Below are 220,878 nucleotides of genomic sequence, written 5' to 3' on the forward strand. Positions count from 1 at the left end.
GCGAGACCTGCCCGGTCGGCCCGGTCTACCAGCCGCATCATGCGCTTGGCGCCCGCGCGGCGATCGCCGAAATCGCCCCGGGTCTGATCGGCGCGGAGATCGCCTCGATCAGGCTGCTGGCGAAACGCATGGACGAGCGGCTCAACGGACATGGCTACGCCAAGGCCGCCTTCGACATGGCCTTTCTCGACCTGCTTGGCCAGAAGCTCGGCGTGCCGGTCTCGACGCTGCTCGGCGGCGCGCTGACCGACCGCGTGCCGGCCTATTATTCGCTGATCGTCGGCCCGCCGGACGAAACCGCCAGGATCGCGGCCGACAAGGTGAAGGCGGGCTATCCGCGCCTGCAGGTCAAGATCGGCGGACGCAATCTGGAAGAGGACGTGGCCGTCGTCCACAAGGTCTGGGAGACGGTCGGCTACAAGGCGCGGCTGGCGGTCGACGGCAACAGGGGCCTGACGGTCGCCGCCGCGATCCATCTCGACAGGCTCTGCCAGGCGATCCCTTTCGTTTTCGAGCAGCCCTGCAACACGATGGACGAGGTCGCGACGCTGAAAGGCCGCGTGACGCATCCGGTCTATCTCGACGAGAGCACCGAGGACCAGAACGCCGTGCTCAGGGCAATCTCGACGGGCATCGCGGACGGGTTCGGCTTCAAGGTCACCCGTCTCGGCGGCCTCACCAAGATGACGACGGTGCGCGACCTTTGCGCCATCCGCTCGCTGCCGCACAGCTGCGACGACGCCTGGGGCGGCGACATCATCGCGGCGGCCTGCGTGCATCTCGCGGCAACCGTGGAGCCGCGCCGCATGGAAGGCGCCTGGATCGCGCAGGAGTACATCAAAGGGCATTTCGACGCGAAACACCCCGTCGTGATCCGCCAGGGCCATATCGCCGTGCCGCAACGGCCGGGGCTGGGCGTGAAACCCGAGCCCGGCATGTTCGGCAAGCCGCTGGCCATATACGGGCCCTGACCGGCACGCCGGCCAACCCGGTTCTGGCCGGTCGCCGATCATTTCTCGAAAAGCGCGGATCGTTCCGCCTCGCCCTGCGTTGAGGACGACGCACGGAGGAAAAGGCGATGGACGACGACCGGATCGAGAAGATCAGGCAGCGTGCCTATGAGATCTGGCAGCGCGAAGGCAGCTTCGATGGCGACCACGAGCGCCACTGGCACCAGGCCGAGAAGGAGATCGATCGCGAGGCGGCCCTGCCGCTGACGGCGGACGATGCGCTGCCGGAAACCCGCGAGATCGACAGCTCCGACGTGCTGACGGTCGAGGCGCTGGCGATACGTACCGGAATCAGCAGTGGAGAGGCACAGGAACTGCTCGACCGGCTGGGCAACGACCGCGCCGCGATCGAGCAGGCGGCGCGGGCCATCCAGGCGCGGAAAGGCTGAGCCAAATACGACAGGCAGGACGCGACGCAGCCGGCGCTACGCGAGCTGGCGGCGGATAGTTTTGCCGGCCGGTCAATGTCTCGAACCGGCGCTTCTGGGCAACTGGCCCCATCTTCTCGCAAGGGTCGCCCATTGGCCAGAGCATCTGCAACGCGCCGGCCATCGCAGGTCTGCCGGATCGTCATGCTTGCGCCACTCATCGTCGCGACAAACACGTTGCGCGGGAACCCGCTTGTTTGTGACACCCGCCTCCGCTGTACTTTCCAGGACGAAACCTTGTTTGAGGTTGTTTGAGGAGGCGGGGCGATGAACTGGAAAGCGGCGGTTTCCTGTCTGGCGACGATGTCGATGGGTGGAGTGATGCCCGGCCAGGCGCTGGCCTGGGGCCAGGAAGGCCATGCAGTGATCGCCGAGATCGCGCAGCATAGGCTCGGCCAAAGCGCCTATGGCACGATCGAGCAGCTGTTGCGCGCGCATCTCAAGCTCAAGCCGCCGGCGACGGTGTCGCTGGCCTCGGTGGCGAGCTGGCCCGACGACTATCGCGCCGAGAACCACAAGGAAACGTCGAACTGGCATTTCGTCGACATCCCGTTGGCGTCGAAGCCCGGCGATGCGACGGCCAGTTCCATCGCCTACGACCCGGCGCGCGACTGCAAGGACGACCCGGCTTTCGGTTTCTGCCTGATGAAGGCGCTGCCGGCGCAGGAAAAAATCCTCGCCGATCCGAAGAAGAGCGACGAGGAGCGTTGGAAGGCGCTCGCCTTCGTCATCCATCTGGTCGGCGACCTGTCGCAGCCGCTGCACTGCGTCGAGCGCCTCGACGGCAACCAGGGCGATCAGGGCGGCAACACGCTGACGGTGACCTTCAACGTCTCGCGGCCGAAGCCGGACGGCTCCACCTACCGCGACCTCACCACCTTCCATGCGGTCTGGGATTCGAGCCTGATCCTGTTCAGATACTATGACTGGGGCAAGGTCGCGCTCGACCTCGAGACCGACGTCATCCCAAATCTCGCGCCGTTGCCCGCCGCCGACCAGACGCCTGAGAAATGGCTGGCGGCGTGCCATGCGATTGCGGAGGACGCCTATCGCGCGCTGCCCAAAGGCACGTCGATCAAGGCGGACAACCCGCACGCGGTGATCCTCGACCAGGCCTATTTCGAAAAATTCTCGCCGGTCGCCGTAAAGCAGCTCGCGCTCGGCGGCCTGCACCTGGCCGCCGTGCTCAATGAGACGCTGGCGGTGGACAAGTAGGCGGCGGGTCGGACTCGGGCAGGCGCCGATTGCCGCTTCGTCTGTGCGGATGCATAGTGCCGGCTCGGCAATGGCGCCTCGTTTCGAGGACTATCGGAAATGGCCATGAGCGACGAAAAAGACAATCCCGGCGTCGCGGCGTTCCCGCCGCTGCTGTTCCTTGTGACGGTGATCCTGATGCTGGCGCTGCGCTATGTCTGGCCGCTGGCGATCGGCGGCAGGCCGGCGACCTTGGTGCTGGGCCTCGTGCTGGCGGCGGTTGCGATTGCCGGCATCGCCTGGGGACGCATGACGATGCAGCGCGGCGGCACCAATATCGACCCGACGAAGCCGACGCTGGCCATCATCACCGGCGGCCCGTTCGGCTACAGCCGCAACCCGCTCTATGTCGGCCTGATGGGGCTGCTTCTCGGGATCGGGCTCGTGTTCGATACCTGGTGGGGCGTGGTCGCGCTGGTCCCGGTCTTTTTCATCCTGCATTCCGGCGTGGTGCTGCGCGAAGAGGCCTATCTGGAGCGCAAGTTCGGCGAGCCCTACCGCGCCTACAAGGCAAGCGTGCGCCGCTATCTCTGAGACGATGCCGCATACCGGGTCCACGCGACCGGCGTGACAGCAGGTGGGCGTGTTTCGGGCGTCAGGCCTTCATCGAATTGCTGAACATCTGCACGCCGACGCGCTCGTTGCGCCGCCAGCGCACAACGGCACGATAGACGGCATCATCGTCGGGAACGATGAGCGTGAAGCCTTCCGGTATCTCCACCTGCGCACCGACGCGCAGCTCGGCGCCATGCTCGTGCTGGTTACGGATGGAGCACCTGATGCGGGCGTCGGCGGTGACGATCGTGGCCTCCTTCAGCACGAATTCTCGTGAATGAAGACGGCGCTCGGTGTGGGGAAAGGTGGCCATTGTGCACTTGTCCCGGAACTTCCTCGGCGGGCTCAGCCTCCCTCACCCGAAGCCGCATGGTAACAGCGAGGCGTTTCCTTTCCGTTAGCGATTGCTAATTGCGGCATCATCCCGTTCCACACAAATGCGGCGCCGTTTGTGCCGGCACATCGCTTCGGTCATCGATTGCCGCCCAGGCGCCCGCAACCTGCTTCTAAAGCGCGTCACGCCGAAACGGTTCCCAAAACTGCCGCACATTTTTCTGCGACACGCATTCAGACACCCAGGACCTGATGGAGCGCCGCGCCGATCAGGATCAGCCCGGTCGCCACCTCCAGTAAAGTTGCGAGCCGCGCGGTGCTCGAGCCGAACCGCTCGAGGATGGCGACCGAGCCGCGGCGGAAGAGCACCGCCAGGGCGACCACCATGCCGAGCGTGATCGCGACGCCCGCCATCATGGCGACCGCGAACGCGAGTCCGGCCCAGGGCACGCCCCGCGCAATCGCGAAGGTCATGACGAACAGCGTCAGCGGACACGGGATCAGTCCGGCCATGACGCCGACGACCTCGCCTTCACGGGCGTGATGATGGTGACGGCCGCGCAGCGCCCGCCAGATCATCCAGACGCCTACCAATCCGAGAAGGCCCCGGCTAAGTGTTTCCAGGGCGGGAGCGCGGCCAACGCTGCCCAGCGCAATCGAGACCAGCGGCAGCGCCAGCACCGCAATCAGCACGGCAAGGGTGATGTGGGTGAAGGATAACGCCAGCGACGCCAGCAGCCCCCGCGACAGCCGCACGCGCGAGCCGGTTATATAGGCGGCGAGCCGGGTCTTGCTATGGCCGGGCGTGATTGCATGGGCGGCGCCGAACATAACGCCCATTGGCAATACAGCAAGAAGCGCCAGCCAACTGCCATTGGCGGCGAAGGATTTCAGATGTTGCGCCACCGCGATGTAGATCTCGCGCTGGTAGTCAAAAAGCGCCTGTATCATCCATGCGCGTGCTCGTGATGATGGCCTTCCGGTTCGGCCATGGCGAAGGGCAGTTCTTCGCTGTCGGCGCCGGCGGCCAGTTGCAGCCTGGCGGAAAATTCATGCGGCTCGGCCGGCGCCACGATGCTTTGGAGATAGTGATGGTCGCCGCCGACAGGCGACAGCGGCAGGCGCTCCACCGCACCGCCCGGCCGCTCGATGGCGACATTCGCCCGCAAGCCCTCGGCGTGGCGCGACAGCCGCAGGCGCATGCGCTCGCCCTGCGGCGTGTCGACGATCTCCAACAGTCCGCTCGCCAGCTTGCCCGACACCAGGAACGGATCGGGCGCGTGATGATGCCCGGCCCGTGCGTAGGATTCAGCGAAACGGACGGTAGCGACATCGAGGGCCGGAATGTGCGCGAACAGTTCGGTTTTCAGCGACACGGCGATATTGTTGGCGGCGGCAAGCAGCAGCCCGTCATTGACCGCGATCGCCACATCCACATGCAGCTTGTGGCCGAGCCATCGGGCTTTCGCCTCGACCACCTTCTCGATGCCGGGGACATGTTCGGCGGCGTGGTGGATTTCGTTCACGAGGCCGGGCTCGACGCCGTCAAGCATCCGCGTCAGCACCGAGCGCGCCGACTGCCACACGATGCCGAAGATGGCGGCGGTGATGAGCAGGCCGATGATCGGGTCGGCCAGCGGATAGCCAAGCCAGACGCCGATCGCGCCGGCGACGACGGCAAGGCTGGTGAGCCCGTCGGTGCGGGCGTGATAGCCGTCGGCGATCAGCGCGGCGCTGTTGATCTGGCGGCCGACTCGGATCCGGAACACGGCCACCGCCTCGTTGCCGAGGAAGCCGACGACGCCGGCGGAGGCAAGCCAGCCGAGGAACCGCACCGGCTTCGGGTCGAGCAGGCGGTCAATCGCCTCATAACCGGCGACCAGCGCGCTTGCCAGGATGATCAGCACGATGACGATGCCGGCCAAGTCCTCGACACGGCCGAGGCCATAGGTGAAGGTCGTGGTCGGCTTGCGGCGCGCCAGCACGAAGGCGATCCAGAGCGGTATGGCGGTGGTCGCGTCCGCGACATTGTGGATGGTGTCGGCGAGCAACGCCACGCTGCCCGAAAACACGACAACGGCGATCTGCAAAGCCGCGGTTATCGCGAGGATCACGAACGACCATTTGATCGCCCAGATGCCGCGATCTGTGGTCGCGATCGTAGCGTCGATCACGCCATGCGTATGGCCGTGCGGCCCGTGGCGATCATGGCTGTGCCCACCATGGTCGTGACCATGCGCCTCGAACCCGAACCAGGCGAGAATCCTTGCCCACATGGTTGCCTCACAGGTATTTGGTGAGCTGTTTCAGCTCCTTGAGCGTGTCGCTGGTCGGCGCGCCGCCTTCGACCAGGCAGTGCTCCATATGATCGTGGATCAGCTCGCGCTTGGCGTTGCCGACGGCGCTTTCGACGGCATGAAGCTGTTGCGCCAAGTCAAGGCAGGAGCGCCCCTGCTCGAACATGGTGAGCACGGCGGCGAGATGGCCGTGCGCGCGCTTGAGCCGGACGATGATATCGGGATGGGAACTGTGTACCGTCATGGCGTTATCCTATCCTCCGGGGTAGGATAGCGCAATGGAGAACCACCCGAAGCCGACCATGCGGATTTGGCCGCGAATCCTCCGCGCATCCGTTACGCATCGCTTGGAAAACAATCCGGAACCATGGCGTCGCGCGCGCCTTTCTTCCGTCAGGAGGAATTTTTCGATGTCAGACAATGAAAGCTCACGCGACGCGGCTGATCACGTCTTGATCGGCGAGGATTTCGACGTCGCCTGTTTCGCGAGGAAGTTCCAGCTTACGATCCCTGAAGCTCGGCAGCTCTTTGCCAAATATGGCAATGATCGCGTGGCGCTGGAGCGCGAAGCCCACGCGCTTGGTTCGAGCCCGAACGGCGGCCGCACGACGGACTAGAACGCACCTGCTTGCTTGCCCGCGAAGTGCTGCGACATGGGCGATGACGCTGCTCATTCGAAAGGCCGAGCATCGCCGGTTTCGACAGCAGGAACCCGAGAAGATCGAAAGCAACGGGCCTCAAAAGCCGCTAGTGCCGCTTGAAGTATTGCACCTCGCGCTCGTGCTTCTCGGCGGCCTCGCGCGACTTGAAGGTGCCGAGGTTCCGGCGCTTGCCGGTCCTAGGGTCCACTTTGCGCGAATAGAGACGGTATTCGCCGGACTTCAGCTTGCGGATCATGGCTGCCTCCCTTGAGATTTCATAACCTCTAACCCCCTCAAGCTGTCCGGGTTCCGCAGGCCGAACGTGATCCATTTCACGGAAGCGGCGGGCCGAATGTCGGAATCGACAGGGCGGCGACATAATTCGGTCGGATTATTTGCATTCAAATGATTTCCGTGACGTTAGGGTAACGTTGCGGGCATGCGGACTGGAGGAGGGTGAGATGATGACGGCGAAGCTTCACGGCGTCGAACTCGTCAAGGGCCAGAAGTGGACGGTGCGCGTCACCGCCTATGGCACCACGCTGACCTTCCCCTTCGAAGCCGAGCAATATGCCCGCTCCTATGCCGACGGCCAGGCCTTCCGCCTCGGCGTCGAGGTGATCGAGCTGAAGGACTGCGCGTGACTAGGTCCGGCGCACAGACACCACCAGGCAGACACAGAGCCTCACATTGAGCGTTGCGGCAAGCGCCAGCGTCGTCAGGACGAGGTTGGCCCCGCCCGCGCCGAGAAGCAGCGCCCCAATCGAGGGAGCTGCCGCCTGGACGATCAGGCTCGGCGTCGCGAGCCTGCCCATGAGCGCGGCGTATCGTTGCGGATCGAACAGGACGAGCGGCAGGGCGCCGCGCGCGATCGTATGGATGCCGTTGCCGGCGCCATAGAGGATCAATGCCAGGGCGATGAGGGCCGGGCTCGCAAGCAGCAGCCAGACGCCGGCCGCAAGCAGCGATACGGATCTCAGCATCGTCCAGATCGGGTGATGCCGGTTGCGGCCGATCAGCATCTCGGCCACGCGCGCGCCGACCTGTGACGGACCGACCAAAGCTCCAAGGCCGACCGCGGCCGCCAGGCCCACCCCGCGAAGCTGCAGCAGGGCAAGGAGATGGACTGAGAGCATGGATGCTATCAGTGCCGCCACGGTCTGGATGGAGGCGAGCAGGATGAGACGTGTCCTCGTCCGGCCGGTGGTCGACGGCTGCTTCAGCCCGGTTGCAGCCGGCGCCGGCGTCGGGAGCGGCGGAGGCGGCGGTATCGCCCAGAGGTGAAGCGGCAGGCAGAGCAGAAGGTGGATCGCGGCGCCAAGCGCCGAGACGAGGACATGGCGATTGCGAGCGACAGGTGCCGCGGCTTCCAATCAGGCTTGCCCCGGCACGTAGCCGACCTTCTCGCCATCCTCCTTGACGAACTCGCGCACCGGATTGTCAAGCAGCGGGAGCACCGCCTCCGACGGACGGCTGAGCTTGGTGCCCTTAGGCGTCTCGACGATCGGCCGGTTGATGAGGATGGGATGGGCGAGCATGAAGTCGACCAGCTCGTCGCCGCTCCATTTCGGGTCGCCAAGGCCGAGCTCGGCATAAGGCGTTCCCTTCTCCCTGAGTAGCTCGCGCGGGGTGATGCCCATCGCCGCGATCAGTTCGAGCAGCCGCTCGCGGGCGGGCGGGGTCTTCAGATATTCGATCACCACCGGGTCCTCGCCGCTGGCGCGGATCATGGCGAGCGTGTTGCGCGAGGTGCCGCAGGCGGGGTTGTGATAGATCGTGACGGTCATGGGTTGGCTCTCGGGCTCGGCTCTCGGGGGTTGGGATGCTCGATGGTTTCGGGCTGCAGCAGCCAGCCCATCAGCGCCAGCGCGATCAAGGCGCCAAGCAGCTCGGCGACGATGAAGCCGGGCAGATCGGCCGGCCTGATGCCGGAAAACGTGTCGGTGAGCGAACGCGCCAGCGCGACGGCCGGATTGGCGAAGGAGGTGGAGGCGGTGAACCAGTAGGCGGCGGTGATGAAGAGGCCGACCAGCCAGGGCACGGCCCGCCGCTCGAAGCGAATGCCGGCGAGGATGACGGCGACCAGCCCGAAGGTCGCGACAACTTCCGAGAACCATTGCGCCGGTCCGGCGCGCAGCTTCGTCGCGAACTCCAGCACCGGCAGCGCGAACATGAGATGCGCGGCAATGGTGCCGGCGATGCCGCCGGCGCCCTGCGCGGCGAGATAGGCCGGCAGATCGCGGGCCGGCAGCGTCCGGTTCAAACAGAAGACAAGCGAGACGGCCGGATTGAAATGGGCGCCGGAGATCGGTCCGAGGATGGTGATCAGCACCACCAGCATGGCGCCGGTCGCAAGCGTGTTGCCGAGCAGCGCCAGCGCCGTGTCATGCGTCAGCGTCTCGGCCATGATGCCGGAGCCGACCACGGTCGCCACCAGGAGACCGGTGCCCAGGGCTTCGGCAACGGCGCGTCGCGGAAGATCGTAGGCGGTCACTGCCGGCTCCCCTCGCCCGGCCGGCAGCAAGGCGCGGCAAGCGCCGGCGCGCAGATTTCGGGGCGGCCCGAGCAGCAATCCTCCATCAGGAACCGGATCAGGCCGGACAGCGCGTCATATTCGGCGCTGTAGACGATCGAGCGTGCGTCCCGCCGCGCGCTGATCAGGCCGGCGCGCTCGAGTTCCTTGAGGTGGAAGCTGACATTGGAGGGCGAGACCTCGACCTGCTCGGCGAGCGAACCGGCGGCGATGCCATCCGGCCCGGCGACAACCAGCAACCGAAGCAGCCTCAGCCGCGTGTCCTGCGACAGCGCGCCAAAGGCGATCAGGGCTTGACGTTCATCCACGTTTCAATAATCCTTGAAATGTTGAAATGAGGATTAGCCGACATGCTCTCTCCTGACAACCGCAAAATCGCCCCCATCCTCGCCATCGACCCGTCGGATCTCACCATCGGCGACCTGCTCGACGCGCTGGCTGACCACAAGGACAAGCCGCTGGTGTTCCGCTATGGCGGACGGCCGGTTAAGCCGGGCTACCATGTGACCGAGGTCAAGGCCGGGCAGTTCTCGGCGCTGGATTGCGGCGCCAACCCGGAATCCTGGTCGGAAATCTTCGTCCAGCTATGGGACGTCGACGAAGGCGGGCCGGTGCACATGCCGACCGGCAAATTCGCTGCCATCATCCGCAAGGTCGCCGACCACGTCGCTCTCGACCAGTCCGCCAGGCTGACCTTCGAAGTCAGCGACGGCATCAGGCCGATGGAGCTTCACCGGGCAACGCAGCCGACACTGGTCGGCGGCACCGTCGAGGTCGAGTTGTCGCCGCGGCCGGCAAGCTGCAAGCCCCGCGACCGCTGGCTGGAAGAGCAGAAGGCGGCCGATGCATCGCTTTGTTCGCCCGCGAGAGACAAAGCCTGTTGCGCCTAGGCGGTCGACAGCGCCAATCTGAGGCCCCCGGACCTATCTGCCCGTGCTCCGATAGCGGTGCACCCTTACCCTGCTCCCGTTTATTCCGTGCCAGGGTTCGCAGGCGATGCCGTCATGGTCGGCGTCGTGCGTCGGCCAGTAGCCGGGCTGCCCGGCGCGTGCCGGCGCGAGGCCGACCAGTCGGGCGGTGGCGCAATTGGGAAAGGCAGCTATGTGCCGCAGCACCGAAAAGGGAGACGCGAAACGGATGCCGATTGAACCATAGACGACATAGCCGGACAAAAGGATAAAGGGCGCAGCCAAGGCCACCCACCTCCACGCGCCCAGGCGGCGGCGGTGATGGACCGAAGGCCAATGGAAGAACGGCAGCAACATCGGCCCCCGGCTGACAGCGCTCCTCTCAAATTAGCGATCTCTTGTATTTCTCGCAAATGAGGCTCATGCTGGGATCAATGTATGGCAACCTGATGCGCAGCGGGGTGGTCTAAAGGCGTCATGGGATTTGCAGTCTGCTATGATCACGGCGGGATCGATCTGGCTTTGTCGATCTTCTTTGGTGTCACGGCGGTTTTCATACTCATGGCGCCGTTGGCCGTTGCGCGGCTGATCGCGATATCGCGGGCGGATCCGAATTCAGTCGGACAGCTTCAGACGGCATAACGGCCGAGGGCCGCCCTACCGCCGGGTGACCTTTGGCATAGGAGCATCACCGAACAGCGCCGAGCAGTCGATCTCGTCGCGGAAAAGCGCATCGGGATCGAGCACCAGCCATGACGTGTGCGTGCGAAGGTCCCTTAGCCTGGCGTTCTTTTCGGCGCGCGCCTGGCGCTCCGCCTCGGCAAGCGAGGCAAGGGCCGGTCTCTCGGCCTTGTGAGCGAAAGAATTCTTCGGCATAGCGACACAAAAACGCGGTCGCCCCGCTTTGCGTTCCGCCGGAAACCGCGCCGTCAATGCCGCCTTTTCTCTATCGCGAGCCGCCTGAATCCGTTTCAGCGCGATGCGCTTTTGGCACTTTCCAACGGCCATTCGCATCCGGCCGCCGCGATGGCGTTAACCCCTTCCCGGGACGCAGGACCAAGGTCGGTGTCGCATTCGCTGCGACTGGCCTATAATCTTTGCCAGTGGCGGGGTGAATCGCGCGTATGCTCAGCGAGACTTTGAAACGACTTTTGCAAGTCTGGAGCGGGCTGTCGCTGGCCTGGCAGTTCGTGATTGCCGGCGGTATCGGACTTTTGGCCGTGATGCTCGTCGTCGGCCTCTGGGTGACGTCGCAGATCCGCGAAGGCGTGATGCACAACTCCGCCACCACGACAGCGCTCTATGTCGACAGCGTGATTGCGCCGCTTTTGCCGGACCTGCGCAAGAGCCGTGAGCTCGACGACACGGTCAAGCGGGCGCTGGACGAGACGCTTGGCCAGGGCGCGCTCGGCAAGAGGCTGGTGTCGTTCAAGCTGTGGCGGCGCGACGGCACGGTGCTCTACGCTGACGACTCGTCGCTGATCGGCAAGAGCTTTCCTGCCAACCCGAATCTGATCTCGGCCTTCGGCGGCAATGTCGTGGCCGAGTACAACGACCTCGACGACGATCCCGAAGCGGGCGAAGAGAAAGCGGTGAACGCGCCGCTGTTCGAGATCTACAACCCCGTGCGCGAGCCCTGGTCGGGCGAAGTGGTGGCGGTGTCGGAATTCTATGAGATCGCCGACGACTTCCAGCAGACGCTGAACTCGGCGCTCAGATGGACCTGGCTGGTGGTGGCCGGCGCCACGGCGGCCTCGCTGGCGCTGTTGTCGGGCATCGTCTTTCGCGGCAGCCGCACCATCCAGACACAGCGCGCAGCGCTCGAGGCCAAGGTCACCGAGCTGCAGTCGGCGCTGGCGCAGAACTCATCGCTTCGCCAGCGCGTGCAGCGCGCATCGCGCCGCGCCACCGCCATCAACGAGCGCTATCTGCGGCGCATCGGCGCCGACCTGCACGACGGCCCGGCGCAACTGGTGGCGCTTGCCGCGCTCAGGATGGACAGTCCGGTGCTGGTCGACCCCGCCACGCCCAGACCGCAGCGCGAAGCCGAGATCGCAGGCATCCACAAGACGCTCGGCGAGGCGATGCGAGAGATACGCGGCATCTGCAACGGCCTGGTGCTGCCGCAGATCGAGACGCAGGCGGTCGCCGACATATTGCGGCTGGCGGTCGCCGAGCATGAGCGACGCACCGACACCAAAGTGCTGCTGACGCTGCCGGAGCGCTTGCCCGAACTCGGCACCTCGGAGAAGATCAGCATCTATCGGTTCGTGCAGGAGGGGCTGAACAACGCCTACCGGCACGGCAAGGGCAAGGGCCAGCAGGTGAGGGCCACGATGAAGGGCGGCAAGCTTCTGGTCGAGGTGCAGGACACAGGTCCGGGCTTCAACCCCGCACGGAGCGAAGGCCTGGGGCTCGCCGGCCTCAGGGAGCGTATCGAAAGCATCGGCGGGCAATTCGAGACGCTTTCGGGTCCTGGAGGAACGAGACTGGTAATCACATTGTCTGTCGAGGAGCAGCCGTGACCACACCCATCCGCATCGCTATTGTCGACGACCATCCGCTGTTTCGTGAGGGCGTGGCGCGCAGCCTCGGCGAGATCGGCGGCTTCGAGCTTGTGGGCGAAGGCGCCAGCGCCGAGGACGCCGAAAGGCTGGTCCGCGGCAGCACGCCCGACGTGCTGCTGCTCGACATCAGCATGCCGGGCGGCGGCCTCAACGCATTGGCCAGCATCCTTTCGGCGGCGCCTGAGCAGAAGATCGTAATGCTCACCGTGTCCGAGACCAATGCCGACGTCGCCCAGGCGCTAAAGGCTGGCGCGCGCGGCTATGTGCTGAAAGGCGTCGGCTCCAAGTCGCTGGCCGAGATCCTGCGCGACGTCGCCAACGGCCAGAGCTACGTCTCGCCGACACTCTCGGCGCGGCTGCTGTCGGACCTCTTGCAGCCCACCAGCCGCAAGCCCGACCCGCTCAGCCAGCTCACCGGCCGCGAAGCCGAGATCCTGAGGCTGGTGGCCGAGGGCCTGAGCAACAAGGAGGTCGCCGCCCGGCTGTCGCTGCAGGAAAAGACGGTCAAGCACCACATGACCCGAGTGCTCGCCAAGCTCAACGTGCGCAACCGGACGGAGGCAGCGCTCTTGATGCATGAAGCGAAGGAAAGACCGTAGTTAGGGAGTAGAGCAGTAAGGGAGTAGGAAAGAAAGCATTCTGCCCCACTCCCTATTCCCCTACACTCCCCTAAAAAGGCAATCACCCCCGCCTCCGGACGGCGGGGGTGACATGCGAGGGTGCGGAAAAGGGGGTAGCCTCTCTCAACCCTCACAAGCCCAGCAGACGGGCCTGATCCTTCTCGGTCGCCCGGCGCTCGACGATGGTGCGGCCTTGCGCATCCGTCATCTCGAAGCGTCCGTTCTCGATCTCTTCCTTCATGCCGTTGCGGTGGGTGACGGTGATCTTATTGCCGTCGATCTCGACGATGTCGCCCGTCGTCGCATTGACATGGCTGGCGGCACCGCCGCCCGGGTTGGTGTTGCCTTTGCCGTTGTTGTTGCCCGGACCGGCATTGGCATTGCCGCCACCGGCATTGCTGTTGCCTGAATTGCCACCGCTGTTGCCGCCACCGTTGCCGCCGCCATGACCGTTGCCGGCATAAGCGGTGGGCACCAGAAGCTTGGCGAGGCTATCGGGGGTGAAATGACCAGTCGCGACAACAAGCGCCAGCGCGGCCGCAGCGCGCAGCGTAAGGCGGACAAACCTTCTGGAGGCGGGTTCGCGCATGCTATCCTTGGTTCATGCCGGTTCCGCCTCGGCCCTGCCGAAGTTCCGCTCTCAGCCGGGCCAAGGCGAAACCGGTTTACTAACCGGAAAAAGATTCACGGTTTGGTAAGCCTACGGAAGCGGCCCACGACCCATGCCATGCCCGGTCGGACCTTTTTAGCAACCACCTGGGGACCATCGTCGCAACTAGAGCGCGTCGCGGTGAAGCGTACCCAGGCGACGCGCTTAGTCCTTATTTTGCGCATGTCACCGTCCCCAAACCGCTGCGCACTTTTGGACGACATACTTGGAGGGAGAAGGAATTCGAAGCCGCGACTGCAGCTGCGTTAACCAAATCGCTTGGAAATTGTCCGGCAATTCATTATGACTATGGCCTGCGAGAACCACGCGGACGCCCAACGAGCCGCGGCATTCTACGGCGCAGCTGTTTCTACTTGGACGCGAAAAGCACCGTAACTCTTTGATTTGCGTATGGATTGTGTCTTCCCGCCTTGCGGGGCCATGCGCCAAGAGCCCGCCTTACCCGGCAGCCATCCCAAGGGCCCCAAAAAGTACCCCCGCCAAAAGGCGGGGGCAAGGTGAGTAGCGGGAGTTCTGTCATAAGATGATCAGGACCGAAGAGACGAAGCAAAAGGTGGCAACCTGATTTTGCAGCGCTGGCCTTTGGTCCCTTAAAGATCTAATCCAGATAGAACCTCGCTCTCACAAACTTTGTTCTCACAAACTCTTCAGGCGATTGAGATCGGCCATTGTGGCCTTGCGCTCGACGATGGTGCGACCAAACTTGTCCTCCATCCTGAACCTGCCGTCCTCAACCGTCTCCTTCATTCCGTTCCGGTGCGTGACCTGGATCCCGCTGGCACTGACCTCGACCTTGTCGCCGGTCGCGGCGGTCACATGATCGTCGACATCGGCGGTGCTGCTTGCGGCACTGTTGGAGGCACTGTTCGTTGCGCCCTTGCTGTTGCCGTTGTTGCCGCCCGAGTTGCTGTTTCCGTTGTTGCCGCCCGAGTTGCCGTTCCCGTTGTTACCGCCGCCGTTACGGTTTCCGTTGCCGCCGCCGCCGCTGTTTCCGCCGCCGCTGTTTCCGCCCCCGCTATTGCCGCCGCCGCTATTTCCACCGCCGTTGTTTCCACCGCCGTTGCCGTTGCCATTGCCGCCCTTGCCGGCATAGGCCTTGGCCACGACAGGACCATCGAGGGAGAGATGAAAAGGCGCGACAACAAGCGCCAGCGCAGTGAGCGCCCGCAAGACATGCCTGCAGCCCATGCGCGATACGCGCATCCCATTCTCCCCTTGCCAGCCATCCGACCCTTCGGCCGAACTACCCCACCGGCAATGTCGCAGCATCAGCATCCCCAATCAGCGCGTCGTGGGGAAGTGGCCCACGACCCTTGTCTTGTTTTATCGGACCTTTTTCGCAACGATATCGGACCTAAGTCCTATCTCAACCACCGGATGCGGTCGGGCGCGGCTGCGCGCACAGCTTTTTTGGCGGCATGCATCGGGCTCAACCAGTCGACGGAACCGGCGCTCTCGCTGTCACGGCCGCGCCGAAGGCGGCGGCGATCACGGCACCGATACCGGCGCATTGCAACGCGCTCAGGCTCTCGTGCAGGAACAAAAAACCTGTCAGCGCGCCGCCTGCGGGCTCCAGGCAGACGATCATGCCATAGACTTTCGCCGGCATTCTGGCGAGCACCATCATCTCCAGCCAGAAGGGCAGCGCGCTGGAGAACAGCCCGACGACGACCGCGGTCGCCATGACATGCGGGTCGGCGAGATAAGGTTCCGCGGCGGTGAAACCGAAAGGCAGCGCGACCAGCGCGGCGATCGCCATGCCGTAGGCCGAGGTGCGGGCGCCAAGCTCGGCGCCGGCCTTCTGCGCGAAGATGATATAGAGTCCCCAACAGCCGCCGGCGGCAAGCGCAAGCAGCACGCCCACCGGATCGAGCCCGCGGCTGACATCGGCGAAAGGAGAAAGCAGCACGATGCCGGCGACCGCCAGCACCACCCAGACGAGGTCGAGCAAACGCCTGGAGCCGAGTGTGGCGACGAAAAGCGGGCCGGTGAATTCGAGCGCCACGCAGATGCCCAGCGGAATGCGCTCGAGCGCGGCATAGAATAGCAGGTTCATGACCGAAACGGTGACGCCATAGGCGGCAAGCCAGGGCAGCCCCCTCGGTGTCGGCAGCACTTTCCATGGCCTGAGGACCGCCGCCAGCATCAGCGCGCCGATGACGAGCCTCAGCATCGTCGTGCCCTCCGCCCCGAGGACCGGAAACAGGCCCTTGGCAAAGGCGGCGCCCACCTGCACCGAAAGAATGGCGCCAAGCAGGCCCACGACGGGCAAGGCGCCCAGCTGCGCCTCCGGTTTTGCGATCGGCGTCGACGTCACTCCATCCCCCCTGCCCGCATGGTCGGATGCGGAGATAGGACCTGGCGGCCGCGCTGTCGTGAGGCAGCGGGCGAAGGATGATGGGACAAGGCGCCCGTCACGTTGCCGGCAGGCTGCTGCGCTGCACAAAGCCTTGAGATTCAAGGGACTTTCTCACAAGTTCGAACGGGGATCGGCGCGCAACGACCGAGCCTTTCTTTCAATACTCCTAACATACTCGTTATGGTTGTCGGCGTGATCGCCCAACATCTCTTGCGATAATACTGCTCGAAACTCAGACCAACTGCCCATGAGTACATAGGACCATTGGACGCCGCGGGAATATTTTTGAACGAAAACTATTTCCTCCACGCCTCCCCATCACATCTTTATTTCAAAGCCGTAAGGATTTTGTGTTGCGCTGCAACATAGGCCGCGACAATCGTGGACCGGGGGCATGCCTGGTTGGAGGCTGCCATTATTTTGACTCGGATGGGTATTGCGCTGGCCGGCAAGGAAAGCACCGTCGGCTTGGACGGCGATTTCTCGGCAGGCGGCCGCGCGGTTTGCGCGTCCTATGCTCCCTGTCACCGCAAAGCTGCCGGACGCCGCTGATGGCGAACGCGCGCGACATCCAGTTGGACGCGTTGCGGGCCGTTGCCGTGACGCTGGTGCTTTACGCGCATTTCCTCGCGCCCGGCGGCTCGTCCTTCCTCGGCCATCTCGGCGTCCGGCTGTTCTTTGTGCTCTCCGGCTTCCTGATCACCCGGCTCCTGCTGGAGGCGCGCGACGCCGCCCAATTCGAGGCCGGACCGGCGCTGCGTTCCTTCTATGCCAGGCGCGTGATCCGAATCTTCCCGCCCTATTTCGCGGTGCTGGCGCTCGTCTGGTTTACAGACCTGGAACAATCCAGATCGTCGCTCGCCTGGCATGCCCTCTATCTCTCGAATTTCTGGTACGCGCTGCGCAACGATTGGAACCCCTGGCTGCTCTGCCATTTCTGGAGCCTCAGCATCGAGGAGCAGTTCTACCTGGCCTGGCCGCTGATCGTGCTTCTGGCGCCGCGCAGGCGCATCGAGGCGATCACCATCGGCGTCATCTGCTTCTCGCTCGTCTACCGCTTCTACTGGCCGATCGCCACCGACACCGCGCTGGCGCGGGATCTGCTGCCGCCGGCCTCGATGGATGCGCTTGGCTGCGGCGCGCTGCTTGCCGTGCGCCGCGCCAGGGGCGCGGACGTGCCGCAATGGATGCGGCGCGGCTGGCCGGCCTTGGCGGCGGTTTTCCTGCTCGTCGTGTGGTCCGACCCCGGGCTGGCGAGCTCGACTTGGGAGTGGCCGCGCTGGCTGCTGGTGCAGGTGCTGCCGCTGGTACCGCTGACGGCGGTCGTCGCCGCCTGTTCGAACGGCCTTGGCGGCGCGCTCGGCAGGCTGGCAGAACTGCCGCCGCTACTCGGGCTCGGCCGCATCAGCTACGGCGTCTATCTCTACCACCCGATCCTTCTCGCCTATGCCGTCAAGGCGCAGCCGTGGATCCCGCTCAACGTCTCGGAACAGGGACCGGGGCGATTCGTCGTCGCGGGCACGGCGACGCTGATCGCCGCCTCGCTCTCCTGGGCGTTCTTCGAAAAGCCGCTCAACGGCCTCAAGCGCTATTTTCCTTATGTCGCGCGGCGACGCGCGCCGGGCGAGGCCGATTGGACCAGCCAAGCGGCTGGCGCGCTCGACCTTCAGCGAACCGAGGCAAGGCGATAATGGCGAACGCGCCCCTCATCTCCGTGCTGCTGCCGGTCTACAACGCCGAGCCCTATGTCGCGGCTGCAATCCAATCGATCCTGCGGCAGGACTACGGCCGGCTTGAGGTCATCGCCATCAACGACGGATCGACCGACAAGTCACTGGAGATCCTCGAGCGCTTCCGCGGGGACGACAGCCGCGTCTCGATCATCTCGCGCGAGAATCGCGGCCTCGTCGCCAGCCTCAACGAAGGGCTGCGGATGGCACAAGGCGAGCTCGTCGCGCGCATGGACGCTGACGACTTCGCCTATCCGTGGCGACTGTCGCGGCAGGCGGCGCTGTTTGCCGCGCGGCCCGAGCTCGGCTTCTGCGGCGCGCTCGTCGATCCGCTGCTCCATGGCCGCATCGCGCGAGGCCGGCCCGATCCGGTGTTCCGCCTCGGCCTTCCCGTGCTGTCGAAGTTCTTCACCATCTTCATGCACCCGACGGTGGTCTACAACCGCGACGTCATTGCGGAAGCCGACCTCCATTACGACGGCTCCTACCGACATGCCGAGGATTTCGACCTCTTCCGCCGGCTCACCGACCGCTACCCGGCGGCACTGATGGAGGAAAGCCTTCTCATCTACCGGGTGCACTCCGGCAGCGTGACCAGCCGGCACACCCGAGAGATGCGGCGCACGCATCTCAAGATCGTGGCAGAGAATCTCGAACCCGAGGGCCTGGCGGAGGATGGCGCGGACCTGCGCGCCATCGGCGATCGCGTCTCCTTCGAGACTGTGCGCCGGGTAGCGGAATTCATCCGCGCGCTGGAGGGGCGGATCGCCGCCCTGCCCGATACGACGCGGCCGAGCTTCGAAGCCGGCGCGCTGAACCTGTTCTATTTCCTCTACCAGCTCGTCAACGATGAGGAGCGGCCGGCGCTGACGCATGAGCTTTTGACGGCGACCGGGAAATGGAACGCGATCCGCCGCCGCGAGAAATACGCGCTCAGCCCCGGCGCCTGGGCGCCCTGGCTGAGCCAGGCCTCAATGTGGGCCGGCAAACGTGCCGACCGGGTGGCCTACCGCTTCAAATCCGCGCCGGCGGCGGCGGTGCTTGCGCCTTATCGGATGGGGGCGGCATGAACGCCGAACGCCATCCGCTGCTGCGAGGCTTCCGGCCGGCCCTGCCCGCCCCTCCCTGGCCCCGGCAGCGGCCGCAGGTCTCCTTCATCGTCTGCACGCGCGACCGCGTCGCGGTGCTGGAAGCTTGCATCCAGTCAATCCAAGCGGCGTGCCTTGCGCACCCTGCCTTCGCGGCCGAGCTGGTGGTGGTCGACAACGGCTCGCGCGATGGCACGGCCGAGTACCTTTCGCGGATCGCCGCCGCGTCCGACATCGCGCTCACCGCAATCTCGCAGCCGCGCCCCGGACTTGCGGCGGCGCGCAATGCCGGGCTGGCGCGGGCGCGCGGTCGCGTGCTGGTCTTCATCGACGACGACTGCCGGCTCGAACGCAACTACCTCGTCGACCTCGAGCGGCACTATGCGAGCGGCGAGAAATGGCTCATCCGCGGCGGCCGCGTCGAGATCGGCGACGCGCGCGACCTGCCTTTCACGATAAAACGCTGCGAGAAGCGCGAGCGGCTGACGCCATCCGTCCATCCGGGCGGCTTCGTGCTCGGCTGCAACATGACCATGCACCGCGACGTCGCCGCCCGCATCGGCCTTTTCGACGAACGCTTCGGCGCCGGCGGCGCGCTGCGTTCGGCCGAGGACACGGACTATCTGGTGCGCGCCATGCTCGCCGGTGTAGCGGTGGAATACGTGCCCGACATGACGATCTTCCACCATCATGGCCGGCGCGACGGCAAGGCGATCGGCCGGCTGCACCGCGACTATCATTTCGGCAACGGCGCGCTCTGCCTAAAGCACATCCGCCGCGCGCCCTGGCTGCTGCGTCATTTCTACTGGGCGGCCCGCGCGGCGATGCGCGAGCTCGCCGGCGGTCCGAAGTTCGACGGCGATCTCAAGCTGTCGCACTGGCCGATCGTGCTGATGAACCTCGCCGGCGCGGCGAAGTTCGCGCTTCTCGTGCTCGCCAGGCGGCCGGACCGGCAGCCACGGCTCGCCGAGGAAACCATCGAGGCCAGCGCGGAGGCCGGCGCGCGATGACCGGGCGCCCGACACTGTCGATGCTGCGCCGCGCCCTCGGCCGCCGGCAGCTCGGCCTGCTGCCGGCCGTCGTCGCGCTCGGGCTTGCGAGTGCTGCGCTCGAAGGTTTCGGTATCGGGCTGATCATCCCGTTGCTCGGTATCATTATGGGGCATGGCGACACAAGCGGCATGGCCGGCTTCTCGGCGCTGCTGCAGAAGATCGGCGCCGAGCTCGGCGAGCGCGAGCGGTTGATCGCGCTTGCGGCCGCGATCCTCGGCTCGATCCTGTTGAAGAACATCCTTGCCTACGCCAATTCGGTGCTCACGGCCCATATCTACGGCAGAGCCGGCCAGTCGATCCGCGGCGCGCTGGCCGAGCGCCTGCTCACCGTCGGCTATCCGTTCTTCCTGAGGGAGAGCCCGGGGCGGCTGCTCAACATCATCTCCAACGAATCCTGGCGGGCGTCGGACGCCATACAGGGGATGCTCGGCGCGGTGGTCAGCGCTTCGGCGGCGGTCATCCTGCTCGGCTTCCTGCTGCTGTTATCCTGGCAGATGACGCTCCTGGTGATGCTTGGGCTGGCGCTCGTGCAGGCGGCACATATGGCGCTATCGGCGCATCTGAGGGCGCCCAGCCGCAGCGTGGCGGCGCGCAACAGCGGGCTCGCCTCGCAGATGCTGCATCTCGTCCATGCCGGGCGCCTGATCCGCATCTTCGGCCAGGAGGCGCGCGAGAAGGCGGCGTTCGAGAAGGCATCGGACGGCGTGCGGCGGGCGGCCTTCCTGCTCTCCAGCCGCCAGGGCGCGCTGGCGCCGCTGACGGAGGTGCTTCACGCCGTGCTGTTCCTGGCGGTGGTGATCGGCGCCTGGCTGGCCGGCCTGAGCTTCCCGCTGGTTGCCGCCTTTTTGATCCTGCTCTACCGCCTGCAGCCGCATGTGAGAGCCCTGCAGATGACCTGGAGCCAGGTGCAGGGGCTTTCCGGCTCGTTGGAAGAGGTGACCTGGCTGCTCGACCCAACCGGCAAGCCGGCGCCGCCCAGGGGCAGCCGGCCGTTCGCGGCCTTGAGCGAAAAAATCGCCTTCGAGGGCGTGAGCTTCAGCTATGCCAATGAGGAGCAGCGCGCGGCGGTGCTGCACGCGGTGAGCTTCGATATCGCAAGCGGCCGCTCGACGGCGCTGATCGGCCGCTCCGGCGCCGGCAAGACGACGATCGTCAATTTGCTTTGCCGCTTCGTCGAGCCGGATGGCGGCAAGATCCTCGTCGACGGCGCGCCGCTCGGCGAGATCGACCCGGTCGCATGGCGGGCGCATATTGCCTTGGCCAGCCAGGAATTGGAGCTGGTGGACGGCACCATCCTCGACAACATCACCTACGGCAAGGACGAGGCGACGCCGGAAGAGGCGCGCCGCGCGGCCGAGCTTGCCGAGGCGCACGGCTTCATCGAAACGCTGCCGCAGGGCTATCAGACGGTGGTCGGCTATCGCGGCCTCAACCTGTCGGCCGGGCAAAGGCAGCGCATCGCGCTCGCTCGCGCGCTGCTGCGCGACCCCGACATACTGATCCTCGACGAGGCGACCAACGCGGTCGACGGGCTTTCGGAAGCGGCGATCGTTGAAACGCTGAAATCGCGCGCCGGCCGCCGCACCACCATCGTCATCAGCCACCACCACTCGACGATCTCGTTCTGCGACGACCTGGTGATCCTGGAACATGGCCGGGTGAGGAAGCAGGCGCCGTTTGCCGAATTGGCGGCCCGCAGCATGGATGAATTGTATCAGCCGGAGTGAGAGATTTTTGCCGGGCTCTGCCCTGAGAAGCTGGCGCGAAGAAGAGGCGCGGCGGAGCCGCGACGGAGAGGGGATGGCGCCGGCGTCCTACCTCCCCCTTGTGGGGATGGGGGTCGGCGCAGTCCCCGCCCCGATCCGCTCCGCGGATCGACCCTCCCCACAAGCGGGAGGGTAAAAGATCACCCCGCCATGGCGAGCGGCACGGCGCTCTTGTTGGGGATCTGGATGTCGATTTCCAGCGTCGACATCGTGGCGCCGCGGTCCATCGAGACCTGGAGATAATCCTGGTCGATCTGCACGTGCTTGGCGATGACGGCCATGATCTCCTCGCGCAGGATGGAGACAAGGTCGGGCTGGCCGCGGCTCTGGCGCTCATAGGCGAGCAAGAGCTGCAACCGCTCGCGCGCCACTGGGGCGCTGGTGCGCCGCTTGAAGAGGTCGAGGATGCTCATGCCGCCCTCCTTCCGAGAAGCCGGTCGAGGAAGCCCTTGCGTTCGAAGGGGACGACCACCGGCAGGTCCTCGCCTTCCAGGCGTCTTGCCGCTTCGAGGTAGGCCTTGGCGGCGGAATTGGTCGGTTCCGAGAGCGTGACCGGCGCGCCGAGGTTCGAGGCCCTGAGCACATCCTGGCTTTCCGGGATGATGCCGAGCAGCGGCGTCGACAGAATCTCCAGCACGTCGTCGATCGACAGCATCTCGCCGCGCGACGCGCGGGCGGCATCGTAGCGGGTCACAAGCACGTGCTTCTGGATCAGCTCGCCCTGCTCGGCTTTCATGGTGCGGGCGTCGAGCAGGCCGATGATGCGGTCGGAATCGCGCACCGACGACACTTCCGGGTTGGTGACGATGACAGCCTCGTCGGCGAAGCGCATGGCGAGCTGGGCGCCGCGCTCGATGCCGGCCGGGCTATCGCAGAAGACATAGTCGAACACCGAGCGCAGCCGCGCGATGACTTCGGCCACGCCCTCTTCGGTCAGCGCGTCCTTGTCGCGTGTCTGCGATGCGGGCAGCAGGTAGAGCGTCTCCAGCCGCTTGTCGCGGATCAGCGCCTGCGACAGTTTTGCGGTGCCCTGGATGACGTTGACGAGGTCGAACACCACACGGCGTTCGGCGCCCATGATGAGGTCGAGGTTCCTCAAGCCCACGTCGAAATCGACCAGCGCCACCTTCTTGCCGGTCTTGGCCACGGCAGCGCCGAGCGCGGCCGTCGAGGTCGTCTTGCCGACGCCCCCCTTGCCCGAAGTGACCACGACTACCTTGCCCATATATCCAGCCTCCATTGGCGTTTTTATTCATGACCGTGCCCGGCACGGCGGGATTCTTTGTCAGCTTCGCACGCGAAACCGGTCCGAAGCTTGCGGCCAAAAACTCAGCCGAGCGGCACCACGCACAGCGCATCGTTGTCGAGGAAGGCCTGAACTGCCTTGCCGCGCGACACGCCTTCCATCTCCTCGGCCGTGGTGTACCAGCCGTCGACGGCGAGCAGCTCGGCCTCGTTCTTGCGGCAGAAGATGCGCGCCGAAATATTGCCTTCCGAGCCGGCGATCGCCCGGCCGCGCAGCGTGCCATAGACATGGATCGAGCCGCCGGCGACGATCTCCGAGCCGGACGCGACCGAGCCCAGCACGATGACGTCGCCATGCGGGTGGAACACCGACTGCCCGGAGCGGATCGGCGCTTTGATCATCAGCGTGCCGGCGGCGGGCTCATGCCTCTCGACCATCCTGTCCGGCTCGGGCTTCGCCGCTTCCGGCTTTGCCTCATCGAGCTTCACCAGATCGTCCTGCGGCGCCCTCACCTGCCCGGGCTGAATATCCTCGACCGCGGCCGTGTCGACTGTGATCTCTTCGGCCTTGGCCTTGCGCGCGGCCCTGCCCAGCAGGCCTTCGGCGGTGGCTTCCTTGGCGCCGCCAAGCAGCGGCGGCAGTTCGGGCCCGAGCTCGGCGCCCTCGAGCTCGATGGCGTAGACGCGGATGCCGCGCGAGCCGAGCACGCCGACCAGCGCCCCAATCTCTTCCGGCCCCGGCTTCAGCGTGTTCAAATCGAGCACCACCGGGCGGCCATTGAAATAGCCCGGCGAGTTGCCGATCCAGTGATCGAGTCCCTCCAGCCAGTCGTCGATGGGAGCTTCCGGGGTGAGCGTGAAAGCGACGAATGAGCGGGCGCGGAAGCGGATGGATTTGTTGTGCAAAGGGGCGGCGAAGGTCACGACCAGGCGAATCCTTACTCAATGGTTAAAGGGTGCCGGGCGAATGGTTAACAAAAGGTTAATTTCGGGGGTGAGACGCGTTAAGTGCTGACGCGGCTAACTTCTGTGGCGGGGCGGCCACACGGCCTGTCCGCGCACCGCTGCCCGCTGAAGACCCGCGCCGGTACGGGCCGGACATGTGAAATTCCTAATATACGAAGCGAGCATCCACCGGCACCATCCGGCACGGTTAATTTTCCATTTCCTCCAGAGCAAGGGGACCTGGCATGCGCATCGATCAGGCAAGCAGCAGGCAGGCGGGCAGCAAGCAGACGGGCAGCAAGCGGGCAGGCATCAGGCGGGCAGTCAGGGCAAGCGCGGCAATCGCCGTGTTGTTGGTACTGGCGGGATGCTCGTCATTCCGGATGAGCGGCAGGAGCATGTACCAGACGAGCAGCATTGCCGCCTACCAGGCGAACGGCATGGACCAGTGGCTGACGACGGACAACGCCAACGAGGTCGTCAATCAAATGGCCGCGAAGGGATTGATACCGGAGACCATCGACTGCCGCTTCGCCGACACCCGGCCCGGCCAAGTGGCCTACGTCTCGAAATTCACCTGGAAGCGAGCGCCCGCCAACACGCGCTATCATTGGGAAATCGGCGACCCGACCTACCTTGCGAGCAAGGAAGTCAAGACCAACCGGGTGGGGTTGAGGCGGGTGTTCGCGAAGGTGGTGCGGGACACGGTTACGGGGCAGAAGGTTGGGTGCTCGGTGTGGACGAATTAGTCGACGGATTGGCTGCGCCGACAGCGCTCGACAATCGAGGGGAAGCTGCAGTCCTGCATTAAGCGCCCGCGGCGCTGATGCGGGTCGTCCAATCGCCCTGGCCAGGAATCGCATGCCGCTCGAACGGAATATTTGGGGCTGGGGACTCGTTAATTCCTCAGATAATGCCAGGTAAGGCAAAGTGGACATATTCGACGATCAAAATCATTGAAGCCGCCAGACAGGCCGCGGCTTGCTCTGGCGTAACCTCGAAGGGAACCAGAGATGACAACGGCTGTTTTGGCCTCTTTCACAAGACGATGTGTCGTCACGGGGCTGGCGATTACCGCCGCATCGACGGCTGTATTGCCCGCCGACAACGCACGCGCGCAGACCAAGCAAACCGCGCCTGCGAAAAGTCTGTATGAGCGGCTGGGGGGCGTGTTCGCCATTGCGGCGGTGGTGGATCACTTCAGCGATGCCGTCGTGAAGAACCCCATCGTCGGCAAGAAGTCCAAAAACCCGCAACTGCGGAAATGGCACACCAAGAACCTTCAACGACTCCCAGGCCTCAAATTCATGCGCACGCTGTGGGTCTGCGACGTTTCCGGCGGCCCCTTCAAGTTCGTCGCCACAAGGCCCGGCGCGACGCCGCTCGGCCTTGAAGAGGCTCACCGCGACTTGCGGATCTCTCCGGCGGAATTCGACGAGGTCGCAGCGGAACTCGGGCGGACCCTGGACCACTTCAAGGTTCCGAAGGCTGAGAAGACGGAGGTGCTGGAGGCCTTCGCCGCGCACAAGGACGAGGTTACCGAGGGCTACGTCAAAAAGGGCTGAAGCACGCCGCCAGGTAGAAGCGGTCCTCTCGTGCTGTTGCGTCCAGCGGACGACGGCGCGCACGGCGACGTCCTCGTCGCGCAGGAAATCGAGCGCGGTGCCGCGGCAACGGGCTTGACGCCTGGAAACTGCGCGATCGGCGTCTCGGCAAGCTCGCGTGACTCCGAGGCTCCGGTTCCTCTATAGGATGGCGCTTTCTCCCCTCCCCGGAGCCGTCCCATGCCCGCCTCCCTTGTCGCCGAATTGCGCGCTACCCTCCCTAACGCCACCATCTGGGACGCCGCCGAACTCGCCTCTCGCGATCCGGGCTTCGACGCCCGCAATTTCGGCGCCTCGGCTCTGGTGCGACCGGCCGATACCGCAGGAGTCGCGGCGCTACCAAAGTTCTGCGCGGAGCGCGGCATCGGGCTGGTCGCGCAGGGCGGGCGCACGGGGCTGGCGGGCGGGGCGGCGACTTCCGAGGGCCAGGTGATCTGCGACCTCGGCGGGCTCAACCAAATCGAAGAGATCGACCCGTTCGCGCGGGTGGCGATCGTCCAGGCCGGCGCGACGCTTGGGGCGCTGCAGGAGGCTGCGGCCCAGCATGGGCTCGACCCCGGCATCGACCTTGCGGCGCGCGGCAGCGCCACCATCGGCGGCATGGTTTCCACCAATGCAGGCGGCATCATGGCCTTTCGCAACGGCACGATGCGCCACCGCGTGCTCGGCCTAGAAGCCGTGCTGCCGGACGGGCGCGTGTTCTCCGACCTCACCCGGGTGCTCAAGACCAGCGCCGGCTATGACCTGAAACACGTGTTCATCGGCGCGGAAGGGACGCTCGGCATCGTCACCCGCGTGGCGCTCAGGCTCGATCCGGTGGCCGGCGCAAGCGCCACCGCGCTGGTCGGCGTGCCGGATGCGGCCAGCGCGCAGCGCATCGTGCGGCATTTTCTGAGCCAAACCGGCACGCGGCTTACTGCCGCCGAGATCCTGTGGCGGCGCTTTGCCGCTTTGATGCAGCGGGGGCTTGGCTACGCGCCCGGGCAGTTGCCGCTCGACGCGCCTTGCCTGCTGGTGCTGGGCCTCGGCGCCGACAGCGTCGAGGCGGCGCGGGCGGCGCTCGAGGACGGGCTGGCGGCGATCTGGGAAGAGGCTGGCATCGTCGACGCGCTGGTCGCGGCTTCCGAGGCGCAGGCGGCCGCGATGTGGCGGCTGCGCGAGGAGACGGAGCAAATCGAGCGCGCGCATCCCTTGGCGCCCTCCTTCGATGTCTCGGTGCCGGGCGGCGCGCTGGACGCCTATGTGGCGCGCATCGAAGCCGGGCTGAAGACGATCGACGCTGCCTACGCGCCCTATGTCTACGGCCATCTCGCCGACGGCAACCTGCACATCTCCATCAACTGCGACGGGCCGGTCCCGCATGAGCGGCACGCGGCGATCGAGGACGTGCTCTATTCCGGCTTGCGCGAAGCCGGCGGCTCGTTCTCGGCCGAGCACGGCGTGGGGATCGACAAGCGCGAGGCCTATGAGCGGCACGCCGATCCGGTGAAACAGGAATTGGCGAGGGCGATCAAGGCGATGATCGATCCGGGCAATGTGATGAATCCGGGGAAGGTTGTTTCGGGGGAGTGACGGCTATGCCCTGAGAGGCCGGCGGGACAGCGCCCCCCTCTGGTCTGCCGACCATCTCCCCCACAAGGGGGGAGATTGGACGTCGTGTTGGCTTTCGCCAGTCGCCAACGTTGCAGGAATGAGCGGAGCGCCGAAGCTGCCAATCTCCCTCCTTGTGGGGGAGATGTCCGGCAGGACAGAGGGGGGCGCGAAGGAATGAGGCGCTGATTTCCTTTCGCCCATATCGCCCGCACGGCCAGGCAAGCCAAGACGGAGAAGGGGAACTCGCTACAAAGCCCCTTCTCCGCCTCGGCTTGGCTCGGCCCCTCGCTCCGCCAAGCGAGGAGCCAAAAAGCCGAATTCAAGCCGCCAGCTGCACCTCGCGCGCGGCAGCGATCATGACGCCGGCGAGCAGGCCGTAGGCCGCTGTCCAGGCCTCGCGCACGTCAGCCGTGAAAGCCTCGCCGAGGCCCGCCTCGAGCGTCTCGATCAGCGCCTGGCCGACGATTGGGTAATGATGCTCCTCGACGCCGTAGCCGACATGGCGCCTGGCGAGATCCTGAACAGTGGGCAGGATGGTCTCGGCGCGGGAAAGCCCGTGCACGACGAAGCCGAGGGCCGTCATTAGCTTGGCGCCCTGCTTCTCCATCTCGGTTGTGTGAAACAGCGCCTTGAGGCTGCCGTCGATGGCAAACAGCTTCTCGTAGAACAAGGCCGCAGCCGCCGTCTTGATCGGGACGACGTCGCGAAAACTATCCTGCACAAGCCTGATCTGGTCGGGTGTCATCGGCGCGCTCCTCGGCGTTCTTGGTCCGCGTGAGGATCACGCGTTGATGTTTCGCCGGCATGCCGGTTGTGGAGGCGATATGTTTCAGGCTTGTCTCTGCCGCGTATCGGGTTGCGGGAGGCCGGGTTCCTCTCCCACAGCGAGAAGAACGACTGAGACGCCGGCGCGAAGGATCGCGGCGTCCGTGCAGCTTGGGATCAAGCGGCAGGGCCCGCGCCTCCCACCAACCGCTTCGCCGCGTCCACTGCCGCCGTGCAATAGTTCCGGTCGCCGTGGATCAGGATCATCACCATGGCGCCCTCGATCAACATGATCAGCTCGCGCGCCCGCTCCTTCGGGGCCGGCACGTTCGCCTGGGCAAGCATCGCCTCCAGGTTCCGCTCCATCAGCGTCTTGTGCTGGCGCGCGATCGAGCGCGCGGGATGGCCCGACAGGTCGGCGAGCTCGATGGCGAGGCGGGTGAAGCCGGAGCCCGCCCAGCGCGGCTTGGACGACCATTTGACGAGCCCCTCGAACAGCTTGTCGATCAGCGCATCCGCGCCGCCCGACAGATCGATGCCGTAATTCTGGAAGTCGGCGAAGGTGCGCTCGTGCTGCGAGGCGAGCACCGCCGTCAGCAGCGCGTCCTTGCTGTCGAAGTGATAGTAGAGCGTGCGCTTGGTGACGCCGGCGGCGCCCGCGATCTCGTCCATCCCGACGCGGAAGAAACCCCGGCGGCGAAAGAGCTTGTACGCCGCCTGCAAGATCACGGGCCTGGTCGCGTCGGACGTTCTGGGCATGGGCACTGCCGGTCGAAAGTATACTCGCTAGTGAATTTACATCAGGGCAAACGCGGCCTTCAATGATCAGTGCTTACTAATCTTCGAAGGGAGGACGACGATGGAAAGAGTGGTCCCCACGGTGCTCGATGTCCCGACAGGGATCGTGACGTTGCCGGACACGATCGGGGCGACGGCGACGGCACCAAAGCTGATGGCGAACATGACCTGCATCGAGGACCTGCGCCAGGCGGCGCGACGCCAGGTGCCGCGCGCCTTCTTCGACTATGCCGAGGCCGGCTCCTATGCCGAGCAGACGCTGCGCGCCAACCGCGCCGACCTCGAGCGGATCACGCTGAAGCAGCGCGTGCTGGTCGACGTCGAGCAGCGCGACACGTCGACCACCATCCTCGGCGAGAAGGTGGCGCTGCCCATAGCGCTGGCGCCGATCGGCCTCGGCGGCATGCAATGGGCCGATGGCGAGATCCTTGCCTGCCGCGCGGCAAAGGCCGCCGGAATTCCCTATACGATGAGCACGATGTCGATATGCTCGATCGAGGACGTGGCGCAAGCGGTCGGCAAGCCGTTCTGGTTCCAGCTCTATGTAATGAAGGACCGCGGCTTCGTGCGCGCGCTGGCCGATCGGGCGCATGCCGCCCGCTGCAGCGCGCTGGTGCTCACCGTCGACCTGCAGGTGCTGGGGCAGCGCCACGCCGACGTCAGGAATGGGCTTTCGGTGCCACCGGCGCTGAAAGTTCGCACGATCCTCGACATCGCCAGCCGGCCGGCCTGGGCGGCCCGCATGCTTACGGCAAAGCGATGGACCTTCGGCAATCTCGCCGGCCATCTCAAGGGCGAGGACAGCGTCAAGGGTGTGGCGGACTGGGTGTCGCACCAGTTCGATGCGTCGCTGAACTGGAGCGACGTCGAGTGGATCCGGAGCATCTGGCCGGGCAAGCTTATCCTCAAGGGCATCCTCGATGTCGACGACGCGCGCTCGGCCTGCAAGGCCGGCGCCGACGCCATCGTGGTCTCCAACCATGGCGGCCGGCAGCTCGACGGCGCGCCCTCGACCATCTCGATGCTGCCCCGGATCGCCGAGGCGGTGGGTTCGCAGGTGGAGGTGCTGTTCGACGGCGGTGTGCGCTCCGGCCAGGATGTGATGCGGGCGCTGGCGCTCGGCGCCCGCGCCTGCCTGGTCGGGCGCGCCTATGTCTACGGCCTCGGCGCCGGCGGCGAGGCGGGCGTGGCGACCGCCATCGATATCCTGCGCAAGGAACTGTCGGTCACCATGGCACTGACGGGAACGCGCAATGTCGCGGAGATTGACGAGAGGGTGCTGAACTAGAGCAATTCCAGGAAAAGTGTGAGCGGTTTTCCGTCCGGAATTGCGTAAAAACAAGGAGATAGGGCGTTTCGCCGTTTCGGTGAAACGGTGAAACGCACTAGGTTGGCGCGCTTGACAGAGGGGATGCAGGCGCGAGGCAACCCCCCTCTATCCTGCCGGCGAGAGAAGCGCGCCGCCCCTACTCGCATTGCCGGCGCGGGCCGCCGTCGAGGGGCTGGTAGGTGTTGTCCTGCGGATCGTAGGAGCGGTAGCGGCTGAAGCAGTCGCTGACATGGTCACCCGAAAACTGCGGGCCCAAAAGGCGATCCCTGGGGGCTTGCTCCTCGGGCGCGATCTCCTCCGGCGGGCCGCCATAGGTGGTGGCGTAGCCGTCACGCGTGGGAGCGTAGCCTTCCATCTCGGCCTGGTCGTCGCTCACCTCGCCTTGATCGGCCTGGCCACTCCGACCTGCGTCGGTCGAAGCGGTGGCGTCGCCGCCCGGATCGAAATAAGGCGAGACGCAGGGGCGCAGCTCGCCGCTGTAGGAGCGGTAGCTGTTTTCTTCCGGACGATAGCTGCGATAGCGGTTGGCGCACCATTCGAGATGGGCGGCGGGCAATCGGGCCTGCCCGGCCGGTGCCTGCTCGGAAGGGGTCTGCCCGGAAGGTTGGGCGGCCGCATTGGTATCGGGCTGGGCCATCTGTGAAGCGTTGGGCTGGGCGGGCAAGGGCTGCAATTGCCGCGGCGCGGCGGGTTGCGGGGTGGCGAGAGCGGTGGTCTGCGCGCCGGCATCCGCCTTGGCGGGCGCGCCGGCCGCCTGCTGGGCCGGGATGCGCTCGAGCTCCTGCTTCGCCGGATCGACCGGCTGGGCGTCCTTGGTCCACAGCTCGGAAACGCCGATCGCGGGTGTGGCCTGGCGCACCGGCTTGGCGGCTAGCAGCCAGGTGGCGAAGCCAAGTCCGCTGGCGAACACGGCCAGGGTCAGCACGAAGCCGCCGACGATTCCCAACAAAGCCTTCACGCTGCACTCCTTAAGCCCCCGCTCGTAGAATGCCAGGCACGGGATGGAAGTTCCCGTCCCCATGAAATGGTGGTTCGGCGAAGCCGAGACTAAGTGGTGGCGCCGACCTGCGCCATCCGACCATAAAGAAGGTCATCGCCCTACGAAGCCTCCTCTCCGGCCGCTTCGCGGCCACCTATCTCCCCGCCATACGGGGGGCGAGGAAGGAGCTAGCCGACCACCTCGCGATATTCCCTCACCTTCCCGTCCTGCCCACGAATCCGCCAGGTCTCGCCGTCGCGGCCCTCGATATGGCTTGCCGCGAGCGGCACCTTGCCGCCGCCTTCGGGCAAATCGATGACATAGGTCGGGTTACATATGCCGGAGAGGCGATGGCGCAGTTCGGCGACCAGCGCCTGGCCCTCGGCAATTGTCGTGCGGCGGTGCGCCATACCGCGCGTCAGGTCGCCATGGTGCAGGTAATAGGGCTTTACCCCGAGGCGATACATAAGCTCGCGGCAGAGCCCCTCCAGCACCTCGACATGATCGTTGACGCCTTTCAAGAGGACGCTCTGGTTGAGCAGGACAAAACCCGCCTGCCGCATCGTCCGGCAGGCCGTCTCGGCCTCGCCGGTGATCTCGCGCGGGTGGTTGAAGTGGGTGACCACCGTCACCAACAACCGGCCCTGCAGCGCCGCCACCAACCCCGCCGTGATGCGCGACGGCAGCGCCACCGGCACGCGGGTATGGATGCGCAACAGCCGGACATGCGGGATGGCCTCGATGCGGGCGCGCATTTCGGCCAGCGCCTTGTCCGGCAGCGAGAGCGGATCGCCGCCGGTCAGGATCACCTCGCGGATCTCGGGGTGCCCGGCGATATAGGCCAGCGCCGGCTCCAGCGCCTCGCGCGTATAGCCGCGGCCGATCGACGTCAGCGACTCCTTGCGAAAACAGAAGCGGCAATAGACCGCGCATTGATAGGTCGGGAACAAAAGCACGCGGTCGGCGTGGCGATGCGTCAGCCGCGGCACCGGGCTGTAGGCATGGTCGCCGATCGGGTCGTCGAGCTCGCCCTCGGCGGCGATCAACTCGTCCGGCGACGGGATCACCTGGGCGCGGATCGGGTCGTTGGGATCGCTCCAGTCGATCAGGTCGAGGTAAGCTTTCGGCACGCGCACCTTGTGGCTGGCCGCGGCTTTCTGCGCAGCCCCGCGCTCGGCGGGCGAGAGCGGCAGCGCGGCAAGGTCACGGACATGGCGCACGCCGGCGCGGACATCGCCCTGCCAGGCGGCGTCGGGCGCGAAGGCCGGTTGTTTGAGGTTGGAGTCTGAGGTCATCGGAGGTCCCGCAAGCAATTTCGGCGGACCTATCGGCCGGATGGACGGCGGGGTCAACCGCCGCGGTTGCCGCAGACCAGCAGGCGCCGCGCCTCGCTCCCCCTGCCCATGCGGATAGTTGTTTTAGCGAAATGCTACTAGTCTCAGCCATCCGGGGCTTCGGGGCGAACAATGGATTTCAACACAGGCCATGGCTACCTCCTGATCGGCGGGCTCATCCTGGTCGGCGCGGGACTGCTGATCCTTTCTTTGATCGTCAATCTGCATGTGGCGCACAGTGTGCGCGACGACATACGCCACCGCGAAAAGCTGCTGGAATATTACCGCAACATCTTCTCACAGCTTGGCGTCATCCTCATCGGCATCGGCGTTTCGCTGTTCATCTTCTTCTTCCAGCAGAATTATCAGGACCAGCGCAAACGCGAGACCGAGCTGCAGCAGGTGCTGGCCAAGCTTGCCGCGCGCATTGCCCGCGGCGCACCCGTCATCGAAACGCTCGGCGAGTTCGACGATGTGCTGGACGAGGGCGGCGCCTATGTCAGCCCGGACCTTGGCGGAAAGAACGCTGCGGTGAGCGCGCAGGGAAGCGAGCTCGGCAAGCAGGTCACCAAGATCCTCCTGGTCGAGCGCGATATCGATGTGCGCGACTTCGACATCCTGAACCTGTCGCGTGATTTCGAGACGACTTTCGTCGTCAACGAGATCGATCCCAAGCTGTGGTTCAACATCGTGCGCGACGAGAGCGAGATCAAATACGCCACCACCCAGCTCGTCCTCGACTACAAGGACCTCCAGGACGCGATCGGCGGCGAGCCGGTCGAGGCCGCGGTCGCCAATCCGGAGAAGGAGCGCAAGATCAAGCACGAGGTGCTCGACATCTTCTATGACGCCGATCTCTTGCGCCTGCGCAGCAGGCAGTTCCTAGGCCGCGCGTGCTGGCTGTTCAGCAAGGGCCGCGCCTTCGTCAGCGCAGCATCGGCGGATGCGATCGAAGCCGATGCCAGATCGCACCAGGAATGGATCGACCGCTCGAAACCGGTACTGGCGGAGTCGAAGTCTGGCGGCAGCGATTGCTTCAGGTTGCTTCACCACAAAGAAATTGCCGAATAATCCTAAGAGTGCAGGCCAAGCCGGCGCAGGCAGTATGCTGAGTTAGTCCCCCACCCGCCGCAGCGTGCCCATATGGTTGTCGTCGAGAAAATCGATCGTCACGGCCGACGCCTTGCCGTCCGGGCCGACGACAAAGTTCACGCCCGCCGGCCGGTCCGGCGTCTCGGCATCAGGGAAGGTCAGGAAAATGTCTCCATCGAAGTGCTTCAATGAATAGGACCGCGCGCCGGCCGGGCCTAGCTTGAGCACGAGGCCGTCACCCGCGCCCGACACGACCGTTTCGCCGATGAAGGCGTTGGCGTAGCGCCCGGCATAGGCGCCGGCCGGCGCCGCCGGCCTTGCCGGCGACGGCGGCTTAGCATAGGCGGCTTTGGCCGCCTCGACCACCGGACCGAACATGCCTGCGTAGATCCCATCCCACGCCCCGATCCAATCCTTGTCGACCGAACCGTCGAAGACGAGGTCGGCAAAGCTGTCGGACAGTCCCTCCGGCACCCCGGTCGGAAAAGCGTTGGCGAGGACGACGATGCCGAGCTTCTGCTCGGGGAAGACCGTCACCAGCGTGCGCGCGCCGACGCTGAAGGCGCCGGCATGACCCCAGCTCAAGCCATGGCGGCCGAATTCGACGTTCCAGCCGAGCCCGTAGAAGGATTCGCCGCCCGAGACCGGGTTCTTGCCGCGCGTCATCAGCGGCACATGCGTCTGGGCGAGCGCATCGGCCGCGATCAGCGGCTTGCCGGCATAGACGCCGTCGCCCAGCACCAGGCGCACCCATTGCGAGAGATCGCGGGCGGTGGAGCTGACGCCGCCCGCGGGCGACTGCGCGTCCGGATCGCGCTTGATCCGGGCCGCCCAGGCGCCGTCGACCCTGACGTGAAGTGCTGCGCGATCGGCGTGCATGACGAAATCCGCGAGACGCGAGCTGGTCGAGGCCATGCCGAGCGGACGGTAAAGCTTCTCCTCGGCGACCTCCTCCCAGGACTTTCCCGTCGGCATGGCGGCCGCGACGGCGCCTTCGGTCAGGCCGAAATTGCTGTAGGAGTAGCCGGCGCGAAAGCTCGATGACGGCGGCACGAAGCGCAGGCGATGCAGGATCGTGGCGCGATCGTAGCCGATGTCCTCGAGGTCGTCGCCGGCGGTGCCCGGAAGCCCGCTGCGATGCGCGAAGAGATCGCGCACCGTCAGTTGGCTGGTGAGATAGGGGTCGGCGAGCCGGAAGCCTGGATCGAGATCGGCGATCCTGGAATCCCAGGACACGACCCCGTCGCTGACCAGCACCGCCACGACCGTGGCGGAGACCGGCTTGGAGAGGGACGCGATCTGGAACACCGTGTCGGGGTCGACAGCCTCCGGCTTGCCGGCCTCGCGATGACCGAACCCTTTCAGGAAGACAACCTCGTCGTCGTGAACGACCGCGATGGCGAGACCGGGCACGGCACCGTCCGCGACGGCGCCCTGCGCCAGCGCCTCGAGCTTCGACAGGGCCGTCGACATCCGCTCGGGCGAGATTGGATCCGCAGATGCCGCCTGGTTCCAAAGCCCGATAACGCCGATGAAGGCCAAGATCCTCAAATGACAGAGATTCCGATCAAGCCGCATGCTTGCGCCTCCCCTCTCCGCATTGACCTCGCGACAATACAGGGCAGCGCCGGCCGGGCCAATCCCCGTCACCTCTCGAACTTCCGGATCGCCCCGGCGGTCACCGGTGTGAAGAAATTGACGAGATTGCCGTCGGGATCGCGGAACAGCAGCGAGCGGTTGCCCCACGGCATGGTGGTCGGCGCCTGCACCAATGAGCCAGCGATGCGATCGGCGAGCCGCCGGTACTCGGCATCGACATCTGCGACGCGGAACTCGATGATGGCTGTTTGATTGGCTGCCGGCCGAGCGACGTGGTCGCCGCCGAAGAGCTGCAGCGTGCGCGTGCTGCCGATGGCGAGCGTGCCGGCCTTTGTGATCAGTTCGGCGAAATCCTCGGTGTAAAGCGTGAGCTTGGAACCGGTCGCCTCCTCATAGAAGTCGACCAGCCGCCTGACATCGGCGGTGATGATGCGGGTCGAAACGAAATTCATGAATCTTCTCCATCAGATGCTGGCGCCCGTTGCGGCGCCGTGTCCGACTTGTGGACGAGGCCTGCTGCCAGCATAGTGGCAACAGGAGACATGCCTTGCGCCGCGCCGACAGACTGTTCCAGATCATCCAGATCCTGCGGCGCTCGACCCAGCCGATCACCGCCAGCCGGATCGCCGAGGAGCTCGAGACCTCGCGCCGTTCGGTCTATCGCGACATTGCCGACCTCATCGGCCAGCGTGTGCCGATCCAGGGGGAAGCCGGCCTCGGCTATGTGCTCGACCGCGATTACGATATGCCGCCACTGATGCTGACGCCGGACGAGCTGGAGGCGGCGGTGCTCGGCGCGCAATGGGTAGCCGACAAGGGCGACGCGGTGCTGGCGGATGCGGCGCGCGACCTCATCGCCAAGATCGCCACTGTCGTGCCGGAGCGCCTGCGCCCCTTCGTCAGCCAGCCGAGCGTCGGCGCGCCGCTCAGCCGCGCAAGCCTAACGGACGGGCTCGACATCGCACGGGCGCGGACATCGATCCGCAACGGTCACAAGATCCGCATCCGCTATCGCAACGAGCAGGACGAGGAGAGCGAACGCGTCATCTGGCCGACGATGATCGGCTATGCCGAGACGGTGCGGCTGCTCGCAGCCTGGTGCGAGCTGCGCCAGGATTTCCGCCATTTCCGCACCGACCGCATCAGCGCCGCCACCTTCCTCGACGAGCGCATCGGCTGCCGCCCGGTAGAGCTGCGCAGCCGCTGGAAACGGCACATGGAAGCGCAAGGGCTGCGCCTGCCCTGATCCCTAAATCTCCGCATAGATCTCCAGCACATTCCCATCCGGATCGCGGAAGAACAACGTGCGGTGGCCCCAGGGCTGGTCGGTCGCCTCCATCTCAATGGCGACGCCCTTGTCTCGCAGCGCCTCGGCGCATTGGTCGACCTCGGCTGGCGCGACGCGAAAGGCAAGCTGCAGCGAAAGCGCGCCTGCCGGCGTCGGCGCGTCGTTGAACATCACGCTGCGCTCTGTCAGGGCCAGGAGGCAGGAGCCGACCTGGTAGGCGGTCCAACCCTCGCCGAGGCTCGAATGAACGGGAAAGCCCATCACGTCCGCGTAGAAGCCGCGCATCGCTTTCATGTCGCGGGCGAAGATGACGGTGTAATCGATGTTCCTGATCTTTTTCAGCGCATTCATTTTTGGATCCTTGTCCAGTTGGCCGCGTCGGGTACGACCAGTGTGGTGTTAGAAGCGCCGCTGGATTTATACTGGTAGTCAGGTAGTACAAGATGAGCGGCGCTGCTGGTAGCGCCGCTAACCCCCTTCGAGGTACGGGATGCTGGAACGGACGGCTGAAGCGGACAGACGCAAGGAGCTCGGTCGCTTTCTGCGCGCCATGCGCGAGGGCGTCGAGCCGGCGCGGCACGGCATCAGCCCCGGCACCCGACGGCGCGCCCCGGGCCTGCTGCGCGAGGAGGTGGCACTGCTCGCCGGCATCAGCGCCACCTGGTACACGTGGCTGGAACAAGGGCGCGAGGCCAACCCGTCCGCCCAGGTGCTCCACGCGCTGGCCGACGTGCTGAAGCTCTTGCCGGTCGAGCGCGAGCATCTATTCAAACTCGCGAAGCCGCAATGGCTGCCCGAGACTTCCCGGTCCGAACGCCCCTCGCCCGATCCGTGGATGGCTGACCTGCTCACCGCGCTCTCGCCCAACCCGGCTTACGCGCTGAACCGCGCCTGGGATTTCGCGGCATGGAATGACGAGGCGGCGGCGCTGTTCGGCGGGTTCGACCGGGAGGACCCGGTGAAGCGCAACCTGCTCACGCGGCTCTTCCTCGATCCGGACTGGCGGGCGCTGTTCGCCGACTGCGAGGTGGTGGCGCGCTCAGCCATCGCGCAATTTCGCGCGGCGACGGTCGGCTATGCGGCGGCTGCAGACATCCGCGCCGTGCTCGATCCGCTCAGGGCGCTGAGCCCGGAGTTCGATCGGCAATGGTCGGAGATGCGTGTCGAGGAAGCGCCGATCTGGTCGAAGGGGCTGGTTGGGCCAAGTGGCGAGGTCGTGACCTATGATTACTTCATGCTGACGCCCGCCGGGGCGGGCAAGGACATGACGATCAGCCTTTATCGGAAGCGTGGCGAAAGCCTGCGAGCGCGCCCCTCTCCCCGACTTTCGCCGTAATCGACCAGCGCCGGGTTTTCGGGCAATCTCTCTCAGCCCATGCCATAGGGAGGTGGCGTGCGGCCAAGGGAGGATTGCCATGACCGAAATGTCAGCGACGCTGCCGCGCCACGAGGATGCCGTGCGGCGCTTCCGCATCGAGGACGAGATCGCCCGGCTCCACGGCGATCCGGCGAGCGGCATCAACGCCTATGTCGAATGCTGCGGCCGCTATACCGGCGAAAACCGGCTGGCGCTGCGGGCGATCTCCGCCAATGACGAGCTGCGCGAATACAGTTTTGATGATCTCGCCGACATGTCGGGCCGCGTCGGCAATCTCCTGAAGGATCTGGGTGTTCGTCCCGGCGATGTCGTTGCCGGCATGCTGCCGCGCATTCCCGAGCTGGTGGCGCTGATCCTCGGCACCTGGCGCGTCGGCGCCGTCTACCAGCCGCTGTTCACCGCTTTCGGGCCGAAGGCGATCGAGCATCGCTTAAGCTACAGCAAGGCAAAGCTGGTGGTGACCAATCCGGCAAACCGCGGCAAGCTCGACGAGGTGGAAAACCCGCCGCGCGTCGCGACCATCCTCGGGCCCGGCGAGACCTTACCCGCCGGCGACATCGATTTCCGCGCCGCGCTTGCCGCCACCTCCCCCGACTGTGAACCGGTGATGCGCAAGGGCTCGGATCTCTTCATGATGATGTCGACCTCCGGCACGACCGGCCACCCGAAGGGCGTGCCGGTGCCGCTCAACGCCCTGCTCGCCTTCGGCGCCTACATGCGCAACGCGATCGGGCTTCGGTCCGACGACGTGTTCTGGAATATCGCCGACCCTGGCTGGGCCTATGGGCTCTACTATGCCATCACCGGGCCACTCCAGCTTGGCATCGCCACCACCTTCTACGAAGGCGCTTTCAACGCTAGAAGCACCTACGACATCATCGAGCGTCTCGGCGTCACCAGCCTCGCCGGCTCACCCACCGCCTATCGCCTGCTGATGGCGGAAGGCCCCGAGGCGGCCGCCCGCGTCAAGGGCAAGCTGCGGGTGGTGAGCAGCGCCGGCGAGCCGCTCAATCCGGAAGTGATCCGCTGGTTCGACGCCCACCTCGCCGCCCCAATCCACGACCATTACGGCCAGACCGAAAACGGCATGATGGTCAACAACCACCATGGTCTGGCACACACCGTGCGCGCGGGCTCGGCCGGCTTCGCCATGCCGGGCTACCGCATGGTGGTGCTGGACGAAGCGGGCCGCGAGCTCGGCCCCAACCAGCCGGGCGTGCTCGCGGTCGATATCGCCAAATCGCCGCTGCGCTGGTTCGACGGCTACCATCAGGCGGAGACGCCGGCGATCGCCGGCGGCTACTACCGCACCGGCGACACGGTGGAATACGAGCCGGACGGCTCGGTCTCCTTCATCGGCCGGGCCGACGACGTCATCACCTCGGCCGGCTACCGCATCGGCCCGTTCGATGTGGAAAGCGCGCTGATCGAGCATCCGGCGGTCAACGAGGCGGCCGCGGTCGGCGTGCCCGATCCGCAGCGCACCGAGATCGTCAAGGCCTTCGTGGTGCTGGCGCCCGCCTATAAGGGCAGCGACGCGCTTGCGGAAGAGCTTGCGCAGCATGTGAAGAAGCGACTTTCGGCCCATTCCTATCCGCGCGAGGTCGAATTCGTCACCGAGCTGCCGAAAACCCCGAGCGGCAAGATCCAGCGGTTCTTGCTGCGGAAGGCCGAGGTGGAGAAGCGCAACGGGTGACAGGGCTGATCTCCCCCCTTGTGGGGGGAGATCAGCCCTCACGCAGCCCTTCGCCAATCATCAATGCCCTTGTGGCGAGATCGGCAGCTTCGTCGCCGTCGCCTGCCGTCTTTTTTTAGCCCAATCTTGTCTTCAAACGTTCGTATGTCTTTGGGCGGAACGCCGAGCGGGGGTCATATCATGCGGTTGGTCTTAACACTTCTGTTCGCGCTCGCGGGCACTGCTGCTTTCGCGGCCTCGCCGGAGGACGACTATATCGCCCAGCGCGACAAGGCGATTTCCGACATCGCGGCGCTGGAGAGCTCGAACACTCAGGTGGAAACGCTCGATGCCGCGAACACCAAGGCGCAGGCCGATCTCGAAAAGCGTCTTGCCGCCATTCTCGGCCCGCTTCCGTCAAGGATTTTCCGGCAACCGGCAAGATCAACCTCGAAAGCCTAAGTGCCTCCGATATCGGCTTCGGCATGCTCGACGGGCTGCGCTACGCCAAGAGCGACGAGGGCCCGAGCATCGTGGCGACGACGCGCGGGCTCGCGGAGCGCTGGCTGCAGTCCAAGACTGATGAGGACGATGAGAGCCTCAAGCTGCCAACCGGCATCGACGACGCGCTCAAGCTCGATGCCTTCTACACCCAGGCCATCGGCGCCGACGCGGCATTCGTGAAGACGCTCGACTTTGCGCTGAAGAAGCCCGAAGGCGCCGATATCGTTGTCGCCAGGCTCGGCGGCTGGACACAGGACGTCGGGCCGATCTACGCCCAGCAGGTCGTCGTCGCGGTGGTCAAGGGCGACCGCGTCCTCATCGCCGAGGCGCCCGCATCACCGCCAGTGCCGAAGATCGCGGCCTGCGAGGCGCTTTGGACAGCGGCGGACGCGACGGCGCAGAAATTCCAGGAGACCTATCAGAGCTCGGACCTCAAGGACCAGCAGGCCTACGATGCCGCCAACGCAGCCTGGGAAAAAGGCGACGGCGATTATCGCGCCTGCATGAGCGAGCGGCTGCCCGGCGATGCGGCTTTCCCGGCGCTGCTCGCAGAGGCGCAGCAGCTGGCCGACCACATGGCCGGCCAGTAACGCAGGCGCTTCCCGATCTCAGCTTGCGTTGGCGCGCATGTTGCGCCGGCTGTTGCGCCGGGCGGTCGGGCGCGCGGCCTCCGCGATGATGCCGTTGGTCACGGGCACGACGTCCTTGCGCGCCCTCGCATCCGTCACCCTGTGCAGCCGCTCGTAAGGCAGCAGCTCCTTGATGCGGGCGTTGAGCGTCGCGATCTCGGCGCGCAGATCCTCGCATTCCTGCTTCTGGATATCGAGCTGGATCTGCTCGGACGCCTGCTGCAGCGAAAGCTGCGACAGGTTGGTGCTGATCACCGACAGGTTCTTCTTGTCGATTTCGCTCTCGTTCCGGAGAACGGCCAGCCTTTCCTCCGCGATCTGCCGTTCGGTCTCGGCATCGTTCAACCGTGCCTTGAGCCTCATCGTGTCGGCAGCGGCTTCGGCCTTGTCGTTGGAGGCCTGCTCCAGCCGTGATTGCAGCTCATGGATCTCGGCGCGCAAGCCGCGCAGCTCCGCCTGGCTCCGCGCCAGCTCCGACGCGCCATCGCTTTCGGCGATGCTGGCCGCCTCGGTTGTCTCCGCAAGCTTGGCTTGCGTCGTCTCGAGCGACTTCTGCAGCCGAGCCTCTTCCTTTTCGTGATTGCCGATCTGGGCCATCAGCTCGGCAATTCGCGCGCTTTCGTTGGCGTGGGTTGCCGCGAACTCGTCGAACTTGTGCCGGGCTTCCGCCTCGCGCTTTTGCGCCTGCTCAAGGTCGACCGAAAGGCCGACCTGCTTTTCGCGCAGCAGCTTGTTCTCGGCAGCACGCTTGTCGGCCTCGACGGTCTTGGCCGTCAGCGTCTTGACGATCTCGCCGAACTCCGCCTCGCGCCTGGCGCTCTCATTGCCCGTCTCGACCAGCTCGAGCCGCACCGCCGCTAGCGCCTCGCGCAGCGACTCGCGGTCCTGGACAAGGCTTGCCTCACGCTGCTGCCAGGCCTCGGCCGCGCCGTCGCGTTCGCGCTGCTTCCTGGAGGCGTCGAGCAGTTGCTCCGCCAGGGTCTTGTGTCCGGCGCTCAACGCGGCGTTCTCCAGCTCCAGCTCATTGGCGCGCAGCGCATCGCGATGCAGGACGTTCAGGATCTCGCGCGTCATCTGATGCGCGGTGGCGATCTCGGCCAGCCTCGCCCCGATCTCCTCCAGATGACCCTGTCCGTCGCGGAACAGCCCGGCAACGGCTTCCAGAGCGGCCAACCGTGTCTGTGTGTGCGGCGTCAGCCGCGAGGCCGAAGCCTCGGACTGGGCCTCGCCCGGCGGATCCTCGTCGCTTGCCGCCGCAGCGGCGACCGCATCGTCTTCCAAGGACGTCTGTTCGTCAGCCGAAAGACATTCCTCGAAAGCCTCAGCCAGATCCGACTGGAGCTCCTGAAATTCCTTGTCTACGTCTTCGGCCCGCTTGATCAGGGATTTGAAATTCATAACGGCACACCTCTTACGCTCACACCCGCCGTCTTACTTAACGAATTACTAATTTATCCCTTTACGTTCCGCGCGGGAAGCCTGACCAAAAGAAGGAAGAAATTAAGGTTATCGCGGCTTTCCAGAGGCTTGCGCGACGTTCCGCCAGCGTCACCTCTGCCGAGCGCGGTAAGTGCCTTTTCGCCCTTGCGGGGGCCGGTCGCTTCACCCGCCATCGACCCGCAAACCCACCTCTTGTTGCCTTCGCCTCTCGTCACGATATTGTCGTACCGAGGGCGGCCCCGGCCGGGCGCCGCCAGCGCAATTAAAATGATCCAAGGATGAGATCCCGGACGCGTTTCGGCGCGACGGGCAAACAAGAAGACGTGGGAAAGTTTGGATGACGGATATCAAGACGGAAACGAGGACATTCGAGGCCGACGTCTCGCGGCTGCTGCATATGATGGTGCATTCGGTCTATTCGGACCGGGATGTCTTCCTGCGCGAGCTGATCTCCAACGCGGCGGACGCCTGCGAAAAACTGCGCTTCGAGGCAATCACCCTCCCCGAATTGCTGGGCGAGGACGCCAGGCCACGCATCACAATTTCAGCCGATCCCGACAACAGGCAGCTCAGCGTCGAGGATAACGGCATCGGCATGAGCCGCGACGAGATGGCAGAGGCGCTGGGCACGATCGCCCGCTCCGGCACGCGCGCCTTCATCGAGCGGGTCGAAGCCGGCAAGGCGGCGGAAGACTCCGCGCTCATCGGCCAGTTCGGCGTCGGCTTCTATTCCGCCTTCATGGTGGCCGATCATGTCGACGTAATCAGCCGGCAGGCCGGCAACGAGGAAGCCTGGCGCTGGTCGTCGGACGGCAAGGGCACCTACGAGATCGCGCCGGTGCCGCTCGCGGCGGCACCCAAGCGCGGCACGCGCGTCGTGTTGCACCTGATGGAGGATGCGACCTCCTACACGACGCCTTACCGGCTGGAGGGGTTGGCGAAATCGCAGTCGGGCCATGTGCCGGTGCCGATCGCGCTTGTCGAGAAGCCGGGCGCCGAGCCGCGCGACATCGCCGACGGCACGGCGCTGTGGGTTCGGCAAAAGAGCGAGATCAAGCCGGAGGAATACACCGACTTCTACCGCAGCGTCGCCGGGCAATATGACGAGCCGGCCACCACGATCCACTTCCGCGCCGAGGGCCGGCAAGAATACAGCGTGCTCGCCTTCGTGCCCGGATCGCGTCCGTTCGATCTCTTCGACCAGGACCGCAAGGAACGCATGAAGCTCTATGTGCGGCGCGTCTTCATCACCGACGACGCCGACGTCCTGCCGCGCTACCTGCGCTTCGTGCGCGGCCTGGTCGATTCCGCCGACCTGCCGCTCAACGTCTCGCGCGAGATGATCCAGGAAAGCCCGCTGCTCGCCGCGATCCGCAAGGGCGTGACCAATCGCGTGCTCGGTGACCTCGCCAAGCTGGCCGACAACGATGCCGAGGCTTACGCCAAGGTCTGGGAGAATTTCGGCGTCGTGCTCAAGGAAGGTCTCTACGAGGACTACGAGCGACGCGAACAGTTGCTGAAGCTCGCCCGTTTCCGCTCGACGGCTTCGGCCGAAGATTTGCGCGGCCTTGCCGACTATGTCGCCGCCATGAAGGAGGGGCAAAAGGCGATCTTCTTCATGGCTGGTGACGACCGCGCCCGGCTCGAGGCCTCGCCGCAGCTCGAAGGTTTTCGGGCACGCGGCATCGAAGTGCTACTTTTGACCGATCCGGTCGATAGTTTCTGGACGACGATGGCGCCGGAATTCGACGGCAAGCCGTTCAAGTCGGTGACGCAGGGAGCCGCCGAGCTGTCGGAGATCCCGCTGCTCGACACGACAGCGAAGCCGGAGACGACGGCGACGCCGGAAATCGACGGCTTCCTGGCTTTCATGAAGGCGACGCTCGGCGACGAGGTTTCGGACGTCAAGGCCTCGGACCGCCTGACCGAAAGCGCGGTTTGCCTGGTCGCGCCCGAGCATGGCCCCGACCGCCAGTTCGAGCGGCTGCTCAACGCCGCCGGCCGGTTGGACAAGGCCGCGAAGCCGATCCTCGAGATCAACCCGCGGCATGAGCGCGTCGCGGCGCTGGCCAGGCTCGGCGACGACGAGCAGGCCTTCAAGGAAGACGCCGCGCATCTGCTCTACGACGAGGCACGCGTGCTCGACGGCGACAAGCCGGCGGATGCCAGGGCCTTCTCGGCGCGGCTTGCCCGGCTGATCGATCGCGGCCTGGCGAAGGGGTGATTGGCGCCGGTGCCGATCCAGCGTGGGGAGGCGCCGCCCTACCCCCGCAGCCCCGGCGCTTCCTGGCCGGTGCGGGCGACATATTCCACGTAGCCGCCGCCATAGGTGTGGATGCCGTCGGGCGTCAGCTCGAGCACGCGGTTGGAAAGCGCGAAATGGTTGATCCCGATTGGCATCGATACGGATGCAAAGCCGTACACCGGCAAAGAGCCGGGCACTGCGTTCCGCCGCTTTTGCCAGGATGGACATTGGCGAACGGCAGCTTCCGCCCCTTCTCCGACATTCGTGGAAAGGGGAGAATTACTTCGCCAAATGCGTACAACTCATCGAGCGAATCCGAGGCTCGCGATCCCAATTCCCCCCACCAGGATCAGGCTTACGGCCCACACAATGTCGAGATTGAACCAGCTTCGTGAGATGAACTTGGGTCCGAGCCATCGAAAGACGGCAATGGCGATAACGCCGCCGCTTGCAATCATGGCGGCCGTATGGGCCATGGAGACGGTAATGGCCGTGATGAGATTACCGGCCACGAGCGTGGCGGCCGCTTGGTGTCCAACGTCATGTTCCCCGGTTTGGCACAGGCCCAGATAAATCGGCACCAGCATCAGCCCAGCACCATGCGCCGTGGCGGCCGCAAAGGACCACAAGGCGAGTTGCGCCGGCGGGATACGGACAAGAACACGCGGGTGGCGCCGATTGAACAGGAGAAAGACCCCCGCTGCGACCACGATCAACCCCGCAGCGATGCGAATCTGTCGTTCCCAGACAATCAGCGTCAGCATCGCGCCGAAAGGCAGCAGGATGCCAATCATTGCCACAAAGTGTCCCGTTGCCAAAAGGCCGAGCGCCCGGAACAATTCGCCGGCGCGCCTGTTTAACAGTCCGGCCGAGACGGCCAACGGCCAGCCCATGCCGGGGTTGACGCCGTGATAGATGCCGCTGGCGATGACGGCCACCCAGAGGCCGGCCGTCATCCACTCGCTCATCGCCTCATCCGCCCGGGCAAGTCGGTTACACCGACGGATAGCAGAATGAATCCGTAGAGCAGTCGCCGCCTTCCAGACGAATCTGGTGCGAGCGATACCCCTCGGGGAACTTGACGTAGAAGTCCTTGTCCAGGGTGATCCCGCCGTTCTCGCCGACATCGGCCTTGACCATCGCTGCCGGGATGCCCCCGGTATAGAACTGGTCGTCCCAGGTCGAATACAGGGAGTTGGTCCAGTAGACGCGTTTGCCGTCGCGGCTGATCTCGACCATCTGCGGTCCGCCCCGATAGTCGCCGCCGCCGGGATGCTTGGTCTTGCGCGCAATGCCGCCAATATGGACGGACCCTGCAAGCCTGGGCTTCATCGGATCGGTCACATCATACTGGCGCATCTCGCCGGTGCCCCAGCAGGAGGCGTAGAGAAAGCGGTCATCGAGCGACAGGTCTATGTCGCTTACCAGCGGCGGAACCGCCTCGAAGCCCTGCAGGAGCGGAGGCAGGTCATCCTTCGCGGCTGCCTCTGGCGGGATAGTCGCCGTCTTTTCGCAATGGAACTTGCCGTCCTCGCGCCACCATGTCCAGATCGATCCCTCGAGGTTTGTCGTGTCGACGACCACTCCAATGAAACCGTATTCCTTTACCGGGTCATGCGCGGGGCGGACTTCCAGGGCCATCTGGTGGTTGGCTCCCAGATCAATGGTCTGCACGTTCCTGCGTTCGCGCAGATTCCAGAAATGCACCCGGTGTCCGTATTTGTTCGACAGGAGATCTTCCGGGACGATGCCGTTCTCGAATTGGGGTGGAAGTGCCCACTCGCTCGACACCATGTAGTCGCGCGGCAGGTTCCACCAGAAATCATACTGCTTGTTCTGTGGCCCTCGATCGATCTCGTAGCGCCCGATGACGTCGAACGTCTGGCAATCCATGACAAAGATGCCGGGAGGTCCGTCGGTGCCGTCAGGGCCACCGCCGCCAAGGGTCGAGACATAAATGCCTTCCGGGCCGCAGTGAATCGTATGAGGCCTGGAATAGCCGGTCTTGGCAAATACTTCTTCCGGCTCGATGATTTTGTGGATCTTGGCCTTGGTCGGTCCGCCCTTGGTGTCCACAACGTAGATGCGCGAAGATCTCATGCCGGGGATTATCAGAAAACGGCGCTCAAGAAACGGGTGGCCGTTCAGCGGCGACAGGGCCGAAGAGCAAGCGTTCCAGCCGAAGTGGTGAAACTCGTCGCCCTTGTTCGGCATTGTCACGCTGTGGACGATCTTGCCGCAGTCCTTCGACTCCGGGTTTACGTCAACAACTGCGAGTCCATCAGGCTGAGAGAAGTCCGCACTCAACATCAAAGTGTAGGCAAAGTTTTCGACTGGCGCCTGCATTGCGAGCTTGGCGGTCGCGTGGAAAGTCGGGTCCGGCCGTAAGGTCATTGTCGTCCTCCTTGGCGGGTTAAGCAGCCCGACCGACAATCAGGGGCACGACCTGTGATGCGCTTCGATGCCCGCCGAAAAGGTCGGGGCGCGTTGTTTTTCGCACGCTCTATTTTCGTGCGGCTTTCAGAAGAATCTCACGGATTTCGGAGAACGGCAATCTCGACTTGTGCGTGACGAGCGCCACCAGACTGCATGGGTGAGCCGCGGCAATGTCAAGGTTGGCGGGCAACGCACGGTCAAACTTCGCTATGTCGGAACGTCTGGATCTGGCGCGCAAACCGGCCAAGGGCCGGTGCCCGCCTTGGGCCGACATCTGCTCTCCCCTACCCTCTCAGCCCCGGCGCTTCCTGGCCGGTGCGGGCGACATATTCCGTATAACCGCCGCCATAGGTGTGGATGCCATCGGGGGTGAGCTCTAGCACGCGGTTGGAGAGTGCCGCCAGGAAATGGCGGTCGTGCGAGACGAAGAGCATCGTGCCCTCATATTGCGCCAGCGCCTCGATCAGCATCTGCTTGGTCGCCATGTCGAGGTGGTTGGTCGGCTCGTCGAGCACCAGAAGATTGGGCGGATCGAAGAGCATCAGCGCCATCACCAGGCGGGCCTTCTCGCCGCCGGAGAGCACGCGGCATTTCTTCTCGATCTCGTCACCTGAGAAGCCGAAGCAGCCGGCAAGCGCGCGCAGCGGCGCCTGGCCGGCCTGCGGGAAATTGTCTTCAAGGGTCTGGAAAACGGTGCGCTCGCGGTCGAGCAGCTCCATGGCGTGCTGGGCGAAATAGCCCATCTTGACGCTTGGCCCGCGCGCGACGGTCCCCTCGTCCGGCTCGGAGGCGCCGGCCACCAGCTTCAGCAGCGTCGACTTGCCGGCGCCGTTGACGCCCATCACGCACCAGCGTTCGCGGCGGCGGATCTGGAAGTCGAGGCCTGAATAGATGGAGCGGCTGCCGTAGGACTTGTGGATCCCTTTCAGCGTCGCCACGTCCTCGCCGCAGCGCGGCGCCGGCTGGAACTCGAAGGCTACCGTCTGGCGGCGCTTCGGCGGCTCGACGCGGTCGATCTTGTCGAGTTTCTTGACCCGGCTCTGCACCTGCGCGGCATGCGAGGCGCGCGCCTTGAAGCGCTCGATGAAGGCGATCTCCTTGGCCAGCATCGCCTGCTGGCGCTCGAACTGCGCCTGCAGCTGCTTGTCGGCCAGCGCCCGCTGTTCCTGGTAGAATTCGTAGTTGCCGGAATAGGAGGTGAGCGCGCCGGCATCGATCTCGATCACTTTCGAGACGATGCGGTTCATGAACTCGCGGTCGTGCGAGGTCATCAGCAGCGCGCCGTCATAGTCCTTGAGGAATTTCTCCAGCCAGATCAGGCTTTCGAGGTCGAGGTGGTTGCTCGGCTCGTCGAGCAGCATGACGTCGGGCCGCATGAGCAGGATGCGGGCGAGCGCGACGCGCATCTTCCAGCCGCCGGAAAGCTTTGCGACGTCGCCGTCCATCATCTCCTGCGAGAAGCCCAGGCCGTCCAGCACCTCGCGCGCCCGGCCGTCGAGCGCATAGCCGTCGAGCTCCTCGAAGCGGTGCTGCAACTCGCCGTAGCGCTCAATGATCTGATCCATCTCGTCGGCGCGGTCGGGATCGCCCATGGCGTGCTCCAGCTCGCGCATCTCGGCGGCGACCGCGCTGACCGGCCCGGCGCCTTCCATGACTTCGGCCACGGCGCTTAATCCCCCCATATCGCCGACATCCTGGCTGAAATAGCCGATGGTGACGCCACGATCGACCGAGACCTGGCCCTCGTCGGGCTGCTCCTGACCGATGATCATGCGGAACAATGTCGTCTTGCCGGCGCCGTTCGGGCCGACGAGCCCGACCTTCTCGCCCTTCTGCAAGGCGGCCGAGGCTTCGACGAAGACGATCTGTCGGCCGTTCTGCTTGCCGATGTTTTCGAGACGGATCATGGGCTCGTAGGGGAGTAGGGGAGTAGGGGAGTAGGGGAGTAGGGCAAATAAGCGAATGCGCGGGATAAGGGAACCCCTTATCCGCCGCTTCGGCGATCACATCCCTTCCCTGCTCCCCTACTCCCCTACTCCCTTACTCCCCTAACCTTACTTCGCGTCGTGGAAGATGATCCCCACCGTGTGACGCTGGCCCGAGCGCAACCTGCTGACCCCATGGCGCAGGTTTACGCGGTAGTAGCCCCGCGAGCCCTCCACCGGCCGATTGTGGACGGCGAAGATCACCGCGTCGCCTCTTCTCAGCGGCACCACCTCGGCGCGGCTCTGCATGCGCGGGCGCTGTTCGGTCAGCACGAATTCGCCGCCGGTGAAATCCTCGCCCGGCTCCGACAGCAGGATCGCCACTTGCAGCGGAAAGGCGAGCGCACCGTAAAGATCCTGGTGCAGGCAGTTGAAATCGCCGGGGCCGTATTGGAGCAGCAGCGGCGTCGGCTTCGTCTGCCCCTCGTCATGGCAGCGCTTGAGGAAGGCGGCGTGGTCGGCGGGATAGCGCAACGCTGCGCCCATCTTCTCGTTCCAGTCGTTGGCTACACCGGCAATCCGCGGATAGAGGGCGGTGCGCAGGCCTTCGATCAGATCGGGGAGCGGATAGCGGAAATAGCGGTATTCGCCCTTGCCGAAACCGTGACGTGCCATGATCACATGGCTACGGAAATGTTCTTCGTGCGTGTAGAGCGCGGCTATCTCGGCGCATTCCTCGGCCGACAGCAGCCCCGGCATGACGGCGCAGCCTTGGGTGTTGAGCTCCGACACCAGCGCGGGCCAGTCCTGCGCTTCGACGCGCGCTTCGGCGGACCGGCTGGCGCGCTTCGTGTTGAGAGAATGGATGGTCATTGGTTGCTCCATCGCTTGCTTGTCCCATAGATGGGGCGAGCGGCGCGAGCGAACCACCCGTTTCATGACAAGGCGGGTGTGAGATCACTGGAGACGACGGCAGGACAGACGGGCGCGAAGGATCGCAGCCTAGGCCCTGTCCTTGTGGCGATACCTCTCCAGCTCCGGATCGAGATCCACCTTCACCGCATTGGTGAACACGCAGGTCGCCACCATGATGCCGGCGAAGGCGACGAGGTTGACCAGCAGCGTGTCGTCGTAGCGCGCCTTGAGCGCGGCCCAGATCTCATCCGGAACGGCATTGGCATCGGCGGCGACCGCCTTGCCGAACTTTATCAGCAGCGCCTCGTCGGCGGTGGGCTCGATCACCTCGGGATCGAGGCCGGAATCGATCAGCGCGCGGCGGAAGAAGGTTACGGGAATTTCGGCCTGCATCGTCTCGGCGATCGCCATCGAGAGCAGCCAGATGGCGCGGACGTCGAGCGTGGGCCTGAGCAGATCGCGCAGCGTGAACCATTCGGCATAGATGCGGTGCGCCGCCGGCGAGCGCAGCAGGATGCGCTTCATATTGGTCATGCGGCCGCGCAGCGCGAGCTCCCGGTCATGCTCGGCGCGGATTTCGGCGGAAGCGGTCGCGTAGTCGATCGGGGAGAGATGCGCCATCGCCCTTACCCAAGCGTCGCGTGAAGTACCGGCGCGCTGCGCAGCGTGTTGGAGACGGTGCAGATCGCCTCGGCATCCTCGACGATGTGCTGTTTGACGGCCGCGCCGAGATCGCCGGCGATCGTGAGCCTGATGGTGAACGTCTCGACTCGCGAGGGATCGTCCTTCGCCTTCTCGCCGCTGACATCCGCCTTCACCTCGCCAAGCCGATCGGCGACGCCGAGGCGGGTCGCGGCGATGCGGGCGCTGAGCACCATGCAGGCGGCCAAGGAGGCATAGAGCAGGTCGAGCGGATTGAAGCCTGGCGCGCTGACGGAAGTCACGACATCGACCGTGCCGCCCGTCGGCGTCGTCACCACCGGCAGGCCGCCTGGTGGAAGAACGGCGGAAGCGCCGGTGGCGCGGGTTCTGATTTTGAGTTCGCTCATCGAATGTCCTCGTCCGATCTGATGGCCATAGATAGCGGACGGGAATTCGTCGGCGCAATCGTGGAAGACTGTTCCTCGCCCCGCGAAAGCGAGGGGAGAGGTAGCCGCGAAGCGGCCGGAGCGGGGGCCTTCATAGGGCGCTCCCCCTCTCCGTCTCGGCTTCGCCGAGCCACCTCTCCTCCACTTCGTGGGGGCGAGGAAACTCGACTTCAGATGCGCTACTTCGCCAAATCGAGCGCCGCCGTCAGATCCCCCATCGGCGGCTCGCCGTTGGCGGCCAGCGCCTTGTCGCGGGCGACGATGCCTTGCAGCACCGGCAGGTCGTAGCGGGCGGTGATGAAGCGCAGGATCGAGGTCGTGTCGTATTGCGTATGGTCGACCGTGCCCATCCTGGCATAGGGCGAGACGATGAAGGCCGGGACGCGGTTGCCCGGGCCCCAGCGGTCGGCCCTGGGCGGCGCGACATGGTCCCAGAAGCCGCCATTCTCGTCATAGGTGACGACGACCAGCATGTGCTGCCATTGCGGGCTCTTCTCCAGATGCGCGACGAGGTCAGCGAGATGCTGGTCGCCGCTGGCGACGTCGGTATAGCCGCCATGCTCGTTGAGGTTGCCCTGCGGCTTGTAGAAGGTGACGGCCGGCAGCTTGCCGTCGTCGATCGCCTTGATGAACTCGGTGCCACCGAGGCCGCCGTCCTTGAGATGCTCTGCGCGCGCGGCGGTGCCGGGCGCATAGGCGGCGAAATAGTTGAACGGCTGGTGGTGGAACTGGAAGTTCGGCACCGGGGTGGCGTTCCTGCCGTCGAGCGCCGCCTGCCAGGCGCCGGAATACCAGGCCCAGGAAACACCCTTCAGCGACAGGAGATCTCCGATAGTGATCTCGCTCTGCGGCGGCAGCGTGGTGGGTGCCGCCGGATCGGCGAGCGCCTTGTCGCCGCCCTCGGCCGGCTTGTTGGCGCTCGGCTGGTACGGCGGCTGCATGGTGTTGACGGCGTGGAAGTCCGGCGTGATCGCACCGTCGTTGACGAATTTCGGCACGCCGCCGAGCGCGGAGGCTGGCGAGTTGTCGGCCAGTTTCAACGTCACGCCGTCGGGCTCGACGACGGCGATCTGGGCCTTGACCGGGCTGGTGTCGGCATGGGGATAGACCGGCACGCAGGCGCAGGCGAGCATGAAGTGGTTGAGGAAGGAGCCGCCGAAGGCGCCCTGGAAGAAATTGTCGGCAAGCACGTATTTCTTGCCCACCGCCCACATCGGCAGGCCAGAGCCGTCATAGTGGCCCATGACGAGTGAGCCGGAATCGGCCCAGGCGACGAACTTGTCGTTCCGGCCACCGTCGATCTGCATCTGCTCCTGGTAGAAGCGGTGCCAGAGGTCGCGGGTGATGACGCCCATGTTCTCGTTGAAACCCTTGGGATCGTCGATGGCGAAGCTGGCATTGGCGAGATGCGCGGTCTGAGCCTCCGTCACCGCGGGGGTGACGCCCTTGCCGGTCAGGCCGCCCCAGGCGGGCGGCAGCTCGGCCAGCGGCTTGCCGTCGCGGTCGAGCTGGCGCGCCTGCTCGGCCGAGACGTTCGCCAGGCCATTGGCGCCGGGAAAGCCGCCATAGAGATTATCGAAGCTGCGGTTCTCGGCGAAGATGACGACGACGGTGTCGATCTTGTCGTAGCCGGGGGGAGCGGCATGGACAGCAGCAGTGAGCGATGCCAGCGCCGTCGAGGCGAGGCAAAGGGAGAGAGAAGACCGGATCATTGGGACAATGCCTCGTGGCTGAGGAATGGCTGGAGGAGCAACGCATGTGTCGGAACAAGGGACTGGCATGGACCCAGCTACTTCGATGCCTTATCACCTTTGTGACATTTCCAGCCCTTGCGATACACGGTTTCGTGAGCACGAAGACCGGTCATCATTCCTTTGCACTGCGACCTTACTTCCCGGCAGAACTCAGGATGGCACCGATGACGATGGGACGATGGAAAGGCCGGGCGATCGCCGTCATAGCGGCATCGATATTCGGCTTCGCCGCGCCAGCGAATACGGCGGGACCTGGGGGCGTCCATCCAGGCCCGCTATCGCGCGCCGAAGCTTTCGCGCGCGCCGAGGCGCTCACGGCGCTCGGGCGGCAGATGTTTTTCGATCCCTCGCTGTCGGCCTCGGGCAAGCAGGCCTGCTCGTCCTGCCACGATCCCAACCATGCCTTCGGCCCGGCCTCGGCCGCGCCAGTCGAACGGGGCGGCCCGAAGCTCGATCAGCCCGGCCTGCGCGCCGTGCCGTCGCTGCGCTACCTGCAGGCGGCGCCCGCCTTCGCCGAGCATTTCTATGATTCCGAGGACGAAGGCGACGAGAGCGTCGACAACGGCCCGACCGGCGGGCTGACCCGGGACGGCCGCGCCGACCACGGCAAAGACCAGGCGAGGATACCGTTGCTCTCGCCCTTCGAGATGGCGAACAAGGACGAAGGGGCCGTGGTCGCGGCGCTGCGCAAGGTCCCCTACGCCGACGCCTTCAAGGCGGCGTTCGGCGCCGATGTGTTCGACCATCCGCAAGATGCCTTCGACGCCGCGGTCGAGGCGCTCGGCACCTTCGAGCAGAGCAGCGTCGATTTCTATCCCTATTCCAGCCGCTACGACGCCTTTCTCGCCGGCAAGGCGAGCTTGACCGCACAGGAGCTTCGCGGCCGCGCGCTGTTCGAGGACGAGGCCAAGGGCAATTGCGCAAGCTGCCATCTGAGCGAGCCCGCCAACGACGGCGAGCCGCCGCAATTCACCGATTACGGCCTGATCGCCATCGCCGTGCCGCGCAACCCGGCGATCCCGGCCAATGCCGATCCCGCCTATTTCGACCTCGGCCTATGCGGTCCGCTACGCACCGACTTCAAAGGCCGTTCCGAATATTGCGGCCTGTTCAAGACGCCGACGCTGCGCAACGTCGCGCAGCGCAAAAGCTTCTTCCACAATGGCCGCTTCCACACGCTGCGCGAGGCGGTGGCCTTCTACGCCAGCCGCGACACCGATCCCGGCCGCTGGTATCCAAAGAACGCCGACGGCACGGTGAACAAATTCGACGACCTGCCAAAGGCTTACTGGGGAAACCTCAATACCGACCCGCCCTTCAACGACAGGAAGCCAGGCGACAAGCCGGCGCTCACCGATGCCGAGATCGACGACATCGTCGCTTTCCTCAGCACGCTGACCGACGCCGACCAGGCGGGGCAGTGACGGCGGCGAGGCCTTCGGTGCTGCCCGAGCGCACGGTGCGGATTTGTCGTTCGGCACCGAATCGACGTAATCGGAGATATGTGGGCCAGATCACAGGATCGGCATGAAACGCCTTCTATATTAGAGGCTCTTCATGGATTGAGTCTCGGATGAGATTCGTCGCTTTACAGGACCCGACCGACCGCTGGACGGTGTTTGATACGGCCATTGAGGAGCCCGCCGAATTCGGCGGCCGCGTGCTCATCGGCCTGACGTCGCATGAAGCGCTGCGGCTCGCGGCCGCGGCCAACGACGAGGCGGGATGGGAAATCGACGCGTTGGGGTCTCTTCAGGGCCGGTAACGCCGGCCGCGGACAGTACCCCTTTCCTCCAGGAAAATCGCAAGCGAACAAGCGGTTGAGACGGCGCGCTGCCGGACTGATTCAGGTCCCTCGCGCGGCCGGCGCGTAGCGGCTCACCACCATGCCGCAGGCATAGGCTTTCGAGCCGATGATCTTCAGCCCGGCGAAGCCGCCCTGGTCAAAGATGCGGCGGCCGCCACCCAGCACCGCCGGGTTGATGAAGAGCTGGAACTCCTCGACCAGGCCGGCTGCAATCAGCGCCGAGGCGAAGCCGACGCCGCCGAAGACGGCGATATTGCCGCCCTCGCCCGCCTTCAGCGCGTTGACCTCGCGCGGCAAGTCACCGCTGACGATTCGCGTGCGCTCCCACCGCGAGACCTTCAGCCTGTCGCTCGGCACCACCTTCTCGGCTTCGACGATGCGCTGGGCGAAGGCATAGAAACGGTCCTTCTGATATTTCCGCGCCGCATTGCTCCAGTGGTTGAGATACCCCTCCTCGGCCATCTTGCGGCTCAAGAGGATGGTGTCGACGGTTTCGACCACGGCGTTGAAGTCCTCCTTGAGCTCGTCGTCCCAGTCGCTCTCATCGCCCCATTCCCAAAGCTGCCAGCGACGATCTTCATCCGCGCCGACGAAGCCGTCGACCGACATCTGCATCTGCAGGATGAGCTTTTTCATCGCGCGGTCCTCCTTCCGGTAAACGGTTTACTTTTGGAAGTATTGACCTGCGAGACGAGTGATGTCAATTGTAAAGTGATTTAAAAATGGAACCATGGCCATGTCGACCAGGGAACGATCCGGCTGTCCGATCAGCCTCTCGCTCGAAGTCATCGGCGACCGCTGGACGCTGCTCATCATCCGCGACCTGGCCTTCGCCGGGAAAAAGCATTTTCGCGAATTCCTGCAATCAGACGAGGGCATCTCGTCACGCACGCTCGCCGAGCGGCTGCAGACGCTGCAGGACGAAGGCATCCTCACCCGCAGCGACGACCCGAGCCATGGGCTGAAGGCGATCTACCGGCTGACCGAGGCCGGCATCGACCTGTTGCCGGTGCTGGCGACACTCGGCGCCTGGGGCAGCAGATATCGCAAGGCCGACGATGACCTCGCCCGGATTGCCGATAGGCTCGCAGCCGGCGGCGATCCGGCAATCAAGCGGATGAAGGAGAGGCTGCGGGCGGAGCATCTGGGGTAGCGCCAGCCTTACGATCTGCTGATCTCCGCCCTTGATCGCAAGCCTCCGTCTTGCCTGACAAATTAAAAGTTGACTCTTTTACTCATCTTGAATAGCGCTGCCCGCAGCTTGGAGATGGGGATCAGGGTGATGACGAAGCGGCGCGTTCTGGCGGGGCCTTTGCTGGCAATGACTTTCCTGCATGCACCGCATGCGCTGGCGCAGGACAAACAGGACGTGCTGGCCCCGATCCAGGTCGAGGGCGAGGCCGGCGACAGCACTTCCGACTTCGACGGCTACAAGGCCAGGAAAGACGCCAGCGCCGGCAAATCCGACCAGCCGCTGGAAAAGACGCCGCAAGCGGTGAGCGTCGTCGGCAGCCGGCAGATCGAGGACCAGGCGGCGCGGTCCGTGGTGGAAGCCACGCGTTACGCGCCGGGCATCCGCTCCGAAACCTTCGGCAACGACACCCGCAACGACTGGTTCCTGATCCGCGGCTTCTCCTCGCAGGTCAGCAGCTACTTCCTCGACGGGCTGCAGCTGCAGTCGAGCGACAGTTTCGCCACCTGGAAGGTGAACCCCTATCTGCTCGACCGCATCGACGTCCTGCGCGGGCCCTCCTCGGCGCTCTACGGCGCCTCCAACCCGGGCGGCCTGATCAACCTCGTCTCGAAGCGGCCGACCTTCCAGAACCGCGGCGAAACCGCGATCGGTGTCAACGAGGTCGGCAATGTCTGGACCGGACTTGACGTCGAAGGCGTCAACAAGGACGGCACGCTCGCCTACCGCTTCATCGCCACTGGCAATTATGGCGGCACGCAGGTCGACTACACCGACAACGACCAGTTCGCCATCATGCCGGAACTGACCTGGAAGCCGGACGAGGACACCAGCCTCACCGTCTACGCCAATGTCTCGAAGCTGAAGACGCGCGGCCAGAATTTCCTGCCCTATGTCGGCACCGTGGTCGATGCGCCGTTCGGCAAGATCCCGCGCGACCTGTTCACCAGCGAACCCAGCGTCGACAAGTTCGAGCGCTCGCAGCAGATGATCGGCTATGAATTCGAGCACCGCTTCGACAATGACGTCACGGTGCGCCAAAACCTGCGCTACGGCCATCTCGACGTCGATTTCCGCAATGTCTATGGCGAAGGCTGGGTGAGCCCGCCGACCACGGCCACCGCCCTGCTCGACCGCGCCAACTTCCTGTCGAAGCCCGACCTTGGTCTTTTCACCGTCGACAACCAGGTGGAGTGGAAGACCTCGACCGGCCCGGTTGATCACACGCTGCTCCTCGGTCTCGACTACAAACGCTTCGACCTGCATGACGAGTCCGGCTTCCAGGACGCGCCGCCGCTCGACGTGCTCGATCCGGTCTACAACGGCGCCCCGCCCGTCACCTCGCGCTACGACCAATCCAATACGCTGCAGAACCAGACCGGCCTCTACGCCCAGGACCTGATGCAGATCGACCGTTGGAACCTGGTGTTCAGCGGCCGCTACGACGATGTCCAGACCAAGGTCACCGACCGGCCGACCGGCGTGCGCACCAGCTATGCCAGCGATGCCTTCAGCGGGCGCGCCGGCGCGATCTACAATTTCGACAACGGCATCTCGCCCTATGTCAGCGTCTCGCGCTCGTTCCTGCCGCTGACCGGCACGGATACGGCCACCGGCGATGCCTTCAAGCCCGAAACGGCCGTGCAATACGAGGCCGGCGTCAAATACCAGCCGACATGGCTGTCGGATGTGATGCTGACCGCATCGCTGTTCGACCTGACGCGCGAAAACGTCGTGACCAGCGACGGCTTGCTGTTCAACCGGCAGATCGGCAAGGTCAATTCGCGCGGCGTCGAGCTCGAGGCCGTCGGCCAGCTGACGCCCGACCTGAAGCTGACCGGCGCCTATACCTGGTACGACCTCAAGATCAAGGACGGCAACCCGGCCGAGATCGGCAAGGTGACGACCGGAACGCCGGAACAGTTCGGCTCGCTGTGGCTCGACTATGCCGTGCCCTCCGACAGGCTCGAGGGCGTCACCCTCGGCGGCGGCGTGCACTATGTCGGCTCCTCCTTCGCCGACAGCGCCAATACGCAGAAGGTGCCCGATGTCGTGCTGGTCGATGCCGCGATCCGCTACGAGAAGGACAACTTCAAGGCCGCGCTCAATGTTTCCAACCTGTTCGACAAGGCCTATGTCGCCTCATGCAACATCACCTGCTTCTATGGCGAGAGCCGCGAGGTCAGCCTGACCATGGGCTACAAATGGTGACGGCAGCCGGTCGCAGCCCGTGATCGAAACGCTTTTGGCATTCCTGCTTGCGCTGCTGCCGGTGCAGCCGGCGGCGGCCGATGAATCCGTGCCGGCGCATGCCGAGCGGGTTGCGACCATCGATTGGGGCACGGCGGAGACACTGCTGGCGCTGGGCATCACGCCGCTCGGGCTTGCCGAAAGCGCCGGCTATCGCGACTGGGTCGGCTCGCCCGCCCTGCCCTCCGGTGTCGCCGAACTTGGCCTCAGAGCCACGCCAAGCCTGGAATATCTGGCGGCGCTGAAGCCGGACGTGATCCTGTCGACGCCGCAGTTCACGGCGATCGAGCCGGTGCTTGGCAGGATAGCGCCGGTCATCAGCCTCGCCACCTTCACCGAAGACCTCGAGCCCTACCGGCATGCCGAAGAGAACACGAGGCGGCTCGGAGCGCTTACCGGTCGCGAGCAGGCGGCGGACGATCTCATCGCCGCTATCGACGCGCGCATCGCCAAGCTCAAAGGTGCCGTCGGCATGGCGGCAACCAGACCCGTGCTGGTGCTCTACTTCCAGGACGACCGCCACGCCTGGGTGTTCTGCCGCGGCAGCCTGTTCGACGACGTGCTGAAGCGCGCCGGGCTGAAGAACGCCTGGACGGGCGCAGGCAATTTCTGGGGTTTTGCGAATGCAGGCGTCGACCAGCTCTTCGCCGCCCGCGACGCAGCCGTGCTGGTGATCGAGCCGGTGCCGCCCGCAGTGCGGGCCAAGCTTGCGGCGCGCGACGGCCTGCTCGGCCAGCTGCCGGCCTTCGCACCCGGCAACTATGAAATCCTGCCCAGCGTGTGGGGGTTCGGCGGCTTGCCGTCCGCCGGTCGTTTCGCCGATCTCTTGCGCGAGCACGCTCGCCTTTTTGAGCGCGGCCATGCTTCATGACCGCCGCCGTCTCGGGGCCTTTTTCGCGGGCGGCGTCTATCTGTTGCTCGTCGCCGGACTGATCGCCCACAACATCGCCGCCATCCAAGGCAGCGAAGCGGTGCGCGCGCTGCTGCTCGACTATGCCTATTGGCCGCGGCTGACCGTCTCGCTGCTGGCGGGCGCGGCACTTGGCCTCGCCGGCGTCCTGATGCAGCAGGTGCTCCAGAATCCGCTCGCCGCGCCCGAGACGCTCGGCGTCAATGCCGGCGCGCATCTGGCACTGACCATCGGCCTGCTCGCTTCGCCGGCCTTGCATGCCGCGCATCCGGAGCTGCTGGCGATCGCCGGCGCCTTCGCCGCCTGGGGACTGATCGCGGCGGTCGGCTGGCGCTGGCGCGCCGACCCCACGACGTTGATCCTCGCCGGCTTCGTCGTCAGCTTCGCGCTGGGCTCGATCTCGAGCCTCCTGATGCTGCTCAACCAGCAATATCTCGCCTCGATGTTCATCTGGGGCGCCGGCTCGCTGGTCGAGGACGGCTGGACCGGCGTCGAGCAACTGGCGCTGCGCGTCGCCGTCGGCGCGACCGTCACCGCCGCCCTGGCGCGGCCGCTGCTGATCCTCGGCTTCGGCGACCAGCAGGCAAAAAGCCTCGGCCTGACCAGGCTCTTGAAGCCGCTGCTTCTGGCCACAGCCGTGCTGCTCTCGGCAAGCGTGGCGGCCGCCGTCGGCATCATCGGCTTTGTCGGCCTCGCCGCGCCGCATCTGGCGCGCGTGCTCGGCGCCGAAAAACTCGGCGAGCGGCTCGTCGCCGCGCCGCTCGCCGGTACCGGCCTCGTGCTCCTCGTCGACCAGCTCGTCCAGCTTCTGCCGCCCGGCCAGGCCGCGAACCTGCCGACCGGCGCGGTCACCGCGCTGATCGGCGCGCCGATGCTGATCCTTTTGCTGCGCCGCGTGCCGCGCCTGATGCTGGAGACAGGCGCAGGCATCGCCACCCGTCTCGGCGGCGGCAGCGCAAGGCGGCCAATGGTCGTGCTTGCCGGCCTGGCCGTCGCGCTCGCTCTTGTGCTTGCTCTTGCCTTCCTCCTCGGCCGCGCGCCCGACGGCTTCGGCCTCCACCCGGAGGCCTTCTCCTGGCGCCTGCCGCGCGTCACCGCCGCCTGCGGCGCGGGGCTTGGACTCGGCGTCGCCGGCTGCCTCGTCCAGCGCCTGTTCGCCAACCCGATGGCGAGCCCGGAAATCCTCGGCATCGGCGGCGGCGTCGCCATGGGGCTGATCGCGGCGCTGCTTCTCTTCGCCGACTCCAGCGCCGCGGTTCAGCTTCTCGGCGCGACGGTCGGCGCGTTGGCGGTCACCGGCGCGATCCTGCTGCTCGGCCTCGACCGCGGCTTCACGCCGGAGCGGCTGCTCTTGACCGGCATCGCCATCACCGCCCTGCTCGACGCTTCGAGCCTGCTGTTTCTTGCGCTCGGCGACCCGCGCTCGGGCCAGGTGCTGGCCTGGCTGAGCGGCTCGACTTATTGGGTGGAGCTCGACTTCGCGGTCGTCGTGCTCTGCGCCGGTCTCGTCGGGCTAGCGCTCTCGGCATTTGCCTGCCGCTGGCTGGAGATCCTGCCGCTCGGCGCCGGCGTCGCCATAAGCCTCGGCATTCCGCTCCGTACGGCGCGGCTCGCGGTGCTGGTGCTCGCGGCGATCACGACGGCGGCCGCGGCGCTGGTCGTCGGCCCGATGAGTTTTGTCGGGCTGCTTGCCCCACATCTGGCAGGCCTGCTCGACTTGAGGCGCGCCGGGCCGCAACTGTTCGGCGCGGCGCTGGTGGGAGCAGCGCTGGTGGTGTTTGCCGATTGGACCGGGCGCATCGTGTTTGCACCGACTGAGCTGCCAGCGGGGGTGCTTTCGGTGCTGATCGGGAGCGCCGCCGTGATCGGGATTGTTATGGCGCGGCGGGTACGTTGAGGTTGCAGACAGCCCTGCAAATTCGCGCTCTACGGCTAGGCGCGAAGGCCGCGGCGCTTGCCGAGATCACGGCGACAAGGTGCCCCTGTCTGCAAGCTCACCATCCGCCGTTTCCGCTTCGCCCACTCTGCGCTAGACTCGGCCCCGCAACAGGATCGCCATCGTCATGATCGTCCAGGCTTGCATCAACGGCGCGCGTCCCGCCGATTTCCATCCGGCGCTTCCGCTCGACCCGGATGCCATGGCGCGCGACGGCGCGGCCTCGATCGCGGCGGGCGCTGCCGAACTGCATGTCCATGCGCGCGGCGCCGACCGGCAGGAAAGCCTGGCGCCCGAGGCGATGGACCGGACGGTGGCGGCGCTGCGCCGCGCCTGCCCGGGCACGCTGATCGGCGTCTCCACCGGTGCCTGGATCGAGAAGGACGACAGGCGCACGCTTGCCGCCATCGCCGGCTGGCATGAACTGCCCGACTACGCCTCGGTCAACCTCAGCGAGGCGGCGGCGCCCGAAGTAATGGAGGCCCTGCGCGGCCGCGGCGTCGGCATCGAGGCGGGGCTGGCATCGATCGGCGACGCGCTCAGGCTCGCCGGCCTCGACCATGGCGGGCGGGTGCTGCGCGTGCTGATCGAGATTTCCGAGCAGACGCTGGACGAGGCTTTTGCCATCGCCAACGGCGTCGAAAAGGTGCTGCAGCGCGAAGGCATACGACGTTCCATCCTGCTGCATGGCGAGAATGCGACCGTATGGCCCTTCGTCCAACGGGCGGCGGTGCGGAAATTCTCCACCCGTGTCGGGCTGGAGGACGGGAAGGAATTGCCGGACGGCAGCGTGGCCGAAGGGAATACGGCGCTGGTGAAGGCGGCGGTGGGGATTTGTCGCAAACCGTGACGAGATGTTCCTCGCCCCACGAAGTGGGGGAAGAGAAACCCAAGCTGGAAGTCAGCCGAATTTCGCCAAAGGCTCGGCGTTTATCTCGACCCACTCGCAGCGCCGGCTGTCATGATAGAAGGACTGGAAGGGCGGCGGGAACGACGGATCGGCGAATGCGCCCACCGGAATGGCAATCAGGCCGGGCTGCGTGTCGATGCGATAGTGGACATTGCTGCCGCAGTCCGGACAGAAGCTGTAAATGACGCGGCCACCCTGGTCGCCGACGCGCGTGAATTGCGCTGACCGCCCCTCGATCGAAACGTCGCCTTCGGCAAACCGGACATTGTAGCTGAAGGCGCTGCCGGTACGCCGCTTGCAGTCGAGGCAATGGCACACCGAGATACGCACCGGCTCGCCCACGCAAGTGGCCGACAGCTGACCGCAGGAACATTGGGCGCGACGGGTCACCATAAGCGGCTCCTTCCAGTTCCTCGATCCTCGTCAGGACAGCGGCATCAGCAGCTTATGCAGTTTGGCAACACAGCGGAAGGACGCTTCGCGCCGTTTGCGCGGCAGCCCTTGTCAGGCCCGCCACACCGCCAGATCCGCCAGGATCCGCGCCTTCACCGCAGTGTCGGCATAGCTCGCATTCACCGATGTCGCGGCGAGCTGGCGGATTGTTTCGCCGTTCCAGGCGAAGGTCTCCGCGCAGGCGGCGTAAGACGCTTCGAGCGTCGTGTCGAGCAGCGTCGGATCGTCGGTGTTGATCGAGACCGGGACGCCGGCCTTGCGAAGCGCATCGATCGGATGTTCGGCAAGCGACGGATAGATGCCGAGCGCGATGTTGGAGATCGGGCAGACGCCAAGCGGAATCCGCCTCTGTGCAAGCAGCTCGACCAAAGCCGGCTCCTCGATCGCCCGCACGCCGTGATCGATGCGGTCGGCGCCAAGCAGTTCGATGGCGTCGCGGACTCCCTCGGGACCACTCGACTCGCCGGCATGAACGGTCCGCCGCAATCCGGCCGCGGCGGCGCGCCGGAACGCCTCGGCGAAGCGCGGGCCGGTCCGGCCTGCGGTCGCTTCGTTTCCGTCGATCGAAAGGGCAACGACGCGCGGGTGCCTGATCCTGCCCAGCAACTCCACCAGCTCGGTCGCGTCCTCGGCCGACTGGATGCGCAGCAGGCTGACGCAGAGCCCGACCGGCGGGTACCCATCCTGCTCGGCGGCGGCGAAACCCGCGTCGAAGGCGTCGATCATGCCGGGGATGTTCCGGTGCCAGTGCGGCCAGTGGGTCGGGTTGACGATAACGTCGGCGTAGCGCACGCCGCTCCCGGCCATGCGCCGCGCAAATTTATAGGCGGTAACGGCCAGTTGCTCGCGCGTGCGGAACGTACCGCACAGCCAGTCGAGCATTTCGAGGAAGCTCTTCAGATCGTGCGCCTCGAAGAGCCTTTCGCGCGGCGCGCGCAGCGGAATGCCTGCCTCCTCGCAATTCCTGATCACGTCGTCGGCCTCGAAGCAGCCCTCGAGATGGATGTGTGCACTTCGGCCTTCGGCAACCCGATATAGTCGGTCAATGAAGCCTCCGAGCTTTGTGGCCGCATCAAATCACGAAAGGTGAGGTCAAGGCTTCAAGAAATGATTGAAAGATTTGCGCGTGATGACAGCCAATCTCCCCCGCAAGCGGCAAGATTAGCGCTCCACCCTCACTGCGTGTCCGCATTGGCCCTCAGTTCGGCGCGCTTCTCGTCCGACACCACCGCCAGGTCCAGCACCTTCTGCAGGCCCGCCGCGTGGCGGAAGTTCGGCTCGGTCTGCGCGCCGCTGCCGACGGCATCGACAAAGCGCTGGTAATTGGTCGGCACCGTGCCGGCGTCGAGCGTTTCCCACTTGGCGTTCTCGACGTCGGCGCCAACGCAGGCCTTGAGCATCGACCCTTCGAGATTGTGCACCACCTCGATGCCGCCCTTGTCGCCATAGATGCGCAGGCGAAGCTCGTTGAGATGGCCGGTCGCCCAGCGGCTGGCATGCACCACGCCGAAGGCGCCGTTGGCGAAGTCGAGCGTCATGGCGAAGCTGTCATTGGCGTCGAGCTGATAGTCGCCGATGCGGTTTCCCGGCGCCTTGTCAAAGGCGCGCAGCCGGCAGAAGACATGGTCGATGTCGAGGGCAGCGCCATAGCTCGCGAAATCGAGGATGTGGATGCCGACGTCGCCAAGCACGCCGTTCGAGCCGTGGCCGCGCGACAGCCGCCACAGCCATTTCGGGTCGCTGCGCCAGTCGCCCCAGAATTTCGACACCAGCCAGCTCTGCAGATAGGACGCCTCGACGTGGCGCACCGTGCCGATCTCGCCGTGCTGCACCATCTGGCGCGCCTTCTGCAGCGCCGCCACATTGCGATAGGTGAGGTTCACCATGTTGACGACACCGGCGGCTTCCGCCGCATCGGCCATCTCGCTCGCCTTGCCGAAATTCTCGGCCAGCGGCTTTTCGCAAAGCACCGGCTTGCCGGCGGCAATCAGCGCCATGGTGGTGGGATGGTGGATGCGGTCGGGCGTGACATTGGCGACCGCGTCGAAATCGCCCCAGTCGAGCGCCGCTTCCAGCGAGGTGAAACGCTTCGGAATATTATAGGCGTCGGCATACTCGCCGACGCGCGCCGGATCGACATCGACGGCGCCGACGATGTCGACGCCCTCGATGGCGCTGAAGCGGCGGGCGTGCTCCTGCGCCATCCAGCCGGTACCGAGTATCAAAAGTCGCATTCTTGCTCCTCCGAGCGGATTGGTTCGATTCAATTACATGCCCAATGTGGCCTAAGCGTTGTCTTCGCGCAATTCCCGAATGTTTAGCGGAAGCCGCCCTCGGCGGCCGCGTGCAGCTTGCCGCCGCGCTCTACGATCGGCTCCAGCGCCTTCTCGACCGGCACGTTCGGCGCGTTGAGGATGGCAGGCTTTGCCCCTTGCGGGTTATTCGCCCACTTCACCGCGTTGCGCAGCACCTTGTGCACCGTGGCGTCATGATAGGTCGGGTAGGTTTCGTGTCCGGGGCGGAAGTAGAAGACATTGCCGGCGCCGCGCCGGTAGGTCAGCCCCGAGCGGAACACCTCGCCGCCCTGGAACCAGGAGATGAACACCGTCTCCAGCGGCTCCGGCACGGCGAACTGCTCGCCATACATCTCCTCGTTCTCAAGCTCGAAATATTCGCCGATGCCTTCGGCGATCGGGTGGCTGGGGCTCGTGACCCAGAGCCGCTCGCGCTCGCCGGCCTCGCGCCATTTCAGCGTGCAGGGCGTGCCCATCAGCCGCTTGAAAATCTTCGAGAAATGGCCGGAATGGAGCACGATCAGCCCCATGCCTTCCCACACCCGGCGGGCGACGCGCTCGACCACCTCGTCGGCCACCGCGCCGTGGTCCTTATGGCCCCACCAGACGAGCACGTCGGTCTCGGCGAGGCGCGCCTCCGGCAGGCCGTGCTCCGGCTGCTCCAGCGTCGCCGTCGAGGCGGAGATCGCCTCGTCGGCGTTGAGCGCGTTGGCGATGGTCGTGTGCATCCCTTCCGGATAGATGCCGGCCACCACCTCGTTGGTCCGCTCATGGATGTTCTCGCCCCAGACGACAGCGCGTATTGTCATAGATAGCCTCGTGAATGATTGTGAGGATGGAGCCGCCCCGCGCCATAGATAGCGTCTTCGGCCGCTATTGGAAGCAGTTTTCGCCTGCCGCTCCGCTTCGCGCGGAGCACAGGTCACAAGTGCCCTTTTCCAACAACAGCATGCTCCTTTATGTTCCCAATTTGATTCAATCGCCGCGCACCCGATTGGCAAGCGCCCCTTCCCGTGCGCAATATCAGCCATGGGCGAAGTGCTTGTAGGGGCTGCGATCTTTGCTTGCCTGGCCGGGGCCTCGCTGGTCAGCCTGATGGTGCACGAGCGCTTCCCCAGCCACCACCTTGGGGACGACACCAGCGCGGTAGTGCGGCTTGCTGCGAACCTTTTCGTGGTGATGTCCTCGCTGGTGCTCGGCCTGATGATCAACTCGGCCAAGAACACGTTCGAGTCCATCAATGGCAACGTACACACCTTCGCCACCGATCTCATTCTGCTCGACCGAACGCTGCGACATTACGGACCAGAGACGGACAGCGCCCGGCAGTCGCTCACCGCCTACGTGCAGCGCGTCGTCGACACCTCGACCGCCGACAGCAACACGACCGTCGTCCCGAGCAGGCTGTCGGAACTGCTGCTCAATCAGGTCGGCGACATCCTGGCGGGGTTGGCGCCTACCGATGCCAAACAGATCGCCGCGCAGCAGGCCGCGACACAGCAGCTGCAGAAGGTGATCGAGCAACGCTGGATACTGGCCGAGCAGTCCGAGGGCGCCATCCCCGCGCCGCTGATCGCCCTGCTCGTGGCCTGGCTGACGCTGATCTTCGCCAGCTTCGGCTTTCGGGCGCCGCGCAATGCCACCATTGTCTTTACGTGCCTGATTTCCGGGGCACTGGTGGCGGCGGCGATCTACCTGATCATCGATATGGACTCGCCCTTCTCAGGCCCGATCCAGGTCTCGCCGGCGCCGCTGCAAAGGGCGCTGGCGGAACTGACGCAGTGACGTCACCGGCCGGGCTGGGCCAGGACCTCGACCAGCAGCTTAGCAGCCACCTCGGCGCCGTCGGCGCGGATCAGGCGGGCGACCGCGTTCGCTCGGACGCGGGTTTCGGGCGCGAGCGCCGTCTCCAGCCCCTCCGACAATGACTCCGCAGTCGGCACAGGGCCGTCATGCGCGGCACCTATGCCGAGCTCAGCGACGCGACGGGCCCAGTAGGGCTGGTCGCCGATCTGGGGCACCACCACCTGCGGCGCCCCTGCCCGCGCGGCGGCAACGGTCGTGCCGGCGCCGCCGTGATGGATGACCGCCGCCACGCGGCCAAACAGCGCCTGCTGGTTGACATCGCCGACAGCGAAGCAGTCGTCGTGGTCGTCGATCAGTTCAAGCTCGGCCCAGCCATGCGCGATGACCGAGCGCCGGCGCTTGGCGCGGATCGCCTCGATGGCGGCCCGGCCGGCCTCGCTGGCGACCGCAATCGAGCCGAAGCCGACATAGACCGGCGGCGCGCGTGCATCGAGGAACGCTTCCAGCCCCTCGGCAAGCGGCCGCTCGTCGGCCAGGATCCAGGCACCGGTCTGCAAGGCGTCTGTCATGTCCGAGGGCGGCCACGACCCGAGTGTCGGGTCGCATGCGAGCAAGACAGGATCGCCGAAGACATAGTCGCGGACATTCTCCACCGCGGGCAATCCGAGCGACGCGCGGTGGCGGTTGATCGCCTCGCCGAACAGCGCATTCTTTGTCGCGATATCCGTCTCCCACAGCAGCCGATTATCGCTCACCCCGGCTGGAAGCGGATGTCCCGGATATTCGTGCGGCCGGTGATGTGCCGACGGCAGCCAGATGGGACAGAAGGTGCCGAGGATGTAGCGCATGCCCTTCTGCTCGGCGACCAGCCGCGCGGCGGCGCAGGAAGGAAAAAGGCCACACGCCACCACGGCATCGCAGCCTTCGGCGGCTGCGGCCAGCGCTTCGTATTGTCTGGCGAGGATCTCGGCGGCCTGGCGGGAGATGAGCGCGGCCACGCTCTCGGGCGACGCCGATGCCCTGCGGCGCGTCATCTCCTTCACCCATTCGCGCACCGGCGAGAAGGCCGGCACCAGCGGCACGCCGGCGCGGGCGCAGAGCGCGGCAAATTCCTCGTCGCCGGGGATACTCACCCGCACCTCGGCGCCAAGCGCCTGCAGCCGCGCCCCGAGCGCCACCACCGGCTCGACGTCGCCGCGCGAGCCGTAGGTCGACAATAAAATCCGCATGCAAAACTCCCTTTCCTAAGATTCAGGCCAAGGGCAGCGTAGATACGTCATGGCCGGGGTCTTGCCGCAAGCCCGGGGTGCGCCATATATGCTTTCCGGGAGGGACAGATTGCTGCCTCCCAATTCCGCTGATTTTCCGATGTTTCCCGCCCGCCGCTCCGCGAGGTCGCTGATCATCCTCGCCTGCGCTCATCGTGCCCGGCGCTGACGGCGGCGACGGACAAAATCTGGCCAAAGCAGAAAGAGACGATGCCGGCAGGATGAACGTTCAACGTGAAACAATGCCAGCGATCGTATTGTCGATGCCCGATATTTTTCTACAGAAGACAACAATCTTTTTTGGCTTTTCCGGAATTCCCCAAAAAAATTGCTGTCAATACGCTGCCTGTGCAAATTTCATTCTTGTATGTGAAATATTTCACCCACGACCATTTTTCTGTTGATAACGGGGATAAGTTTTGATCGCCGTTAAAGCGAGCTAGCAAACCAAAATCATTTCTCCAGCATGAATGCTCTGCGAGTGGGGGCACTCATGTTTGTTTCATTTCATGGATCGGCCTGGCGGTGGTGCCAGGCCATGTGTGCAATTTCCAGCCATACGGCCCACCGGTATCGCTCCATCTGCGCGGTAATGTTTTGCCTCGCAGTCCTCGGCTGCATGCCCGAAGATGGTTTTCGCCACTATGCCGGCGCGGTCGGTCCGGATCTCTATTCAAGGCAGACCGTGGCCAACACCGCCCTCCTCGACGCCTATACAAGCAACATCTGTACTCAGGCGGGCCTGGCGGCAGGAGGCCATTGCATCATCAGCACGACGGCCGACTGGAAAAACTTCGTCGACATGGGGCTTTATGACATCGATCAGCGATGCGACACCTTTCTCGACGGCCTTTACTACAAAGCCAAGACCGGCGATTCGATCCTCGCGCAGATTTCGGATACCGGCAATTTCACCGCCTCCGTGCTCGACGCCACGTCTTCTTCGGCCGCATCGATAAAGATCGTCGCGGCTGCTTTCGGCCTGGTCGAGAACACTTTCCGCAACACAAACAAAACCCTTCTGGAGGCGCTTGACGCGACAACCGTGAAGTCGATCGTTTTCCGCCGTCAGCAACAGATCAAGCAACAGATCTACAGCACGACCATCTGGAACAAGCCGCAGGCCCTTCATGCGCTGCGCACCTATCTGCGCGTCTGCATGCCGTTTGCCATCGAAATGGAAGCCAATGCGGTGCTGACGACCGCCCAATGGACAGAGGGCGACGTCGGAAAATCACCGATCGTTTTCAGGGAGCAGACGGGGCCGCTGGGCGGGGATGCGACTGTCGACGTAGGGCGGGGTCGCAACAGAACTCCCGTCAAATCGTGGGAGTCTGTCAATACCAGTGGCATCCCGATCGATTTGCCCACGGCCCAAGCCATCCAAAACGCCTTGTGCTTCGCGGGATCGCAGGCGGATGGCAAATACGGTGACCAGACCGAGGCCGGCCTGAAGCTTTTCGAGGTGACCGTGGCGCGGCAGTACAAGTCAAAGGAGTGGCGCCAAGCCTCAGTGAAGCTCGATCTCTCCGACATTGGCAAACTGCGAGACAATCAGACTTGCGAGCAGGGCGCCCGGAATTATCTTGAGCGAGCCTTGTTTAAGGAAGGTTTTCTCGTCTCGCTCAAGGGCTTCCTGAAATCGAAATATGGAGACGCCGTCAAAGATACGGCGACGCTCGATGACCTCAGGGAATTGGTGCAGAAATTTAAAGACGAAAAAGGGATCGATTCCGGCCCAAATGGAATGTTCAAGAACCAAATAACACCTGACTTTGTGGCGGCGTCCGGAATATTCAGCTCATAGCAAAATAATAGAAGGTGGCTAGAATGTATTATCAATTTCAGCAACCGACTACTTTGAAAACAAAACCTGATCTGGCGGCTGAGGACGGACCCTTGGTAAACGTCAGCGAGATAGGGTTCGTCACCGCTGAGCAGGATAACTGGGTCCAGCTTACCGTCTATGACAAGCTGACGGATCCAGCTATCGGCTGGGCTCGCAAGATCGGCGACGGTGATCAGGTCCGGCTGGTCGAGGTAGCAGCTCCGCCGCGCATCGAGTTCGGCATCTGGTCCTTCATCAAGGGCTGTGTCGACGCGGAGTTCTGGATCAACGGTCTGGATCCCAAGACGCCGTTTTTCGTCACCGCGGACTATCTGATCGCCTGGGCGCTGATCGAGACCGGCAATCTCACCGATACCAAGAACAAGTTCGGCAATATCGCTTCCAAAACTCCACCGGGCGACGGGACCGGCCCGTTCCAGCTGACGACGGACGAATGGAAGACCTTTTTGGAGGACCCGCTCGGCGCGGATTATTCCACCGCCAGCAGGGAGCTTGGCCTCGACCAGATCGCCGGCGCCGCCTTCCTCGCCCGCAAGGCGATGTCCGATATCTCGGCGGCCATCACCCAGAATGATGCCGCGGCAGGGATGACTGACACCCAAACTGTGGCCGGGCCCTATACTCCCGCCTATATCGACGTCCTCCTGGCGCATATGTTCGGCCTGCCGACTGCGATCAAGTTTCGCGCCATGAAGCTTGCCGGCCAGGGCGGCACGGCCGCCAAAGAGGTGCTCGCGCAGTCGTTCGGCGCCGCCGACGTGGAAACGCTTCTTACGACGCGCGAGAATGTGCTCAAGGACTGGGACTCCAAGGTCGAGGAGACCGTCGACGGCGCGATTGTCAATGTGGAGAAATTGTTGCAGGCCGCTTTTGCCAAGGCATTCGCCCTGATCAAGGAGCAAGCGCCCGAAGACCTGCCAAACTCCGACGGCGACGCGCCATGGATGCCAGTGGCGGAAGCCGAACAGGCGGCCTGGGCGCCGCTGGGCGACGAGACGACGCCGGCAGCGCAGGCGCGCATCCGCGAGTATTTCCAGGCCGTAGAGCGGCCATTGGCAGCCGGGGCACAGATTCCGCCCTGGTGCGGCGGCTTCGCGGGCTTTTGCGTGAACAAGGCCAGCCCGGCGCTGCTGAAGACAATCAAGGATCCTCCGGTCTCGGGCAGTTGGCGGTCCTTCGGCAACGAAACGGTGCCGCTCGGTGATCCAAGCCCGCCCAAAGGCGCGGTGGTGGTGCTGTCTCCCGACAAAAATTCGTCCAGCGCCAGCCATGTCGGCTTCTTCTCGCGCTATCTCGGCTCCGACAACGAGCAGGTGGAGTTGCTAGGCGGCAACCAGAGCGACCGCGTCACCCTCACCAAGTTCGACCGGGCCAAGATCCTTGCCATTCGCTGGCAGAGCGCTGCGAAAACCCAGGACGACAACGCCGCCGGCGCTGCCAATGCAGGACAATTGAGCACCCTGCTCGACTTCATCGGCCAGTTCGAGAGCGGCAAGAACTACAATGCCTTTTTCGGCAAGTCCGGCAACACCGACAATCCTCCCGTGGCAAGCATGAAGGTCAGCGAAATCCTGATTTTCCAGGACAAGATGGTCGCCAACAACAAGATCTCCTCGGCCTGCGGAAAGTACCAGATCGTCAGGAAAACGCTGAAGGGGCTGATCAGCAGCGGCGTCATCAAAACGACCGACGTCTTCAGCCCGGCAAACCAGGACATGCTGGCGATAGCGCTGATGAAGGGACGAGGGCTGGGTAGCTTTCTCACCAATCCGATGACGGGCGATCGCGTCCAGCAATTCATGCTGAGCCTGGCCAAGGAATGGGCTTCGATGCCGGTGCCTTTCGACACCAGGGGCAGATTCAGGAGGGTTGCGAGAGGCGAGAGCTATTACGCCAGCGACGGCGTCAACAAGTCGCTGACCACGCCCGAGCTTTTCGAAGCAGCCGTCAGGAGCATCCACGCCTGACACAGACATCATCCACGCGTCGGTTTTGATCGGGGACAAAGCATGATGGAGAAGATGACGTCGCGGACAGCTGCCGGCTTTTTCACGCTTGCGGGCGTGATCTTGCTCGGCCTTTGCCTGGTCTCGGTGGCATGGCAGAAACTGCATGGCGGCAGCGATCCGACCGACAAGGATTGCAGGGACAATTTGAAATTCACCGTGAGCGACAGCCAGAAGGCGGCAATCGTCGACGGACGATTGCAGTTGCTGGGCGTCTGGCCGGAGCTTACTTCGATCAACCGCCATGTCTGCGTTGCCGTCGGCGGCGTCGTCTCAACGGCCGCCGAAGCGCATCTGAGCGACGAGATAGTACGGGCAAGGAAGGCGCGTGACGACGCGCAGGCCATCTATGACAACGCAAGCGGCGCCGCACGAGACACCGCATGGGACAAGCTGCAAGTCGCCAACACGACGCTGTCGACGACCCTTGCAGTCGCGGCAAGCCAGCCGAAGCCGGTGGAGCTGTCGGTCTTCCTGAACGGCAAGACGATCCCCGACCTCGCCGTGAAGGCTTATCCCGTATCGGCCCCGCAAATCCTGCGGATATTGCTGAAAGTGCCGGCGAATGCGGGGGACAGCGGCGCCACCTTCTGGCGCGAACTGCTGAGCGCCAGCACTGCCACCGTGAACGGAGCCGACATCAAGGCGACCGACCACGATGTGAAGCTTGGCCAGAAGGCTGTCGTCGTCGGCCTCTCGCGCAGCGCCGCCTCAATGCCCGAGGCGGTCGGCGATACCGAAGTGATTGTAGCGATTTACAATGTCGCGACTCTTTGGGCAGGCATTCTTTCGTTCCTGTGCTTTGCCCTAGGCTTTTGCGGCCTGGCGCGGCAGACGACGCTGTTGCGCGACAATGCCAAGACCAACAACGCATCGCGCCTGGCCAAGGAGAAACTGGCGGCGGTGGAGACGGCCGACGCCGATGCAAAGGCAAAAGCGAAAGGCGCGGCCGATATCAGCGCGAAGGCCAAGGCCGATGCCGACGCGGCCGACGATGTCGTCGCCAAGGCTGCCGACGAGGCGGCAAAGGCTGCCGCGACCGACGCGGCGAGCAAGGCCGGCGCCGCACTGGCGACCGCCCAGGCCGAGGCATCGGCTGCGGCCAAGGCGGCGGATGATGCGGCCACGGCGTTGAAAGCAGCGCAAGCCAATGCCCTCGAGGCCGCAACGGCGGGCGACATCGAGCAGCCGACCGGGCCCTACAGCCTGGCTCGCACGCAGATCGCGTTCTGGATGTTCCTTACCATCGGTGGTTTCGTCTTCATCTGGCTGACCATGGGCCTTTATCTGGGCCTCATCACCGCCGGCATTCTCGTGCTGCTGGGCATCAGTGCGACTTCCGGCCTGGCGGCCATCAGCCTCAACGGCGACAGCGACAAAGACAGCGTTTCGAAGTCGTTCTTCCTGGATATCCTCAGCGACGGCGACGGGCCAGCGTTGCACCGCATCCAGGCAGTGGCGTGGACCTGCATTCTCGGCATTCTTTTCACGTGGAATGTCGTCTGGAACTTCACCTTCATCGATTTCGACACCAATCTCCTGCTTTTGATCGGCGTCGCGCAGGGCATGTATCTCGGCTTTAAATGGCAGGAAGCGCCGGCCAAACCGCAATGACTGGCACACAATCGCCTGACAACAGGAGAAACTAGCCCTGGCGGCCTTCCTGGGCGACCTGGGTGGGCGACCTGGTCAGGCGGGGCACCACGACGAGGCGCTTGATCTTGCCTTTCTTGTAGGCGGCAAGGAAGCGGTGATAGTCCTTGAAGACGACGCAGCCGTTGGATTCGGCGCGGCCGCCGCGCAGCATATAGGTGTGCGCGAGCAGGCCGTTGCGGTTATATTTGTTGTTGCCGCTGGTCGGCGTCAGCCGGATCGCCTCGACGCCGTGGAAGCGCGATTCACGCATCGACAGATTGTAGGTGTCGGGCGGCGTCGGGCCGACATTCTTGCGGTTGACGAAGCGCGGCTGGTCGACCATCGAGCCATACCCCGAATGCGCCTCGAGCTTCGAGCCGTCGGGCATGTAGACGGTCGCCGCCGAGATGTCGTAGACGGCGACGCCATTGCCCGTCGAAGGCGAATTGAACAGGCTCCCGAAAGCCCTGCCGAGGCCGCCGCGCTCAGGCGTGTCCGGCTTGGCATAGGCGAGCATCTCGGAGGGCTGCGCCTTGCCGCGCTTGGCGGGCTTAGAGTCCGGCACGAGAGGCTTCGAGCCCTGCACACCCGAAAGCGCCTGGTCGGAGAGCCTCAGCGAGCGCGGCGACTGCTGGCCTTCCGCGGTATCGACGGCGGCCGGCTGCGGCTTGGCAGGTTCCGGCCTGGCTGGCTGGGGCCTGGCCGCCTGGCTTGCCTGCGACTTGGCCGGTTCCGGCTTGCGCTCGGCATTCTGTTCGGGCGCCTCGGTCGCGCGCTCGAGCGTGGCCCGCGGCCTCAAGCCGGGCACGGCGATGCTATCGGGCAAGCCATCCTGCGGCGGCACCGAGGCGACCTGCACTTCAGCCTGTCCACCGTCGGGAGCACCCGCCGAAAGATCGGGCGCATCGCTGTTGGCGAGCGCGACGGCGGTCGGCACGTCGACCGTCTCTTCGGGCATGACATTGGCTAGGGCAAGCGCCAGCTCGGACGCACGCTTGACATCGACCTGGCTTGAGCCGAAGCGTGCCTCGGCCGGACCGCTCGGATCGCTCTGGGCGGCGCCGCCGAAGCGGCTCGCCGCCGGCAGGCTCGCAAGCAGGAAGGGCGCGTTCTCCGCGCGATGGAAGGCATCGGCGAGTTTCTGCGGCGAAAGCCCGGCGCGCTTGACCACGGTGTCGAAACGGTCGGCGACATCCGCGGCGGAAGCCTCCAGAACGACCTTCTCACGCGCAACGCTGATCTTTTCAAAAGCGACGCTATCCGGCGTCGCCGGCTTCAGGCGCGCCGCCTTGCCGTCATGGGTTACAGCGGAGGGCGCGAAGCTGGTGGCGAGACCGACACAGTCGGCATCGCAGCCGCCGGTGAGCGAGCCCGTCTTGTAGCCGCCGGCCGCGGCAAGGCGCGGCGCCCAGGCATTGGCAAGGTGGCGGCGCTGGCCGGCGAGCGCGATGTTGCGCGGCGCGACCAGGCTCTGCGGCAATCCGTTGGAGGCAGCGGTGAGCGAGGTGCTTACCGAATAGAGCCCTGCCACGGTCGCCACCGACCATAGGGCGAGCGCGGCGCCGACAGCGGGCACCACAACCCAACGATGACCACCAGATTTCTTCGAAGTTACCCCCTCTTCAGGAGTGTCACCCCGGTTCTTCAAACGCAAAAACGCCATACGACCACTCTCAATCGGCATGCCGGTTTTGCGGACCTGGCACCCGTCACGATCACAGTTCGCCTGGTGCCCCCTGCACCTTCACGCGTCTGTTGCCGATTGATTCAAAAGATGGACAAAGATGGTTAACCAATCCCTCCACCAATCGCCATTGTGGCGACGGTCCATACGAAAAAAGAGCCCTCCATGGTCTTCGCCACGGTAAAAATGCTCTCCCTCGCCCGCTTTTGCTGCCCGTTTTTGCGGGCTGAGTCAAGCAAACGCGAAGGTTTTGCCCTCTCGGACGATCGCCAGCTAAGGACGGATTGAGGTAAAAAAGCGGCAGGAAGAGCCTGGCGTGGCGAGGTGCGGCAGTTCTTCGCGAGCGGAATGCGACGCGCAGCCCCGTGGCGGGAGGGACGGCTCCGCCGCGTGCCGAAAATCAAGGACAGGGCTATCAAGCCAGGTCGCTTCGCACCCTGGCCGCGCGGCGCTTCGAAAGCGAGTGCCACAACTCCACTTCAGCGGTGAAGCCGCTTTGGAACGCTTGGATGACGTCGCGGGCAAGCTGTTTTCTTTGGTCGCCGTCCTTAAGGGCCAGACGGCGCTCGTTGCACAGTTGGTCAAATACCTTCTGGAGAAGCTCAAGCTCGCCTGGGCCAAATATGCCGCTGTGTTTGGTGAAAACCATAACGCTTCCCTCCCCTTGGATGGGCGAAAGCGCGATCTGCTCTTTCAGCGTCCGTGTGCCTCTGCCGGGTGCGGACGACAGAGCATCCTACACCCTTCGAGGCGGCGTAGCGATTCCTTCGTAGTCGTAGATCGGGTCTTCAAATTGAGACACCCATCGGCCGGGGTCCCCAGGCTCAGCGGCGCTGGCGCGGTTCACCTTTTGAATCGCTTACCCGATCTAACTATTTGTTTTTACGTAATGCCTGACGAAATCGCTGCGCATTTTCCCGGAATTGCTCCCAAGAACCGGCGAGCGTCGCAAATTCAGCGCATCTGGTCCGGGCCGTCGGCAACCCCCACGTGATGCCGGTAGACCATTCCCCAGCCCTTCCAGCCGGTGAACAGCAGGACAAGCACAACGATCAGCGACAGGACGAGGCCAACCGGCAGCACCGCCGCCTCGCCTTGGGCATATCGCGAGTACCAGTTGTAAAGCTCAATCAGGACGACGAGCGCATTGCCGCCGGCGTGCAGCCATACGTCCTGGAGATTGCGGATCTGTGCATCGCCGAGCACATCGGTCAGACCGGCAAGAGCGGCCAGCGCGGCCATGATCAGACCGCCCCCGAGCAGCCAGAGCGTCGGCGTGACCCAGGCCGGATTGCCGGTCCGCCAGAAGATGAGGTCGCAAACGAAGGTCGCGACAAAGAAGGCGATCGGGAACGGGATCAGCATTGCATGGACAGGATGGCCGGCAATGCTCGCCGTGCTGTGCGGATTGTGGGGGATCGTATGGTTAGCCATCGTAATGCCTCCCGGGGGGCGTGGCGAGCGCCGCCCTCAGGCCACATCACAACGCATCACGGGCTTGGCGGCAAAAGAGCCGGATACATACGAACTCCGGTAGCCTCGGAATGTTCCACAAGCTTGGCCGGTGCGGGCGCTTCAACGCCCGACAGCAACGACCGGCATAACCCCATATGCCGCTGCGCGGATCTCGGTCGAAACCGAGCCAAAACAAACATTTATGTGCTAGTCTTGCGAGCCATCGAATGAACGGCTGGTAATCGCAATGTTGGAAACGGATAAGGTGTTCGCGGGCTCGGTTCCGGAAAACTACGACCGCTATATGGTGCCGTTGATTTTCGAGCCCTACGCCGCGGATCTGGCGCGACGGGCAGCGTCGCTCTCACCCGGCTCGGTTCTGGAAATCGCCGCGGGCACCGGCGTTGTCACCCGCGCGTTGGCGCCAAAACTGCCCTCCGGCGCAAGCTATGTCGTAACCGACCTCAGCCAGCCGATGCTCGATTACGCCGCTTCGCGGCAAGAACCCGACAGCCGCATCACGTGGCGCCAGGCTGATGCCCTGGCGCTGCCGTTCGAGGACGCGGCCTTCGATGTCGTTTGCTGTCAGTTCGGCGCGATGTTTTTTCCAGACCGCACGCTTGGCTACCGTGAGGCAAAGCGCGTGCTCAAGCCCGGAGGACGTTTTCTGTTCAACGTATGGGATCGCATCGAGGAGAATGTCTTTGCGGACGATATAACGAACGCGCTTGCGCGGATTTTTCCGGACGATCCGCCGCGCTTTCTGGCCCGCACGCCGTACGGCTACCACGATACGGCACTGATCCGCCGCGAGCTGGAGGACGCAGGTTTCTCCCGAGTGGTGATCGAGACGCGGGCCGAACAAAGTCGTGCATCCTCGCCGCGCATTCCGGCCGTTGGCTATTGTCAGGGCTCCCCCCTTCGCAACGAAATCGAGGCCAGGGACGCGGGCAAACTGGAAGCGGCGACGGACTATGCCGCATCGGTGATTGGGGATAGGCACGGCAGCGGCGAGGTCGCGGCCAAAATTCAGGCGCATGTCATAGTGGCTGTGGCCTGAGGCAGTTTATCGAGCAAGGCGTGCATCGGCGAGGCCGGGAACGGCTTTCGTCTTGCCGCTAAGCCGCGCCCCCAGCGTCAACGTCCGCGGGAAATTGCGGACGACCGCCTCTATCAAGGCTGCGCCGCCGGGGCCAAGGGCCAGTCGGGCGATGGCTTCGGCGGCGACGATCCGTGTCATGAACAATCCCCGCCAGGCCGCCTCGTAGCGCCTGCCGGCCGCCTCGAGCTTCCCCTGCCCGCTTGCCGCCCCGCCGAGCTCATGTGCCAGAAGCCAGCCGGACTGAAGCGCCATCGATATGCCCTCGGCGATGATCGGATGCGACTCGCCGGCGGCATTGCCGACGCGGAAGATGTCCGCTTCGTAGCCGGCGCGGATGCCTGGCCGGATCGGACCGGCGGCAAGCCACGGACCGTCGCGGCGGGCCTGCTCCAGGGCGTCCCGCACGCCCCGGCAAGTCGCCAGGATGTGATGCTCGACGGCCTCGGCCGCCGTGACATGGCCGCCGCCCGCGCGGGCAAGGCTGGCGCGCAGCCGGGTCAGCACATTGCGCCTTATGCAGCAGGAGATCGACATACGGCCGTGGTCGGCGAGCACCATGCCGCCATAGCCGCCCGGGAATGTCAGCAGCGGCATCAGGTCGGGCGGCAGCGATGATCCGGTGAAATGCGCCTTGAAGCCGAGCAGGTCCGAGGGGCGATTGACCTTTCCAAGCTGGCTCGGCAGCGGCCCCGGCTCCCACGAGCCGTGCGCGGCGACGATCACCGGCGCCCGAAGGATCGTCGCCTCGTCGGGGGAGCTGCCGCCTTTAGCCTGGATCCGCACCGCCTGGCGATCACCGTCGCGTTCGACGGCGATGGCGCGACTGGGCTGGAAGATTTCCGCGCCAGCCGAGCGGGCGGCATCGAGCAGCAAGCTATCCAATATGTCGCGGCCAAGCGCGCGGCCGAAACCGTCTCTTGCCGCGGGTCCAGCACGCGCGCCCGGCATTGGCGCCTCGATGCGGGTGTCGCCGGAAAACAGGCCGACCCGGCGGACTTCGGGACCGGCCTCGGCGCGCCAGGAATCGCCGATCCCCAACCTGTCGAGGAGCGCGAGGTTGCTTGCCGAAATGTATTCGCCGCACACCTTGCGGCGCGGAAACGCGCTCTTTTCCACGATCGCGACGGCCCATCCGCGCCGGGCGAGCGCCAGCGCCGCAGACGCGCCCGCCGGACCGCCACCGATGACGATCGCATCGTGGGTTGGCCGCCTCATCACGCATCCGCCGCCGGCGCCGCGCCGACGAAGACATGGGAGAAAGGCCCGGCGCGCCGCTCCTCCAGCGGTCTCCCGCCGGCGGCGCTCCAGAGGTCGGAAAGCTCGCTGCCGCGAAAGCCGGCGCGCACGCTCTGGACCGCGTCATGCCGGGTGACGTCGTTGACGCCGATTGCCGGCAGAAGCCGGGCGGCGGTCAGCGCGAAGCCTGTCCGCAGCGGTTCCGACGCCAGAATGAGCGGAGCCTTGCGCCGCAAAAGTGAAAACAGGAGCAGCAGTCCGGCGTCGTCGAAATGATGCAGGAACAGGTTGACTGTGATCGCGTCGAAGCGCCTGCCATCCGCCCTGCCCGCCCAATCGAACACATCGGCGGTGACGGTTTCGACCGTCCATCCCAGAGCGGCGAAATCCGCCGCGAGCTTTGGCGTGACGAGAGCGACCCGATCGAGCATCGTAAGTTCCACCTCGCGCCAGTCCCTTGCCATGCGCCGGGCCACCCTCAGCATTAAGGTGCCGTCGCCGGCGCCGATCTCCAGGATGTGGTCGGGCGGCCGCGGCAAGAATTTCCGCATGAGCGATGCCATGATTGGCGCCTGGAACATCAGCGCATTGATGCGCCGCAGGTCGCGGCGCGAGGCAAGCGCCCGTTGATCGTCGGCCGCGAGGCGATCGAGGATTTCCGGGATGAGGCTGCGCTGGGCGAGCGCGCTCATGAGACGGTCCTGAACAGCATGGTCTCCGCCGTCAGCCCAGGTCCGAACGACAGGCCGCAGCCGAGCAGCCCGCCCGGCTTCTTCAGCATCTCTTCCATCACGAACATGACAGTCGGCGACGACATGTTGCCGTATCGGCGCAGCACCTCGCGCGACGCTTCAAGCGCGGCCGGCTCGAGGTCCAGCGCCCTCTCGACGGCGTCGAGAATGGTGCGGCCGCCGGGATGCACGGCCCAGAGGTCGATCGCCTCTGCAGCCCGGCCGCCGAGGAGGGCGTCCTGGTTGCTGCGCAGCGCGTGCTGGACCGCCGCCGGCACCTGGCCCGAAAGATACATGTCGAAGCCGTGGTCGCGGATGTCCCAGGTCATCAAGTCCCGCCGCTCGTCCGCAACGGTGCAACAGAAGGAGTCGAGCTCTATGCCGGGCGGCTCGGCGGTGACGAGGCTCGCCGCGCAGCCATCGCCCCAAAGGCAGAAGGACAAGAGCTTTTCCAGCTCGCTGGTCTCCCTGATGTGCAGGGTGCAAACCTCGATATTGACCAGCAGCACCCTCGCCTGCGGATCCGAGCGGACGATGTGGCGGGCAAGCTTGAGGCCGTTGACCGCTGCATAGCAGCCCATGAAGCCGATCATCGTGCGTTCGATGTTGTCGGGAAGGTTGCAGCGCCGAACCAGGTCGAGGTCGATGCCGGGCGCCGAGAAACCGGTGCAAGAGGTGACGATGAGATGGGTGATGCGCGACGCCTCGTTGCCGAGGTGAAGTCCGTCAACGGCCTTTTGCGCAAGCACAGGCGCGGCTTCGCTGTACATCGCCATTCTGGCGGCCGTACCGGGGAACGCGCCGCGCCTGAAGGTTCCGGCAAGGTCGACCGACGGCCCTTCGGGGTCGAGGGCGGGCGCGAAGCAGGAAAAGCGGTGCTCGATGCCGGCGAGGCCGGCCATGCGTTCGAATATCCTGCTGCGATCGGCGGCAAGCATCGAGCCCGCGTAGCGTAGGTAGAACTGATGAACTTCGTGCTCCGGAACCGCAGTCGCGATGCGGTTGATATAGGCGTTGGCGGGCATGTTCTGTCTCCCTGGGCGTCGGGCGCGGTGCGCGCTGTTGCCGGAGGGGTTCCTTGCTCACAGGGGCTACTGTCAGATGCCAGGCGTTGAGCGTTGCCTGTTCGATAAACGTTTCGGAAAACCTGTTTCTTCCAGGGCGTATGATCCCGGGCCAAAACTTCGCAAACGATCAGGCGCAAAATCAAAGTGTTACAGTCCTTTCCGCAAGCGGAGACGCGCCGTGCCACAAGAGCATGGAGCCGACGGGAAGCTTCAGCCTGTCGGGCAAAAACTTCGGGCCGGTCACTTCGTGCCCTGCGCCGTTCCGGGTACGATCAAGGCACCCTGATCGCGCTCCGAATATCTGAAGCCGATGAAGAACAAGGCGATGATGATGAGACAGAGCGCCAGCACGATGGCTAGGGTCCTTCCCGGATTTTCGGCAGGCGGTTTGTCTTCCATGGCAGTTCGCCTCGCCTATAAACCCTGCGCGAGCGTCAAGAGTTCCAAGCTCTGAAGGCGCGCGCCGGATCCGGAAGGCCGACGGAACGCCCCGTCGCGATCACGTGACGTCGATGACGACCATCAGCCCGCCTCCGCCCTTCTCCTCGACATTGTTGTTGGTCGTGTGATGCGGGATGTGGCAGTGGATGAGCCACTTGCCCGGGCGCTGTGCCTTCCAAACGACGTCATAGCGCTGGCCCGGCCCGACATTGACCGTGTCAGCGAGGAAGCGAGCCGAGGCTGGAACCGTCTCGCCGTCGCGAGCGACGACCTCGAACGGGCCGCCATGGATGTGCATCGGGTGGATGAGGCCGTTGTTGGTGCCGATGAAGCGGACCTTCAGCGTCTCGCCGACCTTCATGCGGATCGTATCGGTCGAGGGATAGGCCTTGCCGTTGATGGTGAAGAAGTTCGGCATACCGCCGTCCATAGGCATTGAGGGATAGGTCAGGCCCTCCCGCACCAGCCATTCCTGCAGCTCGATGACATAGTCATGATCGGCGGCGACCTCGTCGGCGGGATTGGCGGGATCGACGATCAGCGCACCGTAGAGGCCGAGCGCCTGGGTCCGGTCGGGCTTGGCGTGCGGATGATAGAAATAGGTGCCGTGCTGGGTGGCCGTGAATTCGTAGGAATAGGTCTGTCCAGGCTCGATCGGCGCCTGGGTGATCTCGGCCGGCCCGTCCATCTGGTTGGGCAGGATCAAGCCATGCCAGTGCACCGTCGTCTCCTCCGGCAAGCCGTTGATGACGTCGATGCGGACACGGTCTCCCTGGCGTATATGAATGCGCGGGCCCGGAATCTGGCCGTTATAGGCATAGGCGTCGACCGCCACGTCCGGCAGGATCTGCCAGCGGCCCACCGACGGCCTGAGCTCAAACACCTTCACTCCATTCTCCATGCGGAACGGCAATTCCTGATCTCCCTTGGCCACAAGATCGTAGGAGGCGGTCACCAGGCGCGGGTCGGCCGCCGCCATGTCGCGCATGGCGTCGGCCGGCGTGTCGCGGTCCATGATCATGCCCTGCGGCATGATCACCCCGCCGACGTCGCGAGCCGACAAGGTCAGGTTCAGCCAGTTCGCAGGCGCGATCATTCCGATGGCAAGCGCGACCAGCGAGGCCATGCCGAGGGCGGTGATCTGCGGCGTGGTCGCATCCGAGCGCATGTGATGGCCAGCGCCGCCGTTGCCGGAGGCCGGGCCGCCGCCTTGCCGATGATGACCATGGCCGCCCGCATCAGCCTGCTGCATTTGCATTCGCGCATGCCGTCCCCTCACGGGCTGGGCAGCCGCCTTGGCCGCCTTTTCGCGCTCCGTCATCAGGCCATGCTTCAGCCCGCGCGCGACCAGCCAGACATTGGCCGGGTAGGCCAGCGTGAAGCCGGCGATCACGCCGATCGACATCACGCCCCAGAACAGAAGCTCGGTCGGTTCCATGGCGCGCATGTCACGGCCCATCATCAGGAAACTCATGACCGGCGCCATGCCGGCCATCATGAAGTTCATGGAGATGAACTCGGGCTGGAAGCTCCTGCGGACGTTTTCCCAATAGCTGCCGCCCATCATCGATTTCATGAAAAGCGACTGGAAGATGAAGAGGCCGAAGGCGAAGCCGGCAAGATATTCAACGATGAGGTCGAGCCACATCGGCAGGCCGAGCGTGGCGGTGACGACCGCGGCAAGGATGATGCCGGTGGCATCGCCGGCGACGCAATGGATGGTCGAGCCGACGCCCTGTTTCCAGAGCGGGCCGGTAAAGGCCTCGTGCTCGCCGGGACGCGGCTCCTTGTCGGCCAACACATAAAGAAGCAGGCCGAGCGGGCCCATATAGAGAGTCACAAGGATGAAGCCCCATTTCATCACCACCGGCTCGGGATTGTTGCGGTACTGGTCGAAGCCGACATAGAGCGTCGACGCCGCCGCGAGCACGAACCAGGCAAGGAGGAAATAGTCGATCGGTTGGATGAGCATGATGCGGCCTCTGCTCGATGAAACGGCTGGTTGCATCCCGTGCGCATGAACGCGGCCGGGGCCACTACGATCCATTCGCCGGAAATTCCGGCGCGAGGCTTCGATCGGGCTTGACCTTCCAGCAACTGGAACCCTTAGCGTCGGGGCCAGACCTTTCGGCGGGACCTTCTGATCGAGATCGAGGAGAAAAAGATGCATCGTCGCGGCTTTCTGGCAGCCGGCCTGGCAACGGCTCTGTCGGTCCCTCGCGCGCTGGCGCAGATGAAGATGGATGGCATGTCGAACATGGATTCCATGCCGGGGATGGGCGGCCATGCGGGCCACGACATGGGCGCCATGTCGAAAGGCCCGGCCCCGCTGCCAGAAGGCGAGGCGCTGCGCGAGCTATCGCTGCTTGCCAACGACGCCGGCCGGCCCGGCCTGTTCAGGGCGAGGCTGACGGCGGCGCCCGCCACGGCGCGTTTCGCCGCTGACCGGGACACTCCGATCCTTGGCTATAACGGCATGAGCCCGGGCCCGCTGATCGAGGCCCATGAGGGCGACCGCGTCGAGATCACTTTCGCCAACCGGATCGAGGGCGAGCCAAGCACCATCCACTGGCACGGCATGCCGGTGCCCGCCGGCCAGGACGGCAATCCGATGGACCAGGTGGCGGCGGGTGCGGACCGCGTCTACGCCTTCGAGCTGCCGGAAGGCAGCGCCGGCTCCTACTGGTATCATCCGCATCCGCACGGCCGGACGGCCGAGCAGGTCTATCGCGGCCTTGCCGGCGCCTTCGTCGTCAAGGCCAAGGCCGATCCCGTTCCTACGGCCTATGGCGACACGGTGCTCATGTTCACCGACCTTCGCCTTGCCGCTGACGGCTCGATGCCCGAAAGCGATATGAAGGATCTGATGAACGGCCGCGTCGGCGACCATGTCCTGGTCAACGGCCAGAAGAACCCGCGGCTCGCCATGGCGATGGGCGCGAAGCGGCGCCTGCGGCTCTACAACGCCACCAATGCGCGCTTCCTCAGGCTTGCCTTCGATGGCGCGGCGATGACGATCATCGGGACAGACGGCGGCCTGCTGGGGAAGCCGGTTGCGGCCGACGAGATCCTCCTCAGCCCCGCCGAGCGCGTCGAGCTGGTCGTCGCCTTCGACCGGCCCGGCGCCGCAACGCTCACCGCGCTCGACTACGACCGCGGCTGGATGGGTCCCGGCCAGCCTGCGGATGCCGGGCTGACGCTGCTGACGGTCGACGTCTCCGAGACGCCGGCGGAAGCGATGCCGCCGCTGCCCGAGCAGCTCAGGCCGATCGCGCCGCTTGGGCAGCCCACGGTCAGCCGCCGCTTCGTGTTCACCGAGACCATGGCGATGAACGCCACCGGCATGGAGATGGGCTTCCTGATCAACGGCAAGGCCTTCGACATGGAGCGCGTCGACATCGTCGCCAGGGCCGGCGAGACCGAGCTCTGGGAAATCGTCAACCAGGCCGATATGGACCACCCGTTCCATCTCCACGGCACGCAGTTCCAGGTGGTGGAGCGCGAGCGCGACGGCAAGGTCTCGAAGCAGCCCTATCTCGCCTGGAAGGATACGGTGAACGTGGCGCGCGGCGAGACGGTGCGGCTCAAGTTGCGCCAGGAGCGGCCGGGGCCGCGCATGTATCACTGCCATATCCTCGAGCATGAGCAGCTCGGCATGATGGGCATTGTCGACGTGCAGGCATGAGGTCCGGCGTCGGGCACGCGGCGGCGGTGCTGGCGCTGGCCGGCTCGCTGCTCGCCGCCCCGTCGCTGGCAGAGGGGCCAAGCAATGCAATCGTCAAGGCGCGCCAGGCTTCGATGAAGGAGATGGCGGCGGCCGCGAAGGCGATCGCCGAGATGTTCGACGGCAAGCGCGCCTATGAGCCGGCGGCCTTCAGGGCGGCAGCGGGCACGCTCAGCGCCCGCACCGGCCCTGCCCTGATCGCGGAATTCCCTGCCGGCACGCTGGGCGCGCCGTCAGCTGCCAAACCGGAAGTCGACCAGGCCCGGCCGGAGTTCGAGGCGCTCGCCCGCCACATCGGCCGGCTCGCCGATGCGCTCGCCGCCAAAGCAGAGAAGGCGCCGGCCGGGATCACCGCCGACATGCGGATGACCGGTCCGCCAATGGATGGCGGCAGCCTGCTCGGCAAGCGGCCGCGCGCAGCGCGGGCCGATCCCGCCGGCATGCCGGCCGAACATCTCCTGCACCTCATCCTGCAGGACTGTTCGAGCTGCCATTCGAAGTTCCGGCAAAGGCAGCAGTGAGGCGCGAGCAGCTCGACTATTTGCTTTACACAATTCCGGACGGAAGACCGCCACGCACTTTTCTGGAATTGCTCTTGGCCAGCGCCGTTCTGCACATTTAAATCAGAACGTGCTAATGTTGCGCAGCCATTGCCTATCCGTGCATGGCAGGTTTAGGGAGGATGCGATGAACAAGCTGAATCGCAGGTCCGCAATTGCCCTCGGCGTCACGGCCGCGACTATTGCGCCCCTGTTCGCAACGGCAACATTCGCCAAGACAAAGAAGTACGGTCCGAAGGAAGGCAAGGAGATTGCGCCCGGCGTCAGGGTTGTGGAGGTCGGTACCGGCAATTCCGATATTCCCGCCTACAAAAGCATCTCCATTGTCGACGTCGTGTTTCAACCGGGAGCACACGCGCCTCAAAGTGTGATGGACAACGACATGGTGTGCACGATTACGTCGGGTGCATTCACCATCAAGAAGGCTGACAAGGAGTTCAAGCTCAAGGTGGGTGACATGTATACCTGCTCCAAGGGCAAGACCGACGAGGCGACGAATACGAGCAAGGAGGTCGGCGTGCATCGCATCGCCGTCCTGGTGCCCGCATAAGCGAGAACCACAGCCGACCCGCCGCGATCGGCCGTGACACCGGCGTGGCGGCCGCCAGACCCTGATCAGGAAGGCCGCGAGACGGTTTGTCGGCGCGCATCACAAAAGTGACGCGCTGACCCGGCTATATGCCGGGCTCATGCAGCCAACACAGGGTTCCGGTCATGGATGCCAGCGAACTGCAGGCCATAGGCGACACGCTGATGCGCCTCGTCACCCCCGACATGACACCGAAGGAGCTGGTCAAGGCGGTGCGCAAGGTGCATCCCGGTACCAAGAAGAAGGACATCGCCCGCGCCGCCTTCCACGCCATCATCGCCAATGCCGACCAGGATCTCGGCAAATCGAGGAACCTGCAGGCTTTCGCGATCGCCGAGCGCACCCAGCAGGCGGAATAGCGACTACCGACGATAGCTGCAAATTGCATCGATCGAATTGTCAGAAAATTAATCAGCGATTTCTAATATTATGGGTCACCCGGCAGCAAATCCCGGCGACGGACCCATGACCAAGAACCTCGGCAACGCCAAGCCCAACGCTCCAGCGAGAGAGATGAAACGCTCGCCGTTCGGCAGGATCGCGCCGGCGCTTTTCCCGCTGGTGGTCGTCGCGCTCGGCTACTTCGTCGGCAAGCAGTTCTTCGGATTTTGAGGCGGGCTCGCTCCCGGTTTTCCCCCGCGACTCGCGACAATCCGATTGCAATGTGCAATCAGGCTGTGCATCCTTGGCGTCGAGCGGGCCGGAAGGAGGCGCCGGTGGCCAGGATCGTCTATTCCATGCTGATGTCGCTGGACGGCTATATTGCCGGACCGGACGGGAACATCGACTTGCCCGTTCCCGAAGGCGAATTGCACCGGCACTTCAACGAAGACATGCGGCGGACAGCGACAATGCTTTGCGGGCGGCGTCTGTACGAGGCGATGCGCTACTGGGACGGTCCGGTCCGGGACGCCGGCGCCAGCGAGGTCGAGCGCGACTTCGCCCGCGCCTGGCGCGAGACGCCGAAGATCGTGTTCTCGACGACGCTGCGCGAGGTCGGAGCCAATGCCCGCCTGGCGGATGGCGACGCCGTAGCGATGGCAAGATCGCTGAAGGCTGAGACGGATGGCCAGATCAGTGTCGGCGGCGCCGGATTGGCGGCGCATCTGGCCCGAGCGCGCCTGATCGACGAGTACCGACTCTACATGCACCCGGTCGTCCTGGGCGGCGGCAAGCCGTATTTCCAGCATGGATTGTCGCTCGCGCTGACGCCACTTGGCAGGGAGCGCCTCTCCCAAGGCGTGACGCTGCTGCGCTACGCGCCTGCCTGAGCGCGGCAAGTTCAAGACGAGCCAGCCGGAGTTGAAGGGAGAAGGCCGCCGCTTCGGCCGTTTGCGCCGCCCCCACTGCTTTGGTCCTAGGGCCTAGGTCGTTCTTGCCCTTGTATAAGCACAAGCGCATGTTCGAGATAGCCGGCAGGCTCGCAAACTCCGGTCAGGCCCGGCCGCCGAACCCAATACACCCCCCCAGGCTGCCGGGCCGCCGGCGCGGCGGACGTCGCCAAAGCAAGCCTTCGACCACCCTCACATTCGATCCGAACCATCGGCGCGGCGGACATGTCGGCCTCACAATCCGCTTGGACGCGTTCGTGACGCGCTGGCGTATTGTTGCGCGAACCGGGTGACATATCGAAGTCGAATTCCGCCGAGCATGCCCTAAAGCGCGTCGCGCTGAAACGGATTCGGGCGGCGCGCTTTAGGTCTTTGTTGTTATGCATGTCGTGTTCGCAAAACCGGCGCTCACTTTGGCGCGACGTGCATTAACCACGGTTCCGAAACCTGGCTTTTTTACACAGTATCGGCGGTTTCTCGATATTTTTATTTGCGATGTCGAATCGACTGGCGGCCGGCGACTGCTCTCCTACTAAAGGCCAATGCGCCGATACTTGCGGCAACCCTTCGCACGTTAAATCGTATTGCCGTTCAAGGATGCATTTCTTGTGGCAACGAGCTGGAGCTGCACATGGTGGCAGGCGAACCAGACAGCGTCCGCGTAAAGGGCATCAACGGCCAGTGGATCGTGCGCGTCGTCGAAGGCGGAAGACTGACGCAGCAGGTGTTCGACATTCACGCGGAAGCCGAAGCCTTCGCCGAGGAGGAACGGCACCGGCTGGGCCTGCCGGGCGAGCCGCCGGCCGAGGAGCCGGTCGAGGCAAGGCGGCGCGGCGGGCGCGGACGTTGACACAATCCGGCAGGTAAGCGACTGGCATGGCAGGCTCCGCTTCCGGGATCGGGTGGTTTGCGCTTCGCCCGGAAATGCGGGAACAATCCGCGGACGGGAGCGCTGCCGATGTGCAATCTTTACAACATCACCACCAGCCAGGAGGCGATCCGCCAGTGGACGCGGGCGTTGCGCGACATTGCCGGGAATCTCGAACCTTCGGTCGACATCTATCCCAACCAGCCGGCGCCGGTGGTGCGCAACGCCGCCGACGGCAGCCGCGAGCTCGCCAGGCTGCGCTGGGGCATGCCTACGCCGCCGGAGCGGATGCGCGGCAATGCCGATTCCGGCACGACCAACATCCGCAACCCGCAATATGCCCATTGGCTGCCCTATCTCGGCGTCGAGAACCGCTGCGTGGTGCCGGTGACGAGCTTTGCCGAGCCCTCGCCGACGCCCGGCGACAAGGACCCCGAAACCGGCGTGCAGAAGAATTTCTGGTTTGCGCTGAGCGAAGAGAAGCCGCTGTTCTTCTTCGCCGGCCTCTGGACCCCCTGGCATGGCGTGCGCAGGGTCAAGGAAGGTCCGGGCGACCATGAGCTCTACGGGTTCCTGACGACAAGGCCCAACGCGCTGATCGCGCCGATCCACGAGAAGGCAATGCCGGTGATCCTGACCACTGAGGAGGAGACCGAGACGTGGCTCACCGCGCCATGGGCGGAGGCGAGGACGCTGCAGCGGCCCGCGCCGGACGACGCGCTGGTGATCGTCGAGAAGCCGGCGACGCAGATAAAGTTTCCTGCCGAGCCGCCGGCGCAGGGGTCGTTGTTTTAGAGGTCTTCCCATTCGAAGCGCCGGCCCGCATCTCCCAGCACCAGGGGCGGTTAGCTCACGCGCCAGAGGAAATATGGCCAGTCCGGCGTGTCGAAGGGCAAGGCGGTCCAGCGCGGCGACTGCATCACCCGGTCGCTGACCACCAGTCCGCCCGGCGCCATCAGCGCGTCGATCAGCGTTGCCAGCCAGCCGGCCTGGGCAGCGTCGCGGATGGGGTCCTCGCTTCCGAAATCAGCATGGGCCAGGACTGCGGACGCACGGCCGGACAAGGCGGACAGCGTTTCGCGGAAATCGCCCAGCACTAGGTCGGTGCCGGCGGGCGCAGCATCGGCCGGGGCGTGCAGGTCGCGGTCGAAGGCGATGATCCGGCGCTCCGGGAACAGTTTGCGCAGATGGCTGTAGGTGCGGCCCTTGCCCAGGCCGATCTCCAGCACTGGTCCAGGCAGGCCCCGGATCTCCTGCGCCGCCCGCTCCAGTGCCCGGCGCTGGGTGGTAAGGCGGGCGATCATGCGATCGAGGCGGCTGTCCATGGGCGGCTCCGGGCAGGGCTTGAGGGTGTCGAGGGTCGCCACTGTAGGTTCGGCCGGTTACGTCGTCGATCCCGTGCGTGCTTTCTGTAGTTTTTCGAGTCGTCCTTGAGCGATCGATACACAGTGGAAAAGCGTCTAGCGATCATGTCCTCGCCTTCTGCAGCACCCAGATATAGCCCTTGGGCGGGTGGTCCTGGTCGATGAACTGGGTCTTGACCTCCGTGTCCTTGCGGCCGCAATGCTTGCAGCGGAAGCGGATGGCTTCGAGCGGCTTGTTCCAGCCGACGACCTTGGCCACGTCGTTCGCCTTGAAGCGGCCGACGTGATAGCAGTGGCGGCATTCGACAACGAGCAGCATGTTGGCCTTGGCCGCCCGGCCGACGCTGTCCATGGGTCCGGCCATCTCTCATGTCCGGTCGCAGTAATCCTCGGGTAGCGGCAACAGGCCGAGCCAGGCAGCGCGGAAGTCGGGCTCCCGTCCGGCAATCGCGCCCATCACCTCATGCAGCTTCTCCACCAAGCCATTGAGCCGCCAGTATATTTCGCCATTGGCTTTAAGGTTGAGCTGCGCCGCCAGCACGGTCTGGCGCAGCTCCAGCGCATCGCGAATGATCGCCTCCGCGTCCGACCGGAACAATCTGTCATAGCGGCCCTTCCGTCTGCCCAATGCGGCTCTCCCTGATCCCGAGCAACCGCCCCATCTCCTGACAAAATAGGAACCCATTCCTCGCAAAGTCAATTCGCTCTTGACATTTTTGTTCACTTTTTGTTCACATGCTAATACGAGCCAAAGGGAGCCCCCGCCATGGACCACATCGTCAGGCTCGACAGCCGCCAGGAAGCGGCACTTCAGGCGACCGCCGAGCGCTTCATCGCCCGGCACAAGGGCGACCCCGTGAAGGCGCTGAAGGAGATGATCGTGCTCAACGGCCACCTGCAGGAGCGCCTGGATGCGCTTGTCGCGCCGAGGAAGGCTGCGCGTTGAGCAACCGACAACATGCCCGGCAATTCGCGTTGAACACGGGCGAGCGTGTTCAGCGCGGTTCCGGGTCGAGGAAGACGTGCAGCGACTTGATCCGCCCGTCTTCGACATGGGCGACGTCCGTGCCGGTGGCCGCCACCGGAAGCGCTGCCCCATCTGGAGAGCAAAGCGCTGCTGCGCCTCGTTCCTGATTGGTATGCAGATCTCGGCTCGATCTCTCGCTTATTACGCGAGCCGCACCCTGCTGCCGGCCAAGACGCGGGTCTTCGTCGATTTCGTGCTGGAGGCTTTTCGGCGGGACCGTCTGGCCGAACGTTTCGCCGGGAACCTCGGCTAATGCCCGATCGATCCGCCCTGCCTCGCTCCGCTACCCGGCAGGACAGAGAGAGCACTGTCCCGCCAGCATCGGAGTATTTGCACCCCCGCACGCTATAAAGCGAACCGCCCCTACGCCTTCACGCGCTTCAGCGCCTGCGCCATGCAGTGGATGCCGCCGCCGGTCTTGGAGATCTCGCTCATGTCGACGGCCGCAACCTCGAAGCCCTGGGCCTTGAGCTTTTCGATCAGCGTCTTGCTCGACGTCGGCGCGATCACCCTGTCCTTGCCGAGCGACATGAAGTTGCAGCCGAGCGCCATCGTGTCCTGGAAGGGCACGTCGATGATCTCGTGGCCCTTGCCCTTCAGCCAGTCGACGATGCCGGGCTCGGTGCAGGCGAGGCAGACCGCGGTGAGCTTTTCGGCGATCGGCACCACCATGAGATCGATGTGGACATAGTATTCGTCGATGAAGGCGATACGCGTCTCCCAGCCTTCCTTGTCGAACCAGGCCTGCACCTGGCGGGCGCCCTCCTCCTGCGTGCGGGCGCCGCCGCAGCCGATCAGCACCACGCCCTCCTCGATGACGTTGAAGTCGCCGCCCTCGAAGGTGCCGGCCGTCACCATGTCGTAGATCGGGATGCCGAGCTTTTCATAGGTACGGATGGCGGCGTAGTTCTCGCCTCGGCGCCACCAGTTGGCCATGGCGGTGATGAAGGCGCCGTAGGGCGTCATGACGCTGGAGTCGCGCGAATAGACCTGCATCGGCAGTTCCGGCGTCGGCTCGTGCCAGTGGATGTTGACGCCGAAATGCTCGTAAGCGGCGACAAGGTCCTTGTGCTGCGCCTGCGCGATCTGGATGTTGCAGGGCGCCTCGCGCAGATGCTTTCTCGACAGCGAACTGGTCGAGAGATGCCGCAGGAAATTGGGCGAGCCGAGCAGCACGTCGGTCAGTGGATCGGTCTCGTTAGCGAAGCCCCAGGCGGTCAGTGGCTTGGTGCCGCCATTGGGATTGCGGCGCTGCAGCGAGAAGGGCTCGGCGACGATGCGGTCATGGACGGTCATGGGGTTCTCCTCGATCGATGTTTGTCATGCGGTGGAAGCGGACGGAATCCACCAGTCGCGCCCGCGCGGCGTGGTGACATATTCCGGCCAGCGGAAATGGATCGGCGGATCATAGTCGCAAAGCGGCGCGATCCAGTTCGAGCCGCCGACGCCGCCGCCCGTGCGGGCGACGAACTCGTCCATCGCGGCATCGCGCGCGGCCTTGTCCTCGAGCAGGCGAAGCGCCGTCAGCGCCACCGTCTTCGAAGCGCAAGTGACCATCGGGTCGATGGTCGCCGGGATGCCGCCAAGCGCATTCATGACCCAGGCCGGATAGGCGCGGCCTTTGGCCGAACGCAGCGCCGGACGGCCGACGTAGAAGCGCGATGTCGGCGCGTGCCAGCTCATATCGGTGTAGTCGTCCGAGGTGGAGTTCACCTGTGACGGCGGCAGATCGCGGCGCAGGATCGCCTCGGCCTCCTGCGGCGAAATCAGCCGCTCCATCTCGTCGATGAACGGGTTCTCGGTCGCCTCGCCGCCGGCATTGACCTGGATCTCGCGGGCGATGGCCCTCGCCTCTTCGTTCCACTGTGGCGCACCGACGGTCGACAGCGCCTGGTAGGTGATATCGGCCATAACGTGATTGGCGAGGCCCGGCCGCGACTTCGACACCAAGTGCCGCTCGTAGCGGCAGCCGCTCATCCTGGCCGCCGCCTCCGCGTTGCGGTCGAGCACGGCGGCTACCTGCTCGGCCATGGCTATGGTCGGCACGCGGATCATGTACTGGATCTCGGCAAGACCAGCCGGCAGGTTGTCGGCGGTCGCCTGCCCCGCGGTGAGGATCGCCTCGCTGATCGACCAGCCGCCCTGATGCGTCAGCATGGAATCGCGCAGCGCCTTGGAGGCCATGTACATCATCATCAGCGCGTCGTTGGCGCCGGGCGCCCTCACTGCCGAATGCGCCTGCGGGATCGGCGCGCCATCGCCTGCGCGAACCCAATTTTCGGGCTCGTCGCAGACGAAGCGGTAGATCATCGCATAGGCCGCGCCGCAATGCGTGTCCCAGCGCGCCGTGTTGCAGAGCGGCAGCATGTAGAAAGGGTGGAAGGAGATTATGGCGGCCAGGCCGTCATAGTAACCCTTGGCCGCGTGGATCGGCTTCGAGCCCCTCACCTTCTCCGCCGGCTCGCCGGTGAAGCGCAGCGTGCCCGCAATACCATGCTGCTGCATCGCCGCCTTGGCGGCGAGCAGGCCGCCGAGGCTGCCGATGCCGAGGCCCGAATGCGGATCGGTGTGGCCGCCGGCCTCGACGCCGAGACCTGGGCGCGGCTGCTTCACCACACCCGCGTCCTGGCAGTTGCCGGGCACGGCGTCATATTCGGCATACATGCCGACGGTGGGCCCGTCGCCGTTCGTCCAGTGAGCGCAGAAGGCGGTCGGCATGCCGCCGGAACCTTCCTCGACCGAAAAGCCCTCGCGCTTCAGCCGGTCCACATACCAGGCCGCCGACTGGTACTCGCGCCAGGCGGTCTCGCCGAAGTCGAAAATGGTGCGCGTCCAGGCCGACAAGAGCGGCTGGATCCCGTCGATGCAGGCAAGCGCGGTCTCTTGCGCCGAGGTCGTCACCGGTTTCTCCATGCCGCAAGAAAAGCAGTGAAGCGGCTCATCAAAAAGTGATATGTTTTCCCGGCTCGTGCAAATTCGGTTCACCTGAGGCCTCTTGCGCATACCATCCACGCAGGCGCTGCGCGCCCTCGACAGTTTTGCTCGTCACGGCAGCGTGTGGCGCGCCGCCGACGAGCTCCACCTCACCCGCAGCGCCGTCTCGCACCAGCTTCGCCTGCTCGAGCGCGACCTCGGCTTCGATCTGCTGCAGCGCATCGGCAAGGGCGTAGCGCTGACGCCGCGCGGCCAGCGCTACGCCTCGGATGTGCGCAAGGCGCTGACCGTGCTCGGCGACGCCGGAACGCAGACCAACGGCGCCGGCGTCGGCGGCTCCTTCGCCATCTCCTGCCCGCCCGGCTTCGCCTCGATGTTCCTGTGCACCCATATCGGCGAATTCCAGCAGATGTATCCGGATGTGGCGCTGTCGGTGCTGACGCCGCGCCGCCTCGACGACGTCAGCAATCCGGATGCCGACGCCTTCATCGCCTTCGGCGTCGGCAACTGGCCCAACCGCGCCGTGGAGCTGCTTTGCGAAGTCTCCTTCATGCCGCTCTGCAGCCCGACGCTGCTCAACAAGGTCGGCGGCTTTGCCAAACCGGCCGACGTGCTGCGAGCCAACCTGCTCCATCTCTCCGACACCGAGGACTGGTCGCGCTGGCTGGCGCTGTCCAAGGTGGAAAATCCCGATACCGAAGGCGGCATCTTCTTCTCCGACATGAACCTCGTCTTCTCGGCGGCTATCGCCGGCCAGGGCATCGCCCTGGGTGACGAATTGCTCGGGCGCCGGGCGCTGAGCGAGGGCCGGCTGGTGAAGCCGTTCGAAGCGTCGGTGCCCTCGCCGCGCGCCTATTTCCTGGTCTTCGAGCATGCGAAGGCGGGGCATCCGGTGCTCAATGCCTTCAGCGACTGGCTGAGGGCCAAGCTGTCGGAAAACAGGGTGGCGAACTACTGAGGCAGGGCGCCGCCCTTTCCAGACGTGAATCAAATTTGCCGATCAGGCGAAAACTATTCGGTTGCGGTGAGCCGCAGCCGTGCCTACGATTTGAGTTGACGGTGAGGAAAGAGGCAGGATGCAGCAACCCGGCCGGGCCGCAGAAATCAAGGCGAATGGGATCGGCAAGAGCTTCGGCTCGTTCCGAGCGCTCGACAATCTGTCGCTCGATATCGGCCGCGGCGAGTTCCTGACGCTGCTCGGTCCATCCGGCTCCGGCAAGACCACCTTCCTGATGATCCTGGCCGGCTTCGTGCAACCGAGCGAGGGCCGGCTTTTCAGCGACGGCGTCGATATCACCGACCGGCCGGCCGAACAGCGCGCCGCCGGCATGGTGTTCCAGGGCTATGCGCTTTTCCCGCATATGAGCGTGGAACAGAACATCGCCTTCCCGCTCAAGGTGCGCAAGAAATCGGCCGCCGAGATCAAGCGGCGCGTCGGCGAGATGGTCGATCGCGTCGGCCTCAACGGCCACGAGAAGAAGCTGCCGGCGCAGCTTTCCGGCGGCCAGCAGCAGCGCGTGGCGCTGGCCCGCGCGCTTGTGTTCGAGCCGGGCGTGCTTCTGCTGGACGAGCCGTTCTCGGCGCTGGACAAGAGCCTGCGCGGCCAGATGCAGGCCGAGATGAAGCGGCTGCATCAGGAGACCGGCACCACCTTCGTCTTCGTCACCCACGATCAGAGCGAGGCGCTGGCGCTGTCCTCTCGCGTCGCCATCTTCAACCATGGCAAGCTTCTGCAGGTGGGCAGGCCGGACGAGGTCTACGACCGGCCGGACAATCGCTTCGTCGCCGAGTTCCTCGGCGAGATCAACATGCTGCCGGTGAAGGGCGTCAAGCCCGCCGACAATGGCGCGACGGGCCTCTGCGAGGACCGCGCGGTCAACATGCGCTGCAAGGCCGAGAAGGTCCGCGGCGACGCCATCCTCGCCATCCGCCCCGAGCACATGTCGATCGCCCCTGAGGCCGCCGTCGGCGAGAACGGCATTGCCGCGACCGCGGTTGCTTCCACCTATCTGGGTGCAGCGACCAAGCTCGACCTCACCACGCGCCAGGGCGCCAAGGTCACCGTCTCGGTGCCGAACGAGGTCGCGGCTGCAGCGCTCAGCAAGGGCAATTCCGTCTGGCTGACCTGGCCGGCCGAAAAAGGTTTCCTCCTTCCGGACGGAGGACAATGAGCACCGAAGCGGCCTGAAGATCGCCGCACCGGCTTCCGGATCAGATCAAACAAAACAAGGGGAACTGACATGACGAACGATGCCAGGAAACAGACCATCGAATCGCTTGCCGAAAGAGCAAAGCGCGGCGAGATCTCGCGCCGGCAATTCGCGCAGCTTGCCGGCCTTGTGCTTGCCGGCACGCCGATGCTATTGCGCTCGACCCAGACCTTCGCCGAGACGAAGGGGCTGGTGCTGGTGAACTGGGGCGGCGACGCTATCACGGCTTACGACGCAGCCTACGGCCAGGCCTTCACCAAGGACACCGGCATTCCCGTCAAGATGGACGGCTCGGGTCCAACCGAAGGCGCGATCGCCGCGCAGTTCAAGAGCGGCGCGCCGACCTGGGATCTGGTCGACGTCGATCCGTTCTCGGCCATCACGCTGGGCGGCCAGGGCATGCTCGAACCGATCGACTATACAATCGTCGACAAGAAGAAGATGCGCGAGGGCTTCGGTTGGGAATACGCCGCTTCGACCTACTTCTTCTCCTACGTGATCGCCTATGACTCGCAGAAATTCGGCTCCAACGCGCCAACCGGCATGGCCGACTTCTTCGACGTCAAGAAATTCCCCGGCAAGCGCTCGCTCTACAAATGGGGCGTGTCGAGCTGGGAAGCCGCCCTGCTCGCCGACGGCGTGGCGCCAGCCTCGCTCTACCCGCTCGACCTCAAGCGCGCGCACGACAAGATCGCCGCCTTCAAGGAAAACGTCGTCTCCTATTGGGGCGGCGGCGCCGAAAGCCAGAGCGTGCTGCTCAACGGCGAAGCTTCCATGGCGATCGTGTGGTCGACGCGCGCCTCGCTGATCGAGCAGGACTCGGGCGGCCAGATCAAGTTCATCTGGGACCAGGGCCTGATCTCGCCCGGCGCGCTGGCCGTGCTCAAGAACAATCCCGGCGGCAAGGAAGCGGCGATGAAGTTCATCGCCAGCACCCAGGATCCGCAGAAGGAACTGGTTATGTTCGACAAGCTCGGCCAGGGCCCGGCGAACCCGGCGGCCGACGCGCTGATCCCGGCCGACAAGAAGCGCATCAATCCCGTCGATCCGGAGAACATGAAGAAGCAGATCGCGCTCGACATGGAGTGGTACGCCAAGAACTACGGCGCAGCGCTCGACGAATACACAAAGATCATCTCGGCCTGATCAGGCCGAGATTTCGGACCGATGAGAGGCATCCTCTCCGACAGGATGGGCGCGGCGCTGCTAATGGCGCCGCTGCTCCTGTTCCTCATCTTTGCCTATGCCTGGCCCTTCCTCGGCGTGGTGAAGTGGAGTTTTACCCTCCCCTCGCCCGGCCTCGGCCAGTACCACGCCCTGCTCACCGACGACCTGGTTCAATCGGTGTTCATCCGCACGCTGCGCATCGCGGCGATCGTCACCGTCGTCTCGGTCACCGCCGCCTATGCCATCACCGTGGTGTGGGTGCGCGGCAGTCCGGTGCAGCGCGTGCTTGCCGAGTTCTGCATCCTGGTGCCGTTCTGGATCTCGGTGCTGACGCGCGCCTTCGGCTGGGTGGCGCTGTTATCCAACCGCGGGCTGATCAACACCTGGCTGCAGTCGATCGGCTTCATCTCCGAGCCGCTGACTTTGGTGCGCAACGAGTTCGGCGTCATCGTCGGCATGTCGCATTTCCTCATCCCCTTCGCGGTATTCCCGCTGGCATCGGCCATGCGCAGTCTCGACGAGCGCGTGCTTTTGGCGGCGCGCGGGCTCGGCTCCAGCCGCATGCGCACCTTCTGGACCGTGTTCGTGCCGATGACGCGCTCCGGCATCATCGGCTCGGCGATGATCACCTTCGTCTTCTCGCTCGGCTTCTTCGTCACGCCGGCGATCCTCGGCGGCGGCCGCAGCGTGATGATCGCCGAACTGATCTACCTGCGCATCTTCCAGAGCCCGGATTGGGGGCTGGGCGCAGCGATCAGCGTGGTGCTGGTGGTGTTCGTCGGCGCGCTGATGGCGCTGCTTTTCCGCTACGTCAAACCGAAGCAACTGGTGTAGCGCGATGCCGACCTACCGCCCCGGTCCCGTCTCGCTCATCCTCGCAGTGCTTGTGGCGCTGTTCCTGCTTATGCCGTTGCTCGCCGTCATCCCGGTGTCGCTGACGCCGAGCCGCATGCTGACCATGCCGACGGGCGAACTGTCGCTGCGCCACTATCGCTCGCTGATCGAGGATCCGCGCTGGCTGGAGTCCATCCTGCTTTCGCTGCGGGTCGGCGTGGTGAGCAGCGCGCTTTCCACCGTGCTCGCGCTCACCTTCAGCCTGGGGGTGTGGATGTTCCAGCCGCGCTTCACGGCGGCGCTGGTCGGCTTCGTGCTGTTGCCGATGGTGGTGCCGCCGGTGGTCTCGGCGGTGACGCTCTATTTCCTGCTCACCTCGGTCTCCGGCATCTCGTCCTTCTTCGGCTACGACACATGGCTGGGTGTGGCGATGGCGCATTCGGTGATGACCGTGCCTTTCGCAACGGTGCTGATCCTGGTCTCGCTCAGCCAGCTCGACCGCCGCATCGACCTCGCCGCGCGCGGCCTCGGCGCAACCGTGTGGGAGCGCGCGACGCGCGTCATCATGCCCAACATCAAGTTCGGCATCGTCACCGCCGCGCTCCTCTCCTTCGTGCTCTCCTGGGAAGAGATCGGCGTGACGCTGTTCATCACCTCGGTGAACGCGATCACCCTGCCCCGGCTGATGTGGATGGGCCTGCGCGACAACATCGACCCGGCGATCGCGGCGCTCTCGGTGATCCTGATCATCATCACCGTGCTGGTGCTCGCCGTGCGCAGCGTCGTCACGCGCCGGCAAGCCGCACCCTAAGCCCGCTCACCCAGACGAAAGAGGCCCGTCGGGAGCGACGGGCCTCGTCGGGCGCCAAAGTGGAAGTTTGGCTCCTAATGATCCGGGGGTGTGGATCCCGCTGACCTTAGCCAATGGCGGTCCGGCGGGCGATTTACAAATCCGTAAGCTTCGTGCCGGCAACAGCGAGCGGTGTCGGCAAAAAGGGCCGTATTATCATCGCCTTGCAAGCATCCGCGAGTGCGCCGATGCGGCGCCCTTCAATCAAAAGTGATGGAACGCCGGCGAGACACGGGCAAGGACGCAATGGGCCTCCCGCCACCCGACGAGCCGGTCAGGCGGATGCTCAGAGAGGCTGCCGATTTCCCGGCAGCATTCTGGTCAGGATCGTGTCCCGGCGAACGAAGTGATGATAGAGCGCGGCCAGGGCATGTATGCCAGCCACGATCAGTATGCCGTTCGCGCACAGCGAATGCAGTTCGCGGATGGTCCGCGCGGTCGCTCTGTCCGGGGCAAACGGGGCCGGCACGGTGAACAGGCCGAAGAAGCTCAACGCGTCGCCCCTGAACCAGGTCAAAAGGATGCCGAGCACGGGAATCGCCACGAGCAGCGCGTAGAGAACGAAATGCCCGATCCGGGCGGCGGCGCGCTCCGGGGCAGGCATATCCGCCGGGAGGCGCGGCGCTCCCCTCATGCCGCGCAGGACCACCCGCCAAAAGACGAACGCGGCGAGCAGGAGCCCGAACGAAATATGCAGCCGCCAGACGGCCTCGACGGTCGGATCCCCGCGGCGCAGCAGGTCTTCGCCATAGGTCAGGGCGTAGAGCAATACGACCAGCACAAAGAGCGCCCAATGCAGGAATTTTTGGGTGGACGTGTAGGCGTCACGGGACATTCGGCAAGGCTCCTTGAACCGCGTCGCGCAGGAACGGATCCTGGCGAGGCGCTTTAAGCCGCTGTCTCAAGCGCATTCCCGGCGAACTTGTGGCCGCTAAATTACGAATTTGTAATGGGAATTACGGATCGGAATATTCCGGCTAAACAATAGGCAAAACAAACAATAGGCAAAAGAAAATACCGGCACCGCGCGGCGCGTTGCCATCCCGTTGCATTCGCGCAGGCGAAGGCCGCTCCGGCCCTCGCCTGCGCCGCAGCCGATCACGCGGCCTGGGGCCGCCGCATCCTTTCGACAAGAGCCTGCCGGGCCGGGCCGGCGAGCGGCCTGTCCATGGTCAGCAGGCCGTCGAGCAGAGCGAGGAGCTCACGCGCTGCGGACGACTTGCAGGAGTAGTAGACCATCTGGCGGTCGCGGCGGGTGTCGACCAGGCCAAACCTGCGCAGTTTGGCCAAATGCTGGGAGAGTGCGGACTGGCTGAGTTCGACCTTGTCGGCAAGCGTGCCGACCGACAGTTCGCCCTCGGCCAGGTAGTTCATGATGAGCAGACGCTTCTCGTTGCCCATCACCGCAAGAAAGGCTGCCGCGCTTTCTGCGTTGGCGGTAAGTTTCTTCGTCACCATCGGTTTCCCCATGTTCATGCTCTTCCGAGGCCATGGGGGCAATGGCTTCAGAATTCCAGAGCATTTGGTTGGCCTGCACCGACACGGAGTCGGAACCTGCCCTGCTTCTTTGTTCGACCAAACCCCTTCGTAACCCGGTTGCCACCACGTCGGGATATTGGCCTCGGACAGCATGCGCCGCGTTGCTGCGTGACGCAAGTTGGCGCAGACTCGGAATAATTCCGCGCTGCTAATGAGTATCAGCGCTTCGTTGTTTCGGCAAGGATATAGCGAAGCTGGCCCAGTATTCGGCATGCCTGAAGTCCAGACAACGAGGCGAAAGCCCCACTGGCCCGGACGTCACGAAAGACATTGTCGCCATCTCCTTGAAGACTCACCCTCGTTTGCGAACCCGTGTTAACATTAGCCGGGGAAGAAAGGGGGACATGAGCTGAAGGAAAACGCCCATGTCCAACATTTCACGAAACGCGTTCACGCCCGCCGAGACTGCCCTGTTCGGGCGCGTCTTCGAGAGCGGGCGCGTCGATGGAGAAACCGAAGAGCAGAAGGAGGCGCGCGCCTCGCGCATCATCGCTAACTACATGGCCGGCATCACCGACGAAGCCGAACTCATCGAACTTTCCCGCAAGCCGCTCGGACGATGAAACTGGGCCATGCCCGTTGTCGGTGCGCTGCTCACATCCTGTTGAAATATCGGGATGAAACCTGCCGGGCAGTTGCGCGTTTATCATCCGCTCACAACGCATCAGGGGTTTCGCGATGATCCAGGGATGGTTTTCCAGACCGGTCGAAGTCGCCGTCGGCGTGGCAGGCTCGATCCGACATATTTCCAATGCACAACAGGCCGTGGAATTGCTGACAGGCCAATGGCGCGATGCCGGCAGCGCGCAGCATGGCGCGGCGCTGCGTGCCTGCCGCCGGGCAATGAGCGGCGACGTTCCGGCCGACAACGCCAGGGAAGCCTTCATCAGCGCCGCGCGCGAAGCGCATGTGCTGGTCGAATAGGTCCACGGCGGCAACTGACGACCTGCCTATCTGTAGAAGAGCCACAAAGCACCGCCACCGCGGGCGACAGCGCAGCCAGGTGACTTTGGTCACACGTCTTTTGCGCCGACAAAAATCCGGCCCGTGAGCCGACCCGGACGACCGATCGCCGATCTCAAGAATTCTTCGGAACATTATCGGGAGTGATTGGTTAATGCGCGGGTCCGCCAATCATCCCGGACCCGCATCCCAACCGGCGCCCGCCGGCGCCGCTGTCAAAAGACCATCATACGAACGGAGGATGTGATGAACGACGTCTGGTTTTCAGAGCCGGTCGTGATCGATTTCGAACCAAGCGGACAACACAAGGTCTCAAGCTGCTTCGAGGCGGTCGAATGCCTTGACCAGCGCTGGCCAAGACGGGCGCGCGACGGCGCCTGGCGGTCGGCAAGCCGTGTCTGCCGCGATGCGCTCGACGGTTTGAGAAGTCCCGTCGAAGCCCGCAAAACCCTGCGCAAGGCGGCGAAGGCCGCCGGCCTGCTGGCCTAGTCGGCGACCCGCAAGCCGAGAGATTTCGGAACATTGCAACCGCCGACCTGTTTCTTCCCTGTAGTCTCGTGACTACGGGGTTCCAGACCCAAGCCGAGCCCGTTCCGGCCTTCCCATCGCCGGGGCGGGCTTGATTTTTGCGCCGGGCAATCTGGACGGAAACTGCAGCGCGGCCGGCGTATACTGGAGAGGGTTCAGAGCGCCTCCCCCGGGGTACATGAAAACGCCGGCCGCTGGGCTTCGGGCGCCTGTTGTTCAGGCCCTTTCATTTCGGCGAGCGGGGCCTCCGGATTCAACGCCGGGGTCAGGTTGTGGTGAACGAGAGGTTACTATCCACAGGTGGGCCCGAGCGACCCCGGACCGTTCGCCGCCTCGATCAGTCGAACCCGCCAAGCACTTCCGGAAACTGAACCGCGATCTCCCCCGCCTCCGCCTGCCTGGCGTAGATCCGGTGCATTTTCGCCCCGTCATAGCGCGCGCGGCGGCGCTGAACATCCCTACCGAACACGCCTGCGACAGCGTCGAAACGCCGGAGGAAGCGCTTGATCACGCCGCGTTCGAACGGCACGCGCTGCTCGAAGGGTTTGCACCAGGGCGTGCCCTTTGCCAGATCGCGCCACACCTTAAGGGCTTCAGGTTCGACGCCAACCTGGTTGCCCCATGGCTTGCCGCCCGCGAAATGCCGGGCATAGGCCTGGGAGAACCGAAATTCGCTGGTGGCGTTCGACATCAGATTCCAGTTCGGGTGCATCGTCTGCCATTTGCCCTCGAAGACGATGTTGAGCGCGTTCTGGTCGTTCATTTTTCCATTGATGGCAGTCTGGCGCGTCCTCTCCAGGAGGCCCTCCGCGCGCACCGCATCCATGTCGAAGACCAGCACGCCGGAATTGAAGTATGGCGCGCCCTGCTTCATCCCGAGGCTTTTGCGATAAGACGGCCGGAAGTACATGTAATCGTCGTGGGCCGCGAGCAGAGGCGCGTCGAGCCCTTGGCAAGCCAGGTCATTGATGTCGCGGTTGAACAGGACATCACAATCGGTGTAGGCGACCCGGCCATAGCTGTCGAATTGCGGTAGCAAGTCCGCGAACAGGCGGACATAGGCAGCGATGCTGTAGGTGCCAAAGCGGAAGCCAACGCGATCCATGAAGTCAGACACGTCGAGCAGCGCTACTCTGTTCCCGAGCAGCCGCCTCGCGACCTGCATATCGCTCTCACGAACCTTCACGTGGAGAATGAAGCCATCAATTGGCGCGGAAACATCCAATATCCGGCGCGCCGTTAGGCATGCATAGGGAAAATAATTGCTATCCGTAGCCAAGAAGTAGCACGGCCGCTGCAAGCCTGCCTCCATGATATCGAGCTTCGCCTGACCGGCCGATCTAAAATCAATTGCGGTTTACGCAGTTTGAGCCACCCAACTGCTTATCCCAGCCGCCGTACTACGCCGAAGCGGTGCCTGCCACAAAATGGCTCTCTATGAAAGTCTCAATGGGGCCGGTGAGCGTGTCGGCTTCCCGTTTGATTTTATCGTCGTCCCATTCCCACCACCGGATTGCCAGCAGCTTCGAAATCACATCGTCAGGGAAGCGATATCTAATCAGTCGGGCCGGCGAGCCGCCAACGATCGCATAAGGCGTCACATCCTTGGTGACCACAGCCCCTGCGCCGACGACTGCGCCATCGCCGATCACGACCCCCGGCAATATTATAGCGCCGTGGCCAATCCAGACGTCGTTGCCGATTGTGACACCGCTCGGTCTGCCGCCATTTCCGACGGGATCGGATTGCTTCAGCATCCGGCTGTGGATCGGAAATGTCGTGGCGCGATCGGTCAAATGCTGACCGGAGCACATGAAAAGCACTTCACCGGCGATCGAGCAGAAAGCCCCAACCGTTAGCGGGGCCTCCTTTGAGGCGAAAAAAACCTTCCGCCGTGACATCCCATAGGTGTGGCGTCCTACCGTCACGTGTTCCGGCAGTTTCGAGCGAGCGTTCCTCAACCAGCCGGATAATACGGACATTCTGAAGGCCTACCCCAGCACAACAACGACATAGCCGCAGACGGGCCAAATCCACAAGCCTGAGGTTTCACAAGCCGGGCGAGTGATCTTCAGGTTGGGACCGGATCGCCGAAGATATCGGTTGCAGCCTTTTTCGTCTCTTGGCGCTGTGTTTTGCGGTGGATTGCGCCTGGGAGTGTTGATAGTGGAGCGGACGGCCCGCTCCGCCTAATAGAATGAACGACTTGACCGAATGAATGACGTCTTTGGTTACATCGCCTATGGCGACAACGAGCTCTATCACCTTGGCGCGCTACTCAGCGCGCTTAAGCTTTTGCACCATTGCCCCGGCGCCAAGATAATCGTCGCAACTGACAGACCGGCGTTCTTTCGCGGATACCCGCTTGAGACGATACTTGTGAGCGCCGAGAAGAAGAACGAGCTATCCTTCGATTGGCGCTATCATTTCGGCATCAAGGCGGGGGGCCTTATCAAGCTTTTGAAGCGCGCTGACCGATTGCTTTTCATGGACACGGATATGTACCCGGTCGGGAACCCATCCCGAGCCTTCGAGGCCATTACGCCCTGCCATTCAATCATGCGTCTTTGCGAGGGGCCGCATGCGTGGTGCCCGCGGCTGGAGGGCAAAGGTGTTCGGGTGGGCGACTATGTCGTGACCGGCCATGAGCCGATGTGGAATAGCGGCATCCTCGGCGTGCACCGTGACAACCTTCCTGCCCTGCTCGACGCCTATCCTCCGATGCTCGCCGTTCATGAGATCGCGATGATAGATGCTGCTGAGCAGTTCTGCATTGGCATCGCCCTATCCCAAGATGGTCGAACCATCAGCCCGCATCGCCTTAAAATTAGGAACTACAACACGCGGGGTAAAAGGCTGTTCGCCGGACCGCGCGTTCATCAATTCTTCAATGTCTACGGCGACGCGCCAATTGCTCAGCAAATTAAAGAAGCCGCTCGATATCGTCTTTGGCGAACGCCCATAGACTTATGGCGCCAGCGACACATGTGGTCGCGCTGACTCCGCAGCCACGGCGCGGCAGAGATCTCATCAACTGATGAAAGTCGAACTCAGCCTGCCTCTTCGGGCGCGGCGGACGAATTGGCGATCCCGGCAGGATTCGAACCTGCGACCATCGGCTTAGAAGGCCGGTGCTCTATCCAGCTGAGCTACGGGACCGCTGGCCGGCCGAGGCCGGCTGATGCACTCACGCCGAGGGACGCTCGACCGGGAGGTCAGTGCGTCCAGGGCGTCCTGCGGTCATAACGGAAATTGTCCGAATAGGAAATCTGCCGGCGCTTGGTCTCTTTGGGTTCCTCGACGCGGAAGGCGATGCCCTGCTTCTCGGCATAGGCGACCGCCTCTTCCTTCGTGTCGAAGGTGAGCCGCACCTGGCTCAGCATGTCACCTGATGTGGTGTAGCCCATCAGCGGGTCGATCTTCTTGCGCTGGGCGGGATCGAACTCCAGCACCCAGTGGCCGGTCTTGGCCTTGCCGGACTGCATCGCGGTTTTGGCTGGGCTGAAAATGCGCGCGGACATGACCACCTCTTTGCCGCCCGAAGACCGGGCACCCTTTTCGCGGCGCGCGTCCGAAAAGCCGAATTCGAGCCCGAGGCCGCGCGCCAACTCGTCAATACTGTGCAACGGCGGCGCCCGCAAGCGGCTGCGGCCCGGCAGACGGCCCCCTATCCGCGACACAATGCCGGGCCCTTCGCAACCGCGGCCCATTCCCATTGCCTTGTCGGCGGCATATGTCGGATACATGACCGTGGCACCTGAGAGCCATGACGACGATAAAGACAAGAATGGGCATGGAAGCGGAAATCTCGCCGGATTGGACCGGCGAACCGGCGATCCTCGAAGGAGCGATCGTGATCGGTGCCGGCGCCGCGGGATTGGCGACCGCCTACGCCTTGATCGAGGCCGGGGTCGCCACCGAGGTCCTCGAGCGCGAGGGACGCCTGGCCGAGCCCTGGCATCACCGCCATGAGAACCTGCATCTCAACACGCATCGTGACCTTTCGACACTGCCCGGGGTTTCCTTTCCGAAAGGCACCCCTGCCTTTCCTCACCGCAGCGCGGTGATCCGCCATCTCAACGACTTCGCCCGGACGCACCGGCTGCCGATCGCCTTCGGCATCGTCGTCGAGGAAATCGAATTCCGCGGCGACCACTGGCTGGTGAAGACCAACGCGGGACGGCGGGCGGCCCGCCATGTTGTGATCGCCACCGGCCGCGACCGGCAGCCTTTCATCCCGGCCTGGAAGGGCATGAAGGATTTTTCGGGCAAGATCGTGCATTCGGCGCATTTCGGCCTGGCGGGCGACTATGCCGGAAAGAAGGTGCTGGTGGTCGGCGCCGGCAATTCCGGCTTCGACGCGCTCAACCACCTTTCCGGCGTCGAGACCGGACAGATGTGGCTCTCGGCGCGCAACGGGCCGTCGCTCCTGCCCAAGCGCATCGGCAAGATCGCCGTGCATCGCTTCTCGCCCGTCATGGCGCGCCTGCCGGCCCGGCTGGCGGACGCGGTTATGGCGGCAACGCAGCGGCTGGTCTTCGGCGACCTCAGGAAATACGGCCTGCCCCCTGCCCAGTCGGGCGGCGCCAGCCGCCTCGGCTCGGACTATACGGCGATCGCCGCCGACGACGGCGCGGTCGAGGCGATCAAGGCCGGCCGCATCATCGTCGTGCCGCAGGTCAAGGCGTTCGGACACGACAGCGTCGTCCTCGAGAACGGCCAGACGATCGCGCCCGACATCGTCATTGCCGCGACAGGCTACCGTACCGGCCTGGACGCGATGGTGGGCAAACTCGGCGTGCTCGATGCCAAGGGCGTGCCGCTTTTCAACGGTGCCGCGAGCGACCCGAAGCTGCCGGGCCTCTGGTTCACCGGCATGCGGCCGAGCATTCGCGGCTGCTTCGCCAACGCCCGCATCCAGGGCGCGGCAGTCGCCGGCAGGATTGCCAGGCAAAAGCGCTGAGGCGCGTTCCGCGTGCGAAAGCTTCCGTTTTTGGGTTGCCTTCCGGGCCACGGAACCCTATACGCCGCGAGCGTCGGAGTGTAGCGCAGCCTGGTAGCGCACCTGATTTGGGATCAGGGGGTCGCGTGTTCGAATCACGCCACTCCGACCATTTTCTGTCTTGTTTCCAATCGATGAGCAGGGGCTGCGATCCTATAGCGCGCTTTCGATGTCGGTCTTCGAAAAATCCTCGCCGACATAGAGCAGCCGGCAGCCGCGATCCTTAGCCACTTCATAGGCGAAGCAGTCGCCGAAATTGAGCGCCGCTGCGTGGATGCCTTTGCCCCACCGCGCGCAGGCCTCGGCGATGCGGCGCGCGGCACCCTCGGTCACCGGCGCGATCTCGAAGCCAAGCCCATCGATCAAGGCTGACACTTCCTCGACCACCCCTCGCCTTGCCGCGACGATCAGCAGTTCAGCCAGTTGGAAGCGGCCGTAAACCCGCCGGGCGAGTCCCCAACAACCTCAAGCCCGGCGAGCCTACAACCCGATCTGAAACGCGATCGGGACCGGGATCAACCGGCGTCTCTCACGGTGCAAGATGGATGCCAGCGGGAACCGTCCCGGAATGGGACCATGCGCCATCCCATGGATTGATGACTGGCACACCCGCCGCATGGAACAGCCCGGCATCTCGCGAAGCGACCTGGAAACCTTCGCGGCGGCGATCGCCGCGGTGTAGCCATCCGGAACCGGGAAGCCCTTGCCGGCGGTTCTGGCCTTTACGGCGAGACTGGCACAGCGACGAGCCGCTTCGATATCGAACGCCAGAACTTTTCGGAAGTACACCAGTTTCTGTCCGAGCACCGCTCGAATAATCGCTCGCTTCCAACTAAGCCGCCGGTCTAGACTTTGGACAAAAGGGGGATTTTCCGATGCCTGGTGTTGAGGCGTTGCTGTCGCTGATCGGCCCGGCTTACCTGGCCTATTACGGCTTCACGGTTCCGGTCATGGTCGTCTGGGCAATTCTTTGCGCTGCCCTGTGGATCTGGAACAACCGGCCGGGCAAGAGGCAGAATGGCGGCGCCGGCCGGTCGCGATCGGCGAGCCTCATATTCTTTGTCTTCGTCGCCACCTGCTACGTGGCGGCGCATACGGGGGTCTATCTACTGGTCCAGCATTTGTCAGGGCTATGGGCGTAGAAGGACCTCTCGGTCGAGCGCCTTCCTCGTTATCCTAAGGCGCATCGATCTTTCAGATTCGCTCCGTGCGCTTTAGGTTTTGATTTTACGCATGTCTTTGTCCCGAAACCCGCTCCCACTTTCGGGAGCCATGCCTTAAATATCGAACTCGCCCTGCCCTTCGTCCATGGCGCTGACGGTCTCGGCAGCAAGTGCGCGGGTGATCGGCGTCTTGCGTTCGAGCGCGGCGCGGTCGAGGCGCTCGACGACGCGCATGGCGGTCGCCAGCGAGCGTTCGATGCGCCGCACCAGATATTGCACGACATGCGGCTCGACCTCGACCTGGCGGTCGGCGAAGAGCTTTGTGATGACGCCGGCAAGCAGCAGGTCATCCGGCTCGTGGATCTCGATCGTCGCCGCCGCCTTCAGCCGCGAGACGAGGTCCGGCAGCGTAACGCGCCAGGCGGAGGGAAAGCGCCGCGCCGTCAGAAGCAGCGTGGAGCCGGCGCCGCGCACCGTGTTGATCAGGTGGAACAGGCCTTGCTCGTCGATCGGGCTCTTGTCGACGTCGTCGATGAATGCAGGCATCGCGCCAAGCCCGCCGATGTTCTCGCCGATCCTGTCGGGAGCGATGGCGACCGCATGCGCCCGTGTTTGCCAGATCTGGGCGAGATGCGTCTTGCCGGAACCCGGAGGCCCGGCCAGCACCACCACCGGCGAGGGCCAGTCCGGCCAGCGGTCGACCAGTGCCGCCGCCTGGGCATTGGTGCCGGAGACGACGAGCTCGTCGCGCGAATAACCGGTGCCGTGGCCGAGGTCGAGCGGCAGCTGGCGCGGCGGTTCGGTGCGCTCACCAGCCATCTCAGCCACGCGGTTGGCTGCGGTGGCCGCCGCCGCGATCGGCCGGCAGCGGCGGCGTGGTCTCGGTGGCGTGGCCCCTGTAAAGCGGCGATTCGAGATAGCGGGAAATCGCAAAGCGCACCAAAACCGCGATGGCCGCCGAAGCCGGCACCGCGATCAGCAGCCCGACAAAGCCGAACAGCGCGCCGAAGGCAAACAGCGCAAACATCAGCCAGACCGGGTGCAGGCCGACGCTTTTGCCGACCAGCCTTGGCTGCAGGATGTTGCCCTCGATGAACTGGCCGACGAAGAACACGCAAGCCACAAGCACGACCATCGTCCAGTCCGGCCAGAACTGGACGAAGGCGACGCCGACGGCGAGCACCAGCCCGGTCAGCGAGCCGACATAGGGGATGAAGGAGATCAGCCCGGCGAAGAAGCCGATGAGAATGGCGAAGTTCAAGCCCGTCAGCGTCAGGCCGGTGGCATACATGGCGCCGAGCACAAGGCAGAGCGTGCCCTGCCCGCGCACGAAGCCGGCGGTGGCGGTGTTGATGTCGCGGGCTAAAGCTCTCACCGTCTCGACATAGTCGCGCGGCACCCAGCTGTCGACCACGGCCACCATGCGGTCCCAGTCGAGCAGCATGTAGAAAGCGACGACCGGGGTGACGACGAACAGGCTGACGACCGAGACCAACGCCACGCCCGAACTCCAGATCGAGGTGAAGACGGTGGTCAACAGGCTGAAACCGGAGGTGAGCAGCGAGTTCAGCCCGTCGCGCAATCCGGCGGCGTTGACGCCAAAACGCTGCTCCAGCCACTTCGGATCGAAGCTGGTGATGAGTGACTGCAGGCGGGTGAGATATTCCGGCAGCTTGCGCGCGAAATCGGCCATCTGGGTCGCCAGCACCGGCACCAGGATGACGAAGGCGAGCACCACGACGACGATGAAGGCGATGAGGATCACCACCGTCGCCATGAGCCGGGAAAGGCCGAGCCGCTGCAGCCGATCGGCCACCGGATCGAGGAAATAGGCGAGCACCATGCCGGCGACGAAGGGCAGCAGGATGCCGGAGAAGATGTAGAGGAACAGCGCAAGGATCACGGCAAAGATCAGCCAGAACGCGATCTGCCGGCGGAGCGCGGTCGAGGCCGCGGCCGTCCAGGCTTCGCTGTCAGGTGCCCGTGTTGGAATTGCCCGACTTGGTGCCGCTCGTCTGGGAGCCTTCGCCATTGCCGCTCATATGCCTTAGCCAGGCCACGAGATAGGCCGCGGCCGAAGCCACGGTCAAGACCCCGGATAGCAATATAAGCGCCGGCCGCAGCGGATCGAGATAGACGGAAAAGGCAAGCTCGCCCAGCACCAGCGCCGCAAGCGCGATCTGCACGGCGGTGTTCACCTTCGACACGAAGAGCGGCTTCACCTCGACCGGATGCGCCATCACGCTCGACAAAAGCACGGCGCAGACGATCAGTCCGTCGCGCGAGACCATGGTCACGACCAGCCACAGCGGCAGCTCGCCGGCAAAGCCCATGACGACGAAAACCGAGACCAGGAGAAGCTTGTCGGCTATCGGATCGAGATAGGCGCCGAGCTGCGAGAACAACCGATAGCGGCGGGCGATGAAGCCGTCGATGCCATCGGAGATGCCGGCGACGAGGAAGCCGGCAAACGCCCAGTCCCATCGCGACTGCAGCATGGCCAGTACCACGGCTGGCACCAGCAGCAGGCGCATGATCGTGATCATGTTGGGTATGGTCACGCGATGTCCCGTCGTGGCTTTTATTGGGAAATAGATGAGCGAGATGGGGGGTGGATGCAAGGGAGGGAGCTTGCTTCCTTCTTCTGCGCTGGCCATTCGCGAATGCGGCGGTGACGGCCAATCGCCTCGCCGGCCAGCACTTTCCCCGGAACAAACTCCCTCACCTGCGCGTCAACCTTGCCCCCCGAAACCATTCATGCGAAGAGCCCGCAATGGAAACAGGGACGAGCCGAAGATGAGCAAGGGCGACAAGGCCAAGCGCAAGAACGGGCTCACCTATGCCGAGGCGGGCGTCGACATCGATGCCGGCAATCTGATGGTCGAGAAGATCAAGCCGCTGGTGCGCGCGACGCGCCGACCGGGCGCCGATGGCGAGATCGGCGGCTTCGGCGGCCTGTTCGATCTGAAGGCCGCCGGCTTCACCGATCCGGTGCTGGTCGCGGCCAATGACGGCGTCGGCACCAAGCTCAAGATCGCCATCGATGCCGGCAAGCACGACACGATCGGCATCGACCTTGTCGCCATGTGCGTCAACGACATCGTCGTGCAGGGCGCCGAGCCTTTGTTCTTCCTCGACTATTTCGCCACCGGCAAGCTCGACCCCGAGCAGGGCGCGGCGATCGTCGGCGGCATCGCGCAGGGCTGCCGGCAGGCCGGCTGCGCGCTGATCGGCGGCGAGACGGCCGAGATGCCAGGCATGTATCACGACAAGGATTACGACCTTGCGGGCTTTGCCGTCGGCGCGGCCGAGCGCGGCCAGTTGCTTCCCACCGACGACATTGTCGAGGGCGACGTGCTGCTTGGGCTCGCCTCCTCCGGGCTGCACTCCAACGGCTTCTCGCTGGTGCGCCGCATCGTCGCCGCGAGCGGCCTTGGCTGGAGCGATCCGGCGCCGTTCAACGACGAGATCAGCCTCGCCGAGGCGCTGCTCGAGCCGACGCGCATCTATGTGAAGTCGATCCTCAAGGCCATCCGCAACACGCATGGCATCAAGGCGCTCGCACACATCACCGGCGGCGGTTTTCCGGAAAACATTCCGCGCGTGCTGCCCAAGGATTTTTCCGCCGAGCTCGACCTCGAGGCGATCGACGTGCCGCCGGTGTTCTCGTGGCTCGCCAAGACCGGCGGCGTCGCGCCGGAAGAGATGATGCGCACCTTCAACTGCGGCATTGGCATGATCCTGGCCGTTGCTTCGGGCCAGGCGGCGCAGGTGGCGGCGGTGCTGCAGGAGGCGGGCGAGACGGTGACGCCGATCGGGCGCATCGTGCCGCGCCGCGACGCGGGCGTCATCTATCGGGGCTCGATCGGCCTATGAGCAGGAAGCGCACGGTCGTCCTGATATCGGGGCGCGGCTCCAACATGACGGCGCTGATCGCGGCGGCCGCGGATCCAACCTATCCGGCCGATATCGTCGGCGTCATCTCCGACCGTGCGAACGCCGCCGGCCTCGGCATCGCGCAGTCGCGCGGCATCGCCACCAAGGTCATCCAGCGCGCCGACCATCCGAGCAAGGACGCGTACGACGCAGCGCTCGACGCAGCGCTCACCGGCTTCGGCGCCGAGATCGTGGCCTTGGCCGGCTATATGCGCATCCTTGGCCGCGGACTGGTCGAGAAATGGCAAGGGCGGATGGTCAACATCCACCCTGCCCTGCTGCCGGCCTTCAAGGGGCTCGACACGCATGCGCGCGCCATCCGCGCCGGCGTGCGCATCCATGGCTGCTCGGTGCATTTCGTCACGCCCGAGATGGACGACGGCCCCATCATCGCCCAGGCGGCCGTGCCGGTGATGGTCGGCGACAATGAGGACACTCTAGCCGCGCGGGTGCTGAAAGTGGAGCACCGCCTCTACCCGCTGGCGCTGGGTCTGGTCGCCGAAGGCAAGGCCCGCATGGAAAAGGGCCACACCGTGCTCGCCCACTTCGCCGACGACGCCGACAACGCCACCTCGATGGTGATGGCGCCGGATCCGCTGCGCGAAGAGCGTGACCTCGAACAGCTGGCGCGGATCACGCCTTAGAGGCAGAGACGACGCACCAATCGGGACCTGGTAGCCGTGGATATCTTCGACAGCGCGGTCTGCACCAAAGGCGACATTGCAGGTGTCTTCGAGCACGAAGAGGCCGACGGGCCGCAAAATGCCACGGCGTGCTTCTGCCTGCACCAGACGGAATGCAACCAGGCTGGCACGGTTCTCGGTGCAATCCATGTTAGACCCGGCCAATGGGCGATCACCGAAGCAGATGTTGCCGTGAGGTGGGATAGCGACGAACAGCGCGTGGGCCTGTTTGTCTTCGGTGCACTGGTAGCGGCCTTTGATGCCACCACGGGCGCGAAATATGGTGCCGAATATGGCAAGGATTTCAACGCCGAGATTACCTGGTCCTGAACAATGCCGATGAGACAACTGCTTATCCTGCGCCACGCCAAGTCGAGTTGGGACGATCCCAAGCTTGCCGATTTCGACCGGCCGCTCGGACCGCGCGGGCTGAAGACGGCGCCGCTGATGGGGCGCGAGCTTTCGCGGCGCGGCTGGCAGCCGGATCTGGCGCTGGTCTCGCCGGCGCTGCGCACGCGCGACACCTGGCGGTTGGTCTCCCGGGAACTGCCGAAGCATGTGCCGGCGGAGTTCGCCGAGGAGCTCTACGAAGCGGCGCCCGCCGCCATCCTGGCGCGCGTGCGTCAGGCCAAGGCGGCCAGCCTGCTGGTGATTGGCCACAATCCCGGCCTGCAGAATTTCGCGCTGCGGCTCGCCGGCGCCGGATCGGATGAAGGGGTGTTCAAGAAGATCGAAGCGAAGTTCCCGACGGCGGCGCTGGCGCGGTTCACTGTGAAGGACGGTTGGGCGAACCTCGAATTCGGCGATGCTCGGCTGACGCATTTCGTCAGACCGAAGGATTTGGAGTAGCGCGCGTTTTATACGCGACCGGACCTGTCGTCACCACCCAGGTAGGCCGGCGGGACAGCACCCCCCCTCTGTCCTGCCGGACATCTCCCCCGCAAGGGGCAGGGGAATCGCATATGGCTTTTTGGGACTTGAAGTTGGCCTGAGAAGGGATTCTTTGGGCAGGCAGTCGAACGAGGGAGAGACTGCCATTTCCAGCCTTGAGAGCTATTTCGGCGCGCTACCCGATCCGCGCGCCGGCAATGCCACGCATCGGCTTGGCGATTTGATCGTGATGATGATCGCGGCGAGCCTGTGCGGGGCGAGCAATGCGACGGAGTTCTCGTTGTTCGCGCAAGAGCGCAAGCAGGCGCTGTCGCGGTTGATCGCGTATGAGGTGGCGCCCAGCCACGATACCTTCTCGCGGCTGCTGCGGCTGCTCGATCCGGAGGCGTTCAGCCGTGCCTTTGCCGCCTTTGCCGCGGGCTTCGCGCGGGCGTGTGAGGAAGTGGTCTCGCTCGACGGCAAGGCGCTGCGGCGAGCCTACGAGAAAGGCCTTGCAGCCAGTCCTCCCCTGACGGTGTCGGCTTTTGCCGCCGAGACGCGGCTATGTTTGGCGGCGGTCTCGCCCGGCGAGGAAGAGAATGAGGTCGAGGCCGCCCTCAAAGTCATCGAACTTATTGATCTTACTGGACGATTGGTCACAGCCGATGCGCTCCACTGTCACACGCGCATGGCAAAGGCCATCACCGAACGGGGCGGCGACTACCTGCTCGCGCTCAAAGGCAATCGTCGCCATTGGGTCGGCCACGCCAATCGCCATCTGGCCGAGACCGCCCCCGCAGTCGCGGAGCGGACCGAAACCAGCCATGGCCGCAGCGAATGGCGCCAAGCCGAGGTCGTGGTATCGGCTGAACCGCTGATGGCCGGCCACAAAGCCTTCATCCGCATCACCAGCCGGCGCGACCAGGCCAAGCCGCTGACGCGCCTGTTCATGGCCTCCACCTTGCTGTCACCCCAGCAAGCCCTCGAGCTCACCAGAGCCCATTGGCAGATCGAGAACGGCCTGCACTGGATGCTGGATGTTCATCTGGACGAGGATCAATCCCGTGCCCGCAAGGACAACGCCCCCGCCAACACCGCCCTCCTCAACCGCATCGCCAGAAATCTCCTTCAGGCCGCAGATGTCGATAAAGTCCCCATCAGTCACCGCATCAAGAAATGCGCTTGGAATGACGGCTATCTCATCCAGGCCATCACCCATATGCGATAGCCCTGCCCTTGTGGGGGGGAGATTGGCAGCTTCGTCGGTGGCGCTCTTCCTGCAACGTCGGCGGCCGGCGAAGGCGGGCGCGATATCCTATCCCCCCCTTGCGGGGGGAGATGGCCGGCAGGCCAGAGGGGGGTGCGAAGGAACGCCAGCCTAGCCAAAGAACGACTTTAGGGCGGCGGGGCGAGCCTGCCGCCCTAAGTGCTTCACAAGACAAAATATCAATTGCCCCAGATGCCCTGGCCCGGATCCGGCCAGGCTTGCGACGGCGCCGATCCAGTCGTCGTCGAGGTGTCGACATCGGCCGGCTTGGCGGCCTTGTGCTTGCGCACCGAGGCGGTGGGGCCGCGGTCGACGCCGGCGGTCGGCTGGTTGGCGCTGTCGTCGCCATAGTGGTCGCTACTGGCGAAGGCAGAACCATGGCGAGAAGCATGGCGGCGGCGGTGAGAGCGATCCTGGTCATTGCAAAAGTTCCTGTCGTTGGACGGTGAAGGTTTTGGCGAGGTCGAGGCGGCGTCAGCGGCCCCAGAGGCTTTCGTCGTTGTGCCGGGCAATGATGTCGGCGGCCGTCTCGCTGGAGCTTGTCGCCACCGAAGCCTCGTGATGCGCCATGTCCCGTACGCGGATCGAGGCGGTCGGAGCTTGGTCGACGCCGGCGGTCGTCTGGTTGGCGCCGTCGGCGCCGTAGTGATCGCTGCCGGCAGAGGCGCTGCCCATGGCAGCGACAAGCATGGCGGCCGCGACGAATGCGATCCTGGTCATCTCAATGTTCCTTGTCCTGTCGTTTCATCGGCGGCGCCTTGGGAGGATGGCCCCGCTGCCGACAAGACCCGGAACGGCCCGGTTTTATTCCCGTGCGAAATCTCTTCCTCGCTGAGCACGTCGAAGCCGCTGTCGTGGCCTCGCCTGGAAGTTCGTTTCGCAACAACAGATTCAGGCCGACCGGCAGCCGGCTCTACAAGAGCAGAGCGGCGGGACAACCCCGCCGCTCTGAGGTCTGTGGTTCTTATCGGTTTCGGGATCGGGTCGGCTTAGCGGCCCCAGATGCCCTGGCCGGATTCCGGTTGGTTCTGATCCGGGGTGATCTTGAGATCGCGCTGCTCGAACTTGCGGATCGAGCCGGTGATGCTGCGATCGATATTGTCGCCGGATCGCGGAGCGACCGACTGGGTGACAGCCGGCTGGTTGACATTGTCGGAACCATAGTGGTCGCTGCCGGCAAAAGCGCTGCCGGTGGCAACGAGAACGGCGGCGGCGGTAAGAGCAATCTTGTTCATTTCAGGTACTCCAGATTTCAAAAGTCGTGTCCGTTAGTGGCGTGCCTTATTGGAAATTCGCGTCGCTCGGATCACCCCGAGATGGGTCCACCCTGTTGCCATTTCCAATCACGAAAAAGTGCAAATCGAACCGATCGGTTCGACATTGAAATCCGAAGAAGAGCGCCCCATCGCAACTGGATGTTCTTTTATTTGCAATAACTTACATGTCGTCACATCCGGCGCCGCGCCCTCAATTGGAGCGCCGGTGTTCACCCATGACGCACGATCCGTCAACATAATTTGAACCGAACCGTTCGGTTTGATCAGAGGCAAGATCGGCTGAGCGATCGAAAGCCGGCGCCGCCAGGTTCCGGCCGGCGTTTGCCTTGTGAACGGATCGATACTATCGGTTGACGTCGAGGATCGAATTCGGATGCCGCGCGCTCGTCAGGGCCGGCGCGGTCCGCGGAGTGAACAACGACAGACGATGCGGCTCCTGCTTGTCGAGGACAATCGCGAACTGGCAGATTGGCTGAGCAAGACGCTGCGCCAGGCGAGTTATGTCGTCGATGTCGTCCATGACGGCGAGGACGTCGAGCATGCGCTGGCGGCCGGGGACCATGCGCTGATCATCCTCGACCTCGCTTTGCCCCGCATGGGCGGGATGGAGGTGCTGAAACGGCTGAGGGCGCGCGGCAACCCGGTGCCGGTGATCGTGCTCACCGCCAACGCCAGTCTCGACGGCCGGGTCAAGGGCCTCAACGAAGGCGCCGACGACTATCTGGCAAAGCCCTTCCAGATCGAGGAGCTGGAAGCGCGCATCCGCGTGCAGCTGCGCCGCGCCAACGACCGGACCGCGCCCGTCATTTCCTGCGGCGACCTCGTCTTCGACACCAACACCAGGCTGTTCTCGCTCGGCGACGAGACGCTGTCCCTGACGCCACGCGAACATGCGGTGCTGGAGCAGCTGGTGGTCAAGGCCGGGCGCACGGTGAGCAAGGCAGCCCTTTCGGCGGCAATCTACGATTTCGACACCGACGCCGACCCCAGCGCCATCGAGATCTATGTGCATCGCCTGCGCAAGAAGCTGGAAGGCTCGCGCGTCCAAATCGCCACCTTGCGCGGCCTCGGCTATCTGCTGCGCCATGAAGAATAGGCGCCATGCGGATTAGCAGCCTCCGCCTGCAATTGCTGGCCTGGGTGGTGCTGCCGCTGGCTGCGCTGGTGACCGTCAACCTGTGGACCAGCCAGCGCAACGCCGTGTCGACCTCCGACCTCGTCACCGACCGCATGCTGGTCGGTTCGGCGCGCGCGATCGCCGAGCAGGTGGCGATGGCCGACGGCGTTCTCGACGCCACCGTTCCGCCAGCCGCGATCGAGATGTTCGACACCGGCGACCGCGACAGTGTCTACTATCGGGTCGAGACCGCGAACGGCCGGCTGCTGACCGGTTATCCCGACCTGCCCGGGGCGCCGCAAGGCGGCAGCATCGAGGCTTCCTATCGCGATCACCGGCTGCGTCTCGCAACGCTCAGCCATGCGGTGATCGGCGCCGGCGCGGATTCGCCGATCAGGGTCACCGTGGGCGTCACGCTTGCCGGGCATGACGCGATGGTGAAGCGCCTCTGGTTCAGCGCCTTCGCCCAGCAACTGGCGCTGGTGGCGATTGCCGGCGTGTTCGTGCTGCTTGGCCTGCGCCGTGGGCTGGCGCCGCTGATCCGCCTGCGCGATGCGGTGCGCTCGCCGGACCGCAGCGACCTCGACCCGGTCGAGGTTCCCGGCGCGCAAAGCGAGATCCGGCCGCTGATCGACGCGCTCAACGCCTATATGGAGCGCGTGCGGGCGCAGATGGCGGCGCAGCGCCGTTTCATCGCCAATGCCGCACACCAGCTGCGCACGCCACTGGCGCTCATGTCGACGCAGGCAAGCTATGCGCTGCGCGAAAGCGCCGCCGACCAGCGCCAGGAGGCGCTTGTCGCCTTGCAGGCAAGCTCCGGCAGGCTGGCGCGTCTGGCCGAACAGCTTTTGACCTTGTCACGCGCCGAGCCCGGCAGCCGGCGACCGCGCGCCGACCGCATCAACCTCACCGAAGCCGCCCGCCAGGTGCTGGAAGGCCAAGCGCCGAAGGCGATCGAGCGCAACATCGACCTTGGGCTCGATGAGACTGGGCCGGTGCTCGTCATCGGCGACGGCACCATGCTGCGTGAAATGATCGTCAATCTTGTCGACAATGCACTGCGCTACACGCCGGCTACCGGCAACGTGACCGTCAAGCTGGCCGCGATCAATCGCGAGGGCGTGCTGACGGTCACCGATACCGGCCCCGGCATTCCGGCTGAGGAGCGGGAGCATGTCTTCGAGCGCTTCTATCGCATTGCCGGCGCAACCGAGGAAGGCAGCGGGCTCGGCCTGGCAATCGTGCGCGAGGTGGTCGAGAATGCCGCCGGCAGCGTCACGCTTGGAGACGCCGCCGGCGGCGGACTCAAGGTCGAGGTGCGGCTGCCGCTCGCCGCCGCCGATGACAGTCCCGTCAGGTCCCCTGCTCGTTGAACGGCGCCGGGCGCCACTTGACGACGTAGTTCTCGAAGCGGGTGATGAGGAATTCCACCACAAGCGCCATCACAGCCAGGATGATCATGGCCGCGAAAACGCCATTGGCGTTGAAGGCGCCTTGCGCGGTCGAGATCAAGAGGCCCATGCCTTGCTTGGCGCCGAGGAACTCGCCGACCACGGCGCCGACCAGCGCGAAGCCGAAGCTGACGTGAAGGCTCGCCAGGATCCAGCTCATCGCCGACGGGATGATGACCGTGGTGGTGATCTGATAGGGCGAGGCGCCGAGGATCTGGGCGTTGGCGATCATCGCCCGGTCGGCCTCGCGCACGCCCTGGAAGGCATTGGCGAAGACAACGAAGAACACCATGACCACGGCGAGCGCCACCTTGGAGGCCATGCCGAGGCCGAGCGCGATGATGAAGACCGAGCCAAGCACCACGCGCGGCACCGAGTTGGCGATCTTGATGTAGATCGAAAAGACATCCGCCAGGAGACGATTGCGACCGAGGATGATGCCGGCAGCGATGCCGCCCAGCGCGCCGATGACGAAGCCGAGGAAGGTTTCTTCCAGCGTCACATAGATCTGCAGCCAGAGCGGACCCTGCGAGGTGCCTTCGGTGACCCAGGACCAGATCTGCTCCCAGATGCCGGAGGGGCTGGAGAAGAAGAACGGATCGATGATGTTATAGTCCGCGCCGAGTTCCCAGAGCGCGAGGAAGACGATCAGGATGGCGAGCCGCAGGCCGATGACCAGGGCATGGCGGCGGCGCAGCCGCGCCCTCGCCCGGGCCTCGGCGGCGACGATCGAGGTCGCGCGGGCGGCAGCCTGATCGGTGGAAGAAATGGCGGTCATGCTGCTTCTCCTCTCAATGGCCGGTCTGCAGGCCTCGGCTCTGGCCGAGCTGCACTTCCTCGCGCAGGTCGTTCCAGATCACCTTGGCGATCTCGATGAATTTCTGGTCGTAGCGGATGTCGGCCATGACGCGCGGGCGCGGCAGGTCGATGCGGTAGACGCTCTTCACCGTGCCCGGGCCGGCGGTGAGCACGTAGACCTTGTCGGCCAACGCCACCGCTTCCTCGAGGTCGTGGGTGACGAAGACCACTGAGGATTTCAGCTCCGACCAGAGACCAAGCAGCTCGTCCTGCATGGCGGTGCGGGTCTGCATATCGAGCGCGCTGAACGGCTCGTCCATCAGCAGGATCTTCGGCTGGTTGATGAAGGTCTGGGCAAGGGCCACGCGCTTGCGCATGCCGCCCGACAGCTGATGCGGATAGTGTTTCTCGAAGCGGGCAAGGCCGACGCGGGCGATCCAGTCGCGCGCCCGCTCATAGGCTTCAGCCTTCGGCGTGCCGCGATAGAGCGGGCCGGCGGCCACATTGTCGATGACGCTGCGCCACGGAAACAGCGCGTCGGCCTGGAAGACGAAGCCGATGTCGCGGCTGATCTGGGTGACGGGATTGCCCATGACGCGGACATTGCCGGTGGTCGGCCTGAGCAGGCCGGTGACCAGGTTGAGCGTCGTCGACTTGCCGCAGCCGGTCGGCCCGACGACGCAGGCGAACTCGCCGCGCGCCACCGTCATGGTGAAATCGCGGATCGCCGTCATCATGTGGCCGTCGGGCGTGACGAAGCGCAGCGTCACGTCGTCGATGGCGATTGCGGCATCGGCCGGCGGCGCGGCCGGAGACAGCCTTTCGGCCGCCATGGTTTGCAACTGCATGGCACACTCCTTTGGCGATGGTGCGGGGATGCCCGGGGCTTACGCCCATGGGCCTGCGGTGCCTCGGCATCCGGAAGGCGCCGCTGCCGAATTGATTCAGGCAAGCGGCGCAAGTTGTTGATCTTCAACGACCGAGCCGGGCAAGCCCGGCTCGCCAATCGATGCTACTTGGCGGCGTCGACGAATGCCGTGGTGTAGGTCTTCGACAGGTCGATCTGCTTGCCCTGCAGGCTCTTGGAGAAGGTCGACAGCACCTTCAGCACAGTCTCCGGGCCATCGGCGGGCATGCGGCCGTCGGGCGTGAACATCGCCTTGCCGCCGGCCAGACCCTGGACATAGAGGTCCTTGTTGCCGGCGTAGTAGTCCTTCGGCATCTGGTCGGCGATCTCTTCGGCCGAGTGGCTGGCGATGTACTTCATCGTCTTGACGAAGGCATTGGCGAGCTTCTGCGCCTCGTCCTTGTGGCTCTCGATCCAGGCGGACTGGACATAGAAGGACGCCGCCGGATAGTTGCCGCCGAGCGCTTCCTTGGTCTTCTCGGGCGTGCGCATGTCGACCAGCACCTTGGCCTCGCCGGTCTGGAGCAGCTTGGCGATGGTCGGCTCGGTGGTCATGCCGGCCTGGATCTGGTCCTGCTTGACGGCGGCGATGAAGGTGTTGCCGGCGCCCACGGGCAAAAGCGTGTAATCGCCGGGCTTCAGGCCGTTGCGCACGGCAAGATACTGCGTCAGGAAATCGGTCGAGGAGCCGAGGCCGGTGACGCCGAGCGTCGCTCCCTTGAAGTCGGCCGGCGACTTGATCTCCGGATGCTTGGCGGAAACCAGCTCGACCTCGCCGGGCGCCTGGCTGAACTGGACGATCGACTGGATGTATTTGCCCTTCGACTGCAGGTCGACGGTGTGATCGTAGAAGCCGACGACGCCCTGCACGGCGCCCGCCAGCAATTCGTTTTCGGCCTCGACGCCGGCGCGGGAATTGACCAGCTCGACATCGAGCCCCTCATCCTTGAAGTAACCGAGCTGCTGGGTGAGCACGGCCGGCAGATAGATCTGCTTTTCCATGCCGCCGACGATGATGGTGATCTTGTCGGCGGCCGATGCCGCCGTCGCGCTGGCGGCGACAACGGCAAGCGTGAGCGCTGCCGAACGCAAGACGCACTTCGAGATGAAACCGGTCACGTAACTTCCTCCACCTGGGCGGTGCGCCATGCAAGGCCGCGCCGCATTCCTCCTGCCGACCCTCCCAGGCCGGTCGCGTGGCGAACGCCACGAAACTGTCATGGCATGCCCAAGCTTTCAGCTGGCTTTCAGCCGTTTTGACGGCCGAATAAACGAATTCCGGAGCTATTGTTGGTCACGAAGCGGCGAAGCCAAGCACATCGCGCATGCCGTATTCGCCAGGCGGCCGTCCGGCGATCCAGAGTGCGGCCGCAATGGCGCCGCGCGCGAACATCGAGCGGTCGCCGGCGGTATGAGAGAGCGTGAGCCTCTCGCCCTCAGCGAAGAAGCTGACGCTGTGGTCGCCGACGATGCTGCCGCCGCGCAGCACCGCAAAGCCGATCTCGCCGGCAGGGCGCGGACCGGTGACGCCGTCGCGGGCGCGCTTCGCCACCTTGCTCAGTTCGATGCCGCGCCCGCGCGCCGCCGCCTCGCCCAGCATCAAGGCGGTGCCGGACGGTGCATCGACCTTGAAGCGATGGTGCGCTTCGAGGATTTCGACGTCGCAGTCGTCAGGCCCAAGCGCTCTTGCCGCCTGCTCGACCAGGCCGGTGAGCATGTTGAGCCCGAGCGAATAGCTGCCGGAGCGCACGATGGCGATTTTCGTCGCGGCAGCGGCAATCGGCTCCAGCTCAGCGGCATCGAAGCCGGTCGAGCCGATCACCAGCGCCGGGCCGCCGCGCTCCGCGCAGGCTTTTGCCAGCTCAGCGGAAGCCGCTGGCGTGGTGAAATCGATGACCACATCGGCAAGCGCCAGCGCCTCGTCGCGCTCGACCAGCCCCTCGCCCGTGCTGCCCGGCCTGTGGAAGCGGGCGACGAGCTCCAGCCGCGGATCGGCCTGAACGGCTTCCGCCATCTGCCGGCCCATGCGGCCGAGCGCGCCGGCGACGGCTATCCTGAGCGGCTGCGGCACGGCTTTCCCCGTCGAGATGAGAGTCGGAACAACGCTTTAGCACGCCGCCTTGGCAAATTGATTCAGCCGGCCGTCGCGCCGTTCGTCTTCAGCATCATGCCGGCGATCTCCTTGACCAGCTTGGCGGCGACGAGCGCGGTGACGTTGGAAAGGTCCTGGCGCGGATTATATTCGACGACGTCGGCGGCGACGATTGGCTGGTCTATTCCCTGGATCAGGCCGACCACCTGGCGGGTGGTGAAGCCTCCCGGCTCACGGTGGGAGATGCCGGGGGCGAAGGCTGGATCGAGCGCGTCGATGTCCATCGAGATATAGACGGGCGTCTTGAGGTCGAGTTGCAAACCTTCCTTGAAATGCCGCATCTCCACCACCTCGACGCCGAAGCGCCTGAACTGGTCGCGGTGGTGATCGTTGACGGTGCGCAAGCCGATCTGGATCAGCCTGTCGGCCAGCTTCTCTTCCATGATGCGGGCGAAGGGCGAGGTGTGCGAGCGCGCATTGTCGTCATAGGAATGATAGATGTCCGGATGCGCGTCGATATGGACGATCGTCAGGCTCGGATGGCGGCGGCGCACGGCGCGCAGCACCGGCCAGGAGATCGCATGGTCGCCGCCGAGCGAGATCAGCGGATGGCCGGCATCGAGCGCGCGGCCGGCCTCGTTCTCGATCCGCTCCCACGGGTCGCCGCGCTGCGTGAAATCGATGTCCCCGTGGTCGACAAAACGGTCAGTCAGATCGAAACCGGTTTCCGACCATGACGTGTAGGCATCGCTGGCAAGCTCGCGCCGGATCAGCGGCGGCGCCTCGGCCGGCCCGCGCAAGTAAGACGAGTTCTCGTCATGCGGAATGCCCAGAAGCGATACCTTGGCCACGACTTCCTCCCTCGTTACGGAGACCGGGTGCCTCTATAGACGCACTAGCTGACGGTTGCGACGAAAGGCGCTTGGGCCAGATGGCGAAGCACGCCGCAGGCGCAAGCGAACCATGCGCGAATGTGAAGCACCACACTCATCATCGCTGACGTGATGTGCTAATTTAACGGCAGTGTCCGGCGGCGAAGCGCCCGGGCCGTGTCCGAGGGGGACGCCCATGTTGCGGCCGGTGCATGCCCTGCTTCTTTCGTGCTTCGCCCTGATGCCGCTTGCCGGCGGGGCTTTCGCGGCGCAGTCGTCCTCCGACAAGCCCGACGATGCGGCGAAGAAGGCCGCGCTCGCCGAGGCGATCAGCACCTGTGATCGTGGCGCCTCCGTGCCGCTCGACCCTGAGGCCAAGGCGCCGCCGGTCCAGTATGGCGCGCTCTTCCCGTTCGATATGAACTTCAGCAAACTCAAAGACCTGGCCGACAAATGCCAGGCGGCTATGCTCGGCGCGCCGCAGGAAAAACGACTGACGCTGAGTGGCTGCGGACCCAGGTCGCGCTCAACCAGCCGGGGCTGGTCTTTCTCCTGCCGCAGGTCAAGCTGCTCGCCGATGGCGGCAGCCCGGAAGCGAATTTCCTCCTCTACGAGTTCTTTTCGGTGCATCGGCACGACAGCGCGGATGCCGGTTCGCCGCCGGTGACGCGCGGGATGGCGCTCGACGCCTTGCAGAAAGCAGGCGCCGCCGGTCATCTCACAGCTCTTTTGACGCTGCTGCAGCAATATACCGATGGACCGCTGCTGCGACGCGACGCGCACCGGATCGTTGAGACCGCGCAGCGCGTTACCGACGCGCCGGCCCAGGGCCAGTCGCCCGGCGAATGGGACAGCCAGTTCCGCGCCGCCATGCCGCTGTTGATTGCGCGCACGACGCTGACGGAATACGGATTCACGAGCGAGGAGCAGCAAAAGGCCTTTCATGCCGTCGAGACTGATTCCCAGGCCGGGACCAACGGCTCCGGACGATCGGCGCTGGCTTACATCAAGGCGTTGCGGCTGGGACGCGGGACCTCGCAGGACGCGACGAAGGCCAGGCAGTTGCTGGAGGCGCGCGCTGGCCACGACGGCGAAGCCATACCGATGCTGGCCGACATGCTGGCCAAGGGCGAAGGCGGCCCGGCGGATGGCAAGCGCGCCATCGCCATGCTGCGCGCGGCCACCAAGAATGTTGCCGAGGCCGGGCCGATGCTCGCCGGCCTGCTGCTGGACGGCAAGTTTGTCGGCCGCCAGCCGCGGGCGGCGGTCCAACTGTTCAACGGCTCATGGGACCTCGGTGCCTGCATTAGCCTTGCGGGCTCGCTTCTCGCCTATGATGGCGTGCGGGTCGACTATCCCGATCTGCTGGTCGAACGCCTGAGCGACGGCGCCGATGCCGGCGAGCCCGGCGCAGCGCTGGCGCTGGCGCGGCTCGAGCTTTCGGACAATCAGCAGTTCAAGAACGAGGACCATGCGCGCGCCATGCTGAAGCCACTGGCGAATGGGGGCGACCGCGACGCGCTCTGGCTCTATGCCTCGACGCAATATGCCAATCTCGATTCGACCAGCTATCGGCCGTCGCGCCGTGAAGACGGCCTGAGTGACGACCAACTGAAAACCCTGATCGACCAGGGCGAAGGCAAGAAAGAACCGCAGGCCTATCTGCTTCATGCCAAGCTGTTGCGGCGGGGCGTGGTCTACCCGCAGGACGACGTCAGGGCGACCGCGATGCTGATCAACGCCGCCAATCTCGGCAGCGTGGAGGCCATGGTCCTGCTCGGCGACGCCTATGACGACGGTCTCGGTATCGACAAGAACCCGCGCGAACGGCTGCATGCATGGCGCGAAGCGGCGCGGCTCGGCTCACTCAAGGCAAAGGGCAAGCTTGCGAGCGCCTTCACCTTCGACAGCTTCGACCATCTGATGACGTTGCGCGAAGGCATCACCGACCGCATCGCGCTTTACAATGACGGCTTCGGCCGCATGGGTGCCGGCGTGTTCGGTGGTGACGCCAGCATGGAACTGAGTGGCCTGTTTTCCGGACCGGCCTCCAGCGCCGGAACGGCGGCGGTTGCGGCCGCGGTGATGGACGCGTTTCGCGAAGCGCCGGCCGGCCTCGACGAGGAGAACCTGGTCAGCATCGGCAAGGCGCTGCCCGACGAGATCCGTGTGGCGATCGAGACGACGCTGAAAAGCGAAGGTTTTTATGCGGGTGAGCCGAAGGGCTATTTCGGCCCGGACGCGCGCAAGGCACTCGCCGCGTGGGTCGATGCGAAAGGCCCGCTCGCCGATGCCCCCAGCCCGCAAGCCGCAGGGGCGCAGCAGGCAGCGCCGGCCACCGACCTGCTGGCGGGCGAAATGCTCGATCGCGTCCGCAACAAGGTGTTCGCCCAGGCCCAGGCGGCCAAGACGGACAAGCAGAAGCTTGCCGCCATCAAGCAGCTCGGCATCCTCGCCCGCTATGGCGACCTCCCCTCGCGCTGGGTGCTGGTGCGCAACTACCACCAGGCAAGGGCCATCCGGTCGGTCGTCACGCCCGAGGAAGTCACCCGCTATGCGCTGGACATCCTGGTCTCGAAGCCCGACGGCGTCGACAAGGCGGAGTTCGAATTCATCTTCGACCTGACACAGATCGCGCAGGATCGAAAATCCAAGACGGTCGGCAGCGCCACCCTGCAGGCAGTCCGCGACGATCCGCGTTTGCAGGACCCGCTGACACTCGGCGCCATCATGGGCCAGTTCGCCTTCGCGCCGAACGCCTGCGACTCCGTGCTAGCTGCTGCCCGCAAGGCCAGCATCGACGGCGTGGGTGAGGATGGATGCGACGAGCAAACACGCACCGCCCTCATCGCCTTCGCCAAGGACAAGGGTGCATCCGGCATCGACGCCGCGGCCCGCAAGGCTGCCGCGGAAGAGATCAAGACGCTGGACGCGCAGGCCGCGAAGTAGCCAGGGCCAAGTAGTCAAAGCAGTTTACGCAATTCCGGACGGAAAACCGCTGCGCACTTTTCCTGGAATTGCTTTTAAAGCGCCCTCAGCCACACCTTGTTATCGTGGAAGGCAGCACCCCCATAGGGCGCGGGCGCATCGGCGCCGGTCAGCACGTTGATGCCCTCGCCGCGCTCATGCGCGCTGTTCGGCCAGATGCCTTCGGCCACCACGACGCCGCGCTTCACGCCGTCGAAAAGCCTCGCGTGCAGCACGAGGTCGCCACGCCGGTTGCCGATCTCGACGCGGCCGCCATCCTCGATGCCGAGCACGGCCGCATCCTCGGGATGCAGCAGCAGTTCGGGCCTGCCTTCCTTGGCCTTCGACACCGGCGTCTCGGCAAAGGTCGAGTTGAGGAAGTTGCGGGCCGGCGAGGTGGTCAGCCGGAACGGATGCTCCTCGTCCGCGACCTCGATCAGCTCGACATGGTCGGGGAATTCAGGCAGCCGCTCGACCGGGCCGAACAGGCCCATGCTTTTCGGCGGCCGGTTGGGCGCCGACTGCCCGGTCCAGTCGGCGCGGAAGTGGAATTTCCTGTCGGCATGGCCGAAACCGTTGATGAAATGCGCGTCGTCGAAGCCGGGCTGCAAGTCCACCCACTTCTCAGCCTTCAAGCTGTCGAAGCTGCCGATCCCGCGCTTGCCGAGGATGATGTCGATATGCTCCTTCTCGGTCAGGCCGAAGCCCGGCCGGTCGGAGACACCGAGCCGCTTTGCCAGTTCCTCGATGACGAAATGGTTGGTGCGCGGCCCCTCGGGCGGCTCGATCAGCTTCGGACCCAGCGTGACATGCTGGTTGCCACCGCCCTTGTAGACGTCGTCATGCTCCAGAAACATCGTCGCCGGCAGCACGACATCGGCGAGCTTGGCCGTATCGGTCATGAACTGTTCGTGCACGCAGGTGAACAGGTCCTCGCGCAGAAAACCCTGTTTCACCAATCGCTGCTCCGGCGCGACATTGGCCGGATTGGTGTTCTGGATCAGCATCGCCGTCACCGGCGGACCGCCATAGAGCGCGTCCGCGGCACCCGTCAGCACCGGGCCGATGCGCGAATGGTCGAGATAGCGGATGTTCGGGTCGCGCATCGCGGTTCCCTCCAGCACATCCTGGTTCAGCTTGAAGATACCGGAATTGGAATGGAAGGCGCCGCCGCCCTCATACTGCCAGGCGCCGGTGACGGCGGCGATGCAGGACGCGGCATGCATGTTGACCGAGCCGTTGCGCTGGCGCGCAAAACCGTAGCCGAGGCGGAAATAAGTCTTCTTGGTCGTGCCGACGATTTGCGCGAAGGCCTCGATCTCGGCGACGCTCAAGCCGGTGATGGCGGCGGCCCATTCGGGCGTCCGCGTCCGCAAATGCTCCCCCAGTCCGCGCGGATCGTCGGTGTATTTTTCGAGATAGGCGCGGTCGGCCATGCCATCGCGGAACAGCACATGCATGACCGCGCAGGCGAGCGCGCCGTCGGTGCCGGGCCGCAAAACAAGACCGAGGTCGGCCTGTTTCATCGTGGCGTTGTCGTAGATATCGATGACGACGATCTTCGCGCCACGCTCTTTCCGCGCCCGCATCGCATGGGTCATGACATTGACCTGCGTGACCACGGCATTGGTGCCCCAGATCACCACGCAATCGGCCTTCGCCATCTCGCGCGGATCGGGGCCACGCAAAGCGCCTGCTCCCATCATCCAGCCGGTCCAGGCGAGATTGGTGCAGATCGAGCCGAAGAAGCCGGAATATTTCTTCGCGTGCCGCAGCCGCTCGATGCCGTCGCGCTGCACCAGCCCCATCGTGCCGGCGTAGAAATACGGCCAGACCGTCTCGGAACCGTATTTGTCTTCGGCGGCAATGAATTTTTCCGCCACCAGATCGAGCGCCGCTTCCCAGCTCGCTTCCCTCCAGGCGCCCTCGCCTTTGGCGCCGGCGCGCACCAGCGGCTTCAGCAACCGGTCGGGGTGATGCACGCGGTCGGCATAGCGCGCGACCTTGGCGCAGACGACGCCGGCCGTGTAGCTGTTCGTCTTGGCACCGTGGACGCGGCCGATGCGGTTATTGTCGAGAAGCTCGACGTCGAGCGCGCAGGTGGAGGGGCAATCGTGCGGACAGGCCGAATGGCCGATCCTGAGCTTGGCATGCTGGTTCATGGGGGGCGTGTAGCGGGTTTTGGCGGAGAGGTGTAGGGCCAGAGGGCTCCTTCCCTTCTGCCCTTGTGGGAGAAGGTGGCCGAGCGAAGCTCGGTCGGATGAGGGGTGTTGGAAGGATCGCTACCATGAAGAAATGGGCGCTTGAAGCATCCTATTCCTCATCGCCTCGTTTCTTCCAACACCCCTCATCCGTCTCGGCGCTGCGCGCCGATCCACCTTCTCCCACAAGGGGAGAAGGGGAAGCCGCACTCACTCCGCGATCCCTTCCTCATACTCCGCCGACATGGTCAGCCACTTGTCCTCGTTCTGCGCCAGCGTATGCGCCAATTGCGAGCGCTCCTTGGCGAGCCGCGTCGCGGTGGACGGATCCTTTTCGTAGATCGCCGGATTGGCGAGCTCGTCCTCGATGAGGTCGATGCGCTTGCGCATGCGGTCCATCAGCGCCTCGGTGGCGCGGATTTCCTTCGCCAGCGGTTCCAGCGCGGCGCGGCGCTGCGCGGCCTCGCGGCGGCGGTCGGCCTTGGAGGCCTTGTCGGCTTCCTTCTGCTCGCGACGGTTGGAGGACACGCCGGTGACGAGCGTCTTATAATCCTCGAGGTCGCCGTCATATGGGTTGACCGCGCCGTCCTTGACCAGCCACAGCCGGTCGGCCGTCGCCTCGAGCAAATGCCGGTCGTGCGAGATCAGGATCACCGCGCCCGGAAAATCGTTCAGCGCATGGATCAGCGATTCACGGCTGTCGATGTCGAGATGGTTGGTCGGCTCGTCGAGGATGAAGAGGTTCGGGCCCTCGAAGGTCGACAGGCCCATCAGCAGCCGCGCCTTCTCGCCGCCGGACAGGTCCCTCGCCGCCGTGTTCATCTTCTCTGTCGACAGGCCGAACTGGGCGACGCGGGCACGCACCTTGGCTTCGGGCGCATCGGGCATCAGCCGGCGCACATGCTCGTAAGCGCTTTCCTCGGGGCGCAGATCGTCGAGCTGGTGCTGGGCGAAGATTGCCACCTTCAGCCCCGGCGCAATCGTCATCGTACCAGTCTCGCCCTTCAGGCGGCCGGCAAGCAACTTGGCGAAGGTCGACTTGCCGTTGCCGTTGGCGCCGAGCAGCGCGATGCGGTCGTCGGCATCGATGCGCAGCGTCATCTTCTTCAGCACCGGATTGTTCTCCGTGTAGCCGACATTGACGCCGTTGAGCGCCACGATCGGCGACGCCACCGTCTTGACCGGCTCGGGGAAGGAGAACGGCCGCACCGTGTCGTTCACCACAGCGGCGATCGGCTTCAGCTTCTCCAGCGCCTTCAGGCGCGACTGCGCCTGCCTCGCCTTGGAAGCCTTGGCGCGGAAACGCTCGACGAAGGACTCCATGTGCTTGCGCTGCGCTTCCTGCTTGGCGCGGCTCTTCTCCTGCAATTCGCGCTGCTCGGTCAGTTGGCGCTCGAACTGATCATAGCCGCCGCGCCAGAAAGTCAGCTTCTTCTGGTCGAGATGGACGATCGAGTTGACGGCGCGGTTGAGCAGGTCGCGGTCGTGCGAGATCAAAAGCACCGTGTGCGGATACTTCGAGACGTAGTTCTCGAGCCACAGCGTGCCTTCGAGGTCGAGATAGTTGGTCGGTTCGTCGAGCAGCAAAAGGTCCGGCTCGGAGAACAGCACGGCGGCGAGCGCGACGCGCATGCGCCAGCCGCCGGAGAAGGACGAGGCCGGCCGCCGCTGCGCGGCATCGTCGAAGCCGAGGCCGGCAAGGATGGTGGCCGCACGGGACTCGGCCGAGTGCGCGTCGATGTCGGCGAGCCGCGTATGGATCTCGGCGATGCGATGCGGATCGGTGGCGGTCTTTTCCTCTTCAAGCAAAGCCGCACGCTCGACATCGGCCTTGAGCACGATCTCGATCAGCGGCTCCTCGGTGCCCGGCGCTTCCTGCGCCACCTGGCCGATGCGGGTGTTCTTCGGCAGGCTGACCGAGCCGGTCTCGGACGGGAAATCGCCGGTGATCGCCTTGAACAGCGTGGTCTTGCCGGTGCCGTTGCGGCCGACGAGACCGGCCTTGGTGCCGGCCGGCAACGTCAGCGAGGCATGATCGAGAAGCAGGCGCCCCGCCATGCGCAGCGAGAGGTCGTTGATGATGAGCATGGGCTGCGCTTTTGCACGGGACATCGGCGCTTCGCAAGAGCCAGGCCGCGGATGGGGTTCGCCGCGCGCGACCGTGGACCATTCGGCAGAAAAACCCGACGGACTGGAACCACTCGCCTCCCCGAGCGTTTTGGGGCCCGTGATCCGCTATCTCGCACTCGCCTTCATCTTCTTCCAGGTCGCCACGACGGCTGCGCTCGCGACGCAGGTGGTTCTGTTCGCGGGCGATGCCTCTGGAGCACTCTCCTCGACTGAGCCGGCGAGCGCGTTGCTGACACCTTCAATCTCCCCGCTCGTGGCAGAGACGGCCGGCAGAACGGAGGCACGCCAGATGGAACACCTGCTGATCCAAATCGATCCCGGAGAACAATCTCAGGCGTCGCCTGTGAACGACTGAGAGGCCGGCGGCACAGCGCCACCTGTGCCCTTCTCCAGTTGGAGAGATTGCGCGCTCGTCCGCTTTCGCCAATCGCAACCGCTCACCCTTTGGTTGCCACGTCCCCGGTTTGACGTTGATGGCCGCCATCGTCTCAACCTATGCTGGCGCGAGCGGCTGGGGCCTATCCACGTAAAGGACAGATCCGATGACGTGTAAGACCACCCTCCTTTCGGCCGTGCTGGCAGTTGCGGTTGCCGCCATGATGGCGGTCCCTGCCCAGGCCGCAGACTGCGCGGCGGCGAAGACGCAGGCCGATCTCGCCACATGCACAGCCAAGGACGCGACCTCGGCCGATGCCGCGCTCAACGTCGTCTACATGGCGCTGGCGGAACGCCTCACCACCGCCGACCAGCAGCGCCTTCGTGATGCGCAGCGCGCCTGGATCCCGTTCCGCGACAAGGAATGCGCCTTCCGCACCCGGCCCTATGCCGACGGCTCGGTGTATTCGAGCCTGGTCGAAACCTGCAAGGCGGAGCTGACCCAGGCCCGGCTGGCGCAGTTGCAGCACCAATTGCAATGTCCGGAAGGCGACCTCTCCTGCGTACCGCAAGCCGCCGGCGCCGCCGCGCCTGCGACGGCTGGCGCCGCGCCTGCGACGGCCGCTCCTGCCAAGGCAAGCCAGAACGGTACGCGGCCGTGCGTGCAATCGGCAGGCAAGGCGAAATCGGACCAATATGTCTCGCAACGCATTCAGGTGTCGCCGGCGACACATCCGCCCTGCAACGGCCAGAACACGTGCGGCATGATGATCGACGAGATCAAGCGCGGCTGCGCCATGATCGGCAGCGACAATCCACCGGCCTTCTGTTCCGCTTACAAGGGTTGAGCGACACGGCGAGCCGGCCGTTCAGTCCGGCCCCGCCACCGATCGGTGAGCAATGCTATTTCCTCGCGGAAGGGAGGGCCAGCCAAGACAACCGCAACTTCCACCTTGGCTTATATTGGCGCGGCTCGCACCGTTGCCAGCAGAAAAGGTCGCAAATCTTTTGATCCAGCCGTGATGCTTGGCGAAAAATTGGTTTCAGTTTTACCGCAATCCTGCGAATTTATGATTGCGCCATGAGTCGCGTCATAGGCGCCAATAACAATCAACAATAACAACAATAACTTGACTGTGTCAGGAGCTCACGATGGACGGAGCAGCCAACGATCTGCGCATGCTGAGATATGTCGCGGAGATTACGCGCAAGCTTGCGAAGATGCTTTCACGCACGCGCTATCAGATGCTGGTCTATTTCCTGGAGATGACGGCTGTCGAGGCCGACAGCCTCGCGGCCGAGCAGGACCGCCGCGCCGAGGTCGGCAAGCCACCTCGCAACTGAGGACTGCCAGAGCACCGGCAGAACCGCCGACACGGTCTGCCTATCTGTCTTCCGGGAATGCCGAGGACGCAATCGCGCGCCTTTTCATCCGCCGATGATGCCGCCCAGGACGGCGAGGCATCTCAGCCGTCGCGCAGCGACGACCAGACGATCGTCATGCTCGACGATGGCGCGCTCGAAATTGTCGAGCGCGACAAGCGCGGCATGCAGATCGACGGCCGGCAGGTCCAATAAGAACAGGACGCGCCGCGCCTTGACCCCCTTCGCCGGCGTCGGCGGAAGGCTGGATGGCCACCCTGCGACGCAATGCGTCGAGCGCGGCCACCCGGTCGGCCGGACGGCTTGGCGTCGTCCGTTGCAGGCAACATGGCCGTCGGCTCAGGCCTTGGCTTTGCGCTTGCCCTTGCCCGAATCCGCGGCCGGCTTGCGGCCCAGGCCGGAAGACTTGGCGAGCGCCGAGCGGGTGGCCGAATAGCTGGGCGCCACCATCGGATAGTCCGCCGGCAGGCCCCATTTGGCGCGGTATTCGTCCGGCGTCAGGCCATGGTCGGTCGACAGATGCCGCTTCAGCGACTTGAACTTCTTCCCGTCCTCGAGGCAGACGATGTGATCGGGGAAGACCGAACGCTTCGGATTGACGGCCGGCGTCTGCGGCGCGCTCTCCTTGACGGCGACGCCGCCAGCGAGCTTGCGCACCGATGCGCTGACGCTGGCGATCAGATCAGGCAGGCCGGAGGCCGGAAGCGGGTTGTTACCTACATAGGCCGAGACAATGTCGGCGGTCAGCTCGATTGCAGTCTTGTCGTCGATATTGGACAATTTTTTTCACCCTCTGCTGGCTCTCAAGTGACCAGCTGTTTTTAAGACTTTGGTCTAGGTATCGTATAGGACCTGTCCCCCAACGGACCGTCCAGAGTCAATAAACGCATGAGACTCAATACCGCAGGTATGTTTTCACTGCGGATCGCGACCGCGCAAGTTAGGAATTCTAATACCTATAACAAACACTTTACGCGCTGAAATCCGGCGCAAGACCGGAAATGACCGGGCAGCACTTCGATTTTTGAGAGTAATTCCTGCAAAAATCGAATTCAAGACGGATATGGATGCTGGCGAACAGAATCACGTCCGGATGAACGATTGTGACCGATCATGCCCGATTCGATGGCGCGAGTCGCTATTTCGCGGCGGCCCCGCGCCGGAGGGTGGTCGGTCCGCCGTCAGCCAGGATATCCAGAACGCGTTTCCAGCGGGCGCAGCGGCCGAAATCCTTCTGCTCGATGGCCTTCTCGGCCTTCATGGCGGCATAGAGCTGCGCGTCGGCACCGAATTCCTTCACCAGCCAATGCGCCTCCTGCCAGGCGCGGCGTTCATCGTTGTCAAGTATGTTTCCTGGCATGTTTCCTGGCATGGTCTTCAGGCCTCCGGACGTTCGATGCCCACAGCGATGCAACTGCCGATGACGAGGACAGCGCCGGCAATGGCCGTCATCGACAGGCTTTCGCCCGACAGCGCCAGCAAAAGCGTGGAAGCGATCGGCGTGAGATAGGCGACGACCGCGAGCCTGCCGCCCTGGTCGAGGCTGAGCGCCCGCGACCAGAAATAATAGCCGAGCCCCATCGGCCCGGCGCCGAGATAGAGGCCGAGCAGCAAATCCAGGCCGCCCATGCCGGCGACGCCGTCGTGCAGGCACCAGGCAAAGGTCAGCGCGACGCCGAGCACCGCTGAGGGCAAAAGCAGGCGGTCGGGCGGCACGGCCAGACGGCCCACGGCGATTGAATAGAAAGCCATGCAAAGCGCCGAGCCCAAGGCGGCGCAATAACCAACGAGGCCGCCTTCGAACCAGGCTTGCGCGCGTCCGCCGGAGATCACCAGCGCCACGCCGGCGAAGCCGAGCGCGGCGGTGAGCCCAAGCAACAGCGGCCGCTTCGGGTTGCCGATGATGATGATCCCGGCCGCCACCAGAAGCGGCCAGGTATAGGCGACGAGATTGGCCTCGATGACCGGCATCGAGGCGAAGGCGATGTATTGCAGCACCATGGTGCCGACGAGGCCGATGAAGCCGACGGCATAGGCGGCGAGCGGGGCCCTTCCCTTCTCCCCCAGGTGGCCTCGCGAAGCAAGGTCGGATGAGGGGTGTTCCAGCGAACGCCAACGTCTCAGTTCGCTGGAACACCCCTCATCCGTCTCGGCGCTGCGCGCCGATCCACCTTCCCCCACAAGGGGGAAGGAGAAATGCTCATCAGCCTGATCAGCGCAAAGACCAGCGCCGCGCCGAAGAACTGCAGGAATTGCACGTGCGACACCGGGTGGCTGGCAAGCAGCGTCTTGCCGACCAGCGCATTGGTCGCCCAGAGCGCCACGGCGCCGAAGGCAAACGCCAGCGCCGCCGTCGAGGCACTATTGGACCGGGATTGCTGGCTTTCGGCCATGACCGGAGCGAGGCTCGGCGACGCCGAAGGCAGCCGAGCCGGGTCATCTGCCACTACCACGATTCCCTTGCTCCGCCCGAGACCGGCTCGTCAGCCGGCTTCGGCACCGGATGTTCTTCGGCATGGCGGCGATAGGCCGGCAGCTGGTTCGTCCAGACGTCGTCGGCCAGTTCGTTCACCCAGGCGCGGTCCTGGTCGTTGTCGGCGGCGAGGTAGAACATGCGGTTGTCGTCGACATAGGGCTTCGTCACCGAACGCTGGTTGAGCACCAGTGTGATGCGCGAGCCAAGCTGGATCGGCGCGGTGCGATGGAGCACGCCGAGGAACTGGCCGAGCGTGGCGTAGTTCATCTTGTGATCGATGCGCATGACCTTGTTGCGCGGCAGGTCGCGGCCGGATTCGAGGATGGCGCGGCCGGTCTCGGAATCGTCGCAATAGATCTCAAGATGGCCGCCGATCAGAGGGTCGCTGATCGAGAGCGGAATGAGCTCCGTGACCGGAACGCCATCGCAGTGCCATTCGACGGCGCCGTCCTTGGGGTTCATGAAGGTGACGGTCGAACCGACGATCGACAGCGGATAGGGTTCGAGCTTGGTGCCCATCATGTCGGACAGCCGTTCCAGCCGCAGCTTGTCGTTGAGCAGCTCCTTGATCTCCGGAATGTAGCGATCGGCGCCGGTGATGAAGGTGAGGTCGAGATGCTTGTGCACCGCATGGCTGGCCTTTAGCTTCAGTGCCGCCTCCTCGATCGCGGCAAGCAATTGCGCGTCGTAGCCGTGAAGATACTGGGCGACCCCGAAGCTCGACACTTTCCACGCCGTATCATGGCCGATGATGGCTTCGCGGCTCATCGCATAGCGCAGTTCGGGGATTGTATGGGCGTTCATTCTACTTCTCCAAGGTAGGGGCAACACTTGGTAAACAGTCGATTAAGCCGCCCGCCCCTGTAAATTTAGGAATGCTGGTGCTACTTTAAGCGCAGCTAAAGGTCGAACCCCGTGCGTCTGCTCAGTCAGGTCAACCTGAACTCGCTGAAAATCGTCGAAAGTGCCGCCAGGCACCGCAACTTCACGCGCGCCGGCGAGGAGCAGTTCATCACCGCCTCCGCTGTCAGCCAGCGGGTGAAGAGCCTGGAAGACCAGCTGCGCTTCAAGATCTTCCAGCGCGGCGGCAACGCGGTGTCGCTGACGCCGGAGGGCGAGACCTATGTGGCGCGCGTGCGCGAGGCGCTGGAGCGGATCGTGGCGGCAAGCATGGAGGCAACCGGCCAGTCCCAGTTGCATGTGCTGAAGATTTGCGTGCTGCCGACCTTCGCGGCGCGCTGGCTGTTTCCGCGCCTCTCCACTTTCCAGCGGCAGTATCCGGACATCGAGATGCGGGTGTCGACCTCCTATGCCACGCATGAATTCTCGGCCTCCGAATACGATCTGGAGATCCGCTATGGCGACGGCGACTTCCCCGGCCTCCATTGCGAGCTCTTGTTCAAGGAGGACCTGACGCCGGTGTGCAGCCGCAAGCTGTTCCATGAGGTGTTGGGCGACAAGCCGCTGTCGAAGGTAACGCCCGAGGATCTGAGGCATTTCACCCTGCTCCACTCCGATACGTGCACCCAGAACTGGCAGTCATGGCTGGGCTTTGCCGGCGCGAGCTTCGTGCTGGGCGAAACCAAGAGCATCTATTTCGATTCCTGCATGATGTCCTACGAGGCGGCCAATGCCGGCATGGGCTTTGCCGTCGCCAACCGCGCCTATATGGCGAGCGACATCCGCGCCGAACGGCTGGTGGCACCCTTCGCGGTGCACCATCCCAACACCGCCGGCTGGTACTTCGTCAGTCCGATCAACGCGCACGGCGCCCGCAAGGTCGAAGTTTTCAAGCAGTGGATCATGGCCGAGGCGGCGCTGACGCAGCGCCAGCTGGATCTCGAGATCGCCGGCATACCAGTGAAGCGGGCGGCGATGGCCTGAGGCAGGCCCAGCGAACACGCAATCCTTTTCAAAGATTTCTCGGTCCTTGAAAGACGGCACCAGCCATCGATAGCCGGCTTGCGCGATCACGCCATGACGCGGCGGAGAGACTCAGCTATCTTCATGTGTGCGGCGGGCCTGATTTCCCGCTTGGCCGGCGCTTTCCAGCTTCCTCCCAAGCAGCGCCGGCCTTCTTCTGTGGCGGCAGCGGCTTCGTGCCGGCCGCCCGAATTTCCGAAAAGACATCGCCTGGCTTCGTCCGACACCATCATTGCTTCGGCTGCATGCCTTGCTGGTCGCCGCCGGTGGTCGATTTCGGCACCGGATTCTTGTCGATTTGCGGGTTCTGGTCGACGGCGGGCGCCTTGGTCGGCGGGATGCTGTTGTCGCAAGCGGCGAGCGCGACCCCTGCCGCAAGAACCAGCAGTACGGGAAGCTTCTTCATGACGACCTCCTCTCGTTCGCCTCTTCGAGCGCCCCATTCTTTGAGGCAAACGAGACGGTGGCGGTTTGGTTGCGTGGCCGGCGGGAACCAATCATCCAAGCCCCGGTTGAACTCCCAACAATCCAATGCACCGAGGAGATGGTCATGATCCGCCTGCTGCTTGTCGGACTGTTCGCTTACAGCGCCTACCGCGTCACGATGAGGATCATCTATGAGATGTCCGGCGATGCCGCGCCGCTGGACGAACGACGGACGCTGCGGCGCCAGTCCGCCGCGATGGGGGTAGAGCCGAAGCGGTAGTTGCCTTTCCTCGCCCCCCGTCGAAGGTGGGGGCGAGGAACCCAAGCCCAGAAGGCCGGCGCGAGATCGCCCCGTCTGCCCTGCCGTGCATCTCCCCTCTGTTGGACCGCTTTCGCTATTCGCCAGCGCGCGAGTTGTATTGCGAACAAAGCGGAAACGATGCTTGATGGGCGATGAACATCGCCGCCCGTGATTCGTCCTTCGAAGCGCCCGCCTATCTCGTCCGGCTGAATGACGAGCAGCGGCTGGCGGTGGTGCATGGCGACGGCAAGGTGGCCGCCCCGCTGCTGGTGATCGCCGGCGCCGGCTCCGGCAAGACCAACACGCTGGCGCACCGCGTCGCGCACCTCATCGTCAAGGGCGCCGACCCGCGGCGCATCCTGTTGATGACGTTTTCGCGCCGCGCGGCATCAGAAATGGCCAAGCGCGTCGAGCGCATCGCCGGCGAGGTGCTGGGGCGCGACGCGGCGATCATCGCTGACGCGCTCGCCTGGGCCGGCACGTTTCACGGCATCGGCGCGAGGCTGTTGCGCGACTATGCCGAGCAGATCGGGCTAGACGCCGCCTTCACCATCCACGACCGCGAGGATTCGGCCGACCTGATGAACCTCGCCCGGCACGAGCTCGGTTTTTCCAAGACCGAAAACCGCTTTCCGACAAAAAGCACCTGCCTGCAGATCTACTCCCGCGCAGTCAACGCGCAGGCGCCGCTCGGCGAGGTGCTCGGCGCGGCATTCCCCTGGTGCGCAGCCTGGGCGGATCAGCTCAAGGAGCTGTTCGCGGCTTACGTGGAAGCCAAGCAGGCGCAGAACGTGCTCGATTACGACGACCTTCTGCTCTATTGGGCGCAGATGGCGGCGGAGCCGGAGATCGCGGCGCATCTCGGCAGCCGTTTCGACCATGTGCTGGTCGACGAATACCAGGACACCAACCGGCTGCAGGCCTCGATCCTCTTGGCGCTGAAGCCGGACGGCGCCGGGCTCACCGTGGTGGGCGACGACGCACAGTCGATCTATTCCTTCCGCGCCGCGGAAGTGCGCAACATCCTCGATTTCCCAAAACAGTTCACGCAAGGCGCCGAGATCGTCATGTTGGAGCGCAACTACCGCTCGACCGAGACGATCCTGGCCGCCGCGAACAAGGTGATCGGCGAGGCCACCGAACGCTTCACCAAGAACCTTTGGACCGAGCGCAGGTCGTCGCACAAGCCGCAACTGGTCAGCGTGCGCGACGAGGCCGAGCAGGCCAACTATGTCTGCCAGGCGATCCTCGCCGAGCGCGAGGCCGGCACGGCGCTGAAGGCGCAAGCCGTGCTCTTTCGTGCCTCGCATCACAGCGGGCCGCTGGAGGTGGAGCTCACGCGCCGCAACATCCCCTTCGTGAAGTTCGGCGGCCTGAAGTTCCTCGACGCCGCCCATGTCAAGGACTTGCTGGCGATGCTGCGCTTCGCCGAGAACCCGCGCGACCGCGTCGCCGGCTTTCGCGTGCTGCAGCTCATGCCGGGCATCGGCCCTTCCGCCGCCTCGCAGATCGTCGAGGCGATGGCGACGTCGCTGGACGAGACGCTGGGCCTTGCCCGCTTCCGGCCGCCGCAGCGCACGGCTGCAGATTGGCCGGTCTTCCTCGATATCTACAGCGGGTTGCGCGCCGGTCCGAAATGGCCGGCCGACCTCGAGCGGGTCAGGCTCTGGTACGAGCCGCATATGGAACGCATCCATGAAGACGCGATCACGCGCCGAGCGGACCTCCTGCAGCTCGAGCAGATCGCGTCGGGCTACCCCTCGCGCGAGCGTTTCCTGACCGAGCTGACGCTCGATCCGCCCGACGCCACCAGCGACCAAGCCGGCCCGCCGCATCGCGACGAGGATTACCTCATCCTGTCGACCATCCATTCGGCGAAGGGCCAGGAGTGGAAGAACGTCTTTGTGCTCAACACCGTCGACGGCTGCATCCCGGCCGATCTCGGCGTCGGCACCAAGGAGGATATCGAGGAGGAGCGGCGGCTGCTCTATGTGGCGATGACGCGGGCCAAGGACAGCCTGCATCTGGTGGTGCCGCAGCGGTTTTATCCGCACAACCAGCCGGCGCGCGGCGACCGCCACGTCTATGCCTCGCGCACCCGCTTCATTCCGGCTTCGATGCTTCAAGCCTTCGAGCAGTCATCCTGGGCAAGCGCCGCGATCAAGGACGACCCGCGCCAAAGGCCGGGCGTCAAGGTCGATCTCGGTGCCCGCATGCGCGGCATGTGGAAATAGCATCCGCCCGAACATCGTCCGACCCGCCAACACAACGGGCAACCGCCCTGCAGCCTTCGCTATGGAACTTTTCACCCGGCAATGGATTTCCGTTAGGAAAATCTAATGCGAGGAGGCTGCAATGAAGAATCTTATTCTAGCCGCCATGCTCGGCGTGGCTGCCATGGCACCGACAACGATTGCGACGCAGGCAACAAGCTTGACCATCACCACTGATGACGACATGGGCCGGTACAATGACGACTACTACTGGCGCCGCCATCACATGCGCGACGACAACTGGCGCTACGGCAGCCGATACGAGATGCGCGACTGGCGCAGCTATCGTCACCATCGCGACTGCATGGTCAGGGTGCACAAGCGCTGGCACCACCATCATTGGGTCGTGAAGAGAGTCTGGAGCTGTGGCCGCCATAGAGGCTGGCGATATTAGGAGCCATCCCTTCACGAAATTGACGCCGCGCTGGGCGGCGTCTGTAGGACAGGTGGACAATGCGCTTGATCCCATCGGCGATGAACTGGCGGCAACGGCTTGCCGAACGGGCCGGCCAGCTCTTCGTCAACATTGTTGCGATGTTGTTCGCAGGGGTTGCCATCCTCCTGCTGGTGTTGTCGGCACATTACCACGTCCCGCAACCCCCGGCGGAGATGGCAATCACGACCAGATCCGGCCCATGACGATCTGCCTCGCGATTGCCGCCTCTGGCGGCGGGCAGGAAAAGATCTCCCAACGTGGAACCTCGCGCCCCAAAGGCGCGTTGTGTGGCGTCCAGACCGAGGCCGGCAGCCCGCCGTCCTCCGCCCCAATCCGAGAGGTCTCAATGCACGACAGGTTCTTCCTCACGCCGGTCGCAGTCAGTGTCGGCGCCGGGCACAAGCGCATGATCGCTTCGCTGTCCGACATGCATGAGTTCCTGACCGAGTTCCCGCCGTCGCGCCGGCGGCTGAGCTACGGCGCCGCGGCGAAGGCCTGCGAAGCCGCACGGGCCGGAGATATCTCCGCCGAATCGGCGCGCGATGCGCTGATCACCTTCGCGGTGACGGCCGGCATCTTGTGGCCGTCGGATCAGCCGATCGTCTCGGTAAAGCCGGTCGCGCGCGGCCATAGCGGCTTCGCCGCCTGAGATCGGCCCCGCCTGACGCCGACAACGGCCCGACTAGACCCGTCTGAGATGGCTCTCAGACGGGTCTTCCTGTCTTCCCCTATGCATGCCGCTGCCTGGCCGGCCCCCTGCGAACTTTTCCCGCGCTGCATGAAACACCGCATAGAACGGTCCGCCGCGTGAAACAGCGCACAGACCAGCCGGCTGCGTGAAACAGCGCACAGAACATTCGCCTTCCCCGTGCAGGTTTGCGGACATGCAGCAGGGATGCCAATGTTTCTCGATCACGACCAGTTCAAACCGGCGGCGGAAATGAGGCTCGGCCGCGACAAGTCGTCGATCCGGGTCACGGTAACCGACCCGAAGGTGTGCGAGCTTTGCGAGGCCGTCTATGTCTGGATCACCGCCGACGGCAAGCCGGTCAGGATCGGCACTTGCGGCGCATCGGCCGGCAAGCGTCTGCTCTCCTATCCCGGCTATATCAACCGGAGCCTGGCCGGGCACGGCGGCGCGACGCCGAAATGGGAAGCGTTGAAGTGGCTGGGCCTGCTGACCGCGCATGGCATGCTGACGGCGGTTGTCCATCAGCCCGAGCCGGCATTGACGGCCGCGGGCCTGATCAGGCCCTGTCTCGACATCGAGCGCCGGCTCATCCGCCAGCACAGGCCGCTGCTCAATCGCAGCCGCCAGTGAGAGCCGGTAAGGCCCGTCGCACAGAACCGATCAGTGGAACGTGCTGGCGGCCCCGCCGGATAACCGGTTGCGCGGGCTTTCGAAGCTCACCTGGTCGCGTCCGTTCGATTTCGCCTTGTAGAGATGCCTGTCGGCGACTTGGAACATGGCGTGATAGGTGGTGGGGCCGCTGAAAGCGATGCCGCCGATGCTAACCGAAAGCGGACATGGCTGGCCGCCGGGCGCGAAGTCGGCCTCGCGGATGCGCAGCCTGATCGATTCCGCGACCAGGAAGGAGCGCGTTGCGTCGGCGCCCGGAAGGAAGACCGCGAATTCCTCGCCGCCGATGCGTCCGACGATGTCGGCGCCGTGGAGCTGGCCCTGGATCGTCCTGGCGATCAGCTTCAGCGCCTCGTCGCCGCAATCATGGCCGAGGCGGTCGTTGATCGACTTGAAATGATCGGCGTCGACGATCAGCAGCGCGCCGGCATCGGCGACGTCATGGCTGCGGGCCTGGTTGAGATAGGCCTCGACCAGCATCGAGAACGCGCCGCGGTTGAAGACCGCCGTCAAGCTGTCGGTCGCAGCGACGATGCTGAGCTCCTTCTGGGTGATGGCCAGTTGGCGCATCTTCCACATCAGGAAGAACAGGAAGGAACCGCCCAGGATGAGCGGTAGGAACAGGTCGGTGAGCTTGGCCCAGAGCAGCGCCTCGGGCGACAGCGAAGGAAAGTTGAAGGAATCGACAAAGAAGGCGGCAGCAATGAAGAAGGCGGTGCCGGCGACCGTAACAGCCACCACCCTGCCCCAACTGGTGGCGGACAAATCGATGCGCATGGCATTCGCTCCCACTGCAACGGGTCCATTGTGCAGTGCGAGCGCAAACGAAATCCTAATACATTGGCTTCAATGCGACGTTGGTTAACCAGTTGTCCTTTCGATCTCTCGAAGGTTGAAGCGTCAGAGGGCCCACCACCGCAGCGGGCCCTCCGACGGCTGGAGGATCTCGTCAGCATGCAGCCGGCAGCGGCCGGCGACACGGTAGGAGAGTGCCGCAGAGCCTCACAGCTTGGTTCCGGCTATGCCACCTGCGGCGCTGTCAGCGACGCGAAATCATCAGGCAGAGCGCCCTGAGATCGCGGTCGTAGGTGCCTTCGCTGCTGAGCACATCGACGCAGCGCTTCTTCATCCGTGCCAGCTGGCTGCTCGACAGTTGGGCGACGGCGGAAGCCACGTTCGGGGTTCCGGGCGGTGTCGCGCCGAGAGCTCCAGGAACGATGCCGCCAACGCCAAGACCGGCGCCAACGCCGCTCGTGCCGCCGACCGTCGCGTTGAGCGCGCTATTGGTGCCGTTGCCCAAAGTCGCATCGGCTCCGGCCCCGTTTGTCCCGCCGATGGATGCCGTGGCCGTGGAACCGCCGCCGCCGATGGTGCCGGTTCCGTTGGCGCCGCTCGTGCCGCCGATCGAAACGTTGGCGCTGGTGCTGCCGCCGCCGAAGGATGCATTGGCGTCAGCCCCATTTGGGCCGCCCGCGTTGGCATCGGCGCTGTTGCCGCCTACCGATACGCCGCCAACCCCTCCAAGCCCGACGCTCTGCGCGTTCGCCGGCATGGCAAGAACAGCGATGATTGCACCACTCGCCAACGTGCTGGCGAATCTCTTTGCGATACTAGCCATAACACTCTCCTTGTGGTTTTCTATTTCCGCATTGCAGCATTGTTGCAATGTCACTCGCATGCACTTTTTAAGACAGGAGATACGCCGAGAGTGCGCTTTTGGTTTCTTTAGCTTCTGCGCATATGGCTAATCGTGGTTTTCAAACACGATATTGTCGTTTTAAAAATATAGACGAAATTGCATTAGATTTTTGGGATTGGCCAGCCAGATCCGAGCAAGCTTCAGGCGTAGGCGCGGCCTTCCTCGGAGCGCTGGAACAGCATCAGGTCGAGCGGCACCGAGGGCCTGCCGAGCACGGTGAGGCACATATGCGCCTGGCCGCGGTGATGGGTCTGGTGGTTGAAGAAATGGCTGAGCGCCGGCGCCAGCCGCTGCGAGACTGTGCGCATATCGGAAAGCGTCATGTAGGAGAAGCGGCCGGCGAGCGCCTTCTCGCTCATGCCGCCGAGCCAGTCGATGATCCGTATGTCCTCTGCCTCGCGCGCGCTGTGCAACGGTGGCAACGCCTTGTAAAGAATGGCGTCAAGGGACGACGGTGCGTGCCCCTCGCCTGTGAAACGCTTCATCCAGATACGGTCGGCGGTCAGGATATGGTTGAGCGTTCCCATCATAGAGCCGAAGAAGGCGCCGGTATCGCGGTTGAATTCCTCGTCGCTGAGATCGGCAGCGGCATCGTAGATGCGCGCATTGGCCCATTGATTGTAGGCCGCAAACATCATGAAATGCTGTTTCATTCTTCCATCTGGTTCGCAACGAATCCCGGCTCTTCCTAACCCGCAGGAACCGCAATGACCATTCTGTTCTATGACCTCGTCGGCCACGACGCCCACCGCCCGTTCAGTCCGCATTGCTGGAAGACCAAGATGGCGCTGGCCCATAAGGGGCTCGATGCCACCAAGGTGCCGACGCGCTTCCTGGAAGTGCCTGAGGTGGAGGGCGGCGTGTCGAAGACGGTGCCGGTGATCCGCGACGGCGACCGCGTGGTGGGCGATTCCTTCGCCATCGCGCTCTATCTCGAAGAGACCTATCCGGAACGGCCGACGCTGTTTTCCGGCGAAGGCGGCAAGGCAATGGCGCGCTTCATCGAGCGTTGGTCGCAGCTTACCATCCATCCTTACGTCGCGACCGTGGCACTGACGGATCTCAATGGGATGCAGGATGAGGCAAACGCCGCCTATTTCCGGAGGAGCCGTGAGGAGCGTTACGGCAAGCGGCTGGAAGATGTGGTGGCGAACCGCGACGCCGGGCTCGCCGGCTTCCGCGCCTCGCTGGAGCCGCTGCGCTCGATGCTCAGCTACCAGCCTTTCATCGGCGGAGCATCGCCGCTGTTTGCCGATTACATCGTCTTCGGCGCGCTGCAATGGGGGCGCATCGCCTCGCCCTATCGGCTGCTCGAGCCCGACGACAGCGTGGCCCAGTGGTTCGAGCGCTGCCTCGGCCTGCATGACGGCATCGGCCGCCAGGTCGCGGCCGCGGCGTGACGGGATGATCTCGCGGGGCCGCGGGCGGCGGGATCGCCATGCTGCGCTATGAGATGCAGGGCGAGATCTGGGTCTATCCCGGCAAGGGCGGCTGGCACTTCGTGACGCTGCCGGCGGAACTCGCGGCCCGGATCAAGACGGCGATGGCAGGGCGGGCGCGGCCCTGGGGCTCGCTCGGCGTGACGGCCGTCATCGGCAAGACAAGATGGAGCACGTCGCTCTTCCCCGACAAGGCGTCCGGAAGCCTGCTTCTGCCGGTCAAGGCCTCGGTGCGGCAACGCGAAGGACTGAAGGCCGGTGACGCTCCGGCATTGACCGTAGAGATCGAGCTGTAGCGTCTACTTTGGCGCGCGCTCTTGTTCGGCGCCCCTTTTCGGCGTGCCATTGTCGACAAGCCTGACGCAGATCGGATCGCCTTGTTCCATGCGAGCGCATTGCCATTCCGGGCCGAAGCCGAAATTCTGCTGCCCGCGCTGTGGAAAGAACAGCAGGACGAAGACGATCGCGGCAAGAACCACGGCCATCAGGAGAATGCCGGCGACATCGCCGCGCCTGAGGTGAGGCCGGTTCATCGCTTCCAGCTCCGCTGCCGCGACACCGGGACCTCCATGCGAAGCGCGCTCGCAGCCGTCTAATTATCCCGCAAACAGTCCGCATTGACCAGAATCCGCCTCCCCTTGGCAAGCCGCCGGGCGGCTTGTATAGAGCCCGCCACTCCAATTTCCATTCCCAGAACAAGGACGACCCAATGGCGATCGAACGCACCTTCTCCATGATCAAGCCGGACGCGACCAAGCGCAACCTGACCGGCGCCATCACCAGGATGCTGGAGGACGCGGGCTTGCGCGTCATCGCGTCGCGCCGCGTGTGGATGAGCCGCCGCGAGGCCGAGGGCTTCTACGCCGTCCACAAGGATCGTCCGTTCTTCGGCGAGCTGGTCGAGTTCATGTCGTCGGGCCCGACCGTCGTGCAGGTGCTGGAAGGCGAGAACGCCATTGCCAAGAACCGCGAAGTGATGGGCGCCACCAACCCGGCCAACGCCGCCGAGGGCACCATCCGCAAGGTGCATGCGCTGTCGATCGGCGAAAATTCGGTGCACGGCTCGGACGCGCCGGAAACCGCCGCGCAGGAGATCCGCTACTGGTTCTCGGACACCGAAATCGTCGGCTGAGCCTTGGCCGTTTGACTGAGAATAAGGGCGGCGCCGCTCGACCGACGCCGCCCTTTCTTCATTCCGCGATGGACAAACGCGAAGCGCGCGCTAGCTCCATGGCATCGGCGACAAGTTGCAAGGGCGTCGCCGGCTGTGAGCGACCACCACGCTTCCGCCCGTGAAAAGGGAGGGAAGCATGATCAAATCCCATGTTTCCAAAAGCGGCGTTGCCTATCCGGACGATCTCGTCCTGTTGAAGCGTATCTATGACCAGGTCTGCGACGAGCGGGGCATCACCCGCGGCAGCCCCGAAGCCTCCGAGCTGGCGATCGAAGCCATGAAGCTCTTTTCCGCGGGCATTTTCGACGAAGACTCGATAAGCCGTCGTCTTCGCCATGGCTGATCGAACGGTCGGGTTCAATCCCCGTCGCCGTAGCGGATCACCTCGACCTTCTCCCTGGTGATCAGGCAGCTGCTGGTCAGCGCCTTGATCTGAGGGATCAGCGCATCGATCTTCTCCGGCGCGTCGACGATCTCGACGACGATGGGCAGGTCCTGCGACAGCCGCAGGATCTTGGCGGTGTGGAGCACGCTCGAGCGGCCGAAGCCGAGCGGTCCCCTGAGCACAGTCGCGCCCGCCATGCCGGTCTCGCGTGCCTTGATGACGATCGCCTCATGCAGCGGCTTGCCGTCGGCCGCCTTGTCGTCCTCGCCGAAGAAGATCCTGAGCAGCACGCATTGGCTGGGAAGTTCCATGTTCTCCTCCCTGATTATCGATTGATCCTGGTCGCCATTGCGTAGCCAAGCCAGGCGGACGCCAGCGACAGCACGAGCACGCTGGCAAGATAGGTCGCGGCGAGGCCAAGGTCGCCCTCGAAAAGCAGGATGAAGGTGTCGAGGCTCATGGCCGAGAAGGTGGTGAGGCCGCCGCAGACGCCGCTCGTGACGAACTGACGGCCGGCGGGCCCGACCATCAGGCGCCCGTCCGGCCGGGTCAGCGTGGCGAAGAACATGATGACCCAGGAGCCGACGACGTTGACGAAAGCCGTTGCAAGAAGGGCGCTCCAGCCCAGCAGCGAGACGATGACGTAGCCGCACAGGAAGCGCGCCAGCGAGCCGACTGCCGCGCCGCAGCCGACCGCCAGATAAAGCCGCAGGGTCGTCTGTCTATCGTTTCCGGACACCGGCGTCCTACCCTGCCACGACGGCCCAGAAGCCGAGCGCAACGGCAAGCACGCAGAGCGCCGCCGAGGCGACGGCGTTGAAGGCAGCGAGCCGCCGCTCGCCGTCGAGCGCCAGGTTCAGCGTCTGCAGGCAGAAGGACGATACCGTGGTATAGCCGCCGAACAGGCCGACCACGATCAGGTCGCGCACCAGCTCGGCGGAAAAGATGCCGCCGACCGACCGCGCCGCGCCGGCGAAGGCGCCGATGGCCAGCGCGCCGGAGACGTTGACCGCCAGCGTGCCCCAGGGAAAGGTCTCGCCGACGCTGCGGCCAACCAGGCCCGACAGGAAGAAGCGGCAAATACCGCCGAAGAAGCCCCCGATCAGGACCAGGGCGCAAGCCGCAAGGGTCATCGCTTCATGCCTTTCCAATGCGATTCCACACAGGAATCACCTCACCAAAACAGGCATGATGCGAGCGGAAAAACAAATCCTGCCGCGCGAAAGCACGCCTGGCAGGAGTCATCAGCCCAAAAGGGCGGTTTCGGGGGAACCCCATCCCCATTTTTCTGTCGGCGAAAACTATGTGTTTTCACAAACCTGGTCAATTGGGTGGCCCGACTAGACTTGCCTTGCCGCCCGCCAGCGGCCCTCAATCGAGATCAAAGGAAAAACGGTGTTTCCTCCCGAAACCCACATTCCAATTCCCGTTCGCAAATCCGCCTTGCTTGCGATTTTTCGAACCCCGCGAGTTGTGATAAATTGACCAGCGGTGGCCCACTATCGACGAAGGCCAATTCGAATGGCTGCCAGCCGGGGAATCGCATCCGCGATCGAAGATTGCTACGATGCCGCCTTCGAATTCGGACGGTGGCCGGTGGCCCTGCAAAACTTGGCTGATTGCCTGGGCGTGACGAGTTGCGCTGTCCGCACCCACGACAACACGCATCCGTTCCGCAGCGATCAAAGCAAGCGAACCAGACCGACGCCGGACTCGCTGGAACACGCTGAATTCACGGAACTCTGGGTCGAGAACGCTCGAGACGCGCCCGACCCGCATCCGGAAAGGGAGCCGCTGCTGCCGAAATCGGCACCCTGCTTCACAGTCGAAGACGAAATCTCCACGCCGGAGGAACGAAGGCTCCTGCCTTACTATCAGGAGATAGCCCGTCCGGGGCATCGCGAGTTGTGGGCCGCCGTGGTTTTCCCGGTCAAGCGACGCAAATGGGTCCTGTCGATGTACCGCGATGCCACAAAGGGCGGCCCCTTTGAAATGTCGGAAGCCGAGCATTTTCTGCGCGTGGCGCCGGACCTAGCCCGCATCGTCAGTCTGGCCGAGAAGATCTGGGATGTTTCGCTTGACCCGACATTGACCATGCTCGACCAGTTCAATTGTGCGGCAGCGCTGCTCGATAGCCGCGGCGGTCTCAGACGTTGCAACAAGCACGCGGACGCCTTGTTCGGCTCTGGCCTTATGGTCCGACACAGCCGCATCCACGCGACGGATCGCGAGAGCGATTCACGTCTTCAGCGGATGATCCATATGGCCGCCACAAGCGCGCGAGACGAAACGTTTCTGGCGGAGCCGGAGGTCGTCACCCGTGACGGATTGTTCTGGCTTCTGGCCGAGATCGTGCCGATGACGTCATTCGTGCGCGATCTGTTCAACGGTGGTGACTTCCTGCTTAGCTTCACCGATCTCGTCAGCGAAAAGATCCCGTCGGAACGGTTGCTTGGCCTGGCTTTCCAGCTGACCGCGGCCGAAGCGCGGCTGGCCTCCAGCCTTGCCACTGGCGGCGGCATCGACGCGGCGAGCGCGCGGCTGGCGATCGGCCGCGAAACGGCGCGAACTCAACTCCGCGCGATTCTCGCCAAGACCGGAACGCATCGCCAGGCCGAGCTCACGGCGCTACTGTCGCGCCTACGCGCGCCTTCGCGGTACTGAACAGCCCTCACCCGTTCGGGTGAAGCGTGCCACGATCTGCCAGCCCAGAGTCCCCTTGAACTCTCGAAACCGCGGCCGCGCGCCGGGCTATGCCGGATGGCAGCAATGTTGGGGTGGCGAAACAGGCCCGTCCTTCCAAAACAATCGGGGCCGGCAACATCATATTTGTTGATACTGACGCTCCTCGCCAGCGGCCCCTGTTCTCCGACAGCGGCCGGTAGCCTGCGAAAGCCCAGCGTCGACCTCGAACTGGTCCTCGCGGTCGATGTCTCATCCTCGATGACTCGCGCCGAGCAGCAGGTCCAGCGCGACGGTTATGTCAGTGCCTTCCGCCACCCAGACCTCGCACGAGCAATCGGATCAGGCGCTCGCGGCGCGATTGCTGTCTCTTACCTTGAGTGGGCCGGGCCAGCATATCAACGCGTCGTGCTGCCGTGGACGATTGTCAGCAGTGCCGACGATGCAAAGCGCTTGGCCGAAGCCCTCTCGACGAAACCAATCGTCGCGGAAGCGGGTACGTCCATTTCCGGTGGGTTGCTGGCAGCGGCCGGTCTGTTGGCGCACAATCAGGCGGATGGCGAGCGCCGGGTCGTCGACATATCAGGCGATGGCCCGAACAATGCCGGCCTGCCGGTCGAACCGATACGCGACATGCTGACAAGCTCGGGAATCACCATCAACGGCCTGCCGGTATCGCTTCCGCATAGTGGCTCCAACGGCTTTCAATCCTTTGGCCGACGATATCTTTCCTTGTACTATGAGCGTTGCGTCATCGGCGGGCTGGACGCATTTGTGATCGGAATCGACGATCTCGCCATGTTCGAGGTGGCGATCCGGCGAAAGCTGCTTCTAGAAATCGCCGGCCTGCCCTCACGACCCAGTCTCGCTTCCTACACAACACCGGGCTCCCCCGCATTCGACTGTTCGATGCCTGGAACTGCCCCGCGCTAGCTGATGATGGCGACACGCTCTGCGGTGAGAAAACCCGCCGCCCTCACGGCGGGCTGACTTTATTTCGGTTGACGCTCTTTCACATTCGCGTTGAGGTTGGCTGCATCCGTGTCGGTGGCCGGCGTCTTCGTCTCTTCGCCGGTGAACGGACTGCCCTGCCCAGGCGCAAGATCGCCGCTGTGGCCGGCCTTGTTGGTCTGGTAGGGCTGACTGTCGAGGCTGAGGCCATGCTGTGTGGCATTGAACAGGTGATCGTCCGCCTTCGCAATGCCGGCGAAGGCGAGGAGCGACGCACCAGTGGCAAGGATGAGCGCGTGCTTTTTCATGTCTGGTCTCCTTTTGAGTGGCCAGATCGAGCCGCGCATTCGGTCTGGCGGCTTCAGTGAAGGGATGTTTTTGGAAACAGCCCTTTTGCCTGCCCGCCTTACTGAAAAGGTAACGCCTCGGGCGCCCGGATTATTCCGGCAGTCGTGGGATATTGTCGTGGCGTGCAAGGAAAGACCCAGCTTGCGATCCTTCGCGCCGCCCCGGCGTGTAGCACCCTTTGTCGAGACCTCAGCTCGCGGCGTTGAAGCGCAGGATCACGCGGTCGTCCTTGTCGGCGATGACGAGCTTGCCGGCGTCGACATGGTATGACGCAGCCTTGCCGAGCGCGTCGAACAGCGCCTTCTCCTGCGCCATCACATCCGGCGCGCAGGCCATCTTGGTCGAGCCGATGTTGCTGATTTCGATCTTCTCGCCGTCGACCTTGGCGTTGGCGAAGTAGCTGTTGCACGGGCCCTTGCCGCCGGCCTTTCCGGCTTCGCTGACGCGGAACGTCGCCTGCGGGTCGGCAATCACACCGACGCCGTCGATATATTCTATGAGCCAGCTCTGGCCATAGAGCGCCGCGGCATCCGGCTCGGTGGCGGGCGCCACCATCTTCATCACGACGGTCTGCGGCTTACCGTCCAGCGGATCGACCCGGTGGCGGGTGTCGGTGACGAACAGCAGCCGGCCTTCGACGGTGATGCGGGCCTGCAGCGCATAGGTCCTGCCGGGCTTGACCGCCGTGGGATCGAAGCCGAACTCGAACTTGGTCGGCAGCTGGCCGGCCGGCACGATCTTGCGGTGAACGATGATCGTCGCCGGCGCATCGGCAAGCGACACGTCGGCGAGCTCGACCGAAAGCTCGGCATCGGGCGGCAGCGCGATGCGCTCGCGATAGGTCACCTCGCCCGTCAATGTCTTCTCCGCGGCGCCGGAGATTTCCGGCACGGCGAGCACGCCGACGACCAGCGGCACCAGGCCGAAGATGAAGAACTCCGCGATCCTGTCCAGCATGACCCTGCTCCGCAAAGCAAATCAAACCGATTGCAGGTTCAGGAAGGATTGCGGTCAATCAATGGCCGCAGCCAGCAGTGGATCAATTTGAATTTTGTGGGCCATATAAGATCTGCGTGCCGTCCTCGCATAGAGGACAATGAACCCAGCGCTCGAACCTGCCTTCGTCGCCAAAAGGTACATCATGTACGACGAGAGTCGCTGTCTGGCAGGACGGGCAGAGCACGAGTTTGCGTGGCGCCTTATCGAGCGCAGATGCTACGGACAGCCATTTGCTGGATTTCGAAGACATTCGGCTGCCTCTGAGGCCGTGCGCGGTCGACTTTGGGCTTCCCGGTACCTCGCCCGAAGTTTATCCATCCGATTTTTTCCAGCGGCCGGCGGCCTCGTCGTCGGCCTCCTTGGCCTCGACCCAGCCGCCCTCGGAGCCATCGGCGCGGTGCTCCTTCTTCCAGAATGGTGCGCGCGACTTCAGGTAGTCCATCAGGAAATTCGCCGCCTCGAAGGCCGCCCGGCGGTGGGCGGAGGCTGCAACGACCAACACGATGTTCTCGCCTGGCGCGATCTTGCCGTGGCGGTGGATGACGGTGAGCCCCTGCAGCGGCCAGCACTCGATGGCTTCTGCGGCGATGCGGCCGATCTCGGCCTCGGCCATGCCGGGATAGTGCTCAAGCTCAAGCGCCGCAAGCGCGCCCCGCTCGTCGCGGCACAGCCCCGAGAAGGTGACCACGGCGCCGATGTCGGCGCGGCCCCTCGTCAAGGCGGCGATCTCGGCGGCAATGTCGAAATCCTCGCGCTGGACGCGGATGGCCGGCACGACGGCGCTCGCCATCTCAGCCCCCGGTCATCGGCGGAAACAGCGCGATCTCGCGCGCGCCCGCGATTTTCTCGCGGTGGCCGACATGTTCCTGGTTGATGGCGACGCGGATGACGTCCGGATATTGCAGCGCGTTTTCGTATTCCTCGCCGCGCGACTTCAGCCAGCGCAAAAGGTCGGCTACCGTCTCGATGCCGGCCGGCAGCTCGACATGCTCTTCCGGCTTGCCGATCCGCTCGCGCACCCAGGCGAAATAGATAAGTTTCGTTGACATCTCACTCGTCCATGATGTGCTTCAGACCGGCGCGGAAATAGTCGTAGCCGGTGTAGAGGGTCACGAGCGCCGCGATCCACAACAGCACCAGGCCGATCTGGGTGGTCAGCGGGAAGATCTTGTCGCCGGCCGGGCCGACGAGCAGGAAGGCGATGGCGACCATCTGGATGGTGGTCTTCCACTTGGCGAGCTGCGTCACCGGCACCGACACTTTCAGCGCCGCCAGATATTCGCGCAGGCCCGAAACCAGGATCTCGCGGCACAGGATGATGATCGCCGCCCAGAGCGACCAGCCGGCAATGCCGGCATGCCGGTCGGTGTCGGCGGCGAGCAGGAGCAGACAGGTGGCGACCAGAAGCTTGTCGGCGATCGGGTCGAGCATCTTGCCGATGTTGGACGTCTGCTGCCAGGCGCGCGCGAAGTAACCGTCGAAATAGTCGGTGATGGAGGCGAGCAGGAAGATCGCCAGTGCCGACCAGCGGGCGAAGTCGGACGACTTCAGATGGCCTTCGAGGAAAAAGCACAGCACCACCAGCGGCACCGCTACGATGCGGGCGTAGGTGAGGATATTCGGCAGGTTGAAAGCGCGCTGGGCCATGTCTGATCGGGAACTCTTCTCCGCCTGCGTACTCAAATCAGAAGCCAATGTGGCGGGTCAACAGGCGAGATTCGATTGGTCGCCTGAAAATTGGCGCAAGAATGGTCAGCTGTCATGGAAATGGTTGTAGACCAGCTTCGCCACATGCTCGGAAATGCCGTCGACCTTGACCAGGTCCTCGACCGCGGCGCGGCTGACCGCCTTGGCTGTGCCGAAAGCAAGCAGCAGCGCCCGCTTGCGGCCGGGACCGATGCCGGCGATCTCGTCGAGCGGGCTTTTCACCATCTCCTTCTTGCGCCGCGCCCGGTGCGAGCCGATGGCGAAGCGGTGCACCTCGTCGCGCAGGCGCTGGACGAAATAGAGCACCGGATCGCGCACCGGCAGCATGAAAGAATCCCGGCCCTTGACGAAGAAGCGCTCGCGCCCGGCGTCGCGGTCCGGTCCCTTGGCGATGCCGATGGCCACGACGCGATCCTCGATGCCGAGATCGGACAGGATCTTGCGCACCGCCGTCATCTGGCCCTGGCCGCCGTCGATCAGGATGACGTCGGGCCAGGCCGGGAAGCTGCCGTTTCCCTCGACGAGATCCTCGGCCGCATCGTCCTCGGCTTCCGGGCCCGCCCCGCCTGAAGACTTGGCATCGCCGTGCTCCCTGAGCAGCCGCGAGAAGCGCCGCTCCATCACCTCGCGCATCATGCCGAAATCGTCGCCCGGCGTGATCTCGGTCGAGCGGATGTTGAATTTCCGGTACTGGTTCTTCACGAAACCTTCCGGCCCGGCGACGACCATCGCGCCGACCGCATTTGTGCCCATGATGTGCGAGTTGTCGTAGACCTCGATGCGCACGGGCTGCTTTGCGAGGCCGAAGGTCTCGGCAAAACCTTGCAGCAGCCGCGCCTGGGTGGAGGTTTCCGCCAGCCTGCGGCCGAGCGCCTCGCGCGCGTTCTGCAGCGCGTGGTCGGTCAGATCCTTCTTCTCGCCGCGCTGCGGCACCGAGATCGCTATCCTGCGGCCGGCGCGGGTGGAGAGCGCCTCGGCGAGCAGCTCCTGCTCCTGTACCGCGTGGGAAAGGAGGAGCGTCCGCGCGGGCAATTTGTCGTCGTAGAACTGCGCCAGGAACGAGCCCAGCACCTCGGCCGGCTCGAGCGCCGGATCGGCCTTGGGGAAATAGGCGCGGTTGCCCCAGTTCTGGCCGGTGCGGAAGAAAAACACCTGGATGCAGGTCTGGCCGCCTTCCTGGTGGATGGCGAAGACGTCCGCCTCCTCGACCGTTTGCGGGTTGATGCCCTGATGCGCCTGCACATGCGAGAGCGCCGCGAGGCGGTCGCGATAGATGGCGGCGCGCTCGAAATCGAGCTCTTGCGAGGCCTGCTGCATGGCGGCCGAGATCTCGGTCTTCACCTTCTGGCTGCGGCCGGAGAGAAAGTCCTTCGCCTCGGCAACCAGCTCGCCATAGCCCTGATGCGAAATCTCGCCGGTGCAAGGTCCGGCGCAGCGCTTGATCTGGTAAAGCAGGCAGGGCCGCGTGCGGTTCTCGTAGAAGGAATCCGTGCAGCTTCGAAGCAGGAAGGCGCGCTGCAGCGAATTGATTGTGCGCCCGACCGCGCCGGCCGACGCGAAGGGGCCGAAATAGTCGCCCTTGCGCGAGCGCGCGCCGCGATGCTTGTAGATGCCGGGCGAGACGTGGTCGCCGGTGAGCAGGATGTAGGGGAACGACTTGTCGTCCCGCATCAGCACGTTGAAGCGGGGCCGCAGACGCTTGATGAGGTTGGCCTCGAGCAGCAGCGCCTCGATCTCGGTGCGGGTGACGACGAACTCCATCGTCGCCGTCTCGCGCACCATGCGGCCGATGCGGGCGGTGTGGAAACGCCCCTGCGCGTAGTTGGTGACGCGCTTCTTCAGGCTGCGCGCCTTGCCGACATAGAGCACGTCGCCGGCGGCATTCATCATGCGGTAGACGCCCGGCTGATTGGGCAGCCGCTTGACGAAGGTCTGGATCACCTCGGCGCCGACCATGCCGTCGGCGTCGCCGGCATGCGGCGTCCAGTCTATCGCCGTGAAGGCGACATCGGGACCGGCGGGAACCGCCTCCGGCTCGACGATCTCCTCCGCCGCCTCGTCCTCGATATCGATCTCGGGGTCGACATCGGGGGGCAGATCGTCGGCGGCGCCGTTTCGCTTATGTTTTTGGGCAGGACTCATTCCACCATGCCTGTCACATCGGGCGTCTGCCATGCAAGATGCTGACCGCCGTCGAGCGCGATCATCTGGCCGGTGACGGAGCGCGCCTCCCAGAGGTAGCGGATGGTGGCGCCGAATTCCGGCAATTGCGGACCGCGCTTCAGGATCAGGCCCTCGACCTGCTTGCCGAAATCGTCGTCGTCCTGGCGCTTGTTCTTGAGCGTCGGGCCAGGGCCGATGGCGTTGACGCGAATGCGCGGCCCCAGCGCCTGCGCCAGCATTTGCGTCTGCGTCCACAAGGCCGATTTCGACAGCGCATAGGAGAAATAGCGCGGCGTCGGCCGCCAGACACGCTGGTCGATGATGTTGACGATCAGGCCGTCGGCGCCTTCCGGCAAGGCGCGGGCAAAGTTCTGCGCCAAGAGCGCCGGCGCCTTCACATGGACGGCGAAGTGACGGTCCCAGGCCTGCCAGTCGAAATCCTCGACCCGGTCGTCGACGAACTGCGAGGCGTTGTTGACGAGCAGCGTGACCGGGCCGAGGGCAGCCTCGGAGCGGCCGACGAGATCGCCGACGGCGTCCATGTCGGTGAGGTCGGCCGCAACCACGGCGGCGCGGCCGCCCTCGCCCCTGATGCGGCCGGCCAAGGCCTCGGCTTCGTCGCCCGAACGGTTTGCGTGGATGGCGACGGCAAAACCGTGCGCGGCCAGATCCTCGACGATCGCCTTGCCGATCCTTTTCGCTCCGCCCGTCACCAGCGCCACGCCAGCGGCTTGTCTCATGTTGTCAATCCTCAATCGGCTTCACGATTCCGGGAAGCCGGCACAATATGACGGAGCAAGGTGTTAAACACCATTTCCACCTGGGGCGGGAATGTGGCGAAGCGGCCGATACACGCTCTCGCCCGGCCCGGATTCGGGTCCGTCATAAATCTATATATGCTGCTGGACCCCTTGAACCAAGCGGTGTGCAGCGCAACATAATTAGCCTGCTGACATTCGCTGTTGCGAAGATGCAACGTCACCTTTCAGCCTCATTGGTGCCGGGGAATGACCCAAGTTCAGGTTAGCTTCAGCCGCATTTCAGCACGACATTTGGAACCGTTGAACGCCAGACCCGTTTATCCCCCCGGACGGGCCGGGGCATTCATGAACATAAAAAGCCTCGTGTCTTGTGGCTTAAGGAGTAAACAACAATGCAAGCCAATCTCAAGTTTGCGCGGCCGCTGGCGGTTGCGCTCGGGCTCTTCGCCCTCGGCGGTACCGCCTATGCCGCAGACGTGGTCTCGGAAGAGCCGCCGGCCCCCGCGCCGGTCGCCGAACTCCCCGTCGCCTCGTGGGCCGGCCCCTATGCCGGTATCAGCCTCGGCTACGGCTTCAGCGGCCATGCCGATGCCCGCGACGCCGGCGTCAACGTGAAGACCAAGGGCTTCATCGGCGGCGTCTTCGGCGGCTACCAGTGGCAGCAGGAGAACTTCGTCTACGGTGCTGAAGCCGATCTCGGCTACAATGGCGTCAAGGGCGACAGCGCCGGCATCAATGCCAAGGGCGGCCTCGAGGGCTCGCTGCGTGCCCGTCTCGGCTATTCGGTGACCCCGGAAATCCTGCTCTATGGCACCGGCGGTCTCGCCGCCAAGAACCAGAAGATCACGGACAGCGTCACCTCGACCGACGAGAGCAAGGCGATGCTGGGCTGGACCGCCGGCGTCGGCACCGACATCAAGATCACGGACAACGTGTTCGGCCGCGTCGAGTACCGCTACACCGACTACGGCGACAAGGATTTCGGCGCCCTCGGCAACGTCAAGTCGAAGGACAACCGCGTCACTTTCGGCGTCGGTATGAAGTTCTAAGTCGTCCAAGCCACGACACGAAAAAAGCCGGGCCTCGCGCCCGGCTTTTTTTGTTGGCTGTGGACGGTGCTTCTGGAGCTCAACATGTCTCGACAGGCGGGTGAACCGACGGCTGTTGCTGGAAACCGTCATGGGCGGGAATCGACGGCAGCCGGTCCAGCCATTCCATCCGCGAGCGGATGAGGACCTGCGCATCGGGCCGGTAGTCCTCGGGGTTGGTCATGGTGGCGGCGTGAACGTGAATCTCGTGAGGCCATCTGTCGGAGCGGAAATAGAGCCTCGTGCCGCAGGACGGGCAGAAACCGCGAAAGGTGTTCGGACTGCTTTCATAGTGCCGGATGCCGCCGGCCCAGTTCAGTTGCTGTGGCTTCATGCCCAGGAATGCGGTGAAGGGAGAAGAGGTGGCGCGCTGGCAATCGGCACAGTAGCAGACCAGATTGCGTGTGATCTCCCCGGAATATGTCCAGGTGACCGCACCGCACATGCAATGCCCCGCTAGAACTGCCATGGCTCCCTCCCGTTGCCGAGCCGGTCCGACATCGGCCGATGCGGCACAAGATAGACTGCATAGAATGCGCGATCCCCTTACACGCGCTTCTTTGCGACCTCGGCGGACTTGTCTTTCGGCGGCAGTGTTTCGACGAAGGCCAGCGCGCGGTCGAGCCAGCCGGCGAGGTCGGCATTGGTGGCCGTGCCTTCCGGCGCGACATGGACATAGCCTTCCATCGAGCGCCCGCCCATTTCCATCGGCCGCGCATGGGGCTGCGCGGCGGCGGCCGCGTGCGCCTCCTTGCCGACACGCACCAAGAGCCCGCGCTTCGAGGTGCCGATCAGCATGTTGCCGTTGAGCATGAAGCAGGTGCCGCCGAACATCTTTTGTTCGGTGAAGGCGCGTTGACCGAGAAGCGCGCGCAGGCGCTCGACCATGGGGTCGACGGCGCTGATTTTGGTGACCGACTTCGCCATGCTCAGCCCTCCGCGTTTTGCCCCTCCCTTCTCCCCTTGTGGGAGAAGGTGGCCGAGCGAAGCTCGGTCGGATGAGGGGTGTTGGACGGATCTCTACCTTGACGAGGTAGCGATCAAAACCTTTCCACTTTTAACACGCCTCATTCTCTCCAGCACCCCTCATCCGTCTCGGCGCTATCGCGCCGATCCACCTTCTCCCACAAGGGGAGAAGGAGAGGCGCCTTCACCCCGGCACGCATCCCTTCAACTCGGGGAACTTCTCGTCGAAGCGCGCGGCCCAGCGGGTAAGCCGGCCGCGGCCCCTCTCCCACTGGCCGCCAAAGCGCAAGGCGAGATAGCCAAGGGTAGCGCGCAACGCCATCTGGCCGGCGGTGATCTTCTTGGGCAGCTTCGGCGGGTTGGCGTTGAGGAGATCGAGCGCGGCGGTGATCTTCGTCCACTGCCGGTCGAGCCAGGGCTGATAGACCATCGTGTCCGGGCGCGTGCGCCGCTCATAGACCATCGACAGCGCGCAGTCGCAGATGCCGTCGGCCAGCGCCTCCAGCACTTCGGCCTCGAGCCGCTTGTCGGAATTGCGCGGGAACAGCGCGTTCTTCGACAGCCGGTTAAGATGCTGGGTGATCGCCCGGCTGTCATGGATGGTGCGGCCGTCCTCAAGCACCAGGACCGGGATCTTGCCGAGCGGATTGGCCGATATCAATTCCGCCGGCTTGTCCTCCGTCTTGACCGGCACGAGGTCGATGGCGATGCCGGCATAGGCGGCGGCCATGCGGACCTTCGAACTGTAGGGAGAGGAGGAGGCGTAGAGCAGCTTCGGCATGATCGGTTTCCCAGTTTTCTGCGCGCACTGTTGACCGAATGCTCCCGTCAGAGCAACGGCCAGCACCGTGAAACCGGGTAGCCAATGCTCCGACAACAAAGGAAGCCGGGCAACAAAAAAGCTCCCGGAAGTTTGCCGGGCGGCAAATTTCCGGGAGCTTCAGGAAAGGCGTTCGCCGATCCGCTTCGCCCGCTGTGACGCCGAACTGGCGAGAGGGACGCCGACGGCGTCCGCCCCCACCCTTTCCGTGTCGCGAGCGGAGCTACGCGATTACTTCTTGGCCGGCGCCTTCTTGGCAGGCGCGGCCTTCTTCACGGCTGCCGTCGACTTGGCGGCTGCCGCTTTCATCGGCGCCTTGGCGGCGGGCTTGGCCGCAGCCTTCGCTGCCGGCTTCTTGGCGGCAGGCTTCGCTGCTGCCTTGGCGGCAGGCTTCGCTGCTGCCTTGGCGGCAGGCTTCGCCGCTGCCTTGGCGGCAGGCTTCGCCGCTGCCTTTGCGGCGGGCTTGGCTGCTGCCTTGACGGCCGGCTTCTTGGCGGCGGGCTTCGCCGCGGCCTTCGCCGGAGCCTTGGCGGCTGCCTTCGGCGCTGCCTTCTTCACTGCTGCGGGTTTCGCGGCAGCCTTCGGTGCCGCTTTCTTTGCCGGCGCTTTCGCCGCCGGCGCCTTGGTTGTCGTCTTTGCCATGCGATGCCCCTTGCGTTTTGCCGAAGGTCGTGAGTGACCCGGCGTGCTCATGCATATCTGACTCGCGGCTATCTAGCCAGCGAAGCAACACAATGAGTTTCAGTTATTGAATTTTGGTTACACAAGACGTGCTGACAAGGGTAATGACGCAAAAAACGACAGCGAATCTTTGCCGATCGAAGTGAAATTGGGTCTCCGAGAATTCCTGACGCTTTCTATCGCCCGATCATCCAGACATCCTTGGTGCTGCGCGAACAGCAGAATGTGAGCATGCTGCTCACAATGGAGAAGCAGCGGCGCAGCGACAGTTTCATCTTGTCCATTTTAAAGATCTACAGGTCAGGAGGAAACAGAAGCGAGCCAGCTCCCTGGCAAAGCTTGCCGACTCAAAGATGAGCTTATTGCTCGCATTCTGGCAATTGCCGCGTCAGGCGTCGAGCGGCTCCGGCTCACTGCGCAGGCGACGCGACGGCTCGGCCCGATGCAGGTGCACTGCATAGGTGTCCCAAGGCGGCGAGACTGCGATACCGGCAAGCATGCGGCCGACCTCACCGCGATGATAACTGCCGTGCAGGACGACATGGGACAGCATCTCCTGCCTCGTCATGCAGCCTCTGTCGCCGTCGGTGAAGGTGAAGGCGACCGGCTCCGCAAGCCGTTGCTCCGAAACGGTTTCGACATAGTCGAGATACCAGCGGTCGCATTCCGCCATGGCGGTGCAAAGCTCGGCCGGCGCCGGCGTCTCGTCTGTGTTGTCGCTCCGGTAGCCATGCGCGACGCCTGTGAGATGCGCCGCAAATATCCGCGACACGACATGGCTATGGTTCATCAGCCTCAGCGCGGCATGGCGTTCCCTCGCGTTGCGGCGCGGGTCAAGACCGGCGAGCTTCTCCAAGAGTTCGTCATTGGCCCAGGCCTGGTAGGCAAGCAGACCCTTCAGCAACATCCTGGCACTCATCCGTCCGGCTCCGTTTGCGCTGGAAATAAATGTGAGTATCTTGTTTATATTCTCGGGAGACACGGCAGGATGTCTACTCGCATTGCAAAGCCAGCCCCGCGCATGCGCAAGGAGCCGCGCCAGGCGCGCTCGGTCGCCACCGTCGAGGCGATAATTGAAGCAGGTGCTCGCGTTCTGAGCGAGATCGGCTGGGCGGGCTTCAGCACCAACAAGGTGGCCGAGGTCGCGGGTGTGAGCATCGGCTCGCTTTATCAGTATTTCCCGGACAAGCTCGCACTGGTCGACGCGATCCGGCGCCGCCACTTCGACCATGTGCTGTCGGTCATCCGCGAAGCGGCGGCCGAGGAGAAGCCGGTCCGGCAATTCGCGCGCGAGCTTGTGCGCGGCATGATCGCCGCGCACAGCATTCACCCGACGCTGCATCAGGTGCTGCTCGACGAGGCGCCGGGCGACCGCGGCTCGCGCGCCGCGCATGCCTCGTTCCAGGCCCGCTACCTCGAGCACTATGCATCGGCGGTCGCGCAATACCGCCGGCGCAAGAAGGATACCGAGACTATGGCGCGCGTGCTCTCCTCGGCCGTCGAGGGCGTCATCCACAATGCGGCCCGCCGCAACATGCTCGATGCGCCGGAGATACAGAAGCAGCTCGCCGAACTGATCTGCGCCTATCTGTCCGGTCAGGGCGCGCGGGCGTGACGCCGGCGAGATCCCGCGATCGGCGCAGGCAACTCTGATAGCCGAGGCAGATCGCGCCCAAGCGGACCGAACTTAATTTTTCGCGCGCCGTCGATTCCGACGGGCCTCGTTCGTCATAGGATCGAAGCAACCCAACCGAAAGGAAAATATCCATGCGCTTCATGATGCTGATGATCCCCGGCGGCTACGCGACCGCGGCTCCCGACGTATTGCCCAGCGCCAAGGCGGTGGAGGAGATGATGAAATACAATGAGGAGCTGAAGCGGGCCGGCGTGCTGCTCGCGCTCGACGGGTTGCATCCACCGTCCACGGGTGCGCGGGTCAGCTTCAAGGGCGGCAAGCCGGCCGTCACCGACGGCCCCTTCGCGGAGGTTAAGGAAGTGCTCGGCGGCTACTGGATGATCGACGTTCGCTCACGCGAGGAGGCCATCGAATGGGCGCGCCGCTGCCCCGCCGGGGAGAACGACGTGATCGAGGTCCGCCGCGTCCAGGAGATGAGCGATTTCCCCGAGGACGTACAGAAGGCGGCCGAAGGCTTCAGCGGGCTGAAGGCTTGACCACAGCCGCAACCATCGAAGCGGTCTGGCGGATCGAGCAACCGAAACTCGCCGCCAGGCTCACCCGCTACCTGCGCGATGTCGGGCTGGCCGAGGAGGTCGTGCAGGATGCCTTTGTGCTGGCGCTGGAGCGCTGGCCCCGGAACGGCATCCCGCGCCACCCGGCCGCCTGGCTGTCGCGGGTCGCCACTAACCAGGCGCTCGACCGGCTGCGCCGCACCGTAATGCTCGACGGCAAGCACCGCGAGCTTGCGATCGACCTCGCCGAACTGGAGCGCAAGATGCCGGACATCGAGGCGGCGCTCGACGAGGATATCGGCGACGACCTGTTGCGGCTGATCTTCACCACCTGCCATCCGGTGCTGCCGGCCGAGCAGCGCGCGGCGCTTGCCCTGCGGATGCTGGGCGGACTGACGACGTCCGAGATCGCTCGCGCCTTCCTGGTATCGGAGGCCACCGTCGCCCAGCGTATCGTGCGCGCCAAGCGGGCGCTGCGCGATGCCGGCATCGCGTTCGAGACACCGCGCGCGGAAGAGCGGCGCGAACGTCTCGCCACCGTGCTGGAGGTAATCTATCTGATCTTCAACGAAGGCTATGTGGCTTCGGCGGGATCCGACTGGCTGCGTGCCGATCTCTGCGGCGAAGCGTTGCGCCTCGGCCGCCTGCTGGCGGCGCTGATGCCGGAAGAGCCGGAGGCGCTCGGGCTGGTCGCCTTGATGGAATTCAACGCCTCGCGCTTTGCCGCCCGCACCGACAAAGCAGGCAATCCAATCCTTTTGCTCGACCAGGACCGTAGCCGGTGGAACTGGTCGCTGATCCGGCGCGGTCTCGACGGCCTCAATGGGGCGATGGCGCTCACGCCGACGCCGGGCCCTTATCTGCTGCAAGCGATGATCACCGCCTGCCATGCCCGCGCGGTAAGCGTCGCCGACACCGACTGGATCGCGATCGCCTCCTACTACCAGGCGCTAGCGCTCGCAGCGCCCTCGCCCATCGTCGAAGTCAACCGCGCGGTGGCCGTCGGCATGGCGTTTGGACCAGCGCAGGGCCTCGCCATCGCCGATGCGCTGCAAGACGAGGCGCGTCTCAAGGACTCGCATCTGTTGCCCACTGTGCGCGGCGACCTGCTGGAAAAGCTTGGACGGATTGCCGAAGCCCACGCCGAATTCCGACGCGCAGCGGAACTTACCGGCAATGAGAGGGAGCGCGCGCTGCTGCTAGCGCGGGCTGGTGGCGGAGAGGCCAATTCAAGATAGGTCGGCGGGACAGCGCCCCCCTCTGCCCTGCCGGGCATCTCCCCCTCAAGGGGGGAGATCGAATGTCGCGCCGGCTTTCGCCAATCGTCAACATTGCAGAAATGAGCCGAATGAGCCGGGCGCCGAAGCGGCCAATCTCCCCCCTTGAGGTCCGGCAGGACAGAGGGGGTGCCGTAGAGCGTCTACCTTGACGGTCTATCAGCCAACGAACTTACCGAAGCACGCGGCAGCGGCCGTTGTAGACCATCCAGCGGTCGAAGCCCGAGACGCAGAACTCGACATTGTCGCCGATGGAGGCAAAGCCCTGACCTTCCTCGATCAGGTACCAGATGGTGCGGTCGCGGCCATCCGACAGGCTGACCGTGGCGCCGCAATAGCGGCGGCCGATCGGCCATTCGTCGCTGGCCGGCAGGTAGCGGTGCTGGTGGATGCGATGGAAGTCGGTGATCGCGACATCGGGCAGATGCGGCACGTGCCTGACCTGATAGGCGAAGCGGTCGGTGATCTTGTCCAGCACCCAGGCCTCGCCGCAGACGCTGCCGTCATCTTCGGTGTAGACGCCCAGATCGGCAGCGTGCGCGGCCTGGGTGAAGCCAAGCGACGTGCCGAGCGGCGTCAAAAGCGAAATCAGCGCGGCAAGGGCGGAGTGGGCGAAGCGAGTCATGACAGCCTCTCAAGGTCGATTGCGCGCACTGTGCGGATTCGCTTGGCAACGGTCAAGCGGTTGCGAAGACAATGGTTTCCCAAATGATCGTTGCGGATGCAGTCCGCTTGTCAGACGGTTCCCGCTACCAGCAGACCGCCGATGACCGCGACGTTGATCAGGAAGGCATTGCGCAGCACCTGCCGCTCTGGCTCCTCGCAGGCCCAGAAGCGCAGCAACATGACGTTCGTCGCCAGCGTGAACAGAACCAACGCGCCGGCGGCGAAAGGCACGGCCAGGCCGAGCGCCAGCATCAGGCCGGCGCCGATCTCGAGCGCCGAGCCGGCGGCCAGCATAAGAGCGGGAGCCGGGAATTCCCGGCTCGCCAGATAGTCGCGCATCGCCTTGAATTTCAGGAAGTGCTCGATGCCGGCGAAAACGAACACGCCGCCGATAAGAAGCTCGCCTATCGCCTGAACGGTATCAATGGGCATGTCGGTTTCCCCGGATTCGTCGTTCAGTCCTTCGGGATGAAAGCGGGGTTGTAGACGACCTCCCAGAGATGATCGTCGGGATCCTGGAAGTAGCCGGCATAGCCGCCCCAGAAGGTCTTTTGCGCCGGCTTGACCACGCGTGCACCCGCTTTGACGGCCTCGGCCATCACCGCGTCGACCTCGGCCTCGCACGCCACATTGTGGCCGATGGTGAACTCGGTCGGGCTGCGGCCGCTCTCTGGCACCGTGGCGTCGTGGGCGATGCTCGAGCGTTCGAAGATCGCGAATTTCAGGCCGCCCGTAAGCTCGAAGAAGGCGACGGCGCCGTGCTCGAATTCGCGCCCGATGATGCCTTCGGTCGGCAGGTCCAGACCGTCGCGATAGAATTTGAGCGAGGCTTCGAGATCGTCGACGCCAAGCGTGATGACGGTGATGCGAGCTTTCATTTCTCTCACTCCTTTCTATATTCGTGACCACATTCAGAAACGGACGCGGTCTGATAGAAGCGCATGAAGCGCCGTAAGGCTGCATTCGTTTTGCCACGGACAACGCGGCCGGCATTGAAGATTTCGGCCAAAATGACCGTCGCATCGATTCCGGCGGAGCAGATCGGAGAAATGATGGAACCGGTCCTGGCGCAGACCACCGGCTTCTTTCGGGAGCGTCCCGTGACGCGAGGCCTGGCCGGCGCCTTCTCCGTGGTCTGGGTGCATCGTCTCGATGATCACGCCGCCCCGCCGATCATCATCACGCCGGACGCGACCATCGACCTGCAGTGGATCGACGGCCGGCTCCGCATCGCCGGGCCGGACAGGGAGCCACAGGTCGAAAGGCCGCCCGCCGGGGCGGTGATCGTCGGCTTCCGCTTCCGGCCGGGAGCCGCCGCCGGCTGGCTCGGTGTGCCGGCCAGCGAGATCGTCGGCGGGCGGCTCGATCTCGGCGAGCTTTGGGGCACACGCGCCCGCGAGTTGTCGGACCGCATCAAATCCGCGCCGGACCTCATCGCCATGGTGCGGCAATTGGAAGAGGCGATCGGCATGCACACGGAAGGACGCGAGACGCTCGATCCGCTGATGGGCAGAGCCTTCGACGTCGTCGATGAAGGGCTGCCGCCGGAAACGCCGCTGGTTCCCTTCCTGCAGCGCCACTTGCATATGAGCGAGCGGACGCTGCGCCGGCGCTTCGAGAACGCCTTCGGCTATGGTCCCAAGACGCTCGACCGCATCCTGCGCTTCCACCGCTTCCGGCGCCTGCGCGAGAAGGCAGGTGACGCCTCGACCGCCGTGCTGGCCGTCGAGGCCGGCTATGCCGACCAGTCGCATCTGATCCGCGAGAGCCGGCGGCTGACCGGCGTCACGCCCTCGGCGCTGGCGGGCGGCGCGCCATAGAAGCGCCGCTCAGCCTTGCGACATCGCCGACATGTCCATCCACATCGTCTCGAAAATGTGGCCATCCGGGTCGGCGAGATTGCGGTTGTACATGAAGCCGAGGTCCTGCGCCGGATTGACATCGGCCGTGCCGCCATTCTTCGCGGCCGCATCATTCATGGCGTCGACCTCGGCCCGGCCGTCACAGGAGAGCGCAATCATCACCTCGTTGGCGCCGGGAGGTGCGATCGGCCGAGTGGTGAACTGGCGCCACTTGTCGTGGGTGAGCAGCATGACGTTGATAGCCTCGCTCCACGCCATGCAGGCGGCGGTGTCGTCGGTGAACTGCGGATTGTTCTCAAAACCGATCGATTTGTAGAAGGCCATCGATTTGGCCAGGTCGGTGACGGGTAGATTGACAAAGATCATCTTGGGCATCGGCAAGTCCTTGCGGCTGGGGTTTTGGGTTGGGAAGTTTCTAAGGCGCCGCCGGCGACCCGGCCGGGCGGGCGGCTTATGCGTTGACCGGTGATGCTATCCGCCTCGTTACGGCGGGGGCGAGAAATGTCAGGGCGCCCTTCTCCTCCCTTGACGCAATCGACAACCACCCGTTGCCGCGGATGCATCGACGGCAGGAAGTTTATTTCGATAATCGTATAATTAGATATCTAATATCGGTTTGCCAATGCAGTGTCAACGGATACCTGGACGGCACTGCCATCTCCTGACAAAGGGAGAATTTACTCCCCCGCCAGCCAGTCCAGCGTCCAGCGTGACGGCTGGCCGACGGCCAACACCTTGTGCAGGGCCGGGAGCATCAGCCGCAACTCGCCCTCCAGCGTGAAGGGCGGATTGACCACCACCAGGCCGCTGCCATCGAGGCTGGGCTCGCTCGAGGCCGGCCGGATCTCGAACCCGATGTCGAGCAGTTTTGGAATGCCCGTCTCCTTCAGCGCCGCGCGGAAAGCGGCGACCGCCTTGCGGTCCTTGATCGGGTACCAGAGCGCGTAGATGCCGCCCGGCCAGCGCCGGTGCGCGCGTCGAAGGTTTTCGACGAGACGGGCGAACTCGCCCTCCTCCTCGAAAGGCGGGTCGACGAGGACCAGGCCGCGCTTCTCCTTCGGCGGCAGATGCGCGCCGAGCGCCATCCAGCCGTCGAGCTCGATCACCCTGGTCTGGAAATCGCCGGCAAAAACGGCTTTGAGCCGCGCCGCGTCCTGCGAATGCAATTCGATCGCCGTCAGGCGGTCCTGCTTGCGCAGCAGATGGCGCACCACCAGCGGCGAGCCCGGATAGCAACGCAGGCCGCCATCGGGGTTTTCGGCGCGCACCGCTTCGAGATAGGGCTGAAGGAGCGCTGCCGCCTGTGGCTCGAGCGTGACCTCGAGCAGCCGGCCGATGCCGCCCTGCCACTCACCCGTTTTGCCGGCCTCGACTGAGGCGAGATCGTAACGGCCGATGCCGGCGTGGGTGTCGACGACGCGGAAGGCCTTGTCCTTCTGCTTGAGATATTCGACCAGCCGGCTGAGCACGGCATGCTTGACGACGTCGGCGAAATTGCCGGCGTGATAGGCGTGGCGATAGTTCATGCCGCCCTCACCTTTGCGAACCGCCGCGGCCCCAGCGCGGCGGTGGCGGCTGCGAGTTGGGGTTTTGCGAATCGCCTGAGCCGCGACCGAAGACCAGCGAGAGCACCAGCCCGACGAGACCGATGCCCATCAGCGCATAGCCTGCCGGCCGCGCCCTTTCGTCGATCGAAGTGGTACCGGCGCGCAAGATCAGGTCGACGGCGCGCATGTCGATGCCGTCGGCATCGCCCTGACCGAGGGTGAAGACGTAAGGACCGGGAGTGACCTTCCCGATAACGCCGGCCTCGTCGCGAAAGATCTTGTCGGGCAGTTGCGGGCTCACCTGGCGTGGATTGTCGGTGTGGTTGAAGGAGAGCGTCGAGGCGAGCGCCGTGCGGCCGCCGCTCGCCGCGGTCAGCGTCAGCACCGTGCGCTGCTGGGAGGCGACGCGCTCGGCCCGCGCGGTGAGGTCGACCAGCACGCGGACTGGCGCATCGCTTGCCGCGAGCTGAACCGTGACCGGCCGAAAGCGGCTACCATCGTAGACACGGTATGTGCCGATCGCGTGGCCGGAGAAATTGCTCATCGCCCAAGGGTAGAAGACGCCGACGGCGGCGCCGGCGATGAGAACAAGAACCGATAGGAAGCGCATCGAAAGTCCTGGTTATTTCTTCGTCTGGCCGCGGTCGCCGCCGCTCCTTGCGGCTTCGCGTTGGGCAGCTTCGCGGATCCGCTCCATCTCGTCCAGAAACATCTCCAGGCCAAGCTCGAAAGTCTTGTCGAAGCCGGCGGCGCCAAAATAGGCGCCGGCGGCCACGACGCTGGGATAGTCACGCGCCAGTTCCTCGTCGCTGACCGTGGTGACGGCCGACGGACCCTTGGCGTAGCCGGCGGTCTCGTCGAGGATCGCGCCCATCAGATAGTAGCCGGCGGCGCGGAACAGACGGGCGCTGAGCTCGGGTCCGAAGCCGCCGTCCTCGAACAGGCCGATGATGGCGTTCAGCTTGGCGAGGCAGGGCGGCGAGTTCATGCGATAGACCACGAGGAACGGCGCGAAGGCCGGATGCTCGGTCGCGACACGCCGGAATTCCTGCATGCCGATGCGTGCCCGCTCGCGCCAGGGCAGGCTGTCGTCGGGAACGACAAGCCCGCTCAGCTGGCGATCGACCAGCGCCTCGTAGAGATGCGCCTGCGAGGGGAAGTGGTGGTAGATGCTCATCGCCTCGCAGCCGAGCGCAGCGGCGAGCTTGCGCATCGAAAAGCCGGAGAGCCCTTCCCGCTCGACCACCTCGAAGGCGGCGTCCTCGATCATCTCCCGGGACAGCCGGCCGCGTGTTCGCTTTTTTTTGATCGACGAGTCCATGGCGTCGCTTGACAACTTACACTGTAAGGTTCATCTTCCGCACCACCTTACACCGTAAGGCTAACAAAAACCAGAGGAGAAAAGCATGTCGGTCTCTCGCATCGTCTCAGCCGCGCATTCCAGCCTTCGTTCCACCTCGCTGCTCGCCGCGGTCGCGCTCACCGCGACCTTGGCCGCGCCGGCCAGCGCCGACGACTATGACGCCGCCATCAAGGACATCCAGTCGACCATGGGCGGCGTGCCCGGCTTCGTCAAACAGTTCCCGAAAGCCGGTCTGCCCGGCGCGTGGGCCGAGATCAAGGCCATCGAACTCAGCGACAAGACGGCGTTGCCGCCGAAGGTGAAGTCGCTGATCTCGCTGGCGGTCGCGGCGCAGATCCCCTGCAATTATTGCATCTGGTCGGACACCGAGAACGCCAAGCGCGCCGGCGCCACCGACGAGGAGATCCATGAGGCCGTCGCCATGGCCGCCTTGACCCGCCACTGGAGCACCATCTTCAACGGCATGCAGGTCGACTTCGCGCAGTTCAAGAAGGATATGGGCGGAGAATAGGATCGAGGCGGCAAGAGTCCCCGAAGGAGACGCCATGGCCCGCAAGGTTGCGGGCCATGCGCGGCTCGCGGGTCCGCGAGCGCCGGCGCCCGGACCGGCAACCAACGGGTGCCGCCCCGCCTCCTCGGGCGCACCCTTGCCGGGCAGCAAAAATTTCCAGCCGATCAATCAGCTATCGCTAAAATTAACCAAGTTTGCCATAGTGTTTGCCGAGTGGGGTTCCGGCTAGTGATTCGAAACAGAGCGTCTCGCACGCTCCAGAGGATTTTTGATGCTCATGGCTCACGAGAAGAAAACCAAACCTTCCTCCAACAACAAATTTCTCAGATCCAGTAAATTTCTCAATACTTTTTTTATTCTTGGCACAGCTTTAGCAATTTCCGGTTGCCAATACTTCAACTTTGGGCAGCCGTCGGCATTCAGCGCCTCCCAGAGCGGCAGCGCCGCCTTGATCAACTTGAAGCCAAATCGGGTTGCTCAGACCAGAACCGCGCCCGCCGCAGTCGCCAGCGTGAGCGCCAACCCCTATTTTGGGAACGCCGCGCATATCTGCAGCCCGAGCGGCTTCGGACAGCAATCGCATTGCTTCACGAGAGGTCCCGTACCGCTTTCAGCCCAGAACATCTAGCGTTCGGCGGCCCATCGAAACAAAACGGGGAAGCTTGGCGTCCCCGGCGAGATCTCTTGTAAGCGCGTTTCTCTCTTATACCATGAGATCGGCAGCGCTTTTCATCTTCCAGCCCTGGTTGTCCTCGCCCTTACGAGTGCCGGCCCATAGCGCATGGGCGGTCGACGCCGCAGCGTTACTTTGGACCGCCGAGACCCGCATTCGAGGCGTTCCTGGTTAACCACTCACAAACAAGTGGGGTTAACAAAACGCTAATTTAGTTGACTACGCGGTCCACAGGTATATTTTTATATGCGTTGGGTGTGCAATTTGGGCGAGCAGTCCGCGGTGGTGGCAGCCATATTCGTGGATCGCGACTTAGGGGCGAAGGGACGCTAAGCGGCGAAAACAAGCCGTATAGCAAGAGCTCCGCGAACTCAGAAAAAAACACATCGGTGAGGGCGATTCCGTGCGAGCGGAAATCGTCGTGGTGTTTTCCTGACGTGGCCAGGCGACGTGCCTTGCCGCGATGGGATGGTGTTCGCGGCGCGTATGAGGAAACCATGAGTAGGGTCGTCAAGGTTCTGAAGCTCGACAGGGGGGACGTCGCAGGGGGGGCAATTTCGATCGGGGCCGCGCCCTGGTCGCGGGGGGAGCTGGATTTCTAGGCTCGCATCTTTGCGAAAGGCTCTTGTCCGACGGATATGAGGTCATCGCGCTCGACAATTTCCACACCGGCAAGGGCTACAACCTGGCCGGAATCGCGCGAGACGGGTCCTTCACCTGCATCAGGCACGACATCATCGATGCGCTGCCCACGGATCTTGCGGTCGACGAGATCTACAATCTCGCCTGCCCTGCTTCTCCGCCGCACTATCAGGCGGATCCGATCCACACCTTCAAGACCAGCGTGCTCGGCTCGATCAACCTTCTGGAGCTCGCCAGGCGCCATAACGCCAAGATCTTCCAGGCCTCGACTTCGGAGGTCTACGGCGATCCGCTGGTGCATCCGCAGCCGGAAGGTTACTTCGGCAACGTCAACACGCACGGCCCGCGCTCCTGCTACGATGAGGGCAAGCGGTCGGCCGAGACGCTGTTCTTCGACTATTCGCGGACATACGGCATCGATGTCCGCGTCGCGCGAATCTTCAACACCTATGGTCCGCGCATGCGGCCCGACGACGGCCGCGTGGTGTCGAACTTCATCGTCCAGGCGCTGCGCGGCGATGACATCACCGTCTATGGCAGCGGCTCGCAGACGCGCTCCTTCTGCTTCGTCGACGACCTGATTGAGGGCTTCGTGCGCCTGATGAACGCCGGAGTGGCCCCCCAGCACCCGGTCAATCTCGGCAACCCTGTCGAGTTCACCATCATGGAATTGGCCGAGTCGGTCATCGACTATACGAATTCACGCTCGCGCATCGTGCACCGACCGCTGCCGGTGGACGACCCCAGGCAGCGTAAGCCCGATATCTCCTTTGCCAGGCAGCATCTCGGCTGGGAGCCGAAGGTTGCGCTGAGCGAGGGGCTCGCCCATACCACGTCCTATTTCGACGCCCTTCTGGGCGGCCGCCGGCCTGTCGTCCCGCGCGACGTCAAGGCATCTTCCGCCAGGGAGGCAACGGCATGACGACCCGCCACCCGGTTCTGGTGACGGGTGGCGCCGGCTTCATCGGCAGCCACACCTCAAAGCTGCTCTCGGCGGCGGGCTACCTGCCGGTGGTCTACGACAATTTGAGCCGCGGCAACGAGAAGGCCGTCGGCTGGGGTCCGCTGGTCGTCGGCGACATCCGCGACCGCGAGGCGCTGCAGCGGGCGATCGACGCCCACCAGCCACGGGCGATCGTCCACTTCGCCGCCCTTGCCTATGTCGGCGAGTCGGTCAGCGAGCCGGCGGACTATTACTCGACCAATGTCGCCGGCACCGTCGCGGTGCTGGACGCGGCGCGGGCAAACGGCATCGACAAGGTGATCTTCTCCTCGAGCTGCGCCACCTACGGGGTGCCCGAGGCGCTGCCGGTCAGCGAAGCCTCCTCGCAGAAACCGATCAGCCCCTATGGCCGCAGCAAGCTGATGGGCGAAGAGATCATCAAGGACTGCGCCGCGGCCTACGGCATGAAATACGCGATCCTTCGCTACTTCAACGCCTGCGGCGCCGATCCCGAAGGCGAGCTTGGCGAGTGGCATACGCCCGAAACCCACCTCATTCCGAGGGTGCTGATGGCGGCGTCCGGCCTGATCGAGGCGATCGAGGTGTTCGGGACCGACTACGGGACAGCGGACGGCACCTGCGTGCGCGACTACATCCATGTCAGCGACCTCGCCCGCGCGCATCTCATGGCATTGATGCATCTCGAGGCCGGCGGCGCCAGCCTGTCGGTCAATCTCGGCACCGGCCGGGGCATCTCGATCAAGGAGATCCTCGAGGCCGTCGGCCGCATCACGGCCCGGCCGGTCCCGGTCTCCTACAAACCGCGCCGGCCGGGCGACCCGGCCGGACTGTTCGCCGATCCCAGCCTCGCGCGCGAGCAGCTGGGCTTCGTGGCGGAACTTTCCGATATCGACACCATCGTCAGGACAGCCGCGCCCTTCTTCGGGCTGCAGCCGGCCCAGACACCCAAGGCTTTCAACGCCTCCGCCGCCGTCTCGCGCGCAAAGCGCGCGCCGCGCGGCACGAACGCCGCTGAAAAACGCCAGCCCGCAAGGCTGGCAGTCGTCCCTGTGAGTACTGTGTCGGGGCGCGGGCTCGCTGAGCTGGGTTGAGGGCTTGTCTCAGCGAGCCTCTTCTATTCGGGCGCGGACCGAAGCGGTTCGGCTTTCCACGGCAATGCCGACCCGCTCCAGGTGCCGGCCCCTATCCCTTGCTGTCGACCAGCTTGCGGGTTTCGTCGAACTGCGCGCCCTTGGTGTTGCCGGTCTGGAATTTTTGATGCTCGTCGGCGGGATCGTCCTTGGCGTGCTTGAAATCGTACCACTCGCCGTCCGGATCCTTGCGCTGCTCGATCTTGCCGCTCTCTATGCGGTGGCTGTAGCAGGTGCGCTGCGGCTTGGTGGTGTAGGTCTTGGATCTCCAGGCAAGCTCCATGCACATCTTGCCGGTGTCGGTCAGCAGCCAGCGGCCTTCGGCGACGGCCGGCTTGTCCTCGCCGGCCGTCCAGGCCTGCAGGCGCCGGTCGAGACCGAAATAGGCCGCACCGTTCGTCCAGTTCCAGGTGCGGTCGGCATAGAGAAGCTGCAGTTCGAAGGCTGTCGGCGCGATTTCGGGCTTGGCGGCGGCTTCGACCGGTGGCGCGCTGCTCTTGGCGGCCGCCGTGCCGGCCGCGCCGGAAAAAGCAAGCTGACCGCAAACGGCGATGAAGGGCACGAGCCAGCCGCAGCCGGCGAACCGGCGGGACCCCCTGCCCGGCTCCGATCGGGATATGGTTTTCACTGTCGTTCCGATGCGCGATCGCATGTCAATAGCCCCCTCTCGAACCCAAGCCAACGGGATCGAGCAACCATGATGTGGAAGATGTTTCTTCGGGCTTTCCGCGGTCCGTCACGATGCCCGGGCGCTGTCTGCCCGATGGCGGCGCGGTGAGCGCCCTTGAAGCCATTAACAGCCCAGCGAGGCGCGATGTCAACAGAGTCCAGACCCAAGTCATCGCGGCAAGACGTTATTTAACCATGGGTATTACAATCTTGTGATATTTTCACAGTTATTGGCGATTACGTGCCACAGTAGCTGCGGTGGGAGGGAGCGGCTCAGGATGACCGGCAACACGGAAACGGCTGATGTCCCGGGCGTGGCGCTGCCTCGTCGGCGAGGCGTGGGCGTGCGCATCGAGGTCCATACGCTGATTTTGCTGGCCATCCTGCTGGTGGCTGCAATCGCCCGTTTCCACAATATCACCCAGCCGCTCGTCGACGCTTTCAGCTGGCGCGAGACGAGCACCGCGATGATGGCCGACAATTTCCAGCAGCGCAGCTGGAACATCTTCTTTCCCGAAGTGAGCTGGACCGGCCCCGGGCCGAGCTATCAGGGGCGGGAATTCCAGATCGTCAGCTATCTCACCGCCCTGCTCTATCAGCTTTTCGGCTGGCACGACTGGTTCGGCCGGATGATCGCGGCGGCGTTCGGCATGGTGACGGTGTTCTCGCTGCACCGGTTGACCGCGCTCTGCTGGGACGAGGCGCATGCCCATGCTGTGGCGCTCGCCTATGCGCTGATGCCCGGCCCGGCGATGATCGACAGCTCGTTCCTGCCCGACCCCTCGATGCTGGCGCTGGTGACGCTTGGCGTGTGGCTGTTCGCGAAATACTGGGTCGGCGGCAAGGCATGGCTATTGCCGCTGGCCACCCTCTCTTTCACGCTGGGGGCGCTCGCAAAGCCACCCGGACTCGCCGCCGGCGCGGTCATCTTCTACCTGATGGTCTGCTGGATCGTTGCCGGGAAAAGAAAGCACGCGACCGGGGTGTTCGCGGCTGGGCTGGTAAGCCTCGCCATCATCGCCGCCTATTTCAGCTGGGCGATCTATCTCGGCCGCTCCTACCCGCCATATCATGTGGCAGGCAGCGGCTATATCTGGGATTCCGGCTTCGCAACGTTCTTCAAGAACAGCTTCTATCTGAAGTCCGTCTGGAACACGTCGGTCTGGTGGTTCTACGGCTATCCGTTCATGGCGCTGATCGCCGTCGGATTATGGATGCCGCCAAAACCTGCCGAGACCAGCGAGCGGGCCCTTTCGGCCATTCCCTATGTATGGCTTGCGGCGGCAGCGGTCGTCTATATCGCCGCCGCGCGCGAGATCACCAGCAATCCATGGAATTATCACATCTTCAATGTACCGCTGGCGATGTTCTGCGGCCGCGGGGCGCTGGTGCTGGCGACGCTCGGCACCGGAACAGCACTGACTCCCGCGGTCATTCTGCGCTCGGCCTTCATCGCGGTGCTGACCCTGGCGCTGTCGACCGTTCCCCTGCTCAAGACGATGAAGGCGCCGATCGCCATGAACGGCAAGCTGCTTGGCGAGGAGCTGGCGCGCCTGGTCCAGCCCGGCGAGCTTGTCGTGGCCATCGCGCCGGAAGCCGGCGACCCCGTCGCGATCTATTACAGCCGGGTCCGCGGCTGGGTATTTCCGCCCGGCGGCGGCGATGTCGAATGGTCGAAATTCGCCGAAGACGACACCACCGCGATCGCCCAGCTCGAGGATCTGCGCACCCAGGGGGCGGATTATTTCGGCACCGCCAAGAACGCCGCCGACAAACGGGACCGTCTGTTCGTCGAACATCATGACGGGGTGGTCGACTATCTCGACAAGACCGCAACCAAGCTTGTGGATTCGGACAAGCTGCTGGTCTATAGGATCACCCGCCCGTGAGGAAGCCGCGGCTTTTGAGGCCGGGCCATGGTCTTTCGGCGGCAAACGGCAGACCAGGCTGTCGGCAGACGGCCGCGTTACCGATGAACGTTGCGCCGCAGCCGCCGACGCGGCAACGGAAGCCGGCGGAGAACTGGTTGAAAAAAGCATTCTCGATAATCGTCACCCTGGCGCTGCTGGCATGGCTTGCCGGCGACGCGCGCTGGAAGATGGTGGGCGACGCCTTCGCCAGCATCACGCCGGGCGCCTTCGCGGCGGTGACCCTGGCGCTGTTCGTCACCTATGTGCTGCGCGCGCTGCGGGTCTGCGACGAGTTCCGCGACGAGGTGAACGGCCGCTTCGGTGCCTGCCTGCGCGTCATCCTGGTCCACAACGCCATGATCAACGTGGTGCCGTTCCGCGGCGGCGAAACCGCTTTTCCGATCCTGTTGCGCCAGGTGTTCGGCATCTCGATCGTGCGCGCCAGCGCCTCGCTCCTCTGGTTCAGGCTGCAGGATGCCTTCGTCGTCGGCGTGCTTGCCTGCCTGGTCTGGCCCGGCCTCCATCCAGCGCTCAGGGCCGCGGGCATCGCGGCGCTGATTGTCGTCGCCTGGTACCTGCCGCGCTGGGCGCGCGCGCCGCATGACTGGGCCGGGCGCGGCAGGATCGTTTCGAAGCTCGGCAAGCTGCGCGACATCTTCACAGAGGCGACGGGACGCTCTCGCTACGGCTGGTGGTGGACGGTGGCCAACTGGACGCTCAAGCTTGCCGTGCAGGGGTGGCTGCTCGCCATGCTGCTCGGCACCTCCTTCCAGACCGCCTTTCCCGGCGCCGTCGGCGCCGAGGCCGCCGCCATCCTGCCCGTCCAGGGTGTCGCCGGTTTCGGCACCTACGAGGCGGGCGCCGCGGCGGCGCTGCTCTATTCCGGCATCGCCATGAAGGACGGCCTGCAAGCAGCGCTTGCCCTGCATCTCTTCATCCTCTGCTCGGCCGTCGCCACCGGTGCGATCGCCTGGCTGTTTCCCTCGAAATCGACGCTGCCGGACAACCCGGCCACGGGGCCCGCAAGGAAATGACCGCCATGAACGTGCTTCCCATTCCGCTCTCGGGACTGCCCGAGGGCGCCGTCATGCCCGAGCACAAGCTTTCCATCGTCATTCCGATGTACAACGAAGCCGACAATGTCGAGCCGCTGGTCGTGCGCATCCACCAGGCGATGGAGAACTACAGCCAGCCCTGGGAGGTCGTGCTGGTGGACGACGGCAGCACCGACGCCACGCCGAGCGAAATCCGCCGGCTCGCGGCCGAGTACGGAGCGCATGTGCATGGTGTGGAACTGGTGCGCAACTACAAGCAGACCGCCGCCATGCAGGCCGGCCTCGACGCCGCCCGCGGCGATGTCATCGCGACGCTCGACGGCGACCTGCAGAACGACCCTTTCGACATACCGCGGATGGTCTATCGCCTGCTGACGGAGGATCTCGACCTCGTCGCCGGCTGGCGCAAGGACCGCCAGGAGGGGTTCTGGATGCGCCGGCTGCCGTCGCGCATCGCCAACTCGCTGATCGCGCGCGTCACCGGCGTCAAGCTGAAGGACTATGGCTGCAGCCTGAAGATCTTCCGCGGCAGCGTCATCCGCAGCGTGCGCCTCTACGGCGAAATGCACCGCTTCATCCCGGCCTGGCTGGCGACGGTGACGACGCCGCGGCGCATCGCCCAGGAGGTGGTGACGCATCACGCCCGCATCCACGGCCAGTCCAAATACGGCATATCGCGCACCTTCCGCGTGGTGCTCGACCTCGTCTTCATGTTCTTCTTCATGCGCTACCGCACCAGGCCCGGCCATTTCTTCGGCGGCATCGGCATCGTGCTCGGCGTGCTGGGCTCCCTCGTCCTGACCTACCTGTTCGGCCTGAAGGTGTTTTTCGGGCAGGACATCGGAACGCGCCCGATGCTGTTCACCGGCTTCTTCCTGGTCATCGCCGGGCTGCAGATGGTGACGTCGGGCGTGCTCGCCGAAATGCTGTCGCGCGTCTATCTCGAGGCGAATGTCTCGCTCGCCTATGTGGCGCGCCCGCAGCCCGCGCATGGCGAAGGCGATGGCTGGCGCTGGCCGAGCCCGCCGGCGGAAGCCAAGAAAGCCCCGCGCCGGAAATGATTCCGCCGCTGCCCTCGTCCGGGGCCGCGCATGTCCGCCCTCGTGACGGGAAACGCCGGCCTCATCGGCAGCCATGTCTGTCAACGTCTGCTGGATCGCGGCGACACGGGAGCGGCGTCGATGGCGTGAACGCCTAAAGCAGGTCACGTGAAAGAGATTCACGCGACCTGCTTTAGGTCTTTGATTTCAAGTGAACGCCTGTGCCGGTTCAGCGCGCGCGGCAGGCGGAGCGCTGGCCAAAGCCGCTCGGCCCGCAAATCCAGGGCGAGTGGCCGAGCAGCGGCCCGGCGCTGCCTGGGCTGAAGGAGACCTTGACCGGCGCCGGCGTGCGGATGCGCTGCGGCCGCACGAAGGCCGCATAAGCCTCTTCTCTGACCCGCGTCACGCTGGTCGTCTGCGTCGACGGCTTGCGATGGACGCGGTAGAGCCGCTTCCCCTTGACGTAATAGACCTTCTTGGCGAGCGCGTTCGCCACCGGCTTGTTGCCGGCGATCGAGCTGGTCTTGCCCGCGTCCATGCTCTGGCATCCAGACACCATCGAGACCAGCGCAATAGCGACAAAGACGCCGGCATGTTTCTTGGCGAGCGCCGCCGCGCCATTCACGAATTTCTTCATTGTCGTCCCCTGTCGTGAAATAATTCTCTGGAGCGCGGAGATATAGTTTCTCTCTGCTTCTTTCCGCACCCTGCAAGCGGTCTATTGCCACTTGCTTCATGTGAGCAATATTAGAGGAGACTTATTAAAATTCATGCAAACGACACAATGAGCGCCGTCTTTCCGGGTTCGATCGATTATTATTAAAATTTGAATCTTTCCGGCTGCCGCCTGCAGCAGGTCGCTGTCAGGACGTCAGGTCAAGCGAGCACGATGACGTGGAAGGCCTAGAGCGCGTCGGCCTGACACGGATTCAGGCGACACGCTTCTAGTCCTGTCTTGATGATGTCGTTTTCCAGAACTGCCGCGCACTTTGGGCGACATGCATCAGCGCGGGGTTTCCCAGCCGGGGTCGAAGTAGAATTTGCGCGCACCGATGTCGCCCATGCCGGCGCCTGAAATCACGTAGGCGATCCTGACGATGCGGAAGCCGCCGGCACCCTGCTGCAGTCCGTAGACGCCCTCCAGTCCGCGATCGTAGAAGCCCGCGACCGGCACACCGAGCGCGAGCAGCGCGAGCGAAGCGTGCAACGCGAATTTCGCGGCATTGGCGCGCAGCGATATCCTGTTCTCGGAAATGTGCTTGGCGATGATGACCACGACGAGCAGGCCGTAGAGGAAGGCATTGAATGCGGCGAACCAGTAGAAACCGGTGGCGTCGAAGGGGTGCTTGACGAGCAGCACCGGCAGAGCCGCCCCGATCGCCAGGACAACATAGGGCGCGAATGCCCGCGCGGGCAAAAGCTGCTTCGGACCGCTGCCTTTAGGGGTGACGCGGAAATCGACGAAGGATTTCGTCACATAGTCGCGGATCGCCGACAGCGTCCCCCACAACACCCAGGGCCAGCGGGCGAAAAACAGGAACAGCGTGCCCTCCCAGCTCAGCGTCTTGGCGGTCAGGGGCCGGGACAGGCCGAAGGCCTTGAGCATCATCACCAACCCGACCAGCGCCACGGAATTGGGCAGGTAATAGAAGATGAAGTCGGCGTACATGACGTTGGCGAAGTTGCGCCCCGTGAACAGCGCGTAGATCGGCATGACGTACATCATCAGCGCAAACAGCGCGAACAGCGGGTACCAGAGCTGGCAAAACAGGAACTGGAACTTCAGCCGCAGCGGCAGCTTGTGAAAATATTGCGGCGTGTATTCGAGCAGGATCGTCACCAGGCTCCGCGACCACTGGAATTCCTGCGTGACGAGATCGGCGAAGGTCTGCGGGCCGTCACCGTGGGCGATGGCGTCGATGGCGTGCACGCCGCGCCAGCCCGCGGCGTTGATCAGCATGGATGTGGAATGGTCCTCGGCGAGTTCAGGGCCAAGTCCGCCGGCCTCGCGCAGCGCTTTGGTCCTGACGGCATAATGCGAACCGATGCAGAGCGGCGCGCCGCCCCCGGTATGGCCGGATTGCAGGGGGCCGTGGAACATGCCTTCCGGGAACAGGCGGCCCCGCGCCGCCCAGCTTTCATCGGCGTTGTTGTCGCAGATGCTGGGCGCCGAAACATAGCCGACCGAAGGGTCGGCGAAAGGATAGAGGATTTCCCGCAGATAGCTCGGCGACGGCACGTGATCGGCATCCATCTGCGCGACGAAATCGTAGCGTTCGTAACCGTAGTGATCGTAGAAGAAGGCGAGGTTGCCTTCCTTGCAGCGGGTCCTGCGCGGCCAGGCCTTGCGGTGATAGTCCTCGCGGCCGCGCCGCGTCGAAATCAACACGCCATGCGCATCGCACCAGCGAATTGTCTCCTCGGCCGGATCCTCGTCGGCCAGCCAGGTGTCGTGCGGATAGTCCTGCGCCAGCATCGCCTCCAGCGTGCGCTGGACGACTGCGAACGGCTCGGATGGCGCCTTGGTGACCACCATGGCGACGCGCGAGCGCTTGGGGACGGTGCGCAGCTTCGAGGATTTGCGCGAGGCATGAACGTTGAGCAGGAAATACATCGGCATCAGCGTCAGCCAGGCCAGCACGAGGGTGGCAAAGGCATAGGGCCCGATATACTCGACATGTTGCGGCCGCAGCCACCAGGACCAGAAGAAGATCAATGTGACGAACCAGGAGGCGAGGCCAAGCCGGAGGATCAATTGCTGCCGGGAGGTCAGCACCGGCACCAGATAAGCGCGTTTCGGGCCAACACCGGCGCCAGCCCCGCCCGACTTACCCGCACGCCCCCTATTGCCGCCGACAACGCCGGCACCCACCGAAACGCTCATACTACCCGCCGCCGCTTCCGCTCCCGTCCCTGCGGCCGAGAGCTTTCACATCCCCACGGTAGAATCAGCGTCTCCTAATGGATAGTCAACAGAATTAAGCCTCCCTTAACCAAGCTTCTTGAGAACTGGTTAACCTCGTGCCGAGGCGGGACAGCCGTTGCGGCCTGGCGCGCCGCGCCAAGGATTCCCGACGAAAGCCAAGCGGCCCTTTTTGCAACCGTCGCGTTAACCATGTCCGGCCCGATAGGGTTAAGTAACGGTTAATTGCTCTTGACTCTGGCCAAGCATAGGCTCTTATATCAGGAAGGGTTAATATCGTAATGTTGACGCGAATTTGTGAGTATCGCGGCGACAGTCTCCGGGGACACCAAGGTTCAGGCACCCGAGGGATTATTCTGATGGACGGCCTCGCGCCAAAGCTGTGCCCGTCCCAGTCGCTCAAAAACCCACAGTTCACGTCGGCAGACCGATTGGGTTTGCGTGCCGATCCCTGTCGGCACGCTGTGGCGAGCTTCAACATCCTTCGTTGAGGCTATGGAGGTTGGGCATGAAATACTCCACAGCAACCGCACTTGTGTCGGCATTTATCGTCGGCGGCTGCCTTGTGCTGCCGGCATCGGCGGGATCGCCGCCGGGAACGGATCCAGTGCAGACGAGTTCGGCCGCGTCGGCATTCGGCTCCTATGATCCTTATGGCGACTTCAGCAATGACAAATCGGCCACCATCGAAGAGCTCTTCCTGCCTTGGGAAGACGTCGATCTCTCGACGCTGCCGCTGGCTGACGCCTACGCCTTGCAGCGCGGCCGCTCGCTGCTGATCACCATCGAGCCGTGGACGTGGTCGAAGGACTGGCGCATCACCCCACCGGAGCTGCGCAACGGCATCCTGGGCGGCAAATACGATGCCAACATGCAGGCAATCTGCAACCTGGTCGGACAGATGAAGAGCCCGGTGACGATCCGCTGGGCGCAGGAAATGGAAGACACCAACGGTCGCTTCACCTGGGCCAACTGGGCGCCCAAGGACTGGATCGCCGCCTACAAGCGCGAGGTCGATGTCTGCCGCAAGGCTGCGCCGGCGGCCAAATACATGTGGTCGCCCAAGGGAATGGACGGCCTCGAGAAATACTATCCGGGCGACGACTATGTCGATGTCATCGGCCTGTCGGTGTTCGGCCTGCAGAAGAAGGATAATGACGAAGCCGGTCGCGACCGGACATTCGCCGAAACGCTGAAGCCCGGCTACGACCGTGTCGCGAAATTCAACAAGCCGGTGATCGTGGCCGAGCTCGGCTATGTCGGAAACCAGGACTATGTGACGAAGTGGGCGGACGAAACCCGCAAGTCCTATGCGGAGTTTCCGGCCCTGACCTCGGTGGTCTACTTCAACCAGAAGGAAACCTGGCCGTGGCTGAACGGCTACGGGCTGCCCGACTGGCGGGTGACGCAGCACGTGCTGCCGTAAGACCTAGAGATCAGCCCGTCCCGGCACCCGGGACGGGCCTCAGCTTCAAGTTCGAAAGTGACAAGCTCCAAAGCCCGGCTTTGGAGACGGGCGTAGGCGTTGCGTAACGGAGTAGTGGCGTGAAACGGGTTTCGGGGAAATTTGTCGGAGCAGCGCTTGCCTGCTCCGTTCTTATTGTCGGCTTGCAGGCCCCTGCGATGGCCAAGGCCGCGACAGTCGACGACCAGGCGTCCAGGGCCGCCGTCGTCTCCGACGAAGGCATCTACCAGCTTTATCAGAACCATTCCTGGCTGTGGGGCAAGAACGGCGCCGCGTTCTTCGCAGTGAAGCAGCGGCAGCTTGACGCCTGGACCTCCGACAAAGGCAAGCCCGGCTATGGCGACGGCATGTGGTTCATTCCGGGCGGCGGCAAGCTCTGCTATCGCGCGGCGTGGTACGGCTCGTGGGGATCTAAGAAGTCCACGACCTGCTTCGAGCACCGCCAAGCGGGCAAGGTCGTCTACCAACGCAAGCTGCCTGACGGCGAGTGGTACGCATTTAAGGATCGGCACGGCAAGTCGAAGCTGCGCTATGGCGACTATGCCAGCGGCAAGATGAAACGCATCAAGGCCAGGCTGTAGCGCACCGCAGCGACACCGAAACGCCGGGTTTACGCCGCGGCGCGCCAGGCGCCCGGCGACAGGCCCTTGATCGTCTTGAACACCCTGGTGAGATGGCTCTGGTCGGCGAAGCCGGTCGCCGCCGCGATCTCGGCCAGCGGCATGTCGGTCTTGATCAGTGCCGAGGCCACTCGGATGCGTCGGTCGCGCAGATATTGGCCCGGTGTCATGCCGGCGGCGCGGTGGAAGTCGCGGATGACCCGGAAGCGGGTGACGCCGGCGGCTGCGGCCAGATGCGCAAGGTCGAAGCCGGCCGCAAGATCGGCGGCCATCAGCTCGCCATAGAGGCGGAAGCGCCGCGCCGTTTCGCCGCCGTCCGGCGCGCTGTCGCGGTGCCTGCCGTTGCCGAAGCGGCTCACCAGTTCGCGCAGCACCGCCAGCATCGCCGCTTCCTGCTCAAGCGCCTGTCCTGCCAGGCGATGCGCCCGCACGAAGGCACGTGCCAGCTCAGGCGCCTCCACGGTCCCCTTGCCGAACATCGGCAGGGTCGGCAGGTCCAGATCCTCGGCGATTTCGGCCATCAGCGCGGCGTCGGGATAGCAGGTGCGGTAGGCCCATCCGGCGGGCGCCCCCCTTTCGCCGTCATGCGGCTCTTCCGGATTGACGATGATGATCGTGCCCGCCGGCGCCAGATGCTGGCGTTGGCCGATCCTGAGCTTCTCGACGCCGGCCACCACGACGCCGAACACCCAGGTCGGATGGGTGTGCAAGGAATAGGCATGGTCGCGATAGCGGGCGGCCAGCATTTCGAGACCGCCGAGGCCTTCATGCCGCGTCAGCCTTGCAGCTTCGCGCTCCCTTTGCTCGCTGGCATTGCTCATGGACGCAGCCTTTCGCGAAAGCGCCCTGCCCGTCAATCCCGTTCAAGACGCTCGCCGAAGATGCCGGCTAGATGGGCGCATTCGAATGCGGAGACAGAGCGATGCGGAAGAACGACAAGGTGGCGGCGATCGTGCCGGAGGTGATCGGCTGGCGACAGGCGATCCACGCCAATCCGGAACTCGGCTTCGCCGAGGATGAAACGGCGGCTTTTGTCGCGGCAAAGCTCAAAGAATTCGGCCTTGCCGTCCATACCGATGTCAGCGCCACGGCGGTGGTGGCGACGCTGACCAAAGGCGCGAGCGGCAAGGCCATCGCGCTGCGCGCCGAGCTCGACGCGCTGCCGATCAAGGAAGGTGCCGATATCGCCTACGCCTCGCGCAAGGACGGCGTCATGCATGCCTGCGGCCACGACGGCCACACCGCGATGCTGCTCGGCGCGGCCAGGCTGCTCGCCGAAAACGAGGATTTCGACGGCACCGTGGTGTTCGTTTTCCAGCCGGCCGAGGAGGTGCTTGGCGGCGGCAGGAAGATGATCGAGGACGGGCTGCTGAAACGCTTCCCGGTAGAGCAGGTGTTTGCCGTGCACAACTGGCCGGGCTTTCCGGAAGGCCATATCGGCGTGCGCGCCGGGCCGCAGATGGCCGCGGTCGACGATTTCGAGATCGTCTTTCGCGGCAGCGGCTGCCACGCGGCGATGCCGCATCTGGGCGACGATCCGCTGCTGGCCGCGGCGAGCTTCGTCACCGCGATCCAGCGGCTGGTCTCCCGCAGCGTCGATCCGCTGTCGCCGGCGGTGCTGTCGGTGACGCAGATCCATGGCGGTCGCTTCAACAATTTCGTGCCGGGCGAGGTGAAGGTCGAAGGCACCTGCCGCTTCTACGACCTAGCGCTTTCCGACCATAGCGCGGTCGAGATCGAGCGCGTGGCGCAGGCTGCGGCCGCCATGCACGGCGCCAGGGCTGAGCCCACCTACAGGCGCGGCTATCCGCCCGTGGTGAACCCGGCAAGCGGCGCAAAGCTTGCGGCGCAAGCCGGCGCGGATACGGTGGGCGCCGAACGCGTGGTCGACGAATTCCAGCCCAGCATGGGCTGCGAGGATTTCGCCTTCCTGCTGCAGGGCGTCGGCGACGGCGCCTATGTGTGGATCGGCGCCGGCGATGTCGGCCCAGGCGCGGGACTGCATGGCGACCGCTTCGTCTTCAACGATGCCATCGTCCCGATCGGCATCCGCTTCTTCCTCAATGTCGTCCAGCGCGCGCTGCCAGTCGGCGGAAGGTAGCGCAATTGCCAAGTCCGCCGATTTCACGCAACGGTCTTCACGACGGAAACGATCGCGAGACCTGATGCCGGGGGCTGACAAAACCGTGCTCATCACCGGGGCGCGCGCGCCGGTGGCGCTGCATCTGGCGCGCCTGCTCCATGGCGCCGGCCGCCGGGTGATCTTGGCCGACGCGCCGGCGCGCCCAATCGCCGCCACGAGCAAAGCCTGCGCGCGCTACCATCGGCTGCCGCCGCCGCGCTTCGAGCCGCGGGCCTATGCCGAGGCGGTCGAAGCGCTGGTTCGGGCGGAAGGCATAGATCTCGTCATTCCAACCTGCGAGGAAGTCTTTCATCTCGCCATGGCTTGGCGTGGCCGGGCGATGCCGGCACGATTGTTCGCCCCCGGCATCGAGCTTCTGGCGGAAGTCCACAACAAGCATGCCTTCATCCGGCTGGCCGAACGGCTTGGGCTCGCCGTGCCGGAAACAGTGCTGCTGCAATCGACCGCCGATCTTGAGGCGGTGCGCGGCCGGTCACGCGAGCTGGTGTTCAAGCCGGTCTGGTCGCGCTTCGCCAGCCATGTGCTGCTGCGTCCGACGCCGGATTTTCTCGACGCCATCGCCCCCTCGCCCGCCATGCCGTGGGTGGCGCAGCGTTTTGTCGATGGCGACGAGATCAGCGCCTATGCGGTTGCGCGCGAGGGCAGGCTCAAGGCGCTGGCGCTCTACCGCTCGCTCTACCGCGCCGGCAAGGGCGCCGGGATCTTCTTCGAACGGGTCGAAGATCAGGCAGCGCGCGAACTGGTCGAGCGCATCGTCACCGCAACTGGATGGACTGGCCAAATCTCCTTTGACCTGATGCGCGAGGAGGACGGCCGCGTGCTGCCGCTGGAGTGCAATCCGCGCGCGGTGAGCGGCCTGCATTTTTTTCGCGACACGGCGCGGTTTGCCGATGCGGTGCTCGGTGACGGGCCGGAAGTGATCCCCGACGTCATCGCGCCGCAAACGGTGCGGCTTGCGATGTGGATCTACGGACTGCCGGCAGCGTTGCGTTCTGGTGGCCTCGGCGGCTTTCGGAAGGCCATGCGCGATGGCCAGGAATTGCTCGACTGGCCGGGCGACCCTGCACCTGTGAAGGCGCAGTGGCCGGCCTTGGCCGAGATCGCCGGAGTGGCCTGGCGCCAAGGGATCAGCCTGCAGGCGGCGGCCACCCGGGATATCGAGTGGAACGGGCCGAGCGACCGTTCTTGAGGTGTGAACTTCCTGCTGTCCGCGGCCGATCACAATTCGATCTGATGCACCCTTGGCTCACTCGCCGCCACCGGCATCTTCCCTTCCATGATCGCCGTAATATCCCGGCGCAGGAAATCGAGCGGGCCGATCACCGGCAGTGCCCGGGGCGCGAAACGGGCGTTGTCGCTTGCGGACTTCAGCACGCGGCGATCCTGGTGCAGCGCGATGGTGAAGAGCGGCTTGAAGGCGAGCGCCTTCAACTCACCGAGCAGGCCCTGGCGGCGGCCGATCAGCCAGCCGACGCCCTCGACGGTGCGGTCGTCGGCCTGCCGCAGGTGGAAGGTGGTGGCGAGCACCAGCCCGTCCTTGCCCCAATATTCGAGCTCGGCGATGCCGGGATGGCGGAAGCGGCCGATGGTTTTCGCGCGCTCGCCTTCCAGCAGCCGGCTGATCAGGCCTTGCTGGCGATCCTCGCCGGTGTAGCGGGCTTCGACCCAGCCTTCGCCGCCGGTCACCTCGACCTGCACCAGATGCCGCTTCGAGGTCAGGCCGCGCAGCAGGCCCTTGTGCGTGAAATGGGTGTGGGTGGCGTCGAGAATGTTTTCTGCGACATCGATGACGGTCGACTGCGTCGATGAGCGCAGCCGCCGCGCGATGATGTCCTTGCCTTGCATGCAGTGGAGATAGGGTTCGCCCTGCGGCGTGCCGGAAGAGACGAAGACGACGTCGTCGCGTTCGATCGCGGCGTAGCGGCGCACGCGGTAATGCGGCATGGTGCCGACATGGCCGGGAATGGCGGTGCAGCGGCCTTCGCCGTCATAGCGCCAGCCGTGGTAGGGACATTCGATCTCGCCGCCGACGACCTTGCCGATCGAGAGCTCCACCAGCCGGTGCGGGCAGCGGTCGAACAGCGCGGCAATGCCCTGCGCGGAGCGGAAAAGCACCAACGGTGAGCCATCGAGAAGGACGCGCTTCGGCCGCTTTGCTATATCGGCCGACAGCGCCACCGCCTGCCAGTGATCCTTCGCATGATCCCGGCGCTCGCTCACAATTCGAACCTCCTGAGCAGAGGAATGCCTACCAGCGCCAGCACGCTCTCCATGATGCGGATCGCCAGGCGCCGGCGGCGCGGAAGGTGATCGGCATAGACGGCGATGTACTCGATCGCCGCAACCGCGCCGCGCAGGCGCTTGAAGCCCGCCGCGCCGGCGCTCATGTTGAAGAACAGGCCGCGCGCCGTCGCATGGTCCTGCCCCATCGCCATCACCATGCGGTAGAGCCCCTCGCCGAGCGGCAGGCGGGTATCATAGCCGACGATCGGCTGGGTGAGCGTGGCGCCATTCTCGAACAGGCCGGTGACCGCGACGAGTTCGCCGCCCGGCCGGCGCAGACCGGCAAGGCTGATGACGCCGCGCCGGTGCATCTCGGCGATGTAGCGGGCTGTGTAGCGCGGATTGAGCGGCGTGTATTTTTCCAGATAGAGCATGTTGTAGAGCTGCTCGGCGCGCGCATAGTCGGCCCCACTGAAGTCGGCGTCACCAACCCGCACGAAATGCGTGGTGCCGAGCTGCTTGCGGTCGCGCTTCAGGTTCTTTGTCATGACAGGTGCTGCGCTGCGGTCGGCGAAGATGTAGACCTGCCGCGCCGCCAGCATGCGGAAGCCTTCGGCCTTCAGGGCCGCGATGCTCGCAGGATCGGCGATCTCGTTCAACGAGCGAATGACGATGGCACGGTCGGGGAAGCGCGCGACCAGCGCCGAGCGAAGCGCCGCGATTGTCCGCCGATCGAGCAGCGGCACCGGATTGGTGGAATAGAGCCAGTTGTTGACCTGCACCTGATGGTCGAGGCCGCTTGCCCTCACCAGCGGCGCGCAGGCGCCGATGAGGGCCCGGAGCGCGCGCCGCAGCAGCGGGTGGGCGGCGAAGTTGCGCGTCTCGTCTATCGCATAGTCGATATAGGCGCTGGAGGGGCAGCAGATGTAGCAGTTCGGCGCCTCGCCGGCGTCGTTGAGCGTCAGCGGAAAGCTCCGGCCCGCGACCTCGAGGGTTTCGACTTTGGTCGTCAGATTTGCGACGAGGTCGTTTACCGGCACCTCGTTGAACAACCGGACGAAAGCCTCGACGTTGGCCGGGATGTTTTCGACGCGGTCGGCCTGTTGGACCGGCATTTCCGTGGCGATCGCCCGGCTCACGGAGCCCGCTCCGGCCGGCGTTCGACGCGGCGCAGCTTGCGGCTCGTCTCCAGCGGCAGCGGCGCGCGAATGAGAGTGACGGCCGCGGTTGCCTTTCGTGCTTCAAAAAGCGCGCGCACCGCCTGATGTGCGGAGGCGGCAGCTTCGTCGGCGAGCGCCGGAAGCAGTCTCAGCTCGATCGCATCGGGCGCGGTCTGCACGAGCCGAAAATCGTCGATGCGGCGGTCGGCCTTGAGCACGGCGTTGCGCAGCACATCCGGCGTGACGAGGATCGGACCGCATGGCGAATCCAGCCGGAAGACATCGTCCATGCGGCCGATGATCTCGTCGACGCAGCGCAGCGGCGAGCCGCAGCGGCAGGGCCGCTCCGAAAGCCGCAGCAGGTCATTCATCCGGTAGCGCGCCATGATCTGCGTGCGGCGGCGGAAAGCAGTGACCAAAGGCGTCACCAAACTATCGCCGGCCGGCTCGAATTCGAAGAAGACCGAGTCTTCGGCAAGATGCAGGCTGCCGTGCCGGCAGGTCACGGCAAACAGCCCTTCGGTCGCCATGTAGATCTGGTCGAGCGGCAGCCGGAAGAAATCTTCGATAACCGGACGGTCGACCGGATCGAGCGTCTCGGCGGCCGAGAAGATGCGTTTCGGCTGGAGGCGGAAGCCTTGGGCGGCGAAATGCCTCAGCACTTTCGGCGGCGCGATGATCACAGTCGCATCGAAGGTTTCCAGCGCCCTGCGCCAGCGTTCCGGTCCGAGCGTCAGGTCGAAGAAGGCAAGCTTGATCAGCCGCGACCTGCGGGCGCTGTCGTAGAGGCCGGTGTTCTGCGGCAGGATGACGGCGACACGCATGCCGCGCCACAGAAGATCGGCCGCCGCCTTAGCGAGGATCGTGCCCAGCCAGCGGTATTTCTCCGCCTCCGAAATCACGAACAGGCCGCGATTGCCCGATGTGCCGGTGCTTGCGCCGACAGTGAGCGAACCGACGCGCCCATCGCGGGTCAAAGTCGCCCAGGCTTCGGCCGTGGTGATGCCGTGGATGTTGAAATCCTCGAAGCGTGCCATCAGCAGCGCCTTGTCGGTCACCGGCAGGTCGGTGAGACGCGCCGGCGCGTGGCGATAAAAAGGCGCGAGCGGCAGGTCGCGGTCGAGGAAACGGCGCAAGGCGGCCGCCTGCCAGCGCTCGAAGTCGGCGCGGCTCTTGCGCGAGACCCAGCTCGTCAGGGCGAAAGAGCCGATCGCTTCCGCCAAAGCGTTCATGCGGCCTCCGGATCACTCAGTGCCAGATCGTAGGCCGTCGGCACCGGATCATGGCAGAGAACCACCTCGCCGCCAGCGGCCATGAAACGCCGCAACATAGCGCTGGTCGGCTCGATTGCCACGGCATCCTCGGCGATCAGCGTGGCCGGGAAGCCGGGCGTGCGGCTTTCGGTCAAGGCTTGAAGCAGCCATTGCACGTCGACGGCATAGAAAAGCGGCCGATCGAGGCCGGCAAACAGCAGGCCGAACTGCCCATCGGCATGTCCAGGAAGATCGACCGCGATCACGCTGCCGTCGCCGAAGAGATCGCCGCCGCCGGGCACGCCATCGTTCGCTTTGACACGCGGCTTGGAGGACAGACCGTCCAAACGCGTCTCGAAATCCGCCGGAAAGAGCTCGGTGAAGATGCCGTGGCGCAAATTCCGGCGCGGTGTTCGCGCCTTGACCCGCGTCCAGGCGGCATCGCTGGCGATGAAGCGCGCCTTTGGAAACAGCGACAGGCCGGAAATGTGGTCGGCATGGAAATGGGTGACGATGACGGTGCCTATGTCATCCGGCGAAAGGCCGAAATACTTCAGCACCGGCAAGACCTGTCCCGCGGCGTTGAGCTCGGGTTTCAGCAACGCGCCATAGAGGCGCAGCATCCGGCCCCGTCGCTCTCCCGAAAGCGCTTCTTGCGTATAGCCGGTATCGACCAGCACCGCTCCGGCGAGGGGATGCAAGATCAGCCCGTAACGCACGCGCAGCCGCACGCTTTGCCAGCTGCCGCCGCGCAGGATGAGCCGTTCGGCGGCGTTGACCCAGGCGCTGTTGGCGAAGACGATCTTCATAGCCTGGCCCTGCTGAAGAAGGTGCGGTCGAGCCCCTCTTCGAGAGCGATCTTCGGCGTCCAGCCGAGCATGCGTCTTGCCTTGGAGAGATCCAGGCTCTGGGCGTAGGCGAAGAGGCCGAGTCCATAGCGGGTGACCGGCGGCTCCGGGCTGCCGGGCAGCCTGAGCGCCACCGCTTCCATCAGACCCGCCGCAAGCATTGCCGGCTGCAGCGGCATCGGCCGCCAGCGCGCCTCAAGGCCGGCGCGGGCGCAGGCCTCATCGGCGATGCGGCGCACCGGCAGCACCTCGCCGCCGGAGATGTTGAAGATCTGGCCTTCGGCCTCTTTGGGTGCCGCAAGCGCCGCCATGATGGCATCGACGACATCGTCGACATGGGTGAGATCGATCGCGGCCCGACCGCCGCGGAAGAGTGGCAGCGACCGGCTCTTCGCCGCCTTGATCAGGCGCGGCAGCAGCGCGCGATCGCCGGTGCCGTAAATGCCGCGCGGCCTAAGCACCACCGGATGGATTTCGGCGGCGCTGAGCACGATCCGCTCCGCCTCGCGCTTGGTGCGGGCATAGTGGTTGACCGGGTCAGGCAAGGCCACGTCCTCAGTCAGGCCGAGCTGGTCGCGAAAGGCAAAGCAGACGGATGGGCTGGAGATGTGGACGAAGCGGCTGACGCCCTGCTGGATCGCGAAATCGCGGAGGTTCCGCGTCGTCGAGACGTTTGCCATCTCGAAATCCTGCGGACGGCCGAACGGCGCGGAAAGCGCGGCGCAATGGATGACCCGCTCGACCCTGCCCAGTCTCGGATCGAGCGCTCCGTCGAGCGGCTGAGAAAGATCATGGCGGATGATGCGATGACCGGCGGCTTCCAGCGCGGCGCAACGGGCCGCGTCGCGGCCAAGGCCGAGCGCCAGCGTGCCCGTCGCCGCCAGCCGCTCGAGCACATGGGAACCGAGGAAGCCGCTGGCGCCGGTGACGAGGACAGCCATCGTCAGGCTTCCAACGCCATGCCGCCGAACGAGACGCCGGCCGAGGTGCCGAGGACGAGCAGCTTCATGCCCGGTGCCACACGGCCCTCGCGGCGCGCGATATCGAGGGCGAAGGGAATGGAGGCGGCGATCTGGTTGCCGAAGCGGGCGGCAATGTCGACCAGCTTTTCCGGCGCGAAGCCGGTCTGGCGCGCCATGTGCGCAAGTGCCAACGGGCTTGCCTGATGCGGCACGACGAGGTCGATATCCTCATGCCGCCAGCCGGCACGCTCCAGCAGGTCTCCGACAAAGCTGCTGAAATGGCGCGACGTCAGGCGGAACAGTTCCTTGCCGTCCATGTGGAAAAGGCTGTGCTCGGCGAACTCTTCCGGCTGACGATGGAAATCGAAGCGCGTGCCGCCGGCGCCGATGCCGCAGGCTTCCCAGCCGGATGGATAAGTGCGCATCAGGCTCGCCGCCACCCTGCTGCCCTCGCCGGCCCCCGCCCTGCGCAGCACGGCCGCCGCCGCGCCGTCGCCGAAGAGTGCCGCGACCTCCGGCGCTTCCCGCCACGGCAGTGCGCGCGAAGCCACTTCGGCGGAGAAGACCAATGCCGTCTCGCATTGCCCGGCGTCGATCGTGCGGCCTGCCGTCTCGAAGGCGGTGAGGAAGCCAAGGCAGGTGCTATTGACGTCGAAGGCGGCGGCCGAACCGTCGGCGAGGCCGAGACGCCGCATGACCAAAGGCGCGGTGGCCGGCAGCGGCTGGTAAGGCACGCCGCAGCCGCCGATGATCAGATCGACGGCCTCGGCTTCGAGCCCGGCATCTTCAAGCGCGACCCGCGCGGCAGCGCAGGCGAGATCGATCTGCGATTCGGCCTCGCAGACGTAACGCTCGACCACACCGGTGGCGGCTTCGAGCGCACCCCGGCCGAGGCCCAGCCTCTCCTCCAGGGCGCGCGTGGTGATGCACTCTGCCGGCACCGCCCGGCCGGTTCCGACGATCCTGATCCGCATCCTCCCCCGCCGCGTGAGCTTGGCGTCTATCTAACTCAAAATGCGGTTTGGAGCGACGCCCATCATCAAGCCGAACGAATGCCTGGTGCGGGGATACCCCGTTGATTGCAGACAAATCTGCTGTAAGTATACTTTGCGGGGGTGATATCGCAGGCCAGATTCACCGGCAGGTAAAAGACCTCCCGCCTGGCACGAAAATCAACAAAGTGACGATCGGCGACCGCTAAGACCTCAGGCCTTGCGTTCCCACCGCCGGTCGGGCGTCTGCTGCCAGTAAGTGACGGCGTGGCCGGCTTCCTTCATCGTCTTCCAGTGGCCGCGCGCGCCTTCGAGCTGTGCCGCGTCATGGCCGTCGAACAGAAAGACGGCGCGCTCGTAGCCGGAAAGCTCGGGCGGCACGGCGCCGTCGACGAGGAAGCGGATCTGCGCGGCATTGGGATTGCCCTCGCCCGTGGTGAGCAGGACCGGCTGCTCGGCCGGATAGGCCTCGCGGTCGGTGGCATGCGCCAGGAAGGAATCGTCGCGGAAAATCCACAGATGCTGGTCGAGCGCGTCGCGCCGCTCCTCGGTTCCGGTCTGCACCACCGCGCGCCAGCCGCGCTCCACGCTGCGCTCGAGCAGGCCCGGCAGCGCCTCCTCGAGCGTCGATTCCGTCAAATGGTAGAAGAGGATGTCGGCCATCCTTCGAAGCCTACCCCTCGTAGTGGTCGCGCACCAGCCGGTCGAGCAGGCGCACGCCGAAGCCGGAGCCCCAGGACTGGTTGATCTCGCTCGCCGGCCCGCCCATCGCGGTGCCGGCGATGTCGAGATGCGCCCAGGGCGTGTCCTTGACAAAACGCTGCAGGAATTGCGCGGCGATGATGGCGCCGCCATAGCGGCCGCCGATGTTCTTCATGTCGGCGTTCTTGGAATCGATCAGCTTGTCGTATTCGGCGCCGAGCGGCATGCGCCACAGCCGCTCCTGCGTCGCCTGGCCGGCGCCGGTCAGCCTGACTGCCAGCTCGTCATTGTTGGAGAACAGGCCGGCATAGTGCTGACCGAGCGCGACCATGATGGCGCCGGTGAGCGTCGCCAGGTTGACCATGAATTTCGGCTTGAAGCGATCATTGGCGTACCAGAGCGCATCGGCCAGCACCAGGCGCCCTTCCGCGTCGGTGTTGAGCACCTCGATGGTCTGGCCCGACATCGAGGTGACGATGTCGCCGGGCCGTTGCGCGTGGCCGTCGACGGCGTTCTCGACAAGGCCGATGACGCCTACGACATTGGCCTTGGCCTTGCGCGCGGCCAGCGCGTGGATCAGCCCGGTGACGGCGGCGGCACCGCCCATGTCACCCTTCATGTCCTCCATGCCCGAGGCCGGCTTCATCGAATTGCCGCCGGTGTCGAAGGTGACGCCCTTGCCGATGAAGGCGATCGGCGCGTCCTTGGCCTTGCCGCCCTTCCATTGCATGACGGCCATGCGGGCACCGCGCGGCGAGCCCTGCGCGACGCCGAGCAGCGAACCCATGCCGAGCTTCTTCATCTCCTTCTCGGTGAGAACGTCGACCTCGACGCCGAGGGCTTCCAGCTCCTTCGCGCGCGCGGCAAACTCCACCGGTCCAAGCGCATTGGCCGGCTCGTTGACGAGATCGCGCGCAAGCAGCACGCCGTCGATAACGGCCTCTTCACCGGCGAAGGCCTTCCTGGCGGCGGTCGGGTCGGCGCAGTGGATGGTTATCTTGGCCGGCTTCGCCGCTTCCGCCTTTTTGGTCTCCGACGCCTTGGCGTCGGCCCCGTTGGCGTTTGATTGGCCTTCGTCCTTGTCCTTCCTGGTCTTGTATTTGTCGAAGCCGTAGCTGCGCAGGAGGATGCCTGCGGCAAGGTTCGCCGCCTGCCGGCCGTCCGGCTGGAACTCGGGCATGTCGAGGATCACAGCGACTTCCGCAGTCTTGCGCAGCGCGGCAGCAACCGCGCCGCCGAGCTTCAGCCAGGCGTAGTCGTCGAGGCTTGCGACCTTGCCGGCGCCGATCGCCACCAGCCGGTCGACAGACGTTCCTTCCGGCGCCAGCACCTCCACCGTGCCGGCGAACTTGCCGGAGAAATCGGCGACCGGAAACGCGCGCGCCAACGCGCCGGCCGGGTCGCAGACCTTCGCTGCATCGCCAAGGCCACCGCCCTCGGCCGCAAGCACGAAGACGCTGCCTTTTTTGGGCGCGGCGAATTTAGCGAAGGCAATCGAAGGTCTCGAAGTCATCAGATCCTGCTTTCGGGGTGAGGCGCCGCGAACCGGCTTTCAAAGCGTGCGCGACATTTGGTCGTTTTCGGCCATTTGGCAAGACTTTGGCCGAAATCGCCGTCTATATCAGCGCTGCAACCACCGAAGGATTCGTCGCGGCAAGACATAAGCTTCGTGCCGCAACCTATTGTTAACCATCAATGTTCTGCATTTCTTATCCATTGACGCGGACACTCCGCCGCGCCGGGGGCGCATGGCGTGGAGCGACAAACCAGATGAGCCGCCCATGGACCCGGTTGTACGAGCGTCGGCGGATGACTACCTTGTCGGCGGGCATGATGCCGTTCGGCACAATCGAGAAAAGCCTTCATGAAGGTCGTTGAACGCTACATCATGCGTCGCACCACCGCTATGTTCGTGGCGGCGCTGGTTTGGACACTGGCGATCGTGTGGACAACGCAGGTGCTCGCCAAGATCGACCTCGTCACCGACAGCGGCCAGTCGGCGCTGACCTTCTTCGAAGTCGCAGCCCTAATCATCCCCTCGATCATTCCGATCGTAGTACCGTTCGCGCTGGTGGTCGCGGTGGCGCAGACGCTGAGCGCCATGAACACGGATTCGGAGCTCGCGGTGATCAACGCCGCCGGCGCCTCGCGCTGGACGATCGCGCGGCCGATCCTCTTGCTGGCGCTGGCGGCCAGCGTCTTTTCCTTCGCCGTCGACAACGGCGTCGATCCCTACGCCAGGCAGAAGAACCGGCAGCTGGTGGCGGCCTCGCGCGCCGACCTTCTGTCGCTCATCATCCAGGAAGGCACGTTCCGCAAAATCGACGACGGCCTGTTCCTGCAAATCGGCGAGCGGCTCCCCGACAACAGGCTCGGCGGCATCTTCGTCGCTGATTCGCGCGAGGAAGGCGCCAACCTCACCTATTATGCCAAGACCGGCAGCATCGTCGAAAAAGGCGACGAGAAGGTGCTGATGATGAATGACGGCGTCATCAACCGCAAATCGGTGACCGGCGACCTCTCCGTCATCCGCTTCACCTCCTACGCCTTCGACCTGTCGGCCTTCATGTCGGCGGCGAACGAGATCACGCTGCTGCCCAAGGACCGGACGACGTCATACCTGCTCAACCCGGATCCCAACGACAAGATGTACCAGCGCCAGCCCGGCAGCTACACGGCCGAGCTCAATCAGCGCTTCTCCGAATGGTCCTATTCGCTGGTCTTCGCGCTGATCGCGCTTGCCGTCGCAGGCGACGCGCGCTCGCACCGCGAGGCGCGCATCCATCCGCTGATCACCGCGATCGCAATCGCCCTTTTCGTGCGCTGGCTTGGCTTCTTCGCCGCCGGCAAGGCCGACAAGGTCTGGTATTACGCCTATATGGTCTACGCGGTGCCGATCATGGCGTCGGCGGTCTCCGTCTGGTTCATCGTCTCCTCGCGGAGCATGGAACTGCCCACCGCCTGGGCCGACTGGATGACGAATCTCGCCGGCCGCGTCAGCGAGGGCTGGACCGCGCTCAAGCTGTGGTTCGCTCGGCGCGGCACCTCCGGCCAGGGAGCCTGATCATGGGCTGGACGCTGGGCCGCTATTTCTTCTTTCGCTATGTGACGATCACGGTCTGGTTCTTTCTGGGCCTGCTGGCGCTGGTGTTCCTGATCGATTTCACCGAGCTTTCGGGCCGCACGACCGGACTACCGGGCTTCACCTACGGCACCGCCTTCGCCATATCGGCGCTGAGGATGCCGATGATCATGCTGCAGACGGTGCCGTTCGTCGGGCTGTTCTCGGCGATGGCGACGCTGGTGTCGCTCAACCGCCGCTACGAGCTGGTCATCGCGCGCTCGGCCGGCGTTTCGGCCTGGCAGTTTCTCTTCCCTTGCTGCGTCGGCGCGCTGATGTTCGGCCTGCTGTCGGTCGGGGTGCTCAACCCGATCGCCGCGCACGGCTTTTCCTGGTCCGAGCAGATGGAAAACCAACTCAGGGCCGGCAAGTCGAACGCCGTCCCGGCGGACACGACGCCGTGGCTTAGGCAAAAGACCAGCTCCGGCGACACCATCATCGGCGCCCGCGCCATCCTCAACCAGGGGCTGGAGATGGCGGACGCGGTGTTCTTCGTCCTCGACCAGCAGGGCAATATCGTCGAGCGCAAGGACGCCGCGCGCGCCTTCCTGCGCGACGGCTACTGGGAATTGCAGGACGTCAAGGTGTTGAAGGACGGCGTCATCCGTCCCGAGGCTTCCGACCGCGTGCCAACCAACCTCAAGCCGGAATTCGTGCAGGAACGCCTGGCGCGCCCGGAAACCATCCCGTTTTACGAGCTGCCGGCCAAGATCGAGGTTGCCCGCTCCTTCGGGCTGAAGGCAAATGCCTTCGCCATGCAGTTTGATTCGCTGGTGGCGCTGCCGTTCCTCCTCGTCGCCATGACGCTGATTGCGGCAACAGTTTCAATGCGATTTGCGCGGATGGGGCAGTCGGCGACGATGATTCTGGGTGGCGTCCTGGCCGGCTTTCTGCTTTATGTCGTTTCGGTACTGGTCAAGGCATTCGGGGTCGCCGGATTCGTGCCTACAATGGTGGCTGCATGGGTTCCGGTTGTCGTGGCTATGTTCTTCGGGGTGACTTTTCTGCTATACAAGGAAGACGGCTAGTGAGGGAGGCTGGTTTGCGCAGCCATAGGCAGGCCGGTTTGGCACGCCTTTATGGGGCGACAGCTTTGGCATGTCTGTTTGCTTGCGTGGTGCCATCGGTACCGGCGCTGGCGCAGACCATCACGGCGAAGCCGGTTCCCTCCGGCACGCAGATGCTGCTAGCCGCCGATACGCTCGTCTATGACAACGACAAGCACACGGTGACCGCCGTCGGCGGCGTCCAGATCGACTATGGCGGCAACAAGCTTGTCGCCCAGCGCGTGGTGTACAATCGCGACACCAAGCGCCTGGTCGCCAGCGGCGCGGTCGAGCTCATCAACAGCGACGGCACCAAGATCAATTCCGACCATATCGACATCACCGACGACTTCGCGGACGGTTTCGTCAACGCGCTGCGGGTCGAGACGGTCGAGAAGGCTTATTTCGCCGCCGAGAGCGGCGAGCGCATGGGCGGTGTGCTGACGACGTTCCACAACGGCATCTACACCGCTTGCGAGCCCTGCGAGGACAAGCCCGATTCGGCGCCGACATGGCGCGTCAAGGCGAGAAAGATCATCTGGAACGGCGAAAAGAAGACGGTTCGCTTCGAGAATGCGAATTTCGAGTTCTTCGGCTTCCCCCTCGCCTACCTGCCAGCCTTCGAGATTGCCGACCCGACGGTCAAGCGCAAGAGCGGCTTCCTGATCCCCGGCATCGTCTACAACAACCACCTCGGCGTCGGTCTCAAGGTTCCCTATTATTTCGCGCTCTCGCCGACCTATGACCTGACCGTCACCGGCAGCGGCTACACCAAGCAGGGCTTCCTCGGCGAGGCCGAATGGCGCCAACGCTTCAACAATGGCGAATACAGCCTGAAGATCGCCGGCATCAATCAGCAGGATCCCGACGCCTTCATCGGCACGGGCAATCGCTTCACCGTCGATTCGGGAGAGCCCAACGACCCCAACAAGTTCCGCGGCATGATGGGCACCAAGGGTCAGTTCGCCATCAACGAGCGCTGGAACTTCGGCTGGGACGTGCTGCTGCAGACCGACAAGAATTTCTCGCGCACCTACAACATCGACGGCTACAACGACCTCGTCCACCAGTCGTCGATCTATCTGACGGGCCTGAGCGACCGCAATTATTTCGACATCAGGGCAATGCGCTTCGAAGTGCAGGAAGACACGCTGTCCAGCGACCCGACGGCGCGTTCCGCCAAGCAGCCCTGGGTGCTGCCGTCCTTCGACTACGCCTATATCCCCGACATGTCGGTGGCAGGCGGCCAGTTGTCGCTCAACGTCAACGCGCGCGTCATCAGCCGCGACCGGCTGGACGCTGTGCTGGCCGACAGCGGCGATACGAATTCCATCAACAACGTGCGCGGCCTCGAGGGCCAGTCCAGCCGACTGACGGCGGAAGCCGAATGGAAGCGCACCTTCACCACCGATGGCGGCCTGCAACTGACGCCGCTGCTCGCGCTGCGCGGCGACACCGGATACAGCTCCGAGACCGCCGCCTCGCTGGTCGCCGTCAACCAGATGGCGTCGAATCTGGGCGAAGCCGTCGACATGCGCTCCTCGCTCGCCCGCTACATGGCCACGCTCGGCCTGGAGGCGCGCTGGCCGCTCTTGTTCTCGATGCCGAACTCCAGCCACGTACTGGAGCCGACGGCGCAGATCTTCGTGCGCCCGAACGAGCAATATGTCGGTGGCCTCGCCATTCCGAATGAAGACGCGCAGAGCTTCGTCTTCGACGCAACCACGCTGTTCGAGCGCGACAAGTTCTCCGGCTACGACCGCATCGAAGGCGGCACGCGCGCCAATGTCGGCTTCCGCTATTCGGGCGCCTATGAAAGCGGCTGGGGCACCGACGCCATCTTCGGCCAGTCCTATCAGTTGGGCGGCGAGAACTCCTTCGACGCTCCGGACCTTGTCAATGTCGGCGCCTATTCGGGCCTGCAGACGGCGACATCCGACTATGTCGGCCTTGTCGGCTTCAACAGCCCAAGCGGTTTCTCGGGCTCGCTCAGCGGCCGTTTCGACGAGCAGACCTTCGAGGTCAGGCGCGCGGAGATCAAGGCCGCCTATTCCGGCCTGCCGGTTTCGCTCAGCGCCAAATATGCCTTCATCCAGGCGCAGCCGCTCTATGGCTTTGCCACGGATCGCCACGAGGTCACGCTCGGCGCCTCGACGCATCTGGCCGAGAACTGGCGGGTCTTCGGCACCGGCACCTACGATCTCCAGACAAGCGTTCTGGTCAAGGATGGCGTCGGCTTCGCCTACAACGATTCCTGCTTCACCTATGTGATGACGTTCTCGCAGACGCGCGATACGGTCACCAAGGAGGTGTCGCAGAATATCGGTTTCAACCTGTCGTTCCGCACGCTCGGCGATTTCGGCTCGTCGACCGCCGCTGTCGATACGATCCAGTAAGCGGCAGCCGCGGACCACGGCGTTGCGCGTCGGGCGCGGGCGATGCCATGAACCTTGATTTGGTGCATGATCGTTCGAAAATGCGGCCGATTCCCGGGGTCATGCACCGGCGACATTGTTTCGCCGCATAGGACGGGCATGGGGTCGACCACATAGCGCACGCGTTCGGAGGACGTGCGGCGCCGTCGTGGCGGATAGGAATTGGGAAGGTGAGATGAGGAAATACCTGTTTTCGGCAGGATTCGCGCTGCTGGTGGCGGCGACCTCGGTTTCGATCACGGCGATGACGCCGCCGGCATTCGCCAGCCAGATCAAATATGTCGTCAACAACATACCGATCACCACCGGCGACATCGCGCACCGCGCCGCATTTTTCAAACTGCAGCGCAAGAAGGGCGATGCGGCGCAGGAGATGATCGACCAGACGCTGCGCCTTGCCGAGGCCCGGCGGCTCGGCATCCGCATCACCGACCAGCAGGTCGATGCCGCTTATCAGCGTTTTGCCTCCAACAACAAGATGCCGCTGGCGAAGCTCGACGCCGTCATGGCCCAGTCGGGGGTCACCAAGGAGCATTTCAAGGAGTTCATCCGGGCGCAGATGGCCTGGAACCAGGCCCTTGGCGCGCGCTACCGCTCCGGCGAGGGCGGCTCGGTGACCGAGCAGGACGCGGTGCGCCGCATGCTCGACAAAGGCGGTTCCAAGCCGTCCGCCATGGAGTATATGCTGCAGCAGGTCATCTTCGTGGTGCCTGCTTCCGAGCGCGCCGCGACGCTCGCCAAGCGCAAGCGCGAGGCCGACGCCATGCGCGCCCGCTTCAACGGCTGCAACACCACGCGCGAATTCGCCAAGGGACTGCTCGACGTCACGGTGCGGGATCTCGGCCGCGTGCTGGCGCCGCAATTGCCGTCGGATTGGGCCGAGCAGATCAAGGCGACCAAGGTCGGCGGCGCGACGCCGACGCGCGAGACCGAACGCGGCGTCGAGTTCATCGGCATCTGCTCCTCGCGCGAGGTTTCCGACGACAAGGCCGCCCAGATGGTGTTCCAGGCCGAAGGCGGCAGCAACGACAAGGACGCCGACGAGCTCAGCAAGAAATATGTCGAGGAACTGCGCAAAAAGGCCAACATCGTCGAGCGCTAAAGCGCGTCGCGATCTTTCAGATTCGCTCCGTGTGCTTTAGTTTTTTGATTTACGCATGTCTTTGTCCCGAAACCGGTTCCCACTTTCGGGAGACATGCTTTAGGGCGTTTCGCCGCATGACAGGACACAGCTCGAGCCTTCCGCCCTGCCCCGAAGCAGGCGCGGCGCCCCGCTGGACGCCATGAGCGCGCGCAGGACCGATGCGCCGCTGGCGCTCAGCGTCGGCGATCCGTCCGGCGTCGGACCGGAGATCGCCATCGCCGCCTGGCAGGCAGGCGACAGCGCCGGTGTGCCGCCTTTCTATCTGCTCGCCGACCCGGCCCTTGTTGCGGCGCGGGCGCGCGAAATCGGCGCAACGATAGCGATCGTGGAGACCTTGCCGGGGCAAGCGGCGCATCACTTTCCCGGCGCCCTGCCCATCGTTCCGCTCTACGCCCGCCATATCGACAGTCCCGGAAAGCCGAATCCGGCCAATGCCGCGGGCACCATCGAGGCGATCGACCGCGCCGTCGCCGACTGCCTCGCGGGACACGCCGCCGCGGTGGTCACCTGCCCCATCGCCAAGAAGCCGCTCTATGACGCCGGCTTCCGCTTTCCCGGCCACACCGAATACCTGGCGCATCTGGCCTCGCGCCATACCGGCGCCGAGGTGACACCGGTGATGCTGCTTGCCGGACCCGAATTGCGCACCGTTCCGGTCACCATCCACATCGCGCTTGCCGAGGTGCCGAGGGTGCTGACGAGCGAGCTGATCGTCAGCACGGCCCGCATCACGGCCGCCGACCTCCACAGCCGCTTCGGCGTCGCGCGGCCGAGGCTCGCCATTGCCGGTCTCAACCCGCATGCCGGCGAAGGCGGCGCAATGGGTTCGGAGGATCTTTCCATCGTGCAGCCGGCCGTCGAGGCGCTCAAGGCCGAGGGCATCGACGCTTTCGGGCCGCTGCCGGCCGACACCATGTTTCACCCGCTGGCACGCGCCGGTTATGACGCAGCGCTTTGCATGTATCACGACCAGGCGCTGATCCCGGCCAAGACGCTGGCCTTCGACGAGGCCGTCAACGTGACGCTCGGCCTGCCCTTCATCCGCACCTCGCCGGACCACGGCACGGCCTTCGACATCGCCGGCAAGGGCATCGCGCGCGCCGACAGCCTGATCGCTGCGCTGAGGCTCGCGCGCCGGCTGGCCGACAGCGGCCGCCAGGCCGCGGCCGCATGAGGCTTGATTGAGCGGGGGGCGCGTGACCATCGACGGATTGCCGCCGCTGCGCGAGGTGATCGAGCGGCACGGCCTGCAGGCGAAGAAGGCGCTCGGCCAGAATTTCCTGCTCGACCTCAACCTGACGAGCAAGATCGCGCGCACGGCCGGCGAGCTCGGCGAGGCGACGGTGATCGAGGTCGGCCCCGGCCCCGGCGGGCTGACCCGGGCGCTGCTCTTCAACGGTGCCAAGCGCGTGATCGCCATCGAGCGCGACGAGCGCTGCCTGGAAGCGCTGGCGGAGGTGTCCAGCCACTATCCCGGCCGCCTCGAGGTCATTCCCGGCGACGCGCTGAAGACGGATTTCGCCGCGCTTGCTAGCAAGGCCGATGGCAGCCCTGTGAAGATCGCCGCCAACCTGCCCTACAATATCGGCACGGAGCTTCTGATCCGCTGGCTGACGATGGCCGAATGGCCGCCTTTCTACCAATCGATGACGCTGATGTTCCAGCGCGAGGTGGCCGAGCGCATCACCGCCGGCCCGGGCAGCGACGCCTATGGCCGGCTCGGCGTGCTGGCCGGCTGGCGCACGGAAGCAAAGATCGCGTTCGACGTGCCTCCGCAGGCTTTCACGCCGCCGCCCAAGGTCACCTCCTCGGTGGTGCATCTGGTGCCGCGCGCCTCCCCCCTGCTCGCCGACGGCAAGCGGCTCGGCCGAGTCACAGAAGCCGCCTTCGGCCAGCGCCGCAAGATGCTGAGGCAAAGCGTGAAGAGCCTGGGCGGGGAAGCGCTGCTCACCCGCGCGGGCATCGATCCGACGCGCCGCGCCGAGACGCTCAGCGTCGAGGAATTCGTAAGGTTGACGAACGCGATTTGAGCTACGCCCTTCCCTTCTCGCCTTGCAAGGGGAGAAGGAGAGCTGCCTTACTCCGTCTTCTCGTCAAGCAACCCGGAGATGAAGTCGAACAGGCCCGGCCGGCGGTCGCGGCGCAGCCGTTCGGCGGTGACGATGGCACGGACCTCGGCGAAGGCGCGGTCGAGATCGTCGTTGACGATGACGAAGTCGTATTCCTTCCAATGCTCGATCTCGACGCGGGCATTCTTCAGCCTGGTCTCGATGACCTGCTCCTGATCCTCGGCGCGGCGCTTCAGGCGCGCTTTCAGCTCCTTCATCGAGGGCGGCAGGATGAAGATCGAGACGATGTCGGCGCGCATCTTCTCCTTGAGCTGCTGGGCGCCCTGCCAGTCGATGTCGAACAGCATGTCGCGGCCTTCGGCCAGCGCCGCCTCGGCCGGCTCGCGCGGCGTCGCATAGAAATTGCCGTGCACCTCGGCCCATTCCAGCAGCGCGTCGGAATCGCGCAGCCGTTCGAACTCGCGCATGGAGCGGAAATGGTAGTGGACGCCTTCGATCTCCGAGCCTCTGCGCGGCCTGGTGGTGACGGAAACTGACAGCTCCAGGCTGGAATCGCTTTCCAGAAGATTGCGCGCGATCGTGGACTTGCCGGCGCCCGACGGCGACGACAGCACCAGCATCAGCCCGCGGCGGCGGATGCGGGACCCCAAATCCCTGGCGGCCGTCGGCTCCTTGGCAACCATCCCCGTCACTCCAGATTCTGAACCTGTTCGCGAAACTGGTCGACCACCGCCTTGAGCTCCAGCCCGATCGCGGTGACCGCGGCAGCGTTCGACTTGGAGCACAAGGTATTCGATTCGCGATTAAATTCCTGCGCCAGAAAATCGAGCTTGCGGCCGACGGCGCCACCGCTGGAAAGCAGCGTGCGCGCGGAAGCGACATGCGTCTTCAGCCGGTCGATCTCCTCGCGGATGTCGGCCTTGGTGGCGAGGAAGGCCGCCTCCTGATGCAGCCGAACCGCGTCGAGATTGGCCGACGCGTCCATCAGCAGACCAACCTGTTCGGCGATGCGCTCGCGGATCGCCGCCGGCTCGCGCGAAGGGTCGGCCTCGGCCTTGAGTGTCAGCGCCTCGATGGCGGCGATATGGCCGGACAAAAGCGTGCGCAGCGCGGCGCCCTCGCTCTGCCTTGCCTGCTCCAGCCCGGCAAGCGCCGTGTCCAGCGCCGACAGGATCGCGGCGTCGAGGGCGGTTCTCTCCTCGTCGGCCTCGACGGCTTCCGGAATGTCGAGCACGCCGCGCAGCGCCAGCAGGCCGTCAGCCGTCGCGGGAGCGGTACCGAACTGCTCCTGGAGGCGCCTGGCCAGCCCCGCCAGATCCTTCAGAAACGCCTCGTTGACCACCGGCTGCGCCTGCTGGGCGGCGGCGCGGGCGACGGTCAGCGTCGCCTGGAAATTGCCGCGCGCGAAGCGCTTCTGCACGGTCTGCCGCACGAGGAGTTCCAGCCGGTCGAAGCCCTGCGGCAATCTCAGCCTGACCTCGACGCTCTTGCCGTTGACCGATTTCACTTCCCACGCGATCGAGGTGCCGTCGCGTTCAGCAACGGCTCGCGCGAAACCGGTCATACTCTGCACGTTCATGATGCGTGTCACCCCTGTCGCAGCCCGGGCGCGATTGCCTGAACATACGCCCCTTGCAAGACGCCGAACCTCTGGCCAGCGTCGGAAGTCCCCTCAAAACATGAATACGGCCCGGCGTCAAAGGAGGCGGGCCAGTTCCGGTAAAGGCCGCGGCCTACTGGGCGGCGTCGCCGCCCGCGTCGCCGTTCTCGCCGGCATCACCGGAATCGGGACCGGCATTGTCATCGGGAGCGGCCGGCGCCGTCGTCTGGCCCGAGGCCTTGGCGGCGGCGTCCGCCTGCTTCTTCTGCAGCGCCCGGTAGCGGGCGACATTCTGGTTGTGCTCGTCCAGCGTCGCGGCAAAGACATGGCCGCCATTGCCGTCGGCGACGAAATAGAGGTCGTCGGTCTTCGACGGATTGGCCACCGCCTCCAGCGCGGCGCGGCCCGGATTGGCGATCGGCGTCGGCGGCAGGCCCTTGATCAGATAGGTGTTGTAGGGCGTCTGCTTGTCGATGTCGGACTGGTAGATCGGACGGTCCGCCGGTTTACCCTTGCCGCCGAACAGGCCGTAGATGATGGTCGGGTCCGATTGCAGCCGCATGCCCTTGGCCAGCCGGTTGAGGAAGACGGCTGCGACCCGCGAGCGCTCGTCGCCCTTGCCCGTCTCCTTCTCGACGATCGAGGCCAGGATGACGAAGTCCTCCATGTTGGCGATCGGCAGGTCGGGCGCGCGATGCGCCCAGACGTCGTCGACCAGCTTCTTCTGATCGGCGACCAGCTTGTCGACCATCTGCTGCCGGGTGGCGCCACGGGTGAAGCGCAGCGTGTCGGTGGCGATGCTGCCCTCGGGCGGCATGGTCGCCGGCATGTCGCCGGTCAGCGCCTCCTGGTCGGCCACGCGCTGCAGCGCCTGCTCGACCGTCAGCCCCTCGGGGATGGTCAGCGAATACATCACCGACTTGCCGCTCTTGAACAGTTCCATGATGTCGCGCATCGAGGCGCGCGGCTTGATGGCGTATTCGCCGGCCTTCAGCGCGGAATCATTGCCGGTGGCGCGAACGCCCAGCCTGAAGATGCGGGCATCGCTGACCAGGCCGCGACGCTCCAGCTGGTCGGCGATCTCCTGCACGCCGGTGTTCGGCTTGACCATGAAGGTATCGCCATTGGCGGACGGGCCCGGCTCGACGAAGGCCTGCATGCCGAAATAAAGCGCAGCACCCGAGGCGAGCACGACCAGGATGACCATTGACAGGAAGAAATTCAGGAACACGACGACCTGGCTGCGCGACGCGCGCGAGCGCTTCGACGGCGGCGGCGTGCCGGCCTCGGGGCGCAACGCTTCGGCGGCTGTCTTGGGCACGATCGGTCCTTGCGTCTGACGCTGTCCGAATTCCCCACCGCCGCCCGGATTTGTATTCATGGCGCCCTGCCGTCTGATCTTGCAACGAATCCCCTAGCCGGAGCGTAGGGACAAATTTGGCAAAAATGACGGCAGGCGGCGGACCTGCCGGTGGGCTGAATGCTCAGCCATTGTAACGCTGGAAGACGAGCGAGGCGTTGGTGCCGCCGAAGCCGAAGGAGTTCGACAACGCCACATCGATCTGGCGCTGGCGCGGCTTGTTCGGCACGAGATCGATCGCCGTCTCGCGTTCCGGATTGTCGAGATTGATGGTGGCGGGGGCAATGTTGTCGCGGATGGCGAGGATGGAGAAGATCGCCTCCGCGGCGCCCGCGGCGCCCAGCAGATGACCGATCGACGACTTGGTCGACGACATCGAAATCTTGGAGGCGGCATTGCCGACCAGCCGCTCGACGGCGCCGAGCTCGATCGTGTCGGCCATGGTCGAGGTGCCATGCGCGTTGATGTAGTCGATATCGGCCGGCGCGAGTTTCGCCCGGTTCAGCGCCGCCGTCATGCAGCGGAAAGCGCCGTCGCCGTCCTCGGCCGGAGCGGTGATGTGATAGGCGTCGCCCGTCAGGCCATAGCCGGTGACCTCGGCGTAGATCCTGGCGCCGCGCGCCTTGGCGTGCTCGAGCTCTTCCAGGACGACGACGCCGGCGCCTTCGCCCATGACGAAGCCGTCGCGGTCGCGGTCATAGGGGCGCGAAGCGATCTCGGGCGTATCGTTGCGCTCTGTGGAGAGCGCGCGGCACGCCGCGAAACCTGCCATGGAAAGCCGCGTGATCGGCGCCTCGGCGCCGCCGGCCACCATGACGTCGGCATCGCCCCAGATAATCAGCCGCGCGGCATCGCCGATGGCGTGCGCGCCGGTCGAGCAGGCAGTGACGACAGCATGGTTCGGGCCTTTCAGCCCGTGCCGGATGGAAACCTGGCCGGAGACCAGATTGATGATCTGTCCGGGAATGAAGAACGGGCTGATGCGGCGCGGGCCGCGCTCCTTCAGGATCATCGCGTTCTCGGCGATGCCGTCGATGCCGCCGATGCCGGAACCGATCAGCACGCCCGTCGCGCACTGATCCTCATGCGTCTCGGGCTTCCAGCCAGAATCGGCCAGCGCCTCGTCGGCGGCCGCGATGCCGTAGAGGATGAAGTCGCCGATCTTGCGCAGCTCCTTCGGCTCGAGCACGGCCTCGGGATTGAAGGTGCCATTCGAACCGTCGCCGCGCGGAATGACGTGGGCGATCTTACAGGCAAGATCGTCCACCTCGAATTCGGTGATGCGGCGGGCGGCGCTTCGGCCGGAAAGCAGTTCCTTCCAGCTGTGCTCGACGCCCGTGCCGAACGGCGAAAGCAGGCCAAGGCCCGTGACGACGACTCGCCTCATCGCAGGTCCTCCCCGGTGATGCCCGTGGAAAGCCTCAGGCCGAGGCCTTGTCGATGTACTTCACGGCATCGCCGACGGTCAGGATGGTCTCGGCGGCGTCGTCCGGAATCTCGACGCCGAACTCTTCTTCGAACGCCATGACGAGTTCGACCGTGTCGAGGCTGTCCGCGCCCAGATCGTCGATGAAGCTCGCCTGCTCCGTCACTTTGTCGGCATCGACGCCGAGATGCTCGATGACGATCTTCTTGACGCGCTCTGCGGTGTCACTCATTTGGGGCCTCGTCTTACGTTGTGTTGTCTTCGTTAGCGGGCGGAATGCCGCTAATCAAGCTGAAAGATGGTCTTGTGGGAAACGCAACGCCACAGGACCGGTTTTTGCCCGAACCGCCGGGTTGCCGGCCGCATTACACGAAAAAAGCCGGGCGTCCAAGCCGAAATGGCTGTTTTCACAGCCGCCGACTTGGTCGATCAAATCATCGCCATGCCGCCGTTGACATGGATGGTCTGGCCGGTGACGTAGGCGGCTTCGTCCGAGGCGAGATAGGCGACCGCGGAAGCGACCTCGGCGCCGGTGCCCATGCGCCGGGTCGGAATCGCCGCCATGATCGCTTCCTTCTGCTTGTCGTTGAGCTTGTCGGTCATGGCCGATTCGATGAAGCCCGGAGCGACGCAGTTGACGGTGATGTTGCGGGTGGCGATTTCCTGTGCCAGCGACTTGGAAAAGCCGATCATGCCGGCCTTGGAGGCGCAGTAATTGGTCTGGCCGGGATTGCCGGTGACGCCGACCACCGAGGTGATGTTGATGATGCGGCCATGGCGGCGGCGCATCATCGGGTGCGTCAGCTCGCGGGTGAGGCGGAACACCGCGGTGAGGTTCACCTCCAGCACGGAATCCCAGTCGGCGTCCGACATGCGCACGAACAGCCCGTCCTTGGTGATGCCGGCATTGTTGACCAGGATGTCGACGCCCTCGAGATCGGCCTCGGCCTTCTGGCCGAGCGCCTTGACCGCGTCGCGGTTGGTCAGATCCGCCGGAAACAGCTTCACGCGTTCGCCCATCTCGCCGGCCAGCGCTTCAAGCTTCTCCACACGGGTGCCGTGCAGGCCGACGATGGCGCCCTGGCTGTGCAGCACCCTGGCGATCGCCTCGCCGATGCCTCCCGATGCGCCGGTGACGAGGGCCTTGCGGCCGGTCAGTTCGAACATTTCTTTAAACCTCTCTCTTCCGGACGCCCCGCTAGCGACCCTCGTTCTGTATTCGTCATGCCGTCTAGGCCATACCAGAAGTTCTCGGCGCTCACGACCGATTCTTCGCCGAGCCTAATCGGCTCCAGCACTTCCGCGGCTAGATAGTAGTCCTCAAGATCTTCAAGTCTGCGCCCAACGAAATCTCGCAGGCGTTGAGCATTGCTTCGACCCGTCTTCCGCGCCAGATCCTTTAGGGCGTTGCTCGATTTCGGGAGAAAGTCGATGTGGGCACGCCGCACCTGCGGATGAAATTGAAAAGCCCCTGCTTACCCCAGCGCCGCCAGCGCCGCCTCGACTTCCGCCGCCGTGCCGACGGCGCCGGTGGCGATGTCGCGGTTGATGCGCCGCGCCAGACCCGACAGAACCTTGCCGGCGCCGACTTCGTAAAGCGTCGAGACGCCGTTCTGGCCAAACCACTCCACTGTCTCGCGCCAGCGCACGCGGCCGGTGACTTGCTGGACAAGGCGGCGGGCGATCTCGTCCGGGTCGCTCGTCGGGGTCACGCTGATATTGGAGACGACCGGAATCACCGGCGCCTTCTTCGCCACCCCGGCCAGCGCCTCGCGCATGATCTCGGCCGCCGGCGCCATCAACGCCGAATGGAACGGGGCCGAGACCTGCAGCATCAGCGCCCGCTTGGCGCCCTTTTCCGTGCAGAGCTTCGCCGCCAGCTCGACGGCCGACTTGGCGCCGGAAATCACCAGCTGGCCGCCGCCATTGTCGTTGGCGACCTGGCAAACCGCCTCATTGGCGGAACCCTGTGCCGCTTCCGCGCAGGCGGCTTCGACATCGGCCTGCTCCAGCCCGATGATCGCCGCCATGGCGCCCTCGCCCGCAGGCACTGCCGCCTGCATGGCATTGCCACGGGTGCGCAGCAGCCGCGCGGCATCGGCGACCGAGACGAAGCCGCAGGCGGCAAGTGCTGAATATTCGCCGAGCGAATGGCCGGCGACGTAAGACACCTTGTCCCTCAACGAAAAGCCGCGCGCTTCCAGCGCCCGCAGCGCCGCAAGCGACACCGCCATCAGCGCCGGCTGCGCGTTGACCGTCAGCGTCAGCGTTTCCTCGGGTCCTTCCCAGATCAGCTTCGACAGCTTTTCGCCAAGCGCCTCGTCGATCTCCTCGAAGACGCGGCGCGCCTCAGGAAAGGCATCGGCGAGGTCCTTGCCCATGCCGACGGCCTGGCTGCCCTGTCCCGGAAAGGTGAATGCGACGGCCATCTTAGCGTCTCCAGCGGCTTGTTTTTCCCTGCCTCTGGCGCAAGGCGGACGGCCAAGTCAAGCCCGCTGTCGCCCGCTCAGCACCTATTTCGGCCGGAAAACCCTGCCGAGTTGCCTGTTCCAAAAGGCTTTTTGGCGATCACACCTGATGAAAACCGCTCACGAATCGTTTGCTGGCTCTTCTTATTTCCGCCACAGGCGCTAGCTTTGCGTGACATTTCGATGACAGTGGCGTGACGCGAGTGGAAGACGCGTAACATGGGCCGGGGAAGCAAAGTGGCTAGGATCAGGAAAGGCGCGGCCAAGCCCGCGCCGCAATTTTTGGAAGACGATCCGTCCACCGGCTATCTGCCGGGGCGGAGATGGCCGATTGTTCGCTACGGCCTCGCAACGCTGCTCGCCTCCGCCCTTCTGGTGTTCGCCATCGAATGGATCGTGCGCGGCGACTTCTTCGGCACGGTCGACTTCTTCCTGCAGCCCTTCAAGCCCGGCTGGACCACGATCATCGTCTTTGCGCTGGTGCTGATCGGGCTCGACGCCATACTCGGCCGCAGCCATCAGAGCCTGATGATCGTCGCGCCGCTGACCCTGGCATTGGCCTTTGTCGGTCACCAGAAATCGCACTATCTCGGCGATCCGCTCTATCCGACCGATTTCCTCTATGCCCGCCAGATCATGGCCTTGATGCCGCTTCTGGTGCGCGAGCGGCCCTGGACCGCAGTGATGCTCGGCGCGGCCATCGTCGCCAGCCTGACACTGCTCGTCTATGGCTGGCGGCTCTGGCGCCGGCGCGTGCCGATCCTCAGCCGCAAGGGACGGCTGGCGCGGCTGTCGCTGGCCGTGCCGCTGCTCGCCTTCTTCGTCTCGATCATGGACTACGCCACCTTCTCGTGGACGCGCGACAGGCTGCAGATCATCCCGATCATGTGGGACCAGAAGGAGAACTACGCCTCCAACGGCTTCGCGCTCGCCTTCGCGATGAACGTGCCGATGGCGCATGTCTCGGCGCCGCCCGGCTATGACGACAAGACGCTGGACGCGATCACCCGCCCGGAGGTTGCCGCCTCGGTGCCGGACCAGAAGCCCGACATCATCGTGGTGATGAGCGAATCCTTCTGGGATCCGACGGGGCTTCCCGGCGTCAGCATCAAGCCGGATCCGATCCCGACGGTGCGCGCGTTGCGCTCGGGCTCGATGTTCTCGCCGGAATTCGGCGGCATGACCGCCAATATCGAGTTCGAGGCGCTGACCGGCTTCTCCAACGCCTTCCTGCCGGCCGGCTCGATCCCCTACCAACAGTACGTGCGTACGCCGACGCCGTCGCTGGCGACCTTCCTGAAGAGCGAAGGTTATAGGGCGCGCGCCATCCACCCTGGCACCAACTGGTTCTGGAACCGAGGCGCCGTCTATGCCGATTTCGGCTTCAACGACTTCCGCTCGGAAGAAACGCTGCCGCCTCTGGAAAAACGCGGGCCGCTGGCTTCCGACGCGGCGATGACCGACGAGATCATCCGCGAGGCCGACGCCAGCGAGGACCCGGTGTTCCTGTTCGCGGTCAGCCTGCAGAACCACGGGCCCTACGAGCCCTACCGCTATTACAATCCAACCCATGCGGTCAACGCGCCGATCAGCACCTGGGCACGGGAATCGCTGCTCTCCTATGCAGAAGGCTCGGCCGATGCCGATCGCGGCCTGCAGCGCCTGATCGAGTGGGCGAAAAAGCGCGAGCGGCCGACCGTCGTCGCCTTCTTCGGCGACCATCTTCCGCCGCTCGGCCCCGTCTATGTCGAGACCGGCTTCCTCAAGGACAATGTCGCGCCACGCAAGGAGCCGACGCCAGAAGCCGCGCTCGAGCATCACGACACGCCGCTGATCATCTGGTCGAACCGCTCCGGCCCGGTAGAGAACCTGGGCTCGGTAAGCCCGGCCTTCCTGCCTTACCATATCCTCACCACGGCGGGGATTTCCCACCCCTACTACACCGGCTTCCTCGGCGCGCTGCGCGAACGCTACCGGGTGGTCGACCGCAACCTTTTGCTGTCGCGCTTTGGCGAGGCGACGCCCGAGTGGGCGAGACAAAAGAAAATCGATCCGCGGATCAACGATTTCCGGCTGATCCAGTACGACATGATGTTCGGCAAGCGCCGCGTCGCGCCCGACTTCTTCCCCGAAACGGTCGTCCCGCTCGTCGCGCATACGAGCTGAGCCTGTCACTATTTGCGCGAGCGCCGGAGATTTCCGGCCATGCGGCATCGTGGATTCGTCGTTCCTGTCTCCCGCCCTTGCCTTCCTGGCGAATTGCTGTATAGACGCCGGCAATCTGCCGGTCCTTGCTGGGGGCTGAACGGAGGGCCGTGGCTTTTCGAAGGCCACGTCATGAAGCCAGAAGCGCTTTTGGCCTCCCGTGTCTCCGCTCTCGACCGTCTCGCGATGCTCCTTTCTTCCCCGCTCCTTCGCGTTCGGGTCAGACAAGTTGCAGAGGCTTAGCCGCGAGGGCCGGTAAGAGAAACGAAGAAAGGCAGAAAAACATAATGGCTCTTTACGAACATGTGTTTCTTGCCCGGCAGGACCTGTCGCAGCAGCAGGTCGATGCGCTTGTCGAACAGTACAAGGGTGTCATCGCCGCCAATGGCGGATCGGTCGGCCGGATCGAGAACTGGGGACTGAAGTCCCTCACCTACCGGGTCAAGAAGAACCGGAAGGCTTACTACACGCTGATGGACATCAACTGCCCGCCGGCGGCGCTCAACGAAATGGAGCGTCAGATGGGCCTGTCCGAGGACGTCCTTCGCTTCCTGACCATCAAGGTCGAGGCGCATGAGGAAGGTCCCTCGGCGATGATGCAGAAGCGCGAGGAACGCTCCGAGCGAGGCGGCTTCGGCGACCGCGACCGCGGCGACCGTGGCCCGCGCTCGTTCGGCGACCGCGACCGCGGCGATCGTGGCCCGCGTTCGTTCGGCGACCGTGACGGCGGCGACCGTGGTCCGCGCCGTCCGCGCGAAAACGTTGAAGGGGGTGCAGAATAATGGTCGACATCAACCAGATCCCGACCCGGCGCCCGTTCCATCGCCGCCGCAAGACCTGCCCCTTCTCCGGCGCCAACGCCCCGAAGATCGACTACAAGGACGTGCGTCTCCTGCAGCGCTACATTTCCGAGCGCGGCAAGATCGTGCCCTCGCGCATCACCGCTGTCAGCCAGAAGAAGCAGCGCGAGCTCGCCAAGGCGATCAAGCGCGCCCGCTTCCTCGGCCTGCTGCCCTACGTGGTTCGCTGATATTCTCGAGCGGGCGGCTTGCCGCCCGCTTCTTCCCGGCCGTGACGGGCACGACCGGTTCGAGCATCAAATCCCGAGTTGGGGTCAAAAGCCCCTAACTGCCGCGACAGGCAGGACAGCGACACCGGCGGCAACGCCTCTTTGCTTCCTGACCTGTTCCGAACAATCGGCGCCGATCGCGCATCGGCTGCCCAGACGAAAGGAACGAAACCATGGAAGTCATTCTCCTCGAGCGCATTTCCCGCCTCGGCCAGATGGGCGACACCGTCAAGGTCAAGGACGGGTTCGCCCGCAACTTCCTGCTCCCGCAGGGCAAGGCGCTGCGCGCCAACGAAGCCAACAAGAAGAAGTTCGAGGGCCAGCGCGCCCAGCTCGAAGCCCGTAACCTCGAGCGCAAGTCGGAGGCCTCGCAGATCGCGGAGAAGCTCGACGGCAAGAGCTTCATCGTCGTGCGCTCGGCCGGCGAGACCGGTCAGCTCTACGGCTCGGTATCGACCCGCGACATCGCCGAACTGTTGACCGCGGAAGGCTTCACCGTCAGCCGCAACCAGATCGAGCTCAACCAGCCGATCAAGACCATCGGCCTCTCCAATGTGGCGATCGCGCTGCATCCGGAGGTCGAGGTCACCGTGACGCTCAACGTCGCCCGTTCGGCCGACGAGGCGGAGCGCCAGGCCAAGGGCGAGATGCTGACGACGGCCGAAGCCATCTATGGCGAAGACATCAACGACAACGCCCGGCCGGAGAACTTCTTCGACCCGAGCGCCGAGTTCGAAGGCGGCGAAGACAACGCCTGATCGACAACATCCTTGATCAACCCGGCCGAGGCCCAGTTCCGGCCGCTTCGTTGTTCAATCAATACTGGACTAACGCCCGGGTCTCCGACCCGGGCTTTTTTATGCCAATCGGAACTTTTCTAGTCCCTATATCTTGTTGCAGACTACAGCCTGGCGCGTCGATTGGACGCGGGCGATGCGCTGTGGCACTTTCGATTTGGCGTTCGGTCCGGCCGCCGGATGGTCCGTTCGAGGGGACATTTGGTCATGAATATCCTGTTGAAGCGCATTCTCGATCGCCTGGTGCGGGTCGGCAACCTCAAGGTTACAGGGCCCAAGGGCTCGGCCGTCACGTTCGGCGACGGCAGCGGCGAGCCGGTGCACATGCACATCAAGACCAGGCATGCCGAGCGCGCCATAAGCTTCGACCCGATGCTGGCAGTGCCGGAAGCCTATATGGACGGCGAGCTCGACATTCTCGAGGGCGGCGTGCTTGGCTTGATGCGCATCGCCTTCCAGAACATGGGCAGCGGCGGCATCGACGCGACCTGGTCGAAAGCGATCGAGGGCCTGCGCCACGCCTTCCGCCGACTGCAGCAGATCAATACAGCCTCGCGCTCGCGCCGCAACGTGCAGCGCCACTACGACCTGTCGGGCGAGCTCTACAAGCTCTTCCTCGACGAGGACATGCAGTATTCTTGCGCTTATTTCGAACAGCCCGACATGACGCTGGACGAAGCGCAGGTTGCCAAGAAGCGCCACATCGCAGCGAAGCTGCGGCTGAAGGCAGGCCAGACCGTGCTCGACATCGGCTCGGGCTGGGGCGGGCTCGGCCTTTATCTCGCCAAGGCTTTCGATGTCGACGTGCAGGGCGTGACGCTGTCGACCGAGCAGCACGGCGTCGCCACCGACCGCGCGCATGCGATGGGCCTGCAGGGCCGAGTGCATTTCGACCTCAAGGATTACCGCGCCCTCAACGAACGCTTCGACCGCATCGTCTCGGTCGGCATGTTCGAGCATGTCGGCGTCAACCACTACCGCACCTTCTTCGACAAGGCGGCGACGCTGCTGAAACCCGACGGCGTAATGCTGCTCCACACCATCGGCCGTTCCGGCGTGCCGTGGGCAACCAGCGCCTTCGTCCGCAAATACATCTTCCCCGGCGGCTACATCCCGGCGCTTTCCGAGGTGATGCCGGCGATCGAGAAATCCGGCCTGGTTGTCACCGATATCGAGGTGCTGCGCCTGCACTACGCAGAGACGCTCAAGCATTGGGGCCAGCGCTTTGCCGCCAATCGCGACAAGGCGAAGGCGATCTACGACGAGCGCTTCTGCCGCATGTGGGAGTTCTACCTCGCCGCCTCGGAAGCCGCCTTCCGCTGGCAGGACCTTGTCATCTTCCAATTCCAGATCGCCAAGAAGAACGACACGCTGCCGATGACGCGCGACTACATGGCCAAATGCGAGAAGGCGCTGGAGCTGCGCGATCTCGGCCATCAGGAGCCGGCGAAGCCTGCGGCCAAGCCAACGCGCAGACGGAAGGCGGTGGAGTAGAACCGCCACCGATTTGCCGCTTGCCATTGCGGCCTGACGCCACGAAAAAGGTCTCGTTCGCGAGGCCTTTTTCATGACCTATCTCATCTACATAGCAGCCGCGGTTGCCGAGATCGCCGGCTGCTTTTCCTTCTGGGCCTGGTGGCGGCTGGCGAAGTCGCCCCTGTGGCTGGTGCCGGGCCTCGTGTCGCTGGCCTTGTTCGGCTTGCTTTTGGCGTTGGTCGACACGAATGCCGCCGGTCGCGCTTACGCCGCCTATGGCGGCATCTACATCGCCGCCTCGCTCGGGTGGCTGTGGCTGATCGAGGGCGTGCGTCCAGACCGTTTCGACCTGTTGGGTGCCGCGCTCTGCATCGCCGGCGCTTCGGTCATCCTGCTCGCGCCAAGGGGAGCCTGACATGGAGCTCCCCGCCCCGCTGCGGCAAGGCGTCGACAGCCTGCTCGAGAAGGTACCGCTGCCGGCGCTGAAACAGGCCGCCAAGACGCTGTCCGAGCGCTACCGCGCCGAGCTGCGCGACGGCCGCCTGCACATGGCGGAAGACATGGCGGTGAAGGCCTACCTGGCGACCAGGCTGCCCGCCACCTACGCCGCCGTCCGCGCCTGCGCCGACGCGCTGACCGAAGCCCGTCCCGATTTCCAGCCGAAAAGCCTGCTCGACATCGGCGCCGGGCCTGGGACGATGCTCTGGGCCACGACCGACGCCTGGCCTGAGCTCCAACAGGCGGTGCTGGTCGAGGCGAGCGCCGCAGTGCGCAAGGTTGGCCAGTCGCTGGCCGCCGGCGCGATCGCCGTCCCGACCGACTGGATTGCCGGCGACGCCACCATCGATCTCGATGGTTTCGAGCCCGCCGACCTCGTCAGCGCGACCTATGTCCTGGACGAGATCGCACCGGCCTCGCTGAGGAAGCTGGTCGACCGGCTCTGGCGCCTGACGTCCGACACGCTGCTCGTCGTCGAGCCCGGCACGCCGGCCGGCTGGCAGCGCATCCTTGCCGCGCGAACGCAACTTGTCGAAGCCGGCGCGCATGTCTCGGCGCCCTGCCCGCATGACGCGCCCTGCCCGCTCCTGCCGCCCGACTGGTGCCACTTCTCGCGGCGCGTCGCCCGCTCGCGCCTGCATCGGCTGGCCAAGGATGCCGACGTGCCGTGGGAGGATGAGAAGTTCATCTACCTCGCCGCTTCGCGTCATCCCGCGCCGGCGCGCGCGGCGCGGGTGATCGCCCCGCCAAAGACGGGCTCCGGCAAGGCGGTGCTCAAGCTCTGCCGGCCGGACGGCGATGCCGGCGAGCGCCTGTTCAGCAAGCGCGACGGCGACTTGTTCAAGGCAGCGCGGCGGGCGGACTGGGGCGATTCGTTCTCGGAAAACGGGGCATAAACCGCAAATTGTTCTTGATATGTTCCAGCGAGTCGGATAGGAGTTTGCACCTTTCCGAGTCAACCGGAATCGGGGTACGCGAACACTCTCCTGTGGACGGTTCGCCGTCCCTGTGAACAACGGGCATCAAGGCCGGTTGACCGAGCAGGTGATGCAGAAAGGTCAGCACCCCGATCGTCCCGTTCTGATATCGAGAGGCCGGGATCAGCATCGGGGACATCATGGCAGAAGCAGCGCGCAAACTCGGCGTGGCGGAGCAACCGCTTTATCGCGAGGCACCGAACAACATCGAGGCCGAGCAGGCGCTGCTTGGCGCAATCCTCGTCAACAACGACGCCTTCTACCGCGTTTCCGATTTCCTGAAGCCCGCGCATTTCTACGAGCCGCTGCACCGCCGCATCTTCGAGGTCGCGGCCGAGCTCATCCGCATGGGCAAGATCGCGACGCCGATCACGCTGAAGACCTTCCTGCCGGCGGAAGAGAAGGTCGGCGACATGACGGTGGCGCAATATGTCGTGCGGCTAGCCGTCGAGGCCGTCACCGTCGTCAACGCTACCGACTATGGACGCGCCGTCTACGACCTCGCCACGCGCCGGGCGCTGATCACCGTCGGCGAGGACATGGTCAACATCGCCTATGACGCACCGGTCGACATGTCGCCCTCCGACCAGATCGAGGACGCCGAGCGGCGTCTTTTCGAATTGGCGGAAACGGGCCGCTACGACGGCGGCTTCGAAAGCTTCAACGACGCGGTCAAGACCGCCGTCGACATGGCCAACGCCGCCTATATGCGCGACGGCCATCTGTCGGGCATCGCGACCGGCCTGCGCGACCTCGACCGCCGCATGGGCGGCCTGCAGCCTTCCGATCTGATCGTGCTTGCCGGACGCCCCGGCATGGGCAAGACCTCTTTGGCCACCAACATCGCGTTCAACATCGCCGAGGCTTACGTCCCGGCGCAGCAGGCCGACGGTTCGTTCAAGGCGGCCAATGGCGGCGTCGTCGGCTTCTTCTCGCTGGAAATGTCGTCGGAACAGCTCGCCACCCGCATCATCTCCGAGCAGACCGAGATCTCGTCATCGAAGATCCGTCGCGGCGAAATCTCCGAAATGGATTTCGAGAAGCTGGTGGCCTGCTCGCAGACCATGCAGAAGATCCCGCTGTTCATCGACCAGACCGGCGGTATCTCGATCGCGCAGCTCTCGGCCCGCGCGCGGCGCCTGAAGCGCCAGCGCGGCCTCGACCTCATCGTCATCGACTATATCCAGCTGATGCAGGGCTCTAGTGCCCGCGCTTCGCAGAACCGCGTGCAGGAAATCACCGAGATCACCACCGGCCTGAAGGCTTTGGCCAAGGAACTCGGCGTGCCGATCATCGCGCTGTCGCAGCTGTCGCGTCAGGTCGAAAGCCGCGACGACAAGCGCCCGCAGCTCTCGGACCTGCGCGAATCCGGCTCGATCGAGCAGGACGCCGACGTGGTGCTGTTCGTCTACCGCGAGGAATATTACCTCAAGAACCGCGAGCCGAAGCTCGGAACCGAGGAATACGTCAAGTGGGAAAACGAGATGAACGAGGCGCGCGGCAAGGCCGAGTGCATCGTCGCCAAGCAGCGCCACGGACCGACCGGCACCGTCAGCCTCGCCTTCCACGGCGAATTCACGCGGTTCTCGGATCTGGCGGAAGAGCATCATCTGCCAGAGAGGTTTGAGTAGGTTTCGGAGTACCCGATTGGATTTCAACGACATCTATCAGCGGATGAAATTCGAGGCTTACGAAATCTCCGAGGAAGAACGAACGCAACTGACTGACTATCTGAAAAAAGCTGGCTCAACTTCTCGGTTGGAATCCAACACCGCCCTGCTGGTATTCTGTTATTCGAGCGACCCGCTCCCCCAGAATGTCGAATTGGTGAGGAAATTCCTTGCCAATCGAACCGACGACTACGTCCGCAGTGCAGCGGTAACTGGCCTATATCGGATTTGGCGCTTGAACACCCCATCCGACATCGACGAGCTGAAAGGCCTTTTGGCACTGTGGTCCGTAGAGTCCCGGTATGAGAGCTCTCTTGCCGCTATCGGGTGCGCATTCGATCTGATGCACCGGCTTCAGGATCGCCGCCTATCTGTTGCACTTCTGCAATTATTGGAGACGCTCCACGAAGGAGTCATGCGGGAGAACGATTCAGCGGTCGGCTTATTCGTCCACGCGTGCTGGTCAGCGTACGACAATTGGGCTCTGAACAACCAACAACGTCGGATCCATTTCGATACGATCGAAGAGGCTTTGCCGATTTACTGGGATCGCCAGAAATACCTGTTGGAATCGATAAACTGATGGCCAAATCCCGCGTCCAGTTCATCTGCCAGAATTGCGGCGCGGTGCATCAGCGCTGGGCGGGCAAATGCGATGCCTGCGGCGAGTGGAACACGCTGGTCGAGGAAGGCACGGCCGGCGGCATCGGCTCAGGGCCGGCGAACACGCGCAATGCGCGCAAGGGCCGCGCCGTGGTGCTCACCAGCCTCTCCGGCGACATCGAGGACGCGCCGCGGATCGTGTCGGGCATCGGCGAGCTCGACCGCGCCACCGGCGGCGGCTTCGTGCGCGGCTCGGCGCTTCTGGTCGGCGGCGATCCCGGCATCGGCAAGTCGACGCTGCTTACGCAAGCAGCGGCGGCCTTGGCCTCGAAGGGCCACCGCATCGTCTACGTCTCGGGCGAGGAAGCGGTCGCGCAGATCAGGCTGAGAGCGCAGCGTCTCGGCGTCGCCTCGACGCCGGTGGAGCTCGCGGCCGAGACCAATGTCGAGGACATCCTGGCAACGATAGCCGACGGCAAGCGGCCGGACCTCGTCATCCTCGATTCCATCCAGACGCTGTGGACCGACCTTGCCGATTCGGCCCCGGGCACCGTCACCCAGGTGCGCGCCGCCGCCCAGGCGATGATCCGCTACGCGAAATCCACAGGGGCGGCGATCGTGCTCGTCGGCCATGTCACCAAGGAAGGCCAGATCGCCGGCCCTCGCGTCGTCGAGCACATGGTCGACGGCGTTCTCTATTTCGAGGGCGAGGGCAATCATCACTTCCGCATCCTGCGCACGGTGAAGAACCGTTTCGGGCCGACTGACGAGATCGGCGTCTTCGAAATGTCGGACAAGGGCCTGCGCGAGGTCGCCAATCCGTCGGAGCTGTTCCTCGGCGAACGACACGCGAAATCGCCGGGCGCCGCGGTTTTCGCGGGCATGGAGGGGACAAGGCCGGTTCTCGTCGAGATCCAGGCGCTGGTCGCGCCCTCCTCGCTCGGCACGCCGCGCCGCGCCGTCGTCGGCTGGGACGGCGCGCGGCTCTCCATGGTGCTTGCGGTGCTGGAAGCGCATTGCGGCGTCCGTTTCGGCCAGCACGACGTCTATCTCAACGTCGCCGGTGGCTACCGCATCTCGGAGCCGGCGGCCGACCTCGCGGTGGCCGCGGCACTTGTTTCGTCGCTCACCGGTCTTGCCCTTCCCGCCGATTGCGTCTATTTCGGCGAAATCAGCCTTTCGGGCGCGGTGAGGCCGGTTGCGCATGCGCAGCAGCGTCTCAAAGAGGCCGAGAAGCTGGGTTTCGGAAGCGCGGTGCTGCCGCTCGGCAGCGAGGAAGTCGTTGGCGGTAATGGGGCCGGGGGAATCGCGGCCGGCGCTTTCCAGCCCACCGAGCTTGCCGACCTCGTGGCGCGCATAGCCGGCTCACGGCGCAGCCGCGCCGATGAGGAGGAGTGATGCGGCTCATGATGTGGGGCGAAAGACATGCCGATTACGCTGCTTGACGGAATTCTCGTCGGCTTCACCCTGGTCTCAGCAATGCTTGCCATGGTGCGCGGCTTTTCCCGCGAGGTGCTGTCGGTGGTTTCCTGGGCAGCGGCGGCGGCGGCGGCTTTCTTCTTCTACAAGCCGGTCCTGCCCTACGTTCAGCCCTATGTCGACAACGACAAGATCGCCATGGCGGCTGCCGCCGGCGTCGTCTTCGTCATCGCGCTGATCGTCGTTTCGGTGATCACCATGAAGATCGCCGACTGGATCATCGATTCGCGCATCGGCGCTCTCGACCGCACGCTCGGCTTCCTCTACGGCGCTGCCCGCGGCATCCTGGTCGTGGCGGTGGCGCTTCTGTTCTTCAACTGGCTGGCCGGCGCCAAGGCGCCCGCCTGGGTCGCCAACGCCAAGTCGCGGCCGCTGCTGGAGACGATCGGCGCAAAGCTCGAAAGCGTGCTGCCCGAGAACACGGAAGAACTGGTCAACAAATACACCCACAAGGGCACGGCCACGACCGAGACGCCGCCGACCACGGACCAGCCCCTGGCCGAACCGCCGGCGACCGGCGAAGACAACGCGCCGGCGCCCGACGACAGCGAGGGCGAGGCTCCGGCCGACAACGAGCCGACGCCGGCCCCTGCCCCGGCTCCCGCTCCGGCGCCGGCAAATTGATTTCAGGCCGGCCGTGACGGCCGGCCTCGTGCTCTTTGTGAATGCGTTGCTTTCGACGAGCGATCGCCCTATATGGCGATTTTAGCGGAGCTTGAGCCCGACATGGCAGACCCGAAGGCAGACGCAGGCGACGTGCTTTCCGCCGAGGCCGACGATCATTTCCACGACGAATGCGGCGTGTTCGGCATCTTCGGCCGGCAGGACGCCGCAGCCATCGTCACACTCGGGCTCCACGCCCTGCAGCATCGCGGCCAGGAAGCGGCCGGCATCGTCTCCTATGACGGTACCCAGTTCCACGTCGAGCGCCATGTCGGCCTGATCGGCGATACCTTCACCAAGCAGAACGTCATCGACCGTCTGCAGGGCAACCGCGCCATCGGCCACACGCGTTACGCCACCACCGGCGGCGCCGGCCTGCGCAACATCCAGCCTTTCTTCGCCGAGCTTGCCGAGGGCGGCCTGGCGGTCGCCCATAACGGCAATCTCACCAATGCGCTCACCGTGCAGCGCGTGCTGCAGAAGCAGGGCTCGATCTTCTCGTCCACCTCCGACACCGAGACGCTGCTGCACCTGGTCGCGACCAGCAAGGAACGCGATCTGAATTCGCGTTTCATCGACGCGGTTCGCCAGGTCGAAGGCGCCTTCTCGCTGGTGGCGATGACGGCCAAGAAGATGATCGGCTGCCGCGATCCGCTGGGGATCAGGCCGCTGGTGCTGGGCGACCTCGACGGCGCCTGGATCCTCGCTTCCGAAACCTGCGCGCTCGACATCATCGGCGCCCGCTTCGTGCGCGACATAAAGCCCGGCGAGATGGTGGTGGTTACCTCCAAGGGCATCGAGAGCCTGTTCCCCTTCGAGCCGCAGAAGACCCGCTTCTGCATCTTCGAATATGTCTATTTCGCGCGGCCGGATTCCTCGGTCGAAGGCCGCAACGTCTATGATGTCAGGAAGCGCATCGGGGCGGAGCTGGCGCAGGAGAACCCGGTCGAGGCCGATATCGTCGTGCCGGTGCCGGATTCCGGCACGCCGGCGGCGATCGGCTTTTCCCAGGCAGCGGGGATTCCCTTCGAGCTCGGCATCATCCGCAACCACTATGTCGGGCGCACCTTCATCCAGCCTGGCGATTCCATTCGCCACATGGGCGTGAGGCTGAAGCACAACGCCAACCGCCGCATGATCGAGGGCAAGCGCGTGGTGCTGGTCGACGATTCGATCGTGCGCGGCACCACCAGCCAGAAGATCGTGCAGATGGTGCGCGACGCCGGCGCCAGGGAAGTGCATATGCGCATCGCCTCGCCGCCGACAAGCGCGTCGTGCTTCTACGGCGTCGATACGCCGGAGAAGTCGAAGCTCCTGGCATCGCGCATGTCGGTCGAGGAGATGGCCGAGTTCATCCGTGTCGACTCCCTCGGCTTCCTGTCGATCGACGGGCTCTACCGCGCCGTTGGCGAAGCGCGCCGCGACAACGACCAGCCGCAGTTCTGCGACGCCTGCTTCACCGGCCAGTACCCCACCCGCCTGCTCGATTTCGAAGGCCACGACAATGTGCGCACGCTGTCGCTGCTGGCGAGCAGCGGGTC

General features: G+C 64.7%; 236 protein-coding genes, 2 tRNA genes, 4 pseudogenes and 1 riboswitch (2 of these 243 running past the window's edge). Of the genes and pseudogenes, 117 read left to right on the forward strand and 125 right to left on the reverse strand.

Annotated features, from left to right (window positions below; all coding sequences use genetic code 11):
• The 4 genes from EJ067_RS04050 to EJ067_RS04065 all read left to right on the forward strand — a co-directional run.
• Positions 1-971, forward strand: partial view of a mandelate racemase/muconate lactonizing enzyme family protein gene (locus tag EJ067_RS04050; protein WP_126084782.1) — the 3' portion only. 139 nt of this gene lie to the left of the window's left edge; only the last 971 of its 1,110 coding nucleotides appear in the window; the start codon falls outside the window, past its left edge; it ends in the stop codon at positions 969-971.
• Between the two features lie 107 nt (positions 972-1,078).
• On the forward strand, positions 1,079-1,399 hold the full coding sequence (locus EJ067_RS04055) for a DUF2934 domain-containing protein (RefSeq protein WP_126084783.1): 321 nt from the start codon (positions 1,079-1,081) through the stop codon (positions 1,397-1,399).
• 306 nt (positions 1,400-1,705) lie between these two features.
• The gene (locus EJ067_RS04060) at positions 1,706-2,653 is read left to right on the forward strand and encodes a S1/P1 nuclease (RefSeq protein ID WP_126084784.1); all 948 of its coding nucleotides are present in this window, start codon (positions 1,706-1,708) and stop codon (positions 2,651-2,653) included.
• Positions 2,654-2,758: 105 nt separating this feature from the next.
• Positions 2,759-3,226, forward strand: a complete 468-nt coding sequence (locus tag EJ067_RS04065) for an isoprenylcysteine carboxylmethyltransferase family protein (protein ID WP_189510378.1) — start codon at positions 2,759-2,761, stop codon at positions 3,224-3,226.
• Positions 3,227-3,287: 61 nt separating this feature from the next.
• Here the strand turns inward: EJ067_RS04065 and EJ067_RS04070 are convergent, their stop codons facing one another.
• The 4 genes from EJ067_RS04070 to EJ067_RS04085 all read right to left on the reverse strand — a co-directional run bounded on the left by EJ067_RS04070 (position 3,288) and on the right by EJ067_RS04085 (position 6,121).
• Positions 3,288-3,560: a PilZ domain-containing protein gene (locus EJ067_RS04070; RefSeq protein WP_126084786.1), complete on the reverse strand. Its 273-nt coding sequence runs from the start codon at positions 3,558-3,560 to the stop codon at positions 3,288-3,290.
• A gap of 254 nt (positions 3,561-3,814) precedes the next feature.
• The gene (locus EJ067_RS04075; protein WP_126084787.1) at positions 3,815-4,531 is read right to left on the reverse strand and encodes an ABC transporter permease; all 717 of its coding nucleotides are present in this window, start codon (positions 4,529-4,531) and stop codon (positions 3,815-3,817) included.
• Positions 4,528-5,856 (reverse strand): cation diffusion facilitator family transporter, encoded by a 1,329-nt coding sequence (locus EJ067_RS04080; protein WP_126084788.1) that lies wholly within the window; start codon positions 5,854-5,856, stop codon positions 4,528-4,530. The genes EJ067_RS04075 and EJ067_RS04080 overlap by 4 nt, the downstream gene beginning before the upstream one ends.
• Before the next feature lie 7 nt (positions 5,857-5,863).
• Entirely contained in the window at positions 5,864-6,121 is a 258-nt protein-coding gene (locus EJ067_RS04085) for a metal-sensing transcriptional repressor (protein ID WP_126084789.1), read from the reverse strand.
• Between the two features lie 34 nt (positions 6,122-6,155).
• On the opposite strand from EJ067_RS04085, the gene EJ067_RS35080 reads away from it, so the two are divergent.
• Positions 6,156-6,494 (forward strand): hypothetical protein, encoded by a 339-nt coding sequence (locus EJ067_RS35080; RefSeq protein ID WP_245468159.1) that lies wholly within the window; start codon positions 6,156-6,158, stop codon positions 6,492-6,494.
• 130 nt (positions 6,495-6,624) lie between these two features.
• Here the strand turns inward: EJ067_RS35080 and EJ067_RS04095 are convergent, their stop codons facing one another.
• A complete protein-coding gene (locus tag EJ067_RS04095; RefSeq protein ID WP_095770090.1) occupies positions 6,625-6,774 on the reverse strand; it encodes a hypothetical protein in 150 nt (49 codons plus the stop codon).
• Between the two features lie 205 nt (positions 6,775-6,979).
• On the opposite strand from EJ067_RS04095, the gene EJ067_RS04100 reads away from it, so the two are divergent.
• Positions 6,980-7,162: a hypothetical protein gene (locus EJ067_RS04100; protein WP_245468160.1), complete on the forward strand. Its 183-nt coding sequence runs from the start codon at positions 6,980-6,982 to the stop codon at positions 7,160-7,162.
• On the opposite strand, the gene EJ067_RS04105 is transcribed toward EJ067_RS04100, so the two are convergent.
• Genes EJ067_RS04105 through EJ067_RS04120 form a run of 4 tightly spaced genes read right to left on the reverse strand, consistent with a single transcriptional unit; the run spans position 7,163 to position 9,359 of the window.
• Positions 7,163-7,891, reverse strand: a complete 729-nt coding sequence (locus EJ067_RS04105) for an MFS transporter (protein ID WP_126084790.1) — start codon at positions 7,889-7,891, stop codon at positions 7,163-7,165.
• Positions 7,892-8,305, reverse strand: coding sequence for an arsenate reductase (glutaredoxin) (arsC, locus tag EJ067_RS04110; RefSeq protein WP_126084791.1), 414 nt, complete (start codon positions 8,303-8,305; stop codon positions 7,892-7,894).
• Positions 8,302-9,012, reverse strand: coding sequence for an MIP/aquaporin family protein (locus EJ067_RS04115; RefSeq protein WP_126084792.1), 711 nt, complete (start codon positions 9,010-9,012; stop codon positions 8,302-8,304). Before EJ067_RS04115 ends, arsC begins: the two co-directional genes overlap by 4 nt.
• Positions 9,009-9,359, reverse strand: a complete 351-nt coding sequence (locus EJ067_RS04120) for a metalloregulator ArsR/SmtB family transcription factor (RefSeq protein WP_126084793.1) — start codon at positions 9,357-9,359, stop codon at positions 9,009-9,011. Before EJ067_RS04120 ends, EJ067_RS04115 begins: the two co-directional genes overlap by 4 nt.
• Positions 9,360-9,401: 42 nt before the next feature.
• On the opposite strand from EJ067_RS04120, the gene EJ067_RS04125 reads away from it, so the two are divergent.
• On the forward strand, positions 9,402-9,941 hold the full coding sequence (locus EJ067_RS04125; RefSeq protein ID WP_126084794.1) for a DUF6428 family protein: 540 nt from the start codon (positions 9,402-9,404) through the stop codon (positions 9,939-9,941).
• A 33-nt stretch (positions 9,942-9,974) separates the two neighbouring features.
• Here the strand turns inward: EJ067_RS04125 and EJ067_RS04130 are convergent, their stop codons facing one another.
• A complete protein-coding gene (locus EJ067_RS04130; RefSeq protein WP_245468161.1) occupies positions 9,975-10,244 on the reverse strand; it encodes an excalibur calcium-binding domain-containing protein in 270 nt (89 codons plus the stop codon).
• Between the two features lie 372 nt (positions 10,245-10,616).
• Positions 10,617-10,835, reverse strand: a complete 219-nt coding sequence (locus EJ067_RS04135; protein ID WP_126084796.1) for a hypothetical protein — start codon at positions 10,833-10,835, stop codon at positions 10,617-10,619.
• 248 nt (positions 10,836-11,083) lie between these two features.
• On the opposite strand from EJ067_RS04135, the gene EJ067_RS04140 reads away from it, so the two are divergent.
• Positions 11,084-12,484: a sensor histidine kinase gene (locus EJ067_RS04140; protein WP_126084797.1), complete on the forward strand. Its 1,401-nt coding sequence runs from the start codon at positions 11,084-11,086 to the stop codon at positions 12,482-12,484.
• On the forward strand, positions 12,481-13,125 hold the full coding sequence (locus tag EJ067_RS04145) for a response regulator transcription factor (RefSeq protein WP_126084798.1): 645 nt from the start codon (positions 12,481-12,483) through the stop codon (positions 13,123-13,125). The genes EJ067_RS04140 and EJ067_RS04145 overlap by 4 nt, the downstream gene beginning before the upstream one ends.
• Positions 13,126-13,276: 151 nt before the next feature.
• Here the strand turns inward: EJ067_RS04145 and EJ067_RS04150 are convergent, their stop codons facing one another.
• From EJ067_RS04150 to EJ067_RS04165, 3 genes are all read right to left on the reverse strand, one after another.
• On the reverse strand, positions 13,277-13,735 hold the full coding sequence (locus tag EJ067_RS04150) for a hypothetical protein (protein ID WP_126084799.1): 459 nt from the start codon (positions 13,733-13,735) through the stop codon (positions 13,277-13,279).
• Between the two features lie 717 nt (positions 13,736-14,452).
• On the reverse strand, positions 14,453-15,019 hold the full coding sequence (locus tag EJ067_RS34415; RefSeq protein WP_189510380.1) for a hypothetical protein: 567 nt from the start codon (positions 15,017-15,019) through the stop codon (positions 14,453-14,455).
• Positions 15,020-15,245: 226 nt separating this feature from the next.
• Positions 15,246-16,133, reverse strand: a complete 888-nt coding sequence (locus tag EJ067_RS04165; RefSeq protein ID WP_126084802.1) for a DMT family transporter — start codon at positions 16,131-16,133, stop codon at positions 15,246-15,248.
• 593 nt (positions 16,134-16,726) lie between these two features.
• On the opposite strand from EJ067_RS04165, the gene EJ067_RS04170 reads away from it, so the two are divergent.
• From EJ067_RS04170 to EJ067_RS04185, 4 genes are read left to right on the forward strand one after another with little or no spacing between them, the layout of a single operon-like run.
• Positions 16,727-17,866, forward strand: coding sequence for an acyltransferase (locus tag EJ067_RS04170; protein WP_126084803.1), 1,140 nt, complete (start codon positions 16,727-16,729; stop codon positions 17,864-17,866).
• The gene (locus EJ067_RS04175) at positions 17,866-18,975 is read left to right on the forward strand and encodes a glycosyltransferase family A protein (RefSeq protein ID WP_126084804.1); all 1,110 of its coding nucleotides are present in this window, start codon (positions 17,866-17,868) and stop codon (positions 18,973-18,975) included. The genes EJ067_RS04170 and EJ067_RS04175 overlap by 1 nt, the downstream gene beginning before the upstream one ends.
• Positions 18,972-20,003 carry a glycosyltransferase gene (locus EJ067_RS04180; RefSeq protein WP_126084805.1) on the forward strand — a complete coding sequence of 344 codons (1,032 nt, stop codon included), beginning with the start codon at positions 18,972-18,974 and terminating at the stop codon, positions 20,001-20,003. The genes EJ067_RS04175 and EJ067_RS04180 overlap by 4 nt, the downstream gene beginning before the upstream one ends.
• Positions 20,000-21,772, forward strand: a complete 1,773-nt coding sequence (locus EJ067_RS04185; RefSeq protein WP_245468162.1) for an ABC transporter ATP-binding protein — start codon at positions 20,000-20,002, stop codon at positions 21,770-21,772. The genes EJ067_RS04180 and EJ067_RS04185 overlap by 4 nt, the downstream gene beginning before the upstream one ends.
• Before the next feature lie 179 nt (positions 21,773-21,951).
• Here EJ067_RS04185 and minE read toward each other — a convergent pair whose 3' ends face one another.
• The 3 genes from minE to minC form a co-directional block, all read right to left on the reverse strand.
• On the reverse strand, positions 21,952-22,224 hold the full coding sequence (gene minE, locus EJ067_RS04190; protein ID WP_040973218.1) for a cell division topological specificity factor MinE: 273 nt from the start codon (positions 22,222-22,224) through the stop codon (positions 21,952-21,954).
• The gene (minD, locus tag EJ067_RS04195; RefSeq protein WP_126084806.1) at positions 22,221-23,036 is read right to left on the reverse strand and encodes a septum site-determining protein MinD; all 816 of its coding nucleotides are present in this window, start codon (positions 23,034-23,036) and stop codon (positions 22,221-22,223) included. Before minD ends, minE begins: the two co-directional genes overlap by 4 nt.
• 104 nt (positions 23,037-23,140) lie before the next feature.
• Positions 23,141-23,980, reverse strand: coding sequence for a septum site-determining protein MinC (minC, locus tag EJ067_RS04200; RefSeq protein ID WP_126084807.1), 840 nt, complete (start codon positions 23,978-23,980; stop codon positions 23,141-23,143).
• Between the two features lie 266 nt (positions 23,981-24,246).
• Between minC and EJ067_RS04205 the strand changes: the two genes are divergently transcribed.
• The 3 genes from EJ067_RS04205 to EJ067_RS04215 all read left to right on the forward strand — a co-directional run bounded on the left by EJ067_RS04205 (position 24,247) and on the right by EJ067_RS04215 (position 27,177).
• Complete coding sequence (locus tag EJ067_RS04205; protein WP_126084808.1) at positions 24,247-24,750, forward strand: hypothetical protein; 504 nt, start codon at positions 24,247-24,249, stop codon at positions 24,748-24,750.
• Positions 24,751-25,014: 264 nt separating this feature from the next.
• Entirely contained in the window at positions 25,015-25,566 is a 552-nt protein-coding gene (locus EJ067_RS04210; RefSeq protein WP_126084809.1) for a group 1 truncated hemoglobin, read from the forward strand.
• A 219-nt stretch (positions 25,567-25,785) separates the two neighbouring features.
• Positions 25,786-27,177 carry an FAD-binding oxidoreductase gene (locus EJ067_RS04215; RefSeq protein WP_126084810.1) on the forward strand — a complete coding sequence of 464 codons (1,392 nt, stop codon included), beginning with the start codon at positions 25,786-25,788 and terminating at the stop codon, positions 27,175-27,177.
• 340 nt (positions 27,178-27,517) lie between these two features.
• Here the strand turns inward: EJ067_RS04215 and EJ067_RS04225 are convergent, their stop codons facing one another.
• The gene (locus tag EJ067_RS04225; protein WP_126084811.1) at positions 27,518-27,943 is read right to left on the reverse strand and encodes a globin family protein; all 426 of its coding nucleotides are present in this window, start codon (positions 27,941-27,943) and stop codon (positions 27,518-27,520) included.
• Between the two features lie 197 nt (positions 27,944-28,140).
• Entirely contained in the window at positions 28,141-28,722 is a 582-nt protein-coding gene (locus tag EJ067_RS04230) for a TetR/AcrR family transcriptional regulator (protein ID WP_126084812.1), read from the reverse strand.
• Positions 28,723-28,915: 193 nt separating this feature from the next.
• Between EJ067_RS04230 and EJ067_RS04235 the strand changes: the two genes are divergently transcribed.
• Entirely contained in the window at positions 28,916-30,049 is a 1,134-nt protein-coding gene (locus EJ067_RS04235) for an alpha-hydroxy acid oxidase (protein WP_126089492.1), read from the forward strand.
• Between the two features lie 178 nt (positions 30,050-30,227).
• On the opposite strand, the gene EJ067_RS04240 is transcribed toward EJ067_RS04235, so the two are convergent.
• Both EJ067_RS04240 and EJ067_RS04245 read right to left on the reverse strand, forming a co-directional pair.
• Entirely contained in the window at positions 30,228-31,049 is an 822-nt protein-coding gene (locus EJ067_RS04240; protein ID WP_245468163.1) for a BA14K family protein, read from the reverse strand.
• 209 nt (positions 31,050-31,258) lie between these two features.
• Positions 31,259-32,365 (reverse strand): KamA family radical SAM protein, encoded by a 1,107-nt coding sequence (locus EJ067_RS04245; RefSeq protein WP_126084814.1) that lies wholly within the window; start codon positions 32,363-32,365, stop codon positions 31,259-31,261.
• Between the two features lie 171 nt (positions 32,366-32,536).
• On the opposite strand from EJ067_RS04245, the gene EJ067_RS04250 reads away from it, so the two are divergent.
• Positions 32,537-33,475: a hypothetical protein gene (locus tag EJ067_RS04250; protein ID WP_126084815.1), complete on the forward strand. Its 939-nt coding sequence runs from the start codon at positions 32,537-32,539 to the stop codon at positions 33,473-33,475.
• A 42-nt stretch (positions 33,476-33,517) separates the two neighbouring features.
• Here the strand turns inward: EJ067_RS04250 and EJ067_RS04255 are convergent, their stop codons facing one another.
• Both EJ067_RS04255 and EJ067_RS04260 read right to left on the reverse strand, forming a co-directional pair.
• Positions 33,518-35,074: a serine hydrolase gene (locus EJ067_RS04255; protein WP_126084816.1), complete on the reverse strand. Its 1,557-nt coding sequence runs from the start codon at positions 35,072-35,074 to the stop codon at positions 33,518-33,520.
• 68 nt (positions 35,075-35,142) lie between these two features.
• A complete protein-coding gene (locus tag EJ067_RS04260; protein ID WP_126084817.1) occupies positions 35,143-35,547 on the reverse strand; it encodes a VOC family protein in 405 nt (134 codons plus the stop codon).
• Positions 35,548-35,642: 95 nt separating this feature from the next.
• Between EJ067_RS04260 and EJ067_RS04265 the strand changes: the two genes are divergently transcribed.
• Entirely contained in the window at positions 35,643-36,341 is a 699-nt protein-coding gene (locus tag EJ067_RS04265; RefSeq protein ID WP_126084818.1) for a YafY family protein, read from the forward strand.
• Positions 36,342-36,344: 3 nt separating this feature from the next.
• Here EJ067_RS04265 and EJ067_RS04270 read toward each other — a convergent pair whose 3' ends face one another.
• Entirely contained in the window at positions 36,345-36,734 is a 390-nt protein-coding gene (locus tag EJ067_RS04270) for a VOC family protein (RefSeq protein WP_126084819.1), read from the reverse strand.
• Between the two features lie 139 nt (positions 36,735-36,873).
• Between EJ067_RS04270 and EJ067_RS04275 the strand changes: the two genes are divergently transcribed.
• The 4 genes from EJ067_RS04275 (at position 36,874) to EJ067_RS04285 (ending at position 40,530) form a co-directional block, all read left to right on the forward strand.
• Positions 36,874-37,719: a helix-turn-helix transcriptional regulator gene (locus EJ067_RS04275; RefSeq protein ID WP_126084820.1), complete on the forward strand. Its 846-nt coding sequence runs from the start codon at positions 36,874-36,876 to the stop codon at positions 37,717-37,719.
• A gap of 79 nt (positions 37,720-37,798) precedes the next feature.
• The gene (locus EJ067_RS04280; RefSeq protein ID WP_126084821.1) at positions 37,799-39,457 is read left to right on the forward strand and encodes an acyl-CoA synthetase; all 1,659 of its coding nucleotides are present in this window, start codon (positions 37,799-37,801) and stop codon (positions 39,455-39,457) included.
• 180 nt (positions 39,458-39,637) lie between these two features.
• Positions 39,638-39,898 carry a hypothetical protein gene (locus EJ067_RS35085; protein ID WP_245468164.1) on the forward strand — a complete coding sequence of 87 codons (261 nt, stop codon included), beginning with the start codon at positions 39,638-39,640 and terminating at the stop codon, positions 39,896-39,898.
• Between the two features lie 23 nt (positions 39,899-39,921).
• On the forward strand, positions 39,922-40,530 hold the full coding sequence (locus EJ067_RS04285) for a hypothetical protein (protein WP_245468165.1): 609 nt from the start codon (positions 39,922-39,924) through the stop codon (positions 40,528-40,530).
• An 18-nt stretch (positions 40,531-40,548) separates the two neighbouring features.
• Here the strand turns inward: EJ067_RS04285 and EJ067_RS04290 are convergent, their stop codons facing one another.
• Positions 40,549-41,967 (reverse strand): hypothetical protein, encoded by a 1,419-nt coding sequence (locus tag EJ067_RS04290; protein ID WP_126084822.1) that lies wholly within the window; start codon positions 41,965-41,967, stop codon positions 40,549-40,551.
• Positions 41,968-42,346: 379 nt separating this feature from the next.
• Here EJ067_RS04290 and htpG point away from each other — a divergent pair, with 379 nt between their 5' ends.
• Complete coding sequence (gene htpG / locus EJ067_RS04295; protein ID WP_126084823.1) at positions 42,347-44,233, forward strand: molecular chaperone HtpG; 1,887 nt, start codon at positions 42,347-42,349, stop codon at positions 44,231-44,233.
• 38 nt (positions 44,234-44,271) lie between these two features.
• On the opposite strand, the gene EJ067_RS34420 is transcribed toward htpG, so the two are convergent.
• The 8 genes from EJ067_RS34420 to EJ067_RS04330 all read right to left on the reverse strand — a co-directional run bounded on the left by EJ067_RS34420 (position 44,272) and on the right by EJ067_RS04330 (position 52,330).
• Positions 44,272-44,409, reverse strand: coding sequence for a hypothetical protein (locus EJ067_RS34420; RefSeq protein ID WP_189510871.1), 138 nt, complete (start codon positions 44,407-44,409; stop codon positions 44,272-44,274).
• Between the two features lie 147 nt (positions 44,410-44,556).
• On the reverse strand, positions 44,557-45,222 hold the full coding sequence (locus tag EJ067_RS04300; protein ID WP_126084824.1) for a hypothetical protein: 666 nt from the start codon (positions 45,220-45,222) through the stop codon (positions 44,557-44,559).
• Positions 45,223-45,247: 25 nt separating this feature from the next.
• Complete coding sequence (locus tag EJ067_RS04305) at positions 45,248-46,648, reverse strand: selenium-binding protein SBP56-related protein (RefSeq protein ID WP_126084825.1); 1,401 nt, start codon at positions 46,646-46,648, stop codon at positions 45,248-45,250.
• 326 nt (positions 46,649-46,974) lie between these two features.
• Complete coding sequence (locus tag EJ067_RS04310; protein ID WP_126084826.1) at positions 46,975-48,597, reverse strand: ABC-F family ATP-binding cassette domain-containing protein; 1,623 nt, start codon at positions 48,595-48,597, stop codon at positions 46,975-46,977.
• A gap of 147 nt (positions 48,598-48,744) precedes the next feature.
• Positions 48,745-49,488 carry a 2OG-Fe(II) oxygenase gene (locus EJ067_RS04315; protein WP_126084827.1) on the reverse strand — a complete coding sequence of 248 codons (744 nt, stop codon included), beginning with the start codon at positions 49,486-49,488 and terminating at the stop codon, positions 48,745-48,747.
• 129 nt (positions 49,489-49,617) lie between these two features.
• On the reverse strand, positions 49,618-50,151 hold the full coding sequence (locus EJ067_RS04320) for a hypothetical protein (protein WP_126084828.1): 534 nt from the start codon (positions 50,149-50,151) through the stop codon (positions 49,618-49,620).
• 5 nt (positions 50,152-50,156) lie between these two features.
• Positions 50,157-50,579: an OsmC family protein gene (locus EJ067_RS04325; RefSeq protein ID WP_126084829.1), complete on the reverse strand. Its 423-nt coding sequence runs from the start codon at positions 50,577-50,579 to the stop codon at positions 50,157-50,159.
• Between the two features lie 218 nt (positions 50,580-50,797).
• Positions 50,798-52,330 (reverse strand): acid phosphatase, encoded by a 1,533-nt coding sequence (locus tag EJ067_RS04330; protein WP_126084830.1) that lies wholly within the window; start codon positions 52,328-52,330, stop codon positions 50,798-50,800.
• Positions 52,331-52,536: 206 nt separating this feature from the next.
• Here EJ067_RS04330 and EJ067_RS04335 point away from each other — a divergent pair, with 206 nt between their 5' ends.
• Both EJ067_RS04335 and EJ067_RS04340 read left to right on the forward strand, forming a co-directional pair.
• A complete protein-coding gene (locus EJ067_RS04335; protein WP_245468166.1) occupies positions 52,537-53,796 on the forward strand; it encodes a cytochrome-c peroxidase in 1,260 nt (419 codons plus the stop codon).
• Positions 53,797-53,945: 149 nt separating this feature from the next.
• Positions 53,946-54,137: a hypothetical protein gene (locus EJ067_RS04340; RefSeq protein WP_126084832.1), complete on the forward strand. Its 192-nt coding sequence runs from the start codon at positions 53,946-53,948 to the stop codon at positions 54,135-54,137.
• Positions 54,138-54,218: 81 nt separating this feature from the next.
• On the opposite strand, the gene EJ067_RS04345 is transcribed toward EJ067_RS04340, so the two are convergent.
• Positions 54,219-54,815 (reverse strand): dihydrofolate reductase family protein, encoded by a 597-nt coding sequence (locus tag EJ067_RS04345; protein ID WP_126084833.1) that lies wholly within the window; start codon positions 54,813-54,815, stop codon positions 54,219-54,221.
• Between the two features lie 100 nt (positions 54,816-54,915).
• Here EJ067_RS04345 and EJ067_RS04350 point away from each other — a divergent pair, with 100 nt between their 5' ends.
• The 5 genes from EJ067_RS04350 (at position 54,916) to EJ067_RS04370 (ending at position 61,317) form a co-directional block, all read left to right on the forward strand.
• On the forward strand, positions 54,916-55,332 hold the full coding sequence (locus EJ067_RS04350; RefSeq protein ID WP_126084834.1) for a helix-turn-helix domain-containing protein: 417 nt from the start codon (positions 54,916-54,918) through the stop codon (positions 55,330-55,332).
• A 129-nt stretch (positions 55,333-55,461) separates the two neighbouring features.
• Complete coding sequence (locus tag EJ067_RS04355) at positions 55,462-57,582, forward strand: TonB-dependent siderophore receptor (RefSeq protein WP_189510382.1); 2,121 nt, start codon at positions 55,462-55,464, stop codon at positions 57,580-57,582.
• A 19-nt stretch (positions 57,583-57,601) separates the two neighbouring features.
• Entirely contained in the window at positions 57,602-58,492 is an 891-nt protein-coding gene (locus EJ067_RS04360; RefSeq protein ID WP_126084836.1) for an iron-siderophore ABC transporter substrate-binding protein, read from the forward strand.
• Positions 58,482-60,428: a Fe(3+)-hydroxamate ABC transporter permease FhuB gene (gene fhuB, locus EJ067_RS04365; RefSeq protein WP_189510384.1), complete on the forward strand. Its 1,947-nt coding sequence runs from the start codon at positions 58,482-58,484 to the stop codon at positions 60,426-60,428. Before EJ067_RS04360 ends, fhuB begins: the two co-directional genes overlap by 11 nt.
• Before the next feature lie 166 nt (positions 60,429-60,594).
• The gene (locus EJ067_RS04370) at positions 60,595-61,317 is read left to right on the forward strand and encodes a 3-keto-5-aminohexanoate cleavage protein (RefSeq protein WP_126084838.1); all 723 of its coding nucleotides are present in this window, start codon (positions 60,595-60,597) and stop codon (positions 61,315-61,317) included.
• Between the two features lie 51 nt (positions 61,318-61,368).
• On the opposite strand, the gene EJ067_RS04375 is transcribed toward EJ067_RS04370, so the two are convergent.
• The 4 genes from EJ067_RS04375 to EJ067_RS04390 all read right to left on the reverse strand — a co-directional run bounded on the left by EJ067_RS04375 (position 61,369) and on the right by EJ067_RS04390 (position 64,933).
• Positions 61,369-61,770, reverse strand: coding sequence for a GFA family protein (locus EJ067_RS04375; RefSeq protein ID WP_126084839.1), 402 nt, complete (start codon positions 61,768-61,770; stop codon positions 61,369-61,371).
• 111 nt (positions 61,771-61,881) lie between these two features.
• Positions 61,882-62,802, reverse strand: coding sequence for an adenosine deaminase (add, locus tag EJ067_RS04380; RefSeq protein ID WP_245468167.1), 921 nt, complete (start codon positions 62,800-62,802; stop codon positions 61,882-61,884).
• 203 nt (positions 62,803-63,005) lie between these two features.
• Entirely contained in the window at positions 63,006-64,064 is a 1,059-nt protein-coding gene (locus EJ067_RS04385) for a Gfo/Idh/MocA family oxidoreductase (RefSeq protein WP_126084840.1), read from the reverse strand.
• Between the two features lie 83 nt (positions 64,065-64,147).
• Positions 64,148-64,933 carry a ThuA domain-containing protein gene (locus EJ067_RS04390; RefSeq protein ID WP_126084841.1) on the reverse strand — a complete coding sequence of 262 codons (786 nt, stop codon included), beginning with the start codon at positions 64,931-64,933 and terminating at the stop codon, positions 64,148-64,150.
• A gap of 220 nt (positions 64,934-65,153) precedes the next feature.
• On the opposite strand from EJ067_RS04390, the gene EJ067_RS04395 reads away from it, so the two are divergent.
• Positions 65,154-65,909 (forward strand): DUF4239 domain-containing protein, encoded by a 756-nt coding sequence (locus tag EJ067_RS04395; RefSeq protein WP_126084842.1) that lies wholly within the window; start codon positions 65,154-65,156, stop codon positions 65,907-65,909.
• A 2-nt stretch (positions 65,910-65,911) separates the two neighbouring features.
• Here the strand turns inward: EJ067_RS04395 and EJ067_RS04400 are convergent, their stop codons facing one another.
• Positions 65,912-67,159 carry a glycosyltransferase gene (locus EJ067_RS04400; RefSeq protein WP_126084843.1) on the reverse strand — a complete coding sequence of 416 codons (1,248 nt, stop codon included), beginning with the start codon at positions 67,157-67,159 and terminating at the stop codon, positions 65,912-65,914.
• 532 nt (positions 67,160-67,691) lie between these two features.
• Here EJ067_RS04400 and EJ067_RS04405 point away from each other — a divergent pair.
• The 3 genes from EJ067_RS04405 to EJ067_RS34425 all read left to right on the forward strand — a co-directional run bounded on the left by EJ067_RS04405 (position 67,692) and on the right by EJ067_RS34425 (position 72,667).
• Positions 67,692-69,005 carry a hypothetical protein gene (locus tag EJ067_RS04405; RefSeq protein ID WP_126084844.1) on the forward strand — a complete coding sequence of 438 codons (1,314 nt, stop codon included), beginning with the start codon at positions 67,692-67,694 and terminating at the stop codon, positions 69,003-69,005.
• A gap of 92 nt (positions 69,006-69,097) precedes the next feature.
• The gene (locus tag EJ067_RS04410; protein ID WP_126084845.1) at positions 69,098-71,014 is read left to right on the forward strand and encodes a hypothetical protein; all 1,917 of its coding nucleotides are present in this window, start codon (positions 69,098-69,100) and stop codon (positions 71,012-71,014) included.
• A gap of 42 nt (positions 71,015-71,056) precedes the next feature.
• Positions 71,057-72,667, forward strand: a complete 1,611-nt coding sequence (locus EJ067_RS34425; protein WP_189510386.1) for a hypothetical protein — start codon at positions 71,057-71,059, stop codon at positions 72,665-72,667.
• A 31-nt stretch (positions 72,668-72,698) separates the two neighbouring features.
• On the opposite strand, the gene EJ067_RS04420 is transcribed toward EJ067_RS34425, so the two are convergent.
• The 3 genes from EJ067_RS04420 to EJ067_RS04430 form a co-directional block, all read right to left on the reverse strand.
• Positions 72,699-74,219 (reverse strand): tlde1 domain-containing protein, encoded by a 1,521-nt coding sequence (locus EJ067_RS04420; protein WP_245468168.1) that lies wholly within the window; start codon positions 74,217-74,219, stop codon positions 72,699-72,701.
• A gap of 568 nt (positions 74,220-74,787) precedes the next feature.
• The gene (locus EJ067_RS34430) at positions 74,788-75,021 is read right to left on the reverse strand and encodes an RNA-binding protein (RefSeq protein ID WP_189510389.1); all 234 of its coding nucleotides are present in this window, start codon (positions 75,019-75,021) and stop codon (positions 74,788-74,790) included.
• A gap of 305 nt (positions 75,022-75,326) precedes the next feature.
• Complete coding sequence (locus EJ067_RS04430; protein WP_245468169.1) at positions 75,327-75,806, reverse strand: DUF2231 domain-containing protein; 480 nt, start codon at positions 75,804-75,806, stop codon at positions 75,327-75,329.
• Positions 75,807-76,074: 268 nt separating this feature from the next.
• Here EJ067_RS04430 and EJ067_RS04435 point away from each other — a divergent pair, with 268 nt between their 5' ends.
• A complete protein-coding gene (locus tag EJ067_RS04435) occupies positions 76,075-76,887 on the forward strand; it encodes a methyltransferase domain-containing protein (RefSeq protein WP_126084847.1) in 813 nt (270 codons plus the stop codon).
• Positions 76,888-76,893: 6 nt separating this feature from the next.
• Here the strand turns inward: EJ067_RS04435 and EJ067_RS04440 are convergent, their stop codons facing one another.
• From EJ067_RS04440 to EJ067_RS04455, 5 genes are all read right to left on the reverse strand, one after another.
• Positions 76,894-78,144 (reverse strand): FAD-dependent oxidoreductase, encoded by a 1,251-nt coding sequence (locus EJ067_RS04440; protein ID WP_189510391.1) that lies wholly within the window; start codon positions 78,142-78,144, stop codon positions 76,894-76,896.
• Entirely contained in the window at positions 78,144-78,857 is a 714-nt protein-coding gene (locus EJ067_RS04445) for a methyltransferase domain-containing protein (RefSeq protein ID WP_126084849.1), read from the reverse strand. The genes EJ067_RS04440 and EJ067_RS04445 overlap by 1 nt, the downstream gene beginning before the upstream one ends.
• The gene (locus tag EJ067_RS04450; RefSeq protein WP_126084850.1) at positions 78,854-79,921 is read right to left on the reverse strand and encodes a type III polyketide synthase; all 1,068 of its coding nucleotides are present in this window, start codon (positions 79,919-79,921) and stop codon (positions 78,854-78,856) included. The genes EJ067_RS04445 and EJ067_RS04450 overlap by 4 nt, the downstream gene beginning before the upstream one ends.
• A gap of 282 nt (positions 79,922-80,203) precedes the next feature.
• A complete protein-coding gene (locus EJ067_RS34435; RefSeq protein WP_168247565.1) occupies positions 80,204-80,362 on the reverse strand; it encodes a hypothetical protein in 159 nt (52 codons plus the stop codon).
• 100 nt (positions 80,363-80,462) lie between these two features.
• Entirely contained in the window at positions 80,463-82,376 is a 1,914-nt protein-coding gene (locus EJ067_RS04455) for a DUF4396 domain-containing protein (RefSeq protein WP_126084851.1), read from the reverse strand.
• 192 nt (positions 82,377-82,568) lie between these two features.
• Between EJ067_RS04455 and EJ067_RS04460 the strand changes: the two genes are divergently transcribed.
• The 8 genes from EJ067_RS04460 to EJ067_RS04490 all read left to right on the forward strand — a co-directional run bounded on the left by EJ067_RS04460 (position 82,569) and on the right by EJ067_RS04490 (position 88,271).
• The gene (locus EJ067_RS04460) at positions 82,569-84,089 is read left to right on the forward strand and encodes a multicopper oxidase family protein (RefSeq protein WP_126084852.1); all 1,521 of its coding nucleotides are present in this window, start codon (positions 82,569-82,571) and stop codon (positions 84,087-84,089) included.
• Positions 84,086-84,649: a cytochrome c gene (locus EJ067_RS04465; protein WP_126084853.1), complete on the forward strand. Its 564-nt coding sequence runs from the start codon at positions 84,086-84,088 to the stop codon at positions 84,647-84,649. Before EJ067_RS04460 ends, EJ067_RS04465 begins: the two co-directional genes overlap by 4 nt.
• A 166-nt stretch (positions 84,650-84,815) precedes the next feature.
• Entirely contained in the window at positions 84,816-85,238 is a 423-nt protein-coding gene (locus tag EJ067_RS04470) for a hypothetical protein (RefSeq protein WP_126084854.1), read from the forward strand.
• A 164-nt stretch (positions 85,239-85,402) separates the two neighbouring features.
• Positions 85,403-85,636, forward strand: a complete 234-nt coding sequence (locus tag EJ067_RS04475; protein ID WP_126084855.1) for a hypothetical protein — start codon at positions 85,403-85,405, stop codon at positions 85,634-85,636.
• A gap of 106 nt (positions 85,637-85,742) precedes the next feature.
• The gene (locus EJ067_RS34440; RefSeq protein WP_189510393.1) at positions 85,743-85,889 is read left to right on the forward strand and encodes a hypothetical protein; all 147 of its coding nucleotides are present in this window, start codon (positions 85,743-85,745) and stop codon (positions 85,887-85,889) included.
• Between the two features lie 104 nt (positions 85,890-85,993).
• Positions 85,994-86,548: a dihydrofolate reductase family protein gene (locus EJ067_RS04480; protein WP_126084856.1), complete on the forward strand. Its 555-nt coding sequence runs from the start codon at positions 85,994-85,996 to the stop codon at positions 86,546-86,548.
• Positions 86,549-87,239: 691 nt separating this feature from the next.
• A complete protein-coding gene (locus EJ067_RS04485; RefSeq protein ID WP_126084857.1) occupies positions 87,240-87,458 on the forward strand; it encodes a hypothetical protein in 219 nt (72 codons plus the stop codon).
• A gap of 108 nt (positions 87,459-87,566) precedes the next feature.
• A complete protein-coding gene (locus EJ067_RS04490) occupies positions 87,567-88,271 on the forward strand; it encodes an SOS response-associated peptidase (RefSeq protein ID WP_126084858.1) in 705 nt (234 codons plus the stop codon).
• 50 nt (positions 88,272-88,321) lie between these two features.
• Here the strand turns inward: EJ067_RS04490 and EJ067_RS04495 are convergent, their stop codons facing one another.
• The 3 genes from EJ067_RS04495 to EJ067_RS04505 form a co-directional block, all read right to left on the reverse strand.
• Complete coding sequence (locus EJ067_RS04495) at positions 88,322-88,801, reverse strand: class I SAM-dependent methyltransferase (RefSeq protein ID WP_126084859.1); 480 nt, start codon at positions 88,799-88,801, stop codon at positions 88,322-88,324.
• Positions 88,802-88,943: 142 nt separating this feature from the next.
• Positions 88,944-89,204: a hypothetical protein gene (locus EJ067_RS04500; RefSeq protein WP_126084860.1), complete on the reverse strand. Its 261-nt coding sequence runs from the start codon at positions 89,202-89,204 to the stop codon at positions 88,944-88,946.
• A 3-nt stretch (positions 89,205-89,207) separates the two neighbouring features.
• Positions 89,208-89,468 carry a hypothetical protein gene (locus tag EJ067_RS04505; protein WP_126084861.1) on the reverse strand — a complete coding sequence of 87 codons (261 nt, stop codon included), beginning with the start codon at positions 89,466-89,468 and terminating at the stop codon, positions 89,208-89,210.
• Between the two features lie 138 nt (positions 89,469-89,606).
• Here EJ067_RS04505 and EJ067_RS04510 point away from each other — a divergent pair, with 138 nt between their 5' ends.
• Complete coding sequence (locus EJ067_RS04510; protein ID WP_126084862.1) at positions 89,607-89,786, forward strand: hypothetical protein; 180 nt, start codon at positions 89,607-89,609, stop codon at positions 89,784-89,786.
• A 138-nt stretch (positions 89,787-89,924) separates the two neighbouring features.
• Positions 89,925-90,120, forward strand: a pseudogene (locus EJ067_RS04515) (LysR family transcriptional regulator); the annotation flags it as partial.
• A gap of 110 nt (positions 90,121-90,230) precedes the next feature.
• Here EJ067_RS04515 and EJ067_RS04520 read toward each other — a convergent pair.
• The gene (locus tag EJ067_RS04520) at positions 90,231-91,163 is read right to left on the reverse strand and encodes a dimethylarginine dimethylaminohydrolase family protein (protein WP_126084863.1); all 933 of its coding nucleotides are present in this window, start codon (positions 91,161-91,163) and stop codon (positions 90,231-90,233) included.
• Positions 91,164-91,187: 24 nt separating this feature from the next.
• Positions 91,188-92,780: an amidohydrolase gene (locus tag EJ067_RS04525; RefSeq protein ID WP_189510395.1), complete on the reverse strand. Its 1,593-nt coding sequence runs from the start codon at positions 92,778-92,780 to the stop codon at positions 91,188-91,190.
• Positions 92,781-92,862: 82 nt separating this feature from the next.
• Here EJ067_RS04525 and EJ067_RS04530 point away from each other — a divergent pair, with 82 nt between their 5' ends.
• The 5 genes from EJ067_RS04530 to EJ067_RS04550 all read left to right on the forward strand — a co-directional run bounded on the left by EJ067_RS04530 (position 92,863) and on the right by EJ067_RS04550 (position 97,823).
• A complete protein-coding gene (locus tag EJ067_RS04530) occupies positions 92,863-93,759 on the forward strand; it encodes a LysR substrate-binding domain-containing protein (RefSeq protein ID WP_126084865.1) in 897 nt (298 codons plus the stop codon).
• Between the two features lie 118 nt (positions 93,760-93,877).
• Positions 93,878-94,972, forward strand: a complete 1,095-nt coding sequence (locus EJ067_RS04535; protein WP_126084866.1) for an ABC transporter ATP-binding protein — start codon at positions 93,878-93,880, stop codon at positions 94,970-94,972.
• Between the two features lie 69 nt (positions 94,973-95,041).
• A complete protein-coding gene (locus EJ067_RS04540) occupies positions 95,042-96,157 on the forward strand; it encodes an ABC transporter substrate-binding protein (protein WP_126084867.1) in 1,116 nt (371 codons plus the stop codon).
• Positions 96,158-96,178: 21 nt separating this feature from the next.
• Entirely contained in the window at positions 96,179-97,012 is an 834-nt protein-coding gene (locus tag EJ067_RS04545) for an ABC transporter permease (RefSeq protein WP_126084868.1), read from the forward strand.
• A 4-nt stretch (positions 97,013-97,016) separates the two neighbouring features.
• Positions 97,017-97,823 (forward strand): ABC transporter permease, encoded by an 807-nt coding sequence (locus EJ067_RS04550; protein ID WP_126084869.1) that lies wholly within the window; start codon positions 97,017-97,019, stop codon positions 97,821-97,823.
• A 325-nt stretch (positions 97,824-98,148) separates the two neighbouring features.
• Here the strand turns inward: EJ067_RS04550 and EJ067_RS04555 are convergent, their stop codons facing one another.
• Together EJ067_RS04555 and EJ067_RS04560 are read right to left on the reverse strand one after the other, a co-directional pair.
• On the reverse strand, positions 98,149-98,697 hold the full coding sequence (locus EJ067_RS04555; protein ID WP_126084870.1) for a cytochrome b: 549 nt from the start codon (positions 98,695-98,697) through the stop codon (positions 98,149-98,151).
• 263 nt (positions 98,698-98,960) lie between these two features.
• Positions 98,961-99,320, reverse strand: coding sequence for a metalloregulator ArsR/SmtB family transcription factor (locus EJ067_RS04560; RefSeq protein WP_059186266.1), 360 nt, complete (start codon positions 99,318-99,320; stop codon positions 98,961-98,963).
• Positions 99,321-99,766: 446 nt separating this feature from the next.
• Here EJ067_RS04560 and EJ067_RS04565 point away from each other — a divergent pair, with 446 nt between their 5' ends.
• The 3 genes from EJ067_RS04565 (at position 99,767) to EJ067_RS04575 (ending at position 100,853) form a co-directional block, all read left to right on the forward strand.
• Positions 99,767-99,964, forward strand: coding sequence for a hypothetical protein (locus tag EJ067_RS04565; RefSeq protein WP_126084871.1), 198 nt, complete (start codon positions 99,767-99,769; stop codon positions 99,962-99,964).
• 115 nt (positions 99,965-100,079) lie between these two features.
• Positions 100,080-100,325, forward strand: a complete 246-nt coding sequence (locus EJ067_RS04570) for a DUF982 domain-containing protein (protein ID WP_059186167.1) — start codon at positions 100,080-100,082, stop codon at positions 100,323-100,325.
• 285 nt (positions 100,326-100,610) lie between these two features.
• A complete protein-coding gene (locus EJ067_RS04575) occupies positions 100,611-100,853 on the forward strand; it encodes a DUF982 domain-containing protein (protein ID WP_126084872.1) in 243 nt (80 codons plus the stop codon).
• A 376-nt stretch (positions 100,854-101,229) separates the two neighbouring features.
• Here EJ067_RS04575 and EJ067_RS04580 read toward each other — a convergent pair whose 3' ends face one another.
• Together EJ067_RS04580 and EJ067_RS35755 are read right to left on the reverse strand one after the other, a co-directional pair.
• Positions 101,230-102,117 carry a glycosyltransferase gene (locus tag EJ067_RS04580; RefSeq protein WP_189510397.1) on the reverse strand — a complete coding sequence of 296 codons (888 nt, stop codon included), beginning with the start codon at positions 102,115-102,117 and terminating at the stop codon, positions 101,230-101,232.
• A gap of 175 nt (positions 102,118-102,292) precedes the next feature.
• Positions 102,293-102,874 (reverse strand): CatB-related O-acetyltransferase, encoded by a 582-nt coding sequence (locus EJ067_RS35755; RefSeq protein WP_126084874.1) that lies wholly within the window; start codon positions 102,872-102,874, stop codon positions 102,293-102,295.
• Positions 102,875-103,106: 232 nt separating this feature from the next.
• Between EJ067_RS35755 and EJ067_RS04590 the strand changes: the two genes are divergently transcribed.
• Positions 103,107-103,892: a hypothetical protein gene (locus tag EJ067_RS04590; protein ID WP_126084875.1), complete on the forward strand. Its 786-nt coding sequence runs from the start codon at positions 103,107-103,109 to the stop codon at positions 103,890-103,892.
• A gap of 82 nt (positions 103,893-103,974) precedes the next feature.
• Here the strand turns inward: EJ067_RS04590 and EJ067_RS04595 are convergent.
• A tRNA-Arg gene (locus tag EJ067_RS04595) sits at positions 103,975-104,051 on the reverse strand.
• Between the two features lie 56 nt (positions 104,052-104,107).
• Entirely contained in the window at positions 104,108-104,413 is a 306-nt protein-coding gene (locus tag EJ067_RS04600; protein ID WP_126084876.1) for an ETC complex I subunit, read from the reverse strand.
• A gap of 245 nt (positions 104,414-104,658) precedes the next feature.
• Between EJ067_RS04600 and EJ067_RS04605 the strand changes: the two genes are divergently transcribed.
• A complete protein-coding gene (locus EJ067_RS04605) occupies positions 104,659-105,855 on the forward strand; it encodes an NAD(P)/FAD-dependent oxidoreductase (RefSeq protein WP_245468170.1) in 1,197 nt (398 codons plus the stop codon).
• A gap of 74 nt (positions 105,856-105,929) precedes the next feature.
• A tRNA-Pro gene (locus EJ067_RS04610) sits at positions 105,930-106,006 on the forward strand.
• 41 nt (positions 106,007-106,047) lie between these two features.
• On the opposite strand, the pseudogene EJ067_RS04615 reads toward EJ067_RS04610, so the two are convergent.
• Positions 106,048-106,317, reverse strand: a pseudogene (locus tag EJ067_RS04615) (type II toxin-antitoxin system VapC family toxin); the annotation flags it as partial.
• 106 nt (positions 106,318-106,423) lie between these two features.
• Positions 106,424-106,683 (reverse strand): annotated as a pseudogene (locus EJ067_RS35095) (hypothetical protein); the annotation flags it as partial.
• Between the two features lie 86 nt (positions 106,684-106,769).
• Here EJ067_RS35095 and EJ067_RS04620 point away from each other — a divergent pair.
• Positions 106,770-107,036, forward strand: coding sequence for a hypothetical protein (locus tag EJ067_RS04620; protein WP_126084878.1), 267 nt, complete (start codon positions 106,770-106,772; stop codon positions 107,034-107,036).
• Positions 107,037-107,171: 135 nt separating this feature from the next.
• Here the strand turns inward: EJ067_RS04620 and hdaA are convergent, their stop codons facing one another.
• From hdaA to EJ067_RS04635, 3 genes are read right to left on the reverse strand one after another with little or no spacing between them, the layout of a single operon-like run.
• On the reverse strand, positions 107,172-107,876 hold the full coding sequence (hdaA, locus tag EJ067_RS04625) for a DnaA regulatory inactivator HdaA (protein WP_126089496.1): 705 nt from the start codon (positions 107,874-107,876) through the stop codon (positions 107,172-107,174).
• Position 107,877: 1 nt separating this feature from the next.
• Positions 107,878-109,089: an AI-2E family transporter gene (locus tag EJ067_RS04630; RefSeq protein WP_126084879.1), complete on the reverse strand. Its 1,212-nt coding sequence runs from the start codon at positions 109,087-109,089 to the stop codon at positions 107,878-107,880.
• Positions 109,031-109,618: a CDP-alcohol phosphatidyltransferase family protein gene (locus EJ067_RS04635; RefSeq protein WP_126084880.1), complete on the reverse strand. Its 588-nt coding sequence runs from the start codon at positions 109,616-109,618 to the stop codon at positions 109,031-109,033. The genes EJ067_RS04630 and EJ067_RS04635 overlap by 59 nt, the downstream gene beginning before the upstream one ends.
• Positions 109,619-109,853: 235 nt before the next feature.
• Between EJ067_RS04635 and purM the strand changes: the two genes are divergently transcribed.
• The 5 genes from purM to EJ067_RS04660 all read left to right on the forward strand — a co-directional run bounded on the left by purM (position 109,854) and on the right by EJ067_RS04660 (position 113,774).
• Positions 109,854-110,933 carry a phosphoribosylformylglycinamidine cyclo-ligase gene (gene purM, locus EJ067_RS04640; protein WP_126084881.1) on the forward strand — a complete coding sequence of 360 codons (1,080 nt, stop codon included), beginning with the start codon at positions 109,854-109,856 and terminating at the stop codon, positions 110,931-110,933.
• The gene (gene purN / locus EJ067_RS04645) at positions 110,930-111,637 is read left to right on the forward strand and encodes a phosphoribosylglycinamide formyltransferase (protein ID WP_126084882.1); all 708 of its coding nucleotides are present in this window, start codon (positions 110,930-110,932) and stop codon (positions 111,635-111,637) included. The genes purM and purN overlap by 4 nt, the downstream gene beginning before the upstream one ends.
• Before the next feature lie 36 nt (positions 111,638-111,673).
• Entirely contained in the window at positions 111,674-112,006 is a 333-nt protein-coding gene (locus EJ067_RS04650; RefSeq protein WP_126084883.1) for a hypothetical protein, read from the forward strand.
• A gap of 9 nt (positions 112,007-112,015) precedes the next feature.
• Entirely contained in the window at positions 112,016-112,525 is a 510-nt protein-coding gene (locus tag EJ067_RS04655; protein WP_126084884.1) for a histidine phosphatase family protein, read from the forward strand.
• Positions 112,526-112,679: 154 nt separating this feature from the next.
• Positions 112,680-113,774, forward strand: coding sequence for an ISAs1 family transposase (locus tag EJ067_RS04660; RefSeq protein WP_245468096.1), 1,095 nt, complete (start codon positions 112,680-112,682; stop codon positions 113,772-113,774).
• 218 nt (positions 113,775-113,992) lie between these two features.
• Here EJ067_RS04660 and EJ067_RS04665 read toward each other — a convergent pair.
• The 3 genes and pseudogenes from EJ067_RS04665 to EJ067_RS04675 all read right to left on the reverse strand — a co-directional run bounded on the left by EJ067_RS04665 (position 113,993) and on the right by EJ067_RS04675 (position 115,048).
• Positions 113,993-114,234, reverse strand: a pseudogene (locus EJ067_RS04665) (DUF680 domain-containing protein).
• 53 nt (positions 114,235-114,287) lie between these two features.
• Positions 114,288-114,533 (reverse strand): DUF680 domain-containing protein, encoded by a 246-nt coding sequence (locus tag EJ067_RS04670; RefSeq protein WP_126084885.1) that lies wholly within the window; start codon positions 114,531-114,533, stop codon positions 114,288-114,290.
• Between the two features lie 269 nt (positions 114,534-114,802).
• Positions 114,803-115,048, reverse strand: coding sequence for a DUF680 domain-containing protein (locus EJ067_RS04675; RefSeq protein ID WP_126084886.1), 246 nt, complete (start codon positions 115,046-115,048; stop codon positions 114,803-114,805).
• Positions 115,049-115,517: 469 nt separating this feature from the next.
• Between EJ067_RS04675 and EJ067_RS04680 the strand changes: the two genes are divergently transcribed.
• Both EJ067_RS04680 and EJ067_RS04685 read left to right on the forward strand, forming a co-directional pair.
• Positions 115,518-116,186, forward strand: a complete 669-nt coding sequence (locus tag EJ067_RS04680; protein WP_126084887.1) for a response regulator — start codon at positions 115,518-115,520, stop codon at positions 116,184-116,186.
• Between the two features lie 5 nt (positions 116,187-116,191).
• On the forward strand, positions 116,192-117,580 hold the full coding sequence (locus EJ067_RS04685; protein WP_126084888.1) for a sensor histidine kinase: 1,389 nt from the start codon (positions 116,192-116,194) through the stop codon (positions 117,578-117,580).
• Here EJ067_RS04685 and EJ067_RS04690 read toward each other — a convergent pair.
• From EJ067_RS04690 to speB, 5 genes are all read right to left on the reverse strand, one after another.
• The gene (locus EJ067_RS04690; protein WP_126084889.1) at positions 117,561-118,436 is read right to left on the reverse strand and encodes an ABC transporter permease; all 876 of its coding nucleotides are present in this window, start codon (positions 118,434-118,436) and stop codon (positions 117,561-117,563) included. The genes EJ067_RS04685 and EJ067_RS04690 overlap by 20 nt on opposite strands.
• A 13-nt stretch (positions 118,437-118,449) precedes the next feature.
• Positions 118,450-119,304, reverse strand: a complete 855-nt coding sequence (locus EJ067_RS04695; protein WP_126084890.1) for an ABC transporter ATP-binding protein — start codon at positions 119,302-119,304, stop codon at positions 118,450-118,452.
• Between the two features lie 164 nt (positions 119,305-119,468).
• Positions 119,469-120,482, reverse strand: a complete 1,014-nt coding sequence (locus tag EJ067_RS04700; RefSeq protein WP_126084891.1) for an ABC transporter substrate-binding protein — start codon at positions 120,480-120,482, stop codon at positions 119,469-119,471.
• Positions 120,483-120,657: 175 nt separating this feature from the next.
• Positions 120,658-121,434, reverse strand: coding sequence for a 4-hydroxy-tetrahydrodipicolinate reductase (gene dapB / locus EJ067_RS04705; protein ID WP_126084892.1), 777 nt, complete (start codon positions 121,432-121,434; stop codon positions 120,658-120,660).
• 62 nt (positions 121,435-121,496) lie between these two features.
• A complete protein-coding gene (speB, locus tag EJ067_RS04710; RefSeq protein ID WP_126084893.1) occupies positions 121,497-122,306 on the reverse strand; it encodes an agmatinase in 810 nt (269 codons plus the stop codon).
• Positions 122,307-122,780: 474 nt separating this feature from the next.
• Here speB and EJ067_RS04715 point away from each other — a divergent pair, with 474 nt between their 5' ends.
• Positions 122,781-125,276 carry a sel1 repeat family protein gene (locus EJ067_RS04715; protein ID WP_126084894.1) on the forward strand — a complete coding sequence of 832 codons (2,496 nt, stop codon included), beginning with the start codon at positions 122,781-122,783 and terminating at the stop codon, positions 125,274-125,276.
• Between the two features lie 74 nt (positions 125,277-125,350).
• On the opposite strand, the gene EJ067_RS04720 is transcribed toward EJ067_RS04715, so the two are convergent.
• The gene (locus EJ067_RS04720; RefSeq protein WP_126084895.1) at positions 125,351-127,456 is read right to left on the reverse strand and encodes a molybdopterin oxidoreductase family protein; all 2,106 of its coding nucleotides are present in this window, start codon (positions 127,454-127,456) and stop codon (positions 125,351-125,353) included.
• Positions 127,457-127,705: 249 nt separating this feature from the next.
• Positions 127,706-129,583, reverse strand: a complete 1,878-nt coding sequence (gene abc-f / locus EJ067_RS04725) for a ribosomal protection-like ABC-F family protein (RefSeq protein ID WP_126084896.1) — start codon at positions 129,581-129,583, stop codon at positions 127,706-127,708.
• Between abc-f and EJ067_RS04730 the strand changes: the two genes are divergently transcribed.
• The 3 genes from EJ067_RS04730 (at position 129,573) to EJ067_RS04740 (ending at position 131,344) form a co-directional block, all read left to right on the forward strand.
• Positions 129,573-129,980 carry a hypothetical protein gene (locus tag EJ067_RS04730; protein WP_210211685.1) on the forward strand — a complete coding sequence of 136 codons (408 nt, stop codon included), beginning with the start codon at positions 129,573-129,575 and terminating at the stop codon, positions 129,978-129,980. The genes abc-f and EJ067_RS04730 overlap by 11 nt on opposite strands.
• A gap of 187 nt (positions 129,981-130,167) precedes the next feature.
• Positions 130,168-130,848: a lysozyme inhibitor LprI family protein gene (locus tag EJ067_RS04735; RefSeq protein ID WP_126084898.1), complete on the forward strand. Its 681-nt coding sequence runs from the start codon at positions 130,168-130,170 to the stop codon at positions 130,846-130,848.
• A 304-nt stretch (positions 130,849-131,152) separates the two neighbouring features.
• A complete protein-coding gene (locus tag EJ067_RS04740) occupies positions 131,153-131,344 on the forward strand; it encodes a hypothetical protein (RefSeq protein WP_126084899.1) in 192 nt (63 codons plus the stop codon).
• 84 nt (positions 131,345-131,428) lie between these two features.
• Here the strand turns inward: EJ067_RS04740 and EJ067_RS34445 are convergent, their stop codons facing one another.
• The 6 genes from EJ067_RS34445 to EJ067_RS34450 form a co-directional block, all read right to left on the reverse strand.
• A complete protein-coding gene (locus EJ067_RS34445) occupies positions 131,429-131,575 on the reverse strand; it encodes a hypothetical protein (protein ID WP_189510399.1) in 147 nt (48 codons plus the stop codon).
• Positions 131,576-131,722: 147 nt separating this feature from the next.
• Positions 131,723-132,163 (reverse strand): MucR family transcriptional regulator, encoded by a 441-nt coding sequence (locus tag EJ067_RS04745; RefSeq protein WP_126084900.1) that lies wholly within the window; start codon positions 132,161-132,163, stop codon positions 131,723-131,725.
• Between the two features lie 358 nt (positions 132,164-132,521).
• Positions 132,522-132,731 (reverse strand): hypothetical protein, encoded by a 210-nt coding sequence (locus EJ067_RS04750; protein ID WP_126089497.1) that lies wholly within the window; start codon positions 132,729-132,731, stop codon positions 132,522-132,524.
• A 29-nt stretch (positions 132,732-132,760) separates the two neighbouring features.
• Positions 132,761-133,564, reverse strand: a complete 804-nt coding sequence (locus tag EJ067_RS04755; protein WP_245468172.1) for a DMT family transporter — start codon at positions 133,562-133,564, stop codon at positions 132,761-132,763.
• The gene (locus EJ067_RS35100) at positions 133,504-133,830 is read right to left on the reverse strand and encodes a hypothetical protein (protein WP_245468173.1); all 327 of its coding nucleotides are present in this window, start codon (positions 133,828-133,830) and stop codon (positions 133,504-133,506) included. Before EJ067_RS35100 ends, EJ067_RS04755 begins: the two co-directional genes overlap by 61 nt.
• Positions 133,830-134,663: a hypothetical protein gene (locus EJ067_RS34450; RefSeq protein WP_189510402.1), complete on the reverse strand. Its 834-nt coding sequence runs from the start codon at positions 134,661-134,663 to the stop codon at positions 133,830-133,832. The genes EJ067_RS35100 and EJ067_RS34450 overlap by 1 nt, the downstream gene beginning before the upstream one ends.
• A 111-nt stretch (positions 134,664-134,774) precedes the next feature.
• Between EJ067_RS34450 and EJ067_RS04775 the strand changes: the two genes are divergently transcribed.
• Entirely contained in the window at positions 134,775-135,743 is a 969-nt protein-coding gene (locus tag EJ067_RS04775) for a LysR substrate-binding domain-containing protein (RefSeq protein WP_126084901.1), read from the forward strand.
• Positions 135,744-136,011: 268 nt separating this feature from the next.
• Here the strand turns inward: EJ067_RS04775 and EJ067_RS34455 are convergent, their stop codons facing one another.
• The gene (locus tag EJ067_RS34455) at positions 136,012-136,188 is read right to left on the reverse strand and encodes a hypothetical protein (RefSeq protein ID WP_189510405.1); all 177 of its coding nucleotides are present in this window, start codon (positions 136,186-136,188) and stop codon (positions 136,012-136,014) included.
• 144 nt (positions 136,189-136,332) lie between these two features.
• Here EJ067_RS34455 and EJ067_RS34460 point away from each other — a divergent pair, with 144 nt between their 5' ends.
• The 6 genes from EJ067_RS34460 (at position 136,333) to EJ067_RS04800 (ending at position 140,539) form a co-directional block, all read left to right on the forward strand.
• On the forward strand, positions 136,333-136,488 hold the full coding sequence (locus tag EJ067_RS34460) for a hypothetical protein (protein WP_168247560.1): 156 nt from the start codon (positions 136,333-136,335) through the stop codon (positions 136,486-136,488).
• A 173-nt stretch (positions 136,489-136,661) separates the two neighbouring features.
• Positions 136,662-138,743 (forward strand): ATP-dependent helicase, encoded by a 2,082-nt coding sequence (locus EJ067_RS04780; protein WP_126084902.1) that lies wholly within the window; start codon positions 136,662-136,664, stop codon positions 138,741-138,743.
• Between the two features lie 121 nt (positions 138,744-138,864).
• The gene (locus EJ067_RS04785) at positions 138,865-139,176 is read left to right on the forward strand and encodes a hypothetical protein (RefSeq protein ID WP_126084903.1); all 312 of its coding nucleotides are present in this window, start codon (positions 138,865-138,867) and stop codon (positions 139,174-139,176) included.
• Positions 139,177-139,235: 59 nt separating this feature from the next.
• Complete coding sequence (locus EJ067_RS04790) at positions 139,236-139,421, forward strand: hypothetical protein (RefSeq protein ID WP_126084904.1); 186 nt, start codon at positions 139,236-139,238, stop codon at positions 139,419-139,421.
• Positions 139,422-139,564: 143 nt separating this feature from the next.
• Complete coding sequence (locus EJ067_RS04795; RefSeq protein ID WP_126084905.1) at positions 139,565-139,867, forward strand: DUF982 domain-containing protein; 303 nt, start codon at positions 139,565-139,567, stop codon at positions 139,865-139,867.
• Positions 139,868-140,119: 252 nt separating this feature from the next.
• Complete coding sequence (locus EJ067_RS04800; RefSeq protein ID WP_126084906.1) at positions 140,120-140,539, forward strand: hypothetical protein; 420 nt, start codon at positions 140,120-140,122, stop codon at positions 140,537-140,539.
• 30 nt (positions 140,540-140,569) lie between these two features.
• Here the strand turns inward: EJ067_RS04800 and EJ067_RS04805 are convergent, their stop codons facing one another.
• From EJ067_RS04805 to EJ067_RS04815, 3 genes are all read right to left on the reverse strand, one after another.
• Positions 140,570-141,355 (reverse strand): GGDEF domain-containing protein, encoded by a 786-nt coding sequence (locus tag EJ067_RS04805; protein ID WP_126084907.1) that lies wholly within the window; start codon positions 141,353-141,355, stop codon positions 140,570-140,572.
• 262 nt (positions 141,356-141,617) lie between these two features.
• Positions 141,618-142,196 (reverse strand): hypothetical protein, encoded by a 579-nt coding sequence (locus tag EJ067_RS04810; RefSeq protein ID WP_126084908.1) that lies wholly within the window; start codon positions 142,194-142,196, stop codon positions 141,618-141,620.
• Between the two features lie 221 nt (positions 142,197-142,417).
• Positions 142,418-142,930, reverse strand: coding sequence for a DinB family protein (locus EJ067_RS04815; RefSeq protein WP_126084909.1), 513 nt, complete (start codon positions 142,928-142,930; stop codon positions 142,418-142,420).
• A 54-nt stretch (positions 142,931-142,984) separates the two neighbouring features.
• On the opposite strand from EJ067_RS04815, the gene EJ067_RS04820 reads away from it, so the two are divergent.
• Positions 142,985-143,677, forward strand: coding sequence for a glutathione S-transferase family protein (locus tag EJ067_RS04820; RefSeq protein WP_126084910.1), 693 nt, complete (start codon positions 142,985-142,987; stop codon positions 143,675-143,677).
• A gap of 38 nt (positions 143,678-143,715) precedes the next feature.
• Positions 143,716-144,012, forward strand: coding sequence for a DUF1905 domain-containing protein (locus EJ067_RS04825; RefSeq protein WP_126084911.1), 297 nt, complete (start codon positions 143,716-143,718; stop codon positions 144,010-144,012).
• Positions 144,013-144,015: 3 nt separating this feature from the next.
• Here the strand turns inward: EJ067_RS04825 and EJ067_RS04830 are convergent, their stop codons facing one another.
• On the reverse strand, positions 144,016-144,249 hold the full coding sequence (locus EJ067_RS04830; RefSeq protein ID WP_126084912.1) for a hypothetical protein: 234 nt from the start codon (positions 144,247-144,249) through the stop codon (positions 144,016-144,018).
• Positions 144,250-144,425: 176 nt separating this feature from the next.
• Between EJ067_RS04830 and ndk the strand changes: the two genes are divergently transcribed.
• Positions 144,426-144,848: a nucleoside-diphosphate kinase gene (ndk, locus tag EJ067_RS04835; RefSeq protein WP_126084913.1), complete on the forward strand. Its 423-nt coding sequence runs from the start codon at positions 144,426-144,428 to the stop codon at positions 144,846-144,848.
• Between the two features lie 178 nt (positions 144,849-145,026).
• Positions 145,027-145,233, forward strand: a complete 207-nt coding sequence (locus tag EJ067_RS04840) for a hypothetical protein (RefSeq protein WP_126084914.1) — start codon at positions 145,027-145,029, stop codon at positions 145,231-145,233.
• A gap of 14 nt (positions 145,234-145,247) precedes the next feature.
• Here EJ067_RS04840 and EJ067_RS04845 read toward each other — a convergent pair whose 3' ends face one another.
• Genes EJ067_RS04845 through crcB (EJ067_RS04855) form a run of 3 tightly spaced genes read right to left on the reverse strand, consistent with a single transcriptional unit; the run spans position 145,248 to position 146,408 of the window.
• Complete coding sequence (locus tag EJ067_RS04845) at positions 145,248-145,586, reverse strand: DUF190 domain-containing protein (RefSeq protein ID WP_126084915.1); 339 nt, start codon at positions 145,584-145,586, stop codon at positions 145,248-145,250.
• Positions 145,587-145,600: 14 nt separating this feature from the next.
• Entirely contained in the window at positions 145,601-146,014 is a 414-nt protein-coding gene (gene crcB, locus EJ067_RS04850) for a fluoride efflux transporter CrcB (RefSeq protein WP_126084916.1), read from the reverse strand.
• A 7-nt stretch (positions 146,015-146,021) separates the two neighbouring features.
• Positions 146,022-146,408 (reverse strand): fluoride efflux transporter CrcB, encoded by a 387-nt coding sequence (crcB, locus tag EJ067_RS04855; RefSeq protein WP_126084917.1) that lies wholly within the window; start codon positions 146,406-146,408, stop codon positions 146,022-146,024.
• A gap of 95 nt (positions 146,409-146,503) precedes the next feature.
• Positions 146,504-146,566: riboswitch (Fluoride riboswitch) on the reverse strand.
• Between the two features lie 305 nt (positions 146,567-146,871).
• Here crcB (EJ067_RS04855) and EJ067_RS04860 point away from each other — a divergent pair.
• Together EJ067_RS04860 and EJ067_RS04865 are read left to right on the forward strand one after the other, a co-directional pair.
• Positions 146,872-147,939 carry a helix-turn-helix transcriptional regulator gene (locus EJ067_RS04860; RefSeq protein WP_126084918.1) on the forward strand — a complete coding sequence of 356 codons (1,068 nt, stop codon included), beginning with the start codon at positions 146,872-146,874 and terminating at the stop codon, positions 147,937-147,939.
• Between the two features lie 165 nt (positions 147,940-148,104).
• The gene (locus EJ067_RS04865) at positions 148,105-148,890 is read left to right on the forward strand and encodes a DUF1194 domain-containing protein (RefSeq protein ID WP_189510409.1); all 786 of its coding nucleotides are present in this window, start codon (positions 148,105-148,107) and stop codon (positions 148,888-148,890) included.
• Positions 148,891-148,949: 59 nt separating this feature from the next.
• On the opposite strand, the gene EJ067_RS04870 is transcribed toward EJ067_RS04865, so the two are convergent.
• From EJ067_RS04870 to EJ067_RS04900, 7 genes are all read right to left on the reverse strand, one after another.
• Positions 148,950-149,216: a hypothetical protein gene (locus tag EJ067_RS04870; protein ID WP_126084920.1), complete on the reverse strand. Its 267-nt coding sequence runs from the start codon at positions 149,214-149,216 to the stop codon at positions 148,950-148,952.
• A 229-nt stretch (positions 149,217-149,445) separates the two neighbouring features.
• Positions 149,446-150,213 (reverse strand): YbaY family lipoprotein, encoded by a 768-nt coding sequence (locus EJ067_RS04875; protein WP_126084921.1) that lies wholly within the window; start codon positions 150,211-150,213, stop codon positions 149,446-149,448.
• Positions 150,214-150,565: 352 nt separating this feature from the next.
• A complete protein-coding gene (locus EJ067_RS04880) occupies positions 150,566-151,045 on the reverse strand; it encodes a molybdenum cofactor biosynthesis protein MoaE (protein WP_126084922.1) in 480 nt (159 codons plus the stop codon).
• A 1-nt stretch (position 151,046) separates the two neighbouring features.
• On the reverse strand, positions 151,047-151,304 hold the full coding sequence (gene moaD / locus EJ067_RS04885) for a molybdopterin converting factor subunit 1 (protein ID WP_040972157.1): 258 nt from the start codon (positions 151,302-151,304) through the stop codon (positions 151,047-151,049).
• Position 151,305: 1 nt separating this feature from the next.
• Positions 151,306-151,902, reverse strand: coding sequence for a CDP-diacylglycerol--glycerol-3-phosphate 3-phosphatidyltransferase (pgsA, locus tag EJ067_RS04890; protein WP_126084923.1), 597 nt, complete (start codon positions 151,900-151,902; stop codon positions 151,306-151,308).
• A 105-nt stretch (positions 151,903-152,007) separates the two neighbouring features.
• Positions 152,008-154,104 carry an excinuclease ABC subunit UvrC gene (uvrC, locus tag EJ067_RS04895; RefSeq protein WP_126084924.1) on the reverse strand — a complete coding sequence of 699 codons (2,097 nt, stop codon included), beginning with the start codon at positions 154,102-154,104 and terminating at the stop codon, positions 152,008-152,010.
• Positions 154,101-154,865, reverse strand: coding sequence for an SDR family oxidoreductase (locus EJ067_RS04900; protein ID WP_126084925.1), 765 nt, complete (start codon positions 154,863-154,865; stop codon positions 154,101-154,103). The genes uvrC and EJ067_RS04900 overlap by 4 nt, the downstream gene beginning before the upstream one ends.
• A 413-nt stretch (positions 154,866-155,278) precedes the next feature.
• Here EJ067_RS04900 and EJ067_RS04905 point away from each other — a divergent pair, with 413 nt between their 5' ends.
• Positions 155,279-155,935, forward strand: a complete 657-nt coding sequence (locus tag EJ067_RS04905; RefSeq protein WP_126084926.1) for an outer membrane protein — start codon at positions 155,279-155,281, stop codon at positions 155,933-155,935.
• A 79-nt stretch (positions 155,936-156,014) separates the two neighbouring features.
• Here EJ067_RS04905 and EJ067_RS04910 read toward each other — a convergent pair whose 3' ends face one another.
• The 5 genes from EJ067_RS04910 to EJ067_RS04930 form a co-directional block, all read right to left on the reverse strand.
• Positions 156,015-156,419, reverse strand: a complete 405-nt coding sequence (locus EJ067_RS04910) for a GFA family protein (protein ID WP_245468174.1) — start codon at positions 156,417-156,419, stop codon at positions 156,015-156,017.
• A gap of 101 nt (positions 156,420-156,520) precedes the next feature.
• Complete coding sequence (locus EJ067_RS04915) at positions 156,521-156,901, reverse strand: TfoX/Sxy family protein (protein ID WP_126084928.1); 381 nt, start codon at positions 156,899-156,901, stop codon at positions 156,521-156,523.
• Positions 156,902-157,124: 223 nt separating this feature from the next.
• The gene (locus tag EJ067_RS04920) at positions 157,125-157,721 is read right to left on the reverse strand and encodes a glutathione S-transferase (RefSeq protein WP_126084929.1); all 597 of its coding nucleotides are present in this window, start codon (positions 157,719-157,721) and stop codon (positions 157,125-157,127) included.
• 270 nt (positions 157,722-157,991) lie between these two features.
• Positions 157,992-158,402 carry a histone gene (locus EJ067_RS04925; protein WP_126084930.1) on the reverse strand — a complete coding sequence of 137 codons (411 nt, stop codon included), beginning with the start codon at positions 158,400-158,402 and terminating at the stop codon, positions 157,992-157,994.
• Positions 158,403-158,829: 427 nt separating this feature from the next.
• A complete protein-coding gene (locus EJ067_RS04930) occupies positions 158,830-159,360 on the reverse strand; it encodes a DinB family protein (RefSeq protein ID WP_126084931.1) in 531 nt (176 codons plus the stop codon).
• 102 nt (positions 159,361-159,462) lie between these two features.
• Between EJ067_RS04930 and EJ067_RS04935 the strand changes: the two genes are divergently transcribed.
• From EJ067_RS04935 to EJ067_RS04945, 3 genes are all read left to right on the forward strand, one after another.
• Positions 159,463-160,056 carry a TetR/AcrR family transcriptional regulator gene (locus EJ067_RS04935; RefSeq protein ID WP_126089499.1) on the forward strand — a complete coding sequence of 198 codons (594 nt, stop codon included), beginning with the start codon at positions 159,463-159,465 and terminating at the stop codon, positions 160,054-160,056.
• Between the two features lie 152 nt (positions 160,057-160,208).
• Complete coding sequence (locus tag EJ067_RS04940) at positions 160,209-160,613, forward strand: YciI family protein (protein WP_126084932.1); 405 nt, start codon at positions 160,209-160,211, stop codon at positions 160,611-160,613.
• Positions 160,610-161,869 carry an RNA polymerase sigma factor gene (locus EJ067_RS04945; protein WP_126084933.1) on the forward strand — a complete coding sequence of 420 codons (1,260 nt, stop codon included), beginning with the start codon at positions 160,610-160,612 and terminating at the stop codon, positions 161,867-161,869. Before EJ067_RS04940 ends, EJ067_RS04945 begins: the two co-directional genes overlap by 4 nt.
• A gap of 211 nt (positions 161,870-162,080) precedes the next feature.
• On the opposite strand, the gene EJ067_RS04950 is transcribed toward EJ067_RS04945, so the two are convergent.
• The 3 genes from EJ067_RS04950 to EJ067_RS04960 form a co-directional block, all read right to left on the reverse strand.
• Positions 162,081-162,533, reverse strand: a complete 453-nt coding sequence (locus EJ067_RS04950) for a hypothetical protein (protein WP_126084934.1) — start codon at positions 162,531-162,533, stop codon at positions 162,081-162,083.
• Positions 162,534-162,643: 110 nt separating this feature from the next.
• A complete protein-coding gene (locus tag EJ067_RS04955) occupies positions 162,644-163,006 on the reverse strand; it encodes a DoxX family protein (protein WP_126084935.1) in 363 nt (120 codons plus the stop codon).
• Positions 163,007-163,029: 23 nt separating this feature from the next.
• Positions 163,030-163,452: a VOC family protein gene (locus EJ067_RS04960; RefSeq protein ID WP_126084936.1), complete on the reverse strand. Its 423-nt coding sequence runs from the start codon at positions 163,450-163,452 to the stop codon at positions 163,030-163,032.
• A 132-nt stretch (positions 163,453-163,584) separates the two neighbouring features.
• Here EJ067_RS04960 and EJ067_RS04965 point away from each other — a divergent pair, with 132 nt between their 5' ends.
• Entirely contained in the window at positions 163,585-164,394 is an 810-nt protein-coding gene (locus EJ067_RS04965) for a helix-turn-helix domain-containing protein (protein WP_245468175.1), read from the forward strand.
• Positions 164,395-164,403: 9 nt separating this feature from the next.
• Here EJ067_RS04965 and EJ067_RS04970 read toward each other — a convergent pair whose 3' ends face one another.
• From EJ067_RS04970 to EJ067_RS04985, 4 genes are all read right to left on the reverse strand, one after another.
• Entirely contained in the window at positions 164,404-164,811 is a 408-nt protein-coding gene (locus EJ067_RS04970) for a VOC family protein (RefSeq protein WP_126084937.1), read from the reverse strand.
• A 302-nt stretch (positions 164,812-165,113) separates the two neighbouring features.
• On the reverse strand, positions 165,114-165,962 hold the full coding sequence (locus EJ067_RS04975; protein WP_126084938.1) for a 23S rRNA (adenine(2030)-N(6))-methyltransferase RlmJ: 849 nt from the start codon (positions 165,960-165,962) through the stop codon (positions 165,114-165,116).
• 7 nt (positions 165,963-165,969) lie between these two features.
• Positions 165,970-166,593: a hypothetical protein gene (locus EJ067_RS04980; protein ID WP_126084939.1), complete on the reverse strand. Its 624-nt coding sequence runs from the start codon at positions 166,591-166,593 to the stop codon at positions 165,970-165,972.
• 12 nt (positions 166,594-166,605) lie between these two features.
• A complete protein-coding gene (locus EJ067_RS04985) occupies positions 166,606-167,253 on the reverse strand; it encodes a TetR/AcrR family transcriptional regulator C-terminal domain-containing protein (RefSeq protein WP_245468176.1) in 648 nt (215 codons plus the stop codon).
• Positions 167,254-167,389: 136 nt separating this feature from the next.
• On the opposite strand from EJ067_RS04985, the gene EJ067_RS04990 reads away from it, so the two are divergent.
• From EJ067_RS04990 to galE, 4 genes are all read left to right on the forward strand, one after another.
• Positions 167,390-167,857 carry a carboxymuconolactone decarboxylase family protein gene (locus tag EJ067_RS04990; protein ID WP_126084941.1) on the forward strand — a complete coding sequence of 156 codons (468 nt, stop codon included), beginning with the start codon at positions 167,390-167,392 and terminating at the stop codon, positions 167,855-167,857.
• 277 nt (positions 167,858-168,134) lie between these two features.
• Positions 168,135-168,485 (forward strand): hypothetical protein, encoded by a 351-nt coding sequence (locus tag EJ067_RS04995; RefSeq protein WP_126084942.1) that lies wholly within the window; start codon positions 168,135-168,137, stop codon positions 168,483-168,485.
• A gap of 619 nt (positions 168,486-169,104) precedes the next feature.
• Positions 169,105-170,094, forward strand: coding sequence for a UDP-glucuronic acid decarboxylase family protein (locus EJ067_RS05000; protein WP_189510704.1), 990 nt, complete (start codon positions 169,105-169,107; stop codon positions 170,092-170,094).
• Positions 170,091-171,227 carry a UDP-glucose 4-epimerase GalE gene (gene galE, locus EJ067_RS05005; RefSeq protein ID WP_126084943.1) on the forward strand — a complete coding sequence of 379 codons (1,137 nt, stop codon included), beginning with the start codon at positions 170,091-170,093 and terminating at the stop codon, positions 171,225-171,227. The genes EJ067_RS05000 and galE overlap by 4 nt, the downstream gene beginning before the upstream one ends.
• Before the next feature lie 91 nt (positions 171,228-171,318).
• Here galE and EJ067_RS05010 read toward each other — a convergent pair whose 3' ends face one another.
• On the reverse strand, positions 171,319-171,894 hold the full coding sequence (locus EJ067_RS05010) for a DUF995 domain-containing protein (protein WP_245468177.1): 576 nt from the start codon (positions 171,892-171,894) through the stop codon (positions 171,319-171,321).
• Positions 171,895-172,213: 319 nt separating this feature from the next.
• Between EJ067_RS05010 and EJ067_RS05015 the strand changes: the two genes are divergently transcribed.
• From EJ067_RS05015 to EJ067_RS05030, 4 genes are all read left to right on the forward strand, one after another.
• Positions 172,214-173,824: a glycosyltransferase family 39 protein gene (locus EJ067_RS05015; RefSeq protein ID WP_126084945.1), complete on the forward strand. Its 1,611-nt coding sequence runs from the start codon at positions 172,214-172,216 to the stop codon at positions 173,822-173,824.
• 137 nt (positions 173,825-173,961) lie between these two features.
• Positions 173,962-174,879, forward strand: coding sequence for a lysylphosphatidylglycerol synthase domain-containing protein (locus EJ067_RS05020; protein WP_126084946.1), 918 nt, complete (start codon positions 173,962-173,964; stop codon positions 174,877-174,879).
• Between the two features lie 5 nt (positions 174,880-174,884).
• Positions 174,885-175,961 carry a glycosyltransferase family 2 protein gene (locus EJ067_RS05025; RefSeq protein WP_126084947.1) on the forward strand — a complete coding sequence of 359 codons (1,077 nt, stop codon included), beginning with the start codon at positions 174,885-174,887 and terminating at the stop codon, positions 175,959-175,961.
• 30 nt (positions 175,962-175,991) lie between these two features.
• Positions 175,992-176,090: an NAD-dependent epimerase/dehydratase family protein gene (locus EJ067_RS05030; RefSeq protein ID WP_245468178.1), complete on the forward strand. Its 99-nt coding sequence runs from the start codon at positions 175,992-175,994 to the stop codon at positions 176,088-176,090.
• 79 nt (positions 176,091-176,169) lie between these two features.
• On the opposite strand, the gene EJ067_RS05035 is transcribed toward EJ067_RS05030, so the two are convergent.
• A complete protein-coding gene (locus EJ067_RS05035; protein WP_126084948.1) occupies positions 176,170-176,577 on the reverse strand; it encodes a hypothetical protein in 408 nt (135 codons plus the stop codon).
• Positions 176,578-176,943: 366 nt separating this feature from the next.
• Complete coding sequence (locus EJ067_RS05040) at positions 176,944-178,824, reverse strand: cellulose synthase catalytic subunit (protein ID WP_126084949.1); 1,881 nt, start codon at positions 178,822-178,824, stop codon at positions 176,944-176,946.
• A gap of 547 nt (positions 178,825-179,371) precedes the next feature.
• Between EJ067_RS05040 and EJ067_RS05045 the strand changes: the two genes are divergently transcribed.
• Together EJ067_RS05045 and EJ067_RS05050 are read left to right on the forward strand one after the other, a co-directional pair.
• Entirely contained in the window at positions 179,372-180,289 is a 918-nt protein-coding gene (locus EJ067_RS05045; protein WP_126084950.1) for a glycoside hydrolase family 26 protein, read from the forward strand.
• Positions 180,290-180,408: 119 nt separating this feature from the next.
• Entirely contained in the window at positions 180,409-180,909 is a 501-nt protein-coding gene (locus tag EJ067_RS05050; RefSeq protein ID WP_126084951.1) for a DUF995 domain-containing protein, read from the forward strand.
• Positions 180,910-180,938: 29 nt separating this feature from the next.
• On the opposite strand, the gene EJ067_RS05055 is transcribed toward EJ067_RS05050, so the two are convergent.
• Complete coding sequence (locus EJ067_RS05055; protein WP_126084952.1) at positions 180,939-181,769, reverse strand: AraC family transcriptional regulator; 831 nt, start codon at positions 181,767-181,769, stop codon at positions 180,939-180,941.
• A 101-nt stretch (positions 181,770-181,870) separates the two neighbouring features.
• Here EJ067_RS05055 and EJ067_RS05060 point away from each other — a divergent pair, with 101 nt between their 5' ends.
• Together EJ067_RS05060 and EJ067_RS05065 are read left to right on the forward strand one after the other, a co-directional pair.
• Entirely contained in the window at positions 181,871-183,049 is a 1,179-nt protein-coding gene (locus EJ067_RS05060; protein WP_126084953.1) for an amidohydrolase, read from the forward strand.
• A gap of 64 nt (positions 183,050-183,113) precedes the next feature.
• A complete protein-coding gene (locus EJ067_RS05065) occupies positions 183,114-184,280 on the forward strand; it encodes an ATP-grasp domain-containing protein (RefSeq protein ID WP_126084954.1) in 1,167 nt (388 codons plus the stop codon).
• A 29-nt stretch (positions 184,281-184,309) separates the two neighbouring features.
• Here EJ067_RS05065 and EJ067_RS05070 read toward each other — a convergent pair whose 3' ends face one another.
• The 8 genes from EJ067_RS05070 to EJ067_RS05105 all read right to left on the reverse strand — a co-directional run bounded on the left by EJ067_RS05070 (position 184,310) and on the right by EJ067_RS05105 (position 192,744).
• Complete coding sequence (locus EJ067_RS05070) at positions 184,310-185,311, reverse strand: Rieske 2Fe-2S domain-containing protein (protein ID WP_126084955.1); 1,002 nt, start codon at positions 185,309-185,311, stop codon at positions 184,310-184,312.
• Positions 185,308-186,453, reverse strand: a complete 1,146-nt coding sequence (locus EJ067_RS05075; protein WP_245468179.1) for a GNAT family N-acetyltransferase — start codon at positions 186,451-186,453, stop codon at positions 185,308-185,310. The genes EJ067_RS05070 and EJ067_RS05075 overlap by 4 nt, the downstream gene beginning before the upstream one ends.
• Positions 186,450-187,706 carry a F390 synthetase-related protein gene (locus EJ067_RS05080; RefSeq protein WP_126084956.1) on the reverse strand — a complete coding sequence of 419 codons (1,257 nt, stop codon included), beginning with the start codon at positions 187,704-187,706 and terminating at the stop codon, positions 186,450-186,452. Before EJ067_RS05080 ends, EJ067_RS05075 begins: the two co-directional genes overlap by 4 nt.
• Positions 187,703-188,536, reverse strand: a complete 834-nt coding sequence (locus tag EJ067_RS05085; protein WP_126084957.1) for an MBL fold metallo-hydrolase — start codon at positions 188,534-188,536, stop codon at positions 187,703-187,705. The genes EJ067_RS05080 and EJ067_RS05085 overlap by 4 nt, the downstream gene beginning before the upstream one ends.
• Positions 188,533-189,516, reverse strand: coding sequence for an NAD(P)-dependent oxidoreductase (locus tag EJ067_RS05090; protein ID WP_126084958.1), 984 nt, complete (start codon positions 189,514-189,516; stop codon positions 188,533-188,535). The genes EJ067_RS05085 and EJ067_RS05090 overlap by 4 nt, the downstream gene beginning before the upstream one ends.
• Positions 189,517-189,518: 2 nt before the next feature.
• Positions 189,519-190,511, reverse strand: coding sequence for a 3-oxoacyl-[acyl-carrier-protein] synthase III C-terminal domain-containing protein (locus tag EJ067_RS05095; RefSeq protein ID WP_126084959.1), 993 nt, complete (start codon positions 190,509-190,511; stop codon positions 189,519-189,521).
• Between the two features lie 231 nt (positions 190,512-190,742).
• Positions 190,743-191,192: a DNA polymerase III subunit chi gene (locus EJ067_RS05100; protein WP_126084960.1), complete on the reverse strand. Its 450-nt coding sequence runs from the start codon at positions 191,190-191,192 to the stop codon at positions 190,743-190,745.
• 10 nt (positions 191,193-191,202) lie between these two features.
• Positions 191,203-192,744 carry a leucyl aminopeptidase gene (locus EJ067_RS05105; protein WP_126084961.1) on the reverse strand — a complete coding sequence of 514 codons (1,542 nt, stop codon included), beginning with the start codon at positions 192,742-192,744 and terminating at the stop codon, positions 191,203-191,205.
• 351 nt (positions 192,745-193,095) lie between these two features.
• Between EJ067_RS05105 and lptF the strand changes: the two genes are divergently transcribed.
• From lptF to rsmA, 6 genes are all read left to right on the forward strand, one after another.
• Positions 193,096-194,295, forward strand: a complete 1,200-nt coding sequence (gene lptF, locus EJ067_RS05110) for an LPS export ABC transporter permease LptF (protein ID WP_126084962.1) — start codon at positions 193,096-193,098, stop codon at positions 194,293-194,295.
• Complete coding sequence (gene lptG, locus EJ067_RS05115; RefSeq protein ID WP_189510707.1) at positions 194,295-195,380, forward strand: LPS export ABC transporter permease LptG; 1,086 nt, start codon at positions 194,295-194,297, stop codon at positions 195,378-195,380. Before lptF ends, lptG begins: the two co-directional genes overlap by 1 nt.
• The gene (locus EJ067_RS05120; protein WP_189510412.1) at positions 195,380-197,794 is read left to right on the forward strand and encodes an LPS-assembly protein LptD; all 2,415 of its coding nucleotides are present in this window, start codon (positions 195,380-195,382) and stop codon (positions 197,792-197,794) included. Before lptG ends, EJ067_RS05120 begins: the two co-directional genes overlap by 1 nt.
• 214 nt (positions 197,795-198,008) lie before the next feature.
• Entirely contained in the window at positions 198,009-198,935 is a 927-nt protein-coding gene (locus EJ067_RS05125) for a peptidylprolyl isomerase (protein ID WP_126084965.1), read from the forward strand.
• Positions 198,936-199,116: 181 nt separating this feature from the next.
• The gene (gene pdxA, locus EJ067_RS05130; RefSeq protein WP_126084966.1) at positions 199,117-200,151 is read left to right on the forward strand and encodes a 4-hydroxythreonine-4-phosphate dehydrogenase PdxA; all 1,035 of its coding nucleotides are present in this window, start codon (positions 199,117-199,119) and stop codon (positions 200,149-200,151) included.
• Between the two features lie 22 nt (positions 200,152-200,173).
• Positions 200,174-201,007 carry a 16S rRNA (adenine(1518)-N(6)/adenine(1519)-N(6))-dimethyltransferase RsmA gene (rsmA, locus tag EJ067_RS05135; protein ID WP_126089502.1) on the forward strand — a complete coding sequence of 278 codons (834 nt, stop codon included), beginning with the start codon at positions 200,174-200,176 and terminating at the stop codon, positions 201,005-201,007.
• A 47-nt stretch (positions 201,008-201,054) separates the two neighbouring features.
• Here rsmA and gmk read toward each other — a convergent pair whose 3' ends face one another.
• The 7 genes from gmk to fabD form a co-directional block, all read right to left on the reverse strand.
• Entirely contained in the window at positions 201,055-201,729 is a 675-nt protein-coding gene (gene gmk, locus EJ067_RS05140) for a guanylate kinase (protein ID WP_126084967.1), read from the reverse strand.
• A 5-nt stretch (positions 201,730-201,734) separates the two neighbouring features.
• Positions 201,735-202,625, reverse strand: coding sequence for a YicC/YloC family endoribonuclease (locus EJ067_RS05145; protein ID WP_126084968.1), 891 nt, complete (start codon positions 202,623-202,625; stop codon positions 201,735-201,737).
• Between the two features lie 154 nt (positions 202,626-202,779).
• Positions 202,780-204,027, reverse strand: coding sequence for an endolytic transglycosylase MltG (gene mltG, locus EJ067_RS05150; protein ID WP_126084969.1), 1,248 nt, complete (start codon positions 204,025-204,027; stop codon positions 202,780-202,782).
• A gap of 103 nt (positions 204,028-204,130) precedes the next feature.
• On the reverse strand, positions 204,131-205,393 hold the full coding sequence (fabF, locus tag EJ067_RS05155) for a beta-ketoacyl-ACP synthase II (RefSeq protein WP_126084970.1): 1,263 nt from the start codon (positions 205,391-205,393) through the stop codon (positions 204,131-204,133).
• 34 nt (positions 205,394-205,427) lie between these two features.
• The gene (locus tag EJ067_RS05160; protein WP_006203723.1) at positions 205,428-205,664 is read right to left on the reverse strand and encodes an acyl carrier protein; all 237 of its coding nucleotides are present in this window, start codon (positions 205,662-205,664) and stop codon (positions 205,428-205,430) included.
• A 197-nt stretch (positions 205,665-205,861) separates the two neighbouring features.
• Positions 205,862-206,599, reverse strand: coding sequence for a 3-oxoacyl-[acyl-carrier-protein] reductase (fabG, locus tag EJ067_RS05165; protein WP_126084971.1), 738 nt, complete (start codon positions 206,597-206,599; stop codon positions 205,862-205,864).
• 308 nt (positions 206,600-206,907) lie between these two features.
• A complete protein-coding gene (fabD, locus tag EJ067_RS05175) occupies positions 206,908-207,861 on the reverse strand; it encodes an ACP S-malonyltransferase (protein WP_126084972.1) in 954 nt (317 codons plus the stop codon).
• A 258-nt stretch (positions 207,862-208,119) separates the two neighbouring features.
• Here fabD and EJ067_RS05180 point away from each other — a divergent pair, with 258 nt between their 5' ends.
• From EJ067_RS05180 to purF, 12 genes are all read left to right on the forward strand, one after another.
• Positions 208,120-210,066, forward strand: a complete 1,947-nt coding sequence (locus tag EJ067_RS05180) for an LTA synthase family protein (RefSeq protein ID WP_126084973.1) — start codon at positions 208,120-208,122, stop codon at positions 210,064-210,066.
• A gap of 326 nt (positions 210,067-210,392) precedes the next feature.
• Entirely contained in the window at positions 210,393-210,887 is a 495-nt protein-coding gene (gene rpsF / locus EJ067_RS05185; RefSeq protein ID WP_066995640.1) for a 30S ribosomal protein S6, read from the forward strand.
• The gene (rpsR, locus tag EJ067_RS05190; RefSeq protein ID WP_006203718.1) at positions 210,887-211,135 is read left to right on the forward strand and encodes a 30S ribosomal protein S18; all 249 of its coding nucleotides are present in this window, start codon (positions 210,887-210,889) and stop codon (positions 211,133-211,135) included. The genes rpsF and rpsR overlap by 1 nt, the downstream gene beginning before the upstream one ends.
• Before the next feature lie 212 nt (positions 211,136-211,347).
• Entirely contained in the window at positions 211,348-211,932 is a 585-nt protein-coding gene (rplI, locus tag EJ067_RS05195) for a 50S ribosomal protein L9 (protein ID WP_126084974.1), read from the forward strand.
• A gap of 246 nt (positions 211,933-212,178) precedes the next feature.
• The gene (locus EJ067_RS05200) at positions 212,179-213,465 is read left to right on the forward strand and encodes a cyclopropane-fatty-acyl-phospholipid synthase family protein (RefSeq protein ID WP_126084975.1); all 1,287 of its coding nucleotides are present in this window, start codon (positions 212,179-212,181) and stop codon (positions 213,463-213,465) included.
• Positions 213,466-213,538: 73 nt separating this feature from the next.
• Positions 213,539-213,862: a YnfA family protein gene (locus tag EJ067_RS05205; RefSeq protein ID WP_126084976.1), complete on the forward strand. Its 324-nt coding sequence runs from the start codon at positions 213,539-213,541 to the stop codon at positions 213,860-213,862.
• 1 nt (position 213,863) lies between these two features.
• Entirely contained in the window at positions 213,864-214,841 is a 978-nt protein-coding gene (locus EJ067_RS05210) for a small ribosomal subunit Rsm22 family protein (RefSeq protein ID WP_126084977.1), read from the forward strand.
• A gap of 221 nt (positions 214,842-215,062) precedes the next feature.
• Positions 215,063-216,553 (forward strand): replicative DNA helicase, encoded by a 1,491-nt coding sequence (locus tag EJ067_RS05215; protein WP_126084978.1) that lies wholly within the window; start codon positions 215,063-215,065, stop codon positions 216,551-216,553.
• A gap of 16 nt (positions 216,554-216,569) precedes the next feature.
• On the forward strand, positions 216,570-217,175 hold the full coding sequence (locus tag EJ067_RS05220; protein ID WP_126084979.1) for a hypothetical protein: 606 nt from the start codon (positions 216,570-216,572) through the stop codon (positions 217,173-217,175).
• Positions 217,175-218,593 (forward strand): DNA repair protein RadA, encoded by a 1,419-nt coding sequence (gene radA, locus EJ067_RS05225; RefSeq protein WP_126084980.1) that lies wholly within the window; start codon positions 217,175-217,177, stop codon positions 218,591-218,593. Before EJ067_RS05220 ends, radA begins: the two co-directional genes overlap by 1 nt.
• A gap of 27 nt (positions 218,594-218,620) precedes the next feature.
• Positions 218,621-219,298, forward strand: coding sequence for a CvpA family protein (locus EJ067_RS05230; RefSeq protein WP_126084981.1), 678 nt, complete (start codon positions 218,621-218,623; stop codon positions 219,296-219,298).
• A 102-nt stretch (positions 219,299-219,400) separates the two neighbouring features.
• On the forward strand, positions 219,401-220,878 hold the 5' portion of the coding sequence (purF, locus tag EJ067_RS05235) for an amidophosphoribosyltransferase (protein WP_126084982.1). The gene runs 4 nt beyond the window's last position; 1,478 of the gene's 1,482 nt are visible here — the first part of the coding sequence; it begins with the start codon at positions 219,401-219,403; its stop codon lies beyond the right edge, outside the window.

Origin of the sequence: Mesorhizobium sp. M1D.F.Ca.ET.043.01.1.1 (genome assembly GCF_003952385.1) — a bacterium.
Classification (GTDB): domain Bacteria; phylum Pseudomonadota; class Alphaproteobacteria; order Rhizobiales; family Rhizobiaceae; genus Mesorhizobium.

Coding starts and splice junctions, on each gene's coding strand:
- EJ067_RS04055 (WP_126084783.1), top strand. CDS start 1,079: ATGGACGACGACCGGATCGAGAAGATCAGGCAGCGTGCCTATGAGATC.
- EJ067_RS04060 (WP_126084784.1), top strand. CDS start 1,706: ATGAACTGGAAAGCGGCGGTTTCCTGTCTGGCGACGATGTCGATGGGT.
- EJ067_RS04065 (WP_189510378.1), top strand. CDS start 2,759: ATGAGCGACGAAAAAGACAATCCCGGCGTCGCGGCGTTCCCGCCGCTG.
- EJ067_RS04070 (WP_126084786.1), bottom strand. CDS start 3,560: ATGGCCACCTTTCCCCACACCGAGCGCCGTCTTCATTCACGAGAATTC.
- EJ067_RS04075 (WP_126084787.1), bottom strand. CDS start 4,531: ATGATACAGGCGCTTTTTGACTACCAGCGCGAGATCTACATCGCGGTG.
- EJ067_RS04080 (WP_126084788.1), bottom strand. CDS start 5,856: ATGTGGGCAAGGATTCTCGCCTGGTTCGGGTTCGAGGCGCATGGTCAC.
- EJ067_RS04085 (WP_126084789.1), bottom strand. CDS start 6,121: ATGACGGTACACAGTTCCCATCCCGATATCATCGTCCGGCTCAAGCGC.
- EJ067_RS35080 (WP_245468159.1), top strand. CDS start 6,156: ATGGAGAACCACCCGAAGCCGACCATGCGGATTTGGCCGCGAATCCTC.
- EJ067_RS04095 (WP_095770090.1), bottom strand. CDS start 6,774: ATGATCCGCAAGCTGAAGTCCGGCGAATACCGTCTCTATTCGCGCAAA.
- EJ067_RS04100 (WP_245468160.1), top strand. CDS start 6,980: ATGATGACGGCGAAGCTTCACGGCGTCGAACTCGTCAAGGGCCAGAAG.
- arsC (WP_126084791.1), bottom strand. CDS start 8,305: ATGACCGTCACGATCTATCACAACCCCGCCTGCGGCACCTCGCGCAAC.
- EJ067_RS04125 (WP_126084794.1), top strand. CDS start 9,402: ATGCTCTCTCCTGACAACCGCAAAATCGCCCCCATCCTCGCCATCGAC.
- EJ067_RS04135 (WP_126084796.1), bottom strand. CDS start 10,835: ATGCCGAAGAATTCTTTCGCTCACAAGGCCGAGAGACCGGCCCTTGCC.
- EJ067_RS04140 (WP_126084797.1), top strand. CDS start 11,084: ATGCTCAGCGAGACTTTGAAACGACTTTTGCAAGTCTGGAGCGGGCTG.
- EJ067_RS04150 (WP_126084799.1), bottom strand. CDS start 13,735: ATGCGCGAACCCGCCTCCAGAAGGTTTGTCCGCCTTACGCTGCGCGCT.
- EJ067_RS34415 (WP_189510380.1), bottom strand. CDS start 15,019: ATGCGCGTATCGCGCATGGGCTGCAGGCATGTCTTGCGGGCGCTCACT.
- EJ067_RS04170 (WP_126084803.1), top strand. CDS start 16,727: ATGGCGAACGCGCGCGACATCCAGTTGGACGCGTTGCGGGCCGTTGCC.
- EJ067_RS04175 (WP_126084804.1), top strand. CDS start 17,866: ATGGCGAACGCGCCCCTCATCTCCGTGCTGCTGCCGGTCTACAACGCC.
- EJ067_RS04180 (WP_126084805.1), top strand. CDS start 18,972: ATGAACGCCGAACGCCATCCGCTGCTGCGAGGCTTCCGGCCGGCCCTG.
- EJ067_RS04185 (WP_245468162.1), top strand. CDS start 20,000: ATGACCGGGCGCCCGACACTGTCGATGCTGCGCCGCGCCCTCGGCCGC.
- minE (WP_040973218.1), bottom strand. CDS start 22,224: ATGAGCATCCTCGACCTCTTCAAGCGGCGCACCAGCGCCCCAGTGGCG.
- minD (WP_126084806.1), bottom strand. CDS start 23,036: ATGGGCAAGGTAGTCGTGGTCACTTCGGGCAAGGGGGGCGTCGGCAAG.
- EJ067_RS04205 (WP_126084808.1), top strand. CDS start 24,247: ATGCGCATCGATCAGGCAAGCAGCAGGCAGGCGGGCAGCAAGCAGACG.
- EJ067_RS04210 (WP_126084809.1), top strand. CDS start 25,015: ATGACAACGGCTGTTTTGGCCTCTTTCACAAGACGATGTGTCGTCACG.
- EJ067_RS04215 (WP_126084810.1), top strand. CDS start 25,786: ATGCCCGCCTCCCTTGTCGCCGAATTGCGCGCTACCCTCCCTAACGCC.
- EJ067_RS04225 (WP_126084811.1), bottom strand. CDS start 27,943: ATGACACCCGACCAGATCAGGCTTGTGCAGGATAGTTTTCGCGACGTC.
- EJ067_RS04230 (WP_126084812.1), bottom strand. CDS start 28,722: ATGCCCAGAACGTCCGACGCGACCAGGCCCGTGATCTTGCAGGCGGCG.
- EJ067_RS04235 (WP_126089492.1), top strand. CDS start 28,916: ATGGCGAACATGACCTGCATCGAGGACCTGCGCCAGGCGGCGCGACGC.
- EJ067_RS04245 (WP_126084814.1), bottom strand. CDS start 32,365: ATGACCTCAGACTCCAACCTCAAACAACCGGCCTTCGCGCCCGACGCC.
- EJ067_RS04250 (WP_126084815.1), top strand. CDS start 32,537: ATGGATTTCAACACAGGCCATGGCTACCTCCTGATCGGCGGGCTCATC.
- EJ067_RS04255 (WP_126084816.1), bottom strand. CDS start 35,074: ATGCGGCTTGATCGGAATCTCTGTCATTTGAGGATCTTGGCCTTCATC.
- EJ067_RS04260 (WP_126084817.1), bottom strand. CDS start 35,547: ATGAATTTCGTTTCGACCCGCATCATCACCGCCGATGTCAGGCGGCTG.
- EJ067_RS04270 (WP_126084819.1), bottom strand. CDS start 36,734: ATGAATGCGCTGAAAAAGATCAGGAACATCGATTACACCGTCATCTTC.
- EJ067_RS04275 (WP_126084820.1), top strand. CDS start 36,874: ATGCTGGAACGGACGGCTGAAGCGGACAGACGCAAGGAGCTCGGTCGC.
- EJ067_RS04280 (WP_126084821.1), top strand. CDS start 37,799: ATGACCGAAATGTCAGCGACGCTGCCGCGCCACGAGGATGCCGTGCGG.
- EJ067_RS35085 (WP_245468164.1), top strand. CDS start 39,638: ATGCGGTTGGTCTTAACACTTCTGTTCGCGCTCGCGGGCACTGCTGCT.
- EJ067_RS04285 (WP_245468165.1), top strand. CDS start 39,922: ATGCTCGACGGGCTGCGCTACGCCAAGAGCGACGAGGGCCCGAGCATC.
- EJ067_RS04290 (WP_126084822.1), bottom strand. CDS start 41,967: ATGAATTTCAAATCCCTGATCAAGCGGGCCGAAGACGTAGACAAGGAA.
- htpG (WP_126084823.1), top strand. CDS start 42,347: ATGACGGATATCAAGACGGAAACGAGGACATTCGAGGCCGACGTCTCG.
- EJ067_RS34420 (WP_189510871.1), bottom strand. CDS start 44,409: ATGCCAATCGGGATCAACCATTTCGCGCTTTCCAACCGCGTGCTCGAG.
- EJ067_RS04300 (WP_126084824.1), bottom strand. CDS start 45,222: ATGAGCGAGTGGATGACGGCCGGCCTCTGGGTGGCCGTCATCGCCAGC.
- EJ067_RS04305 (WP_126084825.1), bottom strand. CDS start 46,648: ATGACCTTACGGCCGGACCCGACTTTCCACGCGACCGCCAAGCTCGCA.
- EJ067_RS04310 (WP_126084826.1), bottom strand. CDS start 48,597: ATGATCCGTCTCGAAAACATCGGCAAGCAGAACGGCCGACAGATCGTC.
- EJ067_RS04315 (WP_126084827.1), bottom strand. CDS start 49,488: ATGACCATCCATTCTCTCAACACGAAGCGCGCCAGCCGGTCCGCCGAA.
- EJ067_RS04320 (WP_126084828.1), bottom strand. CDS start 50,151: ATGGCGCATCTCTCCCCGATCGACTACGCGACCGCTTCCGCCGAAATC.
- EJ067_RS04325 (WP_126084829.1), bottom strand. CDS start 50,579: ATGAGCGAACTCAAAATCAGAACCCGCGCCACCGGCGCTTCCGCCGTT.
- EJ067_RS04330 (WP_126084830.1), bottom strand. CDS start 52,330: ATGATCCGGTCTTCTCTCTCCCTTTGCCTCGCCTCGACGGCGCTGGCA.
- EJ067_RS04335 (WP_245468166.1), top strand. CDS start 52,537: ATGACGATGGGACGATGGAAAGGCCGGGCGATCGCCGTCATAGCGGCA.
- EJ067_RS04340 (WP_126084832.1), top strand. CDS start 53,946: ATGAGATTCGTCGCTTTACAGGACCCGACCGACCGCTGGACGGTGTTT.
- EJ067_RS04345 (WP_126084833.1), bottom strand. CDS start 54,815: ATGAAAAAGCTCATCCTGCAGATGCAGATGTCGGTCGACGGCTTCGTC.
- EJ067_RS04350 (WP_126084834.1), top strand. CDS start 54,916: ATGTCGACCAGGGAACGATCCGGCTGTCCGATCAGCCTCTCGCTCGAA.
- EJ067_RS04355 (WP_189510382.1), top strand. CDS start 55,462: ATGACGAAGCGGCGCGTTCTGGCGGGGCCTTTGCTGGCAATGACTTTC.
- fhuB (WP_189510384.1), top strand. CDS start 58,482: ATGCTTCATGACCGCCGCCGTCTCGGGGCCTTTTTCGCGGGCGGCGTC.
- EJ067_RS04370 (WP_126084838.1), top strand. CDS start 60,595: ATGATCGTCCAGGCTTGCATCAACGGCGCGCGTCCCGCCGATTTCCAT.
- EJ067_RS04375 (WP_126084839.1), bottom strand. CDS start 61,770: ATGGTGACCCGTCGCGCCCAATGTTCCTGCGGTCAGCTGTCGGCCACT.
- EJ067_RS04385 (WP_126084840.1), bottom strand. CDS start 64,064: ATGCGACTTTTGATACTCGGTACCGGCTGGATGGCGCAGGAGCACGCC.
- EJ067_RS04390 (WP_126084841.1), bottom strand. CDS start 64,933: ATGACAATACGCGCTGTCGTCTGGGGCGAGAACATCCATGAGCGGACC.
- EJ067_RS04395 (WP_126084842.1), top strand. CDS start 65,154: ATGGGCGAAGTGCTTGTAGGGGCTGCGATCTTTGCTTGCCTGGCCGGG.
- EJ067_RS04400 (WP_126084843.1), bottom strand. CDS start 67,159: ATGCGGATTTTATTGTCGACCTACGGCTCGCGCGGCGACGTCGAGCCG.
- EJ067_RS04405 (WP_126084844.1), top strand. CDS start 67,692: ATGTTTGTTTCATTTCATGGATCGGCCTGGCGGTGGTGCCAGGCCATG.
- EJ067_RS34425 (WP_189510386.1), top strand. CDS start 71,057: ATGATGGAGAAGATGACGTCGCGGACAGCTGCCGGCTTTTTCACGCTT.
- EJ067_RS34430 (WP_189510389.1), bottom strand. CDS start 75,021: ATGGTTTTCACCAAACACAGCGGCATATTTGGCCCAGGCGAGCTTGAG.
- EJ067_RS04430 (WP_245468169.1), bottom strand. CDS start 75,806: ATGGCTAACCATACGATCCCCCACAATCCGCACAGCACGGCGAGCATT.
- EJ067_RS04435 (WP_126084847.1), top strand. CDS start 76,075: ATGTTGGAAACGGATAAGGTGTTCGCGGGCTCGGTTCCGGAAAACTAC.
- EJ067_RS04440 (WP_189510391.1), bottom strand. CDS start 78,144: ATGAGGCGGCCAACCCACGATGCGATCGTCATCGGTGGCGGTCCGGCG.
- EJ067_RS04445 (WP_126084849.1), bottom strand. CDS start 78,857: ATGAGCGCGCTCGCCCAGCGCAGCCTCATCCCGGAAATCCTCGATCGC.
- EJ067_RS04450 (WP_126084850.1), bottom strand. CDS start 79,921: ATGCCCGCCAACGCCTATATCAACCGCATCGCGACTGCGGTTCCGGAG.
- EJ067_RS34435 (WP_168247565.1), bottom strand. CDS start 80,362: ATGGAAGACAAACCGCCTGCCGAAAATCCGGGAAGGACCCTAGCCATC.
- EJ067_RS04455 (WP_126084851.1), bottom strand. CDS start 82,376: ATGCTCATCCAACCGATCGACTATTTCCTCCTTGCCTGGTTCGTGCTC.
- EJ067_RS04460 (WP_126084852.1), top strand. CDS start 82,569: ATGCATCGTCGCGGCTTTCTGGCAGCCGGCCTGGCAACGGCTCTGTCG.
- EJ067_RS04465 (WP_126084853.1), top strand. CDS start 84,086: ATGAGGTCCGGCGTCGGGCACGCGGCGGCGGTGCTGGCGCTGGCCGGC.
- EJ067_RS04470 (WP_126084854.1), top strand. CDS start 84,816: ATGAACAAGCTGAATCGCAGGTCCGCAATTGCCCTCGGCGTCACGGCC.
- EJ067_RS04475 (WP_126084855.1), top strand. CDS start 85,403: ATGGATGCCAGCGAACTGCAGGCCATAGGCGACACGCTGATGCGCCTC.
- EJ067_RS34440 (WP_189510393.1), top strand. CDS start 85,743: ATGACCAAGAACCTCGGCAACGCCAAGCCCAACGCTCCAGCGAGAGAG.
- EJ067_RS04485 (WP_126084857.1), top strand. CDS start 87,240: ATGGTGGCAGGCGAACCAGACAGCGTCCGCGTAAAGGGCATCAACGGC.
- EJ067_RS04490 (WP_126084858.1), top strand. CDS start 87,567: ATGTGCAATCTTTACAACATCACCACCAGCCAGGAGGCGATCCGCCAG.
- EJ067_RS04495 (WP_126084859.1), bottom strand. CDS start 88,801: ATGGACAGCCGCCTCGATCGCATGATCGCCCGCCTTACCACCCAGCGC.
- EJ067_RS04500 (WP_126084860.1), bottom strand. CDS start 89,204: ATGGCCGGACCCATGGACAGCGTCGGCCGGGCGGCCAAGGCCAACATG.
- EJ067_RS04510 (WP_126084862.1), top strand. CDS start 89,607: ATGGACCACATCGTCAGGCTCGACAGCCGCCAGGAAGCGGCACTTCAG.
- EJ067_RS04520 (WP_126084863.1), bottom strand. CDS start 91,163: ATGACCGTCCATGACCGCATCGTCGCCGAGCCCTTCTCGCTGCAGCGC.
- EJ067_RS04525 (WP_189510395.1), bottom strand. CDS start 92,780: ATGGAGAAACCGGTGACGACCTCGGCGCAAGAGACCGCGCTTGCCTGC.
- EJ067_RS04535 (WP_126084866.1), top strand. CDS start 93,878: ATGCAGCAACCCGGCCGGGCCGCAGAAATCAAGGCGAATGGGATCGGC.
- EJ067_RS04540 (WP_126084867.1), top strand. CDS start 95,042: ATGACGAACGATGCCAGGAAACAGACCATCGAATCGCTTGCCGAAAGA.
- EJ067_RS04545 (WP_126084868.1), top strand. CDS start 96,179: ATGAGAGGCATCCTCTCCGACAGGATGGGCGCGGCGCTGCTAATGGCG.
- EJ067_RS04550 (WP_126084869.1), top strand. CDS start 97,017: ATGCCGACCTACCGCCCCGGTCCCGTCTCGCTCATCCTCGCAGTGCTT.
- EJ067_RS04555 (WP_126084870.1), bottom strand. CDS start 98,697: ATGTCCCGTGACGCCTACACGTCCACCCAAAAATTCCTGCATTGGGCG.
- EJ067_RS04560 (WP_059186266.1), bottom strand. CDS start 99,320: ATGGTGACGAAGAAACTTACCGCCAACGCAGAAAGCGCGGCAGCCTTT.
- EJ067_RS04565 (WP_126084871.1), top strand. CDS start 99,767: ATGTCCAACATTTCACGAAACGCGTTCACGCCCGCCGAGACTGCCCTG.
- EJ067_RS04570 (WP_059186167.1), top strand. CDS start 100,080: ATGATCCAGGGATGGTTTTCCAGACCGGTCGAAGTCGCCGTCGGCGTG.
- EJ067_RS04575 (WP_126084872.1), top strand. CDS start 100,611: ATGAACGACGTCTGGTTTTCAGAGCCGGTCGTGATCGATTTCGAACCA.
- EJ067_RS35755 (WP_126084874.1), bottom strand. CDS start 102,874: ATGTCCGTATTATCCGGCTGGTTGAGGAACGCTCGCTCGAAACTGCCG.
- EJ067_RS04590 (WP_126084875.1), top strand. CDS start 103,107: ATGAATGACGTCTTTGGTTACATCGCCTATGGCGACAACGAGCTCTAT.
- EJ067_RS04600 (WP_126084876.1), bottom strand. CDS start 104,413: ATGTCCGCGCGCATTTTCAGCCCAGCCAAAACCGCGATGCAGTCCGGC.
- EJ067_RS04605 (WP_245468170.1), top strand. CDS start 104,659: ATGACGACGATAAAGACAAGAATGGGCATGGAAGCGGAAATCTCGCCG.
- EJ067_RS04620 (WP_126084878.1), top strand. CDS start 106,770: ATGCCTGGTGTTGAGGCGTTGCTGTCGCTGATCGGCCCGGCTTACCTG.
- hdaA (WP_126089496.1), bottom strand. CDS start 107,876: ATGGCTGGTGAGCGCACCGAACCGCCGCGCCAGCTGCCGCTCGACCTC.
- EJ067_RS04630 (WP_126084879.1), bottom strand. CDS start 109,089: ATGGCGAAGGCTCCCAGACGAGCGGCACCAAGTCGGGCAATTCCAACA.
- purM (WP_126084881.1), top strand. CDS start 109,854: ATGAGCAAGGGCGACAAGGCCAAGCGCAAGAACGGGCTCACCTATGCC.
- purN (WP_126084882.1), top strand. CDS start 110,930: ATGAGCAGGAAGCGCACGGTCGTCCTGATATCGGGGCGCGGCTCCAAC.
- EJ067_RS04655 (WP_126084884.1), top strand. CDS start 112,016: ATGAGACAACTGCTTATCCTGCGCCACGCCAAGTCGAGTTGGGACGAT.
- EJ067_RS04670 (WP_126084885.1), bottom strand. CDS start 114,533: ATGACCAGGATCGCATTCGTCGCGGCCGCCATGCTTGTCGCTGCCATG.
- EJ067_RS04675 (WP_126084886.1), bottom strand. CDS start 115,048: ATGAACAAGATTGCTCTTACCGCCGCCGCCGTTCTCGTTGCCACCGGC.
- EJ067_RS04680 (WP_126084887.1), top strand. CDS start 115,518: ATGCGGCTCCTGCTTGTCGAGGACAATCGCGAACTGGCAGATTGGCTG.
- EJ067_RS04685 (WP_126084888.1), top strand. CDS start 116,192: ATGCGGATTAGCAGCCTCCGCCTGCAATTGCTGGCCTGGGTGGTGCTG.
- EJ067_RS04690 (WP_126084889.1), bottom strand. CDS start 118,436: ATGACCGCCATTTCTTCCACCGATCAGGCTGCCGCCCGCGCGACCTCG.
- EJ067_RS04695 (WP_126084890.1), bottom strand. CDS start 119,304: ATGCAGTTGCAAACCATGGCGGCCGAAAGGCTGTCTCCGGCCGCGCCG.
- EJ067_RS04715 (WP_126084894.1), top strand. CDS start 122,781: ATGCCAGGCGGCTATGCTCGGCGCGCCGCAGGAAAAACGACTGACGCT.
- EJ067_RS04720 (WP_126084895.1), bottom strand. CDS start 127,456: ATGAACCAGCATGCCAAGCTCAGGATCGGCCATTCGGCCTGTCCGCAC.
- EJ067_RS04730 (WP_210211685.1), top strand. CDS start 129,573: ATGATGAGCATGGGCTGCGCTTTTGCACGGGACATCGGCGCTTCGCAA.
- abc-f (WP_126084896.1), bottom strand. CDS start 129,583: ATGCTCATCATCAACGACCTCTCGCTGCGCATGGCGGGGCGCCTGCTT.
- EJ067_RS04735 (WP_126084898.1), top strand. CDS start 130,168: ATGACGTGTAAGACCACCCTCCTTTCGGCCGTGCTGGCAGTTGCGGTT.
- EJ067_RS04740 (WP_126084899.1), top strand. CDS start 131,153: ATGGACGGAGCAGCCAACGATCTGCGCATGCTGAGATATGTCGCGGAG.
- EJ067_RS34450 (WP_189510402.1), bottom strand. CDS start 134,663: ATGAACGCCCATACAATCCCCGAACTGCGCTATGCGATGAGCCGCGAA.
- EJ067_RS34455 (WP_189510405.1), bottom strand. CDS start 136,188: ATGAAGAAGCTTCCCGTACTGCTGGTTCTTGCGGCAGGGGTCGCGCTC.
- EJ067_RS34460 (WP_168247560.1), top strand. CDS start 136,333: ATGATCCGCCTGCTGCTTGTCGGACTGTTCGCTTACAGCGCCTACCGC.
- EJ067_RS04780 (WP_126084902.1), top strand. CDS start 136,662: ATGAACATCGCCGCCCGTGATTCGTCCTTCGAAGCGCCCGCCTATCTC.
- EJ067_RS04785 (WP_126084903.1), top strand. CDS start 138,865: ATGAAGAATCTTATTCTAGCCGCCATGCTCGGCGTGGCTGCCATGGCA.
- EJ067_RS04790 (WP_126084904.1), top strand. CDS start 139,236: ATGCGCTTGATCCCATCGGCGATGAACTGGCGGCAACGGCTTGCCGAA.
- EJ067_RS04795 (WP_126084905.1), top strand. CDS start 139,565: ATGCACGACAGGTTCTTCCTCACGCCGGTCGCAGTCAGTGTCGGCGCC.
- EJ067_RS04800 (WP_126084906.1), top strand. CDS start 140,120: ATGTTTCTCGATCACGACCAGTTCAAACCGGCGGCGGAAATGAGGCTC.
- EJ067_RS04805 (WP_126084907.1), bottom strand. CDS start 141,355: ATGCGCATCGATTTGTCCGCCACCAGTTGGGGCAGGGTGGTGGCTGTT.
- EJ067_RS04810 (WP_126084908.1), bottom strand. CDS start 142,196: ATGGCTAGTATCGCAAAGAGATTCGCCAGCACGTTGGCGAGTGGTGCA.
- EJ067_RS04815 (WP_126084909.1), bottom strand. CDS start 142,930: ATGAAACAGCATTTCATGATGTTTGCGGCCTACAATCAATGGGCCAAT.
- EJ067_RS04820 (WP_126084910.1), top strand. CDS start 142,985: ATGACCATTCTGTTCTATGACCTCGTCGGCCACGACGCCCACCGCCCG.
- EJ067_RS04825 (WP_126084911.1), top strand. CDS start 143,716: ATGCTGCGCTATGAGATGCAGGGCGAGATCTGGGTCTATCCCGGCAAG.
- EJ067_RS04830 (WP_126084912.1), bottom strand. CDS start 144,249: ATGAACCGGCCTCACCTCAGGCGCGGCGATGTCGCCGGCATTCTCCTG.
- ndk (WP_126084913.1), top strand. CDS start 144,426: ATGGCGATCGAACGCACCTTCTCCATGATCAAGCCGGACGCGACCAAG.
- EJ067_RS04840 (WP_126084914.1), top strand. CDS start 145,027: ATGATCAAATCCCATGTTTCCAAAAGCGGCGTTGCCTATCCGGACGAT.
- EJ067_RS04845 (WP_126084915.1), bottom strand. CDS start 145,586: ATGGAACTTCCCAGCCAATGCGTGCTGCTCAGGATCTTCTTCGGCGAG.
- crcB (WP_126084917.1), bottom strand. CDS start 146,408: ATGACCCTTGCGGCTTGCGCCCTGGTCCTGATCGGGGGCTTCTTCGGC.
- EJ067_RS04870 (WP_126084920.1), bottom strand. CDS start 149,216: ATGAAAAAGCACGCGCTCATCCTTGCCACTGGTGCGTCGCTCCTCGCC.
- EJ067_RS04875 (WP_126084921.1), bottom strand. CDS start 150,213: ATGCTGGACAGGATCGCGGAGTTCTTCATCTTCGGCCTGGTGCCGCTG.
- EJ067_RS04880 (WP_126084922.1), bottom strand. CDS start 151,045: ATGGCGAGCGCCGTCGTGCCGGCCATCCGCGTCCAGCGCGAGGATTTC.
- moaD (WP_040972157.1), bottom strand. CDS start 151,304: ATGTCAACGAAACTTATCTATTTCGCCTGGGTGCGCGAGCGGATCGGC.
- pgsA (WP_126084923.1), bottom strand. CDS start 151,902: ATGGCCCAGCGCGCTTTCAACCTGCCGAATATCCTCACCTACGCCCGC.
- uvrC (WP_126084924.1), bottom strand. CDS start 154,104: ATGAGTCCTGCCCAAAAACATAAGCGAAACGGCGCCGCCGACGATCTG.
- EJ067_RS04900 (WP_126084925.1), bottom strand. CDS start 154,865: ATGAGACAAGCCGCTGGCGTGGCGCTGGTGACGGGCGGAGCGAAAAGG.
- EJ067_RS04905 (WP_126084926.1), top strand. CDS start 155,279: ATGCAAGCCAATCTCAAGTTTGCGCGGCCGCTGGCGGTTGCGCTCGGG.
- EJ067_RS04910 (WP_245468174.1), bottom strand. CDS start 156,419: ATGTGCGGTGCGGTCACCTGGACATATTCCGGGGAGATCACACGCAAT.
- EJ067_RS04915 (WP_126084928.1), bottom strand. CDS start 156,901: ATGGCGAAGTCGGTCACCAAAATCAGCGCCGTCGACCCCATGGTCGAG.
- EJ067_RS04920 (WP_126084929.1), bottom strand. CDS start 157,721: ATGCCGAAGCTGCTCTACGCCTCCTCCTCTCCCTACAGTTCGAAGGTC.
- EJ067_RS04925 (WP_126084930.1), bottom strand. CDS start 158,402: ATGGCAAAGACGACAACCAAGGCGCCGGCGGCGAAAGCGCCGGCAAAG.
- EJ067_RS04930 (WP_126084931.1), bottom strand. CDS start 159,360: ATGAGTGCCAGGATGTTGCTGAAGGGTCTGCTTGCCTACCAGGCCTGG.
- EJ067_RS04935 (WP_126089499.1), top strand. CDS start 159,463: ATGCGCAAGGAGCCGCGCCAGGCGCGCTCGGTCGCCACCGTCGAGGCG.
- EJ067_RS04940 (WP_126084932.1), top strand. CDS start 160,209: ATGCGCTTCATGATGCTGATGATCCCCGGCGGCTACGCGACCGCGGCT.
- EJ067_RS04950 (WP_126084934.1), bottom strand. CDS start 162,533: ATGACTCGCTTCGCCCACTCCGCCCTTGCCGCGCTGATTTCGCTTTTG.
- EJ067_RS04955 (WP_126084935.1), bottom strand. CDS start 163,006: ATGCCCATTGATACCGTTCAGGCGATAGGCGAGCTTCTTATCGGCGGC.
- EJ067_RS04960 (WP_126084936.1), bottom strand. CDS start 163,452: ATGAAAGCTCGCATCACCGTCATCACGCTTGGCGTCGACGATCTCGAA.
- EJ067_RS04965 (WP_245468175.1), top strand. CDS start 163,585: ATGACCGTCGCATCGATTCCGGCGGAGCAGATCGGAGAAATGATGGAA.
- EJ067_RS04970 (WP_126084937.1), bottom strand. CDS start 164,811: ATGCCCAAGATGATCTTTGTCAATCTACCCGTCACCGACCTGGCCAAA.
- EJ067_RS04975 (WP_126084938.1), bottom strand. CDS start 165,962: ATGAACTATCGCCACGCCTATCACGCCGGCAATTTCGCCGACGTCGTC.
- EJ067_RS04980 (WP_126084939.1), bottom strand. CDS start 166,593: ATGCGCTTCCTATCGGTTCTTGTTCTCATCGCCGGCGCCGCCGTCGGC.
- EJ067_RS04985 (WP_245468176.1), bottom strand. CDS start 167,253: ATGATCGAGGACGCCGCCTTCGAGGTGGTCGAGCGGGAAGGGCTCTCC.
- EJ067_RS04990 (WP_126084941.1), top strand. CDS start 167,390: ATGTCGGTCTCTCGCATCGTCTCAGCCGCGCATTCCAGCCTTCGTTCC.
- EJ067_RS04995 (WP_126084942.1), top strand. CDS start 168,135: ATGGCTCACGAGAAGAAAACCAAACCTTCCTCCAACAACAAATTTCTC.
- galE (WP_126084943.1), top strand. CDS start 170,091: ATGACGACCCGCCACCCGGTTCTGGTGACGGGTGGCGCCGGCTTCATC.
- EJ067_RS05015 (WP_126084945.1), top strand. CDS start 172,214: ATGACCGGCAACACGGAAACGGCTGATGTCCCGGGCGTGGCGCTGCCT.
- EJ067_RS05025 (WP_126084947.1), top strand. CDS start 174,885: ATGAACGTGCTTCCCATTCCGCTCTCGGGACTGCCCGAGGGCGCCGTC.
- EJ067_RS05030 (WP_245468178.1), top strand. CDS start 175,992: ATGTCCGCCCTCGTGACGGGAAACGCCGGCCTCATCGGCAGCCATGTC.
- EJ067_RS05035 (WP_126084948.1), bottom strand. CDS start 176,577: ATGAAGAAATTCGTGAATGGCGCGGCGGCGCTCGCCAAGAAACATGCC.
- EJ067_RS05040 (WP_126084949.1), bottom strand. CDS start 178,824: ATGAGCGTTTCGGTGGGTGCCGGCGTTGTCGGCGGCAATAGGGGGCGT.
- EJ067_RS05045 (WP_126084950.1), top strand. CDS start 179,372: ATGAAATACTCCACAGCAACCGCACTTGTGTCGGCATTTATCGTCGGC.
- EJ067_RS05055 (WP_126084952.1), bottom strand. CDS start 181,769: ATGAGCAATGCCAGCGAGCAAAGGGAGCGCGAAGCTGCAAGGCTGACG.
- EJ067_RS05060 (WP_126084953.1), top strand. CDS start 181,871: ATGCGGAAGAACGACAAGGTGGCGGCGATCGTGCCGGAGGTGATCGGC.
- EJ067_RS05065 (WP_126084954.1), top strand. CDS start 183,114: ATGCCGGGGGCTGACAAAACCGTGCTCATCACCGGGGCGCGCGCGCCG.
- EJ067_RS05080 (WP_126084956.1), bottom strand. CDS start 187,706: ATGAACGCTTTGGCGGAAGCGATCGGCTCTTTCGCCCTGACGAGCTGG.
- EJ067_RS05085 (WP_126084957.1), bottom strand. CDS start 188,536: ATGAAGATCGTCTTCGCCAACAGCGCCTGGGTCAACGCCGCCGAACGG.
- EJ067_RS05090 (WP_126084958.1), bottom strand. CDS start 189,516: ATGGCTGTCCTCGTCACCGGCGCCAGCGGCTTCCTCGGTTCCCATGTG.
- EJ067_RS05095 (WP_126084959.1), bottom strand. CDS start 190,511: ATGCGGATCAGGATCGTCGGAACCGGCCGGGCGGTGCCGGCAGAGTGC.
- EJ067_RS05100 (WP_126084960.1), bottom strand. CDS start 191,192: ATGGCCGACATCCTCTTCTACCATTTGACGGAATCGACGCTCGAGGAG.
- EJ067_RS05105 (WP_126084961.1), bottom strand. CDS start 192,744: ATGACTTCGAGACCTTCGATTGCCTTCGCTAAATTCGCCGCGCCCAAA.
- lptF (WP_126084962.1), top strand. CDS start 193,096: ATGAAGGTCGTTGAACGCTACATCATGCGTCGCACCACCGCTATGTTC.
- EJ067_RS05125 (WP_126084965.1), top strand. CDS start 198,009: ATGAGGAAATACCTGTTTTCGGCAGGATTCGCGCTGCTGGTGGCGGCG.
- pdxA (WP_126084966.1), top strand. CDS start 199,117: ATGAGCGCGCGCAGGACCGATGCGCCGCTGGCGCTCAGCGTCGGCGAT.
- gmk (WP_126084967.1), bottom strand. CDS start 201,729: ATGGTTGCCAAGGAGCCGACGGCCGCCAGGGATTTGGGGTCCCGCATC.
- EJ067_RS05145 (WP_126084968.1), bottom strand. CDS start 202,625: ATGAACGTGCAGAGTATGACCGGTTTCGCGCGAGCCGTTGCTGAACGC.
- mltG (WP_126084969.1), bottom strand. CDS start 204,027: ATGAATACAAATCCGGGCGGCGGTGGGGAATTCGGACAGCGTCAGACG.
- fabF (WP_126084970.1), bottom strand. CDS start 205,393: ATGAGGCGAGTCGTCGTCACGGGCCTTGGCCTGCTTTCGCCGTTCGGC.
- EJ067_RS05160 (WP_006203723.1), bottom strand. CDS start 205,664: ATGAGTGACACCGCAGAGCGCGTCAAGAAGATCGTCATCGAGCATCTC.
- fabG (WP_126084971.1), bottom strand. CDS start 206,599: ATGTTCGAACTGACCGGCCGCAAGGCCCTCGTCACCGGCGCATCGGGA.
- fabD (WP_126084972.1), bottom strand. CDS start 207,861: ATGGCCGTCGCATTCACCTTTCCGGGACAGGGCAGCCAGGCCGTCGGC.
- EJ067_RS05180 (WP_126084973.1), top strand. CDS start 208,120: ATGGGCCGGGGAAGCAAAGTGGCTAGGATCAGGAAAGGCGCGGCCAAG.
- rpsF (WP_066995640.1), top strand. CDS start 210,393: ATGGCTCTTTACGAACATGTGTTTCTTGCCCGGCAGGACCTGTCGCAG.
- rpsR (WP_006203718.1), top strand. CDS start 210,887: ATGGTCGACATCAACCAGATCCCGACCCGGCGCCCGTTCCATCGCCGC.
- rplI (WP_126084974.1), top strand. CDS start 211,348: ATGGAAGTCATTCTCCTCGAGCGCATTTCCCGCCTCGGCCAGATGGGC.
- EJ067_RS05200 (WP_126084975.1), top strand. CDS start 212,179: ATGAATATCCTGTTGAAGCGCATTCTCGATCGCCTGGTGCGGGTCGGC.
- EJ067_RS05205 (WP_126084976.1), top strand. CDS start 213,539: ATGACCTATCTCATCTACATAGCAGCCGCGGTTGCCGAGATCGCCGGC.
- EJ067_RS05210 (WP_126084977.1), top strand. CDS start 213,864: ATGGAGCTCCCCGCCCCGCTGCGGCAAGGCGTCGACAGCCTGCTCGAG.
- EJ067_RS05215 (WP_126084978.1), top strand. CDS start 215,063: ATGGCAGAAGCAGCGCGCAAACTCGGCGTGGCGGAGCAACCGCTTTAT.
- radA (WP_126084980.1), top strand. CDS start 217,175: ATGGCCAAATCCCGCGTCCAGTTCATCTGCCAGAATTGCGGCGCGGTG.
- EJ067_RS05230 (WP_126084981.1), top strand. CDS start 218,621: ATGCCGATTACGCTGCTTGACGGAATTCTCGTCGGCTTCACCCTGGTC.